General features: G+C 48.2%; 195 protein-coding genes, 5 tRNA genes and 1 pseudogene (1 of these 201 only partly in view). 96 read left to right on the top strand and 105 right to left on the bottom strand.

The features are described from left to right. From prfA to ACFQNF_RS09875, 5 genes are all read right to left on the bottom strand, one after another. Window positions 1-322: the beginning of a peptide chain release factor 1 gene (gene prfA, locus ACFQNF_RS09895; protein ID WP_046350276.1), read on the bottom strand. 761 nt of this gene lie to the left of the window's left edge; only the first 322 of its 1,083 coding nucleotides appear in the window; it begins with the start codon at window positions 320-322; its stop codon lies beyond the left edge, outside the window. A gap of 242 nt (window positions 323-564) precedes the next feature. Next, window positions 565-1,812 (bottom strand): glutamyl-tRNA reductase, encoded by a 1,248-nt coding sequence (hemA, locus tag ACFQNF_RS09890; RefSeq protein WP_380187823.1) that lies wholly within the window; start codon window positions 1,810-1,812, stop codon window positions 565-567. A 179-nt stretch (window positions 1,813-1,991) separates the two neighbouring features. Beyond that, entirely contained in the window at window positions 1,992-3,539 is a 1,548-nt protein-coding gene (locus tag ACFQNF_RS09885) for a hypothetical protein (protein ID WP_380187822.1), read from the bottom strand. After that, complete coding sequence (bioA, locus tag ACFQNF_RS09880) at window positions 3,523-4,806, bottom strand: adenosylmethionine--8-amino-7-oxononanoate transaminase (protein WP_380187821.1); 1,284 nt, start codon at window positions 4,804-4,806, stop codon at window positions 3,523-3,525. Before bioA ends, ACFQNF_RS09885 begins: the two co-directional genes overlap by 17 nt. A 208-nt stretch (window positions 4,807-5,014) precedes the next feature. Further along, the gene (locus ACFQNF_RS09875) at window positions 5,015-7,288 is read right to left on the bottom strand and encodes a TonB-dependent hemoglobin/transferrin/lactoferrin family receptor (RefSeq protein WP_380187820.1); all 2,274 of its coding nucleotides are present in this window, start codon (window positions 7,286-7,288) and stop codon (window positions 5,015-5,017) included. 348 nt (window positions 7,289-7,636) lie between these two features. Here ACFQNF_RS09875 and groES point away from each other — a divergent pair, with 348 nt between their 5' ends. Both groES and groL read left to right on the top strand, forming a co-directional pair. After that, on the top strand, window positions 7,637-7,927 hold the full coding sequence (groES, locus tag ACFQNF_RS09870; protein WP_046350280.1) for a co-chaperone GroES: 291 nt from the start codon (window positions 7,637-7,639) through the stop codon (window positions 7,925-7,927). Between the two features lie 71 nt (window positions 7,928-7,998). Beyond that, window positions 7,999-9,639: a chaperonin GroEL gene (groL, locus tag ACFQNF_RS09865; RefSeq protein WP_380187819.1), complete on the top strand. Its 1,641-nt coding sequence runs from the start codon at window positions 7,999-8,001 to the stop codon at window positions 9,637-9,639. 65 nt (window positions 9,640-9,704) lie between these two features. On the opposite strand, the gene ACFQNF_RS09860 is transcribed toward groL, so the two are convergent. After that, window positions 9,705-10,181, bottom strand: a complete 477-nt coding sequence (locus ACFQNF_RS09860; RefSeq protein WP_380187818.1) for an acyl-CoA thioesterase — start codon at window positions 10,179-10,181, stop codon at window positions 9,705-9,707. 566 nt (window positions 10,182-10,747) lie between these two features. On the opposite strand from ACFQNF_RS09860, the gene ACFQNF_RS09855 reads away from it, so the two are divergent. From ACFQNF_RS09855 to ACFQNF_RS09835, 5 genes are all read left to right on the top strand, one after another. Further along, the gene (locus tag ACFQNF_RS09855; RefSeq protein WP_380187817.1) at window positions 10,748-10,963 is read left to right on the top strand and encodes a hypothetical protein; all 216 of its coding nucleotides are present in this window, start codon (window positions 10,748-10,750) and stop codon (window positions 10,961-10,963) included. A 150-nt stretch (window positions 10,964-11,113) separates the two neighbouring features. Continuing rightward, window positions 11,114-11,461 carry a hypothetical protein gene (locus ACFQNF_RS09850; RefSeq protein ID WP_380187816.1) on the top strand — a complete coding sequence of 116 codons (348 nt, stop codon included), beginning with the start codon at window positions 11,114-11,116 and terminating at the stop codon, window positions 11,459-11,461. An 87-nt stretch (window positions 11,462-11,548) separates the two neighbouring features. Next, window positions 11,549-11,926 carry a hypothetical protein gene (locus tag ACFQNF_RS09845; protein ID WP_380187815.1) on the top strand — a complete coding sequence of 126 codons (378 nt, stop codon included), beginning with the start codon at window positions 11,549-11,551 and terminating at the stop codon, window positions 11,924-11,926. After that, entirely contained in the window at window positions 11,913-13,082 is a 1,170-nt protein-coding gene (locus tag ACFQNF_RS09840) for a DUF6575 domain-containing protein (protein ID WP_380187814.1), read from the top strand. Before ACFQNF_RS09845 ends, ACFQNF_RS09840 begins: the two co-directional genes overlap by 14 nt. A gap of 156 nt (window positions 13,083-13,238) precedes the next feature. Further along, window positions 13,239-13,577, top strand: coding sequence for a DOPA 4,5-dioxygenase family protein (locus tag ACFQNF_RS09835; protein WP_380187813.1), 339 nt, complete (start codon window positions 13,239-13,241; stop codon window positions 13,575-13,577). A gap of 274 nt (window positions 13,578-13,851) precedes the next feature. Here ACFQNF_RS09835 and ACFQNF_RS09830 read toward each other — a convergent pair whose 3' ends face one another. The 8 genes from ACFQNF_RS09830 to ACFQNF_RS09795 form a co-directional block, all read right to left on the bottom strand. Next, entirely contained in the window at window positions 13,852-14,319 is a 468-nt protein-coding gene (locus tag ACFQNF_RS09830) for a hypothetical protein (protein WP_380187812.1), read from the bottom strand. Between the two features lie 216 nt (window positions 14,320-14,535). Continuing rightward, window positions 14,536-15,504, bottom strand: a complete 969-nt coding sequence (lipA, locus tag ACFQNF_RS09825) for a lipoyl synthase (RefSeq protein WP_380187811.1) — start codon at window positions 15,502-15,504, stop codon at window positions 14,536-14,538. A 63-nt stretch (window positions 15,505-15,567) separates the two neighbouring features. Then, entirely contained in the window at window positions 15,568-16,218 is a 651-nt protein-coding gene (gene lipB / locus ACFQNF_RS09820; protein WP_380187810.1) for a lipoyl(octanoyl) transferase LipB, read from the bottom strand. After that, window positions 16,219-16,506 (bottom strand): YbeD family protein, encoded by a 288-nt coding sequence (locus tag ACFQNF_RS09815; protein ID WP_380187809.1) that lies wholly within the window; start codon window positions 16,504-16,506, stop codon window positions 16,219-16,221. Between the two features lie 14 nt (window positions 16,507-16,520). Continuing rightward, window positions 16,521-17,396: a D-amino acid aminotransferase gene (locus ACFQNF_RS09810; RefSeq protein ID WP_380187808.1), complete on the bottom strand. Its 876-nt coding sequence runs from the start codon at window positions 17,394-17,396 to the stop codon at window positions 16,521-16,523. 338 nt (window positions 17,397-17,734) lie between these two features. Beyond that, entirely contained in the window at window positions 17,735-18,880 is a 1,146-nt protein-coding gene (locus tag ACFQNF_RS09805; RefSeq protein ID WP_380187807.1) for a D-alanyl-D-alanine carboxypeptidase family protein, read from the bottom strand. A 218-nt stretch (window positions 18,881-19,098) separates the two neighbouring features. Then, window positions 19,099-20,340, bottom strand: a complete 1,242-nt coding sequence (locus tag ACFQNF_RS09800) for a hypothetical protein (RefSeq protein ID WP_380187806.1) — start codon at window positions 20,338-20,340, stop codon at window positions 19,099-19,101. A gap of 806 nt (window positions 20,341-21,146) precedes the next feature. Further along, window positions 21,147-21,974 carry a PhzF family phenazine biosynthesis protein gene (locus ACFQNF_RS09795; protein ID WP_380187804.1) on the bottom strand — a complete coding sequence of 276 codons (828 nt, stop codon included), beginning with the start codon at window positions 21,972-21,974 and terminating at the stop codon, window positions 21,147-21,149. 234 nt (window positions 21,975-22,208) lie between these two features. Between ACFQNF_RS09795 and pcnB the strand changes: the two genes are divergently transcribed. The 11 genes from pcnB (at window position 22,209) to ACFQNF_RS09740 (ending at window position 37,905) form a co-directional block, all read left to right on the top strand. Next, on the top strand, window positions 22,209-23,525 hold the full coding sequence (pcnB, locus tag ACFQNF_RS09790) for a polynucleotide adenylyltransferase PcnB (RefSeq protein ID WP_380187803.1): 1,317 nt from the start codon (window positions 22,209-22,211) through the stop codon (window positions 23,523-23,525). Window positions 23,526-23,921: 396 nt separating this feature from the next. Further along, on the top strand, window positions 23,922-24,422 hold the full coding sequence (folK, locus tag ACFQNF_RS09785) for a 2-amino-4-hydroxy-6-hydroxymethyldihydropteridine diphosphokinase (RefSeq protein ID WP_380187802.1): 501 nt from the start codon (window positions 23,922-23,924) through the stop codon (window positions 24,420-24,422). Between the two features lie 51 nt (window positions 24,423-24,473). Next, window positions 24,474-25,265 (top strand): 3-methyl-2-oxobutanoate hydroxymethyltransferase, encoded by a 792-nt coding sequence (gene panB / locus ACFQNF_RS09780; protein ID WP_380187801.1) that lies wholly within the window; start codon window positions 24,474-24,476, stop codon window positions 25,263-25,265. A 58-nt stretch (window positions 25,266-25,323) separates the two neighbouring features. Beyond that, entirely contained in the window at window positions 25,324-26,163 is an 840-nt protein-coding gene (gene panC, locus ACFQNF_RS09775) for a pantoate--beta-alanine ligase (RefSeq protein WP_380187800.1), read from the top strand. 325 nt (window positions 26,164-26,488) lie between these two features. After that, window positions 26,489-29,020, top strand: coding sequence for a CHASE2 domain-containing serine/threonine-protein kinase (locus tag ACFQNF_RS09770; RefSeq protein WP_380187799.1), 2,532 nt, complete (start codon window positions 26,489-26,491; stop codon window positions 29,018-29,020). Then, window positions 29,013-29,843, top strand: coding sequence for a Stp1/IreP family PP2C-type Ser/Thr phosphatase (locus ACFQNF_RS09765; RefSeq protein WP_380187798.1), 831 nt, complete (start codon window positions 29,013-29,015; stop codon window positions 29,841-29,843). The genes ACFQNF_RS09770 and ACFQNF_RS09765 overlap by 8 nt, the downstream gene beginning before the upstream one ends. Window positions 29,844-29,940: 97 nt before the next feature. Further along, window positions 29,941-30,660 carry an FHA domain-containing protein gene (locus ACFQNF_RS09760; RefSeq protein ID WP_380187797.1) on the top strand — a complete coding sequence of 240 codons (720 nt, stop codon included), beginning with the start codon at window positions 29,941-29,943 and terminating at the stop codon, window positions 30,658-30,660. Window positions 30,661-30,662: 2 nt separating this feature from the next. Next, window positions 30,663-32,873 (top strand): CHASE2 domain-containing protein, encoded by a 2,211-nt coding sequence (locus tag ACFQNF_RS09755; RefSeq protein WP_380187796.1) that lies wholly within the window; start codon window positions 30,663-30,665, stop codon window positions 32,871-32,873. Window positions 32,874-32,889: 16 nt separating this feature from the next. Next, complete coding sequence (locus tag ACFQNF_RS09750; protein WP_380187795.1) at window positions 32,890-33,654, top strand: MBL fold metallo-hydrolase; 765 nt, start codon at window positions 32,890-32,892, stop codon at window positions 33,652-33,654. A gap of 183 nt (window positions 33,655-33,837) precedes the next feature. Further along, window positions 33,838-36,177, top strand: a complete 2,340-nt coding sequence (locus ACFQNF_RS09745; RefSeq protein WP_380187794.1) for an ATPase, T2SS/T4P/T4SS family — start codon at window positions 33,838-33,840, stop codon at window positions 36,175-36,177. 138 nt (window positions 36,178-36,315) lie between these two features. Further along, window positions 36,316-37,905 carry an HD domain-containing phosphohydrolase gene (locus ACFQNF_RS09740; protein ID WP_380187793.1) on the top strand — a complete coding sequence of 530 codons (1,590 nt, stop codon included), beginning with the start codon at window positions 36,316-36,318 and terminating at the stop codon, window positions 37,903-37,905. 55 nt (window positions 37,906-37,960) lie between these two features. Here ACFQNF_RS09740 and ACFQNF_RS09735 read toward each other — a convergent pair whose 3' ends face one another. Both ACFQNF_RS09735 and ACFQNF_RS09730 read right to left on the bottom strand, forming a co-directional pair. Beyond that, window positions 37,961-39,535, bottom strand: a complete 1,575-nt coding sequence (locus ACFQNF_RS09735) for a hypothetical protein (protein WP_380187792.1) — start codon at window positions 39,533-39,535, stop codon at window positions 37,961-37,963. Further along, window positions 39,532-39,945: an HIT family protein gene (locus tag ACFQNF_RS09730; RefSeq protein ID WP_380187791.1), complete on the bottom strand. Its 414-nt coding sequence runs from the start codon at window positions 39,943-39,945 to the stop codon at window positions 39,532-39,534. Before ACFQNF_RS09730 ends, ACFQNF_RS09735 begins: the two co-directional genes overlap by 4 nt. Before the next feature lie 242 nt (window positions 39,946-40,187). Here ACFQNF_RS09730 and cysS point away from each other — a divergent pair, with 242 nt between their 5' ends. Together cysS and ACFQNF_RS09720 are read left to right on the top strand one after the other, a co-directional pair. Then, window positions 40,188-41,564, top strand: coding sequence for a cysteine--tRNA ligase (gene cysS / locus ACFQNF_RS09725; protein WP_380187790.1), 1,377 nt, complete (start codon window positions 40,188-40,190; stop codon window positions 41,562-41,564). A gap of 126 nt (window positions 41,565-41,690) precedes the next feature. Continuing rightward, on the top strand, window positions 41,691-42,053 hold the full coding sequence (locus tag ACFQNF_RS09720; protein ID WP_380187789.1) for a hypothetical protein: 363 nt from the start codon (window positions 41,691-41,693) through the stop codon (window positions 42,051-42,053). A gap of 284 nt (window positions 42,054-42,337) precedes the next feature. Here ACFQNF_RS09720 and ACFQNF_RS09715 read toward each other — a convergent pair whose 3' ends face one another. Further along, window positions 42,338-43,078 carry an aminotransferase-like domain-containing protein gene (locus ACFQNF_RS09715; protein WP_380187788.1) on the bottom strand — a complete coding sequence of 247 codons (741 nt, stop codon included), beginning with the start codon at window positions 43,076-43,078 and terminating at the stop codon, window positions 42,338-42,340. Then, window positions 43,033-43,524 (bottom strand): aminotransferase class I/II-fold pyridoxal phosphate-dependent enzyme, encoded by a 492-nt coding sequence (locus ACFQNF_RS09710; RefSeq protein ID WP_380187787.1) that lies wholly within the window; start codon window positions 43,522-43,524, stop codon window positions 43,033-43,035. The genes ACFQNF_RS09715 and ACFQNF_RS09710 overlap by 46 nt, the downstream gene beginning before the upstream one ends. A gap of 5 nt (window positions 43,525-43,529) precedes the next feature. Here ACFQNF_RS09710 and ACFQNF_RS09705 point away from each other — a divergent pair, with 5 nt between their 5' ends. Beyond that, complete coding sequence (locus ACFQNF_RS09705) at window positions 43,530-43,706, top strand: hypothetical protein (RefSeq protein WP_380187786.1); 177 nt, start codon at window positions 43,530-43,532, stop codon at window positions 43,704-43,706. Window positions 43,707-43,758: 52 nt separating this feature from the next. On the opposite strand, the gene ACFQNF_RS09700 is transcribed toward ACFQNF_RS09705, so the two are convergent. The 7 genes from ACFQNF_RS09700 to ACFQNF_RS09670 form a co-directional block, all read right to left on the bottom strand. After that, window positions 43,759-47,667 (bottom strand): DUF3683 domain-containing protein, encoded by a 3,909-nt coding sequence (locus ACFQNF_RS09700; protein WP_380187785.1) that lies wholly within the window; start codon window positions 47,665-47,667, stop codon window positions 43,759-43,761. A 251-nt stretch (window positions 47,668-47,918) separates the two neighbouring features. Next, window positions 47,919-49,418 carry a tetratricopeptide repeat-containing diguanylate cyclase gene (locus tag ACFQNF_RS09695; RefSeq protein WP_380187784.1) on the bottom strand — a complete coding sequence of 500 codons (1,500 nt, stop codon included), beginning with the start codon at window positions 49,416-49,418 and terminating at the stop codon, window positions 47,919-47,921. Window positions 49,419-49,686: 268 nt separating this feature from the next. After that, window positions 49,687-50,703, bottom strand: coding sequence for a tetratricopeptide repeat protein (locus tag ACFQNF_RS09690; RefSeq protein ID WP_380187783.1), 1,017 nt, complete (start codon window positions 50,701-50,703; stop codon window positions 49,687-49,689). Between the two features lie 62 nt (window positions 50,704-50,765). Continuing rightward, window positions 50,766-51,806 (bottom strand): tetratricopeptide repeat protein, encoded by a 1,041-nt coding sequence (locus tag ACFQNF_RS09685; RefSeq protein ID WP_380187782.1) that lies wholly within the window; start codon window positions 51,804-51,806, stop codon window positions 50,766-50,768. Window positions 51,807-51,931: 125 nt separating this feature from the next. Next, window positions 51,932-52,618 (bottom strand): monofunctional biosynthetic peptidoglycan transglycosylase, encoded by a 687-nt coding sequence (mtgA, locus tag ACFQNF_RS09680; RefSeq protein WP_380187841.1) that lies wholly within the window; start codon window positions 52,616-52,618, stop codon window positions 51,932-51,934. A 17-nt stretch (window positions 52,619-52,635) separates the two neighbouring features. Beyond that, a complete protein-coding gene (gene aroE / locus ACFQNF_RS09675) occupies window positions 52,636-53,448 on the bottom strand; it encodes a shikimate dehydrogenase (RefSeq protein WP_380187781.1) in 813 nt (270 codons plus the stop codon). 74 nt (window positions 53,449-53,522) lie between these two features. Next, window positions 53,523-53,975 carry a rhodanese-like domain-containing protein gene (locus ACFQNF_RS09670; RefSeq protein WP_380187780.1) on the bottom strand — a complete coding sequence of 151 codons (453 nt, stop codon included), beginning with the start codon at window positions 53,973-53,975 and terminating at the stop codon, window positions 53,523-53,525. Window positions 53,976-54,380: 405 nt separating this feature from the next. On the opposite strand from ACFQNF_RS09670, the gene glnA reads away from it, so the two are divergent. Continuing rightward, complete coding sequence (glnA, locus tag ACFQNF_RS09665) at window positions 54,381-55,790, top strand: type I glutamate--ammonia ligase (protein WP_380187779.1); 1,410 nt, start codon at window positions 54,381-54,383, stop codon at window positions 55,788-55,790. A 58-nt stretch (window positions 55,791-55,848) separates the two neighbouring features. Here the strand turns inward: glnA and ACFQNF_RS09660 are convergent, their stop codons facing one another. Then, window positions 55,849-56,493: a TetR family transcriptional regulator gene (locus ACFQNF_RS09660; protein WP_380187778.1), complete on the bottom strand. Its 645-nt coding sequence runs from the start codon at window positions 56,491-56,493 to the stop codon at window positions 55,849-55,851. 120 nt (window positions 56,494-56,613) lie between these two features. Here ACFQNF_RS09660 and ACFQNF_RS09655 point away from each other — a divergent pair, with 120 nt between their 5' ends. The 12 genes from ACFQNF_RS09655 to ntrC all read left to right on the top strand — a co-directional run bounded on the left by ACFQNF_RS09655 (window position 56,614) and on the right by ntrC (window position 66,293). Then, window positions 56,614-57,984, top strand: a complete 1,371-nt coding sequence (locus ACFQNF_RS09655; RefSeq protein ID WP_380187777.1) for an MATE family efflux transporter — start codon at window positions 56,614-56,616, stop codon at window positions 57,982-57,984. Window positions 57,985-58,183: 199 nt separating this feature from the next. Continuing rightward, complete coding sequence (locus ACFQNF_RS09650; protein WP_380187776.1) at window positions 58,184-58,471, top strand: DnaJ domain-containing protein; 288 nt, start codon at window positions 58,184-58,186, stop codon at window positions 58,469-58,471. Next, window positions 58,468-59,004 carry a hypothetical protein gene (locus tag ACFQNF_RS09645; protein WP_380187775.1) on the top strand — a complete coding sequence of 179 codons (537 nt, stop codon included), beginning with the start codon at window positions 58,468-58,470 and terminating at the stop codon, window positions 59,002-59,004. The genes ACFQNF_RS09650 and ACFQNF_RS09645 overlap by 4 nt, the downstream gene beginning before the upstream one ends. 83 nt (window positions 59,005-59,087) lie before the next feature. Then, complete coding sequence (locus ACFQNF_RS09640) at window positions 59,088-59,852, top strand: hypothetical protein (RefSeq protein WP_380187774.1); 765 nt, start codon at window positions 59,088-59,090, stop codon at window positions 59,850-59,852. 11 nt (window positions 59,853-59,863) lie between these two features. After that, window positions 59,864-61,081 (top strand): hypothetical protein, encoded by a 1,218-nt coding sequence (locus ACFQNF_RS09635; RefSeq protein WP_380187773.1) that lies wholly within the window; start codon window positions 59,864-59,866, stop codon window positions 61,079-61,081. A 123-nt stretch (window positions 61,082-61,204) separates the two neighbouring features. Next, window positions 61,205-61,627, top strand: a complete 423-nt coding sequence (locus ACFQNF_RS09630) for a DUF6249 domain-containing protein (RefSeq protein ID WP_380187772.1) — start codon at window positions 61,205-61,207, stop codon at window positions 61,625-61,627. Next, window positions 61,620-62,075, top strand: coding sequence for a GNAT family N-acetyltransferase (locus ACFQNF_RS09625; protein ID WP_380187771.1), 456 nt, complete (start codon window positions 61,620-61,622; stop codon window positions 62,073-62,075). The genes ACFQNF_RS09630 and ACFQNF_RS09625 overlap by 8 nt, the downstream gene beginning before the upstream one ends. A 162-nt stretch (window positions 62,076-62,237) precedes the next feature. Continuing rightward, window positions 62,238-62,861: an HAD family hydrolase gene (locus ACFQNF_RS09620; protein ID WP_380187770.1), complete on the top strand. Its 624-nt coding sequence runs from the start codon at window positions 62,238-62,240 to the stop codon at window positions 62,859-62,861. Next, window positions 62,861-63,154, top strand: a complete 294-nt coding sequence (locus ACFQNF_RS09615) for an Rdx family protein (RefSeq protein WP_380187769.1) — start codon at window positions 62,861-62,863, stop codon at window positions 63,152-63,154. Before ACFQNF_RS09620 ends, ACFQNF_RS09615 begins: the two co-directional genes overlap by 1 nt. A 15-nt stretch (window positions 63,155-63,169) precedes the next feature. Beyond that, entirely contained in the window at window positions 63,170-63,649 is a 480-nt protein-coding gene (locus ACFQNF_RS09610) for a DUF4124 domain-containing protein (RefSeq protein WP_380187768.1), read from the top strand. 170 nt (window positions 63,650-63,819) lie between these two features. Beyond that, window positions 63,820-64,887 (top strand): nitrogen regulation protein NR(II), encoded by a 1,068-nt coding sequence (gene glnL, locus ACFQNF_RS09605; protein ID WP_380187767.1) that lies wholly within the window; start codon window positions 63,820-63,822, stop codon window positions 64,885-64,887. Beyond that, the gene (ntrC, locus tag ACFQNF_RS09600) at window positions 64,884-66,293 is read left to right on the top strand and encodes a nitrogen regulation protein NR(I) (RefSeq protein WP_380187766.1); all 1,410 of its coding nucleotides are present in this window, start codon (window positions 64,884-64,886) and stop codon (window positions 66,291-66,293) included. The genes glnL and ntrC overlap by 4 nt, the downstream gene beginning before the upstream one ends. An 89-nt stretch (window positions 66,294-66,382) precedes the next feature. On the opposite strand, the gene ACFQNF_RS09595 is transcribed toward ntrC, so the two are convergent. The 5 genes from ACFQNF_RS09595 to ACFQNF_RS09575 form a co-directional block, all read right to left on the bottom strand. Continuing rightward, window positions 66,383-67,081 (bottom strand): outer membrane lipoprotein, encoded by a 699-nt coding sequence (locus ACFQNF_RS09595; protein ID WP_380187765.1) that lies wholly within the window; start codon window positions 67,079-67,081, stop codon window positions 66,383-66,385. Between the two features lie 244 nt (window positions 67,082-67,325). Continuing rightward, window positions 67,326-68,945 carry a methyl-accepting chemotaxis protein gene (locus ACFQNF_RS09590; protein WP_380187764.1) on the bottom strand — a complete coding sequence of 540 codons (1,620 nt, stop codon included), beginning with the start codon at window positions 68,943-68,945 and terminating at the stop codon, window positions 67,326-67,328. 188 nt (window positions 68,946-69,133) lie between these two features. After that, complete coding sequence (locus ACFQNF_RS09585; RefSeq protein WP_380187763.1) at window positions 69,134-69,982, bottom strand: Rossmann-like and DUF2520 domain-containing protein; 849 nt, start codon at window positions 69,980-69,982, stop codon at window positions 69,134-69,136. A gap of 468 nt (window positions 69,983-70,450) precedes the next feature. After that, window positions 70,451-70,912, bottom strand: a complete 462-nt coding sequence (locus ACFQNF_RS09580) for a YehS family protein (protein WP_380187762.1) — start codon at window positions 70,910-70,912, stop codon at window positions 70,451-70,453. Window positions 70,913-71,102: 190 nt separating this feature from the next. Continuing rightward, window positions 71,103-73,925: a valine--tRNA ligase gene (locus ACFQNF_RS09575; RefSeq protein WP_380187761.1), complete on the bottom strand. Its 2,823-nt coding sequence runs from the start codon at window positions 73,923-73,925 to the stop codon at window positions 71,103-71,105. Window positions 73,926-74,589: 664 nt separating this feature from the next. On the opposite strand from ACFQNF_RS09575, the gene ACFQNF_RS09570 reads away from it, so the two are divergent. From ACFQNF_RS09570 to ACFQNF_RS09545, 6 genes are all read left to right on the top strand, one after another. Then, a complete protein-coding gene (locus tag ACFQNF_RS09570) occupies window positions 74,590-75,468 on the top strand; it encodes a ChaN family lipoprotein (protein WP_380187760.1) in 879 nt (292 codons plus the stop codon). Window positions 75,469-75,909: 441 nt separating this feature from the next. Beyond that, on the top strand, window positions 75,910-76,737 hold the full coding sequence (gene exbB, locus ACFQNF_RS09565) for a tonB-system energizer ExbB (protein ID WP_380187759.1): 828 nt from the start codon (window positions 75,910-75,912) through the stop codon (window positions 76,735-76,737). 3 nt (window positions 76,738-76,740) lie between these two features. After that, on the top strand, window positions 76,741-77,157 hold the full coding sequence (exbD, locus tag ACFQNF_RS09560) for a TonB system transport protein ExbD (RefSeq protein ID WP_380187758.1): 417 nt from the start codon (window positions 76,741-76,743) through the stop codon (window positions 77,155-77,157). Beyond that, window positions 77,157-77,921, top strand: a complete 765-nt coding sequence (locus ACFQNF_RS09555; RefSeq protein WP_380187757.1) for a TonB family protein — start codon at window positions 77,157-77,159, stop codon at window positions 77,919-77,921. The genes exbD and ACFQNF_RS09555 overlap by 1 nt, the downstream gene beginning before the upstream one ends. 52 nt (window positions 77,922-77,973) lie before the next feature. Beyond that, entirely contained in the window at window positions 77,974-80,094 is a 2,121-nt protein-coding gene (locus tag ACFQNF_RS09550) for a S9 family peptidase (protein ID WP_380187756.1), read from the top strand. A gap of 506 nt (window positions 80,095-80,600) precedes the next feature. After that, complete coding sequence (locus tag ACFQNF_RS09545; protein ID WP_380187755.1) at window positions 80,601-82,871, top strand: TonB-dependent receptor domain-containing protein; 2,271 nt, start codon at window positions 80,601-80,603, stop codon at window positions 82,869-82,871. Window positions 82,872-82,938: 67 nt separating this feature from the next. Here ACFQNF_RS09545 and ACFQNF_RS09540 read toward each other — a convergent pair whose 3' ends face one another. The 3 genes from ACFQNF_RS09540 to ACFQNF_RS09530 all read right to left on the bottom strand — a co-directional run bounded on the left by ACFQNF_RS09540 (window position 82,939) and on the right by ACFQNF_RS09530 (window position 85,808). Continuing rightward, the gene (locus ACFQNF_RS09540; RefSeq protein ID WP_380187754.1) at window positions 82,939-83,754 is read right to left on the bottom strand and encodes a hypothetical protein; all 816 of its coding nucleotides are present in this window, start codon (window positions 83,752-83,754) and stop codon (window positions 82,939-82,941) included. Further along, window positions 83,751-84,176: a DNA polymerase III subunit chi gene (locus tag ACFQNF_RS09535; protein WP_380187753.1), complete on the bottom strand. Its 426-nt coding sequence runs from the start codon at window positions 84,174-84,176 to the stop codon at window positions 83,751-83,753. The genes ACFQNF_RS09540 and ACFQNF_RS09535 overlap by 4 nt, the downstream gene beginning before the upstream one ends. Before the next feature lie 162 nt (window positions 84,177-84,338). Continuing rightward, complete coding sequence (locus ACFQNF_RS09530; protein WP_380187752.1) at window positions 84,339-85,808, bottom strand: leucyl aminopeptidase; 1,470 nt, start codon at window positions 85,806-85,808, stop codon at window positions 84,339-84,341. Window positions 85,809-85,891: 83 nt separating this feature from the next. On the opposite strand from ACFQNF_RS09530, the gene lptF reads away from it, so the two are divergent. From lptF to ACFQNF_RS09510, 4 genes are all read left to right on the top strand, one after another. Continuing rightward, window positions 85,892-86,950, top strand: a complete 1,059-nt coding sequence (gene lptF / locus ACFQNF_RS09525) for an LPS export ABC transporter permease LptF (RefSeq protein WP_380187751.1) — start codon at window positions 85,892-85,894, stop codon at window positions 86,948-86,950. 1 nt (window position 86,951) lies between these two features. Beyond that, window positions 86,952-88,031, top strand: a complete 1,080-nt coding sequence (gene lptG / locus ACFQNF_RS09520; RefSeq protein WP_380187750.1) for an LPS export ABC transporter permease LptG — start codon at window positions 86,952-86,954, stop codon at window positions 88,029-88,031. 76 nt (window positions 88,032-88,107) lie between these two features. Continuing rightward, complete coding sequence (galE, locus tag ACFQNF_RS09515) at window positions 88,108-89,118, top strand: UDP-glucose 4-epimerase GalE (RefSeq protein WP_380187749.1); 1,011 nt, start codon at window positions 88,108-88,110, stop codon at window positions 89,116-89,118. Window positions 89,119-89,394: 276 nt separating this feature from the next. Next, complete coding sequence (locus ACFQNF_RS09510; RefSeq protein ID WP_380187748.1) at window positions 89,395-91,152, top strand: ATP-binding protein; 1,758 nt, start codon at window positions 89,395-89,397, stop codon at window positions 91,150-91,152. A 198-nt stretch (window positions 91,153-91,350) separates the two neighbouring features. Here ACFQNF_RS09510 and ACFQNF_RS09505 read toward each other — a convergent pair whose 3' ends face one another. Next, window positions 91,351-93,042, bottom strand: coding sequence for a DUF2813 domain-containing protein (locus ACFQNF_RS09505; protein WP_380187747.1), 1,692 nt, complete (start codon window positions 93,040-93,042; stop codon window positions 91,351-91,353). 335 nt (window positions 93,043-93,377) lie between these two features. Between ACFQNF_RS09505 and ACFQNF_RS09500 the strand changes: the two genes are divergently transcribed. The 10 genes from ACFQNF_RS09500 to ACFQNF_RS09455 all read left to right on the top strand — a co-directional run bounded on the left by ACFQNF_RS09500 (window position 93,378) and on the right by ACFQNF_RS09455 (window position 101,991). Further along, a complete protein-coding gene (locus tag ACFQNF_RS09500) occupies window positions 93,378-94,685 on the top strand; it encodes a flippase (protein WP_380187746.1) in 1,308 nt (435 codons plus the stop codon). 213 nt (window positions 94,686-94,898) lie between these two features. After that, window positions 94,899-95,918 (top strand): glycosyltransferase family 2 protein, encoded by a 1,020-nt coding sequence (locus tag ACFQNF_RS09495; RefSeq protein WP_380187745.1) that lies wholly within the window; start codon window positions 94,899-94,901, stop codon window positions 95,916-95,918. A gap of 159 nt (window positions 95,919-96,077) precedes the next feature. Next, on the top strand, window positions 96,078-97,202 hold the full coding sequence (locus ACFQNF_RS09490; protein ID WP_380187744.1) for a glycosyltransferase: 1,125 nt from the start codon (window positions 96,078-96,080) through the stop codon (window positions 97,200-97,202). 347 nt (window positions 97,203-97,549) lie between these two features. Next, window positions 97,550-98,395, top strand: a complete 846-nt coding sequence (locus ACFQNF_RS09485) for a 23S rRNA (adenine(2030)-N(6))-methyltransferase RlmJ (protein ID WP_380187743.1) — start codon at window positions 97,550-97,552, stop codon at window positions 98,393-98,395. 186 nt (window positions 98,396-98,581) lie between these two features. Further along, window positions 98,582-99,148, top strand: a complete 567-nt coding sequence (locus ACFQNF_RS09480; protein ID WP_380187742.1) for a sigma-70 family RNA polymerase sigma factor — start codon at window positions 98,582-98,584, stop codon at window positions 99,146-99,148. Beyond that, on the top strand, window positions 99,145-99,321 hold the full coding sequence (locus tag ACFQNF_RS09475) for a zf-HC2 domain-containing protein (protein ID WP_380187741.1): 177 nt from the start codon (window positions 99,145-99,147) through the stop codon (window positions 99,319-99,321). Before ACFQNF_RS09480 ends, ACFQNF_RS09475 begins: the two co-directional genes overlap by 4 nt. A 114-nt stretch (window positions 99,322-99,435) precedes the next feature. Continuing rightward, window positions 99,436-99,705, top strand: a complete 270-nt coding sequence (locus ACFQNF_RS09470) for a BufA1 family periplasmic bufferin-type metallophore (RefSeq protein WP_380187740.1) — start codon at window positions 99,436-99,438, stop codon at window positions 99,703-99,705. Window positions 99,706-99,728: 23 nt separating this feature from the next. After that, window positions 99,729-100,571, top strand: a complete 843-nt coding sequence (bufB, locus tag ACFQNF_RS09465; RefSeq protein ID WP_380187739.1) for an MNIO family bufferin maturase — start codon at window positions 99,729-99,731, stop codon at window positions 100,569-100,571. Then, a complete protein-coding gene (locus tag ACFQNF_RS09460; RefSeq protein WP_380187738.1) occupies window positions 100,568-101,290 on the top strand; it encodes an HvfC/BufC family peptide modification chaperone in 723 nt (240 codons plus the stop codon). Before bufB ends, ACFQNF_RS09460 begins: the two co-directional genes overlap by 4 nt. A gap of 230 nt (window positions 101,291-101,520) precedes the next feature. Continuing rightward, window positions 101,521-101,991, top strand: a complete 471-nt coding sequence (locus tag ACFQNF_RS09455) for a DoxX family protein (RefSeq protein ID WP_380187737.1) — start codon at window positions 101,521-101,523, stop codon at window positions 101,989-101,991. Window positions 101,992-102,402: 411 nt separating this feature from the next. Here ACFQNF_RS09455 and ACFQNF_RS09450 read toward each other — a convergent pair whose 3' ends face one another. The 14 genes from ACFQNF_RS09450 to ACFQNF_RS09385 all read right to left on the bottom strand — a co-directional run bounded on the left by ACFQNF_RS09450 (window position 102,403) and on the right by ACFQNF_RS09385 (window position 114,382). Next, on the bottom strand, window positions 102,403-103,539 hold the full coding sequence (locus ACFQNF_RS09450) for an ABC transporter permease (protein WP_380187736.1): 1,137 nt from the start codon (window positions 103,537-103,539) through the stop codon (window positions 102,403-102,405). An 8-nt stretch (window positions 103,540-103,547) separates the two neighbouring features. After that, window positions 103,548-106,334, bottom strand: coding sequence for a ribosome-associated ATPase/putative transporter RbbA (gene rbbA, locus ACFQNF_RS09445; protein ID WP_380187735.1), 2,787 nt, complete (start codon window positions 106,332-106,334; stop codon window positions 103,548-103,550). Continuing rightward, window positions 106,331-107,404, bottom strand: coding sequence for an HlyD family secretion protein (locus tag ACFQNF_RS09440; protein WP_380187734.1), 1,074 nt, complete (start codon window positions 107,402-107,404; stop codon window positions 106,331-106,333). The genes rbbA and ACFQNF_RS09440 overlap by 4 nt, the downstream gene beginning before the upstream one ends. Further along, window positions 107,401-108,846, bottom strand: a complete 1,446-nt coding sequence (locus ACFQNF_RS09435) for an efflux transporter outer membrane subunit (protein ID WP_380187733.1) — start codon at window positions 108,844-108,846, stop codon at window positions 107,401-107,403. Before ACFQNF_RS09435 ends, ACFQNF_RS09440 begins: the two co-directional genes overlap by 4 nt. A 251-nt stretch (window positions 108,847-109,097) precedes the next feature. Further along, complete coding sequence (locus tag ACFQNF_RS09430) at window positions 109,098-109,874, bottom strand: MBL fold metallo-hydrolase (protein WP_380187732.1); 777 nt, start codon at window positions 109,872-109,874, stop codon at window positions 109,098-109,100. Beyond that, complete coding sequence (locus ACFQNF_RS09425) at window positions 109,871-110,641, bottom strand: TatD family hydrolase (RefSeq protein ID WP_380187731.1); 771 nt, start codon at window positions 110,639-110,641, stop codon at window positions 109,871-109,873. The genes ACFQNF_RS09430 and ACFQNF_RS09425 overlap by 4 nt, the downstream gene beginning before the upstream one ends. A gap of 238 nt (window positions 110,642-110,879) precedes the next feature. After that, window positions 110,880-111,245 (bottom strand): PilZ domain-containing protein, encoded by a 366-nt coding sequence (locus ACFQNF_RS09420; protein ID WP_046350354.1) that lies wholly within the window; start codon window positions 111,243-111,245, stop codon window positions 110,880-110,882. Beyond that, on the bottom strand, window positions 111,242-112,261 hold the full coding sequence (gene holB, locus ACFQNF_RS09415) for a DNA polymerase III subunit delta' (protein ID WP_380187730.1): 1,020 nt from the start codon (window positions 112,259-112,261) through the stop codon (window positions 111,242-111,244). Before holB ends, ACFQNF_RS09420 begins: the two co-directional genes overlap by 4 nt. A gap of 125 nt (window positions 112,262-112,386) precedes the next feature. After that, window positions 112,387-113,013 (bottom strand): dTMP kinase, encoded by a 627-nt coding sequence (gene tmk / locus ACFQNF_RS09410; RefSeq protein WP_380187729.1) that lies wholly within the window; start codon window positions 113,011-113,013, stop codon window positions 112,387-112,389. A 98-nt stretch (window positions 113,014-113,111) separates the two neighbouring features. Then, a tRNA-Glu gene (locus ACFQNF_RS09405) sits at window positions 113,112-113,186 on the bottom strand. A 29-nt stretch (window positions 113,187-113,215) separates the two neighbouring features. Further along, window positions 113,216-113,292: transfer RNA gene (locus ACFQNF_RS09400), tRNA-Arg, on the bottom strand. An 11-nt stretch (window positions 113,293-113,303) separates the two neighbouring features. Further along, window positions 113,304-113,379: transfer RNA gene (locus ACFQNF_RS09395), tRNA-Glu, on the bottom strand. Window positions 113,380-113,429: 50 nt separating this feature from the next. Continuing rightward, a tRNA-Ala gene (locus tag ACFQNF_RS09390) sits at window positions 113,430-113,505 on the bottom strand. Between the two features lie 73 nt (window positions 113,506-113,578). Continuing rightward, window positions 113,579-114,382, bottom strand: a complete 804-nt coding sequence (locus ACFQNF_RS09385) for an outer membrane protein assembly factor BamD (protein WP_380187728.1) — start codon at window positions 114,380-114,382, stop codon at window positions 113,579-113,581. Here ACFQNF_RS09385 and rluD point away from each other — a divergent pair. The 5 genes from rluD to ACFQNF_RS09360 all read left to right on the top strand — a co-directional run bounded on the left by rluD (window position 114,381) and on the right by ACFQNF_RS09360 (window position 119,682). Beyond that, window positions 114,381-115,430, top strand: a complete 1,050-nt coding sequence (rluD, locus tag ACFQNF_RS09380) for a 23S rRNA pseudouridine(1911/1915/1917) synthase RluD (RefSeq protein ID WP_380187727.1) — start codon at window positions 114,381-114,383, stop codon at window positions 115,428-115,430. The genes ACFQNF_RS09385 and rluD overlap by 2 nt on opposite strands. Beyond that, entirely contained in the window at window positions 115,417-116,169 is a 753-nt protein-coding gene (gene pgeF / locus ACFQNF_RS09375) for a peptidoglycan editing factor PgeF (protein WP_380187726.1), read from the top strand. Before rluD ends, pgeF begins: the two co-directional genes overlap by 14 nt. 48 nt (window positions 116,170-116,217) lie before the next feature. Continuing rightward, a complete protein-coding gene (locus ACFQNF_RS09370; protein ID WP_380187725.1) occupies window positions 116,218-117,138 on the top strand; it encodes a ZIP family metal transporter in 921 nt (306 codons plus the stop codon). Between the two features lie 263 nt (window positions 117,139-117,401). Further along, complete coding sequence (locus ACFQNF_RS09365; RefSeq protein WP_380187724.1) at window positions 117,402-119,468, top strand: carbon starvation CstA family protein; 2,067 nt, start codon at window positions 117,402-117,404, stop codon at window positions 119,466-119,468. Further along, on the top strand, window positions 119,461-119,682 hold the full coding sequence (locus ACFQNF_RS09360; RefSeq protein ID WP_380187723.1) for a YbdD/YjiX family protein: 222 nt from the start codon (window positions 119,461-119,463) through the stop codon (window positions 119,680-119,682). The genes ACFQNF_RS09365 and ACFQNF_RS09360 overlap by 8 nt, the downstream gene beginning before the upstream one ends. Before the next feature lie 105 nt (window positions 119,683-119,787). Here the strand turns inward: ACFQNF_RS09360 and ACFQNF_RS09355 are convergent, their stop codons facing one another. The 10 genes from ACFQNF_RS09355 to ACFQNF_RS09310 form a co-directional block, all read right to left on the bottom strand. Beyond that, window positions 119,788-119,973, bottom strand: a complete 186-nt coding sequence (locus ACFQNF_RS09355) for a hypothetical protein (protein ID WP_046350363.1) — start codon at window positions 119,971-119,973, stop codon at window positions 119,788-119,790. Window positions 119,974-120,028: 55 nt separating this feature from the next. Then, window positions 120,029-120,820, bottom strand: coding sequence for a GTP cyclohydrolase FolE2 (gene folE2 / locus ACFQNF_RS09350; protein ID WP_380187722.1), 792 nt, complete (start codon window positions 120,818-120,820; stop codon window positions 120,029-120,031). Between the two features lie 133 nt (window positions 120,821-120,953). Further along, window positions 120,954-121,754, bottom strand: coding sequence for a flagellar biosynthetic protein FliR (fliR, locus tag ACFQNF_RS09345; protein ID WP_380187721.1), 801 nt, complete (start codon window positions 121,752-121,754; stop codon window positions 120,954-120,956). Further along, the gene (fliQ, locus tag ACFQNF_RS09340; RefSeq protein WP_046350366.1) at window positions 121,754-122,023 is read right to left on the bottom strand and encodes a flagellar biosynthesis protein FliQ; all 270 of its coding nucleotides are present in this window, start codon (window positions 122,021-122,023) and stop codon (window positions 121,754-121,756) included. The genes fliR and fliQ overlap by 1 nt, the downstream gene beginning before the upstream one ends. Window positions 122,024-122,028: 5 nt before the next feature. After that, on the bottom strand, window positions 122,029-122,772 hold the full coding sequence (fliP, locus tag ACFQNF_RS09335) for a flagellar type III secretion system pore protein FliP (RefSeq protein ID WP_380187720.1): 744 nt from the start codon (window positions 122,770-122,772) through the stop codon (window positions 122,029-122,031). Continuing rightward, window positions 122,769-123,188: a flagellar biosynthetic protein FliO gene (gene fliO / locus ACFQNF_RS09330; protein WP_380187719.1), complete on the bottom strand. Its 420-nt coding sequence runs from the start codon at window positions 123,186-123,188 to the stop codon at window positions 122,769-122,771. Before fliO ends, fliP begins: the two co-directional genes overlap by 4 nt. Before the next feature lie 4 nt (window positions 123,189-123,192). Next, complete coding sequence (gene fliN, locus ACFQNF_RS09325) at window positions 123,193-123,606, bottom strand: flagellar motor switch protein FliN (RefSeq protein WP_046350368.1); 414 nt, start codon at window positions 123,604-123,606, stop codon at window positions 123,193-123,195. A 116-nt stretch (window positions 123,607-123,722) separates the two neighbouring features. After that, window positions 123,723-124,754, bottom strand: a complete 1,032-nt coding sequence (fliM, locus tag ACFQNF_RS09320) for a flagellar motor switch protein FliM (protein WP_380187718.1) — start codon at window positions 124,752-124,754, stop codon at window positions 123,723-123,725. Between the two features lie 158 nt (window positions 124,755-124,912). Further along, on the bottom strand, window positions 124,913-125,449 hold the full coding sequence (locus ACFQNF_RS09315) for a flagellar basal body-associated FliL family protein (protein ID WP_380187717.1): 537 nt from the start codon (window positions 125,447-125,449) through the stop codon (window positions 124,913-124,915). A gap of 185 nt (window positions 125,450-125,634) precedes the next feature. After that, entirely contained in the window at window positions 125,635-126,765 is a 1,131-nt protein-coding gene (locus ACFQNF_RS09310; RefSeq protein ID WP_380187716.1) for a flagellar hook-length control protein FliK, read from the bottom strand. Window positions 126,766-126,963: 198 nt separating this feature from the next. Between ACFQNF_RS09310 and flhB the strand changes: the two genes are divergently transcribed. The 14 genes from flhB (at window position 126,964) to rpmG (ending at window position 142,203) form a co-directional block, all read left to right on the top strand. Continuing rightward, window positions 126,964-128,100, top strand: coding sequence for a flagellar biosynthesis protein FlhB (flhB, locus tag ACFQNF_RS09305; protein ID WP_380187715.1), 1,137 nt, complete (start codon window positions 126,964-126,966; stop codon window positions 128,098-128,100). 142 nt (window positions 128,101-128,242) lie between these two features. Then, complete coding sequence (gene flhA / locus ACFQNF_RS09300; protein WP_380187714.1) at window positions 128,243-130,330, top strand: flagellar biosynthesis protein FlhA; 2,088 nt, start codon at window positions 128,243-128,245, stop codon at window positions 130,328-130,330. A 180-nt stretch (window positions 130,331-130,510) separates the two neighbouring features. Beyond that, window positions 130,511-132,058 carry a flagellar biosynthesis protein FlhF gene (flhF, locus tag ACFQNF_RS09295; RefSeq protein ID WP_380187713.1) on the top strand — a complete coding sequence of 516 codons (1,548 nt, stop codon included), beginning with the start codon at window positions 130,511-130,513 and terminating at the stop codon, window positions 132,056-132,058. After that, entirely contained in the window at window positions 132,036-132,938 is a 903-nt protein-coding gene (locus tag ACFQNF_RS09290; protein ID WP_380187712.1) for a MinD/ParA family ATP-binding protein, read from the top strand. The genes flhF and ACFQNF_RS09290 overlap by 23 nt, the downstream gene beginning before the upstream one ends. Before the next feature lie 123 nt (window positions 132,939-133,061). Next, entirely contained in the window at window positions 133,062-134,138 is a 1,077-nt protein-coding gene (locus ACFQNF_RS09285) for an ABC transporter permease (RefSeq protein WP_380187711.1), read from the top strand. After that, on the top strand, window positions 134,138-134,884 hold the full coding sequence (locus ACFQNF_RS09280) for an ABC transporter ATP-binding protein (protein WP_380187710.1): 747 nt from the start codon (window positions 134,138-134,140) through the stop codon (window positions 134,882-134,884). Before ACFQNF_RS09285 ends, ACFQNF_RS09280 begins: the two co-directional genes overlap by 1 nt. After that, window positions 134,884-135,939 carry an MlaD family protein gene (locus ACFQNF_RS09275; RefSeq protein WP_380187709.1) on the top strand — a complete coding sequence of 352 codons (1,056 nt, stop codon included), beginning with the start codon at window positions 134,884-134,886 and terminating at the stop codon, window positions 135,937-135,939. Before ACFQNF_RS09280 ends, ACFQNF_RS09275 begins: the two co-directional genes overlap by 1 nt. A 67-nt stretch (window positions 135,940-136,006) precedes the next feature. After that, a complete protein-coding gene (locus tag ACFQNF_RS09270) occupies window positions 136,007-136,582 on the top strand; it encodes an ABC-type transport auxiliary lipoprotein family protein (RefSeq protein WP_380187708.1) in 576 nt (191 codons plus the stop codon). A gap of 35 nt (window positions 136,583-136,617) precedes the next feature. Beyond that, window positions 136,618-137,361, top strand: coding sequence for an RNA polymerase sigma factor FliA (locus ACFQNF_RS09265; RefSeq protein WP_380187707.1), 744 nt, complete (start codon window positions 136,618-136,620; stop codon window positions 137,359-137,361). A 33-nt stretch (window positions 137,362-137,394) separates the two neighbouring features. Continuing rightward, window positions 137,395-138,135, top strand: a complete 741-nt coding sequence (locus tag ACFQNF_RS09260; RefSeq protein ID WP_380187706.1) for a flagellar motor protein — start codon at window positions 137,395-137,397, stop codon at window positions 138,133-138,135. A gap of 119 nt (window positions 138,136-138,254) precedes the next feature. Continuing rightward, window positions 138,255-139,001, top strand: a complete 747-nt coding sequence (locus ACFQNF_RS09255) for a lysophospholipid acyltransferase family protein (RefSeq protein WP_380187705.1) — start codon at window positions 138,255-138,257, stop codon at window positions 138,999-139,001. Between the two features lie 107 nt (window positions 139,002-139,108). Next, entirely contained in the window at window positions 139,109-141,448 is a 2,340-nt protein-coding gene (locus ACFQNF_RS09250) for a DNA translocase FtsK (protein WP_380187704.1), read from the top strand. A gap of 348 nt (window positions 141,449-141,796) precedes the next feature. Beyond that, window positions 141,797-142,030 (top strand): 50S ribosomal protein L28, encoded by a 234-nt coding sequence (gene rpmB, locus ACFQNF_RS09245; protein WP_082752868.1) that lies wholly within the window; start codon window positions 141,797-141,799, stop codon window positions 142,028-142,030. A 17-nt stretch (window positions 142,031-142,047) separates the two neighbouring features. After that, entirely contained in the window at window positions 142,048-142,203 is a 156-nt protein-coding gene (gene rpmG, locus ACFQNF_RS09240; RefSeq protein ID WP_046350383.1) for a 50S ribosomal protein L33, read from the top strand. A 115-nt stretch (window positions 142,204-142,318) separates the two neighbouring features. Here rpmG and ACFQNF_RS09235 read toward each other — a convergent pair whose 3' ends face one another. Next, window positions 142,319-143,206 carry a LysR family transcriptional regulator gene (locus ACFQNF_RS09235; RefSeq protein ID WP_380187703.1) on the bottom strand — a complete coding sequence of 296 codons (888 nt, stop codon included), beginning with the start codon at window positions 143,204-143,206 and terminating at the stop codon, window positions 142,319-142,321. Between the two features lie 229 nt (window positions 143,207-143,435). Between ACFQNF_RS09235 and ACFQNF_RS09230 the strand changes: the two genes are divergently transcribed. From ACFQNF_RS09230 to acs, 7 genes are all read left to right on the top strand, one after another. Further along, entirely contained in the window at window positions 143,436-143,744 is a 309-nt protein-coding gene (locus ACFQNF_RS09230) for a DUF485 domain-containing protein (protein WP_380187702.1), read from the top strand. A 38-nt stretch (window positions 143,745-143,782) separates the two neighbouring features. Beyond that, window positions 143,783-145,549 carry a cation acetate symporter gene (locus tag ACFQNF_RS09225; protein ID WP_380187840.1) on the top strand — a complete coding sequence of 589 codons (1,767 nt, stop codon included), beginning with the start codon at window positions 143,783-143,785 and terminating at the stop codon, window positions 145,547-145,549. 373 nt (window positions 145,550-145,922) lie between these two features. Then, the gene (locus tag ACFQNF_RS09220; protein ID WP_380187701.1) at window positions 145,923-147,833 is read left to right on the top strand and encodes an esterase-like activity of phytase family protein; all 1,911 of its coding nucleotides are present in this window, start codon (window positions 145,923-145,925) and stop codon (window positions 147,831-147,833) included. A 438-nt stretch (window positions 147,834-148,271) separates the two neighbouring features. Then, a complete protein-coding gene (locus tag ACFQNF_RS09215) occupies window positions 148,272-148,877 on the top strand; it encodes a LysE family translocator (protein ID WP_380187700.1) in 606 nt (201 codons plus the stop codon). A gap of 124 nt (window positions 148,878-149,001) precedes the next feature. Beyond that, window positions 149,002-149,607 (top strand): class I SAM-dependent methyltransferase, encoded by a 606-nt coding sequence (locus ACFQNF_RS09210; RefSeq protein ID WP_380187699.1) that lies wholly within the window; start codon window positions 149,002-149,004, stop codon window positions 149,605-149,607. A 162-nt stretch (window positions 149,608-149,769) separates the two neighbouring features. Beyond that, window positions 149,770-150,060: a hypothetical protein gene (locus ACFQNF_RS09205; protein ID WP_380187698.1), complete on the top strand. Its 291-nt coding sequence runs from the start codon at window positions 149,770-149,772 to the stop codon at window positions 150,058-150,060. A 211-nt stretch (window positions 150,061-150,271) separates the two neighbouring features. Then, complete coding sequence (gene acs / locus ACFQNF_RS09200) at window positions 150,272-152,242, top strand: acetate--CoA ligase (protein WP_380187697.1); 1,971 nt, start codon at window positions 150,272-150,274, stop codon at window positions 152,240-152,242. Between the two features lie 324 nt (window positions 152,243-152,566). Here acs and ACFQNF_RS09195 read toward each other — a convergent pair whose 3' ends face one another. The 3 genes from ACFQNF_RS09195 to ACFQNF_RS09185 all read right to left on the bottom strand — a co-directional run bounded on the left by ACFQNF_RS09195 (window position 152,567) and on the right by ACFQNF_RS09185 (window position 156,055). Next, a complete protein-coding gene (locus ACFQNF_RS09195; protein ID WP_380187696.1) occupies window positions 152,567-153,610 on the bottom strand; it encodes a hypothetical protein in 1,044 nt (347 codons plus the stop codon). A gap of 707 nt (window positions 153,611-154,317) precedes the next feature. Beyond that, entirely contained in the window at window positions 154,318-155,517 is a 1,200-nt protein-coding gene (locus ACFQNF_RS09190; RefSeq protein ID WP_380187695.1) for a GmrSD restriction endonuclease domain-containing protein, read from the bottom strand. Next, window positions 155,474-156,055 carry a DUF262 domain-containing protein gene (locus tag ACFQNF_RS09185; protein ID WP_380187694.1) on the bottom strand — a complete coding sequence of 194 codons (582 nt, stop codon included), beginning with the start codon at window positions 156,053-156,055 and terminating at the stop codon, window positions 155,474-155,476. Before ACFQNF_RS09185 ends, ACFQNF_RS09190 begins: the two co-directional genes overlap by 44 nt. A 384-nt stretch (window positions 156,056-156,439) precedes the next feature. Here ACFQNF_RS09185 and uvrB point away from each other — a divergent pair, with 384 nt between their 5' ends. Beyond that, on the top strand, window positions 156,440-158,455 hold the full coding sequence (gene uvrB, locus ACFQNF_RS09180) for an excinuclease ABC subunit UvrB (protein ID WP_380187693.1): 2,016 nt from the start codon (window positions 156,440-156,442) through the stop codon (window positions 158,453-158,455). Window positions 158,456-158,806: 351 nt separating this feature from the next. Continuing rightward, window positions 158,807-160,879 (top strand): prolyl oligopeptidase family serine peptidase, encoded by a 2,073-nt coding sequence (locus ACFQNF_RS09175; protein ID WP_380187692.1) that lies wholly within the window; start codon window positions 158,807-158,809, stop codon window positions 160,877-160,879. 93 nt (window positions 160,880-160,972) lie between these two features. On the opposite strand, the gene ACFQNF_RS09170 is transcribed toward ACFQNF_RS09175, so the two are convergent. From ACFQNF_RS09170 to ACFQNF_RS09155, 4 genes are all read right to left on the bottom strand, one after another. Beyond that, complete coding sequence (locus tag ACFQNF_RS09170; protein WP_380187691.1) at window positions 160,973-162,895, bottom strand: PAS domain S-box protein; 1,923 nt, start codon at window positions 162,893-162,895, stop codon at window positions 160,973-160,975. 146 nt (window positions 162,896-163,041) lie between these two features. Continuing rightward, entirely contained in the window at window positions 163,042-163,602 is a 561-nt protein-coding gene (gene efp, locus ACFQNF_RS09165) for an elongation factor P (RefSeq protein ID WP_380187839.1), read from the bottom strand. 36 nt (window positions 163,603-163,638) lie between these two features. Then, complete coding sequence (gene earP, locus ACFQNF_RS09160; RefSeq protein WP_380187690.1) at window positions 163,639-164,781, bottom strand: elongation factor P maturation arginine rhamnosyltransferase EarP; 1,143 nt, start codon at window positions 164,779-164,781, stop codon at window positions 163,639-163,641. Next, window positions 164,781-166,574: a monovalent cation:proton antiporter-2 (CPA2) family protein gene (locus ACFQNF_RS09155; RefSeq protein ID WP_380187689.1), complete on the bottom strand. Its 1,794-nt coding sequence runs from the start codon at window positions 166,572-166,574 to the stop codon at window positions 164,781-164,783. The genes earP and ACFQNF_RS09155 overlap by 1 nt, the downstream gene beginning before the upstream one ends. A gap of 431 nt (window positions 166,575-167,005) precedes the next feature. Between ACFQNF_RS09155 and ACFQNF_RS09150 the strand changes: the two genes are divergently transcribed. Both ACFQNF_RS09150 and ACFQNF_RS09145 read left to right on the top strand, forming a co-directional pair. Beyond that, window positions 167,006-169,048, top strand: a complete 2,043-nt coding sequence (locus ACFQNF_RS09150) for a M3 family metallopeptidase (protein ID WP_380187688.1) — start codon at window positions 167,006-167,008, stop codon at window positions 169,046-169,048. 94 nt (window positions 169,049-169,142) lie between these two features. Then, window positions 169,143-170,528 carry a diguanylate cyclase gene (locus ACFQNF_RS09145; protein ID WP_380187687.1) on the top strand — a complete coding sequence of 462 codons (1,386 nt, stop codon included), beginning with the start codon at window positions 169,143-169,145 and terminating at the stop codon, window positions 170,526-170,528. Here the strand turns inward: ACFQNF_RS09145 and ACFQNF_RS09140 are convergent, their stop codons facing one another. Beyond that, entirely contained in the window at window positions 170,529-171,500 is a 972-nt protein-coding gene (locus tag ACFQNF_RS09140; RefSeq protein WP_380187686.1) for a GGDEF domain-containing protein, read from the bottom strand. Between the two features lie 105 nt (window positions 171,501-171,605). Between ACFQNF_RS09140 and mpl the strand changes: the two genes are divergently transcribed. Then, window positions 171,606-172,970, top strand: coding sequence for a UDP-N-acetylmuramate:L-alanyl-gamma-D-glutamyl-meso-diaminopimelate ligase (mpl, locus tag ACFQNF_RS09135; protein WP_380187685.1), 1,365 nt, complete (start codon window positions 171,606-171,608; stop codon window positions 172,968-172,970). Between the two features lie 161 nt (window positions 172,971-173,131). Continuing rightward, window positions 173,132-173,989: a PIG-L deacetylase family protein gene (locus ACFQNF_RS09130; RefSeq protein ID WP_380187684.1), complete on the top strand. Its 858-nt coding sequence runs from the start codon at window positions 173,132-173,134 to the stop codon at window positions 173,987-173,989. Between the two features lie 82 nt (window positions 173,990-174,071). Here ACFQNF_RS09130 and ACFQNF_RS09125 read toward each other — a convergent pair whose 3' ends face one another. From ACFQNF_RS09125 to rfaE2, 5 genes are all read right to left on the bottom strand, one after another. Then, window positions 174,072-175,124 carry a glycoside hydrolase family 18 protein gene (locus ACFQNF_RS09125; RefSeq protein ID WP_380187683.1) on the bottom strand — a complete coding sequence of 351 codons (1,053 nt, stop codon included), beginning with the start codon at window positions 175,122-175,124 and terminating at the stop codon, window positions 174,072-174,074. A gap of 34 nt (window positions 175,125-175,158) precedes the next feature. Then, window positions 175,159-175,509, bottom strand: coding sequence for a RidA family protein (locus ACFQNF_RS09120; RefSeq protein ID WP_380187682.1), 351 nt, complete (start codon window positions 175,507-175,509; stop codon window positions 175,159-175,161). A 291-nt stretch (window positions 175,510-175,800) separates the two neighbouring features. Beyond that, window positions 175,801-176,988 carry a DesA family fatty acid desaturase gene (locus ACFQNF_RS09115; protein WP_380187681.1) on the bottom strand — a complete coding sequence of 396 codons (1,188 nt, stop codon included), beginning with the start codon at window positions 176,986-176,988 and terminating at the stop codon, window positions 175,801-175,803. Between the two features lie 72 nt (window positions 176,989-177,060). Beyond that, a complete protein-coding gene (locus ACFQNF_RS09110; RefSeq protein ID WP_380187680.1) occupies window positions 177,061-178,374 on the bottom strand; it encodes a mechanosensitive ion channel family protein in 1,314 nt (437 codons plus the stop codon). Beyond that, window positions 178,371-178,865 carry a D-glycero-beta-D-manno-heptose 1-phosphate adenylyltransferase gene (gene rfaE2, locus ACFQNF_RS09105; RefSeq protein ID WP_380187679.1) on the bottom strand — a complete coding sequence of 165 codons (495 nt, stop codon included), beginning with the start codon at window positions 178,863-178,865 and terminating at the stop codon, window positions 178,371-178,373. Before rfaE2 ends, ACFQNF_RS09110 begins: the two co-directional genes overlap by 4 nt. 614 nt (window positions 178,866-179,479) lie before the next feature. Between rfaE2 and ACFQNF_RS09100 the strand changes: the two genes are divergently transcribed. Then, complete coding sequence (locus ACFQNF_RS09100; protein WP_380187678.1) at window positions 179,480-179,656, top strand: hypothetical protein; 177 nt, start codon at window positions 179,480-179,482, stop codon at window positions 179,654-179,656. A 269-nt stretch (window positions 179,657-179,925) separates the two neighbouring features. After that, window positions 179,926-180,414: pseudogene (locus ACFQNF_RS09095) on the top strand (FxDxF family PEP-CTERM protein); the annotation flags it as partial. Between the two features lie 132 nt (window positions 180,415-180,546). Here ACFQNF_RS09095 and cpsG read toward each other — a convergent pair. The 28 genes from cpsG to rpsU all read right to left on the bottom strand — a co-directional run bounded on the left by cpsG (window position 180,547) and on the right by rpsU (window position 211,133). After that, a complete protein-coding gene (cpsG, locus tag ACFQNF_RS09090) occupies window positions 180,547-181,911 on the bottom strand; it encodes a phosphomannomutase CpsG (RefSeq protein ID WP_380187677.1) in 1,365 nt (454 codons plus the stop codon). 240 nt (window positions 181,912-182,151) lie between these two features. Next, window positions 182,152-182,640 carry a GDP-mannose mannosyl hydrolase gene (locus tag ACFQNF_RS09085; RefSeq protein ID WP_380187676.1) on the bottom strand — a complete coding sequence of 163 codons (489 nt, stop codon included), beginning with the start codon at window positions 182,638-182,640 and terminating at the stop codon, window positions 182,152-182,154. Then, window positions 182,624-184,042 (bottom strand): mannose-1-phosphate guanylyltransferase/mannose-6-phosphate isomerase, encoded by a 1,419-nt coding sequence (locus tag ACFQNF_RS09080; RefSeq protein WP_380187675.1) that lies wholly within the window; start codon window positions 184,040-184,042, stop codon window positions 182,624-182,626. The genes ACFQNF_RS09085 and ACFQNF_RS09080 overlap by 17 nt, the downstream gene beginning before the upstream one ends. A gap of 62 nt (window positions 184,043-184,104) precedes the next feature. Then, window positions 184,105-185,439: a UDP-glucose dehydrogenase family protein gene (locus ACFQNF_RS09075; protein ID WP_380187674.1), complete on the bottom strand. Its 1,335-nt coding sequence runs from the start codon at window positions 185,437-185,439 to the stop codon at window positions 184,105-184,107. 25 nt (window positions 185,440-185,464) lie between these two features. Continuing rightward, complete coding sequence (locus tag ACFQNF_RS09070) at window positions 185,465-186,247, bottom strand: WecB/TagA/CpsF family glycosyltransferase (RefSeq protein ID WP_380187673.1); 783 nt, start codon at window positions 186,245-186,247, stop codon at window positions 185,465-185,467. Then, window positions 186,235-187,389 carry a glycosyltransferase family 4 protein gene (locus ACFQNF_RS09065; protein WP_380187672.1) on the bottom strand — a complete coding sequence of 385 codons (1,155 nt, stop codon included), beginning with the start codon at window positions 187,387-187,389 and terminating at the stop codon, window positions 186,235-186,237. The genes ACFQNF_RS09070 and ACFQNF_RS09065 overlap by 13 nt, the downstream gene beginning before the upstream one ends. After that, window positions 187,389-188,552 (bottom strand): glycosyltransferase family 4 protein, encoded by a 1,164-nt coding sequence (locus ACFQNF_RS09060; RefSeq protein WP_380187671.1) that lies wholly within the window; start codon window positions 188,550-188,552, stop codon window positions 187,389-187,391. The genes ACFQNF_RS09065 and ACFQNF_RS09060 overlap by 1 nt, the downstream gene beginning before the upstream one ends. Window positions 188,553-189,006: 454 nt before the next feature. Beyond that, on the bottom strand, window positions 189,007-190,347 hold the full coding sequence (locus ACFQNF_RS09055) for a beta-galactosidase (protein ID WP_380187670.1): 1,341 nt from the start codon (window positions 190,345-190,347) through the stop codon (window positions 189,007-189,009). Then, complete coding sequence (locus ACFQNF_RS09050) at window positions 190,313-191,434, bottom strand: glycosyltransferase (protein ID WP_380187669.1); 1,122 nt, start codon at window positions 191,432-191,434, stop codon at window positions 190,313-190,315. The genes ACFQNF_RS09055 and ACFQNF_RS09050 overlap by 35 nt, the downstream gene beginning before the upstream one ends. Continuing rightward, window positions 191,431-192,690, bottom strand: coding sequence for an O-antigen ligase family protein (locus tag ACFQNF_RS09045; RefSeq protein WP_380187668.1), 1,260 nt, complete (start codon window positions 192,688-192,690; stop codon window positions 191,431-191,433). The genes ACFQNF_RS09050 and ACFQNF_RS09045 overlap by 4 nt, the downstream gene beginning before the upstream one ends. 38 nt (window positions 192,691-192,728) lie before the next feature. After that, on the bottom strand, window positions 192,729-193,250 hold the full coding sequence (locus tag ACFQNF_RS09040) for a DapH/DapD/GlmU-related protein (protein ID WP_380187667.1): 522 nt from the start codon (window positions 193,248-193,250) through the stop codon (window positions 192,729-192,731). Then, window positions 193,251-194,534: a lipopolysaccharide biosynthesis protein gene (locus ACFQNF_RS09035; protein ID WP_380187666.1), complete on the bottom strand. Its 1,284-nt coding sequence runs from the start codon at window positions 194,532-194,534 to the stop codon at window positions 193,251-193,253. It lies immediately after the preceding gene. A gap of 16 nt (window positions 194,535-194,550) precedes the next feature. Next, window positions 194,551-195,516: a GDP-L-fucose synthase family protein gene (locus tag ACFQNF_RS09030; protein WP_380187665.1), complete on the bottom strand. Its 966-nt coding sequence runs from the start codon at window positions 195,514-195,516 to the stop codon at window positions 194,551-194,553. Window positions 195,517-195,518: 2 nt separating this feature from the next. Next, complete coding sequence (locus ACFQNF_RS09025; RefSeq protein WP_380187664.1) at window positions 195,519-195,974, bottom strand: serine acetyltransferase; 456 nt, start codon at window positions 195,972-195,974, stop codon at window positions 195,519-195,521. A gap of 46 nt (window positions 195,975-196,020) precedes the next feature. After that, entirely contained in the window at window positions 196,021-197,145 is a 1,125-nt protein-coding gene (gene gmd, locus ACFQNF_RS09020) for a GDP-mannose 4,6-dehydratase (protein ID WP_046350422.1), read from the bottom strand. A 1-nt stretch (window position 197,146) separates the two neighbouring features. Beyond that, window positions 197,147-197,851 (bottom strand): exosortase-associated protein EpsI, B-type, encoded by a 705-nt coding sequence (epsI, locus tag ACFQNF_RS09015; protein WP_380187663.1) that lies wholly within the window; start codon window positions 197,849-197,851, stop codon window positions 197,147-197,149. After that, entirely contained in the window at window positions 197,844-198,722 is an 879-nt protein-coding gene (gene xrtB / locus ACFQNF_RS09010; RefSeq protein WP_380187662.1) for an exosortase B, read from the bottom strand. The genes epsI and xrtB overlap by 8 nt, the downstream gene beginning before the upstream one ends. Window positions 198,723-198,730: 8 nt before the next feature. Continuing rightward, window positions 198,731-199,615, bottom strand: coding sequence for a chain length determinant protein tyrosine kinase EpsG (epsG, locus tag ACFQNF_RS09005; RefSeq protein WP_380187661.1), 885 nt, complete (start codon window positions 199,613-199,615; stop codon window positions 198,731-198,733). After that, window positions 199,612-200,991, bottom strand: a complete 1,380-nt coding sequence (gene epsF, locus ACFQNF_RS09000; RefSeq protein WP_380187660.1) for a chain length determinant protein EpsF — start codon at window positions 200,989-200,991, stop codon at window positions 199,612-199,614. Before epsF ends, epsG begins: the two co-directional genes overlap by 4 nt. Before the next feature lie 27 nt (window positions 200,992-201,018). After that, window positions 201,019-201,804 (bottom strand): polysaccharide biosynthesis/export family protein, encoded by a 786-nt coding sequence (locus ACFQNF_RS08995; RefSeq protein WP_380187659.1) that lies wholly within the window; start codon window positions 201,802-201,804, stop codon window positions 201,019-201,021. Continuing rightward, window positions 201,804-202,697, bottom strand: coding sequence for an EpsD family peptidyl-prolyl cis-trans isomerase (locus tag ACFQNF_RS08990; RefSeq protein WP_380187658.1), 894 nt, complete (start codon window positions 202,695-202,697; stop codon window positions 201,804-201,806). Before ACFQNF_RS08990 ends, ACFQNF_RS08995 begins: the two co-directional genes overlap by 1 nt. A 29-nt stretch (window positions 202,698-202,726) precedes the next feature. Next, window positions 202,727-204,178, bottom strand: coding sequence for an undecaprenyl-phosphate glucose phosphotransferase (locus tag ACFQNF_RS08985; RefSeq protein ID WP_380187657.1), 1,452 nt, complete (start codon window positions 204,176-204,178; stop codon window positions 202,727-202,729). 118 nt (window positions 204,179-204,296) lie between these two features. Beyond that, entirely contained in the window at window positions 204,297-205,469 is a 1,173-nt protein-coding gene (locus tag ACFQNF_RS08980; protein ID WP_380187656.1) for a porin family protein, read from the bottom strand. Between the two features lie 569 nt (window positions 205,470-206,038). Continuing rightward, window positions 206,039-206,115 (bottom strand) — tRNA-Ile (locus ACFQNF_RS08975). Between the two features lie 15 nt (window positions 206,116-206,130). Next, the gene (rpoD, locus tag ACFQNF_RS08970) at window positions 206,131-208,083 is read right to left on the bottom strand and encodes an RNA polymerase sigma factor RpoD (protein WP_082752867.1); all 1,953 of its coding nucleotides are present in this window, start codon (window positions 208,081-208,083) and stop codon (window positions 206,131-206,133) included. Between the two features lie 204 nt (window positions 208,084-208,287). Further along, on the bottom strand, window positions 208,288-210,252 hold the full coding sequence (gene dnaG / locus ACFQNF_RS08965) for a DNA primase (RefSeq protein ID WP_380187655.1): 1,965 nt from the start codon (window positions 210,250-210,252) through the stop codon (window positions 208,288-208,290). 70 nt (window positions 210,253-210,322) lie between these two features. Continuing rightward, complete coding sequence (locus ACFQNF_RS08960; protein WP_380187654.1) at window positions 210,323-210,766, bottom strand: GatB/YqeY domain-containing protein; 444 nt, start codon at window positions 210,764-210,766, stop codon at window positions 210,323-210,325. Between the two features lie 154 nt (window positions 210,767-210,920). Beyond that, on the bottom strand, window positions 210,921-211,133 hold the full coding sequence (gene rpsU / locus ACFQNF_RS08955; protein WP_046350429.1) for a 30S ribosomal protein S21: 213 nt from the start codon (window positions 211,131-211,133) through the stop codon (window positions 210,921-210,923). Window positions 211,134-211,308: 175 nt separating this feature from the next. Here rpsU and tsaD point away from each other — a divergent pair, with 175 nt between their 5' ends. Continuing rightward, entirely contained in the window at window positions 211,309-212,322 is a 1,014-nt protein-coding gene (gene tsaD, locus ACFQNF_RS08950; RefSeq protein WP_380187653.1) for a tRNA (adenosine(37)-N6)-threonylcarbamoyltransferase complex transferase subunit TsaD, read from the top strand. Between the two features lie 154 nt (window positions 212,323-212,476). Here the strand turns inward: tsaD and ACFQNF_RS08945 are convergent, their stop codons facing one another. Then, window positions 212,477-213,127 (bottom strand): fumarylacetoacetate hydrolase family protein, encoded by a 651-nt coding sequence (locus ACFQNF_RS08945; protein ID WP_380187652.1) that lies wholly within the window; start codon window positions 213,125-213,127, stop codon window positions 212,477-212,479. A gap of 78 nt (window positions 213,128-213,205) precedes the next feature. After that, window positions 213,206-214,132, bottom strand: a complete 927-nt coding sequence (locus ACFQNF_RS08940; protein ID WP_380187651.1) for a CobD/CbiB family protein — start codon at window positions 214,130-214,132, stop codon at window positions 213,206-213,208. Between the two features lie 301 nt (window positions 214,133-214,433). On the opposite strand from ACFQNF_RS08940, the gene ACFQNF_RS08935 reads away from it, so the two are divergent. Both ACFQNF_RS08935 and ACFQNF_RS08930 read left to right on the top strand, forming a co-directional pair. After that, the gene (locus ACFQNF_RS08935) at window positions 214,434-215,027 is read left to right on the top strand and encodes a superoxide dismutase (protein WP_380187650.1); all 594 of its coding nucleotides are present in this window, start codon (window positions 214,434-214,436) and stop codon (window positions 215,025-215,027) included. A gap of 226 nt (window positions 215,028-215,253) precedes the next feature. Continuing rightward, entirely contained in the window at window positions 215,254-216,387 is a 1,134-nt protein-coding gene (locus ACFQNF_RS08930) for a pyroglutamyl-peptidase I (protein WP_380187649.1), read from the top strand. A gap of 87 nt (window positions 216,388-216,474) precedes the next feature. Here the strand turns inward: ACFQNF_RS08930 and ACFQNF_RS08925 are convergent, their stop codons facing one another. Further along, on the bottom strand, window positions 216,475-218,958 hold the full coding sequence (locus ACFQNF_RS08925; RefSeq protein WP_380187648.1) for a family 20 glycosylhydrolase: 2,484 nt from the start codon (window positions 218,956-218,958) through the stop codon (window positions 216,475-216,477). Window positions 218,959-219,297: 339 nt separating this feature from the next. Between ACFQNF_RS08925 and ACFQNF_RS08920 the strand changes: the two genes are divergently transcribed. Beyond that, window positions 219,298-221,865, top strand: coding sequence for a TonB-dependent receptor (locus ACFQNF_RS08920; protein WP_380187647.1), 2,568 nt, complete (start codon window positions 219,298-219,300; stop codon window positions 221,863-221,865). A gap of 769 nt (window positions 221,866-222,634) precedes the next feature. Then, entirely contained in the window at window positions 222,635-226,585 is a 3,951-nt protein-coding gene (gene purL, locus ACFQNF_RS08915; RefSeq protein ID WP_380187646.1) for a phosphoribosylformylglycinamidine synthase, read from the top strand. Window positions 226,586-226,781: 196 nt separating this feature from the next. Here the strand turns inward: purL and ACFQNF_RS08910 are convergent, their stop codons facing one another. After that, window positions 226,782-227,327 carry an REP-associated tyrosine transposase gene (locus tag ACFQNF_RS08910; RefSeq protein ID WP_380187645.1) on the bottom strand — a complete coding sequence of 182 codons (546 nt, stop codon included), beginning with the start codon at window positions 227,325-227,327 and terminating at the stop codon, window positions 226,782-226,784. Between the two features lie 321 nt (window positions 227,328-227,648). Here ACFQNF_RS08910 and ACFQNF_RS08905 point away from each other — a divergent pair, with 321 nt between their 5' ends. The 3 genes from ACFQNF_RS08905 to ACFQNF_RS08895 all read left to right on the top strand — a co-directional run bounded on the left by ACFQNF_RS08905 (window position 227,649) and on the right by ACFQNF_RS08895 (window position 230,394). Further along, window positions 227,649-228,203, top strand: a complete 555-nt coding sequence (locus ACFQNF_RS08905; protein WP_380187644.1) for a GNAT family N-acetyltransferase — start codon at window positions 227,649-227,651, stop codon at window positions 228,201-228,203. Further along, the gene (locus ACFQNF_RS08900) at window positions 228,193-228,954 is read left to right on the top strand and encodes a YdcF family protein (RefSeq protein WP_380187643.1); all 762 of its coding nucleotides are present in this window, start codon (window positions 228,193-228,195) and stop codon (window positions 228,952-228,954) included. The genes ACFQNF_RS08905 and ACFQNF_RS08900 overlap by 11 nt, the downstream gene beginning before the upstream one ends. 168 nt (window positions 228,955-229,122) lie before the next feature. Beyond that, window positions 229,123-230,394, top strand: a complete 1,272-nt coding sequence (locus ACFQNF_RS08895; RefSeq protein ID WP_380187642.1) for an O-acetylhomoserine aminocarboxypropyltransferase/cysteine synthase family protein — start codon at window positions 229,123-229,125, stop codon at window positions 230,392-230,394. Window positions 230,395-230,686 lie beyond the last annotated feature (292 nt).

The raw sequence follows: 230,686 nt of genomic DNA, 5'->3' as shown, positions 1-230,686 counted from the left end.
CGTCATTAGGATCTTTTGGTAGCAGCGCTTTTTGTAGCTCTACTTCCAAAGCTTCGATGCGCACTTTGCCTTCTTTGATTTCTTCTTCGGCCATATCCTTCATATCAGGATCGCTAAGCATTTCTGCGGCATCGGCCATATCCGCTTCAATCTGGGTAAAGCGGTGATAAAGGGCCACCACAGGCTCTAATTCGGCACGCTCTTTGGTGAGTTTGCGATAGCTATTCATATCGCGAGTGGCTTCTTCGGTCGCCAATAAAGCATCGACTTCTTCAAGACGGTCAGCAAGCTGCGCCAATTTGGCAGCAATAGAAGGTTTCATTTCAGTTCCAGAGTGTATGTATTTGGCCTTTTAAACCCAAATCTTGAACCACGGAGCAAAAGGAGAACACGGAGTCTCACGGAGAAAAACAAAACCGAGAGAAATTAAGCCGCAGTAAAAAAGCACTTAACTCACTTCAAGGGTTTCTCCGTGTAACTCCGCGTCCTCTGTGTCCTCTGTGGTTCAAGATTTGGGTTTTAGGGCGTTGTTTTATAAATTAGTATTACTAGCTGGCAAGGCAGCTACTCGTGCAGGCGGTAGAGGCGGCGCACGGTGGCGAGGGTGTTTTCTTGCTCTTCTGGCAAGACATTATTTAAGGCGGCGAGGGGGGCGTGCATAAATTTATTGGCCATTTGGCGTGAGAATTCTGCGAGCACGGCTTCGGCATTTTCACCTGCAGCCAGTTTTTTTTGCGCTTTTTCCAGCTCATGCCGGGCGATTCGGTCGGCATAATCTTTTAAATCTCTGATTGTAGGCACTAAGGCCCGGCTGGCTACCCAGCGGTGAAAATCGCCCACGCGCTCACTGATAATGGCTTCGGCCGATTCAACCTCACTCGCTCTGGATTCCTGCCCCTGACGCACTACTTCGGCCAAATCATCTACGGTATACAGATAAATATCCGATAGATTGCCCACCTCTTCCTCTACATCGCGCGGCACAGCTAAATCCACCATAAAAATCGGGCGATGCTTACGCTCTTTAAGCGCCCGCTCAACCATACCCTTGCCCACAATCGGCAGTGGTGCTGCGGTAGAGGTCACCACAATATCAAACTCGGCCAATCTAGATGGCAGATCTGATAATAAGATCGCTTCGCCGCCAAATTTTTGCGCCAGGATTTCACCACGCTCTATGGTGCGATTCGCCACCGTAATTTGCTTGGGGCCACGCGCGTGAAAGTGCGTGGCGCAGAGATCAATCATTTCTCCTGCGCCAATAAAGAGCACCTTACAGGATGCCACTGAGGGGAATAATCGCTCAGCCAGCCGTACCGACGCAGCCGCCATCGACACCGATGCCGCACCAATTCGTGTTTGGGTTCTGACTTCTTTGGCCACCGAAAAAGCACGCTGAAACACGCCATTGAGCAGCACGCCCATCGTGCCCGCCTCACGGGCAAAGCGCTCGGCGTCTTTAAGCTGGCCTAAAATCTGTGTTTCGCCCAGCACCATTGAATCTAAACCACTGGCCACTCTGAATGCATGGCTGGCCGCATCACCGCCATTGAGCAAATACAGATGCGGCTCGATATCTTCTATGCGATGCCCGCGCGTACTCGCCAGCCAAGCTAGTACTTGCTGTGGTTCCCGTGTATTGCAGTAGAGTTCGGTTCGATTACAGGTCGACACAATCGCGGCTTCTGATACGCCATGCTCGGCGCTCAACATAGCCAAAGCGGTGGGCACTTCTGCTGGAGTAAACGCGAGCCTCTCCCTGACTGCTACAGGCGCAGTGTGGTAATTAACTCCGAGAACAAGCAGATTCATAGGGATTCATCGGCGGCAGGCGAAAGAAAACCGCCCATTTTACCCTGAAACGGTAAGCGACTCACACTGATGTCGCTAATACCACTTTATGCAGGCTCACTTAGGCGGCTGATAAAACCCGGCTCAACCCCAATCTGCGGCATAAAACAAAGTTGTTTTGTACCGCTCAAATAGAAGGTTTAGATCGTGTATTCAAATAAATCATAGCCCATTTGCTGCTCAACTAATTTCCCTGCGCGTATCAGCATTTCGCCATCCGCAGTTAGCACAGACAGCTCGCGCAAATGGGTATAACTTCCCTTAGGCGCAGCCAGCATAGGAGCTTGCTTAAGAGCCGGAATTTCGGGCAATAACAAAGCAGGCTGGTACCCCCCGTCCTTTACACTAATGGTAGGCCGGAACAATACGGCTGAGGCGCGCACAGTCATAATTTGCAGACCAATTTCTAAATGCTGCTGATCCATTTGCTGTAACCAGCGCACCGATGCAATCATCCAGCTTTCATGGCCCTGAGCACGTAAAGCCACAATCTCGCCTGCACGCACCCGCTCCACCTGACTATTCTCGGCCACCACCGCATAGCCACCAGGGCTTTCATTGAGTACGGTCCAATGGGTAATTGGCAGCTCTTCAATCGCGCCCAACACCGCATCTTCATCCAATAAGTTTTCTGGCTGTAATAAGCTACGCCCGTCATTCACGCATAAGACTGCAGCCCTCAGGCCCAGGCACACATCAACAGACGTATGCGAGGCAATCCTTTGAAAAGTACGCTTTGCGGCAATCGTCCACTGGCGCGACACCCGGCGTAAAATTTCTATCCACATCAAAACTTTGGCTCTGTCCTTCGCCAGCGATGCTTTAGCCTCTAAAGCCGCCAGAGACTTATGCAATTGCCGCACTAATTCGGAGGTATCAAGCAGCACTCCCCCGCCTAAATAGCCCTCCATGCTGCGTGCGCCCACATATTGCGGCGGCTTATCTTCATCCAGGCTTACTAAGAAAAACCCCGCTGAACTGCCTAATTGAGACACCGGCTGAAAATGCGCATAGCTGGCGTAGCTTTCAACGATTTCCAGCACTTTATCTAATTCAATCCCGGCAAAACGCTGCGGCTCGGCCAAAGCCAGTAACAAGATATATTTATACGTGCGGGCCACGCTAGGGCTATTGGTATCGCTTGCAACCTGATCAATCAGGTGAGCCTCAACCGCATATCTGAATAATTTATGTGCCTCTAGCCAAACGCCTTCCGGCATAGGCGAGTACACCCGGTAGCAGAGCTGGGACAAACCATAATACTGAGCTAAGATTTTTTGAATTAAAACAGGAACAATCTTGTTATTGCCAAAGGAAAGCCGCTTATCTAGGCGATCCACAAGGGCGATTTTATATCCATCGGCCAGCTCCATGCACAACCTGCGTGCCAGTAAAGCGGCTGCCTGTGCCTGCTCTTTTAAGGGCAGACCGGGCACTCTATAAACCACAGCCAGCTCCACCGAAAGCGGCTCCAGCGTAGCGCAATATTCATCAAGTAATTTAGTTCGCTCATCGGCATTAATTTTGACACGATTGCATGCAGCCAAGGCATCGCACATCTGCCGCCCAGCCAGCAAGGGATTGGCCATAGGCAAAGCAGCCAGCCACTCTTTTAAGCGCTTTGGATTTGTTTCCACACTGGCAGCAAGGCTAGGCTCGCAAACCGGTAATTTAAGCAACAGCGGCATCAACAAACTCCGAAATTACATTTTCAACAGCATCTAAAGCGGCCATTGTTCCTGCCAGTAAATGCACCGCCTCTGCATCACTTAAGCAATAAGGCGGCATAAAATAAACGGTATTGCCAATCGGCCTTAGCAAGAGCTCCTGCTCTAAAGCTGCGGCAAAAAAGCGCTGAGCAAAGCCGGGCGCGGCATCAATCACATCAAAAGCCCAGATCATCCCCGTGCGCCGATAGTTTTTAAGCTTGGGATGCGTGGCAAGCGGCAAAAACAATGCATCCCAGCGTTGCGCTTTTTCTAGATTTTTTTGAATCACATCGTCATTTTCAAAAATATCCAAAACAGCCAAAGCCGCCGCGCAAGCGAGTGGATTACCGGTATAAGAATGCGAATGCAAAAAAGCCCGGTTGATATCGTCGTGATAAAAAGCAGCGTAAATTTCATCGCTGCTCAGCACCACGGCCAGCGGTAAAAAGCCGCCGGTAATCCCTTTAGAAAGGCATAAAAAATCCGGCCGTATCTTTGCTTGCTCATAAGCAAACATAGACCCTGTGCGGCCAAAACCCACGGCAATTTCGTCACAAATTAAATGAGTTTGATAGCGATCACATAAATCCCGTGCTTTTTGTAAGTAGCTCACGTCATACATCGCCATCCCTGCCGCGCCTTGCACCAAAGGCTCGATAATCAGCGCGGCGATATCTTGATGATGCTCGGCCAGCGTAGCGGCCAAAGCTTGAATTGCGCGCTCCGCCACATCGGCCGCCGTTTCACCGGCCTCAGCTTGGCGTGCATCGGGATTCATTACGCAAAAATTCTCCCTGACTAAGGGAGCATAAGCCGCACGGAAAATCGGCACATCGGTCACCGACAAGGCCCCCGCCGTTTCACCGTGATAACTGTTTTCTAAATAGATAAAGCGATTTTTTTGCGGCTGGCCCAGATTGCGCCAGTAATGCACCGACATTTTAAGTGCCACTTCAATGGCAGACGCGCCATCCGAGCCATAAAAGGCGTGGCCCAAGCCGGTGAGCGTTGCAAGGCGCTCGGATAACTCCACCACGGGCCGATGGGTAAAGCCTGCCAGCATCACATGCTCTAAGCTATCCATTTGCTGACTAATCGCCGCTTTAATTCTGGGCTCGCCATGGCCAAATAAATTAACCCACCAGCTAGAAACCGCATCCAGATAGCGTTTGCCATCCACATCGTAGAGCCACGCGCCTTGCGCACGGGCAATCGGAATCAGCGGAAAACTTTCGTGGCGCTTCATTTGCGTACAAGGGTGCCATACGGCGGCCAAGCTTCGTGCCAGTAGATCAGTGTTTTTCATATAAAAATATAAAGCTTCAGATAAGTTATTTTAGCCCAGACTGCTCAATACCTTAGCAAAATCCGCTTTAAAGCGCACAGGGGATATCCGCAATAAAAAAGGCGAGCACGCTGGCTCGCCCCGATCAAATCAAATTCACGCATCCGTTTTAGAATGATTTAGAAATACTGAGCTTGTAATTACGCCCTACTCCAGTCACGCCTTCACTCAGATAAGGCTGATAATCGCGATTAAATAAATTGTCAATCGTCAGCCTTGCCTCGAAGCCGCTCAGTACGTCGCCCTTGCCTTTCCAACTAGCAAATAAGGTATGCAGCCCATAGCCTTTGGATGGCGGTAAGCGATAAACATTGCCAACCGGCAAGACTTTATCCTGCTCGCCCACAAATTTACCCTGCCAACCTGCCGTAATGCCCTGCTCAGGTAGCTTAAAGCCCAGCCCCATCATCAGCTTATCAGGCGCCACACTCGATACCGGCTCATCGTTACCCCAAGGGTCGCGCTGGCTGCCGTTTCTTCTGCCGTATTGCATCGACAAAGACGCGTTGGCAAAGAAGTAGCGCGTGTTATAGAAGGTTTCGATTTCCATCCCTTCGGTTTTATAGCCACTCAAATTGCGGTAATTAGACAGTGCTGGCGGTAATTTATCTCGACCCGCAGAGGTATAGCCCGGCACCAACACACCAAGGCGCGGGCCGATATTGTCTGAGACTCGGTTTTGATAGAGGGTAAAACGCAGCTGTGCATCGTCATTTTCGGTCAGCAAACCTTGCTGATTCCACATCGCGCCCACACGCGCAGCAGTAATTCGCTCTACATCTAGGCCACGGCTTGTACCGGGCGTGGCTGACCCCACTGCGGGTGACACGTAGTACTCTGTGGAATACAGCTCATCAATCGTTGGTGCGCGCCAGGTCTGGCTGATATCCGCAAAGAAAGAGGCATGGTTATTGGCTTTCCAGAACAAGCCCAGCCTAGGTGAAAAGCCTTCAAATCGAGCTTCACTATAATCATGACCTGCCGCAGGCAGCGAGCTGTTATAACGGCGCGCTCGGTTCGGCACACCTTCTGCAGTGATATGGTCATAGCGTAATGCCGCTGTCAGCGTCACATCACCATAACTCACCGCATCTTGCACATGAATACCTAGCCCTCTTTGCTGACCAGCAGGCATATAGTAAGGCTGGAAATAGCCGTAGTTATAACTTGGGTCTTTGATTGCCGTGCTGCTTGGGTAATACATCAGCGTATCGCGCTGATTATCGTGCCACTGTGTGCCAACGCTCAGCACATGGGCAAAGGGGCCGCTCGTAAACAGGCTTTCATTGCGTAATTCAGCCAGCTTATCGGTATAAGTCGCCCAGCTTTCATTACCTAATGAGCCAAGGAAAGAGCCCACAGAGGCCGTGGCGGAACGTTGATCGTGCTGATTGGTTTTAGAATAGCCATAGCTCGCCAAGATATTGATCAGCGGATTATCACTCGGGCTAAAGCGCCATTTTGCTGAGTAAGTGGTGTCTTCCTGATCCCGGTACAGCACCTTGCGCTTCCATGCTTCATCAAAACCAAATTTTTTAATTTCTGCCTCAGTGGGCGCTGGCGCATCTTCACCCAATGCAGCAAAAGGGGCCCAAGCGCTGCTACGGCCTTGCATGGTCGATAGCGTGAGTAACTGATCTTCTGTCAGGCGGATATTAAGTTTTGCGAGACTGGAAGGCGCGTCAATAGCAGAGAAGCGGAAAAGGTCGCCATTGGGTTTACGCAAATCATCGGATTTACGCTGGGTAAAATACACCAGCGCATCAAAACGGCCATCTTCAGTGCGGCCATAAACCGCCGCCGTGGTGTCTTGCTCATGATTATTTGTTTGATGCGAATACTTGAGCAAAGCGCCTAGATTAGCGTCGCCCTGCAAAAGGTCTTTGGCGTCTTTCGTCTCAATCGTGATCACACCACCAAAGCCACCATTCCCATAGAGAGAGGTATGCGGGCCTTTATTCACTTCGATTTGCTTCACCAGCTCTGGCTCAATAAAAATCGAGCCTTGGCGATACTTTTCAAAACCCTTAGGCGCGCCGTCCACAATCACTTTTACATCTTGAACTTTATTAAAGCCCCAGATGTTTAAAGTTTGCCCGCTTGGGCGCGACGTGCCGGTTAAATCCACCCCTGGCAGGGTATCGAGCAAAGCCGCCACATTGCCAGCTTGCTGGCGTTCAATATCTTCATGATTTAAATAGGAGCGCCCCACATTGGCGCTATCCATTTTTTCACCAAATACAGTGATCGCAGGCAAAGTTGCTTCAGTGGGCTTTTTTGCTGCCACTTCGCTGGCTGTTTTACTTGCGGCTTTACTTGCGAAGGCAGGGGCACTAAAGGCGGCGGCAAGTGCAAGCAGCATCGCTGTATTTTGAATCTTCATTTTGCTCAAACTCGTTTTAATAAGAACAGTAAGGGCAGAACTTCACATGCCCTTTTTTAGGGGAGTCGACAATGGCTCAGAGATGTAACTCAATCGTCATCATTATAAATGATAATGATTCCCATTAAAACAGTTTTCTTACAAATTAAAGTATCCAATCTGGTGAGATCTGCATGGCCAGCATAAGCAATAATGATGCTCTTCAAAAAATTTCGCTCTTCCCCCACTTGAAAAGACCTCACCTCGCCCATACCATCTAGCACTCGTTAGCAGTGAGTGCTAACAGCGTTCTGTAGGCCGCTTGGCCAAGCATTGAATGCCACTTTTTTTATCTGGAGAGTGAACACCATGAAAATTCGTCCTTTGCATGACCGTGTAGTAATCAAACGCGTTGAAGCTGAAGAAAAAACTGCATCTGGCATCGTGTTGCCAGGTAACGCTGCTGAAAAGCCGGATATGGGCGAAGTGGTTGCCGTCGGTAACGGTAAGATTTTAGAAAACGGCTCTGTACGCCCAATGGCTGTTAAGGCTGGCGATAAAGTAATTTTTGGTAAGTACAGCGGCCAAACCGTGAAAGTAGATGGCGACGAACTGCTAGTAATGCGTGAAGAAGACATCATGGGCGTGATCGAAGGTTAATAACCTGCGTGATCCTTCGTGACCGAGGCCCAAGCCCGGCACGATCTCAAACCACTACGGAGTAAATAAACATGGCTGCAAAAGAAGTTAAATTCGGTGATTCCGCCCGTGCCCGCATGGTTGCTGGTGTAAATATTCTGGCTGATGCCGTTAAAGTAACACTGGGCCCTAAGGGTCGTAACGTTGTGCTAGAACGCAGCTACGGCGCGCCTACCATCACCAAAGACGGTGTATCGGTAGCCAAAGAAATCGAATTAAAAGACCGTTTCGAAAACATGGGCGCGCAAATGGTGAAGGAAGTTGCATCTAAGACTTCTGACATCGCTGGTGACGGTACAACCACAGCGACCGTATTGGCTCAAGCCATCGTGCAAGAAGGCATGAAATACGTAGCTGCTGGCATGAACCCAATGGATTTGAAGCGCGGTATCGACAAGGCGGTCATTGCCTTGGTTGCTGAGCTAAAAAACATTGCTAAGCCTTGCTCTACCACCAAAGAAATCGCTCAAGTTGGCTCTATCTCTGCTAACAGCGACGAAATCATCGGCGAAAAAATCGCTGCTGCGATGGAAAAAGTAGGTAAAGAAGGCGTAATTACCGTTGAAGACGGTACTGGCCTTGAAGATGAGTTGGATGTAGTTGAAGGTATGCAGTTTGATCGCGGCTACCTCTCACCGTACTTCATCAACAACCCAGAAAAACAAATTGCCCTGTTGGACAATCCGTTTGTTCTGCTTTTCGACAAGAAAATCAGCAACATCCGTGACCTGCTGCCGGTACTAGAACAAGTGGCTAAGGCTGGCCGTCCATTGTTGATTATTGCTGAAGATGTAGACGGCGAAGCGCTGGCGACTCTGGTAGTGAATAATATTCGCGGTATTCTGAAGACTGTAGCGGTTAAGGCTCCAGGCTTTGGTGATCGTCGTAAAGCCATGTTGGAAGACATCGCTACCCTGACTGGCGGTACTGTAATCGCTGAAGAAGTTGGCCTAACTCTAGAGAAAGCCACACTGGCTGAATTAGGTTCTGCTAAGCGTATCGAAGTATCCAAAGAAAACACCATCATCATCGATGGCGCGGGTAATGAAGACACCATCAAAACACGTGTTGGCCTGATCCGTAAGCAAATCGAAGACGCAACGAGCGACTACGATCGCGAAAAACTGCAAGAACGCGTAGCTAAACTGGCTGGCGGCGTTGCAGTGATCAAGGTTGGCGCAGCGACTGAAGTTGAAATGAAAGAGAAGAAAGCCCGCGTTGAAGACGCACTGCACGCAACACGCGCAGCTGTGGAAGAAGGCATTGTGGCCGGTGGTGGTGTAGCTCTGCTGCGCGCACGCTCTTCTATCGTGGATCTGAAAGGCGCTAACGTTGATCAAGATGCAGGTATCAAGATCGTACTGAAAGCCATCGAAGCGCCATTGCGTCAGATCGTACAAAACGCGGGCGACGAGCCTAGCGTTGTGGTTTCCAAAGTATTGGAAGGCAAAGGTAACTTCGGTTACAACGCTGGTACTGGCGTTTACGGCGACATGGTAGAAATGGGTGTTCTTGACCCAGCTAAAGTAACCCGCTCGGCACTGCAACACGCAGCATCGATCGCTGGCCTGATGCTGACTACCGACTGCATGATTGCTGAGCTTCCAAAAGAAGAAGGCTCAGGCATGCCAGATATGGGCGGCATGGGTGGTATGGGCGGCATGGGTATGTAATGCCAGCTGTTTAAGCCTCAAGAAAAACGCCACTTCTTTGGAAGTGGCGTTTTTTTATGCCGCAGCTATTTTTTAAACACCATTTTCTCTGCCAACATCAGCCGGATATCCCGCCTAGCCTCGGCGGCTACCCAACGCGCTTCTGCATCATCATCGGCGGGAGTAAGCGGCGGCACCACCACAGATTTACCATCATCCCCCATCGCCACCATAGTGAAATAACAACTATTGGTGTGCCGTTCAGTCTGGGTACGGATGTTCTCTGCCACCACCCGGATACCCACTTCCATTGAAGTACGGCCAGTGTAATTAACGCTAGCTAAAAAATGCACCAACTCCCCCACAAACACCGGCTGCTTAAAAATCACCTGGTCCACAGAAAGTGTCACCGCATAAGCCCCCGCATAGCGGCTGGCACAGGCATAAGCCACCTGATCGAGCTCTTTCAGCAAAGCGCCACCGTGCACCTTGCCAGAGAAATTAGCCATATCCGGCGTCATCAACACCGTCATCATTATTTGGTGCCGAGGCAGATCTAACATATCGCACTTCCTTAATAAGATTTATTACAGCATAGCGCGAGGGCGGGGAAACTCAAATACAGAGAAAACTGCTAGAGGGGAATATGAGGGCTGATGAGCACTGGTGTTGAGACTTGGGCCTGCGATATCTGAGACTGCAAAACCCAGACAATACAAACATCGCTGATTTACATCGCATCGCACTACAGAAACAACAAGAGCACCTGATTCTGCGTGGACACCAATACTTATCCTGCAGCCAACAGATTCGTCAAAATGCGATAATTTCGGCGGTGCTAGCTCGCAGGGATGGTAAACCAATGCAAACGTAAGAAAAACCACATTAAATTGACATGCTACCAATCAGTTACCATGATAAAACCTTACAAAAAACTTATAAAAATTCGTATATAAAACATGCGCCGCAATTCAATCTTGGTATATGCTATCTGTACATACATGGTTCTAAACAATTGAAAAAAATGAAAAACGGCAGTAATTAGCCTCGTTGTACATACATATGATTCAGATGTACACCTGCATGGTGTATGGCAGCTTACGTTAACGCTCATTAACAGAAAAATCAAATGGCTAACCAGCGCAATAACGAGATAGATCAGACGAGATTGGTAATAGCTGCTCTTGCTGCGAGCTTTGCAAAAGCACTTGGTGAACAATATCCAACCTTTCTACCAGCATTCGAGTCTGAACTTGAGAAGCAGTACCAAGATCTTCGATCCGCAGAGGTGTCTCATGTGGGAGCAATGGAAACCCTACGCTGGGTAAAAGAGTTTCTTGGTTAGTCATAAAACGCCCCGTCCCTATCGTGATCTTTAAAAGCGAGTCCTATTTAAATAAAGGACCGTAACATTTTAATCAGCTCGGACAGCTTCGCCGCTGGTTACCTCAAACGTTAGCTGCTTAACTGTCATTACTGCGAGCAGGGAAAAGGCATGGTTGATACGATTAACTGGCGAGCACTGCAAGCCGAAGGCCAAACTTACGCCGAAAGGCAGATCACGGAAGCTGCAGCCCAAGACTCCATAAGTCGAGACTTTTACGGTGCAGCTCTCATTGCAATGCGCTCCACCCAACAAGATGAGCTTCATCCAGTAATTGGTGAGTTTGGACAGACTCGCTACACCACACAACAAGGACTCAAGGCTGCGTGCCACGCCCGCGAGGATGTGATGGCAGTCCTAATCATCCAGCAAGCAGTCTTACGCCGACTTCAAGGGATTCGCATTATGGCATGGGTGTGTCTGGCTATTCTTTGTTACATCGCAGTGCGCATTTCTTAACACTCGCGGGCTCAGCTAACAATTCATTCAAACCTAGTGAGCAGCGCAGCTTAATTCACACGTTATATTTTTTAGTGAAAATAAATCATGCCGGCAGAATTTCTTCCAGAGCAGTGCCCACCAAGCGACGCTAGGCAAGATAACCTCAAAGTATTTAGACTGGTAGCAAATTGTCCGCCAAACGCAAATGATTTTCTGCCAACGAAAGTCGAATCCCCACACAGGAAATTCACTATTGATGAGCTATGCATGGCCTGCGGAGTATCTGTTTTCAAAAATGTTGCCGACATTCTCAAAAAAAGAGAAAGATTTAAACCATTAAAGAGCAAAAAAATTGCTTGTGGCACAATCTCGCCCTCCGATGGGCTAGTCAAGGAAACAGGGCAGCCCTCGCATGTAACTTGGTGGCTTCAAACAAATGAGCCACACGCAACCTTCCGCGAAGTCCCAGATGTCACACAGTAATTATTTAAAATCGCTGATTAGCGATCTGACGCCAATTGAGATCTTCGATTACTACGATGGCCCAAAATTTTACAGCTGCCGCGACAAAGCAGGACAACTTTTTTTGGTTTACTGGATTGACGAAACAACCGAGTCAACCGCTTGGTTATATTTACGCATCAGCCAAGAGCGCTATAACTCATTAAAATCGGGCAATCTAGCTATAGCTAGAGCATTAGCGCAACCTGAGGAAGGATTGGCTTTTGTTGTCACGTCAATGAGCACTGATTTCCAAGTTCAAGAGGTATCAGTTGAGGAAATTTCCATCGAGTGGCTCCCCCCTGAAACTGATTTTTTGGAAATTCCAACACAAGCACTTCCCGAAAAAATGGCCAGCGCCCAAGAAATCGCTAGCCGGACTAACAGGCAAGTAATTGACATCGCTTTTGATAAATTAAGCAATGCCTATGAAATGGGGGCAGGTAAGCTAGGGCAATTATTGCACTCATTACAGAACGTAATATATGCGCTCGCTTGCGATGAGAAAATGGATGTGCGTCGCGTACCAGAGGAAATAAAATATAAAAGCGAAGTGCTAGTTACGGGATTGTTCGCAAGTTCATTTGGTGTCCGCCTCCAGTCCAAAGGCGGAGACATTTTCGGTACCGACGAGACAGCAAGAGCCGTAGAATCACTGGTCAAGTTAATTGCAACCCTTGAGGTACCAGAATCTGTACCTAAGGAGCTACACCGCTTCAATGTGTTGGCTCGCAGCAGATTCAAGCACTTTCTACGCGTCATAGTTGATTCTCAAGTATCCATCAAGACCGAATGGGGTACGCCAAACGGTCGTGGATTAAATTCCACTGCATCATTCCACGAAATACTGCAAGCACTAAACATGCTAGAGGAAACTGATGACGCAACCAAGACAACGGTAAACAGAAATGCCGAACTTGTTGGGGTTGACGTAGAAAGTGATTTCTTCGCAATAAAAGTCGAAAACAATGAAATCATCAAAGGGAGGCTATCAAAGCCTGTCTCAAATCGGCACTTCGATGTCCCAAGCAGAATAATCGCGACTCTAGAAGAATCCTGCATTATCGATCCACTAACCGACCGCGAGAAATGGTCATACACGTTAATAGACTTCAAGCGAGCAGATGGCAAAGTGTAAAAATCTAACCAGTTGTTCAACGCGAACTCCCTTGTTTCGGCTGGTTCCCTCCCCCACAAAACCTATCCATTTGAAAGTGAAAAATATGCCAGTTAGCTGACAAAATCACACATAATTCGTCCCCTGAATTGCTAAGCCATATCCTCGGATTTTTATATGTCTGTTATCTACCATGCTCACGTTTATTTCTTGCCAGAACAAATCAGCGCCGCCGAAACATTGCACAGCATTTTAAGCAAAATTCTGCCAGCAAATTGCTGGATGGGTGAATTAATCCACCGCGAAGTAGGCCCGCACACTCGGCCGATGTTTGAAATCAATTTTGATGAAAGCTTACTGAGCGAAGTCCGAACGCTGCTTGAAGCGCAGCGTGGTGAACTATCCATCTTGATCCACCCAGAGTTAAGCGACGATGTAGAAGCTCACACCAATGGTGCAAGCTGGCTAGGCGAAGAATTAGCCTTGAAAATCCATACGCTATCGCGAGGGGAGTGATTGTGGGACGGGTGCTTACCTATCCCTATCAACTTAGCGAAATGTTTTTTGTAGGGCGGGTGAAACCCGCCGAGCTTTGCAATGAAACACAAAAAACGGCGGGTTTCACCCGCCCTACGATGATTAAATTATTGCGTGGCAGCGCTAGGGCGAGTTAGCTTTACCAACCCGCGCGGAGCGGTGCTGCCAAGCACAAACCACCAACTCAATTACCGCACTTTTGCCACGCCTAAGGCACGGGTTACGTCTGCGGCAAACCGCTGCTCCAAACCCCTCAAAACCACGCCCCGCCATGTGCGCCCAGCACCCCGCCGAATGTAGCAATCACCCCCAAAGCCAGCAGGGCGTAATGTAAGCGCTGCAACAGCCGCAATGTGCCTTGCGGATCTTGCTGAGCACGCCGATGTAGCCAGCGGTGAATCACAAAAGGCTCCAGCACAAACAGCATGAGGGTAAAGACAGCCCATGTGATGATCATCGCCCACAGCCACCAGCTGTCTAATAAGCGACTCCAGCTATCCGTCAGCCACAACATCGCCACGCCCGACAACATGGCCAGCTGCGTCATCAGCTTGGCCTGATTGCCAAAGCGATGTTCTAGCAGCTCAAATGTGGCGTAATCCTGCTGATGGCGGCGCAAGGCAGGCAGCAGCACCAGCGTGACAAAAGCCACTCCCCCTATCCATAGCAGGATGGAGACCACATGCACGGCGCGAAGTATGGCGTAGCTATTAAGAGTCATGATGTTTGCCTGAAGCAAAACGCTGATTTTACGCGGCTTTGCTGTAAAAGTTTCATAGGATGCACAACGGCGAAGTCGTTATGCATCAAGGGCTGGTGCGCAAGAAAAACGACTTGCACACCCTATAAATAATTAACTTTTGTGCTTGTCTTAAGCTAATACCTAAAAGGCAAAAAAAATGCCACCTGTGTAGGTGGCATTTTGGGCTGGCGAGGATTAAACCCCTGCACCATGCGCTTGTTCATCCGCATGGTAGCTGGATCGCACCATGGCACCCACGGCAGCGTGTTTAAAGCCGATCTCGTAAGCGAGTTTTTCAAACACTTTAAATTGATCTGGGTGCACATAACGCAGCACCGGCAGGTGGCCGGTGGCGGTAGGTTGCAGGTATTGGCCGATGGTGATCATGTCTACATCGTGGGCACGCAGATCGTGCATCACTTGAATCACTTCTTCATCGGTTTCGCCCAGGCCCACCATAATGCCGGATTTAGTCCGTACATCGGGGTACATGGCTTTAAAGCGCTTTAATAAATCTAAGGAGTGCTGGTAATCCGAGCCTGGGCGCGCTTGTTTATACAGGCGGGGTGCAGTTTCTAGATTGTGGTTCAAGACGTCAGGCAGGGCATTCGCAAATAAATCCAGCGCCACATCTAAACGACCACGGAAATCGGGCACCAATACTTCAACCTGAGTGCTAGGCGATTGCAGGCGCGATTGAGTAATGCAATCCACAAAGTGCTGTGCGCCACCATCACGTAAATCATCACGATCGACCGAGGTAATCACCACGTACTTAAGCTTAAGCGCGGCAATCGTCTCACCCAGATGTACCGGTTCTTGCGCATCGAGCGGATTAGGGCGGCCATGGCCTACATCACAAAACGGGCAGCGACGGGTGCAGATATCGCCCATGATCATAAAGGTGGCCGTGCCCTTGCCAAAGCATTCGCCAATATTAGGACAGGCGGCTTCTTCGCACACGGTGTGCAGCTTTTGGCTACGCAGGATTTGCTTGATTTCGCCAAAGCGGCCATTTAAAGATGGCGCTTGTACGCGAATCCAATCGGGCTTTTTGATGCGCTGATCAAGCTGCACAATCTTAATCGGGATGCGAGCAGTTTTGGCTTCGCCCTTGAGCTTAACGCCCACTTCTTTCGATGGCTGTTTAGTGTCTTGAGTCATGGCTGATCGCTAGCTGAGTAAGGTAGAGGCATTTGAAAAATGGGGCATAGCTTGGCCGCATATTTAAAGAGCCAATACCCCTACATCGGTTAAGGGTTTGATCTGGTAGGCTATTTTTTCGGCAAGTTTACCGGCAATTGTGGCCGATGTCGCATCACTGGCGAAATCGCTGAGTTGAGTCACTCTCATACCGGCGTAGCCACAGGGGTTTATCCAGTCAAATGGCGTTAAATCCATATTCACATTCAGTGCTAAACCGTGATAACTGCAGCCCTTTCTTATCCGTAATCCTAAAGAAGCAATTTTTGCTTCGCCCATTTCCGGATTCACATACACACCGGGTGCATCGACCTTGCCGTAAGCCACTACGCCAAAATCAGCAAGGGTATCTATTACAGATTGCTCTAGTTTTCTGACCAGCTCGCGCACACCCAAGCCATTTCGGCGTAAATCCAACAGCACATAGGCCACCACTTGACCGGGGCCATGGTAAGTAATCTGCCCGCCTCGATCGATTTGTACAACAGGAATGGTGGTAGCGGCAATCAGATGCTCAGGCTTGCCTGCCTGGCCTTGGGTATAAACCGGCGGATGCTCGACCAGCCAAACCTCATCAGGCGTATCGGCATCACGGCTATCGGTGAATGCCTGCATGGCCCGCCAAGTTGGCTCGTACTCAAGCATGCCCAGCTGTTTAATAATGAGTTCAGGCACTCACATCACCATCTTTACGAGCGGATGAGCACGTAAAGCAGTATCGAGCGCATTCACTTCGTCAGCAGATTGGTAAGTGGCCGATAGCGTGATCGAAATAAAGCTGCCGCCACTACTGGTGCGTACCGAAATCCATTCCGCTTTAAAATCGGTGATATGCAGCACGGCCAGCTCATAGACCACCGCATGAAACTCATCATGCGGCACATCTTTATGGCTGATCGCCTTCATCGGCAGCTCGGCCGGAAACTCAACTAAATCGGCTAGGTTGGGAGCGTCTTGACTCATTATTAAACCCTTTTTTACTCTACACCGAGGCGCATTGCCTCGTTTTTAAATACTTGAAAATAGCCATACATGGCTTGATACAGCGGCCCCGGCTGACCTGTGCCAACAACTTGGCCGTCTAAGCTCACTACCGCCAGCACTTCTTTGGATGAAGACGTTAGCCAGATTTCATCGGCCTGCCTTGCTGTCGATTCACTAATTGGGCAAATCTCAAGCGGCATATTATGCTGCTTGGCCAGTTCTATTACCAAGTCATAAGTAATACCTGTCAGCATAAAATGGCTAGGGGGCGGGGCAAGTAACACGCCCTCTTTCACCACTAAGATGTTGCTGGATGCACCTTCTATCAAGAGGCCATCCCGAAAAAGAATGGTTTCGGCCACGCCAGCATCCACAGCCTGCTGCTTGAGTAAAACATTAGCCAGCAAAGAAATCGCCTTGATATTGCAGCGCTGCCAACGAATATCGTCGCTCGATACCGCTGCCACACCATTGGCAACCGCCTCGCTTGTGGGTGGCAATAATTCATCGGCAAACATAAACACCGTCGGCTCGGTCGCAGCCGGAAAAGCATGATTGCGCGGAAAAGCAGGCCCACGGGTGATCTGTATATAAACGCTTTGATCCGCAAAGCTTTGCTGATCAATCAGCTTTTGAATCAAGCTAGCCCATTGCTCCTCCCCATAAGGGTTGGGCATATTAATCGCCACCAAACTTGCTGCCAAGCGGCGTAGATGTTCGGTCAGCCTTAAAGGGTGACGATTGTAGACAGGAATTGCTTCATAGATGCCATCACCAAACAAAAATCCGCGATCTAAAACAGAAATCTGTAAATCGGCCAATGGCGCAAAGCGGCCATTTAAAAAACCTGTGAGTGCGGGAAAATCCATCAAGCTCTCCTCTCTAACTAAAAAAACCACCCATCTTTGTAACTGCTCAGGTATACGAACAAAACCCAAATCTTGAACCACGGAGCACACAGAGAACACAGAGATCCACGGAGAAAACCTAGGGGAATGATCGACTTTTTGTGCATATCGTATTTTTCATGGATATCTACTTTGTTTCAAACGCTCCTGGGTTATTACAAATCTTTAACACGGTGCACACGGAGAAAAACAACAACGAGTTAAAAAGAGGAAAACCCTCAAGGTTTTCTCCGTGAAACTCCGTGTTCTCTGTGTGCTCCGTGGTTCAAGACGTGGGTTTTAAAGCCATCGTACCAACATCAACCAAAAATCGATTTAAACCACATGCGGATTGAATCCCATGCTCGGCCGAAGAAATTGGCTTCAGGGACTTCTTCCAAGGCCACTACCGGCAATTCAACCAATTGCTTATCGTTTAAGCTCACCACCAATTTACCCACATTCTGGCCCACTTTAATCGGGGCAATCAGGGGCTGGGTGCTGGTAAAGGCCATTTTCAGATTTTTAGCATCGCCACGGCCCACGGTAATAAAGCGGTCTTCTAAAAAGCCCACGTTAACCTTATCTGATTTACCTTTCCAAACCGCTACATTTGAAACCGCTTGCTTGGCAGCATAAAGGCGCGGGGTTTCCTGGAACTGAATACCCCAGTTCAGCAGCTTGCTCGATTCGCTAGCGCGTACTTCGTCGCTGGCCGTACCGACTACCACCGAGATCAAACGACGACCATCGCGCTTGGTTGAGGCAACAAGGTTATATCCGGCGCTGGCTGTATGGCCTGTCTTCATGCCATCCACAAAAGGATCGCGGTAAAGCAGCAGATTGCGGTTAGGCTGTTTGATATTGTTGTAAGCGAATTCTTTCATCGAGTAGATAGGATAGAACTCGGGGAAGTCATGGATGATGGCGGCAGCCAGCTTGGCTAAATCGCCCACCGTCATATAGTGATCGGGGTCTGGCAGGCCGGTGCTGTTTTTAAAGTTAGTGCCATTCATACCCAAGCGCTTGGCTTCACGCGTCATTAGCTGGGCAAATACTTCTTCGCTACCGGCAATGGCTTCGGCCAGTGTGACGCAAGCGTCGTTACCGCTTTGCACGATCATGCCCTTGATCAAATCATCTACCGTGACGGGTTTTTTAGGATCAAGGAACATGCGCGAGCCTTCGGTGCGCCAGCCTTTATCCGAAACGGTGAGCTGCTGATCGAGCTTTAACTTACCTTCTTTTACAAATTTAAAAGTGAGATAAGCCGTCATCAGCTTGGTTAAAGAAGCGGGCTCTACACGCATCTCCGGATCACGCCCGGCGAGCTGAATACCACTTTGATAATCAGTGAGTAAATAAGCCTTTGCAGCAATATCCGGCACCGGCGGTACAAACGCCTGTGCGGAGGTCGCAATTAAAAGGGAAAGAATAACGGCGGGTGTAGCAAGACGGGAGATCATGGCGGGCAGTGTGTGAGGGCTTGGAAAAATAAGATTATAAAGGCAAGCGGCAGCAGATATGCCCTAAAAACAGATTATAAATTATTAACTTGCCTGTAATAATTTACCTCTGTTAATGCTGGTAAATACATGGGCATTAAATCGTTGGCATGACTTTATTTTGAAAGGACAAAAAGATCTGCCCACCTCTCTATTTAAAACCTATACAGCCCTTTAACTCAGCTCACACACTGGCCGCTCAAGCTGCTTTTTTCAGGCGGCACTTGCCCCGGAAGCGCCAGAGCATAGTGCAAAGATAATAACTGCCAGCCCTGAGGCCCTAACTGCCATTGGCTGCTATTCACCCCTGTGTAGTCTGCCTCTGCCTGATCTGCACGGCGGCGGCTTTCTACCACGCTATACACTTGGGCATGAGCGCCATAGCGGCGTAGCTCGCGATGTACTTCGCACTCAAGCAGCGCATCAGAGGAAGGGGCTTTCATCATGTCTAAAAACTCACTGCCCGACCAAGAATTGAGATGAAGACTAGCGCCACGCAAACCCTGCCCCCAGATACGGGCCTGAGGATGGAGTAAAGGGCGCAACAGCTCGATATCAGACGCCACACCCGCAGCATGGCCAATACCTTGCCACAGATGGCTTAACCGCTGCTCGAGTTGCGCTTGGCTGGCCGACTCAATCTGAGGGGCAAGCTTGCTCAGTAAATCAGGCCAGCTCACCCGATAAAGCTGTGATAAGCCCGCGCTATGCGGGCCGGGGCGGGTAGAGGCAAACATCAGCCAGCGACCATCACTGCTCACCGAAGGCGTAAATTCAAAGCTTACCGTATTAATGGGCGCTGGCAAACGAATCGCCGGCCCAAAGCCTGCACCCAGCCGCTCGGCAATAAAAAGATCGCCTTCATTGGCAAGCTTTGTAGATTCTTCCTGACGATCACTCCACCACAGGGCATAGCGCCCATCTGGCGAAAGCGTAAAATCACTATTGGATGGCCCGATATTAATCGGCGCTGGCAAGGCCAGTGCTGGTGAGTGCTCGCCACTCGCAAGGCGCTCACTCAGGTAAACCGATAACTTACCCGGCCCGCCTTTACGATAAGAAGCAAAGTAAAGCTCATCAGCATAGCGCTCTGGCCCTAGCTCATAAGCTCGGCTTTGCACGGCTTCACTTAAACGCTGAGGCGGGCTCCACTGGCCCATCGCCCACTTCGATTCAAAAATATCCAATTGCCCAAGCGGCTGATCGCCTGTAACGGGGCGATCAGAAACAAAGGTGAGTGTCTTGCCATCACGACTCAGATGAGGGTCTGAATCCCTCCAGCGAGGATCGCTAAAAGGAAGCGCCTCTGCAGCTAACCATTGCCCATCTAAACGGCGCTGCCAGAAAACCTGCGACTGTTTAAAACCAGCGGCCGAGCGGGCAAAAATACGCAGCTCGCCTAGGGTCTGTTGACGTTTCATTCGCGGCTGCGTTGGCTGCAGTTTTGGGGCTGAACAAGGCAAAAATTGCGACATGGCACGGGTACCATTAGCGATTTTTAACGCAGTGCAGCCCCAAAAATGCAGCCAACCCTCCGCGTGCGAGGGGTTTTCCTCGCCCAGCGATGGGGCTGAGGCGGAAAACGGCCATCCACTGCGTTATGCTCCTCGGAAATAACTAGTTATTGCCTTCGTCGCATGCCTTGTGCCTAGCCATTTTCCGCCTCAGCGCAATTGTGAATGAAACGTCAACAGACCCTAGCTCCTGCAAATTATAACTTTGCTGCGTTGCATCTTTTGGTCCCACTGACATCGCTTCAATTTGCAACTCAGCAGCCCCAGCCAAGCCATTTAGGCCCAACAGCAAAGAGACCGAAGCCAGACAAGCTTGGATTAAGCTTCGAGGCCAAGTACACAAATTGACTGTCATGGTCAGTTTTCGCTAAGTTAATTGAAGGCGTTTATTCTAAATCAATTAGCTAGACCACCAGCATGCAGCAGATCAATCAGGTATCTAGGTGTTGTTAAAACGGGGGAGGAGATCCAACCCCATCGACTTAGGCTTAAGTCATAAGTTAAATCGGTATTCGTAGCGTGTACAACAACGAAGTCGGAGCGCAAAGAACGGTGCGCAAAAAAGGCGACTTGCACACCCTACGCAAAACCATACTTTGCCTTGACCTTGAATTGACAGGATTGGGTAAAAATCACCATCAAGCCAAGCAGGCAGGGTTAGCGGAAATACAAGACAGCCTTATATCCCCTACGGGTGGCAAAAATTGCGCTCACTAAAGATCAAACTCCCCCCGCCCGACTTCCACCACTCGCCCACCGACTTCTACCCGGCCATCTGCCGTGATACTTAAACGAAGGTGCGCCAAACGGCCCGCTTTGTGGCCTTGAATCATGGTTGCAGCAAAAGGCAGATCAACGCCTTGCTTAAGTAAATAAGCACCTAGATTTGCGCAGGCCGAGCCTGTGCCGTTGTCTTCCACAATCTGCCCGTGCTGCGACCAAAAATAGCGAGCAATCACCTCGCCATCCTGCCAGGCCCAGACCAGCGTGCCATCCCGGTTACGCCCTTGCAGCACCACATCGCGAAACAAATGAGATGCTGGCTGGCAAGCCAGCACATCAGCGGCGCAAGCCAAAGGAATAATCAACTGCTCTACGCCGCTATCTACGAATAAAGCCTCCCCTGCAAAAGCGCTTAAAGGCAGCCCCAGAGCCAGAGCCAAATCGGCGGCAAGCGGGCCATCCCGATAAGTTGCCGCATTAGCCGTCAGCGTGGCAACGTCGCCATCAAAGCGCAGTGGAATCACACCCGCCTTTAGCTCTAGGCTCACTTCATCACGCAGGCCCCGTATCACGGCTGCCGTGCCTAAGCTGGGATGCCCAGCAAAGGGCATTTCATTTATCGGGGTAAAAATTCTTACTTTGGCACTCGCCACTGTTGATGGGAAAACAAAGGTGGTTTCGGATAAATTAAGCTGGGCGGCTAGTAATTGCATGGTCTGCTCATCCAGACCTGCTGCATCGGTAAACACCGCCAGCGGATTACCTGCAAAAATATTTTCAGCAAAGACATTCACAAGACGGTATGAATAAGTAGGCATAGTGCGTGCGCTCTGCATCAATCAAAAGGAAGAACAGCATCGCAAATTAAGCACTGAAATCATAGCTACAGATTGCAGTAAAACTTGTATAACAGTAGAAAAACGCTGGCGTCAAAGTGAAAACTTTTGCCAGAGCATTCATAGTGCGTCTGACATCGCTGCCAAGGTCTGTATAATGCCGTCGATACGCATCTCCGCACTTCGCACTTACTTGGTTCAAAAACTGGTTCAAAAATGATTCGCAAATTGATCGGCAAAGTTTTACGCCGCCCAGGCAAACGTGTGCTTCACGCAAAACACTACGGCATCCGCCGTGACCAACTTCATTCTGGCGCACTCAAAGTGTGTGACCGCTTGCAAGATGCGGGCTTTGAAGCCTACATCGTAGGCGGCGCAGTACGCGATCTGATGCTGGATAAATCGCCCAAAGATTTTGATGTGGCCACCAGCGCCACACCAGAGCAAGTGCGTCATGTGTTCCACCGCTCGCGCATTATTGGTCGCCGCTTTCGCATTGTGCATGTGCCCTTTGGTGAAGAAATCATCGAAGTCACCACCTTTCGCGGTGCTAGCGAAGCGCCAACTGACGCCAGTGGCCGCATCCTGCGCGACAATGCCTATGGCGATATTGCAGAAGATGCTTCCCGCCGTGATTTCACCGTCAACGCGCTGTATTACAACCCGCGTACGGAGGAAATTTTAGATTTCCATCACGGGGTAACCGATTTAGAAAACAAACGCCTCACCATTATTGGCGATCCGGATGTGCGCTACCGCGAAGACCCGGTGCGGATGCTGCGAGCCATTCGTCTTTCGGCCAAGCTAGGTTTAACCATTGCTCCGGCCACCAAAACACCGATTCTGATTCACGCCAAGCTGTTGGAAAACATCCCATCGGCGCGTTTATTTGATGAAATGATGAAGCTGCTGTTGTCGGGCAGTGCGTGGGCTTGTTTAATGTCCTTGCGCGAAAATGGCTTGCATCAGCTGCTGTTTCCGCTTTTGGAAAAGCAACTTTCCAAGCCAGACACCACCGCCTTTTTGCGCAAAGCGCTGGAAAGCACCGATCAGCGGATCAACGAAGATAAGCCTGTTTCTGCTGGTTATATTTTCGCCGCCCTACTCTGGCATGAAGTAGAAGCCGACTGGATTAAGCGCCAGGCTGCGGGTGAATACCCTGTGCCCGCCCTTGTTGAAGCCATGAATACGGTAGAAAGCAAGGTGCAAAAACGCATGGCGATTCCGAACCGCTACGGTGCAGCCATGAAAGAAATCTGGCTATTGCAACCCCGCTTCGAGCAACGTGTGGGCACTCGTCCATGGCGCTTAATGGAGCAGCAGCGCTTCCGTGCCGCCTATGACTTTTTGATGCTGCGTGCCGAATGCGGCATGGTGGAAAAATCACTGGGGGACTGGTGGACTCGCTTCCAGCACGCCGACGAAGACGCACGCATGGCGCTGATAGCCGATGCAGCCGACAATGGCAAACCAGCAGCAGCACATGCAAAAAAACGCCGCCGCCGTAAACCAAGCGGCCCGAAAAGCGAATAAGTTAAGTAAAACCCAAATCTTGAACCTCAAAGCGTCTTAGGACTTTGCTCCTATTAAGCGCTCTAATTTGTAGGGCGGGTGCAACCCGCGGGTTGCACCCGCCCTACAATTTAAATCAGGGCATTATTACGAGCAAAGCCCTAGCTTGAGTAAACCCCAAAACCTCAAGCAGCACTTCAAGCCCACACACGGGAAAAACCACGCCAATAAGAAACAAGCTTTTTGTTTCTTATAAAGCACAGCGTTTGAAAGAGAAAGCCAAGCGATCAAAATCATCGAGGCATTGACCTCGTTTTTATGATTTCTCTGTGTTCTGCTTTTAAACTCTGTGTTCTCTGTGTCTACAGACCTCAGATTTCAGGTTTCTGTTTTTTAGCGATAGCAATGGATCCCCCAATGAGTACGGTCGCTTTTATCGCGCTGGGTGCCAATCTGGGCCAGCCTGTTTTGCAGTTGCAACACGCTTTAGATTTGCTCGCCAAACTGCCACAAAGCCAGCTGTTGCAACAATCCAGCTTTTACAGCAGTAGTGCCATCGGCTACACCGATCAGCCCGATTTTATCAATGCCGTTGCCAAGCTGGAAACCACCCTCAGCGCCACAGCTCTGCTGCAAGCCATGCTGGGCATCGAAGCCGAATGCGGGCGGCAGCGCACTTTTCAGGATGCGCCACGCACCTTAGATTTAGATCTGCTGCTGTATGGCGATGCGCTTATCCGGCAAGATCACCTGATTGTGCCGCACCCACGTATGCATCAACGCGCTTTTGTATTACGCCCGCTCACCGAAATTGCCCCCGATATCATCATTCCCGGTATGGGATCAGCCAGCGCTTTTTTGCCGCTAGTGGCCGATCAACAGCTATCTCTACTTACAGTAAGTAAGCCTCTGGGGTAGACTTGCTGCATTGCGTCACAAACGCCAAACCTCCATGGACCATCCTTTACCATGAAAACCACTGTTAGTACCTTGCAGAACATGAAGCAAGCCGGGCAAAAAATCACCATGCTCACTTGCTATGACGCCAGCTTTGCCAGCCTTTTAGACGATGCAGGGGTAGAAATCCTGCTGGTGGGCGATTCGCTTGGCAACGTCATTCAAGGTCACACCTCTACCCTGCCCGTTAGCCTTGCTGATATGGTTTACCACACCCGCTGTGTGGCTCGTGGCAGCAAAGATGCGCTAGTGCTGGCCGATCTTCCCTTTGGCAGCTATCAGGTTTCCCCGCAGCAAGCCTATGCCAGTGCCGCCGAGCTAATGGCCGCAGGCGCTGAAATGGTGAAGCTGGAAGGCGGCATGATTATGGCCGAGACTGTGGATTTCCTCGCGAATCGTGGTATTCCGGTTTGCACCCATATTGGTCTGCAGCCACAATCAGTAAACGTATACGGTGGCTACAAAGTTCAGGGCAAAAGCGAATTTGATGCCGAAGTGCTTAAACGCGATGCCCTCGCCCATCAGGCAGCAGGCGCTGCAATGGTGCTGATGGAAATGGTGCCCGCCCATGTGGCCAAAGCCGTAACCGAAGCGCTGACCATCCCAACGATCGGGATTGGCGCAGGTGTCGATGTAGACGGCCAAGTACTGGTCTTGCACGATATGCTGGCCGTTTACCCCGGCAAAAAAGCCCGCTTCGTCAAAAACTTTATGGCCGGCAGCCACAGCATTCAAGCCGCAGTAGAGGCCTATGTAAAAGCAGTGAAAAGCATGACTTTCCCCGCTGACGAACATAGCTTTTAAGCGACTCACAACACCGGCGGGTAAAACCCGCCCTCTGTGTTTTTAACCACGGTTATTTATGAAAATCATCCATAGCATTGAAGAACTGCGCGCTTGGCGTGCCACCGTTGGCAGCGTGGCCTTTGTGCCAACCATGGGCAATTTGCACGCCGGCCATATGACATTGATCGATGCTGCACGTAAAGAAGCCGAGCATATTGTGGTCAGCATCTTTGTAAACCGTCTGCAATTTGGTCAGGGCGAAGATTTTGAAGTTTACCCACGTACTTTAGAGCAAGATGCTGCGCTGATTGCCGCGCAAGGCGGCGTAGATGTAATTTTTGCACCAGACGAAAAAGTGCTCTACCCCAAGGTGATTCAGCAATATCAGGTAGAGCCACCGGCAATACAAGATGAGCTATGCGGCTCCTTCCGCCCTGGGCATTTCCGTGGTGTAGCGACGGTTGTCACCAAGCTATTTAATATCGTTCAGCCCAATGTAGCCTGTTTCGGTAAAAAAGATTACCAGCAGCTTTTTGTCATTAAAAGCATGGTAGAAGACCTGAATATGGGTATCAAAATTGTGCCCGTAGATACCGGTCGTGCCGCGAACGGCTTAGCGCTTTCTTCCAGAAATGGTTATCTGAGCGCCGAGCACAAATTAGAGGCCACCCGCATTCATCACCACCTTAGCCGCATGAAAACGGCTATTGAAGCAGGGGATCGTGATTACGAGCGCCTCAGTGCAGAAACCTGTACTGATTTGCTGGCCCGTGGTTGGGTCAATGTTGATTACGTAGAAATGCGTAATGCCCTGACGCTGAAACCTGCGGCCGTCACCGATCACCAGCTCGTCATCCTGATCGCTGCACGCTTAGGCCACACCCGCCTGATCGACAATATCGAAATCAGCTTGTAAATCTAGCAGCCTGTCGGGTTACGCGGTAAAGCTGCTAACCCGACCTACTGCCCACGCATGATGCACAACTTGTAAATCACCGCGTGGGCACAAAAACATACCCACGCTACACAAGCACACTCTTCCCCTTACCCAGCACGCCCTCCAAAGCCATTCCATACAAATAGACCTAGCCAAATTAAGCACAGGTAAGCCATTACGCCTACCTGCTTGCAAAAAACTTATTGGCAAGACAAGGCAAGATATAGCTTCTTCTACTAAATTGAGGGAGTGCCGACAGAATAAACGATTCCAGCATGCCCCTTTCTTCTATATCGATCTTGCCATGAAAGCCTCCTTCTGGAAAAAAGACGGGGTCATCGGCGTGGCTGTGCTGCTGGTATATCTGGCCATCCTGCTCTTTACCCCCTTGATTTCTAGTCTGGAGCAGCGGGCTTACGATGCAGGAGTGAAGCTGACAAGCCGTGATATTGATGAGCGCATTGCTGTGATCGCGATCGATCAAACCAGCATCGACAATATTGGCCGCTGGCCTTGGTCGCGCGAGGTTCATGCTCAACTGATTGATAAGCTGGCAGCTGCGGGCGCAAAGGTAATCGCCACCAGTGTGTTCTTTACCGAGCCACAGCAAGACCGTGGACTGGTGTATATCGAAAAGCTGCACCGCCTGTATAAAGAAGACGCGTCAGCACCCAATAGTGTCACTTGGGCAGCGATGGGCTCGGTTTTCAACGAGGCGGTTGTGAAGCTTAATGTCGATCAGCAACTGGCAAGCAGCGTGGCCTCGGCGGGCAATGTCATCCTGCCCATGCTGTTTGAATTGGGCGAGGCGCAGGGCGAGCCTGATAAACCGCTCCTTGCTGCGGTTAAAAAATGGGAGCTGGAGGCCAGCGGTAATCCGGCAAATGGTTGGCCCACTTCAGCTAAGGGAGCAACCCAGCCTTTAAGCATGCTCGCCAGCAGCGCGGCGGGTATAGGCAGCGAAAATATCACGCCAGATGATGATGGGGTGGTGCGCAGTATCCCGCTGGCCGTGCGTTATTTCGACCAAATCTACCCCACTTTTCCGCTTGTGGCCGCAGCCAGAAGCCTGAATCTGGCTCCCAAGCAAATCAAACTCACACTGGGCGAATCCATTACGCTGGCCAATGTCACACTTCCCATTAGCGCCAATGCCTCATTTCGCCCCTATTTTTACCCGAATCAAAATGGCAAAGCCGCCTTTCCCATTGATTCTTTCTACGATGTGCAGGCAGGCAAAATTCCGCTCGATAAATACAAAGGCAAAATAGTGCTGATCGGCGCTACGGCACTGGGCATAGGCTCATCCTTAGTGACGCCCACCTCGCCTTCTGAAGCACCGGTGATGATTGCAGCGCACACCTTATCCAGCCTGCTCCAACAGCACTACTTTGTTTCGCCCGCATGGAATGCACTGCTTTCATTGGCTCTGGCGCTGCTCATTACACTTTATCTTTGTCTGCTGTTGCCTCGCCTCAAAGCAGGCCCAGCCGCCATGCTGACTAGCTTGCTGTTTTTGCTCCTTGTGATCTGCCACTTTGTGCTGATGACCAAAGCCATGCTGTGGATTCATTTAATGGGGCCTGCCAGCTTATTGCTGCTTGGGCATGGCTTGCTGACGACCAAGCGCTATTTAATCAGTGAGCAAAAAGAAGAAAAGTCGACTGCCGAATCAGCCGAATCCAACCGCATGCTGGGCATGGCTTTTCAGGGACAGGGCCAGCTGGATATGGCATTTGAAAAGCTATCCAAAGTGCCCTTAGACGATGGCATGATGGGCGTTTTATATAATTTGGCGCTCGATTTTGAAAGGAAGCGCCAGTTCAATAAAGCCGAAGCCGTTTATCAATATATGGGCGGCCACAATCCCAAATACCGTGATCTGGAAGCCAAGTTAAAACGCGCACATCAGATGTCAGAAACGGTGATGCTGGGCGGCTCAGGCGGTGGCGTAAATGGCAGCATGCTGCTGGAAGACGGCAGTATAGAAAAACCGATGCTAGGACGCTATCAGGTAGAGAAAGAGTTGGGTAAGGGGGCGATGGGCGTTGTTTACCTTGGCAAAGATCCCAAAATTGGCCGCGATGTGGCGATTAAAACCATGTCGCTCTCGCAAGAATTTGAAGCCGATCAGCTTGATGATGCGCGGCAGCGCTTTTTTAGAGAGGCAGAAACCGCAGGCCGGCTTAACCACCCCAATATCGTCACCATTTTTGACGCGGGTGAAGAGCACGACCTCTGCTATATCGCTATGGAATTTCTAAAAGGCAAGGATTTGCTGGCATATACCAAGGTGGACCATTTATTGCCTTTAATTGAATGTGCAAGTATCGTCAGACAAGTCGCGGAAGCCTTACAGTATGCCCATGTTCAGCACGTGGTTCACCGCGATATCAAGCCCGCCAATATCATGTATGAGCCCACCGAGAAAATCGTAAAAGTCACCGACTTTGGCATCGCGCGCATTACCGATTCAAGCAAAACCCGTACTGGCATGGTGCTGGGTACGCCATCTTATATGTCACCCGAACAGCTTTCTGGCAAAAAAATTGATGGCCGCTCTGATTTATTTTCCCTAGGCGTGATGCTCTATCAGCTCAGTACCGGCAGTCTGCCTTTTACCGGCGAATCGATGGCTGAACTAATGTACAAAATAGCCAATGATGCACCGCAAGATCCACGGCTGATTAACCCACAACTACCACCGATGTTAGCAGCCATTATTATGAAAGCCTTACAAAAAGATGAAACAACCCGCTTCCAGACTGGCGCTCACTTTGCAGCGGCCATGGCTAAGCTGGAAGCGGGATTACGTACAAGAGAAGCCAATGCTTAACCTATCTCAAGCGCTAGAAATGGCAGGATTAACCGATGCAGGCCTGCATCGTGATCACAATGAAGACACCATCCACTTTGATGCCGAAAAAGGCCTCGTGGTGCTGGCTGATGGTATGGGCGGCTATAACGCAGGAGAGGTCGCCAGCGGCATTGCCGTAGAAATGGTTTGCCATGTGGTGCATGACGCCATGCAATCCAATTTTCCACTGCATTTGCAAAGGCCCGATAGCCTTTGGCCAGCGGCACACGATGTGCTGATGGCGGCCGTTCACTACGCCAATCAATCCATTTATGGCACAGCACAAAGCCAACCCCAATGCGCCGGAATGGGCACAACTCTGGTATGCGCCCTCTTTTATGATTCACGCCTTGCTGTAGCACATGTGGGCGACTCCAGGCTTTATCGCCTGCGTGGTGCAGAATTTATTCAACTGACACGCGATCATTCTTTTTTGCAGGAGCAAATTGATAGCGGGCTGATTACACCGGAGGAAGCCCGGCATTCAAGCTATAAAAACTTAGTCACCCGGGCGGTGGGCATTGATAGTGCCGTGCAAGCAGAGCTGCATGAATATGAAGTTTTGCCCGGTGATATTTATTTATTTTGCTCTGATGGTTTAAGCGATATGGCCGACGATAGCGATATTGCCGATACTTTGCTGGCCTTTAATAGCAATTTAGCTCTAAATAGCGAGCAATTGATTCAGCTGGCAAATGATATGGGGGGAAAAGACAATATTTCTGCGGTGATAGTTAAAGTAAAAGAAGCCTATCCAGCCAATTCAGGGCTATGGTCAAAAATGAGCGCGTGGTTTACTTAATACATGACACAACTCTGTTTTAAACGGCAATTCATCATTTTTTACTAAAAAGTTGTTTGGTTAAAGCAGATATTTTATTAAATAAGAGAAACAAATTATGGCCAAAATAGTACTTAGCCTAGATGGCAATGTAATCAAAGAAATCAAACTCAATAGCGAGCGCTTCACAATAGGTCGTCGCCCGAATAATGATCTTCAAATCGATAATCTTGCTGTTTCCGGCGAGCATGCCGTATTAAACGTACGAGGTTCGGAAGTTTTTATTGAAGACTTAAACAGCACCAATGGCACCAAAATCAACAATCAGGATGTGCAAAAACAACTACTTAAAGAAGGCGATGAAATCCAGATAGGCAAACATGTTTTGCGCTATCTCAGCGAAAAGCCCCAAGACAATACCGATTTTGAAAAAACCATGATGATGGGGCGGCCACCGCTTATGGCTGCACCTAAAGCCCCCCCGGCCGAAGTACCTTTGCCACAAGCCGCTGCCGCTCTGCAAACCGCAACCGCCCCGCAAACGGCTACAGCGCCACAAGCCCCAGCTGGTGAGCGCCTGGGTGTGATTAAAGTGATGAGCGGAGCCAATACTGGCAAGGAGCTGGAGCTAAGTAAAAAGCTCACCACACTCGGTAAAACCGGGGTGCAAGTCGCAGTTATTAGTAAGCGCCCTCAGGGTTATTTTTTAACCCATGTTGAAGGCGCACAGCACCCCAGCGTCAATCAAAAAGAGATAGGCGTTCAAGCTTATCCATTGCAGGAGGAAGACATGATTGAGCTACTCGGCATCAAAATGGCTTTCTTCTATCGCAGCTGATAATGAAAGCAAGCATACGCAAATACTGGCAGCAAGTATTAATCGGTGCCCTGCTGCTTTTGCTTGCCCTGCTGCACGTGGCAGGCTCGCCCAGCTTGCCCACCCTCACCCAGATTGATGTTTATCTTTATGATGTCCGCTTACGCTTAGGCATGCCTGGCGGTGTGGATCAGCGCATTGCGATTGTTGATATCGACGAAAAAAGCCTGGCCGAGCTAGGCAGATGGCCTTGGCGACGCGATCATCTGGCCAAATTAGTCGATCAATTATTTGATCGCTACCAAATTAAAGCGCTCGGTTTCGACGTAGTTTTTGCCGAACCAGACGAAAGCGCTGGCCTGCCTGTGCTACGAAGGCTAGCCAGCAATGAATTAAGCAATAATGCGGCATTTCAAAGCGAGCTGCTCCGGCTCACTCCCGAGCTGGATACCGATGCCCGCTTTGCCAAAGCACTGAGCAACAGGCCGATTATTGCCGGTTTTTATTTCAGCAATGAAGCCAAAGCCGTTTCAAGCGGCACCCTTCCTCCTCCCATCCTTGCCGCCGAAGATTTAGCTCCCGTCGCCCCACAAATCTGGGGAGGCAAAACCTATGGCGGCAACTTGCCTAGCTTACAAAAAGCAGCTGGGCATGGTGGGCACTTTGTCCCTGTGGTGGATAAAGACGGCGTAGCAAGGCGGGTACCACTGGTTGCAAGAATCGGTGACAGCTATTACCCCTCACTCGGGCTGGCGCTGGCCCGGATCGCGCTAGGGCAAGAGGCCTTTAGCCCGGTGATCGAAGGAAGTGCAGAAAGCAGCTTTGCTTTAGAAGCCTTTCGTTTAGGAAAAAGACGCCTGCCTGTAAATGAAAATGGCTGGGCACTGGTGCCATTTAAAGGGCCGGAAGGCAGCTTTCCTTATCTATCTGCCACCGACGTTATTTCTGGCAAAGTGCCCCCGGCAGAGCTGAAAGACCGAATTGTATTACTTGGCACCACCGCCCCCGGCTTAAAAGATTTACGCGTTACTCCCGTTGGCGAAGCCTATGCAGGAGTTGAAATACATGCCAATTTAATTGCGGCTATTTTGGATGAAACGCTGCCACAGCACCCCGGCTATTTATTAGGTGCAGAATTTTTGCTCTTATTAATTCTTGGCCCCTTGCTGGTTTGGCTATTAATCCGGTTTTCACCGCTGATTGCCAGTCTAGTTTGCCTGCTACTCTTAGTGCTGCTCTGTGCAGGCAATATTGCCCTTTGGCACTATGCCAATATCGATATGCCTTTGGCCGCATCTTTAATGATGATTATTGGCCTCTATACCCTCAATATGGCCTATGGCTATTTCTTTGAAAGCCGCCGCAAACGCCAGCTTACCCAGTTATTTGGCCAGTATGTAGTGCCGGAGCTGGTTGAGCGCATGAGTGAAGATCCCGAAAAATACACCATGGTTGGTCAAAACAGGCCGCTGTCGGTGCTGTTTACCGATGTAAGAAGCTTTACCAAAATATCTGAAGGCATGCCCGCCGATGAACTAAGCCGTTTTATGAATGAATTTCTGACCGAAATCTCTACCGTTATCCGCCACCAGCACTTGGGCACAATTGATAAATACATAGGCGATTGCGTCATGGCCTTTTGGGGCGCGCCGGTATTTGACCCCGAGCACGCCGAAAATGCCGTCCTGGCTGCACTAGAAATTCAAGTCGCTATTGATAAGCTCAATCCTAAATTAGTCGCGCGCAACTGGCCGGAAATCTCGGTAGGTGTGGGTGTGAATACCGGCAATGTCACCGTAGGCGATATGGGATCGCAATTTCGGATGAATTACACCGTGATGGGCGATGCCGTTAATTTAGCGTCTAGGATAGAGGGGCTCACCAAATATTATGGAGTGAGTATTTTAGTCAGCGAGTACACGCGTGCCGCAGCGCCCAATCTGGTTTACCGGGAAATAGACCGGGTACGGGTGATGGGAAAAAGCGAAGCGGTGACGCTCTATGAGCCCCAGCCCTTGGGCACTGATCAGGAATCAATCCTGATGCTGTTTCATGAAAGCCTAAAGCTTTACCGCAATCAGCAGTGGGATTTAGCCGAGCTGCAGCTGCTAAACCTGCAAAAACTCGACACCGCTTGCAGGCTTTACGAACTATATTTACAAAGAATTCAGCACTTCAGACAAACCCCTCCCGCAGCAGGCTGGGACGGTGTGCACACCTTCGACCGCAAGTAGCAGCAAAGGCCTCGCGATGCATTTACGAATATTGGGGTGTAGTGGCGGAATTGGTGGCGCAAACCGCACCACTTCATTCCTCATTAATGATTCGATCCTGATCGATGCCGGCACAGGCGTGGGCGATCTCAGCTTTACCGCGCTCACTCGTATCGAACATATTTTCCTGACCCACGCCCACCTCGATCACATCGCCTGTTTGCCCATGCTGGTCGACACCATTATGGGCAGCCGTAGCACCCCGCTGAACGTGTATGCCAGCGAAGCCACCTTAAATGTCTTAAAAAAACATATTTTCAATTGGGCCGTTTGGCCAGATTTCAACAAAATCCCTCATCACGACGCACCATTTATGCGTTATATCACGCTCGATGTGGGCCAATCCTGCACCATTGAAAAATGCACTATCACCGCGCTTCCAGCCGTACACACCGTACCCGCCGTAGGTTATCAGCTAGATAGCGGTAAAAATTCAGTGATCTTCAGCGGCGATTCAGTTTGCAACGTCGCCTTTTGGGACATCGTCAATGCCACAGATAATCTAAGCCATTTGATTATCGAAACCGCATTTAGCAACCGTGAATACGAGCTGGCCAACGCAGCCAAACACTTCTGCCCGCTTACTTTGCTTGAACAGCTCAAAAACCTAAGCCGCCCCTGCCAGGTTTTAGTCACCCACTTGAAACCAGCAGATTCTGAGCTCACGATGCAAGAGATATTAAGAGACAACTTACATTTAACCATCAGTAGATTAGAGCAAAACCAAGTCATCCATTTTTAACTGATATTGCGCAGCAAACAAAACCCAAATCTTAAAACACAATCCCTTAGGGCGCACTCGAAGCTCCACATGCAACATGGGTTTAGTCGCTCAGCGATAAGCACAGTGCGCCACAAACTAACGAACTAACAAGCCAACCGACAAACAAGCACAAGCTGACACCGCCTTCCAAGAGCCATCACCATGAGCCAAAAAGATAACGCCCTACACTTTATGCATGAGCTACAAGCCCTGACCAATCGCATCCATGCAACCCGGCATATTGATGAGATCTTGCTGGAAATCAGTGGCGAAGCGTGCAAAGTGTTTGGTGCTGAGCGGCTCACCATTTATGTGGCAAACGATACCGGCAATGAAATGACCTCTAGGGTCAAAACAGGTCTGGAAGGCTTTAAAGAGCTGCGCATTCCGGTGAATGATCGCAGCGTGGCGGGTTTTGTGGCCAACCATAAACAGCTGGTTAATATCCGCGATGTCTATAACGCCGAGGAACTAAGCAGCTACAGCCCCACGCTACAGTTTTTACAGGCAGTCGATAAACAAACCGGCTTTCATGCCAGAGAAATGCTGGCTGCCCCCCTATTAGCCGAGCTGGACGGCACCTTGATCGGCGTAGTGCAGCTGATTAATAATAATCAGCAACACCCTTTTGAAGCGCAAACCGAAGACGGCATCCGTTTACTCGCCAAAACACTCGCCATTGCTTTGCAGCAAAGACAGCAGCAGCCTTTTCCTTTTTCACCCCAGCATAAATATGGTGGTCTTGTCGCGGCCAACATCATCACGCCTGCTGCCTTACAAGTGGCCCTGCGTGAAGCCCAAAGAGATAAGCGGGATATAGAATCACTGCTCAGCGAAAAATACCAAGTACCGCTCGCCCCCCTTGGCCAATCGCTGGCTGGCTATTTTGGAGTGGCTTACGAAGCGTTTAAACCGGAAAGAATTAAACCGCTCGATTTACTCAAAAATATCAAGCGCGAATACGCCGCAGAAAATGAATGGCTACCGGTTGATGAGGAAACAGAAGGTATTATCATCCTAACCACCGATCCGGAACGCATCCGTGCCAGCCATACCGTGGCCCATGTTTTCCCTAATAAAAAGGCCGTTTACCGGGTCAGCACCAAAGTAGAATTCCAAAAAACCCTCGATCTGTTTTTTGGCGAGCCCAGCAACGATAGTAATATCGATGCCCTGCTCTCTAATATGGTCGATGAAGAAGACGCCGTGCCGGTTTCCCCCGAAGAAATCTCAGCAGCTCAAGACAATGAGCTGGTCAAACTCGTCAACCAGATTATTGTTGAAGCATATAAAACCGGCGTTTCTGATATTCATATCGAGCCATCCCCCGGCAATGAAAAAACCCGTATTCGCTTTCGCCGCGATGGCTCTTTAGTCGCTTATAAGGAAGTACCAGCGTCCTACCGCAACCCGCTCGTCACCCGCATTAAAATTATGTGCGATCTGGATATCTCAGAGAAACGCAAGCCGCAAGATGGCAAAATCAAGTTCAAAAAATATGTGCCCGGCTACGATATCGAGCTGCGTGTGGCCACCATTCCTACCCAAGGCGGCGTAGAAGATGTGGTGATGCGGATTCTGGCCTCGGGCGAGCCTTTACCGCTGGATAAACTCGCACTCTCGACCCGCACCATCAGCCATTTAAAATCGGTGATCGCCAAGCCCTATGGCCTGTTTTTTGTTTGCGGGCCAACCGGCTCGGGTAAAACCACCACCCTGCACTCCATCCTCAAACACCTCAACACGCCGGACACCAAAATATGGACCGCAGAAGACCCGGTTGAAATCACCCAAAAAGGCCTGCGCCAAGTGCAAGTTAATAATAAGGCGGGGCTGACTTTTGCCACTATTATGAAAGCCTTTTTACGCGCCGACCCAGACATCATTATGGTGGGGGAAATGCGTGATAAAGAAACCACCAGTACCGGTATTGAAGCCTCGCTCACCGGGCATTTGGTGCTGGCTACCCTGCACACCAATAGCGCACCAGAATCGATTATTCGTCTGTTAGATATGGGAATGGATCCCTTCAACTTTGCCGATGCCCTGCTCGGGATTCTGGCGCAGCGCCTTGCCAAAAGGCTATGCAAATGCAAAGAGGCTTATGACGCTGATGCAGCCGAAATCATGGGAATGCTGAATGAATACAGCGAAGAGCTGAGGCAAACAACCGACTGGCAGAAGGACCCCGAGCTCGCCTTAGAGACCGTATATAAAGACTGGGTAGCATCGTTTGCTAATAAAGAAGGCCATTTCACCCTTTATCGCGCCAAAGGCTGCGATGTCTGCAATAACACCGGCTATAAAGGCCGCTTGGGGCTACACGAGCTTTTAGTAGGTACGGATATGGTCAAAAAGCAAATTCAGGAGCACGCCCGCGTGGCGGAATTACTTGCCACCGCCCTAGAAGAAGGCATGCGCACCCTAAAGCAAGATGGCATTGAAAAAGTACTACAAGGCTTAACCGATATGGCGCAGATTCGTGCGGTTTGTATCAAATAAAACGATCAAAATATTGCGGATAGCCATAAAAATGAAGGGCAAAAATGTAGTTCATCCACAATCAAGATTGATGCGCCTGATTAAGTGCAATAATCAGCGTTCAGAGTAGCTTTGCGCGGATCAAAACAGAGATGCAATATGCTTAGCCACCACATTCTCCACGAGCGCTTAAAGCAGCTCAATGCAATTGGGATCTCCCTGTCTTGCGAAAATCATATCGACAAGCTGATGGAAACAATTCTGATTGCTGCTAAACATCTGGTTAACGCAGATGCAGGCACACTCTATCTGATCAAAGGCGGCGCACTGCATTTTGAGATTGTGATTACCGAATCGCTGGGAATCGCCTTGGGCGGCACCACCGGCCACCCCACCAATCTGCCGCCTGTCATGCTGCGCCATACCGATGGCACGCCCAACTTAAATAATGTAGTGGCTTGCTCGGTTAATAAAGATACCACCATTAATATCAAAGACGCTTATACCGCCGAAGGCTACGATTTTTCGGGTACAAAACGCTTTGATTCCAGCGTGGGTTATCGCTCTAAATCATTTCTAACCGTACCAATGAAAAACCATGAAAGAGAAATCATTGGCGTATTGCAGCTGATTAATGCCAGAGACGAGCAAGGCCAACTAAGCCATTTTGATGCAGACAGCCAAAGTATGGCCGAATCACTGGCATCACAAGCGGCTATTGCGCTGACCAATCGGCGCTTAATTCATCAATTAGAAGAATTGTTTGAATCATTTATTAATTTAATCAACTTAGCCATCGACGATAAATCGCCCTATACCGGCGGCCATTGCCAGCGTGTGCCAGCATTAACCGTTATGCTTGCCGAAGCAGTCAACTATGCCACTTATGGCCCCATGGCTGATTTCACAATGGATAATCAGGGTAGATACGAATTAAAAATTGCCGGGCTTTTACATGATTGCGGAAAAATCACCACCCCGGTGCATGTGGTTGATAAAGCCACCAAATTACAAACGATATTTGACCGAATTCAGCTGGTAGATACCCGCTTTGAAGTATTAGCGCGCGATGCTGAAATTGATTTTTTACGCGGTAAATGCACTGAGCAAGAATGGAAACAACGTGTAGCGCAAATTGAAGCCGATAAAGCATTTTTACAGCATGCCAATACAGGCGGAGAATTTATGCCCGATACCGCCTGCGAAAGAGTGAGAACCATAGGCCAGCAACAATGGATTAACCCCGAAGGAATCCTCAGCCCTTTTTTATCGCCCGAAGAAATAGAAAATCTATCGATTGCACGCGGCACACTCACCGCCGCCGAGCGACAAATTATTAATCACCATATTGAAGTCACCATCGAAATGCTTGAATCATTACCCTGGCCCAAGCATTTAAAAAACGTCGCCGAATTTGCCGGTGGCCACCACGAAAGAATGGACGGCAAAGGCTACCCACGCGGGCTAACTAAAGATCAAATGAGTGTTCAGGCACGCATTATGGGGATTGCCGATGTATTTGAAGCGCTCACAGCCCGCGATCGCCCGTATAAAGACGGCATGAAGATCTCGCAATCCTTAACCATTCTTGCGCGCATGGCTAAAGATCAGCATATTGATGGCGATTTATTTGAGATTTTTGTCAAAGAAAAAGTATGGAAAAACTACGCCGAATTATTCTTAGGACCATCGCAAATTGATGAAGTAGATGAAGAAAAATTATTGAGAATTGCAAGTGGGCAGGATTAAAACATCCCGTGGCCACTGCTGGCGGCTTAGAGCTGCGCTCTCGCCGCCAGACCCATCAAATCTTTAATTCTGAAAAATGCACCCGCTCAAAGTTGCTGCCGTATTCCACTAAGCTGATAAATTTCACTTTAACTAAACTCTCGCCATTCCAAAACTCGCATTGCCGCCCTGCTCTAAACCAGCCATTGGGTAAAAGCATGGTTTTGGGGGCTTTTAATACGGGCATGGCGGGTAGCCATACGATTTCGGTGTAATCCGCATGGGCGCGGGCTGGCTCGCACGGCCTTATGGCTGCCGCTTTAGGCAGACCGGGCAATAACACCAAGCCCATATGCAGATCACCATCGCTTTCTTCAAGCCAGCGCACTACACCGGCTAAATATCGGGCTGAAGATTTCACCACAATCAGTTGATTTAAACTAATCCGCTCCCCTGCAGAAGCAAGACGCGTTAAACGCAGGCCCTGAGCGGTTTCATTCACCACATCCCATAGCTCGATCGGTGGTAATGGCGGTGGTTCATGGCTTTGCTTGGAAGGCGTCAGATCACCAAACAGATGAATATTAATTAAATCACGGCTGCCCACGCGAACCGCTTCTTCTGGCGGAGCGGTGTAATCGCCATCGACCACATAGCGATGCTGGGCAGATAGGCCCAAAATTAGCGGCACGGTACGCGCTTTTAATTCCCTGCTGGCACGCTCGGTACCATGCTCGCACCAAAGCCGGTAAAGATCAGACAAAATATCTATTGTTACTTGCAAGCCCAGCTCATTACCCAAACCTAGTTTTTCTGGTAATTCACCTTGGCGTAGCAATTTAATTCGCTTGGATAAAACCTGGGCTAATGCCAGCGTATCGATTTCCCGAATATCCGGCCCTTCTTTAGGCTGGCCAAAACGCTGTGGGCTGCCGGGCGTGGCTAAATCAATTTGCAAAGGCGTTTTACCCGGCAATGCAGGTGCATGCAAAGCAATTTGGCTGCGAGTAGCAAACAATTCTAATATCTGATCAAGCCATAGCAAACGTCGCAAAGTGTACTGATTAGGATTTGCAGCTGAAAGTAATAAAATATGAATAAAAACAGCGTGCAGCGTGGTTGAATCACCGATAAATAAAAAACGATCTTTTACTTTTTTATCGCTAATTGCCAATTGCTCAGCATGCTGATAATACGCAAATATTTTAACCCACAAAGCATCAGAGACTTTTCGCCCCACCACATAATAACAACGGGCAACAAAACCCATGCAGCGTAAAGTGCGCTCGGCCAATAAAGGTAAGTATTCATGAATAGGTGAATCTTCTGGCTCGGCTTCTTTCCAGTAGCGTGCATAAGCCTCTGCCATGGCCTCCCACAAATCACAGGCAGCCTGCCATTGCGTTTGCTCGGCAGCGCTTAAAGGCAAAGGCTTGGCAGCAAACTCGGGCAGCAAGGCAAATTGCACATCATGCACAGAGCCACGCAATAGCTCTAAAGCTTTCAGCGCTTCTACAGGCGCAATATGCCCCACAGCCAGCGCTTTAATGGCATTGCTCAACTCGGCATGCGCAACGCGCGTATTAATTAAAGGCAATAAAATAAGCCAGTCTTTTGCACCACGTGCATCTGTAAAGGGGAGCTGGCTCATTGTGTTAAGGCCTGCAAAGCAATTCTAAGCGCTAATAATTGCTTAGCGGAAACCTTGTCTGCATCGGGGCGTGCCGCCTCGGCCCAGATCGGTGCGGGAAAATGGCGATCTTCTTTAAAGCGGGGAATCACATGCCAATGCAAATGTGGCACCATATTGCCAAGGCTGGCCAGATTAACTTTATCCGGCTGCAAGGTACTGCGAATGGCCGATTCAACAGCAAAAACCAGCTGCATCAAGCGGTTTCTATCTGCGGCATTTAAATCGCTGAATTCCGCCGTATGCTGCTTTAAGATGACTCGGCAAAAACCCGGGTAGCCCGCCTCATCCACCAAAACAACGCGGCAAAAGTCATCCTGCCAAAGGACTTCTCCGCCATTTTCAACACACAGCACGCATTCTGAACTCATTAAACACCCTCCTGCATTTTTGCCATTATAGACTGAGCATTCGCCTTAATAAGCGCCCATATTTTACAGGCCACGTCTCTCGGCCGCTACCCGCCTCAAGCACAATCTTATATTGCATTTAAAGCATATTAATTCGTTGAATCTAACACAGAGCGTAACAAATCATTGAAGCTTAAGCTGCGCAAAAACTCGCCATTTCTGAGTACAATCATTTTTTAAACTAATATGCCGATCAAGCCAATATGCAAATATTCTTATACGACAACTGGGAACGCCAATTAAGGCCATTTCAAGCCATTCGCACCGACTGGGTTGGATTGTACTGTTGCGGCCCAACCGTATATGACTATGCACATATTGGCAACTTGCGTACTTATTTATTCGAAGATATCTTGCGCCGCACCCTGCAATTTAATGGCTATAAAGTGCGCCATATCGTCAATATCACCGATGTAGGGCATCTGGTTTCTGATGCCGACGAAGGCGAAGATAAAATGGAGCGCGGCAGCCGAAAATCGGGAAAATCCGCATGGGATATTGCCGATTACTTCAGCGCCGTATTTAAAAATGATTTAGTCACGCTCAATATGCTAGAGCCCACACTCTGGTGCAAAGCCACCGAGCATATCAGCGAGCAAATTGCCTTTATTCAGGTACTGGAAGAAAAAGGCTATACCTACGCCAATAGCGATGGTGTTTATTTTGATACCGCCAAGCAAAACGATTATGGCTATTTAGCCCGCTTAAACCGCGAAGGTCTCAATGCAGGCAGCCGCGTGGCGCTGGGCGAGAAAAAATCCTCCACAGATTTTGCCCTATGGAAATTCAGCCCAGAAGGCAGCGCCCGCCAAATGGAATGGGAAAGCCCTTGGGGGCGCGGTTTCCCAGGCTGGCATATCGAATGCTCGGCCATGTCGGCCAAATACCTAGAACCTTGGTTTGATATTCACTGTGGTGGCGAAGACCATATCTCGATTCACCACAGTAATGAAATCGCCCAAAACCAAGCCTGCCACGGCACACGCTTGGCAAATTTCTGGATGCACGGTTATTTCTTGCAGCTGGACGCCAGCAAAATGAGCAAATCCAGCGGCGATTTCCTGCGCCTGCAAACGCTGATCGATCAAGGCATCGACCCGATTGCCTATCGTTATCTTTGCTTAACGGCACACTATCGTAGCCAGCTTAATTTTAATTGGGATGCGCTCAGCGGCGCACAAACTGCCCTTGGCCGACTACGGGACAACTACTTCGCCCTGCCCGATGGTGACGAGTGCGATAGCGATTATTTGGCGCGCTTTACCGAAGAAATCAACCAAGACCTCAACATCCCCCGCGCCATTGCACTGGTGTGGGAGCTACTCAAATCCAATCTCGGCCCAAGCCACAAAAAAGCCACGCTGAGGAAGTTTGACGAAGTATTAGGCTTAGGTTTAGCCACCTGGCAACCCGCTGTTGCAGCAGCCATTCCCTTTGAGATTCAAACCCTGGCTGAACAGCGCCAGCAATATCGCAAAGAGAAAAACTGGGCAGCAGCGGATAAGGTACGCGGGGAGTTAAAAACGTGGGGGTATGAGGTGGAGGATACGGCGGAGGGGTGGATTGTGAAGGGTATTTAAGCCACGCCTGAGCAGGTGGCCGCAATGGCCACCTGTAGTTACTCACTACGCTATTAAATGACTTTAAAAATAAACACCTGATTGTGATTTTAGCTGGGTCTGTTTAAATACAACTTAGCCACCTTAGTGAAAATCCGTGATCAAAATGAGAAGAAAAAAATGAACCTGCTATTTGTTTGGATGATTATTGCAATACCGGGCTTAGTCATTAACTTCCTTATTCACAAATGGAGCCTAAAAAAACAAACAAAAAAATCTTCTGAAATTTGGCTACTCATTATGAACGGTGTTTTATTATCACCATTAATGGGCATCGCTATATTTTCAGGCTCAGACGGCGGATATGGCGCAGGGCTGGGAGCCGTACTTATACCCATCGCAAATACTGGCCTAAGTGTGTTGTTTATTATTTATGTAGCATTAAGTGATCGTCCTGAACCAGCAACACTGCCACTGGGCACAAGCAATTCTGAATCAGATCAATCATAATTTTTATTGATTGAGGATAAAAAAGCCATGGCAGGTCCCTTTCCTCTTTACGACTGTAATATCACTTGTCTAGTGCCAATGATATTTACTGTTTTTTGGCCAATAAGCAGTATTGTCCTCATTGGGATGCTGATTATTGGCGCATTTCATCTTAAAAAAGACTCAGGGAAAATATTGTTAACTAGCGCTATAATTTTCATCTTTTGGTGGGCCAGCATTCTTATATAAACGCTAAAAAATACAACATATATTTCTTTGGGCTAATACTGATAGCCACTTGATCATCATTTAATTTGCAGCTCCATCGCTCTAGCAAGGCGCTGAATTCCCAGCTTAATTTCCTCCGGCTCCAAGCTGCCATAGCCCAAGCGCAATGCTTGAATTGCTTGGCCGTCTGCGGCGAAATTGCTGCCTAGTAAGACTTTCACCCCCTGTCTGCTTGCATCGCTCTGCAAACGCGGCATATCTAGCAGCAGATTTATTTTTAACCACAAGGCCAAGCCGCCACTGGGCAAATCAAAACTCACGCTTTCCCCCATTAAGGCCTTAATTTCCTCCGCCATGATATTGCGCCGGCTTTCATAAATACGCAGCGCACGGCGAATATGGCGTTTCAATTCTCCGCTTTGCATCAGATCAGTCACGGCCAGCTCGGTTACCGAATTGCCCTGCCTGTCGATCAGCATCACTTCCGCGGCGCAGCAATCAATAAAATCCTGTGACCCAAACACATAGCCCAGCCGTAAACCCGGTGCCAATACTTTAGAGAGCGAAGAAATATAAATCACATTCTCTGCCGTGCTAATGCTCGCCAAGGGGAAAACAGGACGACGAGCAAAATGAAATTCATAGTCGTAATCATCCTCAATAATCACAAAACCATAGCGGTTCGCCTGCGCCAACAGCTGCATACGGCGCTCTGGCGGCATCATCATGGTGGTGGTGGGGAACTGGTGATGGGGCGTCAGATAAATCGCTTTCAGGCGGCGCTGCTGGCAAAGCTGCTCCAGCTCATTTGGCCGCATACCCGATTCATCCTGCGCAATCGCAAAGGTTTCTCGCCCACAGCTTGAAAGGCGGCCCTTGCTGGCGGATAGCTCAGCGCATCTAAGGCCACCGCATCGCCGGGTTTTAACAAAACACGCGCAGCAAGGTAAATACCCATCTGGCTGCCCCGCACCACGCACAGTTGATCGACACCTACATTCAGGCCACGCTCCTGACTAAGCATATCGCTAAGCGCTTGGCGCAGGGGCAATTCACCACGCGGGTCGCCATAAGCCAAACGATTCGCCCGCGCCGTTGCAATTAAGGCTCTTCGATAAGCTCGCCCCAGCACATCAAAGGGAATCAACCTCGAGTCTGGTACCCCATCGGTAAAATCAATGAGATGCGACTCAAGCTCAGGCAGCACTTCCTTGATCATTTTCGCCTTAGCCAAAGGGCGCTCTGCTGCGATCAACGCTGGCAAAACAAATGTCCCGCGCCTGCCCTGAGTGCAAAGCCAGCCTTGGGCAAGGTTTTCAATGCAAGCTGTTTATTGCCCGTGATGAAAAACGCATCATCGAAAGCGGCCCAGCAGGAATACGCTTACTCGCCGCTGAAGTGCTTTATGAGGAGATGGCTTGGCCGCTACTGATTCAGCCAGCGTAAAAAAAAATGGGCACCATGTGCCCATTTTCTAGTGCAGACGAATCAACGAGAGTTACAACAACACCCGCTCAATCCCGCCATTTCTAGCTTTTTCTACATACTCCGGCATCCAGTTTGCACCTAAGACCGTTTTGGCGATTTCTACCACGATGTAATCAGCGGTAGTGCTTGAATCGTCGTTGTAGCGGCTTAAGCCTTGCAAGCACGATGGGCAGGAGGTGAGGATTTTTACGGCTACGGGCTTAGCGCCCGGATCTAACGCGGCCGATTCAGCACGCAATTTATCTGCGCCCTTTTTCATTTCCTCTTCTTTTCTGAAACGAACCTGCGTGGCGATTTGCGGCTTGGATACGCCAAAAGTGCCGGATTCGCCGCAGCATCGGTCATTCAGCTCTACTTTCTGCCCCATCAATTCATTAGCCACATCGATGCCTTTATACGTCTTCATCGGGGTGTGGCATGGCTCGTGGTACATATAACGCTCGCCGCTTACGCCTGCTAGCTTCACGCCTTTTTCCAGCAGATATTCATGAATATCTAGAAGACGGCAGCCGGGGAAAATCAGCTCAAACTGATATTTCTGCAGCTGATCCATGCAGGTGCCGCAAGACACAATCACCGTTTTGATATCGAGGTAATTCAGCGTGGTAGCAAGGCGGTGGAATAACACGCGGTTATCCATGGTGATCTTATCGCCCTTGTCTTTCTCGCCGCCCGATGTTTGCGGGTAGCCGCAGCAGAGATAACCCGGCGGCAGCACCGTGGTCGTGCCCACATGCCAAAGCATGGCTTGTGTAGCAAGGCCCACCTGACTAAATAAACGCTCTGAGCCGCAACCGGGGAAGTAGAACACCGACTCTTGTTCTTCCTTCAAATGCAGACGTTGCGGGTCGCGAATCACCGGCACCACGGTCGAGTCTTCCACATCCAGCAAGGCGCGGGCAGTTTTCTTCGGCAAGCCACCTGGCATGGGCTTATTAATAAAGTGGATCACCTGCGTTTTGATCGACGCCTTGCCCACCGTGGCGGGCGGTGTTTTCAAAGCAGGCTTAAGTAAGCCCATACGTTTCGCCACAGCATGCGCTAGGCGCTGGCCTTTATAACCCCACTCGATCGTCACCTTGCGAATCAACTTGATGGTGGCAGGATCTTTTATGGTTAAGAAACCCATACCAATGGCGGTAACGGGGTTGAATTTCTTTTTGCCTTCTTTGCGCAAGAAATTACGCATGGCGATCGATACATCGCCAAAATCGATATTCACTGGGCAAGGGTTTAAGCAGCGATGGCAAACCGTGCAATGGTCGGCCACGTCGCCTAGCTCATCAAAATGCTTGAGCGATACACCGCGACGAGTTTGCTCTTCGTATAAAAACGCTTCGGTCAGTAAACCGGTAGCCAGAATTTTATTCCTAGGGCTGTACAGCAAATTAGCGCGCGGCACGTGGGTGGAGCAAACTGGCTTACATTTACCGCAGCGCAGGCAGTCTTTGACGCTATTACTGATCTCGCCGATGTCGGACGCTTCTAAGATCAGCGATTCGGCCCCGAGTAAGCTAAATGATGGCGTATAGGCATTGGCCAAATCCGCGCCGGGCATCAGCTTGCCTTTATTAAAGTGGCCGTTCGGGTCGACGCGTTGTTTATACGCTTCAAACGGGGCCAACTCTTCGCGCGTCAAAAACTCATATTTGGTGATGCCAATACCGTGCTCGCCAGAAATCACGCCGTTCAGATTTCTAGCCACGCCCATAATCCGTGCCACGGCATGGTGGGCGCGTTGCAGCATTTCGTAATCGTCGGAATTCACCGGAATATTGGTGTGCACATTGCCGTCGCCAGCGTGCATATGCAAGGCGACCCAAGTGCGGCCTTTCAGCACTTTCTGCTGAATAGCGAACACCAGTTCCATAATGGATTTATCGGTGCGGCCAGAAAACAGTGCCTCCAACCCAGCCAGCAACTCGCGCTTCCAGCTGACTCGCAGCACAAAATCACGTAGCGCTAAAAATACGCTTTGCGGGATATCACCGCCGATCAGCTCTTTTTCTAAAGGCATGGTCGGGAATGCAGCGCGATACAGCTCGAATGAATCATCCAGGTGATCAAAAATCCACTGCCAGTGCAGGCGTGATTTTTCGATCAAGGCTAAGGCTGTTTCACGACGATCACCGATCAGCTCTTCGGCACTCACCGGTGCATCGCCTGCGTCCACCGGCAAACGGCCATGGGCAAAGAAATCTTGCAGCTTATCGAGTAGCTCCAGCTTACTGGTCAGCGACAGCTCGATATTGATGCGCTCAATGGCATCGGAATATTCGCCAAGGCGTGGCAAAGGAATCACCACGTCTTCGTTTACTTTAAAGGCATTGGTGTGACGAGCAATCGCCGCAGTGCGGGCACGATCCAGCCAAAACTTTTTACGCGCTTCCGGCGTAACCGCCACAAAGCCTTCACCGCCGCGCATATTAGCCAGCTGCACCACGTGGCTAGATGCCAGCCCTACCGCGTCTTCGTCATCAGAAACCAGATCGGCAATCAAGACCATCTTGGGGCGGCCTTTGGATTTGGCCTTGGTGGCATAACCCACGGCGCGCACATAGCGCCAATCTAAATGCTCTAAACCGGCCAGCTGCACGCTGGTATGCGCATCCAGATAATCTTTGATTTCTACGATCGATGGTACGGCACGGCTAACTTCGCCAAAGAATTCCAAACACACCGTGCGCACATGCTTGGGCATACGATGCAACACAAAGCGGGCGCTGGTAATCAGCCCGTCGGTGCCTTCTTTCTGAATGCCCGGCAGGCCGGAGAGGAATTTATCAGTAACATCTTTACCCAAGCCTTCCTTACGGAATTTATTGCCAGGGATCACCAAGTTTTCATCGCTAATCAGCGTTTTGCCATCGGGCTTAAATTTGCGAATGCGGAATGTGGCTTGTTTGGCATCATGGATCTTGCCCATATTGTGATCCATGCGCTCGACGTACATCCAGTTGCCGTCCGGATCAACCATCTTCCAGCTCACCAGATTATCCAGCGCCGTGCCCCACAGCACAGCTTTTTTACCGCCGGCATTCATCGCCACATTGCCGCCAATACAGGAAGCATCGGCTGAAGTTGGGTCAACTGCAAAGGCTAAACCCGCCGCTTCGGCAGTTTCCATCACACGGCGGGTCACCACGCCTGCACCGCACTGAATCGTTGCAACTTTACCTGCTACACCGGGTAATTCGCGGTATTCAACACCGTTGTGCTGATCTAGTTTTTCGGTATTGATCACGGCAGAGAGTGCCGTTAATGGCACAGCACCACCGGTATAACCTGTACCACCGCCACGCGGGATAATCGTCAGGCCAAGCTCGATACAGGCAGCCACCAGCGGGGCCATTTCTTCTTCGGTATCCGGTGCCAGCACCACAAAAGGGTATTCAACGCGCCAGTCAGTAGCATCAGTCACGTGGCTGACTCGCGCCAAGCCATCAAAACAAATATTGTCATTACGGGTAAGGCGGCCCATTTTTTTGAGCACTTTACGGCGCAGCAAAGCCACATCAATAAACTCGCGCTCAAAGCGCTCTACTGCCTCGCGGGTGCGATCAATCAGGAGTGCAACTTGGGTGTTTTCTTGGCGACGTTTTTCGATCTCGTGCACACGATGGTGCATGGCCTCGGCCAGCATATTCAGGCGCTTAGGATTATCGAGTAAATCGTCTTGCAGATAGGGATTGCGTTTTACTACCCAAATATCACCCAGCACTTCAAACAACATCCGCGCAGACCGGCCGGTTTTACGTTGCTGGCGCAAATCATCAAGCACCTGCCAAGCATCTTCACCAAGTAAGCGAATCACAATCTCGCGGTCAGAAAACGAAGTGTAGTTATAGGGAATTTCGCGCACACGATCATGCACAGAATGAGATTGCGGTGGGATGGGAGTAGTAATAGGCTCGGCCATGGGGGACTCTTAGGGCTTGCGGATCATGGGAAGCCCAATTTTATCGGAAAACCCCCTATGCTATAGACCCATTTTTTGTGGGGACATAGCCCCGGCCCCCTTAAACGCCCGTCCTCTATGGCTTAGCACTATTTCAACAGAATAAAACCTTCACACGAATGCAACAGAATGGCGTACTTTTACTACCATTTTTGCTAGCAAAATCACGTAGGTTCAGCTCAATACCCTGTGCCAGACACTGCAAGTAGCCACTAAACCACCACTCGGTTCCGCCCCTGCTGCTTGGCCTGATAAAGACATTGATCCGAGCGGTTGAGCAAGGCCTCTAAAGAAGCATCATCCAAAGTACTAGCAATCCCCACGCTAATGGTAATTTTTAATTCAGGATGAATTCGCGACCAGATCCATGCTTCTACCAAGCCGCGCAAACGCTCGCCCACCTCGATAGCGGCCACGCCTTCATGATTGGGCAACAGCACCACAAACTCCTCCCCGCCATAGCGCCCTACCAAGTCATCCTGCCGGCAACCCGATTTAAGCAGCGCAGCAATTTGCCGCAATACTTTATCGCCTATCGGATGGCCGCAGCCATCATTCACCCGCTTAAAATGATCCACATCAATCATTAATACCGATAAAGACTGCCGGTTTATGCGCTGGCGCTGAAACAGCTCGCAGCCCTGCTCTTCCAAACCACGACGATTCAAAATACCCGTAAGGCCATCATAGCTAGCCAAACGCTCAACCCTTTGTATTTCTCTATGCTGGCTCGCACGCTGGCGGCGTAAATCTGCGTTTTCTAAACGAGCACTTTCCATTTCTAATTGCATTTTCATGGCTTGCAATTTATGCGGTGAAAGCTGACTCTTGATCGCTTCTTTACCAAAATGAAAACGCTTAAAATGGCTTAATGCCAAAGGATAATTACCTCGTAACTCTGCCAGCTCGGCTAATAGCTGCTCAAACTGAAAAACCATATGTAAAGCGTTTCTTTCCATCGCTTTAGATAAGCCTTCAGTTAAATAAGTGGTAGCCAGTAATGTATTTTTCTCAACCAGATGAAGCCGACCCAAGGCCAATAAATTAGATGCCATGCCCCAAAGCCGATTAATTTGCCGATTCAATGTTAATGCAGATTGTAAAGTCTGCTCAGCAGATAAACGATCGCCTAAACCCCATTGCGCCTGCCCTATCAGTCCCAGAGCTTCAGGAATATACTGTGAATGATTAGCTTTTTGAGCAAATAACAAACCTTCTTGTAATGCAGAGATCGCCTCAGCATATTGCAAGAGCTGCACATAATCTGCACCCAAATTAATCAGTAGGGAGCTGCTTAGCACATGATTATTTATTCTTGGCAGCGATTCTGCAGCTTGAAGATGGTGCTCTAAAGCAGCAGCAAAATCATCATGGGCAAAATAAATTTGCCCAATGCCAATTTGCGCCTGGATATACGCTTCATCATTGGATAAATTTAAAGACACATCCAAGCAATACGACCAATATTGCAAAGATAAATCGTATTCACACTGCGCATAATAAGCGACTGCAATTTCTTGCAAGCAATGCATTACATGCTCACGAAAACCAAACTCCTCACCCAGCAATAAGCTATGCCGCATTAAAGCCATGCTTTCATCAAAGCAATGAGCCAAAACACGCGCCTGCACCAGCAAATCTTGTGCATAGCGCAAATTATAATCAGCACGCCTATTTTGCGGGCCTTTTAATTCTGGCGATTTTGGCTTCATCGGTAAGCTCATTGGGGGAGCACGAAAATGAATGACGGCATCATTACTAAACATATAGGCGATTTAACTCGTTTCTATCTACCATTAAATTAAGACATACTAATCCATAATACCAAGGTATTTTATAAGAATTTACTTTCAATTCGAAGTTGAAAGTTTACATACCGGTGGATTATTCTAAATAAGGAAAGCAGCTTACTAATAATGACAAAAACATAAACAACCAGTTTAGTCCACATTTGAAGGCACAGACATTAATATGCAGGCATCAGCTAGGAACAAGTAAATCCATTTCCATCGATCTAAGCTGTGCAGAAGCCGATTGCTCTAAAAGCAACACGCGCAAATTCTTGTGTGCCGTTTCATGCTTTTCTTGCAGCTCAGCCTTATTCATTTTTTGATAAGCAATCGCAAATGCTTCGTGGATTTCTGCCAGCAAATATTGTGATTCCATTACCTCTGCCAAACTTAAAGCCCTTTGCAGCTCATCAATGGCCGCATCGTACTCCGCATTAGCTAAAGAGCAGCGGCCTAAAGCCAGTAAATTAGCGGCCTCATTCCAGGTATTAATATGCAAGCGGTTTATTTTTAACGCCACTAAAAAATTCATTCTGGCTCTTTCAACATCACCGCGCGCTAATCGAATTAAACCAAACACGCTATAAACTTCAGCCTCTAGCTCATAATTGCCTTCAGCTCTCACCAAAGGCAATGCTTGCCTAGCAATCGACATTGCATCATCTAAGCGATTTAAACCAAATAAATCAACCGCAATATTAATCAGGCAAATACTTTGGTAATTCGCATCATGCTCTTTTTTTGCCAGATCCTGAGCCATTTTATGATGAATTAATGCCACTTCAAATTGCTCATGAGCATAATAAAGCTGCCCCAAACCAATATGAGCACATAAACGCTGCGTGGTTTCAATAGCTTGGGTGGAAAGCTCTAAGCAACGGCACCAATAGCGGGCGGCACTTTCATACTCACCCAATGTGTATGTATGGCGGCCCATCAGCTGTAAGGCTTCTCCACGCCAAACGCCCAGTTCATCGGTTTCTGCGATATCCAACACTTTATCCAGAATATCGATGGCCTCACGGTGGCGACCAAAAAGTTGTAATACGCTGGAATACACAGTGAGTGCCGCCGCTTCACTCATGCGACAACCCAGCTCTACCGCCAGATCTCTGGCTTGCGTCGCAAAAGCAAGTGAATCCACGCTGCGCGAAGAGATTAACTTTTTAGCTTGCTGAATAAGCTGATCAACAGAGGACACAAGCATTATTGACACCAAGTTGACTGGTAGTTTACGAGCGGCATTTTAACATTTATAAAAACATGAAGCTATGCGCAGTGCAGCATTCCAAGACTCGGTGCAGGCTTGCTGAGTAAGCCCTGCATCGTATGGCTATCACAGGCTTTAGCGGGCATATTCATACGAATACACGCGGTTTGATAGCAGCCATATTGATACTCCGCCAGCTCTTTATTGCCGATTCGCTGGTAGGCCATGGAAAGTAAATGATGAGCGTCCATCATGTGCTGAGCAAAACCCAGCTCACTGGCTTTTTCTAGGGCGTTTTTAAAGCAAAAAATCGCTTGCTCTACCTGCTGGCTGGCCAGAAAAATACGCCCATGCAAAAGCTGCTGCAAAATATCGCCCCAGCGCCATTCTGCACAACTTGCTTTGGCTTGAGCAAGCTTCTGCTTTGCCATATCTAAGTTGTTGGTTTCCAAGGCTATTTTTGCCATATAGATATAAATCTCACCAATAAACTCTTGATTTTTTGCCTGCTGCGCAAAAGGAAAAGCCAGCACCAAAGCATGCTGGCTTTCATGCCATTGATTGAGCTGAAAAAAAGCAGACGCCAGATTAATCCAGGCCCGTGCATGAAGCACAGCGGGCATTTGACTATTTAGCAGGGAAACCGCACGTTGATGAAGCGCTAGAGCCTGCTCAATATGCCCATGTGCAAACTGAATCATTCCCATGCCAATCAGGGCATTTAGCTTGGCCACTTCAGAAAAAGCATTTTGAGATAAGCAATCGGCCCAGTATTCACCTGCTTCCTGATAATCGCCCAAGGTGTAGTAAGTTAAAGCAATCTCTTGCAGCAGCTCTTCCTGCACGGATAAATGACTACAAAGCGCAGCTTGAGTTAAGGCTTTAAACAGAACAGCAAGCGATTCATCGACTCTGCCAAAAGAAAAAAGCAAGCGGGCATAGGGAAGCGTAATGCGTACCAGCAGCTCAACATCATTAAGCTTACAATCATAAAATAGGAAATAAGCTTCTTCCACAGAGCGCAAGGCCAGCTCCGGCTCAGGAACAATCAGGCGGTGACACTTACTTAATAAGCTTAATATTTCAGCATGTTGAGGCATGTAAAAAGCCATCGGAAAGATAAGTCTGTGCAGAGTATTCTGTTTGATTCCCTGACTCAATATCTTTCGCACAAACTGACTAATTAATTGAAAATTAATACACAGTTTGACTAAATAATTTTACACTAAGGAATATCTGCGTAAGGCATTCTGCGTAAAACGATACTACTTTTACGAAGTAACTTACGATCAGATCGATTTTTATCGTAATAACGCGGGTTGGTTACCATTGAGGCCAATTTGGCCGATTGACTTGCACTCAAACGAGCAGCCGACGTTTTGTAGTAATAACGTGCAGCAGCCTCGGCACCAAATACACCGTTGCCCCACTCGATTACATTCAAGTAAATCTCAAAAATCCGTCGCTTATCTAATATGGCCTCAAGCATAACCGTGATAATGGCTTCTTCTGCCTTACGTAAAGGATTGCGGCCGCTCGATAAAAACAAGTTTTTAGCCAGCTGCTGACTAATTGTCGAGCCACCCGCCACAATGCGGCCTTTTTTAACATTTTTTTCCCAGGCGACCTGGATTCCTTCCCAATCAAAGCCTTCATGGTCCAGAAATTTAGCATCTTCACTCGCCACTAAAGCCCGCTTCAGATTGGGGGAAATTTGCGCGTAGCTCACCCATTGATGGCGTAACTCTGCCTCTGGGTTTTCTTTTTGAATTTGACCAAGCTGCTCCCGCATAAAAGAAGTGGCGGATGGATCCATCCATTTCCACGCTAGGATGTGGCCCAATATCCATAGATTCCACAGTAAAAAAAGCAGCAGTATGCAAAGCACAGCCCGGCCTATCCAGCCAACCATTGAGCGTTGTTTGGCCATTACAAAGCCGCCCTCATGCTCGCCAAGACCGGCTCCACATCAGCACGCAAACCTGTCCATAGATAAAACGCTTCTGCAGCCTGCCCCACCAGCATCCCAAGGCCATCGACACATTGCAGAGCCCCGCCAAGCCGCGCTTCAGCTAAAAATGGCGTCTCACCCTTGCCATACATCATGTCGTAAGCCAAAGAACCGCTAGCAAAAATACCGGCAGGCAAAGCCAAATTTTGCCCAGATAGGCTAGCTGAGGTGGCATTGATCACCACATCAAATGGCCCGTTAATCGCTTCAAAAGCAGACGATTGCACAGGGAGCGCCTGGCTGGTAAAGCGTTGCGCCAAAGCCTGAGCCCGCTCTGGGCTGCGATTAGCAATGCAAAGGCTGCTCGGCTGCTCGGCCAGTAGAGGCTGCAAAACACCCGCTGCCGCGCCGCCAGCGCCTAGAAGCAATATCCGCTTACCAGCAAGAGAGCCGTATCGAAGCAAATCACTCACCAAGCCAGCACCATCGGTGTTGTCCCCCAGCAAACTGCCATCGGCGTTTACTTTCAGCGTATTGACCGCTCCTGCAGCCGCCGCACGCGGAGTAAGCACGGCGCTAAGGCGAAAAGCATCTTCTTTAAATGGCACGGTCACATTTGCGCCTTTGCCACCAGCGGCCACAAAATCGGCCACGACCGTAGCAAAGCCATCGAGTGGTGCAAGACAGCGCTCGTAAACAAAGTTTTCTAAATGAAATTGCGCGGCAAAGGCTTGATGAATCTGCGGCGATTTGCTATGCGCAATCGGATTACCCAGTACAAGATATTTCATAACGCGTCCATATAAGGCCAGCGGCAATGCGCAAGCTAAGCATATTGCTAAGCATATTGATCACTTTAGCAAGATCAGCCTTGCGTCCACGGCAAACCCGCCGCTTTCCAGCCATTGACCTGACCACGCTGGCCAGCGACATTTTTATCACCTTCAAAGCCTTCCAGAATATTAAAAGCATTGCTATAGCCATTAGCTGCAGCCAGCCCAGCAGCATCATGCGAGCGCGCACCGGTGCGGCACAAAAACATCACCACCGCTTGTGGATCAACTGTCGCTTGCAAGGTGCTTAAGAAATTAGGGTTTAGGTCCATTTTTGGATAATGCTTCCACTCATTCATTTCTGAATCAGGTACAAAGCCTACAAACTGCCATTCCGCATGAGTGCGCACATCCACCAGCTTTGCATCAGGCAGCGCTGCTAATAGAGCGGCGGCTTCTGAGGGGCTTAATGCCCCACGGTAAGATAAACTTGAAAGTACTGCACGCTCATGGGCTTGTTGCAAAATGGTATCGACATGGCTCATCGCACTTCTCTCTTTGTGTGGCGTTTAATCCGCATATTTTACCCTGAGCTGCATCGCCTGTTAGATAAGTTTGTTTTACAAGAAAGGAACCAAACCCCAAAGCTATAAGTCGGATTACAATCCATTCAGCTTTAAAAAAACTTCACACAGCAGCCTAGATTTCAGCAGCTCTAAAAACCTAAGATAGGATCGGCACGAAACAGTGCTGGTATCGCACCAAAAAAGCACGCAAGATACGTTTGGCTCACCATAATGGTGCATAGGTAGTTCACGATTATCGTTTATGGCACAATGGATTCAAACGTTTTAAACATTGGCATAGTTATTGCTAAATAAATCCCTATACCGGCCAATGCCGGACACCTTATTACTTTTACCCTCGCAACAATTTTGGAGAATACCAAGATGGCAGTAGCCGACGTTCTCAACCTTATCCAGGAAAACGGCCTCAAGTTTGTTGACCTGCGTTTCACCGACACTATGGGCAAAGAGCAGCACGTTACTGTTCCTTCGCACGTTGTTGACGAAGAATGGTTCACAACTGGCCATGCTTTCGACGGCTCTTCCATTGCTGGCTGGAAAGGCATTCAAGCCTCCGACATGCTGTTGATGCCAGATGCATCGACTGCCAACATCGATCCTTTCTACGACGAACCAACATTGTTTATGACATGTGACGTTGTAGAGCCAGATACAGGCAAGGGCTACGATCGTGACCCACGCTCGGTTGCTAAGCGTGCTGAGCAATACCTGAAAGCCACTGGCTTGGGTGACACGGCTTACTTTGGCCCAGAACCAGAATTCTTTATTTTTGATGGCATCCGTTTTGGCTCTGACCTGTCAGGCTGCTTCTACAAGATTGAATCCGATGAAGGCGCTTGGGCGACAGCCAATAAAGTAGAAGGCGGTAATAAAGGCCACCGCCCACGTCTCAAAGGCGGTTACTTCCCAGTTCCTCCTGTTGATAGCCACCAAGATATCCGTGCCACCATGGTACTGATTCTGGAAGAGCTAGGCGTACCTGTTGAAGTGTTCCACCACGAAGTAGCCAACGCGGGCCAGAACGAAATTGGTACTCGCTTCAGCACCTTGGTACAACGCGCAGACTGGACTCAAATCCTGAAATACGTGGTGCACAACGTAGCAGACCAATACGGCAAGACAGCCACCTTTATGCCAAAACCTATCGTTGGCGATAACGGTAGCGGTATGCACGTTCACCAATCGGTTTGGAAAGATGGCAAAAACCTGTTTGCAGGTAATGCCTACGCTGGCTTGAGCGAATTCGCCCTGTTCTACATCGGCGGTATCATCAAGCACGCGAAAGCTTTGAACGCGATTACTAATCCGGGCACAAACAGCTACAAGCGTTTGGTTCCGCATTATGAAGCGCCTGTAAAACTGGCATATTCCGCACGCAACCGCTCTGCTTCGATCCGTATTCCACACGTATCGTCAGACAAAGGCCGTCGTATTGAAGCGCGCTTCCCAGATCCATTGGCTAACCCATACCTGTGCTTCTCTGCACTGTTGATGGCCGGCTTGGATGGCGTGCAAAACAAGATTCACCCAGGCGATCCTGCAGACAAAAACCTGTACGACTTGCCACCAGAAGAAGACAAGTTGATCCCAACAGTTTGCTCATCTTTGGATGAAGCACTGGATGCGCTAGATAAAGACCGTGAGTTCCTGACTCGTGGCGGCGTATTTAGCAATGACTGGATCGACAGCTATATCGAATTGAAGATGCAAGAAGTAAACCGCATCCGCATGAGCACTCACCCGGTTGAGTTCGATATGTACTACAGCCTTTAATCTAATCGATTAAATGTTCAAAACCCGCACTGGCTAACTAGTGCGGGTTTTTTATTGGCTAAAGAACACGCAATTCATCACGCTGCAAATGGGGCGCTTGCATCAGGCTGGTGACCGCGGTACGCAGCATGCGCTCGCAATCTGGCAGGGCCGCTTGCGGGCGATCAGGATAAAGATCTTGCAGCATGTCGTACATGCCATCAAAGACCGCATGCAGATATAAATTACTTAGGCGTAAATCAAGCGTGTTGGGCAACTCTTGATTTTGCACGGCACGACGCAAAAGGCGCAGGCTGTAGTGCATCGCTAGCTTGGTAATCAGATCCCGGTGCCGGATCAATGAGGTATTTTCATGGCTGCGCTCACACTTAAAATACAGAATGGCAATCACAGATTGAGCCGTACCCGGCTGGCAAAATAAATTTAAATAGTACATACCGGTTTGCACCAGTGCCTCCATTGCATTGCTGCTGTCGGGGCTAAAGTGCATGGTTTCGAGCGCAAACATCCGCTCGCTCATGGCTTTACATACATCAATTTTATTCGGGTAATGGCCATAAACCGCGCCACGGGAAACACCGGCAGCATCGGCAATATCGGCCATCGTGGCCTGTGCTACGCCCTTATCCAAAAATACCAGCTCTGCCCCATCCAAAATGGCATCACGCGTTTTTTGCGCATCCTCTTTGGTCTTTCTTGCCATGACGACTCCTCTTAAGTTCCCGGAATTATGACACAAAATTAATTAATCACGCATGACTGATTAAATGCTAGTATGGCGAATCATTTCATCCTGCCGCAAAAAATTGCCAATCGAGCTTTTATGAGTCAACAAAATTTACAGGATCTTAATACCCTACCCGTTGCCAGCCTATTCTGGCGCTATGTGATTCCCTCCGTCGCCGGCATGCTGGTCATCGGTTTATATACCGTGGTTGATGGTGTTTTTGTGGGCCGCTATGTCGGTGCCCATGCCCTTGCTGCCATTAATCTGGTCTACCCGGTTATTTTGTTGCAAGTGGGCTTAGGTGCCATGATCAGCATGGGCGCAGCAACCCGGATTTCCATCTTGCAAGGAGCGGGAAAAACGCAAGAAGCACGCCAAGCGCTAAGCAACACCATACTGATTATCACGGCACTGGGAATTATTTTGCCCCTGATCGGCATTAACCAGATTGAGACGCTACTGGCACTGCTGAATGCAGATAATGATCCGGCCGTGCGGCAAGAAGCGCGGTCGTACTTATCGATCATGCTCTGGGGTGGCCTTGTGACGATCGGCCAGATGGCGGTCATTTATTTAGTAAGGAACGATGGCAGGCCAAAATTCATTACCTATATGGTGGTGATTGGCGGCTTAAGTAATATTGCTCTGAATTACTTCTTTGTTGTGATCTTAGGCTGGGGTTTGGCTGGATCAGCAAGCGCCACCTTGCTGGTTGAAACACTGATAACACTAGTGGGGCTGATCTATTTCTTTAGCCCTTTTGCCCGCTTACGGATCGCTCTGAAAGATCTGCGCCCACACTGGCAAAGCATGCCATCCATGCTGGGCCTTGGTATCTCCAGTTTTTTAATGGAAGCCAACTTAGCCTTTCTGCTATTTGCACATAACTATCAGTTGCTGGAATACGGTAAGGGCAGCGATGTGGCCGCTTATGCGGTGGCAGGCTATACCGAAGCCGTCTTTATTTTGCTGATACATGGCTTGGCATTGGGAATGCAGCCATTGTTAAGCCATGCTACTGGTGCAAATCAACCGCAAAGACTGGCGCAAACCTTATCCTACGGCTTAAAGGTAAGCTTAGCGATCAGCCTAGCGCTGCTAGCCGTAGTGCAGTTTTTCCCGCATACCATTGCGATGCTCTACGCAGGCAAAGATCAGGCGCTTATCGAAGCAGCAACAAACGCCTTGCGAATCCACCTGTTTGCGCTACCTTTTGATGGCGCGATTATTGTAGGCGTGATTGCACTGCAAGCCATGGCACTCACTCGCCTGTCGATGCTTGGCACCTTAGGTAAAACGCTGCTGTTAATACCGGCACTTTGGCTAATCCCACTGTGGTGGGGCGTCAATGGTGTCTATATTGCACTACCATTAGTCAATACAGTGATTGGTATCATGATTGCTGGCGTATTATGGCGCGAATTGCGCCATCTGAAACAAGCCAGTCACACTTACTCTGCCGCCTAGCCAGCCTGAGCGGTAAGCAAAGCACCCTTGCAATAAGTAGTTGATATTGCAAGGGTGCTTTGCTATTTTTCGTTTAAAATACACACAAAATCAGCTCGGAATATAACAGTATCGCAAGCATCTCTTTAACAAGATCCTTGCATCAACACTAGCCAGCGCTTAAAAATGCCGCCAATGCGCCATAGGAAAGAAAGCCCACATGTCTGTTATTCAAGATCATTATGCAAAATTAGGCATCTCCCCCACTGCCAGCATTGATTTAATCAAATCCGCTTACCGTAAAAATGCCGCCAAATACCACCCCGACAAAAATCCTGACCCAGCTGCAGTAGCGCAGTTTCGGGCGATTCAAGAAGCTTATGAAGTACTGACCGATGCGCATCGCCGCCAAGCATACGACGACTATCGGCAGCGTAGCCTTATCGACAATCCATTAGAGATTGCCCGCGACATTGCCGAAAAATACATTAAAGGAATCATCCAGTGAGCATTGCCCCTTACTTTGCCGATCTTTACGCCAGCTATGAAGCCGAGCTAGATGATTTATCCAGCGATTCTGAAGGCAGATCTGCACTTAAAAAACGACTTGATGAAAAACGCCGGGAAATTGCCCACATCCTGCCGATGATTGAATTTGCCCCAGAAATGGTCGCAGTTATTTTTCACAATGCTTTTAGCTTTAATAGTCCCAAAGTAATGCAGCACATTATTTTTAGCGAGCCAGAAGGCTATGGCGATGATTTTATTTCATGGGATGAGCTAAGCAGCCATTTAAGCATCGCCAACTGGGCAGAGAAACTAATCAATGCCACTTTAGAAGCAGAAGGCGGCGATTTCTTTATGGTCATGGCCGCTGCATTAGAATTTATGCGCAGCAACGGTACGCACACCGCCCACGCCGAAGTCATTGAAAACGACGATTTCGACGATGATGAAGATGGCGCGCTTCAATTAAATGAATCGGGATCAGATTGGCTGAGCGAGCAGGGTTTTGAATCAGTAGAAACTGAAAACAATTAAATCGTTACGCTTTCAGCAAGCCGGCTCAAAGTAGCCAAAAAACTTTTGCTCAGCTCAAAAATTAAAGAGATAAAGGATTTGAAATGCATCCAGCAATCATCAATGCATCAAAATTAATTCTAGTCGGCGATATTATCGGCGCAGAAAAAGAGCTATCAGATATTGCAGATCAGCACGGTGATTATGCGCTGGCTGAAATTTTAGAAGAAGTACCGGCTAAAGACTTACTCGCTATTATGCGTGAATACGACTCATCCAAAGAATCAGTACTCAGCCTGATGGTTACGCCTGAGCAATTTGCCCGCGCCATTGTGCTAGATACGCAATACGGCGATCGCAGCAAAGATAAACTGCGTGCCATGATGAATCTGGTCATTTATAAAAGTGCCGATGAAACAGCGGATTATTTAGAGGCCATTTACCAGACTAAACCAGCAGGCATAGAAACATTAGCGGATTATTTTAATGACTATCACGAAGACGTATTTAACTTTGTGCTGCACGCCTGTAATACCAGCACAACACTGCCTTTTATCTGTGATGATGGAAGTAGCACGCTTGATGAAATTAAAGAATTCTTTGAAGTGTTTCACTCCACAGAACATATTATCGATAAATTAAAATGGAATATTTCCCGCGCAGAAATTGCTGATAGCGATTGGAAAGAAACCATTTGGGTCTTATTTCATGAGCTAGCCGATGTATTCGACCACCTTATTCTGGAACTGCAAGGCCGCTTACTCGCTAAATATATCAAGCAAGAAAGCAAAACGATCAGCAACACACTGATTGAAGATTTGCTAAAAAGCATTGATCTTGAAAATGACGCCGAAGAATCTGCAATCTAAAAGGAAAATACATGAGCATAGTGTCTACCACACTATCCACTTTTGATAGCCGCCGTTTCTTTGAAAAAGCCTTAAGCTACGGCGTAGCGCAAGGAATGATTACGCCTGAACGCATACAGATCATTCACGCAGATTTAGCCAAAGGCATGGTACAGATTGCCAATTACTTTGGCACGGCCTATCTGCGCCCGGATATTGAGCTGGCATTAATTCGTACCGTTAATTTAATTAGCCTCTACCTTGAAAGTATTTCTCAGGGCGATCTTCAAGCTGCGGCCCTGTCATTGCGCAACAATACCCTGCTATCTCATTCCAAGGCAGGGGCTGATATGCTCAGAAAACTGCACGCCATGCCCCGTGAAACGCTGCTGATTCAGCCGCAGAATGAATCAGCCGAAGAGCAACAATCATATTTAAATCAGCAAACTTCGGCTGAGCATATCTCCTTAGCTAAATATCAGGCAGAGGTCAATAAAAGATCTGGCTATCAGAAAAAAATAGATTTAGGTTTTTGGCTGGCAAAGAAAATGAGCTTAACTGCAGATGCTTTTTGTGATGCAGAATCGCTCATTCAAAGCGTAATGCTCATTTTATGGGTGAAAGAAGCTAAATTAAAACTACCGAATCGGGCTGAAATCAGCAAACTCATTAAATCTGCAACAAATAAAAAAGCCACATTAAATACAGAGCGATTTAAGCTATTTTTTGCAGCAGCCCCCACTTCTATTCAGCAAACAGCACAAATAGAAATGGATTTATTTATAGCTAATGAGCTAACAAAAATGAAAACGCCTCAGTTTATGCCTGAGGCCTACTATATTTGTGATGGTGATATCAGTGAAATTAGTAACCATGATCATGAAATCGCCAATAACTGGCGGAAACTCACTCATCAGAATAACGATGACGACAGCGTTATTTCCACCTTATTTTTATTTGCAGCAAGCGGTCTGCCTTTAAAGCCCAGCATGCTAAAACGTGAGGCAAAAGAAGTCATTAGCCACTTTAGAACATCAGGATTTAACTCAGAATCTATCCATGACTTTATTGAGAATAATATTCCTGACATCTATAAAGATGAGCTCAAAAAATTCTGGTACAACGATTTAAACAATGCCGCCAGCGATGCCCTTGCAGATAATGATCCTGATCGCCCTGACTTTTACATGGAACGTGCGCTCAAATACTTACAATCAACCTGTAATGCCACTTGGAAAGAGCGTTATTAAAACTGCTTCACTCAATATGACAGCAGCAGTGACAGCTTGCCCCTAGCCATTATCGCGATTTCCTTGCCAAAAACGGTGGTATGACGTCAGAATAAACGTATACCGCCGCCCAAGGAAAACACCATGAATGCTCTGCAAGCCTTCTTCCCTCCTGACACCATCATTTGTATTGTGTCTATTTTAATGCCGGTGTTTATCGTGGCGATCGTGTTCTACTTTCACCATCAAAAGCTTCAGTTGCAGCATGAAACAATCCAAAAAATGCTCTCCAAGGACTTGCCAATTCCGCCAGAGTTATTTAATTCTCCTGCAAAAGAAATTATAAAAAACTTATCTTCTACAAAAATAAGCACGGCTAGCACTCGCTTGCACCAAGCGCTCACCCTTGTCGGAGTAGGAGCAGGCTTGTTAGTATTTTTCCGCTATAGTGACTTTCCATCCATTTTCTGTTGGACAGGCGCTATTCCACTGGCCATTGGCCTTGCTCAATTACTCGGCGTTTTTCTTGATCCTCTCGTATCAAAAAAGGTAAGTATTGATGACTAAACCATGTTTTATCCGCTATGCCAATTTAGATGATCTAAATCAATTAGCGCCTTTATTTAATGCCTACCGTATTTTTTATCAGCAAGAGAGCAATCTACAAATCGCACATGATTTTTTGCAGCAACGGCTCGCATTAAATGAAAGTGTCATTTTGTTGGCCAGTAATGATGAAGGCAAAGGGCTTGGGTTTATCCAGCTTTACCCTTCATTTTGCTCAATAGCAGCAGCCAGAGTCTGGGTTTTATACGATTTATTTGTTGATGAATCCGCAAGAGGCATGGGTGTATCACGCCTGCTGATGGACAAAGCCCGTCTGCATGCCAAGCAAACTGGCGCAGTGCGCCTTGATTTATCCACAGCCTACGATAATCACCACGCGCAGGCCTTATATGAATCACTGGGCTATCAGCTCGATCAAACTTATCGCTATTACAGCTTAGAGATCTAAAGCCAATCAAATGAAACCGGCGGCGTTGAATCGTACAAGCCGCAGGTTTTACCTCCCCTGTAAATACATTGGACACTGAATATCAAATAAGCCTCAGTGTCATACAATCTGCCAAGCTGACGGGTACAATAGAGTCATCTCTTATCCATTGAGCATTTCATCATGGCTATTCGTGCCGTAGTGTTTGATTTTGGTGGTGTTTTATTTGATTGGAATCCTGATTATCTTTATCGAAAATTAATTGTCGATGAAAAAGAACGGGCATTTTTCTTAAGCCATGTTTGCAATGGTGAATGGAATATCGAACAAGACCGTGGCCGAAGTATTGCGAAAGCCAATCAAATCAAACAGGCCGAATTTCCTGAATATGCAGAATGGATAACTGCATTTTATGCCCGCTGGCCAGAAACATTACGCGGCACGCTCGCTGAGGGTGTTGCACTGATGGAGCAATTAGAAGCTGCCGAAATCCCGCTTTATGGCCTGACCAATTGGTCGGATGAGACTTTCCCTTATGCTTGGGAAAACTATCCCCTTTTGCATCGCTTTAAAGATATTGTGGTTTCTGGCCGTTTAGGCTTAATCAAACCCGATCCGGCCATTTATCAGGCTATGTTTGAGCGAATAGCTCAAGCGATTCCTGATTTACACCCTAATGAGCTGGTTTTTATCGACGATGTGGCCAAAAATGCAGATGCCGCGACACAATTAGGCTGGCATGGCATTCACCACACCAGCGCCGCCCATACCGCAGAGCAATTGCATCAACTAGGCCTTAAATTTTAATGAATCAGATCAGGCAACCACGCATCAGTATTTTGTATTGCACCCAGTGCAACTGGCTGCTGCGCTCGGCGTGGTTAGCGCAAGAGCTGCTTTCCACCTTTTCTGAAGAGCTGGGTGAAGTCGCTTTGCAGCCAGGCACAGGCGGTATTTTTGTGGTGACTTGCATGGAGCAGATTATCTGGGATAGAAAAACAGAAGGCCGCTTCCCTGAAGCAAAAGAATTAAAACAACGCGTTAGGGATTTAATTGCGCCCGAAAAACCATTAGGCCATAGTGAATACAAGTCTGATTAATGTTAAGTTACGCCCATGCTAAAGTATCTTTTAATATCCATCATCTGCATTGCCCCGCTAGCCCACGCTGATATTTATAAGTATGTGGACGAGCAAGGTAATGTCACTTTTTCCAATATTCCCATGCGCAATGCGCAACGTATTTTGGCCGAGCCAGGCGCGATGATCCCTGCGCCTCGTTCCCGCGGTAATGCGGCCCCAAGAGAGCGCAGCCCGCAAACAGCCACACCCGGTAATTTTCCTCGTGTAGATGCTGCCACACAAAAAAGCCGCGATAGTAATCGCCATTTAATTTTGAATGAAGAGCTTAGCAGCGAGCAAAAAAACCTCGCCAATGCACGTCGTTTATTATCTGAGGCCGAAAGCAGCAAAACGCCTGAAGAAAAAGCCAGCCCACAAAAGTATGTGGAAAAAATAGGCCGTATTCGCAATAACATGACTCTGCACGAAAAAAACATCAGCGCTCTGCAATCTGAAATCAGCCGTCTGCGCTAAAACAACCACTCCCCTCTTAGCAAACACTCGCGCACCACCCAGACGAGCAATGCACCACCATGGTGCATTGCTCGTGTATGCTTATCTCTAAAGCACCAGACTGCGCCACTTTTCAGCTGGCCCGCAAATTGCTACACATCTGAAGATACGACCTTGGGGGCCAAGCAGCCATGAGCCATACTCCATTCTCCGGCCTTGAATTTTTAGACGATGCTGTCATTGCCGTTGCAGCCAATGGCACGCTGGTTTACGTTAACCCTGCTGCAACCGACCTGCTCAGTCTGCGCCAGGATGATATCGGGATGACGCTCTCCGCCTGCCTAGAGCCACATAGCCCGATTGTGAGCGCGGTGATCACCGCTTGCACCGAAAACATCAGCATTACCGAGCACGAGCTGCTGCTTTCCACCAATCATGGCGATGTTTATGTCACGCTCACTGCCAGCCCCATCGAAACCAGCGCAGCGGCGGCCTTGGTTGAAATCCGCCAGATGGATCAGCAACGCAAAATTGTGAATGAAGCGAGGCTGCAAGCGCAGCAACAAGCCAACCGAGAGCTGATCCGTAATCTGGCACACGAAATCAAAAACCCGCTGGGCGGAATACGTGGCGCGGCCCAATTGCTATCAAGCGAGCTGCATAGCCGTGAGCTACAAGAATACACCCAGGTCATTATTGATGAATCGCAGCGCCTGCAAAGGCTGCTCGATCGCCTGCTTACCCCGCATCGCCTGCCTAAACTAACCGAGCTCAATATTCATGAGGTATTGGAGCGAGTACGCAGCCTTGCTTTGGCCGAAACTCCCAATGGCTTATCCGTTAAGCGGGATTACGACACCAGCCTGCCCAACCTGATTGCCGATCAGGAGCAGCTGATACAAGCCGTGCTCAATATTGTTCGCAATGCCGTGCAGGCAATGGCAGGAGTGGGTGAGATTTTCTTGCGCACCCGCATCGCAAGGCAAGTAACGCTCAATCGCCGCCGCTTTCCGCTTGCACTGCAAATTCAAATTATTGATAACGGGCCTGGGATTCCCGACTCACTCAAAGAAACACTATTTTACCCGCTGGTCTCCGGCCGCCCCGGTGGCACAGGCATTGGCCTGCATCTGGCCCATACCTTTGTGGTGCAGCACCACGGCACCATCGAATTTGAAAGCCGCCCCGGCCAAACCTGCTTTAGCCTGCTTCTGCCACTCAATGGCTGGCAACACGACTCCACACAGGAAAAACCATGAGCGCTGTCTGGATTATTGATGATGACCGATCTATTCGTTGGGTATTTGAAAAAGCCCTTGCCAGAGAAAACATCTCGCATAGCAGCTTTTCCTCTGCCACCGAAGCCCTTGCCAAGCTCACGCAGGAACAGCCCCAAGCCATCGTTTGCGATATCCGCATGCCCGGCGAATCTGGCTTGCAATTTTTAGAGATCGTCAAGCAAGACTGGCCTAATCTGCCCGTAATTATCATGACCGCCCATTCAGATTTGGATAGTGCCGTCTCGGCATTTCAAGGCGGCGCGTTTGAATATCTGCCCAAGCCCTTTGATGTAGATCAGGCCACTGCGCTGATCAGACGGGCGATCGAAGAAAGCCAGCGATTTTCCACCCACCAAGAAGGCAGCCCAGCTCAAGCAGCGTCGCCTGCGCCAGAAATCCTCGGCCAGGCTCCGGCCATGCAAGACGTCTTCAGAGCAATTGGCCGCTTAAGCCAGTCTGCAGCAACCGTGTTAATCACCGGCGAATCGGGTAGCGGAAAAGAACTGGTCGCCCGCGCCCTGCACCGGCACAGCCCGCGCTCTGCCCGTCCCTTTGTTGCCATTAACACCGCGGCCATCCCTAAAGACTTACTGGAATCCGAATTATTTGGCCATGAAAGAGGCGCCTTTACCGGCGCGGACGCCAAGCGGCAGGGTCGCTTTGAGCAGGCAGAAAACGGCACGCTATTTTTAGATGAAATTGGAGATATGCCTCCCGAACTGCAAACGCGCTTATTACGTGTCCTTTCGGATGGCTTTTATTACCGGGTAGGCGGCCATCAGCCCATTAAAGCCAATGTACGAGTCATTGCCGCCACGCATCAGCATTTAGAAGAGCGCGTCAAGCAGGGGCAGTTTCGGGAAGACTTATTTCACCGCCTTAATGTGATTCGCCTGCGCTTACCTGCGCTGCGTGAGCGATCAGAAGATATTCCCTTGCTGGCGCGCTTCTTCCTTGGCAAATCAGCCAGCGAGCTAGGCATTGAAGCCAAGCGCCTCACTGACGATGCGATGGCTAAACTGGCTGCGTTTAGTTTTCCTGGCAATGTGCGCCAGCTAGAAAACCTATGCCACTGGATTACCGTGATGGCGCCCGGAGCCTTGGTTCAGCCCGGCGATCTGCCACCAGAGCTCAGCGCAGAAAAGGGTGAAATAGCGATTCGCAGCGGAGATTGGTTAAGCCATTTAGGTGCCGAAATCAGCCAGCGGCTTAGCCGCGGTGATAGCCGTATTTTAGATGAGCTGACCCCCGCTTTTGAGCGCGTAGTGATCGAACGTGCCCTCGCCTATACCGGTGGCAAGCGCATTGAAGCCGCAGAGTTACTGGGCTGGGGGCGCAATACCCTTACTCGGAAAATCCAAGAATTAGGGATGGAAAACAGCTGATTTTAATCTGCTCAATCCGGCAGTAAAATCATGAGCCCTTAATAACAAAAGCCGCATTGCTGCGGCTTTTGTTATTTTAATCAGCTTAATTAATTTTGCACAATGCTATCGCCACTGGTGCGAACGCGATCACCCTGATTAAACGGCGGACGCTGCTGGAAGCTGTAAGTACGCTCGCTTTCGTCTTCAAACGATACACGCACTTCATAAGCCGTTACGCTGCGATATTGCTTTTCTGCCTGATGGCCAGCAACCGCACCGCCAATTACGCCCAGCACTTCGGCCACGGTACGGCCATTACCGCCACCAATCTGATGCCCCACCACACCACCTAAAACACCGCCGGCAATCGCTCCGCCACCCGAGCCTTCGCCTCTTTTCTCTACAGTGCGAATCGAAATCACTCGTCCGCAGCTGCGGCATACTTCTTTTACTGGTGTAGGACGTAAAGTAGGCTCGGGCTGAGCTACTTCGGCAGGTTTAGCCACCGGCTTAGGTTTAGGTTTGGGCGTTGGATGCGGCTTGGGAGCAGGCGCTGGTTTTGGCACAGCCGTTGCAGGTACTGCTACCGGAGTAGGTACGGCAGTCGGTAGCGCAGTAGGTGCTGGAGTGGCCACCAAGGCCAGTACAGGCGCACTAACCACCGCCGGGGCCGATGCCACTACCGCCTGCGGCTCAGCAGGAGGTTTGCCAATAAAGCCCAGCCAATTGGCCATTCCTACCCCTGAAGCCAAAATAACTGAAACGGCCGCAGCCAAAAAAAGCGGATGAGTTTTAGGCTCTGACATCGTGCATCTCCATAGAGTAATAGTTGGGCAGCTCAAACACGCAACTTGCGTACAAGCCTAAGCTTGTTCCTGAACAACCCTATGCCGCTATCCTGCCGTTTTTTTATAAAAAAAGCAGTGAAAATCGACACTAACACGAAGGTATTTTTCACCTGATGATTACTGTAAGTACTTGTTACTGATTGTCTTTTTATTATACAAAGAAGACCGTGTTCTAAACGGCCCTGGCAACACTCAGAATAGCTTACAAACGGAATTGTTTAATCAAGATTTCCAGCTGATCAGAAACCTGTTTAATCGATTGAGCCACCGCCACGGTGCTCTGTGCCGCATCTAAAGTACCTGAAGAAAAACTCGCCACTTCATCCACATCATTTCTAATCGCCTGACTAGATTGCACCTGAGCCGCCAGCGCATCACCAATCAAGCCCACAACCAGAGCAGTAGCTGCGGATTCTGCGCGAATCGCTTTGACCGCCTCGCCGCCTTCCTTGGTTTGGCGTATCCCTTCTTTCAGCTGCACCACCATGCCATCCATGCGCGATTTAGCCGTCTGGCCGCTATCTTGCACCGCATTAATGGTTTCACCAATTTCACGCGTAGCGGTGCTGGTACGCTCTGCCAGCTTACGAACCTCATCGGCCACCACCGCAAAGCCACGGCCCTGCTCACCTGCACGGGCGGCCTCGATCGCAGCATTTAAAGCCAGCAAATTAGTTTGATCGGCTACATCACGAATCACCGCAATCACCGCAGAAATACTGCCTACACGCTGCGCCAGATCATCAATGCTACTTTGAGTTTCGCCAACGGAATGCTCGATTTCCGAAAAGCGATCTACCGCAGCAGAAATCACCGATAAGCCCTGAGCAGAAATCTCGGTAGCCGCTTCGCTTTGCCCCTTGGCTTTTTTAGCTTGCAGCTCTGCCTGCTGAGTCTGCTGGGTAAAATCTTCTGCAGTCTGGGCAATTCGCGTGGCGGCTTTGCTTTGCGCGCCCACATATAGATTACTGCTTTCAGCCTTAGCTACGATTTCATCGCCGGATGAATGCAAGGTATGCACCACTGATGAAAGCTGAGAAATCACATCGCGCAATGATTTACGCATACGTAACACCGAGCCATAAATACTTTGAGCAGAAACATTGGCCATATCATCATCGATATGCAGATTCCCATCGGCCACGACCTGCACCAAGGCCATCACTTCGCTGGGCTCGCCCCCCAAATCCCGTAATAAATTGCGCACTGCCGACAACATAATTGCAGCCACCACGCCCGCAACCGCAAGGCAAATCAATACCTGCCAGCGGGCATTGCTCCAGAAGCGGGCATCGGCTTCTGCAAAGCTAATGCCATTGCCCACTACCCAGCCCCAGCGCGGCGTTTTCTGAGCTACAGAAAGCAAATCAACCACCTTGCCATCGCGCTTGGAAGTCCACCAGTATTCGGTAAGTGCACCACCTGATTTATCCAGCGCAGCCTGAGCAATTGCACCTACGCTATTGCCGGTTGCATCTTTAAAATCATTAAAGCTTGTGTCATGTAATTGCGGATCAAGCGGTGTGGCAACAAAGTTTAATTTTTCATCCACCACATAAACGTATTCGGACTTATGATATTTATTTTCACGCAGCAACTGAATGGCAATTTCTTTTGCCTGAGCTTCAGCTAATTTGCCCGATGCGACCATATTTTCCAGCTGCACGATACCATTATATGTACTGCCCATTAATTGTTTAATACGGGCGCTATTATCATCATTACTCGCTTGACGCATTGTCCATAGCCCAACCAGCATAATACCGATTAAAGCGAGTAAAATACTCAGCGCCAACAGATATACCTTTTTACGTAAAGTCATAAAATCACTCTCCCCAGAGTTTTTCTAAATAAATATTTTTAAGCATTGTATGCTGTTATTAGGCTCATTTGTAAAACAAGTAATAAACAGCAGTCTGCCTTTTATTTTTTGATAAAATCGCTATTATTTTTATTAAAACAAGAAGCAATACAAAGTAAGCTATTTCTCAATCAAATATATCATGCACATTAAGAAAATATTTGAGAAAGCGCAAACTGTTGAGTAGCAGACAGCTTATCTCTCGCCAGATTGATCGTAGCCAATCCCAAACTTTGATAGCAACGATGGCTTACTTTATTATTTAATACAGCTAAATGCTTTTCGATTGTTAGCTGATCTGCGCGAAGAATAGGCCCTGTTAATGCAGCAGCTGGCCCTAATGCTTTTATATTTTCCAGGGTTTGCTGCATTAAATTCATCACCAGACTCTGAGCAATTTCATCGCTGATTCCTGCTTGCTGGGCTGTTTTAATAGATAAGTCAGCCAGCGTAACCAAAAAATTGGCGGCCATTGTTAATGAAGCGTGATAAGCCGCCTTACCGCCTTTTGCTAAAGTAAACGGCTTACCACCCAAGGCCAGTACAAAATCATGCAAAGTATCGCAAGCCTCTATATCGCCTTCCAAGGCGCAAAGCGTGCCCGCAAAAGTGCTGATGGCCCTTGCCGGATCGGCAAAAGAAAAAGCCGGATGCATACTTGCAATAGACGCACCCACTGCTTTTAGCGGAAGAAGTAATGAGGCTTCGGAAGCACCGCTAGCATGAAACACCACATTGCCAGCCTGCACCACACCACTCTCCGCTAGCTCGATCGCCTTCTCGGCAATCATGGCGTCCGGCACGGCCAATAGGAATAAATCAGCGCTAGGCAAATCGGCTAATGTAGCGCATGCCTGCCCAGCCCCAATAAACGCCACCGCATCTCTACTGCTGGCTAGCGAGCTAGCGCAGACACCCGCTATTTGGTAATGCGGCTGTGCCAAGCGGGCAATCGATTTGCCCAGACGCCCGGGGCCGATAATATTAAGAGTGAGCATGAAGACACCTTTGCAAGCTGGCTAGCTTAGCTTTGCGCTCAAAACCTTTTACGAATTTGTAGGGCGGGTGAAACCCCATACGCGCTAAGCAATTTGCTTTTGCATCAACAAACAAAAAAAAGTAATGACCACAATCTTGGCGTAGGGCTTAAAAGTCCCCTTGAAGCACGCCGAAGCGAGGAACAAGCGGGACGGGGTTTCGGCAAGGGAGCGAGGAACGAGCCAATCCCGCCCGCCGCCGACTCGATTGTCCGCAGCAGAGGGGCCTTCGTGCTGGTCGGGGCGGCCTTCTTTGCTTCCTTTCTTGGCCGTTCAAGAAAGGGAGTCCCCCGCGGGGATGCCGCACCAAAATCAACGTGCCGAAGGCACTAAAAAGATCTTTTTGACTTTGGTTAGCACGTATGGGGTGAAACCCGCGTATTTTTTAGCATCGCTCGCGGGTTTCACCCGCCCTACAAATACTTGCTATTAACCGCGCAAACGCAGGGTTAAGCCTTTTAAAAAGTTTCTCAGCAATTGATCGCCACAGCTGCGATAGTGCTTATGATCTTTTTTACGGAATAAAGCGCTTAATTCTGGTTTGGATACATCAAAGCCTGCCGCATCCAGAATACTGTGCATATCTTCTTCTTTTAATTCAAAAGCCACGCGCAGTTTTTTAAGCGCCATATTATTGCTCATTGGCAATTCAATAGGCTGAGCCGGACGGCTTTCATCTTTGCCGCGCTTATGAAATACCAAGCCATCTAAGAAATAAGCCATAACTTCATCGCTGCATTCCAAATAACCTTCTTCATCTTCTTTTTTCAAGAAGGCCGCAACATCTTCTTTAGCCAAATCAAAATCAGCCAATTTAGCAATCGCCACAATATGAGCATCGCTTAAATCCAGCATATAGCGCACGCTACGTAAAATATCGTTATTAATCATTGGTATTTCCTTGTTCCTTATGCGTGGGCACAAAGACGTGCCCACCCTACCCTTGTTTTAAATAAAAACAGGCTGCACAAGGCAGCCTGTGTGATAAACCTGTTTGCCCATATTAAGATGAGCTTGTTGGCTTATGCTGTTTTGCCAGCCTAAAAACAGGCAGACAAAACATCCAAGCCAAGCGATATGTCTATTGCAATTTAGCCAATTGGCTTTGTAATTGCGCCAATTTCTCAGCAAATTCGACCATCAGACCCTGATCTTTTTCCACCAAATGAGCAGGCGCTTTATCCAGATAACCCGGCTTTTCAAACTTCGCTTTGATTCTTTCCAGATTCTCAGTGAGCTTGCCGATTTCTTTAGTTAAGCGCACCGATTCTGCTGCTTTATCAATTTCTACTTTCAGCATTAAACGCGTGCTGCCTGCAACCGCCACCGGCGCATCATCTTCAGGCAATTGCGCCACGATGGTGACGCTGGCAAGCTTGGCTAATGGCACTAAGTAAGCCGCGTACTGCTGCAGCTCATCTCCGCCTTCCAGCAGAAGCGGTGTTTTTTGTGATGGCGGCAAGCCCATTTCGCCGCGCAAATTACGCACAGCAAAGGCCAGCGCTTTTAAGCTTTCCACTTGCGCATTAGCCGCCTCGTTCACCTTGCTTAAATCCGCCACCGGCCAGTCAGCCACCATAATGGATTCTGTTTTTTTAGCGTTCGCCAGTGGAGCCACCACTTGCCATAGCTCTTCGGTAATAAACGGAATAATCGGGTGAGCCATACGCAATGTGGTTTCTAATACGCGAACCAAGGTGCGGCGGGTGGCACGTTGCTGTGCTTCGTTGCCGGTTTGTAGTTGTACCTTAGCCAGCTCGATATACCAGTCGCAGTAATCGTTCCAAACAAATTCGTAAATGCCCTGAGCCGCCAGATCGAAGCGGAAGGTATCCAGCGCGGTAGTGACATCGTGCTCTGCCTGCTGCAAGCGGCCTATCATCCACTGATCGGCAAAGCTGTATTCCAGCGGTAAGGATTCATCCTGCCCTACATCTTTGCCTTCCACATTCATCAGCACATAGCGTGTAGCGTTCCACAGCTTATTGCAGAAGTTGCGATAGCCTTCACAGCGATGCTGATCAAAATTAATACTGCGGCCCAAGGTGGCCAGCGATGCAAAGGTGAAGCGCAGTGCATCGGTACCAAAGGCTGGAATACCCTCTGGGAATTCTTTCTTGGTTTTAGCCGCCACTTTAGGTGCGGTTTCTGGGCGACGCAGGCCAGAGGTGCGTTTTTCCAGCAGCGTTTCTAAATCGATCCCGTCGATCAAATCAACCGGATCAAGCACATTGCCTTCCGATTTAGACATCTTCTGCCCTTCGCCATCCCTCACCAAGCCGTGGATATACACATGCTTAAACGGTACTTTGCCGGTGAAGTGCTTGGTCATCATAATCATCCGGGCTACCCAGAAGAAAATAATATCAAAGCCGGTCACTAATACCGATGAAGGCAAAAACGCATCTAGCTCAGGCGTGCTCTGGCCCGGCTTCCAGCCCAAGGTAGAGAACGGCACCAAGGCCGCGCTAAACCAGGTATCGAGCACATCCACATCACGGCGCAGTGTTTTGCCCGGCGCTTGTGATTCGGCGTCGCTAAGATTGCGTGCTACATAAACTTTGCCGTCTTCGTCGTACCAAGCCGGAATCTGATGACCCCACCATAGCTGACGGCTAATGCACCAGTCTTGAATATTATTCAGCCACTGGTTGTAAGTGTTCACCCAGTTTTCTGGCACAAACTTAACTTCACCATCTGCCACAGCTTGCAGCGCTTTTTCGGTGATGCTTTGGCCGGTTTCATCGGCCTTGCTCATGGCCATAAACCACTGATCGGTCAGCAAAGGCTCGATCACCGAGCCAGTACGGTCGCCGCGTGGCACCATCAACTTATGTTTCTTTGTCTCAAGCAATAAGCCCTGCGCATCCAGATCGGCCAGCATGGCTTTACGCGCTGCCAGGGCAGTCAAACCCGCGTACGCGCTTGGTAAATCAATGCTACCCAGTGCATCGCCATCAAAGCTAAATACCTGCGCCTTAGGCAGAATCGTTGCTTCCAAGCTCATCACATTAATCAGCTGGGTGTTATGACGCTTACCCACTTGGTAATCGTTAAAGTCATGCGCTGGCGTGATTTTCACCAAGCCGGTACCGAAAGCCGCATCCACATAATCGTCGCTAATCACGGGGATTTCACGGTCTGTTAGCGGCAATTTCAGGGTTTTACCCAGCAGATGCTTAAAGCGCTCGTCATCTGGATTCACCGCTACAGCCACATCGCCGAGCAATGTTTCAGGGCGGGTGGTGGCCACTACGATAAATTCATCGCTGCCCACTACCGGATATTTGATATGCCACATATGGCCGTCTTCTTCCTCGGAAACCACTTCGAGGTCGGAGATAGCGGTGCCCAGCTTTGGGTCCCAATTAGATAGGCGCTTGCCACGGTAAATCAGGCCTTGCTCAAACAGGCTGACAAACACTTCGGTCACCGAGCCTGAACATTGCTCGTCCATCGTAAAGTATTCGCGCTGCCAATCCACCGATGCACCCATGCGGCGCATTTGCTGGGTGATGGTGGCACCGGATTCTTTTTTCCATTCCCATATTTTTTCTACGAATTTCTCGCGGCCTAAATCATGACGGCTAATGCCTTGCGCATCCAGCTGGCGCTCCACCACGATTTGCGTCGCAATACCGGCGTGATCGGTGCCGGGCTGCCACAGGGTGTTTTCACCCTTCATACGATGGTAGCGAGTTAGGCCATCCATAATCGTTTGATTGAAAGCATGGCCCATATGCAAGGTGCCCGTCACATTAGGTGGTGGCAACTGAATGCAGAATGACTCGGCGCTTTGCATATTTGGCTGAAAGTAACCGGCTTTCTCCCACTCTGGGTAGTAGCGGCTTTCGATCTCAGCGGGTTCGAAACTTTTTGCGAGTTCTTTAGGCGTGGTGCTCATGGGAAAAGGGCTCAGTCGTTCATAGATTAACCCGCGATTATAGCCTTAACCGTCGCTTGCTGAGCGCATCTGCACGCGGATTACTACCTTAAAAAGTAATTTTTAGCCCTCATTTAGCAATTTTAGCGGTGTTTTTCTACGCTAAGCCCGCAGTTTCACGGCTGAATAGCCGATCTTTCCTGCTTGTCTTCCCTTGGGTCTGTTGACCTTTCATTCACGGCTGCGTTGGCTGCAGTTTTGGGGCTGAACAAGGCAAAATTGCGACATGGCACGAGTAGCATTAGCGATTTTTAACTTTCGTTCCGCCCCAAAAATGTAGCCAACCCTCCGCGTGCGAGGGTTTTTCCTCGCCCAGCGATGGGGCTGAGGCGGAAAACGGCCATCCACTGCGTTATGCTCCTCGGAAATAACCCGTTATTGCCTTCGTCGCATGCCTTGTGCCTAGCCATTTTCCGCCTCAGCGCAATTGTGAATGAAACGTCAACAGACCCTAGCTATTAAGCCATTATTTTAATTGGGCAATTCATGCCCCATTGTCATTTGATTATGAGATTGATTATCAATAAATATTGAAGATGATAATCATTACGAATACAATATGCCGTAGTCGTCGCTCATTTCTGCAAAAAACACCCCGCAGCTCATCAAATAAAGCACATCCTCCATGAAAGTTTTACTCTCGCTTTGCAGCCTGTTTTTAATCAGTTGCGCCTCGCTTCCCCCGGCGAAACCCACCGTAGTGGCTGATATGGCTCAGCTGGGCAAAATTATTGATTTAAAAACTGGCGATGTTTTATCGCCTGAGCAGCTACTTAATAAGCTGGCATCGCAGCAACGCGTCGTCGTGGGCGAGCAACACGACAATCGCTACCATCATCAAATCGAGCTGTGGTTGGTGCAAAGCTTAGCCAAGCAACGCCCACAGGGCAGTGTGCTGCTAGAGATGCTGAATCCAGATCAACAAAGCAAAGTAGATAAAGTAAAAGCATGGTTACAAGGCAATCCCGTGGTGCGATCAGAACGCATTGCCGAGCTGCTCAATTGGCAAGGGGGATGGGATTGGGACTTATACGGCGATTTAGCCGTGGGCCTGATGCATGCACCTTATCCGCTGCTATCGGCCAACCTAGACAAGCCCGAAATGCAGGCCATTTATCGCAGCAAGCCGCTGCTGACAGGCGAGCGCTCAGGCCAGCTTGCAGTACGGGTTAAGCTCGAAACCATTGTGCGTGAAATGCACGACAATCAGATCGAAACACCGCAATTATTATCCATGATTGCGGTGCAGCAGCAGCGAGACCGCCGCATGGCCGAACGCCTGCTCGCCGCCCCCGCCCCTGCTCTACTTATGGCTGGCGGTTATCACGCCGCTAAAGATGTAGGCGTGCCGCTGCATGCCCAAGATTTAGCCCCCACGCAGCCAGTAACAGTCTTAATGCTGGCCGAACAAGGCGCTGAAATTGCACTCGCCCACGCAGACTATGTATGGCTCACCCCACTTGCCGCCGATGAAGCCTGCTTTTGCATTGTGCCTAAGCACTGAGGATAGCTCAGGGGACTAAGGTTTTATACATACAGGGCTGGTGAGTCCCCATGTGTGCGAAGCAATTTGTTTTTTAGTAGCAAACAACGAAAAAATGTAATTACCACGCTCTCGGCATGGGGCTTAAAAATCCCCTTGAAGCACGCCGAAGCGAGGAATAAACGGCTCGGGGTTTCAGAAAAGGGGTAGCGAGGCAGCGAGCGAGCAGCCTTTTTCGCCGAGCTGCTTATCCGCAGTGAGGGGCCTTCGTGCTGGTCGGGGCGGCCTTCTTTGCTTCCTTTCTTGGCCGTTCAAGAAAGGGAGTCCCTGCGGGGATGCCGCACCAAAATCAACGTGCCGAAGGCACTAAAAAGATATTTTTGATTTGAAATCGGCGGGTTTCACCCGCCCTACGCCTATTTGTCCGTGGCCTTTACAACCATTCCATAAGCATAAAACGATATGATTATTAATAAAAATCCAGTACCCGCCTCACACAAAAGCATCGCCTGTATTGCCGCCTTGTTGCTCAGCCACACCGCAATGGCTGCCACTCCGGCCAGCGCGCCACTCACGGCCTTGCTGCCTGCGGATATGTCACCGCTTGGGATGTTTTATGCTGCCGACCATGTAGTTAAAAGCGTATTGATCGGGCTGATTTTGGCCTCGCTCGCCACTTGGGTGGTACTTTTAGTTAAAGGCTCGGCGCTGTTTTATGCACGCAAAGAAGCTGATCGCGCCATTGCCTTGCTCAGGCAATCTGCCTCTTTAGCCGATGCCATTGCCCGCACGGCCGCTGCGCCTAAGCAAGCTTTAGCGCAACTTTTACTCAGTGATGTGCAAGAAGAACTAGCACTTTCCCACCAAAGCGCGGCCACGCAAACCTTAAAAGAGCGGGCAGGATTTCGTCAGGAACAGATCATGGCGCAAAAAGCCCGTCAAATGACACAAGGCATTGGTCTCTTGGCCACCATAGGCTCGGTCGCGCCTTTTGTGGGTCTGTTTGGCACGGTTTGGGGAATTATGAATAGCTTTATCGGCATTGCGGCCAGCAAAAGCACCAATCTTGCTACCGTAGCACCGGGTATTGCCGAAGCGCTGCTGGCCACGGCGGCCGGGCTGGTAGCGGCGATCCCTGCCGTGATTATTTATAATCTATTCAGCCGAGGCATTAATCATTACAAAGCGCTGCTGAAAGACGCTTCTGCACAAATTTTGCTGATGCTAAGCCGTGATCTGGATGTGCCGCAGCGCCTGGAAATCGGCAGCTCATCCAAGGCAAAGGATTAAACCATGGGTGCTTTCTTTGCTTCTGAAAACGATGAAATCAGCGAAGTGCACGAGATCAATGTCACGCCCTTTATTGATGTGATGCTGGTACTGCTGATTATTTTTATGGTTGTGTCGCCACTGGCTATGGTCGATCTCAAAATCGACTTACCAGCGGCCAGTGCTGCGCCCGAGCCCCGACCAGAAAAACCGGTGTTTATTTCGCTTAAAGCCGATAAAAGCCTTTATCTTGCCGAGCAAGCGGTGTCACTCGCCCAGCTTGCCGGGCAGCTAGATAGCCAAACCGGTGCTGATAAGCAAACCACGCTGTTTTTTCAGGCCGATAAGCAAGCGCAATACCAAGATGTACTCGCCGTGATGGATGCGCTGCGCAAAGCGGGCTACTTAAAAGTAGGCCTAGTTGGGCGCGAGGCCGAGTAATGCACACAGCCCCTCAGCCCATGCGCTGGCGCACCGGCATTTTATTGGTTTCATCGGTCTATCTGATGCTGCTGTTTATGCTGCTGCGCCAGCCTGTTGCTATGCTCGCCAGCCCCATGCCTGCTGCAGCCGTCATGCTGGTGATGGCACCGCAAATCAGCTCATCGGCCACTAAACAGCAGCAGGCGGTTGGCGCGCAGCAATCGGTCGCAGTAAAACCGGCCAAACCCAATAGTGCCAAGCCAGAAAAGCTTCCTTCTTTGGCCAGCGCACAGGTGCCAGTGATTATTGCTGCGGCAGAGAAAACGCATACTGCGCCCACCCCTGCAGCCGATCCAAAACCTGTACCCGATAAAACGCCGCCCAGCGAAACGCCACCCACGGCAGCAGCCGCTAATAGCAGTGCAGCCCCTGCACCAGCAGCCATTCAATCGGCCCAAACTGCTGCCCCGTTTAATAGCGATTCTCCATCAAACAGTGCGGCCAGCCTTAACTGGCAAAGCCAAGTCTTAAGCCATTTAGGCAAATATAAGCGTTATCCGGGCGATGCCAGGCTGCGTAAACAGGCGGGTGCTGCGTGGGTAAAGTTCACCATAACGGCAGAGGGAAAAGTCCTGAATAAGCAGCTGATTACCTCATCAGGCGCACTGATTCTGGACCGTGAAGCACTGCAAATTTTAGAGCGAGCCCAGCCGCTGCCCCTGCCGCCAAAGCAAATCGCCATCGTCATCACGCTGCCGGTTCATTTTGGTTTAGAAAACTAAATCCAACCTACTCGCTGGCTAAAACCAGCTGGCATAGCCCCTTGGAAACTCCATGAATCTGCCCTCCTCACGCTGGCTGCACGCCAGCCTGCTTGCTGCTTTTTTTGTCCACCAAAGCGCTAGCGCACTTAGCCCGCCCAAGGCCGAGCAAATCCCACAAACCTTGCAAGCGCATGGCGAACAGCGTGTGGATAACTATGGCTGGCTGCGTGACGATCAACGCAAAGCGCCTAAGGTGCTGGATTATCTAAACACAGAGAATCGCTATGCCGAAGCGATGCTAGAGCCTGCGGCAGCGCTGCGCGAAACCCTCTATCAGGAAATGGCAGGGCGGATTAATCGGCAGGATCAATCCCTGCCTTACACGCTGGATGGCTATCAATACCGCGAGCAACTTATTTCCGGTAAGGAACACGCTATTTACCAGCGAAAAAAACAGCAAACCAACAGCGAGTGGGAAGTCTTGCTGGATGCTAATTTACGCGCCGCTGGCCAGCGCTACTACCGCATGGCAGGCATGGAAATCAGCCGCCACAGCCCGTTGATGGCCATTGCCGAAGATTACACAGGGCGTCGCCAATACCGTATTGCCATTCAGAATCTCAGCGGCGGCAATGAAGAGATGATCGAAAACACCTCGGGTAATATGACTTGGGCGAACGATGGCAAATCTTTATTTTATGTGCGCAATCACCCGCAAACACTGCGCGCTTGGCAGCTGTATCGCCATCAATACGGCAGCGCGCCTAGCAGCGACCAACTGGTTTATCAGGAAGACGACGAGGGCTTTTATTTAAGCCTGTCGAGCTCGTCTTCTCGGCAATACATCCTGCTCACCAGCAACAGCACATCCACTTCTGAAGTGCGGCTGATTAATGCCAATCAGCCTGCCGCTGCTCCTGAGCTATTCGCCGCCCGCCAGACGGGCCGCGAATATTATTTAGATCATTATCGCGGCCAATTTTATCTGCGCGCCAACCATCAAAGCCCACAGTTTGGCCTCTACCAAACCGCATCGGCCAAAGCGCCGTGGCAAGTACTGATCGCCCCCGATAAAGAGCGCGAACTAGAAAGCTTTGCCGTATTTCGCAGAGCACTGATTACCAAAGAGCGTCATCAGGGCTTATCGCGCATTCGCCATCTGAGCTGGGATGGCAAATTGCAGCGCGAGCTCAGCTTTGACGATCCAAGCTATATGGCGTGGCTAGGCAATAATCCAGATCCGGAGAGCAGCACACTGCAATACCGCTACTCATCCATGACCACGCCCACCTCCACTTTTGCCTGGAACTTGCAAAATGGTGAGCGCAGCCTATTAAAGCAGCAGCAAATCAAAGCCTTCCAGCCACAGGATTACCGCAGCGAGCGGCTATGGCTAAGCGCGCGGGATGGCGTCAAAGTACCTGTCTCACTGGTGTATAAAAAATCGCTGCTTAAGCCGGGCAAAAATCCGCTGCTGGTTTACGGCTATGGCGCTTACGGCATGAGCATGGATGCCTCGTTTAGCCCGGCAAGGCTTAGCCTACTGGATCGCGGCTTTGTGTTTGCCATTGCCCATGTCAGGGGCGGTGGTGAGCTGGGCCAAGCTTGGTATCAACAGGGCAAGCTGGCCAATAAACAAAATAGCTTTAATGATTTTATCGACAGCACCCAAGGCTTAGTTAAAGCAGGCTTTGGCCAACCGGGGCGGTTATACGCCATGGGCAGCAGCGCCGGTGGCCTGCTGGTTGCGGCCAGCATCAACCAAGCGCCCAAGCTTTTTAATGCTGTAGTTGCTCAAGTGCCCTTTGTGGATGTGCTGACCACCATGCTCGACCCTAGCCTGCCGCTAACGGTGGGTGAATACGAAGAATGGGGCAATCCACAGCTCAAAGCGGATTACCAGCGCATCAAATCATACAGCCCCTACGACGGCGTAACAGCCCAGCCCTACCCCCACCTGCTCGTGACCAGCGGCTTGCACGACTCGCAAGTGCAGTACTGGGAGCCCGCCAAATGGGTAGCCAAACTGCGCGCGCTTAAACAAGGCGATTCCATGCTACTGCTCTCTACCGATATGAACGCCGGCCACGGCGGCAAATCAGGCCAGCTGAGCAAGCTTAAAAACAGCGCGATGGAATACAGCTTTATTTTGCATCTGGACTCAGAAGCACAGCGCGCCTTAGCGCCATAGCAAATACAAAACCCAAATCCTGAACCACGGAGGACACAGAGAACACGGAGTTTCACGGAGGAAAACAAGGCTTGAATTAAGTTGTTTTGTAGATTTTTAGTATTTTAAAACTCAGTGCTAGGGTTCGTATCGCAACGAGTGGCACGGGGCTTAAATCTCCCCTTGAAACACGCAAGCTCCGAACAAGCGGGGCGGGGGATCGCTTGGGAGCGAGGCAGCGAGCCAATCCCGCCCGCCGCCGACTCGATTGGATCGCAGAAGGGGCCTTCGTGTTATTAGGGGTTGTGGCTTGGCTTCGTTTCTTGGCCACACAAGAAAGGAAGGTCAGCGGGACGCCCGCACCTAAATCAACGTGCCGAAGGCACTAAAAAGAGGATCGCTGCGTAACATCAGAGCATAAGCCGGATGCATCCGTTTTCTTCTGGATATTTTTTTAGCGCCATTCAAGCCATACACAGATTTGAAATAAGCCAGCCACAGGCTGGTATTTATAAAAAGAGGAAGAAATGAAAGTTAAGATCATGGCTCAGGCCATTGCCATCAGCATGCTGATCGTCGGCCAACAAGCCCGTGCAGCAGAAGCCCCTCCCGCAAGCGACGGTAGTGTGGTGTTTAATCCGCTGAATATTTCTGCAACGGCAATCAATCCCGAGCAAGAAGCACTGGAAAAACCCGGCTCGACCAGCAGCCGTGGCGAAAACATCAAGCTTGAGCCCATCGATCAAATCATGCGCAGCATGCCCGGCACCTATACCCAAATCGATCCGGGCCAAGGCGCAGTCAGCGTGAATATCCGGGGCATGAGCGGCTTTGGCCGCGTGAATACCATGGTGGACGGCGTCAGCCAGAACTACTACGGCAGCGCTCCTTCCGAGGTTTCACATGGCGGCACGCCCACCAATCAATTTGGCGCTTTGATCGACCCTAATTTTATTGTAGGTGTGGATGTTACGCGTGGCAGCGAGCTAGGAGCTGGCGGCATTAATGCATTGGCCGGCAGTGCTAACTTCAGAACCATCGGCGTGGATGATGTGATTTTTGCGGGCGAATCGGTCGGCGTAAGAAGTAAATTTTCGGTAGGCAATAATGGCCTTGGCCGCAGCGGCATGCTGGCAGTGGCGGGTAAGAGCAAAGCATTTGGCGAGAGCGGCAGCGTGGGCATCATGGCAGCCATAAGCAGTAGCTCAATCGGCGGCAATTACACCAATGGCAATGGCACAGACAGCGCAGAATTTGGCGTGGGATATAATAAATCCTACGAGCAAAACCCTAAGTCGCAATTGCTAAAGCTCGATATCAAACTCGATGATTTCCATAAATTTGAATTATCTGGCCGCCGCTATCAAAACCGCTATACCAAACGTGATATTGAAGCCCACGATGCTTATCTTAAATATCATTACACCCCTTATTCCGAGCTCATTGATTTAAATATCATGGCCAGCACCAGCCGTGGCAATCAGAAATACATGCCGGATGCATTATTTAGCTTTAAAAATACCGATATCAATAGCATTTCTAATGCTATTGATATCAATAACACCAGCCGCTTTAGCTTAGCCGGTGCAGATATTGCACTCAATTACGGCGGCAAGCTGATGAATAATCGCTACGACAAAAGGCTTGAAAGCACATTAACAGACGATGATAAAGAAAAAGAAGAAAAAGATCGAAAAGATGCCATAGAAAACAACCCGTTTTCGCCATCTGGCCAGCAGAAAATTTCTGGGCTTTATTCCAGCCTAGAAATCAATCAGGGTATTTTTCAGCTCAATCTGGGCTTAAATTATATTAAATATGATTTAAGTGGCTTTAAACCTGCTTGCGAAGATCGCGTGCAATGCTTCCCACAAAAAGCAGTGGATATCTCTTTAAAAGAGGAAGCACTGCTGCCAAGTATTTTGCTGTCTGCCGTTATCCACCCTTGGTTCCAGCCTTTTGCCAGCTATGCCAAAACCCTGCGTGGCCCTAATCCACAGGAAGTCTTCTTCTCGAATGAAGGCGGCGCGTCGATGAATCCTTATTTAAAAGGTGAATCAGCCGAAACGTTCCAGCTAGGCTTTAATTCAAAAGCCAGCAATCTGCTATTCAAAGAAGATACCTTGTTCTTTAAAGCCAGCTATTTTCATAGCAAAATCGACAACTATATTCATGCAAAATCATTTACGCTTTGCAGCAATGGCGTGAAATGCCTGACGTCGGATGCATTTAAAAATAACGAAGATATTGATGCAAATTTCAATATGAATATTTACGTCAACTCACTCACCCCTGTTAGCAACCGTGGTTTTGAATTAGAAGCCAATTATGATGCAGGCTTTGCCTATGCCCGCTTCTCTTTCAGCCATGAAAAAACGGATCAGCCTACATCGATTGCCAGTGGTGTATTTGGTGCAGACGATATCAATGATTTGCCAAGCGTGTTTTATAACCTTGATGCAGGTGCCCGCCTGCTGGATAAAAAACTGATTCTTGGCGGTATTGTTAAATACACCGGCGCGAACAACAAAATATCTACCGAGCATAATTTCGTTGAAGAAGGTGGCGATTTAGATAAAGAAAAAAGCGCCAAAAATCCGGTGATTATTGATCTCTACAGCAGCTATCAAGTGAATAAAAATATCTCGCTGCGCTTTACTGTACAGAACTTAATGAATAGGGATTACTCCGAAGCATTAAACCGCCTGAATTCTAATCCATCGCAATCAAGTGGTGAATCGCCCGCCAATACGGCGCGTGGCCGCACTTATTTAGTGGGTGCTGAATTTAGGATGTAAAAAAATCCAGAAACCAATCTAATTGGTTTCTGGATTTTTTTTAAACTAGACAAATGCAATATTGTGCTTATTGATGTTTACGCAGCTCTTCTTTCACCAGCTCTTCTACCCGCGGTAAAAGCTTATTCTCAATTTCTATCGTCATATCACTCATTAAGCGGCGCAAGGTATCTTCGTAAAAGGTACTCATCAGGCTGGCAAAATGTTGGCGAGTAAGCTGCTCTACTTCGGTGGCAATTTCAACGCCCAGCTGAGCTGCTACGGTGGCGCTTAGCTCCGCAATGGCACGCTCGCTCAGAGCCGGAGCAACCTCTATTGCTTCTTCAAGCGGCTGAAGCTCAAGCGAATCAATCAGCGAATCTTCACCCCACCCGGCAATGTCCTCGATGCTCATCAATTGAATGGGCACGATTTCTTCAGCTACGATCTCTAGTTCTGGTTCTGGCTCTGGCTCTGGCTCTGGCTCTGGCTCTGGCTCTGGCTCTGGCTCTGGCTCTGGCTCTGGCTCTGCAATAGCTTCCTCTATCGGCGGCGCAGCGGGTACTTCTTCCCAGCTTGCTCCCCAAGGATTTGCTTGCGACAGGGCATCTAAATCTAGCAGCGGTAAATCCATAAACTCTGCAATGGGCGGCAAGGTGGCGAGAGTCAGCTCCTCGACAGGCTCAACGATGGGTTTATGATCAATAATCTCGGCTTCCTCTTCAGCAAAAAGTTCTTCGGGAGGAAACATTAAAACTTCGTCCAAGACCTCGGTCAGTACCGGAATATCCTCTGCTTCATCCAGTAAGACAGGGATAGCCTCGGCCGAAGCGCTACCGCGATGACGCGCCAACAGCGCATCCATTTTATCGAATAGGGGGCTGTTTTCAGACACGCGATTCATGCCCTATCCATCATATCGAAGGAAGTAGGCTTAAAACCCTGAGCCACATAGGCTTTCCAACGCTCACGCGCCAAAGTGCGCGCCTCTTCATCAATCGAGACCACTTCAATCACCCGCTGATAGCGTTCAAAACCCGGTGGCAGACCATTGGTCCAGTTAAAAAGTAGTGGCCGGGCAGGCAAAAGCTCGGGGCGATAATCAAGCACAATCGGCGTATCCGCCACAATGGCCGCATCGGCAGCGCAATGCGGTAAAAAGCCAGTTTGTGGCACTTCCCATAGCAAACCATCCAGCGCAGCAGTCGCCGCCTGACTATCTGTAAGGATATTGATACCTAAGCGCTTTGCTAAGGCTTTGCTCACCAACTGGCAAAGCGCATGCTCGCGATTGGGTACATTAAAGTAGAACGAAATTTCAGTCATTAACCGTTTCTAAGGATTACATCTGTAAATCAACACTTTGTAGGGCGGGTGAAACCCGCGTATTTATTTAGCATTGCTCGCGGGTTTCACCCGCCCTACAGTGCAACTGGCTCCCCGATAAAAATACTCGGGGATGACGGGCAGTTATTTCACACCCAGTCCTTATTTCTTTTTAGCTGCCGCACGCTGGCTTAAAAACTCAACCAACAATGGAACCGGACGGCCTGTTGCGCCTTTTGCTGCGCCTGATTTATGCGCCACACCCGCAATATCCAAGTGAGCCCATGTGTATTCCTTAGTAAAGCGGCTAAGGAAAGCAGCAGCAGTGATCGAGCCCGCAGCACGGCCACCGATATTGGCCATATCCGCAAAGTTAGATTTCAGCTGTTCTTGGTAATCATCCCACAGCGGCATGCGCCATGTTTTGTCACCAGTTTCACGCGAGGCTTTGATCAAATCATCAGCCAATTGATCGTTAGTGGTAAATAAACCACTCGCCACATGGCCTAGGCCAATAATGATTGCACCGGTCAGTGTGGCGATATCAATCACCAGCTCTGGCTCGTAGCGAGCGACGTAAGTCAGCGCATCGCACAGAATCAAACGGCCTTCGGCGTCGGTATTCAAGATTTCAATCGTTTGGCCGCTCATCGAAGTAACGATATCGCCTGGCTTCACTGCATTGCTGGAAGGCATGTTTTCGCAAGTTGGGATCACGCCCACCACATTGATTGGCAAGCCTTGCTCGGCAATGGCGCGAATCACGCCCATGACCGTGGCTGCGCCGCACATATCAAACTTCATTTCATCCATTTCTGCGCCGGGCTTAAGCGAGATACCACCCGAATCAAAGGTAATACCTTTACCCACCAGCACCACAGGCTTTTCTGATTTCTTGCCGCCTTGGTATTCAAGGCAAATCAGCTTAGGTGGCTCGATACTGCCTTGGGCAACAGAGAGGAATGAGCCCATGCCCAGTGCTTCCATTTCTGGCCTTTCTAGCACGGTGCATTTCATTTTGTAGCTAGCGGCCAATAAGTGAGCGGCATTAGCTAAGTACGTCGGGGTGCAAATATTGCCGGGCAGATTACCCAGATCACGCGTAAGGTTTATGCCGTGGCCAAGAGCCACACCCGCTTGCAAGCCTTGTTCGGCTTTTTCTACTTCAGATTTTTTGCTGACGGCAATATTTACAGCCGTCAAAACTGGGGCGGCTTCTGGCTCAGATTTAAACTGCACAAAACGGTAGCTTTCATAAACGAATGCTTGAGCGATAATCGCAACAGCATCTTTTAAACCGACGGCTTTTGCTGCGCCAATAGCTAAGAAGATATCTGCTGAAATGGATTTGCCTGCAACTAAAGCTTTAGCTACAGCAAGTGCTGCCTTACGTAAGGCATCTGCATTAAGCTTTTGCTCATCACCCAGCTGTACTAATAAAACACGGCGACCTGGCAAGGGAATATATAAAGTGGAGCCAACGCTATCGCCCAATTCATTGCAGGTTTCTGCCAACCAACCGTCTTTGTCCAACCCCGCTGCAAGTGCGACAAGTTGTGTACCAAACACCGGCAGCACTAAACAATCCGCTGCTGTTTTTTCGGGGACAGATAGATTTATGCTAAATTCCATTATTGCTTCCTATTGCTAAGTTTAAAGGCCGCGAAAATTTCGCTCGATTATTTCCTAGTACCCCCGCAAAGTCAAAAACGCCCATGTTGTTTCGCAAAAGCCTAATTCAAGAAATGTCCTGGGTCGCCCTTGGGGCCTTCTTCGTGTTGCTCATGTTAATCATGACGACGCAAATTGTACGCCTGCTCGGCCAAGCCGCCATTGGTGCTCTCGCTAGTTCTGCGGTCTGGGCCATGATGGGCTTTGCTGCTGTTCGCTATTTGCCCATTCTTTTATCACTGATGTTGTTCTTTTCGATATTGGCCGTGTTAACCCGGCTATGGAAAGACCATGAAATGGTGATTTGGTTTGTGAGCGGACGCTCGATCCATAATTTTATTCGCCCCGTGCTCGAGTTTACTCTTCCTGTAGTGATTCTTATTGCACTTTTATCGCTGGTCCTTTCGCCCTGGGCCTTAGAAAAAGGCCAAGAGTACAAAGAAAAATCGCTTTCACGTCAGGAAGTCACTCAGGTCGCCCCCGGCGTATTCAGAGAATCCCCTGCGGCGGATCGGGTTTATTTTGTCGAGAATTTTTCCGGCGGCAATGGCAATAATGTGTTTGTGCAAGTACGCCGCGACGATAAATTAACTGTGATTCTGGCGGAAAAAGGCGGTCTTTATCTCGATAGCGACGGCTCCCGCTGGCTATGGCTAGCCAAGGGCAAGTCTTACGAAGGGCTGCCCGGCACGGCATCCTACGAAATGCTGGAGTTTGAAAATGCAAGGCTGCGTATCGAAGCAGGCGAAAACCCGCGCTCCAGCCCATCCACTCAGGCCACCAGCACCATGGCGCTCTGGAATAGCAGCCTGCCCGAACATAAAGCAGAGCTGGCCTGGCGGTTGGCAATTCCTATTTCTGCCTTGATTTTAAGTCTGGCTGCGATCCCGCTGGCATTTTTTAACCCGCGCGGCGGACGGGCCTCTAACTTATTAGTGGCGGTCTTTTCCTATTTCTTTTATTACAACTGCATCAATATTGCACAGGCTTGGCTTAGCGACGGCAAGGTGCCGGCTATGCTTGGCATGTGGCCGCTGCACGCCGCAGCGCTGTTGATTACACTGGGCCTGTTTGCCTGGCGCAGCAAGTTGCGAGGCCATTGAAATGAGTTTGTTATCTCGCTATTTAATGCGTGAATTATCGCTGTTTATTTTGTTTGCCCTGATCGGCCTGCTTGGCCTTTACACTTTTTTTGATCTCATTGCCGAGCTCACCGATTTGGGCGTTGGCGGCTACCGCCTGAGTGATGCACTGATTTACGTAGCGCTTCGTGCCCCTGCCAATGCTTATGAGCTTTTGCCAATTGCCGTGCTCATTGGCGGCATCTTCGGCCTATCGCATTTATCCGGCTCATCCGAGCTGACGGTGATTCGCGCTTCGGGCGTATCCCTCAAACGTCTCTTGCTCTGGCTTTGCCTGATTGGTGCGTTTTATGGTGTGATTACCCTGCTCTTGGGTGAATACATTGCCCCTGCGGGCAAACGCATGGCCAATCAGCATCGCTTAGCCGCCACGCAATCCATGCTGGTAGGAGATTTCCGATCCGGCGTGTGGATTAAAGATGGCAAGCAAATTGTAAATATCGGCGAGATGCTGCCCGACCTCACCGTAGTGAATGCGCGGATTTATGAATTTGGCAAAACGCTGACTTTAGATCGGGTGATCGAAGGGCATAACGGCCGCTTTCAAAGCAAGGGCAACTGGACGCTGCAAAAAGCCACCATCACCCAGTTTCTGCCAGAGCACGCAGGCGTTGTACTCACAAAACCTGCTGTATTTAACTGGCAAACATCGATCTCCCCTGCCATGCTGGCCGTGCTTTTGGTAGAGCCTGCACAAATGTCGGCCACCTCTTTACTCAGCTATATCGACCACTTAAAGCGCAATAAACAAAAGACTTCCCGCTATGAGCTTGCGCTTTGGGGCAAATTATTTTACCCACTGGCCTGCTTATCTATGGTGCTGATTGCGCTGCCCTTTGCCCAGACTCAAAAACGCAGCAGTAATGCAGGCGTTCGCGTGTTTATCGGCATTGCCTGTGGCTTGGTATTTCACTTTGCCAATCAGATAGTGGTTTATTTGGGCGATTTATATAACTGGCCACCACCGATCGTTGTTGCTATCCCGACTCTGCTGTTTCTATCTGCGGCGGGATTGATGCTATGGCGACAAGAGCGGCGCTAAGAAATAGTCAATTTGTAAAGCCGCTTGCCCATGATCTAGGCAAGCAATCCTCTCGGCACATCAATAGGAGTTTTCCATGCACGTTTTACTGACTGGCGGAGCGGGTTATATTGGCTCGCACACCTATATCGAATTGCTTGCAGCAGGCTTTAAACCGGTTATTTTTGATAACTTTTATAATGCCAAGCCAGAAGTTCTGAATCGCATTGCCACCATCACCGGGCAAACCGCCGAATATGTGGAAGGCGATGTACGCGATGCTGTGGCTTTAAAAGCACTATTTCAGCGCTACGATTTTAGTGCGGTGATTCACTTTGCTGGCCTGAAAGCCGTTGGCGAATCCGTCGAAAAACCGCTGATGTATTACGACAACAATGTGGTGGGCACCCAGCGTCTACTTGAAGCCATGCAAGACGCTGGCGTTAAAAACCTAGTGTTCTCATCCAGCGCCACCGTCTATGGCGACCCGCACGCCGTACCGATTACCGAAGATTTCCCACTATCTGCCACCAATCCTTATGGCCGCTCCAAGCTGATGGTTGAAGATATCGTCCGCGATATTTTCAAGGCGGATGCCAGCTGGAATTTTGCCCTGCTGCGTTATTTCAACCCGGTGGGCGCGCATATTTCTGGCCTGATTGGTGAAGACCCACAGGGCATTCCAAACAATCTGATGCCTTTTGTAGCCCAGGTCGCCGTAGGCAAGCGCGAAAAACTATCCGTGTTTGGCAACGACTATCCAACGTCTGATGGCACGGGCGTGCGCGATTATATCCATGTGGTTGATCTGGCTCGTGGCCACGTTAAAGCCCTGCAAAAGCTGGCAACAGCCCCAGGCCTTGTGACCGTAAACCTCGGTACGGGTGTCGGTTATTCAGTGCTGGATATGGTTAAAGCCTTTGAAAAAGCCTCGGGCAAAGCCGTGCCATACCAAATTGTGCCGCGCCGTGCAGGGGACATCGCCGCCTGCTACGCCAACCCTGCATCAGCGCTCGCCGTGTTGGGCTGGAAAGCGGAAAAAACGCTGGACGATATGTGCCAGGATGGCTGGAAATGGCAGAGCCAAAATCCGAATGGGTTTAATTAAATAAGATGGCAATCACCGCTTTAAAAACGCGGCTCAAGTAAACAGCCAGCTTAAGCAAAGGCGCATTTTAATGCGCCTTTGCTGTTTTCAACTTCTTGAGCCGCAGCTATTTATTTTGCCCATGCAACATCTCATTCACAAGCAAGTCTTAAATCTTGTGTAATTTAATATATATGTTAAATTAAGCATCAATCTACCTTAGTTCAGGCGTTGTCATGAAGATGCCTTCATTATCACAGCGCAATGATCAAAAAAACGCTTAAGAAGTCAGCATCTATGCATATCAATGACCCAGCCGTCTTACAGCGCACCACCGCACTTAGCTATCGTAATGCCCATAGCGGGCAAATCATTGGCATCATTGCGGCCTGTCTTTTATTTATTGCCCACCGGGAAGATCATTCACTCTATATTTTGAGTACCTGGTTATTTCTCACCTGCGGCTTGGCTCTATTTCGCCTCTCTGTTTTCAAAAAATATCAGCAAAACTCAGCAGCACATCACTTTACTTACTGGCGACGCATTCACTTATTTGGCGTAGCGGCCACAGGGCTGGTTTGGTGCGCTGGTGGCGTGTATTTCATGCTCACCAGCAGCATTTTGCTCAAAATGTTTACTGCCTTTGTGTTCTCTGGGCTAGTAGTGGGATCTTTGCCTATTTTAGGCCCTATGATTCCGGCGATGCGTATCTATGCATTTTTAATGATGCTGCCTATCTTAATTAATGCCAGCGTTAAACCTACTCAAATGGATCTCACTTTGGGTGGAATGAATCTATTCTTTTTTTTAACCCTGATGAAAAGCGCCCGCTCCTATCACGATACAATTGTAGAAAGCCTGATTTTAGAATTAGATCAAACCCGCCTTGCAGAAGACCTCGTCAAAGCAAGAAATGACGCCGAATTAGCCGATCGGGCCAAAAGTGAATTTATCGCCAATGTCAGCCATGAAATCAGAACGCCAATGAATGGCATTTTAGGTATGGCGCATTTACTACAGCAAAGCCATTTATCTCCATCACAAAAAGAAACAGTAAATGTTATTTGTAACTCGGCCGATTTACTTTTAGCGCTCGTCAATGACGTGCTCGATTTATCAAAAATAGAAGCCAATTGCCTTATTATTGCCGAACAGCCTGTTGATCTATCTGCCCTACTCAATGAAGTTCAACAAATGTTCAATCTAATCGCAAGCGATAAAGGTTTAAACCTGATTGTTGATTACCAAGGAGAAGCCAATATCATCATCTTAAGTGATGGATTACGCTTGCGACAGGTGTTAGTCAACTTATTAGGTAATGCGATTAAATTTACCAATCAAGGGCAAGTCACGCTCAAAATAAAATCAACATTAATTCAGAATAAATACAGTCTGGATATTGCCGTCATTGATACTGGCATTGGCATACCGGCAGATAGGTTGCCCTATATCTTTGAAGCTTTTGTGCAAGCAGATGGCTCATCTACCCGAGAATATAGCGGCACAGGTCTAGGCTTAACCATTGCCCGCCGCTTAGTCAGCGCAATGGGTGGTGAATTAATCGCACAAAGCGAGCCAACAATTGGCTCTCAATTTAAATTTACACTGCACTGCCCCAAAGGGCTTATGCCAAAATCAAATACGGTGATTGTAGAGAACAATACCCAGCCGCGTAAATTGCGTGTGCTATTGGCGGAAGATAATCCAACTAATCGCTTAGTAGCTACCCGTTTATTAGAAAATGATGGGCACACCGTATTTAGCGCAGAAAATGGCCAATTAGCCTTAGATTTTCTTGCTAAAGAACAAGTTGATTTAGTTTTAATGGATATGCAAATGCCGGAAATGGATGGCTTAGAAGCCACCCGCAGCATTCGCGCCCAAGAGAAAGCCAACCCCGCCATCAAACGCCTGCCGATTATGGCGTTAACGGCGAATGCCTTAGAAGAAGACCGGCAATTATGTATTAATGCAGGTATGGATTTATTTTTAACCAAACCATTACGGCCCGCTTTATTAAAACAAGCTTTAGCAGAATTGATGGAAGCCACTTAAGGTGGGAAAGTTTCTATGCTCAAGCTTTCTCACCGCGTGGGCATAAAACCTGCCCACCCTACATTAATTTTACAAAGTCTTTATTTAGGCGACGTTTTATCGGAAAACCCCAAAAATGCTTTCCTCCGTATTCCCTATGATCTCCGTATTTCAATATTTAGGTTTCGCTGCAAAACATCAGCTTCAATCACCTAAGCCTTACTCGCTATAACTCGCCAGCTGTTGCAAGGTATCAAACATTTGCTGCAATTCTTGCGGGATGGCCTCTGCGCCAGCAATTTCGGCAGCTTCGGCTATTTCTAGCGCCATGCCGGGTTTGGAGTGATAGCGCAATGCGCGCTGGATAATTTCTTCATCGGGGCGAGGCGGTGCGGCATCCATTGCGGCTTGGTGCCAATGATTAAGCGGGCCACGAGGTTTAGCGGCGTTGCGGTAAGTATCAGCAAAACCGTTATCCCACAGATAATGCTCAATATCGCGGCTTGTGATGGCGGTGATATGCAGCGCATCGGGCCTATCGTTGAGCAGGCTTCTGGCCTTGGCAATATAACGCTGGCCCGCCTCGTCGCCATCGGCAATCAAATGCCAGACTATCCCTAGGCGATCGGCAAATTTAATCAGCGGGGTTAAGCCTGCCTGAGCAAATTCAACGCAGCGAATGCCCTCCATAGGGAAATTCACGCCGTAAATCCGCGCCAGCTCAGGCATCAGCCAAAATTCGGTTTCGCCCTCCACCAGCAGCCAAACTCGGGCAAACATGCTGCTGGCGCGATTAGCACGAATATGAAACGCCACTTTGCGTGCGTCGCTGGCCGATAAAGCTTGCTCCCCCACCTGATAAACGTGTACATGCTGATGACGGCGCACCAGACGGCGTAAGGCTTGATGCGGAAAACTCGCCAGCAGATCGCCATGATTGGTGGTAATCAGTTTTTGCAGCGGCAATTGCTCGATCAGCCCCCACATCATCGCCAGCTGAATCGGGTGTAAATGCGTTTCAGGGTCTTCCATCAATAAAATTGGATGCGCGCCCTGCTGCAAAGGTAAATCGCCGCGAGCATTAATCAGCGCACCCAGCAGCATCAACAGTGCCACCCGCCGCTGGCTAGACCCAGCCCGCCCTGCAATATCCAGCAGGCTGTCATCATCGCGTAAATTAAATGGCGTGCTGGCAATTTGCTTGGCAAGGCGCTGAAGGGGCACGGGTGCTTGCAGTAGCTCTGCATGCTCAGAAAGAAACTGCTCAACCGCATCCAGACCTTGCGTCAGCTCCTGCGGGTGCAACTGATGCGGCAGAGTAAGGATGCGCTCGAATACGGCCCGCACTGCGGCGGATGCAGGCTGCGGCGGATCATCACTGCGGTTTTTTTGTGCAAGACGTGGGTGCTCTAACCAATCGGTGAGCTGCATATCGCGAAAGCGCAGCACGGGATGATGACGAATCAGCAACACCGCCAGCTCATCGCTCGCTGCGTGCTGCCGCTCCGCACCCTGTGCATCAATAAAGCTGCGGTGGCTGCGCACCTCGCCATGACCATAACGTTCGGCCGAGAAACGCAATGCCAGCCACCGCCTACCTTCATCATCCTGCCAGCTTAAATCCTGCAAAGCGGGGTCGGGCAGCGGCTCGTCGCTTCCTCCACAGAAAAACAGCGTGATATTTAAACGCCGCGCAATCGTCGCCCGGGTATTGGCCACGCGGTGAAAATCTTCATGGGTAAACAGCACATCCAGCGGCACCGCCTCGCTCAGGCAGCGAGTCAGCGCAGTGATCAGGCTGGTCTTACCCCAGTTGTTTTCGCCAAACAGCGCGGTGCGTTCGCGCTCCAAGCTTAAATCAATCTGGCTGATGCCCCGAAAATTGGTGATTTGTAAGCGTAATAAATGCATTATCTGCTTCCAACTGATACTTTTATGAAAGCCTACACCAAGTTGTAGCAGCCTGTCGGACTTAGGGCTGATCTACTGCGGAAAAGCCGGATTTGGCCATATTTCATGCATTTTTTCGTTAAATAGCCACGCTTGGGTTTAATCACCACCAACCCGCCTCAAAAATGCATATTGCTGTCTCAAACCGGTCTTTCCCTCGCTACGATCACCTAAGTCCAACAGGCTGCTAGCCTGCTGATTCTAAATATTGTGAGTGTCGTATTGCCACGCATGAGCACCACGCCGCGCCCACCTGTCTGCGGTACAATCTCTGCCCCCGCATCCAGAAACAAATCATGTCGCCAGACTCCCGCCTAAAATCCAATATCTTTGCCCTCTATGCTGTGCAGGGGCTCAATTACTTGGTGTCTTTTGTTACCTTTCCTTTCCTGCTGGTGCAATTAGGTACGGAAGGCTTTGGGGTGATGAATTTTGCTTTTGCCTCTATCCAGTACGGCGTATTGCTGACTGATTTTGGTTTTAATTTATCAGCGGTGCGTGATGTGGCGCAGGCTAGAGATAATCCAAAAGAAGCGGCGCGGATTTTCTGGCGGGTAACTTGGGCGAAGACGCTACTGATGGTGGCATCCAGCCTTATTTTACTGGTACTGACTTTTGCGCTGGGTAGTTGGCAAGAGCATGCCAGTATCTTTTTGTGGAGCCAGCTGTATATCGTCAGCTCGGTGCTCTTTCCAATTTGGTATTTCCAAGGCCAAGAGAAGCTTCAGCTTGCAGCAGGCTTAATGGTATTGGCCCGTGCCTTAACGCTGGGCTTTTTATTGCTATGGGTAAGCGGGCCGCAAGACCTAGCGCTGGCAGTGATTTTGCAGGCCACGCCACAAATTTTAGCCGGCTTGCTATGGTGGTTTACCGGTTGGGGTGTGCCAAAACCAGAGTGGGTACGCGTGCAATGGCACGAGCTAAAAGGTGCGCTGCGCGCAAGCTGGCCATTTTTCCTTTCGGCCATTTCCACCAGTCTTTACACCACCTCCACCACCGTTTTACTTGGGATGTTTGCCGCGCCGCTGCAAGTTGGCTTATTTGCGGCCGCCAATAAGCTGGTCTATATCGCCCAAGGCCTCATTGGCCCTCTGGTGCAAGCCACGTATCCGCGTATTGCCCAGCTGGCGGTGAACGATAAACCCGCAGCGATCCAACTGATCAAAAAAGCCTTTCGAATTCAAGCAACGGTGGGCTTGGTGATGACGCTCGCGCTGATGCTATTTTTACCGCTATTTACCCCACTTTGTGTACAACTATTTGGCCCAGACTTTGGCTTATCCCGTGCACTTTTGGCGCTCAATAACTCACAAGATGTGATGATCTGGCTGTCCCCCGTCATTTTACTCGGTGCTTTGTCTGTTGTTTATGGTCAGCAAACCCTGCTGGTATTTGGCTTTGAGCGCTATTTCAGCCGGGTGCTGGTGGCGGCAGGTTTACTGAATGTGGCTTTAATGTGCTGGTGGATACCGGGTTCTACCCAAGGTGGCTTACGCGCGGCACAAAGCGTGCTGACTGTTGAAGCCTTTATTGTGCTGGCGTTTTGGTGGCAAGCCCGAAAAATCCATGCGGAGCATGGTTTAAACCTTGGGAAAAATGAATAAAAACGAGTATGCCCTGTGCAAAACCCAAATCTTGAACCACGGAGGAAAAGGAGAACACGGAGGGCCACGGAGAAAAGCATAAAGGTTTTCTGCGTGAAACTCCGTGTTCTCTAGGGCCTCCGTGGTTCAAGATCTGGGTTTTATGCTAACGATGGATCTTCCACAGCCAGTGCACAGGCCAGCAATGTACGCATCAAATGTATTGAGATCAAAATGAGTTCTTCCCCTAAAGTCAGCTTTGTTCTGCCCTGCTATAACTCAGCGGCGTATTTACAAGAGACGCTGGATTCAATCAGCGGCCAGAGTTTTACCGACTTTGAATGCATCGCCGTAGACGATGGCTCGAACGACGCCACACTGGCGATTTTGCAGGCGCACGCGGTAAAAGATGCGCGCTTCTCCATTATCACGCGTGAAAATCGCGGCCTGATTGCTACGCTTAACGAAGCGATTGCCCAAGCCCAAGGCGAGTGGATTGCCCGCATAGATGCCGATGATATTTGCGATCCGCAGCGAATTGAAAAACAACTCCAACGCCTAAATGAGACCCAAGCCGATGTATGTGGCAGCTGGATTCGTTTTTTTGGCGACAAAAGCGGCGAGTGGATGACGCCCTCAGAGGATGGAGCCATCAAGGCCATGCTGCTGTTTAACTCGGCCTTTGCCCACCCCAGCGTGATTGCCCGCACGGCGCTGCTCAAAGCGCATCCTTATTCGCCGTATGCGGTGCATGCCGAAGATTACGCGCTGTGGTGCGAGCTGGCGCAAGCAGGAGCCACCTTTACCGCCGTGCCTGAAGTACTGCTGCAGTATCGCTGCCACGCTGGACAAATCACCCAAAGTAAGAAGGACGAGCTGCGGGCCACTGCGCATATTATCCGCAGCAAATACGCCCGCTTCGCCCTGCCCGCCGCCATGCAAAAACACGCGGACCGCTTTGTAGAGCTAGCCGAACCCGCCCGCCAGCTTAGCCGTGCCGAATTTGACTGGATGTGCGATTTTTACCTGCAACTGGCAGAAAACAGGCCAAAAAGCCGCAGCCCATTGGGCGAGGTATGGGTCGATACGCTACAACGTACCTCTGGGGTGAATCTATTTCTGCTGGGCAAAGTTAAAGCCCTAAACCAAGCCCTGCCACCACCTGCCAGCGAAATGAGCAAACTAAAACGCCAAAAAATCCGCTGCTTGATAGGCGATAGGGCTTGGCAGCTGATTAAAAAACTTAAATCCTAAGAGAAGAACCTAAGGTCTGTAGACACAGAGATAAATGAGAACACAAAGAACACAGAGAAAACCTTAAAAATTGAATCGCAGCCTAGTTTTATGTTTTCTCTGTGTTCTGCTTTTTATCTCTGTGTGCTCTGTGTCTACAGACCTTTTTTTGAGGCCGTCATGAAAATTGTATTTTTTGTCCGTGATCTGGGCCTGGGTGGCGTGGAGCGTTGTGTGGCCTTGGTGTCTGAAGGGCTAATTGCCCGTGGCTGTGAAGTCAGCATTGTAATGCTGGGTGGCAATCGCAATCTGTGGGCGGCACGTACCGGCTCGGCCAAGGTCATCGATTTATCGGAAACTTGGCAGGGCAAAAAACCTTGGACTTGGCTGGCAGGCTGGCGCGCGGCGAGGCAGCAGATTAAAGACGCCGATATATTGATTGCCGCCACTTTTTTGATGCCACTCTATATGGCGTATGCCGTAAGTCGTGGCTTAAAGACGCGAGTGATTGGGTGGGTGCATGGGCCGCTGTTTGAGCTGGACCAATTCGCCACAATGAACCCGATTCACCGCAAAGCTTGCCAATATATCTACCGGCGCTTAAATGAATTGGTGTTTGTTTCCGAGCACGCAAGGGATTCGCTGGCGCGATGGCTAAAACAGCCGATCGGCGATGGCTGGCAAGTTTTGCCTAATTTTGTAGACGAAGAGCAGCCCAAAGTTTATCCAGACAAACCAGCCAGCCACACCTTGCAGCTGCTATTCGTGGGTCGTATTGCCGTAGAAAAACAGCCCCATCTATGGCTAGAAACTTTAGAGTGCCTGAATAAAAAAGGCATCCATGCCAAGCTCACCGTAGTGGGCGACGGCCCGCTGGAAGACTGGCTTAAAAACACCAGCAAAGCGAGGCAGCTCGATAAGCAAATCAGCTTTGCAGGGCACCAAAGCAATGTGGGCGATTACCTCAACGCTGCCGATGTGCTGCTGCTGACTTCCAGCTTTGAAGGCTGCCCGCTGGTGGTGCTAGAAGCCATGCCGCTAGGATTAGTCGTGGCATCCACCAATGCGGGCGGGGTTTATGAGCTGTTTGGCAAAAGACGTAGCGAGTTTGTCGTCGAAACAGCCAGCGGGGAAGCCTTAGCAGAACTCATCGCCAAACAACGCCGCCCCGAGCTATCCATATGGCTGAAACAGCGGGCAAAACATTATTCATCCGAGCAGATCCTGCAACAATGGATGACGCTTTGCCTTGCTCCACCCACAATAAACCTGAAGTCTGTGGACACAGAGAACACGGAGTTGTAAGGCAGAACACAGAGAAAACAAGGGGTCAAGCTGAGCTATTTTGTCATTCCCGAATGCTGTTATCGGGAATCCAGTGGCGCGATGGATCCCCGACAAAAACACTCGGGGATGACGGTTTGGAAGCTTGTTGAAAAGTTAAAACGATGACACGGCCAGCTCTGGGTGGTATTTCTCTGCGAAACGCTGAGTTCTCATCAGAAACAAAATAGGTGTAGGGCGGGTGAAACCCGCGTATTTTTCAGCATCGCTCGCGGGTTTCACCCGCCCTACGAAAAACATTTCGCTTAAGTTGATAGGATTGGGTTTCTCCCGCCCTAAATTTATGATTTTCAAGAAAAGAGATTGTTATGCTTAGCTACCGCCACGCTTTTCACGCAGGCAACCATGCCGATGTGCTGAAGCACTATATTCAAACGCAAATTTTGTCGTACTTTAATCAAAAAGATAAATCCTACTGGTATATCGACACGCATTCTGGCGCGGGGGTTTACTCGCTGCGGGAAGGCTACGCAACTAAAAATGCCGAGTTTGAAAGCGGCATCGCTCGCCTGTGGGAACGGGATGATTTGCCTGAATCCATCGCCGAATATGTGGATGTGGTGAAGGCACTTAATCCTGATGGCAAGCTGACGCTTTATCCTGGCTCACCCTATGTGGCCGATCAGCTACTGCGCCCGACCGATCGCTTACGCCTATTTGAGCTGCACAGCTCGGATAGCAAAATTCTAAAAGAGAATTTCGCCGAGGCAGGCCGCCGTGTAGCGGTGATTGCAGGCGATGGTTTTGCGGGGATTAAAGCCGTGCTGCCTCCGCCACCGCGCCGTGGTGTCACGCTGATTGATCCACCTTATGAAGACAAAAACGATTACGACTATGTGATCGATATGCTGCACGAGGCGCTTAGCCGCTTTGCTACCGGCACCTACGCCATCTGGTATCCGCAGCTGCAACGTGCAGAATCTAAACAACTGCCAGAAGAGCTAAAAAAACTGGACGTCAACAGCTGGCTGCATGTGGCGCTAAGTGTGCAAAGTCCGTCAGCAGACGGCTTTGGCATGCACGGCAGCGGCATGTTTATTTTGAATCCACCTTGGACTCTGGCTGCGACACTTAGAGAAACCATGCCTTACTTGGTAAAAATCCTCGGACAAGGCAAAGGCGCAAAGTATATTTTGGAAGAAAAAGCCGCCTAATCTTAGGGTGGACACGCCTTTGTGCCCACGCGTCATTGCCTTATCGTTTTTTGAGCTGGCCCCGCGTGGGCAAGATAAAACACCTTGCCCACCCTACATTCCCAACAAACAAATAAGAATCATTATCAATACAAAAATACAAGAAGCAATATATAATTAATCTCACAAACCCGCAGAGCAATCTCCATGGCCATTCGTATCGAAGATCTAGAGCCGCTCAGAGATTACCTCTATCGTTTTGCGCTCTTTCAATTACAACACAGCAACAGTGCCGAGGATGTCGTGCAGGAAACTCTGCTAGCTGCTCTGGAAAAACCCGACTCCTACGGTGGACAGTCGTCGCTAAAAACTTGGCTTACCGGTATTTTAAAATTCAAAATTATCGATACCCAGCGTCGTATCTACCGTGATCCTCTGCTGATATCTACCATCGAAGGGGAAGAAGACAGCAGCGATTTTGATGTGCTGTTTAATAAAACCGGCCACTGGGGCTCTGACGCGCCAAGGCGCTGGGAAAAACCCGATGCCAGCCTGGAAGACAAACAATTTTGGGCAGTTTATGCCCAGTGCAGCCAGCTTATGCCGCGCCGCACCGCCATGGTTTTTGCCATGCGTGAAGAATTAGGCTTAGAGATTGAGCAAATTTGTCAGCAATTAGAGATCACCGCGACTAATTGTTCAGCCATGCTCTATCGTGCCCGAATGAGTTTGCGCCTCTGTTTAGAAAAAAACTGGTTTGGGAACTCACCATGATGAACTGCCGGCAAGCTTCTATTTTGCTCTCTGCTCAACAAGATGGGCCGCTGACACTTAGCCAGCGGAATCGCTTACGTTTGCATTTATTTTTTTGTAAAAACTGTCGAAATTTCAATCGCCAGCTACACTTTATGCGGGAAGCCGCCCGTGCGCCTGCGCACTGGGAATAGACCAGACAGATTTATTTTTAAATAATTTGTCATAAACAAATGATCTCTGCGACAAAGTATCCAGGTGTCCTACACCGTAAGCAACTCATCCGACTTAACCAAGGAGCTATACCGATGAAAACGTCCCTGATGCTATCTTCCGCCCTTGCCGCCGTCATTGGCTGCGCCTCAGTTGGCAACGCCATTGCCGGGCCAAGCGCAGAAGAAATGAAAAGCATGGAAAAATGCTACGGCGTTGCGAAAGCAGGCCAGAACGACTGTGCTGCCAATGGCCATGCTTGCGCAGGCCAAGCCGCTAAAGATATGGATAAATCCGAATGGAAAGCCGTTAAAAAAGGAACGTGTGAAAAAATGCACGGCTCCCTGATGGCCCCAAAGCCTTAAGCTGATTCAATAAAGGCCACATCATGACCACACTTCCCACTCAAGCAGGCCTTGGCCTTCGGTCTCCACACTTGGCCGAAGTCCTTGCCACACGTCCCAACGTGGCTTGGTGGGAAGTGCATAGTGAGAACTACTTTGGCGGCGGGGCAGCCCCTGCCACCTTAGAAAAAATCCGCCGCGATTACCCCATCAGCCTGCACGGCGTTGGCCTTGGCCTAGGTAATGCCGAGCCACCCGATGCTCAGCATTTATCCCAATTGGCAGACTTAGCCGAGCGCATCCAGCCCGCCGCAATATCTGAGCATCTGGCATGGAATCGCTATGGCGATATTTGGTTTAATGATCTCTTGCCTGTGCCCCGCTATGCCGGAGCAATTGACACCCTTTGCACACATATTGATCTGGTGCAAAGCCGCTTAAAACGCATCATCTTGCTAGAAAATGTCTCCAGCTATATTGCCTTTAGCGACGAAACGCTCAGCGAAGCCGAGCTACTCGCCGAGCTGGTTGCCCGCACAGGCTGCGGCCTGCTGCTGGACGTCAACAATATGCATGTGAATCAGCTCAATCATGGCATTGATGCCAGGCAAGAAATCGCCCGTTTACCCTTACACCGCGTTGCTGAAATCCATGTCGCTGGGTTTGAATATTGCGAAGGCTTAGTGATCGACACCCACGGTGCGCCCGTTTGCGATGCCGTTTGGAAGCTGCTCGAAGATACCCTCAAGCTCACCGGCCCCAAGCCTGTTTTACTAGAGCGAGACACCAATTTGCCCTTGCTCAGTGGCTTGCTGGAAGAGTACAACACCTTGCAAAGCCATCTTGCCAAGCAAGAGATCACCCAATACGCCGGTGCATTAGCATGAACTACGCCAATGCTTTAAAAGACTTTAGCCAGATATTTAAAAAACCTCATCACCAGCCCAAATATATACAAACCGGCAGCCTGCCATTTTTAGATATCTATCGCAATAATGTGTTAGCTAATCGCAGCGCGAATCTTGCCAATACTTATCCCACCGTTATGCAATTAGTAGGAGAAGAATTTTTTAGCGCGATGGCCCGCGTCTTTGTTGAAAACAGTGAATCACACTCAGGCAATTTGCATCATGATGGTGAAAGTTTTCCTGATTTCTTAAATACATTTCCCCACGTCAGCGATCTACCTTATTTAAGCGATATGGCAAAGCTGGATTGGGCGATTCATTTGGCGCATTACAGTGCAGATTGCAATAGTATCGCCATAGAAACGCTCGCCTCTTATACGCCGGAACAATTCGGGAAATTAAGCCTTATTCTCCACCCTGCCGTAGCCATTGTTAAATCGTCCGCATGGCCTATTTACCAAATATTAATGATGCATCACGGAGCCAGCCCTGCTGATTTAAATGCAGGGGGTGAACAAGTCTGGGTATGGCGCGATCATTGGCAATTACTCTCCATCAGCGATGCGCTCTTTTTAGAAAGCCTGTTAAATAGCCAAAATATAGAAAGCGCCATGCGGGCCACAGCAGATGATGAATACGATGCAGGGCCTGTTTTAATTCAGCTATTTAGCCGTGGTTTGGTTTGCCAGATTAATTAATGATTAGGACGGCTAAAACCGCTCCTACGTTGTAGTATTTATAGGGTGTACAACGACGAAGTCGTTGCGCACCAAGAAACGGTGCGCAAGAAAAACGACTTGCACACCCTATATAAAACCAAACTTTATTTTGATCCTAAGCGGATAGGATAGCGGTGAAGCCAGCCATTTCCCCCAGCATAAAAACGATACATCACATTTCATTTCCATCTGTTTAATAGGTGATCGCCATGAAAAAAATACTCTGCAAACTCTACTCTGGCTATCGCTGTGCCGAATCATTAGGTATGCAATATCTAAGCCCGATATTTAATCTTGGATTACGGGTTTATTTAGCCCAAGTTTTCTTTTTATCTGGCCTGACTAAAATACGCAATTGGGATAGCACTTTATTTTTATTTAATTTCGAATACCAAGTACCGCTTATTCCACCAGAAATAGCCGCCATTATGGCGACGGGTGGTGAATTAATCCTGCCTGTATTACTGATCAGCGGCACGCTTGGCCGATTTGCTGCAGTAGGATTATTTATTCTGAATGCCGTAGCCGTGATTTCTTATCCTGCTCTGCCGCCTATTGCAGTAAAAGATCATTACTTATGGGGCGCTTTATTAGCCGTGCTCGCTATTTATGGCGCGGGAAAATGGTCGATAGATGAATGGCTTAATCGCTGCTGCAGGACGGACAAGACTAAACCTTAGAATCCTAAGTAATAATGTTATCCCTAGGGCGGGTGCAACCCCATATGCGCTAACCAAAGTCAAAAAGATCTTTTTAGTGCCTTCGGCACGTTGATTTTGGAGCGGTTGGCCACCGCGGGGGCCTTCCTTTCTTGCGCGGCCAAGAAACGAAACCAAGCCGCAACCTCAAAGACACAAAAGCCCCTCACTGCGGACAGTGGCGTTGTGTCAACTCGCTTCGCTCAAACACGAATTGACGACTACCCCCCCCCCCGCTTGTTCCTCGTGTCGCGGCTTCAGGGGGATTTAAGCCCCATGCCGAGAGCGTGGACATAGTGTTTTTTCGTGGTTTGCTAATTCAAAATCAATTTGGTTAGCGCGCATGGGGTGCAACCCGCGAGCAATGCTGAAAAGAACGCGGCTTGCGCCCAACTACATCGAGCCTATCGATTTACGCAGGCGATGATGGGCCAGCATAAAGAACACGGCGGCAATCGCCACAATCGCCAGCATCTGCGGCCAAACCACGGTGAGATTCGCTGCCCGAAATAAAATCGCCTGAGATAAAGACACAAAGTGCACGGTGGGCGTAAACGACATAATCCATTGCACCATTTCTGGCATGCTTTCACGCGGGGTCACTGCACCGGATAACATTTGCAGCGGCAACAGCACTAAAATTGCCAGTAAACCAAATTGCGGCATTGTGCGTGCCAGTGTTCCCATAAAAATGCCGATCGATGAAGTGGCAAATAAATAGAGCAGCGTGCCCAGCGCAAATAAAAGACCAGAGCCATTGACCGTTACATCCAGTACGCCTTTCACCATAATCTGCAAGGCAAAAATAGAGGCAATCAGCACCACGGCCGCCATCGACCACACCTTAGAAAGCATGATTTCAAGCGGGGTAATGGGCATCACCAATAAATGCTCGATAGTGCCATGCTCGCGCTCACGAATCAGCGCGGCCCCGCTTAAAATAATAGATAACAGAGTGACATTATTAATAATCGCGGTGATGCTGCCAAACCAAGCCGAATGCAAATTGGGATTAGACAAGACATGAATCACCTGCTCGGCAGGCTGAATGGATGCACTTGGCTTATCTCTTGATGCAAAGTTTTTAGCCTCATCATTTAAAATTTTCTGAATATAAGCCGAGCCTATCAGCGCCTGACTTTGCCGGGTGGCATCTACATTTAATTGCAGCGCCGGAATACGCCCCGCCATCACATCCCGTTGAAAATTAGGGGGAATATTTAAAACAAAGGTATCTCTGCCCGAATCCAGCCCCTGATCGACTTCATCCAAAGAAAGCAAAATAGGCGGTCTAAAATATGGCGGCTGCATGGCATCGATTAAACGCCGCGATAATTGCGATTGATCTTCATCCACCACAGCAATTGCAGCATGATTAAGCGAATCGGGCTTTGCACGGGCATCTAAATAAATCGAGGCCGTAAACATAAAGGCAATCATCACCAGCATGGCAATATCATGAAACAAGCTGCGAAACTCTTTTAGCCCAAGGTGAAAAATATTACTCAGATGTGTATTAAATTTATTCATTTTTGCACCTATTTCCCCTGCTTTTTCAATAGCAACACAGAAGCCAGCGTGAGCGCTGGAATGATGAGCATCAATGAAAAGAAAGCGCTGCTTAATTCAGTAAATCCAAGCCCTTTGGAAAAAGTGCCGCTGCTAATGGTTAAATAATACGAGGTTGGATAAATCTTCCCTATCCATCCCCCCAAGCCTTGTAATGAAGAAATAGGATCGATCATGCCGGAATATTGAATCGCCGGAATCATCGTGCCTATCGTTGCCACCGCAATCGCTGCAACCTGACTATTGGTCATGGTTGACGCCAATAAGCCCAAACCTGTTGCGGCAGTTACATATAAAAAAGTAGCGACCAGCAAGGTGATAAAGCTGCCTGTAAATGGCACTTGAAATAACGTAATCGCCAGCAGAAACATGAAAATAAAACTAATCAGCGATAATAAGATATAGGGCAATTGCTTGCCTAATAGGAATTCCAGCTTGGTTACAGGCGTGGTGTAAACATTCATAATTGAGCCTAATTCTTTTTCCCTAACCACGCCCAGTGCCATCAACATCGCCGGAATAAACACCAGCATCAGCGGAATCACCTTAGGCACCATCGCCACCAAGCTACGTAGCTCTGGGTTGTAAAGAAAACGCACTTGAATATCTGCTAAGGCTTTTGGCGCTTGGCCTGTTACGCTCATTGCCCAATCACTCAGCGTGCTTAAATGCATCGCTTGCACATAGCCTTTTACCGTTTCGGCCCGCATGGGCATCGCGCCATCGATCCACACGCCTACTTCCGGCTTCGCGCCATTGGCTAAATCACGGCCAAAATTGGGGGGAATATTGATCGCCAAGGCCAACTCGCCCGAGCGCATCCTTTCACTGATTTCTGCATGATTTTGCAAAGCAGGCCGCTCAATAAAATAGCGTGAGCCTGCAATTCGCAAGGCATAATCTTGGCTGGCTTCGCTGTGATCTTGATCTAGCACCGCAAAATTCAGGTTTTCCACATCCATGCTAATTCCGTAGCCCATCACCAGCATCAGCAGCAAAGAGCCGATCAGGGCCATCGTCAGCCGGATAGGATCACGCCGCAGCTCAAGCGATTCACGCGCGCTATAGCAAAGCAGGCGACCAAGGCTAAAACGAGGTGGCGTCTCACGGCTGGCGGGGGAATCTTTGGCAGGAGCAGCTTCATCCGCGCTTGCAGGTTTATCCGCTGTGGCAGGTTTTGCTTCTGTGGCGGGTGTCGATTTATCTGTTTTATCTGCCTCAGTTGCTTCTTCCAGATAGCCAATAAAGGCTTCTTCCAGATTTTTTGCTTTACGCTTTTCTACCAACTCTGCGGGGCTGCCGCTATCGAGCACCTTGCCTGCGTGCATCATCGAGATTCGATCGCAGCGCTGTGCCTCATTCATAAAGTGGGTAGAGATAAAAATCGTCACGCCATCTTTACGCGCCAGATCGATCATCAAAGCCCAAAACTGATCGCGCGCCACGGGGTCTACACCCGAAGTGGGCTCATCCAAAATCAAGACATCGGGTTTATGCAATACCGCCACAGCCAGTTGCAGGCGCTGGCGTATGCCCAGCGGCAAGTCTTCCGGAAACTGCTTAAGCACCGATTTCAAACCAAAATGCTCGGTGAGCTCTGCCAGCCGGTCGGCCACTTCGTCCTCTGGCAGATGAAATAATTTGGCGTGTAAATCCAAGTTTTTTTCAACTGTCAGCTCGCTATACAGCGAGAAGGCTTGCGACATATAGCCCACGCGGCGGCGGGTTTCGATATTGCTCGCATCGATGGGCTGGCCTAATAAGCTGGCCGTGCCTTTGGTCGGTGGCAGCAGACCGGTGAGCATTTTCATCGTGGTTGATTTGCCACAGCCATTCGAGCCCAAAAAACCAAAAATCTCGCCTTTCTCCACTTGCAGCGTGACATCATCCACGGCAATAAAATCACCAAAGCGCATTTGCAAGCCTTTGGCATCAATCACAACCTCATCCATGCCTTCGGGGCGAGGCGGGATTTTTAATGCCTCATGCCCTTGGCGTTTTTCTTCGGGCAGCATGGCCAAAAAGGCTTCTTCTAACGTAGATTTCTTCGTTTTCTCTTTCAGCTCGGCAGGGCTGCCCGTGCCCAAAACCTTGCCATCATCCACTGCCACCAGCCAATCATATTGCTCTGCTTCCTCCATATACGCCGTCGCTACCATCACGCTCATACTGGGGCGACGCTCACGGATTTCGGTGATCAGCTCCCAAAATTGGCGGCGGGATAAAGGATCAACACCGGTAGTGGGCTCATCCAGAATCAATAAATCGGGATCATGAATTAATGCGCAGCAAAGCCCTAGCTTTTGTTTCATACCGCCAGATAGTTTTTGCGCCGGGCGATCAGAAAATTCAGTTAAGCCTGTGCTAGCCAGTAGTTTTTCAATTCGCTGCTTGCGCTCACTACGGGATTGCCCAAATAGGTGGCCAAAGAAATCAATATTTTCAAAGACCGATAAAGTGGGGTAAAGATTTTTCCCCAAACCCTGCGGCATATAGGCAATTCGGCTGCATACATCGCGCCGATGGCTGGCGCTGCGCATATCGCCGCCCAATACTTCTACACTGCCCTGCTGAATTTTGCGTGCGCCAGCAATCAGCCCCAGCCATGTTGATTTGCCCACACCATCCGGGCCAATCAAGCCAACCATGCAGCCCGATGGCACATCTAGGCTGACATCATCGGCAGCCTGTTTTTCGCCGTATAAATGGCTGAGGCCTTTTAAACGCACCACCGGATCAGACGCTGGCTTACTCATGGTAAGTTCACTTTAAGCTCTTTGGCCCAAGGCTGAGAGGCATTCAACTGCACATGAGCCACGCCCGGCACGCCCGTTTTTACGCTTTGAATATTCTTTTTCAATAGCTCTGGATCAATCCTTGCCTTGATGCGAAACATTAGTTTTTCGCGCTCGTTTTCTGTTTCCACCGTTTTAGGGGTGAATTGGGCAACATCAGCCACAAAAGACACCTTAGCCGGTATCACATATTGCTTTGCCGCATCGAGCACCAAGCGCACATCAGATCCCAGCGCCACCCGCCCTGCCAAATTGGTCGGCAGGAAAAACGTCATATACACATCGCTTAAATCAATCAGGCTGAGCACATTACCGCCATTGCCCACCACTTCACCCGGCTGCGCCACCCTAAACTGAACGCGCCCAGCCAGTGGCGCACGCAAAATGCCGTCTTCTAAATCACTCTTTAAACGCTTCACTCCAGCGTCGGCGGCAAGAATCCCCGCCTCTGCCTGCTGCACCTGTGCATGGGCCGCACGAATGCCTGCATCTGCGGTGGCAATCTGCGCTTTTGCCACGGTCACAGCGGCCCGCGCATTATTGAGCCGGGCGCTATCGTTATCTGCCTCTTGCACCGAAGTGGCTCGCTCTAGCAGCAATGCTTTCGATCTAGCTGCTGTTTTTCCTGCCAAATCCAGCTCAGAATTTCTTTGCAGCAATACCGCCTGCGCCGTAGCGGCATCCGCATCGCGTTGGGCAATTTGCGCCAATGCAGCATCTTTTCGACTGATCGCATTGGCTAGCTCTGCCCTTGCTTGTAATAGCTGAGCTTGCAATGCCGACATATCCATTTTGGCGAGCACATCATTTTGCTTCACCAAATCGCCTTCTTTAACCAAGATTTCCTGCACACGCCCTGCCATCTTGCTGGCCACATTTACCTCGGTGGCTTCCAAGCGCCCATTACTGGCAGCAAAGTCCTTAGGCTTATCATCGTCTTTATGCACAAAAAACCAAATTGCAGCCCCTGCCACCAGCAATACCAGTGCCACGCCCGCGCCAATCAAGCCATTTTTGAGTGTCAGTTTCATTTTTCTTCCTTTTTACCAGCAGGCGTCAGCAACTCATCTTGTCCACCACCCACGGCCACATAAAGATCGACGGTGCTGGATAACCGGGCACGCCGCAGTTGCACCAGTGCTTGCTCTGCACTAAATAAGGCGCGTTTGGCATCCAATACTTCTAAATAAGTAATTGCGCCATGCTCATAGCGCAGATCAGCCAGCCGTGTGCGCTCTGCCTCAAATTTCACCAGCTCGGTTTGCTCCGCCAGTTGAACAGTCAGCCAGTGCTGGGCCGCCAAGGCATTGGATACATCACGAAAAGCACTGCGCACGGTACTTTCGTAATTGGCCACCGCCAGATGCTTACGTGCCTCGGCCAGATCCAAATTATGCTGAGTCAGCCCCGCATCAAATAGCGGCAAAGAAATCTGCGGTAGAAAGCTCCAAATTTGCTGCCCAGAGCTAAAGAGGCGATCCAGATCACTACTCGCCATTCCCGCCATGCCTGTGAGGGTAATGCTAGGGAAAAAGGCCGCGCGTGCCGCCTTTACATTGGCTCGGCTTGCTTTGAGCTTTTGCTCGGCGGCGCGCAAATCTGGGCGCTGGAGCAAAAGATCGCTCGGCAAACCGGCCACAATTTCACGCTCCAAGCCCTGCTGATCTAAAGCTAAATGAGTGGTTTTTGGTAAATCAGCATGCCCTGTGAGCTGGGCCAATAAAGCCGTATTCTGGGCCTGCTGGCGCTTTAAGACGGCCAGCTCGCTACGGGTAGAAAACATCAGTATTTGTGCTTGTCGCAAAACCAAATCTGAAGCGCTGCCCACATCCACACGCCGCTGCATAATTCGCAACGACTCTTCGCGACTAGCCAAGGTTTTTTCCGCCAAAGACACCCGCTCGGCCAGCTCTAAATCTTGCAAATAGCTATTGCTCACTAAGGCAATTAAGCTGATCTGAAACGCCTGTTTGGCTTCTGCGCTCGCCATAAATTGCGCCAAGGCCGCCTCATTTAAGCTGCTGACTCTTCCCCAAAAATCCAGCTCGTAAGTAGCAAGACTAAAGCCCACCTGGTACTGACTTCCTAGCAAAGTCTTGCGGACGGGCGATAAATCAGCCGGCTTACGAGCCCGCCCTGCTTCTGCCCCCACCGCCACCATCGGCCAACGATTTGCATCCTGAATGCCATACAGCGCTTTTGCTTCTGCCACACGGGCACTGGCCACTTGCAAATCGCTGTTATAAGCCAGCGCATTGCTAATTAGCCCTTGCAAATACGGATCAACAAATAGGTTTTTCCAGCCCAAAGTAGCAGCCGAGGTAGCTTGGGCAGAAGGAGGAGTTTGAGCAGCAGGGTAATAAGCAGGGAGAGGATGGCCGTGTTTCTCGGCCTGTGGGGCAGCGGCACAAGCCGCTAAAAGGGCGCAGGCGCAGGGAATAGCCCTGCGCAACGTAATCTGGAGCTTTAGCATATGCACAGCATCTCTATTACGGATACAGATAAATACCTGTAAGAGACACCATTAGATCATGAAAGTTAGCCCTAAAATTTTTCTGTGAATAATCCCTTACCTTTCATCGACAGCTGATTATCATTCAGAGATATGACAGAAATATGCAAATAATAATCAAATCACTGCTATTTTTTGTTTCAGAGCCAGCAATTGCTTAACCATCTTGTTAACTTTAAGAAACAATTAAGGCAGCATATGAGGTGAGCTAATTAAGTTGCTTCACTGACCAATCGCATGCCGTCGTACCCCACCACCATCCCCGCAGGCAATTCTTGCGAAAGCGTGTGGTATTCCAGCTCGTGGGTCATATGGATCATCACGGTTTGCTTGGCGCCAATTTGCTTGGCGGCGGCAATGGCTTGATCAACAGAAAAATGCGTAGGGTGAGGCACGCGCCGTAAGCAATCTAAGAATACGATATCTAAGCCTTGTAGCTTAGCGATGCTGGTAGCGGGGATCTCGGACACATCGGTTAAGTACGCCACATTGCCGATGCGATAGCCCAGAATCGGCCATTTTCCATGCATCAAGGGGATCGGCTCGATAGCAATGCCCGCAAATTCAAAGGTGCTATCGCTCACGGGGTGCAGGGTGAGCACCGGTTTATCCCAAAAATTATTAGGCGGAAACAGGGTGTAGGGGAAACGCTGGCGGATGTGGTCGAGCATAAACTCGTTACCAAACACCGGTATGGCCGCTTTTTGTAGCCAGCAAAAAGAGCGAATATCGTCGATACCGTTCAAATGATCGGCGTGAGGATGGGTATAGAGCACCGCATCCACATGCAATAGCTGCTCGCGCAGGGCCTGATGGCGCAGATCGGGGCCGGTATCGATCAGAAAAGTTTTACCCCCTGCACGCAGCACAGCAGAAGCACGAGTGCGGTTGTTTTTAGGGTCGGTCGAGGCGCAAGTCGGGCAAGCACAGCCCAGCGCTGGCGAACCACCGCTAGAACCTACGCCCAGTAAAAGCGCCTCTACTTTCATACTGTGGCTCGGTGAAAGAGTTTAAAGAAGTTAGCTGTACTCGCATCAGCAATCTGATTCACGCTCACACCGCGCAAATCGGCAATTGATTCGGCCACATGGCGCACCCAAGCAGGCTGGTTTTGCTTGCCACGGAACGGTACAGGCGCCAGATAGGGCGAATCGGTTTCGATGAGCATTCGATCTAAAGGCACTAAACGCGCCACTTCGTGTAGCTCAACGGCTTTTTTGAAAGAAACGATGCCGGAGAAAGAAATATAAAACCCTAGCTCCATCGCCGCCTGTGCCACTTCCCAGCTTTCCGTAAAGCAGTGCAATACGCCACCGACTTCCGCCGCGCCTTCTTCTTTAAGGATGCGAATCGTATCCTCGCTCGATGATCGGGTATGAATAATCAGCGGTAAACCTGCTATTTTTGCGGCACGAATATGCACTCTAAAGCGCTCGCGCTGCCATTCTAAATCACCTTGCAAGCGATAATAATCCAGCCCCGTTTCACCAATCGCCACTACCTTTTTGTGCTTTGCCAACTCAACAAGCTGCTCTACCGTTGGCTCTGGCGTGTCTTCATAATCTGGATGCACACCGACTGAGGCAAAGATATTAGCGTGCGCATCAGCGAGGGCCAACACCGATGGCAGCTCAGGCAAATTCACAGCGACGCACAGGGCATGCGTCACTTTGTTTTCAGCCATCTTAGCTAAGTGCTGATCAATATTGGCAGCAAGATCGGGGAAATTAATATGGCAATGGGAATCAATAAACATAGGGACTTCGAGGAAATGAATAGGGTTTTACGTCAGGGCTTCTGGCGCACACAAAACCTAAATCTTGAATCACAGAGCGGTACAGGTAAGCATATATACATTGCATCATTTTGATTCAGGCATTACATGTTTTTCGTAAACAAATGCTTTTGCCCTTGATGCCTTTTCTCAGTGTTCTGCTTTTAAACTCTGTGTTCTCTGTGTCTACAGACCTTAGGTCTTTTTAAAAACACCCGAATTACATCGTGTGCGTGGTGCGAGCAGATTGCAAATAGCCGCCCAGCAAGCCTTCAATCTTGGTTTTAGCCTGATTACCCGCCTCATTACCAGAGAATTTCACGCCGATGCCCTGCTGGTGATTATTATTCGCACCCTGAGGCGTAATCCAGACCACATTGCCTGATACTGCAATTTTGGCCGGATCATCTAAAAGAGATAGCAGCATAAAAACTTCATCGCCCAATACATAGGCTTTATTGGTCGGAATAAAAATTCCGCCCCCCTTTATAAAAGGCATGTATGAAGCATATAAAGCGGCTTTTTCTTTAATATTTAGTGATAACACACCAGGGCGCGAGACCGGTGCTTTAATAGGTTCACTCATTTTCTTCCCTTACTGCTTTTACCACGCAGTGCATCCAAGTAAGCAAACAATAAAGATTCAAACACTAATCGCTGATTTAAAGGGTGATGCGCAAGACGCATGGCTTCATTCAAACGATCGGTGTAATGAAAAAAGGCAGGGGATTGAATCGCGATGCGGCGTAAATCGCTATCCCAATCAGGATAATAGCGAAGTTTGCCCGTCATCTTTATATTGATTAAATCATGTACCCACTTTTGCAACCAAGCAACCACTAAGGCTACCTCTAGTTTAGCCTTTTCTAGCTCCGCAGCCACCGCCAGCACATCTAAAGCCGCCGGATTGGCAATATGTGCTAAAAACGCTTTACGGTTAGGCAACCACTCTGCACTGGCATCATCCAGCGCAGCTAAAGGAGCGCCGCCTGTATGCGATAAATGCAAAGCAGGGTTAACCACCTGCTGCTGCGCCAGCCATGCCATTGCCGCAGCTTGATCGGGAGTCGCCATAGGAAACACCCGGCAGCGGCTGCGTATCGTAGGCAATAAGCGCCGCCAGTGATTAGATACCAGAATAAATACTGCGCCAGATGGCGGCTCTTCCAGCGTTTTTAAAAAAGCATTAGCGGCAGCCATATTTAATGCCTCTGCCGGATACACCAAGGTCACACGAATGCCTTTTCGATGCGCCGTCAGATTCACAAAATCAGCCAAATCACGAATATCATCAACGCCAATCACCTGCGATTTACGCTTAGGTTTGGCATCTTCACTCGCTTCCACATCGCCATCTTCTGGAGAAACTAACCGGAAATCAGGATGATTACCGGCCAGATACCAACGGCAACCATCGCATACACCACATGGTGCCGTGGTTTTTGCTTCGTCTTCGCAGAGCAGAAATTGCGCCAAGTATTCTGCAAAGCGCTTTTTTCCGATACCTTCCTCACCCGTGATCAGCATGGCGTGTGGCAGGCGATCAATTTCACGCATCAATTGCGACCAAGGCGCTGCTTGCCAAGGGTAAAGTGTTTTCATCGTGGCACTCATTGCTCTGGTTAAAGTAGGGTGCCCAGTATTTCAGCTAGCTCGGCCTGAATTTGCCCTAAAGAGCGACTGGCATCAATCACGCAAATCCGCTCATGGAAACCGACGGCTTCGCGTTAAAGTAGAGTGCTCAGTATCTCAGCTAGCTCGGTTTGGATTTGCTCTAAAGAACGATTAGCATCAATCACACGAATCCGCTCCGGCTCGCTGGCGGCTCTTTCTAAATAAGCTGCACGCACCCGCGCATGAAAATCAGCGGCTTCGCGCTCAAAGCGATCTAAAGTACGGCCATTTGCCATACGCTCTTGACTAACCGCCAAGGGTACATCAAAAATAAACGTTAAATCAGGTTGGATTTTATTTAGGCCACTGCCCTGCACCCATTCTTCCAGCGCAATAAACTTCTCGCGCGGTAATCCTCGTCCGCCGCCTTGATAGGCATAGCTGGCATCGCTAAAGCGATCACACAGCACCCAATCGCCGCGCTCCAGCGCTGGTAAAATCACCTGCGCCAGATGCTCACGCCGCCCTGCAAACATCAACAGCGTTTCTGTTTCTAAGTGCATAGGCTCGGTGAGGAGTAACTCACGCAGCTTCTCGCCCATAGGGGTGCCACCGGGCTCGCGCGTTTGCACAAAGGCAACGCCTTGCTGAGCCAGCCACTGTGCAATCCACGCCAGTTGAGTGCTTTTACCCGCGCCATCAATGCCTTCTACCGAGAGAAAACGACCCAACGCTATCATAGTGTTCCTAAGAAAGAGTCCCGCCAGAATTTTACACGGGAAAGCTTGTGGTTTGTACGGACGAAAAAAAACCTGCCGCATGGGCAGGTTTTTTAAACTGGCGATCCCACGGGGAATCGAACCCCGGCCGCCGCCGTGAAAGGGCAGTGTTCTAACCGCTAAACTATGGGATCATACTTTTAATGCATTACTGCAAATACTGTGGTGCGGCTGAAGAGATTCGAACTCCTGACCCTCTGGTTCGTAGCCAGATACTCTATCCAACTGAGCTACAGCCGCACTATAAAACTTGGCGATCCCACGGGGATTCGAACCCCGGTCGCCGCCGTGAAAGGGCAGTGTCCTAGGCCTCTAGACGATGGGATCAATCTAAAACTTTACTTATAAGCCATGGCATTTTATGACTTAAACCGTTCTGGTGGAGGTAAGCGGAATCGAACCGCTGACCTCTTGCATGCCATGCAAGCGCTCTACCAACTGAGCTATACCCCCCGAAAGAGATCCGAATATTACAGAGCTAATTTCAGCCTGTAAACCCCCGAATCGCAAATAAATTAAATATTTCTTACCAAGGCTTCCACCAGTCAGCGTCAGAGAACAAAACGCCCTCATCCAATACGGCGCTTTGCGGGTAATTTTTAAACAACACTTTTTTCACACCATCACGCAACTCGACTAAACCAAGCTTATCGTAAGCCAAAGCCATAATGCCTAAAGCGGGCTCCACCTGCTTGGTACTCGAATACGTTTCTAGTAAATATTTACCACGATTTGCTGCGGCTAAAAATGCACCGCGGTTGTAGTAGTACTTGGCTACATGCAACTCATGGCTAGCTAGTGCTCCCACCAAATAGCCCATACGCACAGTTGAATCTGCAGCATATTTACTATCAGGAAAACGGGTAACAAGCTGGCGGAAGGTGTCGAATGATTCTCGCGCGGCCTTAGGATCGCGCTCCGACATATCCTGCTTGATCAGGCTGGATAAGAAGCCCTGCGCCTCATTAAAGTTAACCAAACCCTTTAAATAGTAGGCGTAATCAATATTTGGATGCGCTGGATATTGCTTAATAAAGCGATCGATTGCCGCAAAAGCCAGCAAAGGCTCTTGGTTTTTATAATGGTTATAAGCCGTTTCGATTTGAGCTTGCTGAGCATGCCTACCATAAGGAAAACGTGCTTCTAATTTTTCAAACAGCTTGTTTGAGCGATCAAAATTGCGGCTGTCTTGCTCGGCTTTTGCCTCGGTAAAAATCTTCTCGGCCGTCCAGCCACGGGTTTCATCCTGTTCATCAGGAGTGGATGCGCAAGCTGCCAATAATCCGGCAAGTACTGCAGAGACGATGAATCGCGGTAGAATCTTATTCATGATGCATTCCGAAAACGAATTAAACGATTATAACGACTTCGAGCAGGCGCATGTCCTGACCGTGCCATCCGATTTGGCTGGGGAGCGCTTGGACGCTGCTTTAGCCAAGATGCTGCCCGAATTTTCCCGTAACCGACTCTCCACATGGATTAAAGACGGCTTAGTCTTTCTTAACGGCAACCCTGCCGTCCCCAAAACAAAATTATGGGGTGGTGAAACGATTAGTGTCTTACCCCAACCCGAAGCTGAGACCAGTGCTTTTCAGCCTGAAGATATCGAATTAGATATTATTTACGAAGATGCTACCTTACTTGTGCTGAATAAAGCACCGGGTTTAGTTGTGCATCCCGGCACAGGCAATTGGACAGGCACTGTACTTAACGGCTTACTCCACCGCTACCCAGAGCTTAAATTTATTCCCCGCGCAGGCATCGTACACCGACTGGACAAGGATACCAGTGGCTTAATGGTGATTGCACGCACCTTGATGGCACAAAATAGTCTTGTGCAACAATTACAAGCACGTACAGTCAAGCGCCACTATATGGCCATTGCTCAAGGTTTACTTTCCAATGATGGCAAAGTAGACGCCCCAATTGGCCGCCATCCTAAAGAAAGAATTAAAATGGCGGTAGTGTATTCAGGCAAGCATGCAGTGACGCACTATAAGATTCGTGAACACTTTACCGCGCACACCTTAGTTGAATGTCAGCTTGAAACAGGCCGCACGCATCAGATTCGCGTGCATATGGCGCATATCAATCACCCGCTTGCAGCTGACCCGATTTATGGCGGCAAACCAAGACTACACTCGCCGGAAGTCAGCATTGCACTCGGTGAATTTGCACGTCAGGCATTGCATGCCCGCAAACTGTCGCTTATTCACCCTGAAACCGGCAAAACCATGACTTGGAAAGCAGCGCTTCCGGAAGACATGGACATGCTGGTCAATGTGCTGCGTTTAGACGCTGGCATGCTGGAAGAAGACTGGGACGACGATTGGGATGTTGACGATAGCGACTGCGAAGTCATGTATGTTCGTGAATAAGCCACTCCCCCTAATGTGGATCAGGCCGGATTGGCCTGCACCCGCCACGGTGCAGGCTATTTCGACCAGCCGCCACGGTGGTGTAAGTACCGCGCCTTGGACGAGCCTCAACCTGGGCAACCATGTTGACGACTCGCCTGAAGCGGTTGCTCATAACCGGGCCATCGTGCGCCAGTATCTGCCTAGCGACCCGGTATGGCTAACGCAGGTGCACGGTGTACAGGTGGTCGATGCCGCTACTGCTCTGCAAAATACCGAAGCTGATGCCGTGACTGCGCATACTGTAAGCGCAGTCTGCGCGGTGATGACAGCAGACTGCCTGCCCGTCTTACTTTGTAATCAGGCTGGCACCGTGGTTGGGGCTGCCCATGCGGGCTGGCGCGGTCTTTGTAATGGCGTGATCGAAGCCACCATTACGCAGATGCAAGTACCCTCTGATACGCTCATGGCCTGGCTTGGGCCTGCCATTGGCCCAAATGCGTTTGAAGTGGGAGAAGAAGTCCGTACGGCATTTATGGCGCACGATAGCACCGCAATCAACGCATTTAGGCCCAGCACAAACGATGGAAAATGGCTGCTTGATATTTATCTGCTGGCAAAGCAAAGGCTGCAAGCCAGCGGTGTACACGCGATTTATGGTGGCGACTATTGCACAGTAACTGACGCCAATCGCTTCTTTTCCTACCGCCGCGATCAGCGCACAGGCCGTATGGCCAGCTTAATTTGGCTGACCGAATGATGATGGAATGATACACTGTTGCATCTACAGATATTTTGAAAGTCTTTAATGAGTGTTCTTGCTTGGATTATGACCGCCAGCGTGGCGGGCAGCTTACTCAGCGTACTCGCCGCGGCATGCATTGCCTACGCCGCACGGCCTAGCTGGATTCCCAAATTAGTCAGTTTTGCGGTTGGCTCACTTTTAGCCGCCGCCTTTCTCGAAATCCTCCCCCATGCTTTTGGTGAACACGATCATCGGCCTGCTGTCGCCCAGACAACAAGCAATAATTCGATCATGGCGGAGCATGAACATCTTGTCGGCAAAGCGGATATCCATGCAGAACACGATCACTCTGCAAGCAAAGACACAGATCACGAAGAACATTCACATAGCCCCTCAGCATCAAGCATCTCTTTAACGCTACTTGCAGGGATTCTGGCGTTTTTTATTATGGAAAAACTCGTGATCTGGCGGCATTGCCATCACGAAGAATGCGAAGAATTAGAACCACACGAACACACTCACGGGCATGGCCACGGCCGTGCGGGGCTGATGATTATTGTGGGCGACACTTTTCATAATTTCTTAGATGGCGCACTGATCGCCGCCGCTTTTATGACTGATATTAATGTGGGCATCGCCACATCGCTGGCGATTATCGCTCACGAAGTGCCGCAAGAAGTCGGCGATTTTATTGTGCTCTTGCATTCAGGCTATAGCAAAACCAAGGCCTTGCTGCTCAATGCCATGTCGTCGCTAGCCGCATTAATCGGCGCACTGCTCGCCTACTGGTCGCTGCAAACCGTTACCCACTGGCAGCCTTATCTACTGGCGCTAGGTGCATCCAGCATGATTTATGTCGCCATTGCCGATCTCATCCCTGGCCTGCATAAACGCCCTCAGCTTAAAGACACCGCTCAGCAAGTGACGCTGATTCTGGCCGGAGTAGCATTTATTGCTGTGCCACACTTTTTATTCCCGCATTGATCTAGCGTGGTAATAAAGTACGAAAATACTTTATTACCACGCATCTAAATTCACCTCATCCTAAAGCCCACTCCACAAAGAGATATGGGTACGACACCTTGTCGCCCTGCTCCCCCGTTTGAAACAGAATGTTGCCCTTTTCCTACAAAGGCTAGGTTTTTAACTGACCCCTAGGGAAAGCACCTATGGGACGATCAGCGGCATCGTTTCATCATCGACCTGCATGTAAGTTATTCAAAATAAAACACTTATAAGGAAAGGCGATGAATCATTTCAAAAAATGGGGGGTCTGGCTGCTGGTTGCTCTGGGAGGCGCATTCTCCTTTGCCATGCTGGCGCTAAGCCGGGGAGAGCATGTCAACGCAGTCTGGCTGGTTTTAGCCGCCATCTCCTGCTACAGCATTGCTTACCGCTTTTACTCCAAATTTATCGCCGAAAAAATATTCGAGCTCGACGATAACCGCCCTACTCCCGCCCAACGTCGCAATGATGGTTTGGACTACGTACCCACCAATAAGTGGGTTTTATTCGGCCACCATTTTGCCGCAATTGCCGGTGCAGGCCCCTTGGTTGGGCCGATTCTGGCGGCGCAAATGGGTTTTTTACCCGGCACGATTTGGATTTTGGTCGGCGTGATGCTGGCGGGTGCAGTGCAAGATTTCTTGGTGTTATTTATTTCTACCCGTCGCGATGGCCGCTCTCTCGGTGAAATGGCTAAGCAAGAGCTAGGCCCATTTGCCGGTGTGATTGTGATGCTGGGCGCGCTGGGCGTGATGATTATCATCTTATCCGCACTGGCTTTAGTCGTTGTTAAAGCGCTGGCTGAAAGCCCTTGGGGCGTGTTCTCGATAGCAGCCACTATTCCTATTGCGCTGTTTATGGGCGTCTATATGCGCTATCTGCGCCCGGGGCATATTGGTGAGATTTCACTGATTGGCTTTGTACTAATGATGGCGGCCATTATTTATGGTGGCGATATTGCAGCCAGCCCTGAATGGGGCCCTTTCTTTACCATGAGCGGCACCGAGCTCACTTGGGCCTTGATTATTTACGGCTTTATTGCCTCGGTATTGCCAGTATGGTTGCTATTAGCGCCCCGTGATTATCTATCTACCTTCCTAAAAATTGGTGTGATTGCAGGCTTAGCCGTGGGGATTATTTTTTCCGCGCCCGAGTTAAAAATGCCTGCTGTTAGCCGTTTTATTGATGGCAGCGGCCCCGTTTTTGCCGGCAGCCTATTTCCATTTTTGTTTATCACGATTGCTTGCGGTGCGATTTCTGGCTTTCACGCCTTGGTCGCCTCAGGCACTACACCTAAGCTGATCGAAAAAGAAAGTCATATCCGTATAATTGGCTATGGCTCAATGCTAATGGAATCGTTTGTAGCACTGATGGCGCTGATTTGCGCTTCGGTGCTCGAGCCTGGCGTGTATTTCGCCATGAACTCACCCGCAGCACTCATCGGCACCACGGTAGAAAGCGCCTCGCAAGTGATTAACAGCTGGGGCTTTGTGATTACACCTGAGTATCTAGCGCAAATTGCTAAAGATGTAGGTGAGCATTCGATTCTATCGCGTGCAGGCGGCGCACCGACCTTTGCCGTAGGTATGGCCTACATCATCAGCACCATCACCGGCAGCACCGCCATGATGGCCTTCTGGTATCACTTCGCCATCTTGTTTGAAGCGCTCTTTATTCTAACTGCCGTTGACGCAGGCACCCGTGCTTGCCGCTTTATGGTGCAAGATACCGTAGGTGTATTTATCCCAGGCCTAGCTAAAAGCCAATCATGGGTCGGTAATTTACTCGGCACTGCCGTAGCGGTTTCTGGCTGGGGATTCTTTGTTTATCAAGGCGTGACCGACCCGCTGGGCGGGATTAACACGCTCTGGCCGCTATTTGGGATTGGTAACCAGATGCTCGCCACCATGGCACTTTTACTTGGCACCGTGGTCATCTTCAAGATGAAAAAACAGCGCTATGCCTGGGTAACAATCTTGCCAACCATCTGGCTGTTTATCACCTCGATGACAGCTGGCTGGCAAAAAATCTTCCATGAAAACCCTAAAATCGGCTTTTTAGCGCAAGCAAAGCGCTTTAATACCGCCATTGCCGACGGCACGCTACTCGCTCCTGCCAAAAGCATTGCGGACATGGAAAGGATTGTATTTAACAACCAAATCAACACCGCTCTTTGCGCCTTCTTTATGCTGGTTGCCATGACGATGCTGGTGGCGGCCATTATTCAAATTCGCAAAGCACTGAGCAATAAAAATGTTTCAGTGCATGAAATTGGCGGGCCATTAGCAAGCGAGGTAGGTCATGCTTAAGTTTCTAAAACCAGGTTCCGCGTTTAGAAGCAACGCCTATAAAGTGGTGCAAACCTGCCGCCTGATGGTGGGCGTGCATGATTATGAAAACTATCTGGCGCATATGCAGGCCCACCACCCCGAAGTGCCCGCTAAAACGCGCAAAGAGTTTTATCAATACTGCCTTGAAGCGCGCTTTCCCGGCGCAGGAAAAATCAGTAAATGCCCTTGCTAGCGAAATAACCGTTGGCGCATAAAAAAAACCAGAGTCAGCTCTGGTTTTTTTATTTGCAAGGAAAGCGTATGTCGTCAAACAAAAAAATAGCAGGTTTAATCCGCCCTACACATCTTCCCCTTCTTCCCGCTTACGCTCTTTCACAATCTGCTTGCCGCGTTTAAGCCAGATCAGAATCACAGTCGGCATAAAACCAAAGATAAAGAACACGACCAAGCCCTTGGCGATGGTGCCCATGACAATAGAAAACATCATCACCACGTATAAATATCCAATCAAAATAATATACATAGCGCATCCAATCAAAAAAAGCCCCGTTTCCGAGGCTTTGATCTGTATTTACTAATTACGCTTCGCGCTTATCGTGCTCAATCAGTGCATAAGCGGAGTGATTATGAATCGACTCAAAGTTTTCTGATTCAACCACATAGGCTGTAACACGAGGATCTGCATGCACACGGGCGGCCACATCACGCACCATATCTTCTACAAACTTCGGATTATCGTAAGCACGCTCGGTAACGTATTTTTCATCTGGGCGCTTGAGTAAACCCCATAGCTCCGAAGAGGCTTCTTCCTCGATCAGGGTCACGATTTCTTCAATCCAGATGCTCTTTGCCAGCGTGGCCGTTACGGTCACATGCGAGCGCTGATTATGCGCGCCATAGGCAGAGATTTTCTTCGAACAAGGACAAAGGCTGGTCACGGGTGCTAATACTTTGAGCTTTTGCTCAAACACGCCATTTTTCAGCTCACCGATCAAGGTAATGTCGTAATCCATCAAGCTTTGCACACCAGACACTGGCGCTGTCTTATTAATAAAATACGGAAAACGCATTTCAAGATAGCCGGATTCTGCTTCTAGGCGATCGCACATTTCGCGCAGGATCGTTTCGAAAGAATCCACCGAGATTTCTTTCTCGTGGCTGTTTAAAATCTCAACAAAGCGCGACATATGTGTGCCTTTGAACTGCTTAGGCAAGAACACATACATATCAAACATGGCGATAGTGTGCTGCACGCCATCGGTACGATCCGCTACTTTAACTGGGTGACGAATGGACTTAATGCCCACTTTATTGATCGCAATATTGCGGGTATCCACCGTGTTTTGCACGTCGGCAATCGCCATGGTCATGGGGTGTTGCTCCAAAAAATAAATTCTAATGTGAGAGATTATAACACTGAGAATACCCGAGTAAAGCACTCGGGAATTATTGTAAAAATCTACACGCCTGATAGCTAAAAACTTCTGATGCAGCCACGCTAAATCAAGGCTTACCCGCAAAAGCAGCCACCATCTTGGCTGCGAAGCGTGAACCCTCACTCAGCATGATTTCAATATGGGCGGGCATATAGGGTAAAGACAAATACATGGCCAGCAGGCCAATGCCCATCATCAGAGGAAAACCCACAGCAAACACATTCAACTGTGGTGCCGCCCGCGTCATAATCCCTACTGCCAGATTGGTCACTAGCAGCGAGCCTATCACTGGCAGAGATAATAAAACACCGGCGCTAAAAATCTGCGAACCATAATCCACCAGTAGTTTAAAGCCCAATCCGGAAATAGGCTCTACCCGAATCGGTAAACTGGTAAAACTAGTAAGTAAAGTTTGCAGCACCATCAAATGCCCGTTCAAAGCAAGAAACACCAAAATGGTCATCAGGCTTAAAAACTGCGCCACAATCGGCACACTGGTCGCATGTAGCGGATCATAAAAAGAGGCAAAACCCAGCCCCATTTGCAAACCTGCTAAATGCCCAGCCATTTCTACAGCAGAAAAAATAATTCGCACAATATAGCCAATAGCAATACCAATCAGTAACTGGTTAATCACAATCAGAATACCCGCAGGGGAAACAATCGGCACTTGCGGCATAGCAGGCAATACAGGCGCAATGATCAAAGAAATAAAAATGGCTACACAGATGCGTACTTTAACAGTAATCGCTTTACTTGAATAAAACGGATCAGCCAATAAAAAACCGAAGATACGACAAAATGGCCACCAGAAAATAGCAAGCCATAAATCGATTTGTAGCTGGCTAACTGTCCAGATATCTTTCATCAGCTAATCAACTGCGGAATACTTTGAAATAAGCGAATGGTGTAATCCATAGCCGTTTCAATCATCCATGGCCCAATCAAAACAAAAACCAGAAAAGTAATCAGCAGTTTGGGGATAAAAGAAAGTGAGGCTTCATTGATTTGTGTTGCCGCTTGAAAAATACTCACCACCAACCCGACCACCAGCGCGGTCAGCAGCAATGGCCCGCCCAGCAGCACCATCACCTCCATCGCTCTTTGAATCACCGTTACAACGGCTTCTGGCGTCATTTGCGCTACCCCGCAACATAAAAACTTTGCACTAAGGATCCCATGAGCAAAGCCCAGCCATCCACCAAGACAAAGAGCATTAACTTAAAGGGTAAGGAGATAATCACAGGGGACACCATCATCATCCCCATGGCCATTAAAATACTCGCCACCACAAAGTCGATAATAATAAAGGGAATAAAAACGATAAAGCCGATCTGAAACGCCGTTTTAAGCTCGCTGGTCACAAAAGCAGGTACAAGAGTACGTAAGCTCACATCCTCGGGGCCATTCGGTTTTTTTTCGCCGGAGATATCAATAAAAAAGGCTAAATCCTTTTGGCGCGTTTGCTTCAGCATAAAATCTTTTAATGGCACCACGCCTTTTTCAACCGCCTGATTAAAACCTATTTTTTGCTCTGCATAAGGCTGATAAGCCACTTGATAAATTTTATCAAATACCGGCGACATAATAAAAAAAGTAAGAAATAAAGACATGCCCACAATCACTTGATTGGGCGGCGCTTGCATCGTACCCAATGCCTGGCGCAATAAAGACAAAACAATCACAATACGGGTAAATGCCGTCATCATCAATAAGAGCGCAGGTAAAAAACCAAGCGCGGTTAGAAACAATAGCGTTTGAATAGGTAGGCTATATTGCGTGCCCCCTGTTTGCGCATTGGCTGTCATAAAAGGAATACCGGGGTCTGCAGCAAAAGCGGCTCCGGCCAATAATACGCTCAGCACAACAATCATGGCGCGTTTCAAGGTGTTTTCCTTTGTAAAACAGCCGCCAGACTTGCAGCAAAAGAAGAAACAACCGGAGCTGGCTCTACTTGCTCGGGGGCGGTCAGGGTATGCAGCAGGTTCACCGAGCTTGATGTTACCCCCAGCACCAGCCAGCTGCCTTCTACTTCAACCACCACCACCCGCTCCTTACTGCCCACCATCACGCCGCTCACCACTTTGAGCGGCGCTTTTTGCCCGCCATTCATTGGCAATACAGACAGGCGACGTAGCAGCCATGCACTGAATAAAATCAGGCCGATCACAAAAGCCAGTGCCAACACCACTTGGGCAATCGACATCAGGCTAGAAGGAGATGCGGCAACAGGGGAGGATGCACTTGCCTGAGCCATCAAAGGGAAGCAAGCTAGCACAAAGAAACGAAAGAAGAACAGCATGAGCTTACTTATGTAAACGGCGAATACGTTCTGCCGGTGTAATAATATCGGTGAGACGAATACCAAATTTATCATTCACCACCACCACTTCACCCTGCGCAATTAAACAGCCATTAACCAGCACATCCATTGGCTCACCCGCCATACCGTCTAGCTCGACCACCGAGCCCTGTGCCAATTGCAATAAACTACGAATAGCGATTTTAGTCCGGCCCAGCTCCACAGTCAGTGAAACGGGAATATCCAAAATCATATCAATATTACTTGGCGCATTAGCAATGGGCGCGCTGGTATCAAAGCGCTGAAAAATATCAGCCGCTTGTACATCCGGTTTATCTGCGATCGCAGCATCAGCCACTTCTTGCTCGGCTAAGGCGGCAGCCCAGTCATCCATTGCCATTTCATCTTCATCAGCCATTATTAAGTACTCCTTGGCTTTTCATCAGCCACAATTCACGACCATGACTTTTTATATATTTATCAACCATAACTCACATGCCATGGCTTTCTCTTTAATTCTGCGACGATTACAACTTATGGTTTTCTCTTTTCATAGCTCTCGTCAAGGTCTCCTTCCGTCTCACTGCCCGTTAATGCTTCAGCAGAGCCGAGAACTTTACTCACTTTTAAAGCGTATTGCCCGTTTAAAGTGCCGTAATTACACTCCAGCACTGGCACATTATCCACAGCAGCAATAATGGCTTCGGGGATTTCTAAAGAAATAATATCACCCAGCTGCAATTCCAAAATTTCACCTAAGGTTACTTTGGCATTGCCTAAAGTAGCGACCAAATCCACTTCTGCATGCTGAATTTGCTTTTGCATCAAGGTGGTCCAGCGATTGTCGACTTCAATTCGATCCGCCTGCATGGTGCTGTACAAGACATCACGAATCGGCTCGATCATCGAATAAGGGAAGCAGATATGAAAATCGCCGCCGCCTGCGCCCAACTCAATTTTAAATGTGTAGGCCACTACCACTTCGGTTGGCGTGGCGATATTGGCAAATTGCGTATTCATTTCCGAGCGAACATAAACAAACTCGCAAGGAAAAACCGGTAACCATGCTTTTTGATACTCTTCAAAAACCACTTCCAAAAGGCGCTGAATAATCCGTTGCTCGGTCGCCGTAAAATCACGCCCTTCAACCCGCACGTGATAGCGGCCATCTGAGCCAAATAAATTATCCACCACCAGAAACACAAAATCGGGGTCAAAAATAAACAAGCCCGTTCCGCGTAGTGGCTTCATCTGAATCAGGTTTAAATTGGTAGGAACAACCAGATTGCGAATAAATTCGCTGTATTTTTGAACCCGAACGGGGCCAACGGAGATTTCTGCGTTACGGCGCATAAAGTTAAATAAGGCCACCCGCAAATTACGTGCAAAACGCTCATTCAAGATTTCAAGCGTTGGCATCCGGCCGCGAACAATACGTTCCTGACGGCCGATATCGTAATCACGGACAGCAGAAGCATCGACCTCTTCGTCGGAAGAATCTTCTTCACCAGTCACACCGCGCAGTAGCGCGTCGACCTCTTCCTGAGAAAGGATATCGTCTGCCATAATCCTTAGTCCGGATAAACACTTACCCGTTATTAAATATATAACTGCAAGCAAGACGCCTTAGTGCCTGCCACGGCAGCAAAGCGTCTTTTTACAGCTTATTAAACTCATTACAATTAAGGCGTAATCAATACGCCAAACACGTTTTATGACGCAGCTTACTGAACAATAAACGTTGTAAAGTTCACTGAAACAACGCCTTCATCTTCAGATTCAGCGTGCAAAATCTTATTCATCAGCTCGCGGATTTCTTTTGCAAGCTTATCTGTTCCATCAACTGCCTTTACTTCTGCAATTGTTTTAGAACGCAATAATTTATTTACTTGGGCCTGAATTTTTGGCATTTGCGCTTTGATTTTTTCTGCCACTAGCGGATCACCCAGCTCAACTGAAATATCAGTCTGCAGGATTCCATCGCCCTCATCCGAAGACAAGTTAACTGTAAATTGCGGCAATTTCTCATACACAGCAGGATGCTCTTCTTTCTTTTTCTTATCTTTCTTTTTCTTTTTTACATCGTCTTGTGCCGTAGCCTCTGCAGCCACTTCATCGGCAGCAGGATCACTACTTTTCGTTAATAAAAAGGCTGCAACACCACCAACAATGATTAACAAAACAACTAATAGCCCGATGACTGCGAACAAAAGAATATTTTTCTTCGCTTTAGGCGCTGCTTCCACTTTGGCATCTGACATCACATCACCTTGAATGGATTGAAATATTTAATAAAAAAGAAGTGTTTAGACCAGAACAAAGCGCCCCAAACAAAGAGCGAGGGGCGCGGGCCTTGGAAATAATTGAGCTGATTATAGCTTAAAAAGCATTAACAAACAGGTAGTAAGCTGCGAGTCTTGTGGTAAAGCAACAAGATTGGCTTTGATCAAACATAAAGATTTAAACCACTTCTTGCCACAGGCAAGGCAATGTCTGTCATCACCCTAGGCTGACCATCAGCATAAGCACCATTAAGATCTCCCATAAACTGCTGTGATCTGGATTGGCGCTGCTGATCCATTTGCTGACTGCTTGCTTGTTGCTGAGCCTGCTGCTGGGCTTGTTGCTGAGTATGTTGGTTCAAAGAATCAGACGCCACTTGCACATTGCTTAACTGAATGCCTTGGTCAGCCAGCAACATCGTTAATCTGGGCGTTGCAGCCGCCAATGCTTCGCGTACGGAAGCGTGCTGCGAGCTAAATACCACGCTGGCCTGCTCGCCCGACATAGTCAGACGCACTTCCATCGGACCCAAATGCGGAGGGTTGAGCTGCATATCAATTTGCTGATGCTGATCTTGCAGCATCATCGAAACACGCTGTGCCACAGCATCGCCCCAGCGAGCGCTACCCACAGGCTCTGCCACCGTGTGTTGAGGCGCAGCAGGCTTGGCTTCCAGCACAGGCGTACGTAGCGTCATTTGCGGCGCGGCATCTATTTTAGGCAGCAAAGCCTGATCTTTAGAGCTTGCCAATAAAGCAGAAAACTCATCTACCGGTGCAGTAAACCCCTCAGCACCGCTGGCCGATTTTTGCCGTAGCAAGGCAAATTTTGCCGCATCGACTCCACCACCGAGCAAACTTGCCGGATTAAAATCAGCGTCTTCTAAAGCGCTAAAATCCTTAGCGTCTTTAGCATTACCTTCGCCTAGCAAGCCTTGACCCAGCTTACTCAGATCCAGCACGCTGTCTTCAACGCTCACTTCATTTTGCACATCGGCAATTACAGGCGCTGTTTGAGAGATGGCCTGCGCTTGCAACATCGCCAGCCAAGGCTGAACAGCTTGCACACTGGCAGCAACGGCTTGTTTTTCTTCGCTATTCGCGCTGCCTTCTGCGGGCTCTGATGGTTTTTTCTCACCTGACTCGGCAGACTGCCCTTCCTGGCGGGTATTGACTTCGCGCTCCAGCACTTTGGCAAACGGCTGAGCCGTTTCTGCCCCCATTGAAACTGAGGAACGTAAATCTGTTGAACGACTCGTTTGCGCACTGGCTGTAACAGTGAGATTGCTCGCCATGACCAGGCTCCTCAATAAATGTAAACATAACATAAGCAATTGCAGTGCCAGCCCTGATAAATGGCTATGATAAACTCAGCAAATGTCTTATCCCCGTAAGCGGGAAAGCACGCCCAGAAGACCCCAGAGCTTTTGTTTCAGTCCTTATTGATGCTCGTTTTAGAATGGCATGGGGCTATCGTGTTTTAAGGAGAAATAATGGCTGAAGATTCAGATGCAGAACGCACGGAGCCCGCCTCTGGCAAGCGCCTTGAGGAGGCGCGAGGTAAAGGGCAAATTCCACGCTCGCAAGAATTAGCCACTTTTTCAATTTTAATGGTTGGCGTAGTCGCCCTGATCAAGCTTGGGCCTGAGCTGCTGCAAACTTTAAAAACCATTTTTGTCACCGAACTTACTTTTAACCGCGCCACCATCGCCGACCCCAATCAAATGCTGCTGCACTTTATGAGCTCAAGCCATAAAGCGCTGATGGCCTGCCTGCCGATTATTCTGCCCTGCGCACTTATCGCAATTATTACGCCTGTTTTAGTCGGAGGCTGGCTGTTTACCTTTGATGCTTTAGCGCCCAATTTCTCCCGCATGAATCCCATCAGTGGCATTGGCCGTATGTTTACGCTTAAGAGCGTGGTAAACATGGTTAAAACCATTCTTAAATCAAGCTTAATTGGTGGTGTGGCCGCCTGGGTGCTCTGGAGCGAAAGAGAAGAGTTTTTACAGCTGATTACCATGCCGCTGGAGATAGGCCTGCCCTTTATGTGGGATATGGTGCAACACACTTTATTACTCGTCATTAGCTCACTCGCTCTTTTAGCCGCGATTGATGCGCCCTATCAGCTTTGGGATTATTACAAAGGCCTGCGCATGACCAAGGAAGAAGTCAAGCAGGAAGGGAAAGATGCCGAAGGCTCGGCGGAAGTAAAAGGTAAGATTCGCCAGTTACAACACGAAGCCGCCAGAAAGCGCATGATGAGCGAGATTCCCAAAGCCAATGTAATTGTCACCAACCCGACTCACTACGCTGTGGCGCTGCAATATACCGAAGCCATGCGTGCGCCCAAGGTCGTAGCCAAAGGTGCTTTCTTACTGGCAGAGCGCATTATTGAGCTAGGCAAAGAGCATAAAGTAATTGTGGTGCGTACCCCGCCATTTGCCCGCGCGCTTTATCATCATGCTGAACTCGGAGCCGAGATTCCCGCTGCACTGTATACTGCGGCAGCTGAAGTGCTGGCGTATATCTATCAGTTAAAGCACTGGCAGAATTATGGTGGTGATGAGCCAAACTTGGCCGATGAGCTTCCTGTCCCTAGCGAATTAGACCCCGGTGGTGAAGCCTAATCAGTGCTTATGCAAAAGTTTTCCAGCAAGACGAGCCCACACAGGCAGTATGTGTAATACGGCAAGGAGGCTCAATGCAGCTGGGGCTTTTTTGCATAAGCACTTACAGTTTATCTATTACTAATTCAGAGCTTATAGCGCTATGTGGCGTACTTTTAATTACAGTAAATTAGCCGGTCCAATACTGGTGTTAATGGTGCTCGGCATGATGGTTTTGCCGCTGCCTGCGCTCGCGCTCGACTTTTTCTTTACATTTAATATCGCCATTTCCATCATTGTGCTGATGGTCGCGCTTTACACCCGTAAACCACTCGAATTCTCCAGCTTTCCGACCGTTCTATTATTTACCACGCTACTGCGACTCTCTTTAAATATTGCATCAACCAAGCTGATTCTCACCGAAGGCCACAATGGCGCAGATGCAGCCGGCAAAGTAATTGAAGCCTTTGGCCACGTGCTGATTGGCGATAATTTAGCTGTTGGTATCATTGGTTTCGTTATTCTAACCATTATTAACTTTGTGGTGATTACTAAGGGTGCAGGGCGAATTGCCGAAGTATCTGCTCGCTTTACGCTGGATGCCATGCCAGGTAAGCAAATGGCGATTGATGCTGATTTAAACGCGGGCATGATCGGCGAAGAAGACGCCCGCCGCCGCCGCTCCGAAATCTCGCAAGAATCTAACTTCTTCGGCTCTATGGATGGTGCCTCGAAGTTTGTACGCGGCGATGCCGTAGCTGGGATCATGATCATGGTGATTAACCTGATCGGCGGCTTAATTGTGGGTATGGCTCAACACGATTTACCTTTTGCTGAAGCAGGTAAAACCTACAGCATGCTGACCATTGGTGATGGTCTGGTTGCGCAGATTCCTGGGCTGATTATTTCGGTTGCGGCCGGTATTGTCGTGTCACGTGTCGGCGATGGTGAAGATTTATCCGAGCAGATTCTTGGGCAAATGTTTTCACAACCACAGGTGCTCTACATTACGTCTGGGGTACTTGGCATTCTAGGTATCATCCCCGGTATGCCGCACACCGCATTTTTACTTATGTCAGCTATTTTGGGTGGGATTGCTTGGCAGCTAGATCAGCGTAACAACGCAACAGCACTGCAAACCGCCGCTGCAGATGGCGGGGCAGCAGGCCCCGCAGGCGCTCCAGGTGGCGCGCCCGCTGCAACGCCCCCCTTGCAAGAAGTCAGCTGGAATGATGTCCAGCCCGTCGATCCGGTCGGCTTAGAAGTTGGCTACCGGCTGATTCCTCTAGTCGATCGCAATCAAGACGGTGAATTACTGCGGCGTATTCGTGGCATCCGTAAAAAAATCGCACAAGAGCTAGGCTTTTTGGTGCCCTCCGTGCATATCCGCGATAATTTAGAGCTTAAGCCCAACCAATACCGCATCCAACTCAAAGGAGTGGATGTCGGCACGGGTGAAGCTTTTGCAGCGCAATGGCTGGCCATTAATCCAGGCAACGCCATTGGCCAGCTGCCCGGCACGCCAACCCAAGACCCTACTTTTGGCCTACCTGCCGTTTGGATTGATGGCAGCTTACGCGATCAGGCGCAAGCCTTTGGCTATACCGTAGTGGATGCTTCCACCGTGGTGGCCACCCATATCTCAAATATTTTACAAAGCCATTCTGCTGAGCTTTTAGGCCGCGAAGAAGTCCAGCAATTACTTGAGCACTTTGGCAAAGAAGCACCCAAGCTATTGGAAGACTTAGTTCCCAAAATTATTCCTGTCGGCACTTTACAGAAAGTATTACAAAATTTACTTGAAGAAGGGATGCATATTCGCGACTTGCGCAGCATCCTAGAAACACTGGCCGAGCATATTGTCCGCACCCAAAATATCGACGAGCTAACCGCTGCCGTGCGTGTCGCTTTAGGGCGAGCGATTGTTCATCAGCTCTTCCCTGGCGAAAACGAATTGCAAGTTGTGACACTTGAGCCACAACTTGAAAATATTTTACTCTCGGCCGTCTCTGGTAATTCGCAAGGCGGCTTAGAGCCTGGCCTTGCCGAGCGAGTATTGAAACAAGCCTCTGAATTATCTGAGCAATTAGAGCAGCAAGGTCTGAGCACCGTGCTGATCGCCCCTGCCCAGCTGCGCCCGATGCTAAGCCGATTTTTACGCCGCTCTATTCCGGGCTTACGCGTGATTGCGCATACCGAGATTCCTGATAGTAAAACCATCAGAATTGTAGGGATGTTAGGGGCCAATTAAACTCGAATCAGGTAGGTAAAAACCGCTGTCCAGATAAATTAAAGAATAATTACCTAATTAAGCTAGGTATGCTTAAGAGTAAACTGACAAAACATACTAAAATACACGCAGCTAAACTGTATATTTCATACATATTGGCTTGCACGAGGATCATCTTTTGTTTTCAGACGGCAACTGGATATGGTCGTAAAAAAGTTCTACGGAGCGACTACACGTGACGCGCTGCGTCAGGTTCGGGACGAACTTGGCCCGGATGCGCTTATCTTATCCAACCGCCAGGTGTCTGGTGGGGGCATAGAGATCATGGCAGTGGCAGACGCCGATGTCGCCGCACTGACCAACGTCCAAAACGTTGCCGCACAGCCGCGCCCTGCGCCACAGCAAAATACCCGCGGCGCGCAAAATGGCGCAAAGCTGCTACAAAGCGCGCAAGCTGCTGCGCCAATCAGCAAAGCCCTCGCCCGCTCTTACGCCATCCCCGATGATGACGATGAAGAGCCCAGCACCAAACATATCCTGCACGACGAGCCGGTTGTCCTGCGCAGCAATCGCCATGCACCGCGCCAGCCGGAGCCTGCCGCTACCGCGCCCATACCGCTCGATAGCAACCCAGAATATCAGCAGCCCAGACCTAGCCGCCCAGCACCACGGCCTGCGCCGCCACCACCGCGTCGTCCTGCCCAGGCCTTGCCTACTTTCAGCTTTGAAGACGATGAAGTAGCGCCTACACAAAGCCTGGCTGATAAAGCAGCGATGGATGGCATTGCACGCGAAATCCGCCTCTTGCGTGGCTTACTAGAAAGCCAGCTCGCAGGCATGGCTTGGGGTGAATTATCGCGCCATGCGCCTGAAAAGCTCGAAGCCTTACGCCAGCTTTTATCCGCTGGATTTTGCCCTGCGCTTTCACGCCAACTCGTTGAAAAAATGCCAGCGCAAATGAGCTTGGATCAAGGCATGCGCTGGGTAAAAGCCGCGCTCACGCATAATCTGGCCGCAGCCACCACAGACGACGATTTGATCAACCGCGGTGGAATCTACGCCCTCATCGGCCCAACCGGTGTGGGTAAAACCACCACCGTCGCCAAGCTGGCTGCGCGTTGTGCGCTCTTACACGGACCAGATTCGGTGGCTCTGCTCACCACCGACAGCTACCGGATTGGTGCGCACGATCAGCTACGTATTTACGGCCGCATCATCGGTGTGCCGGTACATGAAGTCAAAGACGAAACCGATTTGCAATTTACCCTTGCCGACCTCAGCGAAAAGCATCTGGTACTGATCGATACCGTCGGCATGGGACAGCGCGATCAGCGAATCAGCGAGCAACTGGCCTTGTTTGACGAAGACAATGTTTCCACCCTGCTGCTACTCGCCGCCAATGCTCAAACCGGCACGCTAGACGATGTAGCACGCCGCTATCGCAACACGCATTTAGCGGGCTGCATTCTGACTAAGCTCGATGAAACCATGAATTTGGGCGGCTGCCTTGATGTGGCGATCCGGCATAAACTGCGCCTGCACTTTTTAACCAATGGGCAGCGTGTGCCAGAAGATCTGCACCGTGCCAATGTGTCGTATCTGGTTGATCGAGCCTTCAGGGGCGAAACGCAAAACAGCGCTTTTACCCTCAAGCCTGATGAATTCCCACTCTTTATGGGCGCGCAAGGCGGCACGATGGATAGCCCGCTGGATTTCAATATGAACCATGCGAGCCATTCCCGTGGCTAGTCTTTGGTCAGATCAAGCTGCAGGCTTGCGAGCCATGATTGCCCCAACGCCTTGCCGCAGCATCAGCCTGAATGGCGGTCGCGGCGGCAGCGGCACCACTACGCTGGCAATTAACTTGGCCGCAGCACTGGCCGAGCGCAATCGTGAAGTCATTTTATTAGATGAATTTACCGGCATGGGTAATGCCGCCCACCGCATGCGGCTAGAACAAAAACACGAGCTGGATCATGTGCTGCGGCGTGAAGTCACGTTGGCCGATACCCTGCTTGCTACAGAGGCTGGGTTTTCTATTTTGCCGATTAGCGCTAAAGCCACCATATTAAGCAGCCTGAATGAGCGCGAGCTGACATGGCTCTCGGCCGAATTTGAGCAGCTCACCCAATATGCCGAGTTTTTACTACTCGATACCCGTCCCTCCGCCAGCCATGGCGTGCCCTGCCTCAGCCTTGCCGCCGACGATGTGATGGTGATTGTATCCAATAGCGCCGAATCGCTGACCGATGCCTACGCCACCATTAAATTACTCGGCACCGAATACGCAAGGCGTGATTTTCGGATTTTAGTCAATCGTGTTGATACCATTACCGAAGCAGGACTGATTTTTAATCGCCTTAAAAGCGTGGCCAAGCAGTATTTGGGCGATGCAGTACAAATGAAATTGATAGGCTATGTGCCCGAAGACGAAAAACTCAAGCGAGCATCCCGCTTGGGCCGCACCGTACTTGATGCCTTTCCTGACGCCGATTCCAGCCATGCTTTCCGCCAGCTTGCTGATGTGATGCTGCGCTGGCGAAAACCGCTCCATAGCGTAGACAGCACTGGTTTTCTCTACCGTCTGGTGGAATCCAGCCGCTTGCTCACAGAACAACTCCAGCATTAAAGGGCGATTACGATTGCTCAAACTTAAGCATTCAAACCATAAAACGATTTTCTTCACTGGGATCAAGATCCTCAGCCAAGATTCAAGGCTTAATCCTATTCTTTTTCCTCGCTGGGGTTTTTAATGGCTCAGCTTGAAATCAGCACCCAATCCCAAAGCATGACCCTGCAGCTCTCTGGCCGCTTGGATGCACAAACTGTTGCCCCACTATGGGCAAAAATTCGCCAAGCGGGCGCTTGCGAAGTAGACGCCAGCGGCGTGACTTATTGTGATGGCGCGGGTGTGGCGCTTTTTTATACCTTGGCTCAAGGTGGAGCCACTATTCATCATCTGGCCCCGCCCTTTGCCGAATTACTCGATGTTTTTCAAATTGAAAAACCTCTTTTTAAAGCAGCACCACCATCCCCAATCGGCTGGCTTACCGCACTAGGCAAAGCCACGGCAGAACACAAAACAGCACTACGCATCGCCATCACTTACTTGGGGGAGCTAAGTGCTGCCGTACATCAGGTCTTGCTGGCCCCAAGCAAATTAAGAATCCGCGAAGTGCTCGCCACGGCCAGTAAAAATGGCGCAGACGCACTGCCCATCGTGGCCCTGATTGCCGCCTTGCTGGGGATGATTTTGGCGTTTCAATCGGCCATTCCGATGCGACAGTTTGGCGCTGAGGTATTTGTGGCTGATTTAGTCGGCCTATCGCTGGTACGGGAACTCGCCCCCTTAATGATGGCCATTTTATTAGCGGGGCGCACAGGCGCGGCCTTTGCGGCTGAGCTAGCCAGCATGAAAGTCAACGAAGAGCTGAATGCCTTAGTGACTTTGGGCCTCAACCCGGTCCGCTATCTGGTGCTACCCAGAATTATCGCCACCACGCTCATGGCACCGCTGCTCTCTGCCTGCGCAGTACTGATTGGCCTCGTCGGCGCAGCCATCGTGATGCTGAGTTTTAATATTCCCATCCAAACCTATATCACCCGTGTTTCAACCATTGTTGATTTAGGCGATTTTACCGGCGGTTTGTTTAAAGCCGCCGTATTTGGGCTGGAGATCGCACTGATTGGCTGCTATCGCGGCTTGCAAGCAGGCAACGGAGCTAGTGCAGTGGGCGCAGCTACCACGCAAGCGGTCGTCAGTAGCATTGTGGCAATTGTGGTGAGCGATGGCTTGTTTGCTTTTGTTTTTTATCTGGCGGGCTGGTAATGAGCGACGCCATTATTCAAGTAAAGCAGCTGCAATGCGGCTACGGCGATCGTATTATTTTGCGTGATGTGAGCTTTGAGGTTCGTAAGGGCGAAATCATTACCATCTTAGGCGGATCAGGCTGCGGCAAATCCACCCTGCTCAAGCATATGATTGGTTTGCTGCCCGCGCGCCAAGGCGAAGTTTTAATTGGCGGCGAAGATATTATTCATGCGCTTGGCGAAACGCGGCAGCGCATTTTGGCCCGCATTGGGGTGATGTATCAATCGGGCGCGCTATTTGGCTCGCTCTCCGTACTAGAAAACGTCATGCTGCCGCTGGCAGAATATACCGCGCTCAGTGCAGAAGCCCGCGAGATAGTAGCCCGTTTAAAGCTGCGCTTAGTAGGGCTAGAAGCCTATGCCGATTTTTTGCCCAGTGCTTTATCAGGCGGCATGCAAAAGCGCGCGGCCATTGCCCGAGCGTTGGCGCTCGACCCACAAGTCTTATTTTTAGACGAGCCATCAGCGGGGCTAGACCCCATCACGGCAGCAGAATTAGATGCCTTGATTTTGCAATTAGCGCATAGCCTGCACACCACCTTTATTGTGGTAACGCACGAGCTAGCCAGTATTTTCAGCATTGCCGACCGGGCCATCATGCTCGATAAGGAAACTCAGGGCGTGTTAGCTATTGCCCCGCCTTCAGAGCTGGCCAGTCACTCCGACCCACGTATTAGTCATTTCTTTAATCGGCATATTTATTGATGAGTGCTCAAAAGCAATATTTCAGACTCGGCGTTTTTGTACTTGCCGCATTTAGCATCTGCATTATCCTTGCGATTGCCTTTGGTGCCGGACGCTGGACTCGCACCACCATTACGCTGGAAAGCTACTTTAATGAATCGGTACAAGGTATCGATATTGGCTCCAAAGTAAAATACCGGGGCGTGATTGTGGGAGAGGTCAGCCATATAGGTTTTACTTATTCCCGCTATGAGCAGGAACTAGAGCCTGGCGAGCGCCAGCAATATGTGCTGATCGAGGCCAAGCTGCGCCCTGAATTATTTGGCGGCAAAAGCATGCCGTTTCCTGATCAAAGCTATCTCAGCAAGGAAATCGATAAAGGCCTGCGTGTCAGGCTTAATCCACAAGGCTTAACCGGCACGAGCTACTTAGAAATTGATTATCAGGATCCAGGCCGCAATCCCATCCTAGCCATAGAATGGCAACCGCAAAATCTCTATATTCCGTCGACTCGCAGCACCGTCGCCCAATTAGTAAACAGCACCCAAAACCTCGCATTGCGGCTGCAAAAACTGGATATCGAAGGGCTAATCAGCAATTTGAACAAGCTATTAAGCACGGCCAATACCAAGATGGACGAAGTGCCATTGCAAGCCTTAACCAAAAAAATGCTCGTCATTATGGAGAAGCTGGAAAAAATTCCCTTTAATGAATTAAGCACCGAGGCCAGTGGCTTGATGCACGAAGCGCGTGCCAGCAATCAATCCATTCAAAAATTACTAGCCGATCCGGCATGGGCCAGTATGCCTGGCGATTTGGCTGCCAGCAGCAAACAAGCAAGGGCACTGCTTGAAAACCCCAGCTTAGCAGGCAGCTTACAAAAAATGGAAAGCAGCTTAAATCGCCTGGACCGGCTGCTTGCTCAGCACGAAGGCGGCTTAGACAGCACTCTCAATAATATGCAGCAAATCAGCGAAGACTTGCGTGTCATCAGCGAATCGGCCCGCGCCAATCCCACCGGCCTGCTGCTAGGCAAACCGCCAGCGCCCTATGTGCTGCCTGCGGCTAACAAATGATTTCAAAAAGCACAAAAGTGGCAATCCCACCTCCATTGAATCGCTTTTATATTGATGACAACACCTGATGAAACAACTGATCGTCTTACTTTGCACCGCTCTCTTAGCCGCCTGTGGCACAGCTATTCCTATTAAAGAAACTTACCTTCCCGTTGCAGAACGTACGGGTATGGCGCAAGCAAAGCACTTTAAGGGCAGCTTACAAATTGCGCCTTTCAGCGCTCAAGCCCCCTTTGCCGAACGCAGTTTCTTTTACAGGGAAAGCGCCCAGCGTTTTGTAAAAGACCCCTATCGTGAATGGCTATCCCCGCCTGCGCAGCTGCTCACCTTAAGCGCCCAACGCTGGCTGCAAGCCAGTGGCTTATTTAGCGAAGTACTGCCACTGGCTGCTAAACAAGCAGGAGATTACCAATTATCTGGGGAATTGCTCACACTTCATACCGACCTGCAAGCCCAGCCCCTTGCAGTAGCAAAACTGCATATACGCTTAAGCTCGGCGAATTCCCCTGTTATACTCGATACTATTCTTACGGCAAATGAACCTTTAACTGGCACAACGGCCAATGAAATTGCAGCAGGATTGGATCGCGCGCTTGCAAACACGCTTAAGCAACTAGAAAGCACGCTGATTTCACTTCCCTAGGCTAAACTGACTTTGCCACCTCACAGTAGAAACTCATGGCCGCGCCACGCGCACTTTCCCTTTATCGGCAGACCCAGGCAAGCAGCGAAGACGATTACGTTACGCTGCATACCTCACTGGTCAAACGCATCGCCTATCATCTGGTGAGCCGTTTGCCTGCCAGCGTGGAAGTCGATGATTTAATCCAAGTGGGCATGATGGGTTTGATGGAAGCCGCCAAAAATTTTGACCCGACTGCAGGTGTATTATTTGAAACCTTTGCCTCGCAACGTATTCGGGGCGCAATGCTGGATGAATTAAGAAGCGCAGACTGGATGCCACGCCAGGCTAGAAAACATATGCGGGATATTGAAGCCGCCTTAGTAAAGCTGGGGCATAAGCTGGGCAGAGCGCCGCTGGAAAGCGAAGTGGCAAGTTACCTTCAGCTGAGTCTGGAAGAATACCAAGATATGCTGACCGAGGCCCGTGGCCATCAACTTGTGCACTTAGATGACTTTGAAGAAGACGAAGAAAGCCATCACAGCGAACACAATATTGCCGATCAAACGCAAAACCCATTGCATCAATTATCAGAAACCCATTTTAAGCAAAAATTAATTGAAGCCATTGATGTGCTGCCAGAACGGGAAAAACTCGTCATGGCGCTGTATTACGACGAAGAGCTCAATCTTAAAGAAATTGGTGCCGTGCTCAGCGTAACCGAATCCCGTGTTTGCCAACTACACAGCCAGGCCATTGCCCGGCTGCGGGCCCGATTAGGCGATTGGACAAGCCAATAAGCGAAATATATAAATAAAAGCAGATTAGGGAATATGGATAAGATTAGTATTTTTGGCATTTTGCTTGGCTTAACAGCGATTGTTCTCGGGCAAATTCTAGAGGGCGGCCATGTTGCATCTCTAATGCAAGCCACTGCCTTTCTGATTGTCACCGGCGGAACGCTCGGTGCAGTGATGCTGCAAACACGGCAAGATCATTTTATTGCGGGTTTAAAAATGGTGAAGTGGATTTTTATCCCTCCACAGCACGATTTTAAAAAACAACTGGGCGTACTCGTAAACTGGGGCCAGCAAGCGCGCCGTGGTGGCCTTCTAGCACTTGAAGCCTATGTGCAAAGCGAGAAAGATCCTTTTGTAAAACGCGGCCTGCAAATGGTTGTCGATGGGGCCGAACCCGAAGTCATCCGCCGCGCCTTAGAGCTAGATATCGATGTATTTGAAGACCGCGCCCGCTCAGCCGCCAAAATTTGGGAGGCTGCCGGCGGCTACTCCCCCACCATCGGCATTATCGGTGCGGTAATGGGCCTGATTCATGTGATGGAAAACCTCACCGATCCTTCCAAATTGGGAGCAGGGATCGCCGTCGCCTTTGTCGCCACCATTTACGGCGTAGCCATGGCCAATCTCTTATTTCTGCCAATTGCACAAAAACTAAAGCAACATATCCAAACCGAAGTAAGACGCCGTGAAATGCTGGTAGAAGGCTTGGTCACCATCGCCAACGGCGAAAATCCACGGGTACTGGAAAATAAACTAGCGGGATTTTTGTCTTAAAAACTAGAGCAAAATTATTATTTTAGGGCGGAGACAACCCGCCAAAATAATTTCAAACCCAGCCACCACGGCTTACTCCCACCCAACCTCATTCGCAATCGCCCTGCGGAGATTTCACCATGCTCTGGTTTGCCAAATGGCTACGCCTTATCCTTGCCTGGCTTGATCTCTCTGCTTTTACCCTACTAATGCTGCTGCTTGCTCGTCTGCCTGTGCCACTTTTATCTGCCTGGTACCCCTCATTATTTCAAGCTTGGTGCCGCTGTTTTGTGAGCGCGCTAGGGGTAGAACTGCACATTCATCAACACCACAAGCATCCGCTCCCTGCTCAATATATCCTGATTGCCAATCATCCTTCGGCCTTAGAAGATGTCGGTATCCCCGCTTTTTTCCCTGTTAGGAATTTAGCCAAAGAAGAAGTGCGCAATTGGTGGTTTGTAGGGCGGATTGCTGAAGCGGCGGGAACTATCTTTGTAAAACGAGAAGAAAAAGATGCTCGTCACGCGGCGCTGCTCAATATGATTGCGGCGGTTAATGCAGGACATTCTATTGCGCTTTATCCGGAAGGAGGCTGTAAGGGCCGCCGCCTGTGGGATAAGTTTTTATACGGCGCGTTTATCGTGTCTCTCGAAACCAAGGTGCCGATATTGCCGGTATTTTTACATTACGAAGCACAAGAAGCCTTTGAATGGGCCCCAAATACCACACTACTGCAAAAAATAGGGCAGATCATGTGCTCGCCGAATAAGGTAGCGCACTATCATATTTTTGATCCGCTGGAAGCCAGCCAGTTTAAAGATAAAGATGATTACTCCCGCCATACCTATGCGCTTTATTTAGAATGGCAAAAGCGTTTTCTTGAGTGAGCCTTCACACCAATCCATTGGCTTATTACCCAAATTAAACAGTCAACTGCTGTTTGTAGGATGTTGCCGCTATAATTAGCGGCATATTCATAGCAACCAAGCCAAACATGGCCATATTTCGTAAAAAAAACGTCGCGAATGTATCCAGCCGCGCCGCCTTGCCACCACAGATCGCTATTTTATTACGCGAATCATGGTGGTTTATTTTGGTCGTCTTAGTGATTTACCTCGTCTTGGTATTGAGCACCTATAGCCCCGGAGATCCCGGCTGGTCGCATAGCGCCACCCGGCCTGAAATCCACAATCGAGGCGGTGCTGTTGGCGCATGGGTTGCCGATATCTTGCTCTACTTATTTGGCTTTTCAGCTTGGTGGTGGGTAGGCTTTTGCTTTGCCGCCATCTTATGGGGCTATCGCCGGATTGATCATGTGAGTGATGGCGCTCGCCCTACGGTACTCTTTGCCTGTATCGGTTTTTTGCTCATTATTCTGGCCAGCTCTAGCTTTGAAGCGCTACGTTTACACAGTATTCATGCCGTATTACCACAAGCACCGGGTGGAATATTAGGCGTGACGCTGGGCGGCTGGCTCTATCTCAGCTTTGGCTTTTCTGGTGCAACACTGTTTTTGCTGGCCACAATTTGCATCGGTATTTCACTCTTTACCGGCCTATCCTGGCTGCATTTAATGGAAAACTTGGGAGCCCTCATCGAGCTGAGCGCGCTTAAAGCAAAAGATGCCATTCAGGCATCGCGCGATCGAAAAATTGGCCGAGAAGCCAAAGTGCAGCGCAGCGAGAAAGTCACTTCAGAGAAAAAACGCTTTGATGATAAGCCCCCTGTGCGCATAGAAGCAGCTCACACCGAAGCGCCCGCCATCGCCGCTAAGCTCAGCAAAAAAGCGCAGGAAGAGCAGCAAAAAGCCGCACAAGTGCCGCTGTTTAATGCGGAAGACTTACCTGTGATTGCCAGCAACCAGGCCTTGCCACCGATCAAACTACTCACCCCTGCACCGCCCGCTAAAGAAACGATCAGCAAGGAAACGCTGGAATTTACCTCAAGGCTGATCGAGAAAAAACTGGCCGACTTTAATGTAGAAGTCAAAGTGATTGCCGCCTATCCCGGCCCGGTAATTACCCGCTACGAGATTGAGCCTGCTGTCGGAGTCAAAGGCTCGCAGATTGTTAATTTGATGAAGGATTTATCCCGCGCGCTGGGCCTTGTTTCGATTCGCGTTGTAGAAACCATCCCGGACAAGACCTGCATGGGGCTTGAACTCCCCAACCCAACACGGCAGATGATTCGCCTATCAGAGATTTTATCCTCCGAGCCTTATCACGCCATGAGCAGCAAACTCACCATTGCGCTGGGTAAAGATATTACTGGCAAGCCAATCGTGACCGATCTGGGCAAAGCACCCCATATGTTGGTTGCAGGCACGACTGGCTCGGGTAAATCGGTTGGGGTGAATGCGATGATTCTAAGCTTGGTCTACAAAGCCACGGCCGATGAAGTGCGCTTTATTATGATTGACCCCAAAATGCTCGAGCTCTCGGTTTACGAAGGCATTCCGCATTTGCTGGCCCCTGTGGTCACCGATATGAAGCTGGCCGCCAACGCGCTGAACTGGTGTGTGGCCGAGATGGAAAAACGCTATCGCCTGATGAGCACCTTTGGCGTGCGTAACTTGGCCGGCTTCAATCAAAAGGTGCGCGAAGCCGAGAAAGCCGGTAAACCACTCACTAATCCCTTTACGCTGACTCCAGAAGATCCTGAACGCCTTGAGCACCTACCGTTTATCGTTGTGGTAGTGGATGAGTTTGCTGATCTAATTATGGTGGCGGGTAAGAAGATTGAAGAGCTGATCGCGCGCCTCGCGCAAAAAGCCCGTGCTGCTGGCATCCATTTGATTTTGGCTACCCAACGCCCATCCGTGGACGTAATTACCGGCCTGATCAAGGCCAATATCCCAACTCGGCTAGCGTTTCAGGTATCAAGCAAAATTGATAGCCGCACCATTCTGGATCAAATGGGCGCAGAGGCCTTGCTGGGCCAGGGGGATATGTTGTTCCTGCCACCGGGTAGCGGCTATCCTCTGCGCGTGCACGGTGCCTTTGTGGACGATAACGAAGTGCATCAGGTGGTTGAAAACCTCAAGCAACAAGGCGAGCCTAACTATATCGATGGTATTTTGAATGGTGGCTTTGAAGCCGAGGCGGCCGCTGGGGGCGGCAATAGCGAGAGTAATAACGAAAGCGATCCGCTTTACGACGAAGCAGTGGCCTTTGTACTCAAAAGCCGCCGCGCCTCGATCTCATCCGTACAACGCCAATTACGCATCGGTTACAACCGCGCTGCAAGGCTGATTGAGCAGATGGAAGCCTCAGGGCTAGTCAGTGGCATGGAAACCAACGGCAATCGCACTGTGCTAGCTCCTGCAGGCGAATAGAGAGTTCCAAAACCACACCTCACTCCATCACATACATAGAAACAAGTCGCTCCCAGCATAAAAATAGTTGGGAGCCGCTCCGCATAGCGGAATCAGATCACCGCCCCGCTCAAGAGTCAGTTTCGGCCCGCAAACAGCTCCAGGCCACAGCTGTTTTTACCCATCATATTTGCACATTTACAAATATCTGCTAAACCCAGTCCCAAGCCGCGCAGAGCCTAGCCTAGCGGACAAAATATCAGCAGAAAAAACAGATCTCCCCTAGGGCAAAGTGACATAACTCTTGAAACAAAGTGGGGATCTATGCTATAAATCCGGTTTTTCTCAGAAGTCAGGGAATTACCGACCATGGCACGAGTATGTGAAGTCACCGGCAAGCGCCCAGTGACAGGGAACAATGTTTCCCACGCCAATAACAAGACTAAGCGTCGTTTTCTTCCAAATCTACACAGCCGCCGTTTCTGGGTAGAAAGCGAAAACCGCTTCGTTCGTCTGCGTGTATCTAACGCAGCACTCCGTACTATCGATAAACTAGGCATCGAAGTCGTCCTCGCGGATCTCCGCGCTCGTGGCGAAGTTTGAGGCTGAGGTAAGAAATCATGCGTGAAAAAATCAAGCTGGAATCCAGCGCAGGTACTGGTCACTTTTACACAACGACCAAGAACAAGCGCACAATGCCAACTAAGCTAGAAATCAAGAAGTACGATCCCGTGGTTCGTAAACACGTGATCTACAAGGAAACCAAGCTGAAGTAATTCAGTTGTTGTACGGTGGCCTTCATACTCGAACCCTGCCCTTGGTGGGGTTTTTGTATTTCTGGCATCTCAAAAAAAGCCAGACTTAATCTGGCTTTTTTTATTGCTCAACAAATCAGGGCAAATCCCATTCAGTTTTAAGCGAGCTTTTGAGCATGCTAATCAACGGATCTTGCTCTCTGTCTGCCGAATAAATAAATTGCAAAGGCACTCGCACCGCAATCTCCCCCCCTCGCCATAAGGCAATCGAGCCATCGGCTACAAATCGCTTCGCCGTCCGCTCTGCCAAAATCGCCACCCCCAAGCCTGCTTTAACAAGCTCTACCAGCGTTGCTTCTTCATCAAACTCACCCACAATCTTTGGCGCGATGTTCTGGCTGCGCCATAGCTCTAAAGTAATTTCAGCAAGGCTAGTAAATTGCGATAAACCTAGCCAAGGTACTTTACCCAATGCTTTCCAATCGGCATTGGCCAGCTCACCCGCCATCGCTGGTGGCAAAGCCACACAGAAGCCAATCTCGGTCAATTGCAAGGTAGTGACATTCTGATAAGGGTTACGCCCCAGATAAAAACCACCGTCCAGCACTTTTTTCCGTACATCATTTAACACACTCACCGAAATACCATGAGTCGTTTGAGCCGAAATCAGCGGATACTTCTCGCGCAAATGGGCCAGCCAAGATCCTAAACGCAGCCTTGCTGGCACACCAATCGTGCCAATTTTGACTTTCCCTCTAGGCTCGCCAGCAAGTGCTTTTGCGCGATTTTGCATGCCACGCGCCAAAGCGAGGATGTTTTCTGCATCCGGCTGCAATAGCTTTCCCGCCTCGGTAAGCTGCACGCCACCGGGGAAACGCTCAAACAGAGGAACGCCAAATTCTTCTTCTAAAGCCTTAATTTGCGCCGTTACGGCAGGCTGAGACAGGTGCAATAATTCTGCAGCCTGAGTCAGATGCCCCTGCTGTGCAACGGCAATAAAAGTGCGAAGTTGGTAGATTTCCATGCAGAAAGTATGCTCAAAAATAGGCTCACTGTCAGCTTATTCACCAGAATTGGCGATACTCTGTGTAGATAAGGCATCTGCCTAAACGCTAGGCAAAGTGCAACGCAACATCAGCTTTGCTGATTTTGTGCATCAAAAATTGCAATTAGCATGAAAAGATCGCTGTCGTTACATTACAGATCGGTTGTCCCTTCCGGGATCCACCTTGTATCAAAGGAGGAGTCTAAGCATGAATGAAACGATCATCGACCGTATTCAGCACAATCCAAAATTTGCCGAACTGGTCCAGAAGAAAACCAGCCTCTCTTGGCTTTTATCATCAGTCATGCTGGTGATTTACTACGGTTTTATTCTGGTCATCGCATTTTCCCCCTCCACGCTGGGGATCCCGATTTCTAGTAACAACGTCACCACCATCGGTATTCCCATTGGCATCATGGTGATTTTATCGGCCTTCGTGCTCACTGGCATTTATGTACGCCGCGCTACTGAGTTCGATCAGTTGACCCGTGAAATTATCGAGGAAGCAAAGCAATGATGCATAAATTGCAAAAGCAGCTAGGCTGCGGTGCCCTTATGGCGCTTGCCAGCTTGCCAACATGGGCAGCAGGCGCCATTGATGGCCCGGTCACTAAGCAAGCGATGAACTGGCATGCCATCATTATGTTTTTTATGTTCGTCGCCTTTACCCTTGGGGTGACTTACTGGGCGGCGCGCAAAACCCGCTCTGCCAAAGATTTTTACTCTGCTGGCGGCGGCATTACCGGCTTTCAAAATGGCTTAGCCATTGCGGGCGACTATATGTCGGCTGCGTCCTTCCTTGGGATTTCCGCACTGGTATTTGATACCGGCTACGACGGCCTGATTTACTCGCTAGGCTTTTTGGTAGGCTGGCCAGTGATTACCTTCTTGGTGGCAGAGCGCCTACGCAACTTAGGTAAATACACTTTTGCCGATGTGGCTTCTTATCGCCTGCAACAAGGCCCAGTGCGTACCTTTGCAGCAACCGGCACACTGGTTGTGGTGGCGCTGTATCTGATCGCGCAAATGGTGGGTGCAGGTAAGCTGATTCAGCTGTTATTTGGCATGAACTACAACACCGCCGTGGTGTTAGTGGGCGTGCTGATGGTGATTTACGTGATTTTTGGTGGCATGTTGGCCACCACATGGGTGCAGATTATTAAAGCCGTGCTGCTGCTATCTGGTGCAAGCTTTATGGCCTTTATGGTGCTTAAACATGTGAACTTCAGCGTTGAAGGCATGTTTGCCCAAGCGGTGCATGTTAAACAAGCAGGGGCACAGCTCTTAGCCATCAAAGCCTCTGCCGCCTCAGAAGTTGCAGCACAAGCCGTAGCCAGCAATGCGCCTGATGCGGCTACGCTAGTCGAAAAAGCATCAGATGCCGCCAAAGCAGCAGTGAAAGCCGCTAAAAACATCATGGCACCAGGTGGCTTGGTATCTAACCCGATTGATGCGATTTCTCTTGGCCTTGCACTGATGTTTGGTACAGCGGGCTTGCCGCATATTCTGATGCGCTTCTTTACCGTAAAAGACGCACAGGCTGCACGTAAATCCGTATTTGTTGCCACGGGTTTTATTGGCTACTTCTACATCCTCACCTTCATTATCGGCTTTGGCGCGATCATGCTGGTCTCCACCGATCCATCGTATAAAGACGCAGCAGGCAAGTTGCTGGGCGGCTCTAATATGGCGGCGATCCACCTTTCACACGCAGTAGGTGGCGATTTATTCCTTGGCTTTATTTCTGCTGTTGCCTTTGCCACCATTTTGGCCGTGGTTTCTGGGCTGACTTTATCTGGCGCATCGGCCGTTTCACACGATCTTTATGCCAGCGTTTGGCGTAAAGGCCGCGTTGATGAAGCCACAGAAATCCGCGTCTCAAAATATGCAACGGTTGGCCTTGGCGTAGTCGCTATCTTGCTAGGCATTATGTTCGAGAAGCAAAACATCGCCTTTATGGTGGGTTTGGCTTTCTCTATCGCGGCATCTGCCAACTTCCCGGTCCTATTCTTATCCATGTTCTGGAAAGGCTTAACCACTCGCGGTGCCGTGATTGGTGGCTACTCTGGGTTGATCTGCGCGGTGGTATTGATTGTTCTAGGGCCAGCCGTTTGGGTAGATACACTGGGCAATGCCAAGGGCAGCGAATTATTCCCTTATAAAAACCCAGCTATTTTCTCAATGACTTTAGCGTTTCTGATGACGTGGATTTTCTCTATCACCGATAAGAGCGCACAGGCCGACTCTGAGCGCGCCGCATTCTTGCCACAATTTATCCGCTCCATGACAGGAGTGGGTGCAGAAGGTGCGTCAAAACATTAATAATGTTTAATTAAAAATACAACGCCATGCGCAATGCATGGCGTTTTTTATTACGCTGATTTAATAATTAAATATATTTTCATAAGGATTAATACCCCAATCCTATCAACTTAAGGTCAAAATATTGTTGGTTTTGTATAGGGTGTGCAAGTCGCTTTTCTTGCGCACCGTTCTTTGCGCTCCGACTGCGTCGTTGTACACCCTATAAACGCCGACTCACCCAATGCAATAAGCTTAAGTTGATAGGGTTGATTAATCCCCCCCTAAAAAAATAAAACGAATTCAATCAGCACATTAGCTTACACCACAACTTTAACCCCCTTGTCATATTCAAATGGCACTATTCATTTAATTTTAATAAAAGGGTTATTCAATGAAACGCAGCACAATCGCGCTTAGTATTGCGCTTAGCTCACTATTAGCCGCTTGCAATAGCGACAACACCGATACCACCACCAGCACTAACAATAAACCCTTTATTATCAGCGGCGTATTTCAAGACTCAGCCGTAGAAGGCTTAGAGTACAGCACCACCAGTAATCCAAGTGCGCAATACACCAAGGCCGATGGGTTTTATTTATATCAGGTGGGGGATGAAATCACCTTTAAAATTGGCGGCGTGGTATTAGGTAAAGCCATTGCCACCGCTAAATTATCCCCTGCCGATTTAAGCGGCGGCTTTAACGATAAAGCGATTAATATCGCCCAATTACTGCAAACACTGGATAGCGATGGCGACCCAAGTAATGGGATTAAGCTGGAAGCGGCTCAACGTGATTTATTAAAATCATTAACAGAATCCAGCTTTAAATTAGCCGCGAATGACAATGACTTTGGCGTAGAGCTCGCCAAACTTGGCTTAAAAGTACGTGATCGCAATTTAGCCAGCGAGCATTTTGAGTCCACACTCGCCAGCCAATTTGGCAAAGACAATACCAGCAAGATCGCTGATATCAGCGTTACCAAGCATCAAATTGTGGTCGATCCCAAATTTAATGTGGCCTATCCGGGAACATTAGCGGGCCTAAAAGCCACTTTCCCAAATGGTTTCCCATTTAGCATGGGGTCGGCACTAGCCTTTAAAGAAAAAACCAAAGACGGCGCGATTGAGTTTTATGTATTGAGCGATCGCGGCCCCAATGCCGATTCGCCCAATCTGGCCGATGACAGCAGCACAAAAGTATTCCCAGCGCCCGATTTCACGCCTAAATTTGGCGTAATGAGCTTAAAAGACGGCATTGCCAGCCTTGTTTCAGTGACGGATATTTTAAATGCCGACGGCAGCAAAACCACGGGCCGCCCAACGGCTGCCAATGAAGTTGGCTCCAGCAAAGAAGTGCCTCTATCCGAAACATTGCAAACCCTCGCCACCGATAAAAACGGCATCGACCCAGAAGGAATCGCAGTCGATAAAAATGGTGATTTATGGATTTGCGATGAATACGGCCCCTTCCTGATCCGCATCGATGCTAAAACCGGCAAGATTGCCGAAAAACTCTACCCTGGTGCAGGCCTGCCCGCCGTGCTCGCCAATCGCCAAGCAAATCGTGGTTTTGAAGGCATCGCCATTGCTCCTGCCAGCGGAAAAATCTACGCCGCAGTACAAAGCAATTTAGAAATCACCGACAGCAAGAAAAACAAATCAACCAAGGCGCAGTTCACGCGGATCGCCGAATACGACCCAGCCACCAAGGCCACACGCATGTTTGCCTACCCGATTGACGCCAACTATGGCAAAAGCAAAGAGCTGAAAATTGGCGATCTGCTGGCGATTTCTGACACCCGCTTCCTGCTAATCGAGCAAGGCATTCAAAAAGACGGCCTGATGCACCGCAGTATTTATCTGATCGATATCAGCAGCGCTACCGATCTAAGCGACAAAACCTTGGCTGATAAAAGGGATCTGGAATTTGGCGCGGCAGCCGATCTGACCAATATCCAAATGGTGAAGCGCACCAAGCTATTTGACTACGATGCGCTTGGCGGCGGCTTTGGCTATCTGGCAGAAAAATCAGAAGGCCTCGCCATGATAGACGGCAAAACCATCGCCATCGTGAACGATAATGACTTTGACGTTAAAGCCAGCTTGCAAGATGCCAAAGGCAAAGTCGCTACCGATTGCAAAATCACCGAAGGCAAGCTTAGCGGCTGCAAAATTGATGATGTAGCCGTCGCCGCCGATGCGGTGAAATTAAATATCAGCCGAGGCGACCCAACTCAAGCCCCTTCACGACTGTGGCTATTTAAACTACCAAAAGATATTAAGGAATACAGCGTAAATTAAACGGTAGTTATGCCTCATTCATGCGGCGTAATCACTATTGCGCCGCATGAGTTTCCACCATTTTGGCGTATTGCCGCTTCGCTTCGCATACCCCCTACAGCAAATTAACACCTCATTCATTCGTAGGGCGCAATCGCCTCTGGCATTGCGCCGCATGAATTCTCCACCATCTTGGCGTATTGCCGCTGCGCGTCGAATACGCCCTACGGCAAATTAACACCTCATCCATTCGTAGAGCGCAATCGCCTACGGCATTGCGCCGCATGAATTTCCACCACCCGAGGTGTTAGTACTTCGCGTCAAATACGTCCAAAGGAAAATCAACAGCTCGTAACCAACTAGCCAACTGTAACCCTCGCTATTTACAGAAAATGACACTGTAACCATGCCTATTTTGCTTTTAAGATAAGCTGACTTATCCCCAAGCGAGTCAATACCATGTTCAGCCCTGCCCTTTTAAGCTATGTCTCGCTGATGTCCGTCACCCCTGGCCCTAATAACCTCATGCTGGCGGCTTCTGGTGGCAATTTTGGCTTTCGCCGCAGCATTCCGCATTTATTGGGCATTAGCATTGGCCACGGTATTCAAGTTTTTATTGTCGGTATTTTATTAGCGTGGGTGATGGCCAGCATTAATACAGCTCGCCCAATTTTAGGAGTGATTGGCTGTGCTTATTTATTATGGCTATCGTGGAAAATATGGAAAGCCGCATCACCCGAAGGCAAAGAAGCTGCCAAGCCCATGAGCTTTTTAGCTGCTGCGCTTTTTCAATGGGTAAATCCTAAGGCATGGGTGATGGTGCTCAATACCGTTATTCTATTTTTGCCTGCTGGCCAAAATAATATCATCGCCGTAATCAGCTTAGCCGCCCTTTGTGCATTAATTAATCTACCCTGTATTTGCATCTGGGCATGGCTGGGTGATGCATTAAGGCAACATTTATTAGTGCCTGCTCGATTAAAATTATTTAATGGCACAATGGCAGTGATGATGGCAATCACAGCCTTATTTTTATTACAAGGTGAACTAAATATATTGGTTTAAAATCGATGAGCGCACCCATGCTTTAGCCATTTTTATATATTAATAGTCAGCGTTTTCACTTAGCTGTAAAGAGTAGGCTTTAATCTTTGACACACTGACACGCTAAATAATAAGAGTATTGCTAATGAATACTAAAATTGACTACACAGAAATCAACCGCAGCATGTGGAATTTAACTGCCGAAATCAATAAGAAAGAAGGGTTGGATCAACTATTATCTGCAATTAAAAACCCAGAGTTCTCAAGCTTTGATGCGGTAGAAAAAGAGCTGTTTGCCCGGTTTCCGCTTAATGGTAAAGATGTGCTGCAAATTGGCTGCAATAGCGGCCAGGAGCTATGCAGTGTAAAACGCGCAGATGCTAGCCGCTGCGTGGGTGTGGATATTTCCGACTCGTTTATTGAACAAGCCAGAGTACTGGCCCGGCATGCAGAGCTTGATATTGAATTTATTTGCAGCGATATTTTTGATCTTAAAAACCACTGCCAGCGCTCTTTCGATCTGGTTTATATCACCGTTGGTGTATTAGGGTGGATGCCTAATTTGCCACGCTTATTGGCATTGATTCACTCATGGCTAAAGCCGAATGGGCAGTTATTTATTTATGAGCAGCACCCTATTCCAGGTTCTGTTGACGTTTGTTTCGCACCTGCGCTGAGCCGGAAAACGGCCAGTCACAAGGCATGTGACGAAGGCAATAACTGGTTATTACCAAGGAACATAACGCAGTGAATGGCCGTTTTCCGGCTCAGCCCTTCGGGTTTGGCCCATTTTTGGGGCTGCACTGCGTTAAAAATCGCTAATGGTACTCGCACCATGTCGCAATTTTTGCCTTGTTCAGCCCCAAAACTGGGCCAAACGCAGCTGTGAAACAAACGTCAACAGAGCCTAGATATGTTTAACCCTATTCCGCCGCATGCGATGGATAGCTCTTATTTCCGCAAAGAGCCTTTTATTGATGAAATGCTGCCTGAATATATTGATACCCAAGGGACAGGCAGTGCGCCTTCTTATTGGTTTCCCCACACCCTCTCCGATATTATTGGCGGCTGCTTGCAGCAGGGTTTGCAATTGCGCCACTTTGCAGAATATCCCAATGAGATATCAGTAACTTATGCCGCATTAGAGCAAAACGAGGCCCGCTTGCCGCTCAGCTATAGCCTAATTGCAGAGCGGGCAGATTAGTAAACACCAGTGACTCTAGCCGCGAATAGCTGTTAACAAGGCTTTCGCGGCTAAAGCCGCTGCTACGAAAAGCAGCCATCTACGTAAAAACCCTCACATCAGTCTTTCTGATTCACCCCATCAAAAAACACGATTAGCCTTGCGGCAGCCCCCGCTGATACTCTGGGTTTAATCCGATTTATCTGACTATCTCTGCAAGAAGGAAGCCTAAATGAGCAGCATTGATTCCGTACTTAAGGAAACCCGTCTGTTTCCACCTTCCGACGATTTCCGCACCAAGGCCAATGTATCCGGCATGGAGGGGTATCACACCCTTTGTGAGAAGGCCAATAGCGATTATCAAGGCTTTTGGGGCGATCTAGCGCGCGAGTTAGTCAGCTGGCGCAAGCCTTTTACCAAGGTATTGGACGAATCGAATGCGCCGTTTTTCAAGTGGTTTGAAGACGGTGAAATGAATGTGTCTTACAACTGCCTCGACCGTCACCTTGAAAGCAAAGCGAATAAAGTAGCGATTATTTTTGAAGCAGACGATGGCTCAGTCTCTCGCGTCACTTACCGCGAGCTGTATCACCGCGTTTGCCAGTTCGCCAACGGCTTAAAGAGCCTTGGCGTGGTCAAGGGCGATCGCGTGGTGATTTATATGCCACACACGGTAGAAGCCGTGATCGCCATGCAGGCCTGCGCTCGTATTGGCGCAATTCACTCGGTGGTATTCGGTGGTTTCTCTGCGGGCGCGCTGCGTGATCGCATCCAAGACGCTACCGCCAAGATTGTGATTACCGCCAATGAATCGGTACGCGGCGGCAAGGCCACACCTTTAAAAGCCATGACAGACGAAGCGCTGGGCATTGGCAACTGCGAATCCGTCGAAAAAGTCATCGTATTCCAGCGCACCGGCACCAAGCCAGATCACTGGAGCGAGAGCAATAATGTTTGGTGGCATCAGTTGGTAAAAGGCTTGCCTGATATTTGCGAGCCAGAATGGATGAATGCCGAAGATCCTTTGTTCGTGCTATATACCTCCGGCTCCACAGGCAAGCCTAAGGGCATCCAGCACTCCAGCGCGGGCTACTTCCTTGGCACGCAAGTATCGATGAAATGGGTGTTCGATTACAAAGAAGACGATGTGTACTGGTGCACCGCCGATGTCGGCTGGATTACCGGCCACAGCTATATTGCTTACGGCCCGCTGGGCATCGGTGCAACACAAGTTATCTTTGAAGGCGTGCCCACCTATCCAGACGCTGGCCGCTTCTGGGCGATGATTGAAAAACATCAAGTCACCACCTTTTACACCGCGCCGACCGCGATTAGGTCCTTGATTAAGCTTGGTGGCGATCTGCCTAAGCAATACGATTTATCCAGCCTGCGCCTCTTGGGCACAGTGGGTGAGCCGATTAATCCTGATGCGTGGATGTGGTATCACGAAGTGATTGGCGGCGGCCGTTGCCCGATTGTAGACACATGGTGGCAGACCGAAACTGGCTCGAATATGGTCGCTCCATTGCCAGGCGCAGTTGCCACAAAACCGGGCTCTTGCACCCTGCCGCTACCAGGCATTATGACTGCCATTGTGGATGAATCTGGTGCGCCAATCGAGCCGGGCAAGGGGGGATCGCTAGTGATTACTCGCCCCTTCCCATCCTTGGTTCGCACCATTTATAACGATGCCGCGCGCTTTAAAAGCACCTATTTCCCGGATGAATTCAACGGCAAGTACTATCTTGCTGGCGATTCGGCTCATTACGACGAGCACGGCTATATCTGGATTATGGGCCGCATCGACGATGTGCTAAATGTATCCGGCCACCGCCTTGGCACCATGGAAATTGAATCGGCTTTGGCCGCCAATCCACTAGTCGCAGAAGCCGCCGTGGTAGGCAGACCGCACGAAATCAAGGGCGAATCAGTGGTGGCCTTTGTGGTACTCAAAGGCGATCGCCCTGAAGGCGAAGAAGGCAAGTTGATTGCCAAGCAGCTACGCGAATGGGTAGCGCATGAGATCGGCAAAATTGCTCAGCCAGACGAGATCCGCTTTGGCGACAATCTGCCTAAAACTCGCTCCGGCAAAATCATGCGCCGCTTGCTCAGAAATATCGCCAAGGGTGAAGAAATCACTCAGGATATTTCCACCCTAGAAAACCCGGCGATTCTAGAACAACTGCGCCACAGCGCACTGTAATAAGAGATAGAAAATACTGCTTCACGGCAGCTTTTGAGGCCCCGAGCTTATGCTTGGGGCTTTTTTTTAACCATGGAATAAGTAAATAAGTGTTTTTGTATAACATCCTGCATTTTTAAAAAGTCGTAATACGTTCTTCAATCAGCATGTTGCTAGACTCGCGTAGTTTATGAAGTAAATGACTTGAGCATATTCGCCTATCCCATCAATATTGGGCCAAAAAAAAGGGGCTAAGCCCCTTTGAGTATACGCATTACGTATTGTGTCAGGGAAGCTCGATCTGCTGCCCCTTGCATTTCGAATACATGCCCTTGCAACCCCCTATCACACCCGCCATTGCCCATCGATATAGACATTTTCATCGCCTAAATACACACCCGTTGCCGCGACAAAGACATCGATATGAAAACGTGTGTCTTTGCGTTTAAATTGCGGCTTGTTGTAGCTGCCATGCTTAGCGCCAAGGGATAGATGAATGCCGCATTGCCGCTCAAAAGTACCGATATCGCTTACGGTTCGGTCTTGGCTAAATGCACGATTGAGGCCCAAGCCCAATTCACGCACCCATACTTCGCCTTCAACGGCGCGGATTTTGGCCAGCACTTCATCAAAATACGGCGTGCTGTTTTCCACCCCAACCACGCAGCCTTGCTCAACAATCAAAGTAATCGGCAGGGCAGGAAAATTGCAATGAAAGCTAGTATCCCCAAACACAAAAATATCGGCGCGGCCACTTAGCTGCGTTAAATCACGCGCCTCGGTAAACACTTCGCCAATCGGAAACTGCCCACCAATATGCTTCATTTGGCGGTAATCGCCAACATTCAACTTAGCGCCCTCAAGTGGCCCCGCGTAGATCAGCTCATGGCCCACGCCGCTGCTGATACGCGCGTGCGGAGCCACATTAATCCGCGCCTGCAAGGCCGTGCCCGTGCCGCGATAATAGGCGGCATCGTAAGCCAGCGATTCGATATACAAAGGCGCTTCATCCGCCACCATGCGCGCCAGATGCACATGCTCGATCACTTTTAACTCTTGATTAAACAACTGCACCCGCAAACGATAGGCATCAAGGCGAAAATGCGTCGACTGAATCAACACCACCAAAGCCCCCGCAGGCTGAGCATGAAAAGCCGCCATCACCGCATCATTATCAACGCTGCTGATTTCAATCGCTTCTGCACTAGGCAAAGCCAGCCGGTAACTATCCGCCAACACCTGCGCCAAAGGGCATTCAACATCGTAAACAATCAAAGCCGCTTCATCGGCACCGTGGCCAATCGCCACGCTCACAATATCGTGCACATGGGCAGCCGCCGCAGCGCGGTGCTGGGCATTCAGTTCGCAGTAATGGGGAGTATTTATCATTGGGAGTGCTTCTATACATGATTCAACAATGGCGACACCTTAACGCAAGGATTCAGCGAAGTAAAAAAACCTGAGCCTGAAGTATGGAGGACGCGGAGAACAGGAGTTTCACGAAGGGAAAGCCAGGGCATCGGGTGTATGGTTTTGTGGGGTGGGTAAAGCCGTGCTAAGCAAAGTCAAAAAGACCTTTTTAGTGCCTTCGGCACGTTGATTTTGGAGCGGTAGCCACCGCGGGGGCCTTCCTTTCTTGAACGGCCAAGAAACGAAGCCAAAGAAGGCCGCCCCGACCAGCACGAAAGCCCCTCACTGCGGATAATCGGCTCGGCGAAAAAGGCTGCTCGCTCGCTGCCTCGCTACCCCTTTTCCGAAACCCCGACCCGCTTATTCCTCGCTTCGGCGTGCTTCAAGGGGACTTTAAAAAGCCCTATGCGGAGAGCGTGGTTATAGTGTTTTTCCGCTGTTTGCTAATAAAAAACCATAGGATTAGCAAGTAGCTTAGGCATGTTTTATCTGCCCAATGCGTCCCAGAAAAGACCACAAAGTAGATGGTGTTGTAGGGTGTCAATAAGCGAAGCGCATTGCACCAGCGATCGAAAACAGAATCAATGGCCGCATAAAATTCCATACGGCGTAATGCGTCTGGAAAAAGCCCCTGACTTATTACGCCCTACAAATTCATTACGACTTACGGCCTTTATTTCTCAAATTTAGGGATGAAATAAAGATTTGAGGCGTAAACGAATTAACTCTTCTCGCGCATCTAAAAAATCTGAAACCCTATCAAATGCCCAAAGAGATTTGTCTTCTGGTATTAAGTGGCGCTTTAAGAAACTTTGGTCACGTGATTCAAGCCAAAAGCTAAAGGGCATATCTTTTTTACTTGTATTTTCAGATGCGGGCAAAAGGCAAAGATTGACCAAGTTATTTTTTTTCTCTTCCCCATATAAAGTATCTTGTGCCTTTAACTTTCCGGATTTGAATAAATTAGTGGCAAATATATGATCCTGATGATGTGGAGTTATTCCCCATCTTGCATCATCATAGAGCAAAGACAACGCTAAAAATACACGCTTACTGCCGTAATTTAAACTCAGAACATGGTCATCAATGTAATCATCATCAAACGTTGTGTGAAGGCCAGAAGAAAGAATTGTCTGGTTTATTTCTTTAAGTGGGAAATCAGCCCCAGACTCTTTAATATTTGAGCGAATATTTTTGAGCAACCCATCTGCAGCCCTACCAAATGCACCCTTGAGAAGTGCCATGAAAAGCCAACGATGAATATACCCTGAATTTCTTACCTCAAATGGCGTTGAGCCTAGCAGATCAACAGAGGGGTTTTTATAAAGAAAATAAATAATTGGAATAACCGCATTTACACTACTCAGATTCTGTTCATCAATACCATAAGAGTTAATTAAATCAACACCTTTTTTTATCGCTTTTTTAATTTCAGGCCATTTTTTTTTAATAAGCTCCAAATTTTCATTAGTAAAATTTTGAACCTTGTAAGCCACAGGAAGATCAGCAAGAACAAGACATGATTTCATTATAAAATCTTTATCAAAACTATTACTACGAGAAAGCCCATTATTTATATAATCCACAAAGCCAAATATTTCTTCTCGAGCATTCATCCCTCCCCATTTAGAGGTGATCATTGACAGCAATAAATCAGACTTTGTAAGTTTTGTTCCTCCGTCGTTAGCTCGAATAAAAATATCAAGAACTCGATCATAATCTTGGTCTGTTTCTATGTAATAGGCGATTACTTTTTCGTCGTGAATAGCCCGATAGAGTCGTTCTAAATTTCGTGAAAATACTTTCCTCTCGCCGCGAGAAATCCCGTAATTATCTAATTCTTCATCTTTTTGTTCTAAGAAAAACATCGAACTTTTGACGCTCATCAAAATCCATTATTTGTGCTACGCGAAACCAAAAATTCTCAGAATTAGGTTGTGGAGTCGCATCCTTAAATGCGAATTTATAGTAAAGTCCATCTTTATCTTCCTCACCATCAAGCGAGGGGGCAGCCAATAAGTCTAAGTGCAGTTTGTTTGTCGTCCAAGCGTCAGGGTTAGCGATTCGTCCACCTTTTTTTCTTGTAACGTATGTTCCTTTTAGTCCAATCATTAAGGAAGTCAATCGCTGCTGCCCATCGAGAATCATAGATAAATTATTCACGCCATCGGTAATCGCCAGTTCGTTGTGAGTACCACCCTGCTTTGCTTTATCCAAAAATTTGTATGCTTGCCACTTCTCTCTATTTTGATCCCGTATTTCCCAGAATAAAAATGAACTGATAGGGTATTTACGCATAATGGAATCAAACAATTTCATAATTTGTTCCGGCTCCCATACAAACTCACGCTGAATGGTGGGCAAAAAATATTGCTGATTCATTCGTCCAATAGTTAATGCGATGGTGTCCGAGTGATAACTCATAATTTTAATTCTTCCTAGTACTGGAATTGACGGCATACATCTTTTTTGCCATGCAATTATGTCAATAGTGAACACTGAGCTTCTATAGGGGCTCTGAAAAAATATAGGGACCGACCTAGATATATCAAAATACAAAACCAGATTAAAATCATTACCAAGTCGAACCAGAATAATTTACATCATCATATTACACGTAATTAGCTTAAATTTTACAGCCACCAAAAGCTACTTAATCAAATGAGCAATTTACTGCAGATTGATTCATCAGTAGCCCCACAACTTAAAGCCATCCACACTCACCCTCACCCCAAAACCATTAAAGCGGACGAGCGTTCTATTGGGTAGAATAAGCATACTTCACCTCGTCAACACAGGATCTTGCCCATGTTTGTCGATTACCCCGGCAGCCCCTATCGCCTGTTTCAGCCTTTTCCACCTGCAGGCGATCAGCCGACGGCCATTGCTCAGCTGCTTGAGGGGCTGGATGATGGTTTGCAGTATCAGACCCTGCTTGGGGTAACAGGCTCGGGTAAGACTTATACGATGGCCAATGTGATTGCCCAATCGGGGCGGCCGGCTATTTTGATGGCTCCGAATAAGACGCTGGCGGCGCAGCTTTACTCGGAGATGCGTGAATTCTTTCCGCAAAATGCCGTTGAATATTTCGTGTCTTACTACGATTACTACCAACCCGAAGCTTATGTGCCCAGCCGCGATTTATTTATCGAGAAAGACTCGGCGATTAATGAGCATATCGAGCAGATGCGGCTCTCCGCCACTAAGGCGATTTTAGAGCGGCCGGATTGTATTATTGTGGCCACCGTCAGCGCGATTTACGGGATTGGCGATCCTAGCTCCTACCATAAAATGATTTTGCACCTGAAAGAAGGCGAGCGCGTTGCCCAGCGCGATATGATCAAACGCCTAACCGCCATGCAATACGATAGAAACGACACCGATTTTAGCCGCGGCTGTTTTCGGGTGCGCGGCGATGTGATTGATATCTTCCCCGCCGAATCAGCCGAATTAGCGCTACGGGTGAATTTATTTGATGATGAATTAGAAACGCTGCAATTATTCGATCCGCTTACAGGACACATCAAGCAGCGTGTGGGCCGCTTTACAGTGTTCCCTAGCAGCCATTACGTTACCCCGCGTGAAAAAGTGCTGGAAGCGATCGAAACCATCAAGGCCGAGCTGACTGATCGGCTGGCATTTTATTACAAAGAGCACAAACTCGTTGAAGCGCAGCGGCTGGAGCAGCGCACCCGTTTTGATTTAGAAATGCTGATTGAAATGGGCTTTTGTAAGGGCATTGAAAACTACTCGCGGCATTTCTCTGGCAAGCCTGCAGGCTCGGCCCCGCCGACGCTGATCAACTATATGCCGCCCAATTCGATCATGATTATCGACGAAAGCCACGTCACCATCCCGCAAATTGGCGCGATGTATAAAGGCGATCGATCACGTAAGGAAAATCTGGTCGATTATGGCTTTCGTATGCCGTCTGCCTTGGATAACCGGCCGCTGAAGTTTGAAGAATTCGAGCAACTGATGCCGCAAACGGTGTTTGTCTCCGCCACGCCATCCGATTACGAAGCCAAGCATCAGGGCCAAGTGGTGGAGCAAGTGGTGCGGCCAACAGGCTTGGTCGATCCGCTGATTGAGGTGCGGCCTGTTGGCACACAGGTGGATGATTTACTCTCAGAGATTCGCTTACGCACCGATTTGGGTGAGCGTGTTTTAGTCACCACGCTGACCAAACGCATGAGCGAGCAGCTGACCGATTATCTAAGCGAGCACGGCGTAAAAGTGCGCTATTTGCATTCCGATATTGATACCGTAGAGCGGGTGGAAATCCTGCGCGATTTGCGCCTTGGCGTATTTGATGTGCTGATCGGGATTAACTTATTGCGCGAAGGCTTGGATATCCCCGAGGTGTCCTTGGTGGCGATTTTAGACGCCGATAAAGAAGGCTTTTTAAGATCAGAGCGCAGCTTAATTCAAACCATCGGCCGCGCCGCGCGTAATTTAAATGGTAAAGCCATTCTTTACGCCGACCGAATTACCAAGTCGATGGAAAAAGCCATTAGTGAAACAGAACGCCGCCGCGCCAAACAAACCGCATTTAATCTGGCCAATGGCATTACGCCGCGCAGCGTCGTTAAACGTATTAAAGATATGATTGATGGCGTATATAACGAGGAAGAAGCCGTAGCCGCCAGATTAGAAATGAAGCGGCAAAAAATGCTCAATGAATTTGACGAAAAATCCCTCGCCAAAGAATTGAAACGCCTCGAAAAAGAAATGATAGACGCGGCCAAAAACCTAGAATTCGAAAAAGCCGCCCAATTGCGTGATCAGCTAAAAATGTTAAGGGATCAGGTGTTTGGGAATTGATAGGGATTGATCACTCTAGCAAATCATTGTTATAGCTGAGTTTTAGTAGGACGGGAAAAGCCCAACCCTAGCAACTTAAGTTATTGACTTAAGGTGAGTCGGCATTTCGTAGGGTGTACAACGACGTAGTCGTTGCGCACCATGGGCGGTGCGCAAGAAAAACGACTTGCACACCCTACGAATGATGTAATGCTTGCAAATGAATGGAAAAGTTTAACCACAGCCCCATTACACTTATTGCTTAATCCCCGCCTGCCTTGGGCAAATATGCTATATTTTACGACCCGAATGGCATATTTGCGCAAGCCCGCCTGCCAGCCTGTTTAATCATTGATTTCAGTAAGGAAGAATATGCAAAAAGTATTACTTTCAATGGCACTGGCTAGCGCCAGCCTGCTGGCCCATGCCGCCAGCGATCAATTTGAGTGGCTGGAAGATGTAGGGGGTAAAAAATCATTAGATTGGGTGAAGGCGCAAAATGCCATTAGCCACGGAATGCTAGAGAAAGAAGCAGGTTTTAATCCGCTTAAAAATCAAGTGCTTGATATTCTTAATTCTAAAGAGCGCATTGCCTATGTGAATAAAATGGGCAGTTATTTTTATAATTTCTGGCGCGATGGCGAACATCAGCGCGGTATTTGGCGGCGCACTACGCTGGCTAGTTATAAAACGGCCAATCCAAATTGGGAAACCGTATTAGATTTAGATGCATTGGCCAAAGCCGAAAATGCCAACTGGGTTTATAAAGGCGCAGACTGCCGCTATCCCCAATACGATCGCTGCTTAATTAGCCTTTCTCGCGGCGGGGCCGATGCGGTAGAAGTACGTGAATTTGATTTAAATAAAAAAGCCTTTGTAAAAGATGGCTTTAGTTTGCCTGAGGCTAAATCAGAGCTGAGCTGGCAGGGTAAAGATAGCGTGTTTGTTGCTAGCGATTTTGGCAAAGACAGCCAGACTGATTCGGGCTACCCACGCATCGTTAAACTTTGGCAACGCGGCACACCGCTCAGCGCCGCTAAAACAATTTATGAAGGGCAAAAAACAGATATTTCTGTCTCTGCCTATGTGGCCGAAGAAGCAGGCTACCGCCGCGAGATTATCCGCCGTGGCATTACCTTTTATACCAATGAAACCTATTTACGCAGCGGTGAAAAACTCAGCCGCATTGCTGTGCCAGACGACGCCAATATCAGCTTTTTTGGCCCGCAAATCCTGATCACCCTAAAATCTGCATGGACCATCGGCGGCAAGACTTGGCCTAGCGGCAGCCTGATCGCCAGCGATTTCGATAAATTTCAGGCGGGCGAGCGCCAATTCACACCGCTCTTTAGCCCCACCCCAAGCACAGCGCTCAATGGCATCACCAGCACCAAAAACCATCTCATTATTGACACCTTAGACAATGTAAAAAGCCGGCTTGTTGAATGGCGATTAAAAGAAGGCCAGTGGTCACAGCGCGCCATCAATACACCCGCTTTTGGCAGTATCGGCGCAACGGCGATTGATGCCGACACATCAGATGATTACTTCTTCACCCACGTCGATTTCCTCACACCTGATTCGCTCTATCTAGCCCATGCTGGCACAGATGAGCGAGAGCTACTTAAGCAGCGCCCCGCCTTTTTTGACGCCAGCAGCATGGAAATCGCACAAAACGAGGCTTTATCTAAAGATGGCACACGTGTGCCTTACTTTATTGTTAAACCTAAAAACTTAAAACTTGATGGCAATACCCCGACGCTACTGTATGGCTATGGCGGCTTTGAAGTCAGCCTCACGCCGTATTATTCAGCAGGCGTAGGTAAGGCTTGGCTAGAAAAAGGCGGCGTATATGTGCTGGCCAATATTCGTGGTGGCGGCGAATTTGGCCCGCGCTGGCATCAGGCCGCGCTCAAAGAAAATCGCCAAAAAGCCTACGATGATTTTATTGCCGTGGCAGAAGACCTTGTTGCCAAGAAAATTACCCAACCTAAAAAGCTTGGCATTATGGGCGGCAGCAATGGTGGGCTTTTGATGGGGGTGATGATGACGCAGCGCCCAGATTTATTTGGCGCGGTAGTTTGCCAGGTACCGCTCCTAGATATGCGCCGCTTTAATCAGCTGCTAGCGGGTGCTTCGTGGATGGGCGAATACGGTAATCCCGATGTGCCAGCGGAGTGGGATTACATCAGCAAATACTCGCCGTTTCACAATATCAAAGCCAAAACGCAATACCCGAATATTCTGTTTACCACCTCCACTCGCGACGACCGAGTTCACCCCGGCCATGCGCGAAAAATGATGGCCAAAATGCAAAGCGAGGGCGTTAAATCGGTTTGGTATTTTGAAAATATGGAAGGCGGCCATGCAGGTGCAGCAGACAACAGCCAAAAAGCCGACATGACTGCGCTGGAATACAGCTTTTTGTGGAAGATGCTGAAGTAATCATCTCTGAGGGTGGGCCCATTTTTAAGCTCACCCTTAAGCTCACCTTATCGTAAAAAATATAAAGACTGTGTCGTGATATTTTGCATCTAACTACTGAACACACACTCTTGATTTACCCGCTCGCTTGGCCTCGTACATTGCGGCATCGGCGGTATTCACTAATTGATCTGGTGTTTTCTCCGTGCCGGGTGAATAAAGAGTAATACCAATACTGGCACTGACATGCGCGGTGCTTTCTCCAAAAAGGATAGGCTCTTGGATACACAGCAACAGCTTTTCTGCTAATACATATGCATCCAGAATCCCCCCATTTAAACCCTCTAAAATCAGAGTGAACTCATCCCCTGCCAAGCGTACAACCGTATCGGTGTCGCGCACACTTTCGCGTAAGCGCTGGGCAGTTGCGCATAAAACGGCATCACCCGCCTCATGCCCCAGGGTGTCATTCACGGCTTTAAAGCCATCTAAATCAAGAAACACAATGGCCAAAGGCACGCAATGACGATTTGCCCTTGCGATCGCTTGCGGAATCAGCTCAAACAGCGTGCGCCGATTAGGTAGTCCAGTCAGTGCATCATGCCTTGCCTCATGATCCCGCTCTGATTCGATCTGTTTGCGCACAGTAATATCATGCAAAAACGCGCTAAAAATAACTTGTCCATCAAGATGCAAGGCACGAATCCTCACCTCCGCAGGTAGCACACTTCCATCGCGTCGCAAGGCCGTCAGCTCTAGCCGCTGATTAAGCACCTTATGCTCACCAGAAACCAAATAACGTTTCATTCCTGCCCGGTGTGCCTCGCGCATGTCAAGGGGGATAATCAACTCATCTAAAGGGCAGCCAATGGCTTCTGATGCGCTCCAGCCAAAGGTCTGCTCGGCCTGATTATTCCACTCAATAATGACGCCGGCCTGATCTGTGCAGACATAAGCATCATTGGCATTTTCAATCACCATGCTTAATTCCGCTTCACGCTTACGCAATGCTTGTTCTGAATACAGCTGTTGGGCCATGGCCGAAGAAAGCATTTCATTCGCCGCTCGTAAATCTTGAGTGCGGGCCAGCACGCGCTCTTCTAAAGAATACCGTAAAGCAGCCAGTGATTCTTCTGCCTCTTTCCTCGCCTGTATGTCTTTAATAATCGACACAAAATAATCAAGCTCACCCGTCTGGCCCATATGCTTGGTCACCACCAACTGCACCCATACCGGGTTGCCATTTTTGCAGATATAACGCTTTTCAAGCTGATAACGATCAATTTTATCCGCCACTAACTGCTGTAAAAGGCTGAGATCGCCCTCAAGATCATCCGGATAAGTAATGCCTTGAAATGTAAGCTGGAGTAATTCAGCCCTGCTATAGCCAACGATCTGACAAAGCGCTTCGTTTACACTGATCCAACCACCATCTGGTGCAACCAAGGCAATACCTACTCCGGCCCGCTCAAATACGGTACGGAATCGTGCCTCAATCGCCTGAATTTTTTTCTGTGAATAATTCATCTGGCTGCGTGTAAGTAGCACTGTTTCACGCATTTGCACTTCTTTATTAATTAAATCAGCCAAGGCAATCAAAATACCCACTTCATCTGGCGTGAGAACACGAGGTTTTGAATCAATGGCACAGAGCGTACCAAGAGCCAAACCGCCAGCGCTTCGAATCGGCATTCCTGCATAAAAACGGATATTGGGCTGCCCGGTCACTAGCGGATTATCCGCAAAGCGCTCGTCTTGCGTGGCATCTTGCACAAGCATAGGACCGCTATTCATAATGCTATGGGCGCAAAAAGCGAATTCACGCGGCGTTTCGGTGGCGTCTAGCCCCACTCGGGATTTAAACCATTGCCGGTTCTCATCAACCAAAGAAACCAAGGCAATAGGCACGTGAAGGATTTGAGAAACCAAGCGCGTAATTAGATCAAAAGCAGGCTCCGCCTCGGTATCAAGCAGCTCTAGCGCATGCAAAAGATGCAAGCGCTCGGTTTCGTCAGGGGGAATAGGAGGCTGGGTCATAAAGGGCAATATCCAATAAGGCTGATACCACTATAGCGACTACAAACCCATTCAGAAGATACTTCGTGGTCATTTTAATTTACATTTTTCAAGCACAAAAAAAAGCCACCTTCGTAAAGGTGGCTTTTTTTGATTCTAAACGGCGATTAGGCGCGTTTTTTGAATTCGTTGAAGCGTGTGTCGATTTCGATTTTGTCGCCGATTTCGATAAATGCAGCCACTGGCAATTCAAAGCCATTTACCAGACGAGCTGGCTTCATTACTTTACCTGAAGTATCACCGCGAACTGCTGGCTCGGTGTAAACCACTTCACGAACGATAGTCGTTGGCATTTCAACCGAAATAGCCTTGCCTTCGTAGAAGGTTACATCGCAAACATCTTGCATGCCGTCTTCGATAAAGTTGAGCGTGTCACCCAAATTGTCTTTTTCGATTTCGTACTGCTCAAACTCTGTATCCATAAATACATACATTGGATCTGCGAAGTAGGTGTAAGTACATTCTTTGCGATCTAATGTTACAACTTCAAACTTTTCGTCTGCTTTGTAAACGTTTTCTGAAGCAGAAGTGCCCAGCAAGCTTTTTGCTTTTACTTTTACAACAGAAGAGTTACGGCCAGACTTGCTGTATTCGGTTTTTTGAACGACCCAAGGTTGAGCGTCAACCATGATTACGTTACCAACGCGAACTTCTTGTGCGGTTTTGATTGCCATTGCGGTGTTTACCTAGAGCTTAAGTGATGGTTAAAATTTAACGCGCCATTTTACCTTGCTATTAACGAATCTGACCAGATTAGTGGCGAGATCCCCCCTTTTGATCAAATTCTCACGCCAGGCTGCTGCATGCGGAGTTAAAACAGAAAGCTGTGGCAAAAGCTTATGCCACGCGGCTTGCAGATCGCCACCATGATTCCAAACCTGCCAAAAATCATTTAAAGCCTGTGCTGATTCACTTGGACAAGCGGCCAAATAATGCGCCAAAAACGCATTTAATTTGACGGCGTGTGCATCGTCATCCTGCGGATAGATATGCCAGACCAAGGGCAGTGCCGCCCACTGTGCGCGCACAAAAGAATCTTCACCGCGCACAAAGTTAAGATCGCAACTCCAAAGCAGCCGATCGTACTCATCTTGGGATTGCATCGGCAGCACCGACAAGCTAAGCGCACCACAGTGAATTGTTTCGCCAACCGCCAATGCCTGCCCTAGCGCGGCTTCGGCCAAAGGCAGCAATAAGCCTTCAGGCATAAACACCTGCACGGGGCGATCTGATTGCTGCCAAGTACTCAACAAATCTGCCAAGCCTTGATTGGCATAGGCAAAAAGAGACACCCTGAGACTATTGGCCTCCACCGCCTGCCATTGACCCAAATAGGCATCGCTATCCGCCAGCGACCAAGCGGCCCGAGCGCTAAGCTGTGCCCGTTCGCCCAATAAGCCGCCCGTGCCATCGACAAAGCCAGGAAAAAAGAAAAACTTAGCTAAGCCCTGAGCGGGCGATGGCAAGCCGTGGCAGCCCAATACCCAGTCTTCTGCCGAAAGATATTCCAAGTTCAGCCAAACCAAACCGCTAGTCTTGGCCTTCATGGCAGCGATATAGCTCGTGGGTAAATCGCAAGCAAAAGCCTCGATAACAACATCAGCCGGCTCAATATCAGGCAATGATTCGCCCCAATGCTGAATCGCTACACCCGAGCACATCTGCTGATCGAGATCGGTGCAAATATCGGCCTGAATCCGCTGAAAGCTGGCTAAATCATCCACAATCAAGCGCACAGCAAAGCCATGCTCAAAGGACAATTGCCGCGCTAAACGCCAGCACACGCCAATATCGCCGTAGTTATCAACTACACGGCAAAAAATATCCCAACGCTTTAATTCATTCATTACTCAACCACTTTTTCTTCTCTGGCATAAACATCTCTATCTGCCACAAATAAATCATGCATTTGCTGACGATTGGCTTTTGCCAAAGCCATTAAAGCATTCATATCGTCTTTATGCTCTAATTGCTCAAGTAAAGACGCTTCATCATGACGCTGAAAAATATCAATCATTCGCTCAGCATGTGAGGGCGAATAGCCCAATGCTAATAAAGTATGCTCTGCCGCAGTCAGGCTACTTTCCCATACTTCACGAATCACCACATCCACATTTAAATCCATTAAAGACAATGCATGGGTACGATTATGCGCCCGAGCAATAATCTGCAGATGAGGAAACTTGCGCTTTGCCATTTGCGCTAAATGCAGGGAATCGCTGATGTTATCAATGGCGATTAATAACACCGTGGCCTGCTTTGCGCCTGCTTTTCTTAATAAATCATACCGTGTAGCATCGCCAAAATAGATTTTATGACCTACTTTTTTTAAAAACTCAATATGCTCAGGATCTTTATCTAAGGCGGTGAATTGCATTCCCTTTGCGGCCAATAAGCGTCCTGTGGCTTGACCAAAGCGGCCAAATCCAGCAATGATGACTTTATTGGTTTCAAACTTCACATTACTATAATCGACTTTCTTTTCTTTGCCTTTACGCTGAATAAGCCGCTCAAAGATCATTAACAAGGGCGCATTCAAAGCCATCGACAAACCAACGACAATAGTAATTTCTTCGGTAATTTGATGATCTAAAATATGCAAAGACAGCGCTTGGGCCATCACCACAAAAGCAAACTCACCACCTTGTGCCAGCATCAGCCCAAGCCTGAAGCTGCTTAGCTTTGATTGCCCCGTAGTGAAGGTAATTAAAGCAGCAATCACCGAGCTTTTAACCAAGAGCAATAATAAAGCGCCCGAAAGTAAAAACCACGGATCAGCCAGCAGCATTTTTAAATTAATACTGGTACCAATGGTGATAAAAAACAACCCCAGTAATAACCCTTTAAAAGGCTCGATATCTGCCTCTAATTGGTGCCTGAAGCTGGAATTTGCCAGCATAATTCCCGCAGTAAAAGCGCCCATTGCCATCGATAAGCCCGCATAATCAAAACCAAGCGCGGCACCAAGTACAATCAGTAGCGCAGCGGCCGTCATCACTTCTGAATTGCCATACTTTGCGACTATTTTTAATAATGGATTAAGCAAATAAGTGCCCACAAACAGGGTAATCAGCACTGCCAATAAGCCCAGCCACCACGGCACAATATGGCCGCTCGTATCCGGGGCCATTGCTTGTAAACTCAGTAATACCGGAATCACCGCCAGATCTTGCATCAGCAAAATAGCAAAGCCAATTCGGCCAATGGGCTGATTAAGCATACTGCGCTCTTTTAAGAGCGAAATAGCAAATGCCGTAGAAGATAAAGCAAGCGTTACTCCGATAAGCAAGGATGCTTTAAACTCAATGCTTAAAGCCAGCGTAGATAAACCTGCTAAAGCTAAGCCACAAAAAAGTAATTGTGCCCCACCTAGCCCTACAATTTTCTTACGCATTTGCCATAATGATTTAGGATTTAATTCCAGCCCCAGCACAAATAATAAGAGCACCACCCCAATTTCAGCAAAATCAAGCACCGCTACCGGGTCTTCAATAAACCCTAAAAAATAAGGCCCCACTACTACGCCTGCCGTTAAATAACCTAAGATCGATCCTAAATTAAAACGCTTAAATATGGGTACTGCAATCACCGCTGCTGCCAACAGCACAACAGAAGTGTGTAATAGCTGGTTATTCTCCATCGCTTTCTCCATAAGCTATTTTGTTAGCAGCGCAATAAACCTTTCCTGTGCGCTGCAATATATTCGTATGTCCTATTTATACTTTACAGAACAACAATTACATCATCGTTTTCTGATTATCTTAAATACAGTGCTGTTTATAGCACTTTGCTGCAATTTTCAATTCTTAAATTCGTGATCATTTTTCAAAAAAGCAGCTAAACAGCATAGTCAACAATCATAGCAGCTGCGTAGCCAGCTATATTTATACAGATGAATCATCAGATTAATACCACGCTTTTTCAGCAAAGGATGACAATACAGCTCAAAAAACTTTTCATAAAGCAATAATTTCAGCAGAAATTAGCATTAAACGCTTTATCTTAATTCACCAATAGTCCGCCACATGTCGTTGTAATAAAATTCAAACTCCAATCGCATGCGGGCTTACCATGAATACAGAGAGCAATCCTTTATTGCAAGACTGGCAAACGCCTTATGGTCTACCACCATTTTATCAAATTCACCCCGAACATTTCCCTAGCGCTTTTGCCTTTGCGATGGCTCAGCATCGTGAAGAATTAAATGCCATTGCAGCACAAACCAGCTTGCCCGATTTTGCCAATAGTGTAGAAAGCTTTGCCAGTGCCGGATCATTACTTGCGCGTATTCAAGCCGTATTTGAAAACCTGACTGCCTCTGAAACCTGTGCAGAGCTCGAAGCGATTGAACTCGCTCTCGCTCCAGAATTAGCGGCTCATCATAATGCGGTTTATCAGCAGGCTGCGGTATTTATCCGCCTGAATACCCTTTACCAACAGCGCAGTGATTTAAAACTAAGCACCGAACAAATGCGGCTCTTAGAGCGAATTCATATAGATTTTGTGCGTAATGGCGCAGAGCTAAAAGGTGAGGCCAGCCAGCGTTTTGCTGACATCGTGGCCGAGCTTGCTACGCTATGCACTCAGTTTGCACAAAATGTACGCAGCGATGAAGCGGAGTATCGCTTAATGCTCAATGGCGAAAACGATTTAGCCGGCCTGCCCGATTCAATTAAAAGCTCAGCCAAGCAAGCCGCAGCCGATCGAGGCGTGGATGGCTATGCCATTACGCTTTCACGCTCGTCAGTAGTGCCTTTTCTGACTTACTCCAGCCGCCGTGATTTACGTCAAGCAGCGCATCAGGCATGGAAAGCACGAGGCGAAAATGCAGGCAAAGCAGATAACCGCCCGATAGCCCCGCGAATTCTGGCACTGCGTCTTGAACAGGCTAAATTGCTGGGCTACACCAATTTTGCTGATTACGCCCTGAACGATCGCATGGCGGGTACGCCGCAGGCCGCTTTAGATTTACTGAATAAAGTCTGGCAACCTGCACTGCAGCGCGTGCTTGAAGAACAAGCCGATCTGCAAACTTTGGCTGCCGAGCTGGGTGAGCCACTGGATATCGAGCCTTGGGATTGGTTTTATCTCGCCGAGCAACAACGCCTGGCGCGATTTGATTTGGACGATGCCGAAATCAAGCCTTACTTTGCTCTGGAGAATATGATCGCCGCTGCTTTTGATTGCGCGGGCCGCCTATTTGGCCTGAGCTTTAAAGAGCGCTTTGATGTGCCGCTTTATCATCCAGATGCAAGGCTTTGGGAAGTCAGCCGCCACGGCAGCGTGATTGGCCTCTTTATTGGTGATAATTTCTCCCGCACCAGCAAGCAAGGCGGCGCATGGATGCATGAATTCCGCACTCAAAGCTGCTCTAACGGGCAGCGTGTTTTGCCAATTGTAATCAACAATAATAATTTCTCTAAAGCCCCCGCTGGCCAGCCTACCCTGCTTTCATTTGATGATGTGCGTACTTTATTTCACGAATTTGGCCATGGCTTGCACGGACTGTTATCCGATGTGCAATACAAGCGGCTAGCCGGGCCTTCTGTGGCGCAAGACTATGTAGAACTGCCATCGCAGCTTTATGAAAACTGGGCCGAACAAGATGAGGTGCTCAAAAAGCACGCCTTACACATTAAAACCGGCGAGGCCATTCCCGATGCGCTGCTGGCAAAAATCAAAAATGCGCGCTTTTTTAACCAGGGCTTTGAAACCGTCCGCTATCTAGGTTCCGCCCTGCTCGATTTGCAGATTCATTTAGATTTATCGAGCGATTTACACGATATCAGCCATTTTGAACAGAAAACACTGGCAAAAATGGGCCTGCCCAAAGCCGTAGGCATTAACCACCGCCTGCCCCATTTCGGGCATATTTTTGCAGGGGATGACTACGCAGCAGGCTATTACGTTTATATGTGGGCTGAAGTCTTAGAAGCCGATGCTTTCGATGCCTTTATAGAATGCGGCAATCCCTTTGATCCGGCCACGGCAGAACGTTTGTATCGCACTATCTATAGTGTGGGTAATTCCATTGCGCCTGCCAGCGCTTACCTTGCATTTCGCGGCCGCTCGGCGGAGGTTATTCCCCTCTTGCGTAAACGTGGTTTAAATTAATCAGTAAGCCCTTTTGTAATCAGAGGGCGGCACTGCGTGAGTAAGCCGCCCTTATAAAACCTCTGTCGCTTATCACCATCAACTGAGTGCGATCATGAAAGCTGAGACCAAGCCTACCGTTTTAATCGTTGATGACAGAGCGGATAGCATCGCCATTCTTTCATCCTGCCTAGAAGACGAATATCAGCTGCTCACCGCCGAACAAGGTCACACCGCTTTAGAATTAGCCGCTCAATATCTGCCCGATTTAATTTTGCTAGATGTCATGATGTCTGATCTGGATGGCTATGCCGTCTGTGAGCAGCTCAAAGCAGAGCCTGCCACCGCAGAAATTCCTGTTGTGTTTGTCACGGCCTTATTAAATGTGGCCGATGAAGAACGTGCTTTTGCCTTGGGCGCGGTGGACTATGTCACTAAGCCGATTAGCCGCACCATCTTGCGCGCCCGTGTTCGCTCGCATATTTCACAGAATAAAATGCACCATGAGCTTTTAGCATTTGCCAAAGTGCTAGAGCAAAAAGAGCTTGATGCTGAAAAAGCCAAGCGCTTACTTAATGCCGTATTAGATGCGATTCCGATCCGCGTTTTCTGGAAAGACCCTGATTCCCGCTATATCGGTTGTAATCGGCACTTTGCCAATGACAATGGCATGATTTCGTCTGAAGACATCATCGGCAGAACAGATTTTGATCTGATGCCAGAGCGTGCATTTGCATTACAAGCATTTGCCCATACCGTAATTAGCACCGGACAAAGCTTGCTAAATCAGGAGGGCGCGATTACCACCCATGATGGCAAGCTCACGCATATCAGCCTAAACCATGTGCCCCTATTAGAAAGCGATGGGTCGGTTATTGGTATTGTGGGTGCTTACGAAGATATCACCCAAAGAAAACACACTTTTGATGCCTTGCAAGACGCAAAAATCAAGCTGGAAACCAAACTGGAAGAAATTGTCTCATTACAAGACAAGCTATTAGAAGCCGCACTGAGAGACCCTTTAACGGGCCTCTATAACCGGCGCTACCTAGCCGAAACACTCGATATTATGCTGGCGCAAGCCACCCGCAATAATATGCCACTAAGTGCCGTAATGATTGATATCGATCACTTTAAAGCAGTAAATGATAGCTATGGTCATCCGGCAGGGGATGAAGCACTCAAATGTCTGGCGCTATTTTTAAGTGAGCAAGCTCGGAGTAGCGATGTGGTTTGCCGCTTAGGCGGAGAGGAATTTTTGATTTTAATGATGGGCGCTTCGGCTGAAAACGCCCAGTTAAAAATTGACCGGCATCGGGATGATTTCTCCAACACCATTATCCGGCATCAAAACGGTGAGCTGAAAATCACGTTTTCAGCGGGTATTTCTGTTTACCCGCTGCACACCGAAAACTCCAAAAAGCTGCTTGAATACGCCGATTTAGCGCTGTATGCAGCAAAACATAATGGCAGAAACCGAGTAACTATTTTTAATAAATAATCACTCAGCCATTTCAATTAAGCCACGGCCATTACGCTTTGCCACGTATAAAGCTTCATCCGCACGCAACACCAAAGCCCGGCCGTTTTCATCATGCCGCAGCATAGCAATACCGGTTGAGAAAGTAATATCCAAACGCTGCTGCTTATGCATAAATGGATTACGGCGAGCCATTTGCTGTAAACGCTCCAAAACATACCGAGCCCCGTGCATATCGGTTTCTGCCAGCAAAATCAAAAACTCTTCGCCGCCATAGCGGACCAGAATATCCGAATCTCTTAATACCGATTTTGCAAGGCCTGCGATATGAATCAACACATTATCGCCTACTGCATGGCCAAAGCGATCATTCACTAATTTGAAATCATCCAGATCAAACAGCACCACGGATAATTTATGCCCAAGGCGTTGAGCCAGCTTTGCCTCGCCCACCAGACGATTATCAAATCCTTGGCGATTCATCGCCCCCGTTAATGCATCTTGCTCTAAAATTTGTCGGCTAATTGCTAGATTTTCTTCAATGCTGCGCACCGAATCACGAATCGCCAGCAAATCGGTATTTGATGCGCTTACCGTTGAATGCATTTCAGAAGTAGAATGGATAATGGTATTAAGCAAAGATTCAAGCTTGCTGTGCGTATCATCTGCGCTAACTCGCTGCTCTAAATGCGCCCGCCTTGTATCTTGTAATTGATCGAGGCTGGCAGACATTGCTTCATTGCCCCCGGCTAAAGCAGAAAGTAACTGATCGGCCGTTTCCCCCATATCACCCAGAATATCCTCCACTTTGTAAAGCAATTGCCAAGCTTGTAAAGTTTCATTCGATGTTTTGGCGTCGGGTGACTTAATTGTGGCAATGGCGTTGTAAAATTTGGTGTAATTTTCTGGTGTAGGCGTTAATCCACGTTCCGAGAGCTTTTTAAGTGCAATCCGTGCAATTTCTACCGGATTGATAGCTGATACATTAGACATAGATACTCAGAGCCATTGCACAAGTCATTTAGAAGAACGATTGTACGCAATCACAAGCGATGAATCTATGACAATACCCTTATCACCCTAGGAATTTAAATCAATATGCATATACATATCCTTGGCATTTGCGGCACATTTATGGGTGGGATTGCTGCACTTGCTCGCACAGCAGGCCATAAAGTCACCGGCTGCGATGCCAATGTTTATCCGCCAATGTCTACCCAGCTCGAAGCACTTGGCATTGAGCTGATCGAAGGCTGGGATTTAGACCAACTGGCTTTAGGCGCAGATCTTTATGTGATCGGCAATGTGGTTACGCGTGGCAATCTATTAATGGAAGAAATCCTTAACCGTGGTCTGCCCTACACATCCGGCCCAGAGTGGCTGGGGGATAATCTGCTACGGGATAAATGGGTGCTTGCGGTAGCGGGCACACACGGCAAAACAAGTACCAGCTCGATGCTGGCATGGATTTTAGAATACGCAGGTTTGGCACCGGGCTTCTTAATTGGCGGCATCCCAGAAAACTTTGGTATTTCTGCCCGCGCCCCCGGCACACCTCGGCAAGACGCAGCCTCCACCTCGCCCTTTTTTGTGCTGGAAGCCGACGAATACGACACGGCTTTTTTTGATAAGCGCAGTAAGTTTGTCCACTACCGGCCACGCACTGCCGTACTGAATAATCTGGAATTTGATCACGCCGATATTTTTGCTGATCTGGCCGCCATCGAAACCCAATTTCACCATTTAGTGCGCACCGTGCCCGGGCTGGGCCGGTTGATCGTCAATGGCAAGGAAGACAGCCTGAAACGGGTGCTGGATAAGGGCTGCTGGAGTGAAATTGAATACTTTGGTGGTGCATCAGGCTGGCGAGTCGGCAAATCTTTTAGCGATGGCTTTGAAGTCCTGCTCGGCGATCAGTTGCAGGGCGAGCTGCACTGGGCGCTTATCGGTGAGCATAATCAAATGAACGCCCTGGCCGCCATTGCTGCAGCCCGTCATGTGGGTGTTACCCCTGAGCAATCGATTGCCGCGCTAGCAGAATTCAAAAACGTAAAACGCCGCATGGAAATCAAAGGCCATAGTAAGGGCATTACCGTTTACGATGACTTTGCTCACCACCCCACAGCCATTGCCACCACCGTAGCGGGCTTACGCAAGAAGGTCGGCAACGCGCGCATCTTGGCCGTGCTGGAGCCGCGTTCAAACACCATGAAATTAGGCAGCATGAAACAAGCCCTGCCCGGCAGCTTGCAAGGGGCGGATCTGATTTTTTGCTATGGTGCCAACTTAGGCTGGAGCAGCAGTGAGGCGCTCGCTTGCCTAGGAGAAAAAGCCCAAAGCTTTGATGATCTAACGCTCCTGATCGAAGCCGTTCGCCAAGCGGCGCAGGCTGGCGACCATATTTTAATTATGAGCAATGGCGGCTTTGGCGGCGTACATGGCAAATTATTAGCCGCTTTGTAAAAAGAGGCGGGGAGAAAGGGAGTGGGGAGTGGGGAGTAGCAAATCCTGCGCGGGAAGCCTGTCCAATCACGATCTACATCAAGATCACCCCTCCCCTCGATTAACGCAAAAGCATATACTACGTAAGTACTTTCACTAAGTTAAGCCCCGGAGAAAACTGCATGAGTAACCCGTATATCGAGCTGGTTAAGGCCCACGATGCCCTATTGCAAAAACACGATGCCCCTCTTTTCACGACACTAGATGGTTTGGCTATTGCAACAAAGCAAGCCCCAACAGCCGCTCCTGTCGCGATGGTTTTTGCACCTCACCCAGACGATGAATGCATTATCGGTGCTTTACCACTGCGTTTAGCGCGTGAAGATGGCTATCGTGTCATTAATGTAGCGGTCACACTCGGCTCTAATATGCCACGCCAGCCTGAGCGCTTGGCCGAGCTAGATCGTGCCTGTCAGGTACTTGGTTTTGAATTACAAGAAACAATCCCCGGTGGCCTGATGGCGGTTAACCCGACAACACGCAATAGCGATCCTGCTGCATGGGCAGAGAAAGTGGATGTAATTGCCGCGCTGATCGAGCAATACCAGCCTACCGTATGCGTCGTGCCTAACGACAACGACGGCCATGCCGCGCATATCGGCACGCATTACCTCTTGCTGGATGCGCTGGCTAAGCTAGGTCACGCCTGCTTTGTGGTGCAATCTGAATTCTGGCGCGCGATGGCCACACCGAATGCGCTAATCGAAACCAATATCGCTGACACCGCCGATCTGATCGCCGCGCTGGCTTGCCACGTAGGCGAAGTACAACGCAATCCTTACCATCTGCGTTTAACTTCATGGATGGCCGATAATGTGCGTCGTGGGGCAGAAGTAGTCGGTGGAGCCGGTGTTGCCGCGCCAACCTTCTCTTTTGGCACGATCTACCGTATTGATCGTTTTGATGGCAAAGCCTTGCAAGACAATGGCCAGAAATACATCTTGTCCGCTGAACAGCGAATTGGGAGTTTGTTTCAATAAAACGTAGGGTGGGCAGGTTTTTATGCCCACACGTGTGAACCATTTGCAGAACGCGTGGGCGCAACGTCGTGCCCACCCTACATTATTCGTATTGCAAGCCTTCCCACAAGGCATCCATCAAGATGCCATCTCGGTCTTCTGTATATTCCCAGAAGAAAGCGCCTGCTAAGCCGTGTTGCTTCACAAAAGCCATTTTGTGGGCAATAGAGGCTTCGTCTTCATAGCTCACAAAGCGCTCACCCGCCATCAGCCACGGTGCTTTAGCGGCCTCATCCCAGTGCTTTACCGCGCCAGCCGGAATCAGCTCGTGAGTAATTTGGCTATAACTGGCGCTGCCATTACTTTTTGCGACCCCCGCCTCACCCAAGGCAGGCGCAATCAGGCTACGCCCATAAAAAGCGCAGCCTAAGACCAGTTTATTTGCCGGTAAGCCATTGGCCGTAAAGAGCGCCACCGATTTAGCGCAGCTATCGCCTTCCGGATCAAGCGAGCTATTAAATAAATTGCTGTGATGGCCAGCGCGTGTCGCCCAGCCATTATAAAAATCGTAAGTCATTAAATTAACAAAATCGCATAGCTCGGCTACCGCTGGCATTTCTACGCCATCGAGATAATATTGGCCTGCACCTGCTGCAATAGTCAGCAAATAGGTTTCGCCATGCGCTTTGGATTCTGCATGAAGCTGACGACGTAATTCGGCCAACAGCAGCGTAAAATTGTGCTTATCTTCCGACCTTGCTTTAATCCCCGCCATATCATTAGCCGGATATTCCCAATCCAGATCAATGCCATCAAAGCCATGCAGATGCATAAAACGAATTGCAGATGCTGCAAATTGTGCGCGCGAGTTGGTCGTTAAAGCGGCATCCGAGAAGCCTTCTGCCTCCCAGCCACCAATCGAAATCAAGAGTTTAAGATGAGGGTGCCGGGAGCGCAGGCCGCGCAAATGAGAAATCCCTTCCACGGCACGGGGCTGGCTTTGATCTTTGCTCTGCTCGGGAAACAACACCACTTCGCCTTCTTTAATATTGGCAAAGGCATAGCAAATATGCGTAAGCCTTGCGGCATCCCGCTCTAGCGGCAAGCCAGACCAATCAGTCCAGCCAGCTATATAGCCCAATAAAATATGCTTCATAGCGCCCTCATCTACGATCAAGCAGCCGCCCAGCTTACAAGGCAGCAATCACGGACATTTCTACTTTATAACGCGGATCAGCCAACCTAGCCTCTACCGTTGCACGGCAAGGGGTATGACCGGCGGGCACCCATTCTGACCACGCGATATTCATTGCATCGTAATCGGCCATATCAGCCAGATAAATCGTTACCGAAAGAATCTTTTGTTTATCCGAGCCAATTTCACCTAATAATTTATCAACAAAGCCCAATACTTCAACGGTTTGGCTCTTTGCATCGGCCTCTAAATTTTCCGCAATTTGCCCAGCTAAATAAACCGTATTGTTGTGCACCACAATTTCAGATAAACGCGGACCGACGTGATAGCGTTGAATTGAAGACATTTAAAACTCCCTTTGAATTGAAGAAAAGCTTAAAAGATCTGTAGACACAGAGATCAATAAGAACACAGAGCACATGGAGAAAAACAAAAAAATATAAGTTTCTGCTTTGAATTCAGCGACAAACTCCATGCATTTTTAAGCCCTATGAACAATATTCTTTAGCTATGAAGTTTTTCTCAGTGTGCTCTGTGTTCTTAGTACTTTCTCTGTGTCTACAGATCTTTTTTTTAAGTTTTTCAAGTATATAGAAAACACAAAAAAGGCGAACCTTCGTTCGCCTTTTTTATACCATCAAACTACGGTACGCAGTCGGAAGGAGAAGTCTTGCAATGCTGCAATGCCACTTGCTTCGGCTCTATTGCACCAATCTTGTAGCAGCTTTACCAGCTCCGGCCGGGATAAGGTAGATCGCTCCCATAAACGCGTCAGCTCCTGGCGCATTTGATAAATCTGCTCCAGCACCGTGCTTTCAGCCAGCACTTTGGCCAGAATTTGCTGATCTTGCTCCGGCGTGTCTTTAGCATCTTGCTTGAGCCAGATTTTCATCTGACGCACCGGATCAAAATCGATCTGTGGCAGCTTGGCCGTGCTGCGCATCCGCTCCACTTCTTCACCCACGGTATCTTTTAAAGTGCGTGCGTAATTGGCAGCAATCGCGTAGCGATTAGCAATAATTGCCTGCAAAGAGGCTTCATCCAGCTCGCGTTTCGCCGCAGCTGAAAGCGTCATCTTGGGTGCAATTTTGCGCACTTTGGCAAGGCCAAGCATTTCGATAATGCGGATATACATCCAGCCAATATCAAACTCAAACCATTTGTAAGATAACTTGGCCGATGTGCCAAAGGTGTGGTGATTATTATGCAGCTCTTCACCACCAATCATAATTCCCCAAGGAACAATATTGGTTGAAGCATCTTCGCATTCAAAATTGCGGTAGCCCCAATAATGACCAATGCCATTGATAATGCCGGCAGCCGTAATCGGAATCCACATCATTTGCACCGCCCAAATCCAGATCCCATTTGCGCCAAATAGGCAAAGATCAATCAGCAGCATCACCACAGGACCAAGGGTATTGTGCTTGCTATAGAGATGACGTTCTAAAAAATCATCAGGCGTGCCGTGGCCATACTTTTGCATGGTTTCTTTATTCGCGGCTTCTGCGCGATACAACTCGTAGCCTTCCCAGAATACCTTTTTAATCCCATAAACTTGCGGGCTGTGCGGGTCTTCTGCCGTTTCACACTTGGCATGGTGTTTGCGGTGAATAGAAGCCCATTCTTTAGTAATCTGACCGGTTGTTAACCAGAGCCAGAAACGAAAGAAATGACTAGGAATCGCGTGCAAATCCAGCGCACGATGTGCCTGATGGCGGTGCAAAAAAATGGTAACTGAAGCAATAGTAATATGCGTCAGTACCAGCATCACTGCGATGTAACCCCACCAAGGCAGATCAATCAGCCCATTTAGCCAAGTCATTTTCTTATCTCCACACAGGCCAGTAGCCTGTTTTATTTTTTGTAAGCACTGATTTTACGCAAGACTTACCCATCAAGCAGCATCAAGTGGTGGCTGCAAGGCTGCAGCGTTCAGCAAGGTGACTTCACGTCGAGGGTAAGGAATTTCAATATTGTGCTCTTGAAACAAACGCCAGATCTTTAGATTTAGACTAGATCGTAAAGAAAGCTGACCATTTTCAGGATCGGCCAGCCAAAAGCCCAATACTAAATTAATACCATTATCTGCAAAGGCTGAAACAAAAGCACCAGGGGCTGGCGTGCTTAAAATTCGCGCCTCACCCTCCGTGGTCGAACGCAATAATTCTAAAGCAAAATCTAAATCAGTCCCGTAAGCCACTTGAATCGGTAAGGAAGTCCAAATGGATTTATCGTTATACGATTGATTCACCACCGTCGAGGTAATCAACGTGTCATTCGGCACTAAGGCCTCAGTACCATCTGCAGATTTTAAAACCACATACCGCGCCGTAATACTGCTGATCGTACCGAGGCGATTATCAATCTGCACTAAATCACCAATTTTGATTGAGCGATCCAGCAAAATAATAAAACCTGATAAATAATTAGATGCAATTTTCTGCAAACCAAAACCCAAGCCCACACCTACCGCACCACCAAAAACCGAGAGCACGGTTAAATCAATACCCACAAGTGGCAGGGCAATCACAATAGCAAAAATCAGCAGTAAAACGCTGGAAATTTTAGACAACACCACGCGGACATTCATGTCCATCATCTGGCTGCTCATTAAGCGTCTTTCCAGCTCTCTGCCCATCCACATCGCAATCAGCAAAGTAGCGGCTACAGATAACAAGCCTTGCCCGATCGTTAAAACAGAGATATGCGCCTTACCAATAGGAAGACTAATGCTATCGAGCATTTCGGCGACTTCAGGCGAGATACCTAATACATGTAAGGCATAAATAAACCAAATCGCCCCTGCAATATATTTCTCCCAACGCATCACCCATGATGCGCCATCAAAAACACGACGAATCACATAAACCAGAATACGAATATTGGCCATCGCCAGTAAAAGCACGCTCGCCAAGGCAATCAATTTAAAAGGCGGCACAAACCATATTTTAAGTATCACCCCGGCTAAAATAACCAGTAAGTAGGCATTTAAAGGGAAAAAAGCCCGTAATAAACCCTCGCCCCCCATACGCCAGTGCCAGCTGTTCTGATCCGGGTTTACTCTGCGCTTTACGCTGCGATTCACCCACCAGGCGAACGCCAGCGCAAATAAAACCATCCCTAGCTGGGCAAAAAACTGCGGGTGCAAATAACCTTGCCCACCCAGCTCATTTACAAAATCAATCAATAAATTATTACGTGTGCTCATGAGCTTTGGCGTATCCGCTTAATCGTTTCGGTGGTGGAAGTCGCAAATAAGAAAGGAATAGAATGCACACTGCCACCCCATTCCAGCACCTGCTGGCTGCCCACAATATGCTCGGGTGCCCAATCACCACCTTTGACCAGCACATCTGGGCGCACGGCCAGAATAAGATCCAGCGGAGTATCGGCATCAAACCACGTTACCAAGCTCACACACTCCAGCGCTGCCAGCACGGCAGCACGCTGCTTGGTATGATTCACCGGCCTGTCATCGCCCTTGCCAAGGCGCTTTACAGAAGCATCGGTATTAATCGCCACGATCAAGCCAGCACCCAGAGCACGGGCCTGTGCCAGGCATGTAACGTGGCCACGATGCAAAATATCAAAGCAGCCATTGGTAAACACTAGCGGACGCGGCAAACCCGCCAATCGAGCAGCTAATTGCTCTGGTGGGCAGAGTTTTTGTTCAAATGAAGGACTAGGATATTGAGACATTTTGAATCTTGGCTACCTAAAGGATCAATCTTAAACAATCAATCAAATAAACAAAACATAAATTTAAGTAATAAGTGGGCAGAAAAGCGGGGGTTGATTATCCCAGCCCTTGGTATGAGCAAGGTACTCGGCACAAGGCAAGGCCCACCATTTACCTGAGCAAACAAAAACCAGAATGAATCAATTAAGTTGCAGCCCCTTAAACTTACACCAATGCAAAAAAACAATTAGAATAATAGCACGTTTTTAAATTAAGATTAAAAGCAAAAAATCAGGATATTTTTATAATAAACACGCTACTAAATTTTTAAATAATTTTCAAAAAAAATAAAATACATCATTTTAATTAAACAATAAAAGAATATTAAAAATAAAACAATCTATGCGTTTTATTTATCCACGCTGGTTAATAAACATTTTCATAAAATAAATCAAATACGGCTGACTACGTCACTATTCTTAGCCACTGGTTCCCCCATGCCACGATCATCGCGCGGCTTAGCTACTAAGGCAATGTGTCAGGCTACTTACTTGCAGCTGGCGCTGTAGGCATTGCGGAGTCAGCCTATGCAGGCACTTGCCACTGGATGCCCGACTGTACCAAAGAGAGACCAATGCGCTCAGAGTTAGTTGCACGGCTTGTGGCGGCGGCATCGCAAAACTTAAAGCGCTTGTCGTTCTCTACAACACCACTTCTTCAAGAAGAGTGTTTTTTAGCTGGCACTCAAAATAACCTAAAAGCAAATGGGCGTTATTATCATCATTGCTTATTTATACATCAATATAAATAATCCAATTCAAATACCATACCTATTTACGCAATGACATGTAAATAATATAGATATAAACAATTACCCTATAAAATTAGAAAACAATTATATACGAATAAACAAATAACACACCCATTGTTAATAAATAATTAACATCAATTCCACTAAAACAAAAATTAAATAGGTATAATAAATAGCTGCAACATACCTTACGTCCGTATTAAACAATCCATTGCAAATATGTAAAAGGATTTTAAATGAAACTACTTAAAACACTACTAGCCACTACTTTTTTTGTAGCGGCAGGTTTATCTCAGGCTGCCGTTATACCAGTACAAATTGATTTTGATGGTGATGGTGATGCCTCATCTGCTTTTCAAGTAAAAGGCAGTGTGAACAAAACATTCACTTTTGAGCTGGCTGAACAATCAGTGTTAAATAGCTGGTGGACAGTACGTCAAACGATCGCTAACAGCTCAACAATTAGCTACCTTAATGGCACGCTTACTTCGCTAAGCAACCCAGGCACCCCAATTTCTTTGGGTGGCAAAGGCTCGCTGAATGCCGCTGCTGGTGTAAAAGAAATTAATGAGCACGCAGCACCGTTTACCTTAGCTGCAGGCAAGTACTTAATCAGCTTTGCTGGCCTTGCAACAACAGGCTACAAAGGTACAGGTACACTGACAATGAACGCAGCACCGGTTCCAGAGCCGGAAACCTACGCGCTGATGGGTCTGGGTTTAGTTGCCCTGCTTGCTCGTCGTCGTAAAACAGCTTAATCAGCTTTAAGCCATGCAAAACGCCCCATGATCTATGGGGCGTTTTTTTGGGCAAGAATTTATCTCACCCCTCTGCAAGCCATAAAAAACGCCCCATCAGAGGCGTTTTTCACTATTTATTCCAATGTATATTCATGCATCTAATAACTGCAAAATCGCCTCAGTATGCTTTTGCATTAAAGCCATATCCGCACGCGATTCCACATTTAAACGCACCACTGGCTCAGTATTGCTAGAGCGCAGATTAAAACGCCAATCGGCGTACTCCATGCTAATGCCATCGGTCGTATCCACAATTAAAGCATCGCCCTGATAAGCCTCACAAACACGAGCAATCGCGGCTTTTGCATCGCCAAGCTTGCGATTAATCTCGCCCGACGATGGATAAGCCGCAATGCGCTGCTCCACCATGGCGGACAATTTTTGCTCGCGGCGGCTCATCAGCTCGATCACCAATAGCCACGGAATCATGCCGCTATCGCAATAGGCAAAATCGCGGAAGTAATGGTGAGCGCTCATTTCGCCGCCATAAACCGCGTCTTCTTTACGCATCCGCTCTTTAATAAAAGCGTGGCCAGTTTTGCTTTGAATGGCTACACCGCCCGCAGCTTGCACCACATCAACCGTATTCCAAGTTAAACGCGGATCGTGAATGATTTTTTGGCCAGGGTTCTTTTGCAAGAAGGCCTCTGCCAAGAGGCCAACGATGTAATAGCCTTCGATAAAATCGCCGCGCTCGTCAAACAAGAAACAACGATCAAAATCGCCATCCCAAGCAATCCCCAAATCGGCCCCATGACTAATCACGGCATTGGCGGTGTCTGCACGGTTTTCTGGCAGGAGCGGGTTAGGGATACCATGTGGGAAAGTGCCATCCGGCTGGTTGTGCACTTTAATAAACTCAACCGGCACTTGGGCCGCTTTGAATTTGGCTTCCAGCGCATCGACCACATGCCCAGCCGCGCCATTGCCTGAATTCAAAACAATTTTTAATGGGCGCAAGGCAGATAGATTCACATAGCCCATCAGATGCTCGATATAGGCATCCAGAATAGACAGCGAGCTAATACTACCGCGCTGAGTAATCGGTAAAAAATCAGCCGATTCGGCCAAAAGCTGAATATCACGCAGGCCAGTATCGCCACTAATCGGTACCGCACCACGCTTCACCAGCTTCATGCCGTTGTAATCCAGTGGATTATGGCTGGCGGTCACTTCGATCCCGCCATCCACATCCAGATGAAACGCAGCAAAATACACTTCTTCAGTACCGGTCATGCCTAAATCAATCACATCGCTACCAGCATCCATCAGGCCATTAGCCAACGCCTGTTTCAGCTCTTCACTGGTCAGGCGAACATCGCCGCCCAGCGCAACACGTTTAGGTTTGAGCAGTTGGCCATAAGCGCGGCCAATGCGGTAAGCGATATCGGCATTCAACTCAGTGCCAAGCTGGCCGCGGATATCGTAGGCTTTAAAACAAGTTAAATGAGTCATTGGTTTACTCGAAAGAAGCATTGCAAAGAGATGATATTCAATAGGTCTCGTTGGCTTTAAAACCCAAACCTTGCACCACAGAGAACACGGAGGGCCACGGAGAACGGCCATTTTGTAGGGTGGGCACAGGCTTTATCGTGCCCACGCGGCGAATAACTCATGGGTGCATGGGCATAAAAACTTGCCCGCCCTACGATTTTATCCGTGAAACTCCGTGTCTCAAGAGTGGATTATGAAGCTTTACTCAAAATAAGCTCGGGAATAAAGATGAACAGTCTCATCTAGCAAGATCTCTGGCTTGCTGGCCCAGCGATACTGGGAATGCTGCTCGCCCAGCGGCAGGGCCATATCGGCTTCATCAAGCTGCAGCGTATAGGCAAGCACCACATAATGCGTGCCAAAACCTTCCTCACGCCCGGCATTGCTATCATAAAAGTGCTCGTAAACACCCAGCCACTGCGCCGAAGAGCGCGCCAAGGCCACGCCTAATTCGGCTTGAGTCAGGCGCAAAAAAGCAGCATCCAGCGCTTCATTTTTTTGCACCCGCCCACCTGGCACAAACCAATGATCGCAAGCGGGCTCATTATTGCGCCAACCGAGCAGAGCATCGCCTGCCGAGTTTTGCACAATCAAATCGATAGACACCAGAGGGGCGTGCTCGACCACTTGCAAAAATTCTGGCCACTTTAGAAGCTCAACAGCCGGTAGCGCCTTATTTTGTTCGGCCATACACATCTTCAAAACGCACGATATCGTCTTCACCAAGGTAGGAACCCGATTGCACTTCGATCAGCTCCAGCGGCATCTTGCCCGGGTTTTCTAAGCGATGTGTTGTGCCCAGCGGGATATAAGTCGATTGGTTTTCTGACAAGAGAATCTCTTGGTCCCCATTGACTACCTTGGCTGTGCCTTTCACCACAATCCAATGCTCGGCGCGGTGGTAATGCATTTGTAGGCTCAGCGATGCGCCCGGATTAACCACAATCCGCTTCACCTGGAAGCGTGAACCGGCATCGATGCCTTCATAGCTACCCCAAGGACGATACACGCGCCGATGCGTGACCGACTCTGATCGGCCAGCACTATTTAAGCGCTCAACAATTTTTTTCACGTCCTGCACATGATCTTTATGCGCCACCAAAATTGCATCGGCCGTCTCTACAATCACCAGATCCTGCACGCCAATCGCCGCAATCATGCGGGTTTCGCTGCGAATATAGCTGCCCGATACGCGATCAAGCATCACATCGCCCAGCACGCTATTGCCCGCTTCATCTTGTGGCGTCACATCACGCAATGCCGACCAAGAGCCAATATCGCTCCAGCCTAAGCCCGCCGCAACAATCACCGCCGCATGCGCGGTTTTTTCCATCACTGCATAATCAATCGAATCTGATTCACATGCAGCAAAAGCATCGCTATCTAAGCGCAAGAAGTCTAAATCTCGCACGCCTTTGGTAACCGCAGCTTGAACCGCCGCCAACATGGCAGGCTGATAAGCAGCCATTTCACGCACATAGGCATCGGCGCGGAACATAAACATGCCGCTATTCCAGTAATAATCACCTGAAGCTAAAAACTCTGCTGCACGCTCAGCATTCGGCTTTTCTACAAAGGCAGCCACTGCATAAGCATCGCCAGATAGGCTAACGCCACGGCGAATATAGCCATAGCCGGTTTGCGGCTCAGTAGGCGTAATCCCAAAGGTCACTAACTTGCCTGTTGCAGCCACGCTTGCCGCCTGTGCCACCAAGACCTGAAACACATCGCCAAACTGAATCACATGATCTGATGGCAGCACCAGCAGCATGGCATCCGGGTTGTCTTCCAGCGCAATCAAAGCCGCAGCCGCCACTGCTGGTGCAGTATTACGGCCCATCGGCTCTAAAACCAGCTTTGAGTTGCCCATGCCCACCGCACGCAATTGCTCGGCCACCAAAAAGCGGTGCTCCTGATTGCTGATTAATAAAGGCGCGGCTACATCTGCCATTCCCTGCAAGCGTGTTGCCGTTTGCTGCAGCAAGCTTTGATCACCATGCAATTTTAAAAATTGCTTAGGGTAACCACCACGAGACAGCGGCCACATACGGCTACCCGAACCACCACAAAGAATCACCGGAGTAATTGACATGAACTATCCATAAATTGTTATTAACTAAATATATTTTGCGGCGACCCGCGCCGCAAAATAACTTAAAGACTGACTTGCTGACGGCCAATTGGGTAATACTCAAAGCCCTCTTTTTGCATGCGCTTTGGATCAAATAAATTGCGACCATCAAAAATCAATGGATTTTTAAGCTGTTTATTCATATCCGTAAAATCAGGGCTGCGGAATGCTTTCCATTCGGTAACAATAATCAAAGCATCTGCATCAGGCAATACCGCATTTGGGCTATCGCCATAGCTTAAGCCTTTCCAGTCTGGCATCACCCGCTGTGCTTCATGGATTGCAACCGGATCATGCGCAGCCACTGTTGCACCCTGATTTAGCAAATATTCAATAATAACGCGGCTTGGCGCATCGCGCATATCATCCGTATTGGGTTTAAATGCCAAACCCCATAAAGCAAAATGCTTACCTTTTAAATTATCACCAAAGCGCTTAACAATTTTATCCACCAGTACCGATTTCTGCGCATGGTTGGCTTTTTCAACCGCATCCAGCACTTTTAAACTAATGCCATGCTCTTCAGCCGTGCGCTGTAAAGCTTGCACATCTTTAGGAAAGCATGAGCCACCATAGCCCACACCAGGGTATAAAAAGTGATAACCGATACGCGGATCAGAGCCAATCCCTTTACGCACTAGCTCGATATCTGCCCCCATCACCTCTGATAAATTAGCCAATTCATTCATAAACGAAATACGCGTAGCCAACATGGCATTAGCCGCATATTTCGTCATTTCGGCAGAGCGCACATCCATAAATAAAATACGATCATGATTACGCACAAACGGCGCGTATAAAGAACTCATCAAATCTTTGGCCGTATCATCATCCGTGCCAATCACAATCCGATCCGGGCGCATAAAGTCTTCAATCGCAGCGCCTTCTTTCAAGAACTCCGGATTAGAAACAATCGCAAAACTCGTTTTCTCGCTGCGCTGCTGCAACTCATCAGCAATCGCCGCGCGAACCTTATCCCCAGTTCCCACCGGCACAGTAGATTTATCCACAATCACCTTATAACCATTCATATGACGGCCAATACTGCGTGCTGCAGCCACCACATACTTCAAATCTGCCGAGCCATCTTCATCGGGCGGTGTGCCCACTGCAATAAACTGAATCGTGCCATGCTCTACCGATTCTTTAATATCCGTTGTAAAGCGTAAACGCCCTGCGGCCACATTACGCTTAATCATTTCCTCTAGACCGGGCTCAAAAATCGGCACGCCGCCTTCCTGCAAAATACGAATTTTATTTGCATCTACATCTAGGCATAACACATCATTGCCATACTCCGCCAAGCATGTGCCAGTAACCAAACCTACGTAACCAGAACCAATCACGGTAATTTTCATTGTAAAAACACTCCCACTTAATAAATTAGTTTTTATGGATAAGCTGGCTAATCGCTTTAATAACAAAAATAGTATTTGTTACGAAATAGCGTTTCCAAAGACGTCGCGGCTCCGAACATAAACGATGCAACCATTCCAATCCTGAATGCTGCATCCACAAAGGCGCACGAACAATCGTGCCTGCGTGATAATCAAATGCAGCACCCACACCAACCATCACCGCATTAATTTTGCCACGATGCGCAGCCATCCATTTTTCTTGCTTTGGGCAACCCAGGCTAACCCAGACAACGCCCGCTCCAGATGCATTAATACTACTAATAATTTCCTGCTCTTCTTGCTCAGCTAAAGCGCGAAAAGGAGGGGAATATGCACCCACTATTTTCAAAGCAGGAAAACTACTGCTCAATTTAAGCAGTAAAATACGTAATGTATCTTCACTACTACCATACAAATAAATCGAAGGCCAATCCCCTGATCTATTTGCCTCTGTGCAATATTTCCACATTAAATCAGGGCCATTAATTCGCTGCTGATTATAAAACCCCATTTTACGCATTAACCAAGCAACGGGCGCACCATCCGAGGTAGCCATATCTGCATTTTTAACCACATCGTAAAAAGCCGGATCATTGGTAGTAGTCACTACAGAATGGGCATTACATATGCAAATATAACGGGATTCTCTTCTGGAGCTCCATCGCTTAATACGCTGCAAAGCCGTATCCCAATCCAGCACATCAATAGAAGCGCCCAGAACAGAGGTCGTTTTTCTCGCCACTAATGGCTTATCAATTATCTCGGACATGCATTTATCGCCTCATCATATATATTCATTAATATTTCATAATTTTTATCCGGGGTATATTCTGCTAAATACTTCTCACGCGCATTACGCCCCATTTCTGCCATCGCTTCAGGGTTGTTAACAGCCCAAGTCATTTTTTTTGCTAAATCATCAGCATCACTAGCATTAAATAATAACCCTGTTTTTCCATCTTCAACCAAATCGCATAATGGCCCCAAGCGGCTAGCGATAACCGGCAGACCACTTGAATAAGCCTCAACCAAAGTCATCGGCATATTTTCATAACAAATACTTGGCAAAACCAAGGCCAAGCTTGAGCGCATATAAGCTCGAACCTCTTGCTGCGGCAAGGGTCCACATAAATCAAGTTGAGTAATTCCAGTCAAATAAACAGATTCTTCACCAGCCCCAACAACCGCTAAATGCCCATGTGGATCAGCACTAAAGGCCGTCACAAAAATACGAGCCCCTTTTTCTGGAGATAAACGACCTACATATAAGAAACCACTTCTTTGCTCTGCTCCACACCCCACATCTTCAGCAAAATTGGGCTTAATCATTATTTTATCCGCAGGAATCCCGCCCTGAATGTATTTATTTTTACAAAATTCATTTAAAGCGATATAGCGATTGATCTTATTTTTATACGTTCCCACAGAGCGATGAATTGTTAGCATGCCGGATAAAACAGCGCTTTGAGCAAAAGAATCTCTATAACAACGACGAATAACGCCACGCCACGTTGCATGCCCAACGCAATCTTCACAAACACGGCCATCACGCAAAAATGTGGCTTGAGGACACAGTAATCTAAAATTATGTAATGTCTGCACCAGAGGTACATTTAGAGCCTGAGCCGCCCAATATAAAGAAGGTGAAATCAGCGGAAATGTATTATGAACATGAATAACATCAGGCTTTACTCTCTTAAGCAAAAGCGAGAATTCAGTATATGTTTTTTTAGACCACACGGTCTGCTTTAATAATGACAATTTTGATTGATTAATAATTTCATCATTATGACGAAAGTAATGCTCAACATCATGACCATGCTTCTTTAACAATGCAATTTCATTATCAACAACCGAATCTTCACCGCCTTTTTGCTGATAAGCATTGTGAACAATTAACACCCGTTTCATTATTGATTGCCCCGGTATATCGGCTCGGCAAGACACTTTATAATGCCTTCTGCAAAGTTTCTTGCCATATTCTCTACACTGTATTGCTTAGCACTTTCTAAACATGCTTGCTGCATGGCAGATAATTTAACCTGATCATCCATTAATTCAATCACAGCAGTCGCATATTTATCTTGCGAAAAATCAACCAACAAACCATTAACGCCACTTTTTAAGTATGCAATTTCAGGGCTATGAACACCGCAATCCGTTGTAATCATAGGTACCGCGCAAACAAACGAATCTAAAATCCCTAAACCAACCAAGCCAGGATTAATCATCACCGTAGAAACAGACAATAGCTCCACTTTTTCTTTACCTTTGCATAGGCCTACATATTTAGCCCAATGATGCTCATGGCAAAAATCTTCAATAAGCTTACGCTGAACACCATCACCAGCAATAAGCATTTCAAAATCAGGAACTAATTTTTTTATTTTAAAAATCGCCTCAAGCATAAACTCGATGCGCTTTTCTTCATAAAAAGAACCAATAAAAACACCTACGTTTTTACTGTTAATTTTTAATTTACTCCTAATTATATCTTTTTTACTATCATCAATATCACCAAACAATTTAGCCATTTGATGGGTGTCAATAGAATTATTTGCTATCGTCACCCGATCAACAGGAAAATCAAAACGATTAATCAAGGGTAAGCTCATTGCGGTATAACCAAACCACCAATCCGCACGTTTTGCAATCACTCTCTTGACTTTTTCGCTCCAGCTATCCGGGTTTCCCTGTAAATTAGCACCATGCCCAAACAATGCCACTTTAATTGACGGGTACAGATATTGCGCAACTAAATTAAATACTAATTTATTCTCATGACTGCAAATAACCAAATCAGCATTTTTTATTTTCTCAAAAAAAGGCTGCCAGCAAATTCGTCCACCCAGCAAATAATGGGTAGGCAGTTTTTCTGCCCAAGGCAATTCACCCGAATCATTCTTGCTCAGCTCATCTTTATTTGGCATACCATGCAGCAATCTTAGCCTGCACCCTCTTTCCTCAAGCTCTTGGCGTAAAGCCTCGAAAAAGGGCAGCCGATAATGTGGCAAGCGCCTTTGCACAAAAAAGACAGTAGGCCGATAACAAGCATTAACTTCATTTTTAGTCATAGTGAATTTCAAATTTAAAAATAAATAAAATAAAATCACTATTTCAAAATGAAATAAGCGAAATTCTATTTCTTAAAATATTTTAATTGTGCAAGCGCAAGGGCACGCAATGAGCCTACATCATAAGATAGAAGTAGATAAAATAAATCTATTTTTTCCAAAGACAAGGCCCATTAACATCCCAGCTATTTCCAAAAAAATCAGAAAAATGCACTCCATTATTACCGTAAATAACAATTAACTGTACAAAATATAAAAAACATTTTCAGCAAAAAAATTTATAAAAATTTTGAACAAATGCATTTATCGTTACATAGTTTAATACAAACGATGCACCAAAAATATACATCGTTTTAACCATATATTCCATTTCCAACCTATGAAATAAATTGATGGATTATTTATATACTGGTAATAAGTAACAGCGGCTTAAAAGCCAGAGTGACGATAAACATTATTTAAGAATAACAGGAACCGCACCAACCGCTATTTCGTCGCCATAAATATCTTCTGCCCTCCCCATCGGGAAAGAGATTACCTTACTAATGTTCCCGATTTTTGACCGAGCAATTTTTGTTACCTCATCACTGGTCGTCCACACAAAATACTGTGCCGCATTCTGGCGATCTGTAAATTTACAAATCCAGACAACCAACCCATCAATTTGGCAGCCTCGGGGCGTATTGCCAATTAACTGAGATGCAAAATTTTGATAAGCAAATGCAGCTGCCTTTTTATGCTTACTCCTTGGCTCAGCTAAACCCATTTCCCCATGATCATAGGAATACCAATAAGACTCACCTACACCCTGAATTAGGGCAAGAATATTTGCACGTAAGACATAAGCAACCGCTTGGTTTTGATTTAATCTTCGCCATTGCTCACTATAATTTTTACTAATTTCAGGCCCCGATAAATTTTCAATCAACCAGCCTGATTCAGTATTCCAGAGGGGCTTATGGGCCTGCTTATTTTTCCCCATAATTTGGTAAAGCCTTTCACCCAAACCATAGGCCGCTTCAGGCTCTGACTTAGGAACATAAAAATGATAAGCAAGTATATCTGAATACTTTCCAGCTCCCATTGCAAGGTATCTATCCCACTTTGCTAATTCATTTTCTGAATTACCCGTCATACTCGGAGCAACTAAGCGATTTCTATAGTTAACGGCTTTTAATTCAATGTAGGCAATTTTCTGCATCTCAAGCAGAGCTTCCCAACTTCCCGACCAGAATGGTTTTAAATTAACCTCGTTTAATATTTCATAATTATAAATAACATTATTATAACGAGTCGCAACTTTTCTAACATACCTACGCCAATGAGCCATATCCGTAGGCTCGGCAGCACAACCTAAACCATAAGCGCATTTTTCTTGAGGGCGGCTTGATGCCCATGCAGGTGTTACACCTAATGGAAGAAGCAATCGAATATTATTTTTCTGACTGTATTCAACAATTGCATCTAACTTCACAAAATTATATTGTCCCTCACTAGGCTCAATATCTTTCCAGCCAACATAAATATCCCAAAGACGCCAGCTACTTATACCGGAAATAGGCCATGCTTTATTTAAATCAGGGCGATGAACATGCACTCCAAAATAACTAGCTGTAATTTCCTGCTGAAACCGTGAAGCTATATTCGTTTTTGGTATTGCCATTAAAGAATCAGAATTACTTTTTCTTAACATTAATGGTTCATCAACGGCAACTGCAGACTGTAAGCAACAAACAGTCAACATTGCCAGCAGCAAGGCCCTAGCAATTCGCATGGCGGTCAATAATTTGGTCATATATATTCTCCAAAAGCATAGCTTGCTTACGAATATCTAAACTCAGTGCAAAATCTCTGCCCGCTCTACCCATACGATTACGCCATTCACTTGTCTGCCCTAATACACAATCTAATTTTTCAGCCAGATCATCCACATTACCTGGCTCGAATAAAAAACCAGTCTCTTGATCTAATAACGCCTCAGGCATTCCCCCGCTTCGACTCGCAATAACAGGTACACCCGAAGCGGCGGCTTCTAATAGAACAATACCAAAAGCTTCGGTTTGTCCATTTTTATCTGGCATGCTCGCTTGCACATAGCATGCGCACTCCTGCATTAGGCGCTTAACCTCGGTATGTGGCTGGGCACCCAACCACGTAACTCGTTGCTCAATACCTAATTCCTTAGCCAAAGCCATTAATTGCAAAGTCTCTGTGCCTGCCCCCACTTGTACCAGCTGCCAATCAAAATTAGCAGCCACTTTAGCAAAAGCTCTCAGCAATACATCAATTCCTTTTACTTTGACATGCCTCGAAACATTCAGAATAAATTTTCCCTGATGCATTAATGGCTGGAATTTTTCAGTATCTACACCAATATAATGTGTAAAGATTTTGCTATCTGCAATCCCGCGCTCAATCATTCTTTGCCGCATATACTGAGATACCGCAATAAAAGCATCTGCATTTTTATACAGGCTTCTTTCATTTAATAAATATTGCCAATTTGTAGGCTTACGTGTTTTAAACAAAGACCAGCGGCTCATCTGTGTATCAAAACCATGGCTTGTTGCAATCAATGGAATATTAAGCTTCTTTGCTATCGGTGCAATCATAACGGCATCAGGCAAAAAGTGAGCGTGAATTATTGCAGGTTTATGTTGAATTAAACCCTGCTTAATCACCGCAGATTGCCGCAGCAAAGTGAACTTCATTCGCTCATATTTATGTAGTTCATCAATAGTAACTACATCAGCTTCAATAGGTGCTTTTAAATCCCTGCATACAAATAAAGCATTATAATTATGCAATGAATGAGCTTGCTCTAGAATAAATGACTCAGAAACAAACGGCATCGTCGTTCTATAATATGCAACATCCCTCATTTTTCACTCCTAATGATACTTCTAGCTTTATATATGATTGCAACCAATGCAAAAAATTGTGCTTGAATGAGCACACCAGCAGCAGCCGGCTCGAAAAAATAAATCCCAAGTAAACCAACAATACCGCCTTTTATCGCACAAACAATATATTTTAATTCCTTATCTTCAGTATTACTTATCTTCTCTAAAATAATATGACAGAATAAAAAAACAAATGCCAGCAATGAAAAAATACCGTAATTAATGACTATGTTTAAATACGTATTATGCGCATTAGGGTAGATAAATTTACCAAAAGTATAATAATCGCTAGCCCTCAACATTTCAAACTGTAATGAACCAGTAAAAAACTTAAAATCTGAATTTAAAAATACATGGATTGCTGATTGCCATAATTGATACCGAGTCTGCATCGTTGATAAAGTATGCTCAGTCGAAGATAAAGAAAAACTAACTATAGAAAAAATAAGCAAAGGGAACAAAACAATAACAAAACGCCCGGCATTCTTTCCAATAAATAAATATGCCAAGCTACAAGCCACCCCCACTAAACTCCATATAAATGCACCTTTTGTTTGAGCATAATAAAAGGCAGTAAGCATCAAAAATAAGCCAATAACACACAATGCTTTAAATAAAATAGAACGCACATAAAACGCTAGCATAAAAATGCCTACAACAGGAAAAACCAGATATAGCCCTAAACCATTGGGATGCCTAAAAAAACCGATAGCAACATTCGACTTTAATACAGACCCATCAAGCGCCATTTTTCCCAAATTACCTACATCTACGTCAAAAATATAGGGCCAGCCAACAAGGCCCTGCATAATACCCATTGCCGCGCTCAACAAGCCAAGCACAATAAGTAGTAAAAATAAAATCCATAATTGCTTTTTATTATCAGTAAAAAACAAGACCAAAGGCACCAGCAAGCAAGCAGGTAACACATCTTTAAATGCCTGAAGGCCTGATGCTGCTCCAGCAATAAACGCCAGCGCAGACCCAACTCCAGCAAGTAAAGCGTAAAGCATCACCCATTTTGATTCAAAAAATGCATCTTTCCAGACTGGTATTACTAATGGATTTGCAACTAAAGATAAAAAAACATGAGCAAATCCAAAGTAAATAGCAAGCTCTAACACAGTAAAGCTCACCATGCCTGAAATTCCAGAAAATATACGGAACTCTCCCATCATTAGAATAAAAATAAAAATGACAATAAAAAATGACCGATTATTATTCTCTTCTTTCAATGCAGAGTACTCACTCAAAAATTAAAAATACCTAAATATTATGACACTCGGCTTCGAACTATTCGTGCTGGATTCCCCACAACTACGGAATAGTCAGGAATTGACTTTGAGACAACAGATCCAGCGCCAATAATTACACCATTGCCAATATGAACCCCCGGCAAAATAATGACACGCTGCCCAATCCATACATCATTTCCAATGCATACAGGCTTAAATTCTTTCATTCCCTGATTAATCATTGGCACCTCAATACTTGCAAACTCATGATTTACCGTAAGAATAATTACTTCAGGCCCCATCATGACATTATCCCCAATTGCTACACTGCCATATAACTTACAATTAACACCTAAGCCAGAGTTATTACCAATTTTTATTTGTCGACCAGAACCAAAAGAAGCACCATGTTCAATGTTAATATTTATTCCACATGAAAAGAAAAGACCTTTACAGCACCAACGGCGTATTTTCCTTGTCCATAAAAAACCTCTGGAGGAAGATGATGGTAAATAACGAAAAAAACCATAATACAGTAATAAAAAACCGAGCCTTACCATCTAAATCACCCCAACCAGAGCAAACGGAAAAGTTACGCAAGAAATTATTAAAAAATAGGGAAATTTAATTTTATATACTTTCTGAGAAATAAAATGAGTTGCTCCCACACTAAATATGCTAGATATTAAAAACGCCCATGCAACACCCTGTGCCATAAAATAAGATGAAAGAATAAAACCTAATACAATTTGAAAAATAGCACCTATTGCTGTGGTGTAAATCAACAAGTGGGTTTGCCCTTCTTGAAGTAACCCAATATTCAAACTAGGCTCAACAGCCCGAATTACAACACCTATAATTAATGGAAGTAGAATACTAAATTCAACATGCACATTTGGTGCAAGAATTGGCAATAACCATGGCGCTAAAAAATAAAGAATAGCTCCTGCTAGTGAGTAGCCCAGACTAAAAAAAACAGACATTTTTGAAAAAAATATTTGGCCCCTATCTACATCTTCAATATGCTGAAAACGCGCAGTTGGCCACCAAAGTGCAACAGGTGTTATTAAAAAATTTAATACTCCTGCTAACTTTAATGCAACAACATAACTACCTAATATTTTATGATCAAGTGTAGAAGAAACAATATATCGATCCGCATTATTTAAAATAGTAGCAAAAATTGCCGAAATCATTATAGGCACGCCATACTTTAAAGCAGCAGCTTTCAGCTCTTGCTCATTATCAACGGAGTAAACCGTTGAATTTTCTTTCTTTAATATTTTATAGTTAACCAAAATTGCAGAAAAACTAACTGCAATTGCATACACAGCCAACCACTCAACTGCCGTATCAACAATAAATGGGTGTTCCATGACATTTATAAAAGAAAATAAAGATAAAACTCCAAACTTACCTAAAATTCCTAAAAAATAGGGACGTGCAAGCAGTTTTGCCCGTGCAGAAGCTAAACCCAAAGCTAAAGTAGCTTCTGCTAAAATAATAATGGGCATTAGTAATGTGGCATATTGTAATTTGAATTGCAGCATGGCCCATATACAAGCCAATGCAATAGATACCAATGCTGGCCAAAAACACATTTTAAGACAAAGCCGCAATGCAAAATTTACTGGCATTTTATCTGCATTAACTAGCTTTAAAATACTCCAGTTACCACCAAATTGTGCAATCAGTGCAAACAAGTAAATCGCAGGTTCAAACAATCCCCATTTTCCATATTCCTCTACTCCCAATGCCCGGACAATAAATGGAATCATGAGAAACTGCAAACCTGCTTGCAGTGCATTGCTAATAAAAAACCCGCCAAATACTTTTTTAAACATAATTTATTTATAAACCTTATAAACTTCGAGCTATAAATTCGCCATAAGCGTTTCTTAACCCTAAGTCAAAGCGAGTTGAAGCCCGCCACCCCATCCCATTTAATTTACTCACATCCTGCAATTTGCGCATCGTGCCATCGGGTTTGCTCGCATCAAATACCAACTCACCTTTAAAACCCACCACTTCACAAATTGTGCTCGCCAATTCACGAATCGTCATATCTTCACCTGTGCCAATATTGATCAGCGGCGGGTGTTGATCGTTTAATTGTTTTTTATATTCTGCATCTGGCAAGTTCAGCAAGTAGACACATGCTGCAGCCATATCTTCGCAATAAAGAAATTCACGGCGTGGCGTACCACTACCCCATACCATCATTTCTTTTGCACCGCTTTCTTTGGCTTCGTGCGCTTTACGAATAAGTGCCGGAATCACATGGCTGTTTTCTGGGTGATAATTGTCGCCAGGGCCATAGAGATTAGTCGGCATAACCGCCAGATATTGGGTACCGTATTGGCGGTTATAGCTCCAGCACATTTCAATACCGGCAATTTTAGCCAGAGCGTAGGGCTGATTGGTCTGTTCTAATGGACCAGTAAGCAGGTATTCTTCTTTTATCGGCTGCGGGCAATCTTTAGGGTAAATACAGCTGGAGCCTAAAAACATCAAACGATTTACACCATGCTGGTAAGCGGCATGAATTACGTTATTTTGAATCATTAAATTTTGATAAATAAAATCGCCGCGATAAACATTATTGGCATGAATACCACCTACTTTTGCTGCCGCTAAAAATACAAAATCAGGCTTTTCTGCTGCAAAAAAAGCATCAACTGCTGTCTGATTTGTCAGATCTAATTCCGCATGAGTACGCGTCACAATATTTGTGAGCCCAAGTTTATTTAATTCACGCACAATCGCAGAGCCAACCATGCCGCGATGGCCTGCAACGTATATTTTATTTGAATTTTCAATAAACAAAACTAAACTCCCTCTACCATTGCAAGAACAATAGCTGGATTGCCAGCCACAATCATATTTTCAGCAATATCATTAACAACAACCGATCCCGCACCTATAACAGAACCAGCGCCTATTTTTATATTCCCGATAATAATAGAATTCGGAAATATAATTACATTATCTCCAATATCAGGAGCACCTGCTTTATTGCCTCCACGCTTGCTGCCTAAAGTACATCCTTGAAAAATAGTGACATTACGCCCTAATTTCGTACCAGTATTAACTACAATAGAAAACGGGTGCCCCATACGTAAGCCTTTTAAATTACCAAAAGGCAAATCAACATGAAGAATATATTTAACAATAAAACGAAAAAATGGAAATTTGATTTTATAAGAAAAAAGTATAAACTTGTTTATACCGCCTAATTTTTCTTTTAAATAGGACTCGAATTCTTCACGAGGAACTTTCTTCATACATTACCTTTGGCTCAACTAATTTTATAATTGAGCCAATTAATTTTTAACTTTCAATCGCTACAGAAACACGATAGCCATGCGTTTTAAGCAGGGCATGCTGGCGGGCTTGTACTAAATCATGGGCCACCATTTCTTGCACTAGCTCTGGCAAGGTGGTTTCTGGTACCCAGCCTAATTTCACCTTGGCTTTTGTTGGATCACCCAACAATGTTTCAACCTCGGCAGGGCGGAAATAGCGCGGGTCGACTTGCATAATCACATCGCCCTCTTTTAATGCAGGTGCTTTATCGCCTTCAATTTTGGTAACGATGGCTTTTTCATCTACCCCAGTGCCCTCAAACTTAAGCGAGATACCCAATTCACTGGCCGACATGCGAATAAAATCACGCACGCTATATTGCACGCCAGTCGCAATCACAAAATCATCTGCCACTTCTTGTTGCAACATCATCCATTGCATTTTGACGTAATCACGGGCATGGCCCCAATCGCGCAGGGAATCGATATTGCCCATAAACAGACATTTTTCTAAACCTTGAGAGATATTTGCTAAACCACGAGTAATTTTACGCGTAACAAAAGTTTCACCACGGCGCGGGCTTTCGTGATTAAACAAAATGCCATTACATGCATACATGCCATAAGCTTCGCGATAATTCACCACAATCCAATAGGCATACATTTTTGCCACGGCATAGGGGCTACGCGGGTGAAATGGCGTGGTTTCTTTTTGCGGAATCTCTTGCACCAAGCCATATAGCTCGGAAGTAGATGCTTGATAAAAACGAGTTTTCTTTTCAAGGCCTAAAAAGCGAATAGCTTCTAATAAGCGCAATGTACCCATTGCATCGACATCAGCTGTATATTCCGGCGATTCAAAGCTCACTGCCACATGCGATTGCGCACCAAGGTTATAAACTTCATCCGGCTGCACTTCTTGCAAAATGCGGGTTAAATTAGATGAATCACTTAAATCACCGTAATGCAATTTGAAGCTGCTGTTTTCAATATGCGGATCTTGATAAATATGATCGACGCGTTGGGTATTAAACGATGATGCGCGGCGCTTGATGCCATGCACTTCATAGCCTTTTTCTAAAAGAAACTCAGCCAGGTAAGAGCCATCTTGGCCGGTAACACCAGTAATTAAAGCTACTTTTTTACTCAACTCATTCTCCTTGTAAGTGTCCAGCCAACCTGATTCTGGTTGGCATGTCTACGCTGTTTAATAATTCGTTTGTAAATTTTTCTTGAAGCTGATAAGCCTGATTTGAATCTGCAGAAATGCTTGAAACTCTAAATAACAAGCCATCTGGAATCGTGCCTTTCAAGCCATAATTAATTTGAGCCATTTTACGTTCAAATCCAGAACGTAAAGCTGTATCGCCTACGGTAATCCAATAGGTAATTGGCTCGATTCGATTCCCATGTATGGCTAATAAACGCCTTACAGGAATATCATTTTCTTTATATTTTAGCTGGCCATCTTTACTATTTTTTAATTCAAAGCCTTGTGCAGGATAACAATACTCAGGCCGATGAACTTGAGTACCATCCCCACCCTGATCTCTGCCATATGCAATAGAGAGCATGATTTGTTGGCCTTTACTATTTATATAAGTACGGCTAACAATCTGGCTATATAGCTCATCAAGCTTACTTTGCACATCGGCAGAAGTAGTAATCGGGGCGACGCTGCCATCAAACTTCCAATCACCAAAAGAAGCAGGAATTGATTTTTCTAAATCAATTTGTGGCCTGCTTGTTGCCATTACTTGCCGCGGTGTTAAGGCATATCCCAAAAAAGCAGATAAAAAAAGTATTGAAGCAATAATCAGTGAGTAATAATCATTAGCAAAAAAACGCTTAAGCATGTTTTTTTACCCCCGCATCTGTAATGCCAAATTTCTTCATGACAAAACCAACAAGAGTATCAAATGACATCAATAAAAACAGCGCAACGCCAAATAAGACAAAACCAGCAAAGCCATGTAAAAACCCTTGGCCAGCCTCATCTCCAAAGTAATAAGTAATTAAAATAAGGGTAATCACCCGAATTGTATTTGCAGCAAAGGAAATAGGTACAACCATCAGGGCAATAAACAGGTTTCGGGAAAAAGATTTATAACCCATCAAATTTAAATAAAGCAGCCCGATGGCTTCTAAAGTAAATAGCGTATGCAAACCTGCACATGCATCCGCCACGAGCATCTGGTATTGATCAATCTGAATAATGACGCCAGAGCGCGAAACCGGATAACCTGCATGATAAAGCAGCCACTCCGCGACATATGAAACCGCCATTTTCATAGGAAGCGTTAACGCAGCAACCAGCCCCCCAGGAAGCGGCAACATAAAGAGCATAAAAAACAGAGGAAACCACATTGCTTTGATAGCAGCCCATCCCCCATATAAAAGCAGCAAGGATGCAAGCACCACGATAAATGAGAATGCTAAAATTAAATCAATAGACTGTGATTTACCTAATATAAATAAAATGCACCCTAATAGAAGTAGCCCCCACCCGATAGCAGGCTTTTTTTCAGCCTGCAAAAAGGTAGCGATTGCTTTATCTTTATTTCTGTAAATTAGCCAGAAACTGATACCTAAAACAATAGGGCCGTGGGCCTGGCTTTCTTTATCCCATACATGGTTAATTAACCACCAAAATGCCGGAATAAACATGAGTAGCAAGCCTAGGCAAACTGGCCATGTTCTATTAAACAACTCGCGTGGATTATTCATATAAACCATCATTTATATTGCTCATCTGGTGTAGCAAGCACACAGCCTAATATTTCTGCACCGCTCGACTCGAGTTGCTCCTTTGTCGTGGCTAAACCTTTTACTGGCGTTTTATTACGGTTAACAACCAGTAATACTCCCTTAGTTCTTGCGGCAATTAATTGCGCATCCACCGCATTCATTAATGGGCTGGTATGGTAAATCACCACATCATATTGATTAGCTAATTCTGTAACTAACTGGCTGAATGAATCTCTTGAAAGTAATTCTTGCGGATTGGGTGCTTGAGTTCCCGCTGTTAGCACTGATAGATCACGCAAATCGCCAATTTTTTGAATTGCTTCAAGGCCAGCTCGATTAGCCAGCACATCGCTTAAACCAATACGATTGGTTTGCCCAAACAAAGCATGCTGGTGCGGCGAGCGTAAATTGGCATCCACCAACAGGGTATGCTCGCCTAATTGAGAAAATACCACTGCTAAATTAGCCGCCAGTAATTCTGTTGTGATTCCAGCATCATATGAAGCAAGAGCAATTGATTTATTACCGTTTTCTACCCAGCTCAACAATAGTTGGCTACGCAAGCTGCGCAAAGCCTCGACTCTTGGATCAAAGGGTTGATAGGCCGCGATAATGCGCTCATCAATCCCGCTTTGCCCCGAGCTAAGATAAGGGTATGCAAATTGATGAGCCAAGACATCCTGAATATCTGCCTCAGTAATAAAGCCCAGCTGGATAGCCGCTTGGCCAAAGCGTAAATTGCTTTCTTTTTGCAGTAATAAAACTTTCTCAGCTTGGTTAACCGTAAGCTTTCCTGCATCTAATAACTGCTTACCAATATTACCGGCTGCTGCCGTGGTGTTTATGATCTCATTATTAATCATGCTATTCATGCTTTTACCCCTAGCAAGCGACCAAACCTTTTCTTCTTATTGCGGGCCGGTAAAGGCAAATCGGCTAATACAGGAATACCAAGAATAGCTTCAATATCTTCTTTACTGCGAATACGCCGATCAAACAACTCAACCAGCATTACAAGCCCAATTGCTAATAAAACCCCTACTACCATAGCTAAAATTAAATTTAACAAGGTTTTAGGTTTTGAATGCTTTAATGGTGGCGTAGCCGATTTTAATATCGTGATATTACTTTGATCCGAACGGCTTTCCAGCATGGTTTGGCTAAAGCGCTGTAATGCCTGATCATAACTACGCTGTGCGTTATCTAGATTACGCTGCAATACATCAATGCTGGCCCGCCCTGATTTAAGCTCTAATACACGCTCTTTTTGCGCCTTCATGGCTTCATTTAAAGCGGCTTGTCTTGACTGGGAATTACCAGCAATGCCACTTAAGCCGCCTGAGTACTGCTTCATTAAATCGTTAAGCTGATTTTGTGTTGCCGTTACTTCAGCCAGTGCCTGACGGTAATGTGGGTGATTAGGGCCATTTTTTTCAGCAAGCTCTTTTAACTTTGCTTGTTGTGCAGAGAGCTGCCCTTTTAATTGCAAAATAAGCGGGTTATTTAATACATCAGGTGCTGTTTGGCCCCCGCGCGCGCGCGCTTGTGCATCGAAAGTCTGTGATTGCGCCCCAACCAGCTGGCTGGATATTTCATTTAAGCGCTGCATTTCAATATCAAGGCGCTCATCCGTCGCTACAATGCCTTTTTCCTGTTGATACTCGGATAATTTTCGCTGTGTCTTTTCTAAATTAGCTTGCAATGTTTTGAGCTGTTCTTGAAAAAAAGTATTATTTTGCTGAGCAGCTGCTACTTTAATATCTACGGTGGTACGTATATATGCCTGAGTGAATGCATTAGCTAATGCAGCCGCAAATTGTGGGTCTGCTGCGGTATATGAAAGATTGATCACATTACTTTCACGGCTAGGCTTTACATCCAAGCCTTTCAATAAGGATTCTGCAAACCAAGTGCGGATATCTCCTTTTCCTTGCGTTGCCTCAGCAAACTGGGCTTGTGCTTCTGGTAAAGAGGCTAAGCCAAGCGCATCCACTACTTTTAAAGCCCCATTTTGACTGGCAATCATTTCAACTTGAGTAGCCATATAGCTAGGTGCCAAAAAACCAGCTACCTGCTGCCCTGTAACAGGATCAGTTGCTTTAACATCCACTGCCAAAGCAGCATCCGAAGTGTATTGCTTTGGCTGCAATAAGCTAAGAATCAGAGCAGCGAGAATCACCGTGATAAACACAGCAATGCCAATTCGTTTTCTGGCTCGTAAAATATTTAAAAACTGTTCGAGTGTCATTATTAATTAAGCTCTATTACGAAAAGATTAGAAAAGGCTTTCTTTCACAAAAAGCGTGTCGTTTTCTACTAATAGATCACTTAAATTAGCCTCTACTTTAATTACTGCACCTGACTGATCAACCCGATGGATCTCTAAATTACGATGAGACGCGCGTGGATTAAACCCACCCGATACCGCCAATGCTTGCATCACCGTCATTTTTGGCTCCATACGATATACGCCTGGACGATTTACCTCGCCATAGACATAAAACTGCTGAGCACGTGGCACATACACCACATCACCATTAGCAATCGGCATGCTGCGCTTCGTTTGATCACCCAGCTTCATGGCTTGGCTCAAGCGATATTCAATCCGCTCTGCACCACGCAATACCACCACAGTATCGCCCGCATTAGGATTTAAACCGCCTGCAATCGCCAGTAAATCAACCATATCAGTCGCCCCGTCAAGTGCGTAGCGCCCTGCCTTGTTTACCTCTCCAATCACGGCAATACGCTGACTGCGATATTGAGAAATCAAAACACTCACATTAGGCTGATTTACAAACCCGCCTTTTTTTAAGCCATTGGCAATCAAAGCTTGAGCTTCCGTATAAGGCAGGCCCAATAACTTCACTTCACCCAATAAGGGAAAAGCAACAGACCCTTGCTCATTCAGTTGTAATTCCGTGCTTAAATCAGGGTGGTCATAAACACTGATTTTAACGATATCACCTGGCCCTAGCCTATATTCACTATTTGCAGCGGCCATAGCAATGCAGCTAAAAAAAAGCATTGAAACAAAAGCCACTATATGGGTCGCTTTCATTATTTAAGTCCTTTTAATCCTGCTTTTATTCCATCATCTGCTGCAACACTGCTGGCTGCACTTGCTGGTTTTGACTCAGCAAATTTTTGTGTGTACTCAATTTTTGCGGCATCGCGTAAAGCTTTAATTTTCGCTTTTGCATCTGTCTGCACTTTATCATTCTGCAAATAACGCTGAATTAAAGGAGAGGCATTCTCTTTTGCAACCGGAACAGATACGCTTTCTTTTAAGAGCAGCAATACCACCTTATCTGCTTCTGGCATGGTAATGATATCGCCCACTTTCATTGCTGCAAATTTAGGCAATAAGGAAAGCGGTAATTGCTCTGCGGTGCGCTTTACTTCGTTCTCATCAAATTTAATTTCGGCGGTGTTCAGAATCGTTTTTACTTGCTGCGCACTAGCCGCCTTATCTAATTGCTTAATCAATACATCGTCATAAGATTTTTTTTCAAGACTGAATACAGCAAAATCGTAATTCTTTCGCTCAGCAAACAAGGCCGGATTATCGTTATAAAAACGCTCAATATCCGCAGGCTTAAGCTCTTCAGGCTTACCCAATACACGCTCAGCAGCAGCTTGTGCCAGAATTTGGCGCTTGGCCGCCTCTATAGATTGCAAAACACTCGGCTCTCTGTCTAATTTAAGCTCAGCCGCCTTTTGCACCAATAATTCTTGATCAACTAATTGATCCAACATTTGCTGCTTAATCGCTGGTGTGGCAGATTGCACTTGCCCTAACAAAGCATTTAACTGGTGAACGGTAATTTCTGCTTTATTTACTTTTGCTAAAACTTGGCTTGGGGATTTTTTTTCTTCTTTATCTCCACATCCAGCCAAGAACGCTACTGCAGCAATCGTTAGAACCAGCGGTTTTATTGTTGTCTTAAGCATTACGAATCCTTTTACTTTTAAATTAAGTTTTAGTAAGCGTTTCTATCGCGGAAGATGACTGCAACTGTTAACACAATAATTTTCAGATCCAACCATACCGACCAATTTCGTAAGTAATCCAAATCATACTTAATGCGGTTCTGCATTTTATCTAGGGTGTCTGTCTCTCCCCTAAAGCCATTAACCTGTGCCCAGCCGGTAATACCAGGCTTTACTTTATGGCGAATCATGTAGCCTTTAATCAGTTTTCTATACTGCTCATTATGTGCATTAGCATGCGGGCGCGGGCCAACAATACTCATTTTCCCTTGAAGCACATTAATGAACTGAGGCAGCTCATCTAAGGATGTTTTGCGAAGAAAACTGCCAATCGAAGTTAAGCGCTGATCATTTTTAGTCGCCTGCACTACTTTTTCGCCATCTTCCATTACGGTCATTGAACGGAACTTATACACCAGTACGCTATCGCCATTTTCACCATAACGGCGCTGTTTAAAGAAAACAGGGCCAGCAGAGGTAAACTTCACCGCGAGTGCAATCGCCACCAGAACAGGCCAGATCATTGACAGAATAAGTAATGATAAAGAAATATCACTAATTCTTTTAATGACGCCATTTAGCCCCATAAACGGGCTTTCACAAATAGCAACGATTGGCATGCCCGCCACATTATCAAACCGTGCGTTAATCAAATCAAAAACGAACAAATCTGGAATAAAGTAGATTGATGCGGTGCTGTCTTTTAGCTCATCTATCAGCTCAAGCACCCTAGGCTGCGAGCTCATCGGCAAAGAAATATATATTTTTTTAATTCCGTGCTCTTTTATATATTTTGGCAGCGAATCTAAACTACCTTTTAAATGCTCTGATGCACTTTTTGGTAAGCGGCTAATTGATCTATCATCAAAATACCCCATGAAATCCATTTTTAAAAATGGCTCTTCATGGATATTTTTAACCAGAAGCTGGCTAGGCTGATTAATCCCTACTACCACTACTTTACTGCGCTCTGCATTTTCACCTGAGTCTACGCGTAATACATACACCCTTATTGCCACATGCACTGAAATCAAAACAATAGGGGCGACAATAAACCATGTAATAATAAACGGAGGGTAGTAATAATCTATAAAACCTGAAATACGGCCAATTAACACCAGCGCAATCACAACACCCAGCCACTCAGTAATAAACCGGCCAACCCCTAGCCAAGATCGGGAGTAGCCAGGCATAAATAAAAACATGCCATCAAGTAAAATCGCCGTTAGCAAGAATGCAAGCGTTGCTAATATAAACTCATAACCATCCATCGCAACATGGAACGGAATTGCCAATAAATACAGAGTGACTACCACCAAAATCGGATCAATAAAAAGCTTAAAGAAGCTAATAAATGGCGCAGCATTAGAAAACTCGCGAAATCTATCTGCAAGCAAACTAGGTGTTGCCACAATACTTGTTTCTAAAGAGTTTCTGTCCATATATTGATCGATGTTTTTTGATGAGTCATTCAAAATATTAAGCGCCTTAGGAAATAAAAAGTTTCAATCTTTTATTTCTTTGCAAGATAAAATAATGCATCCACTATTAAATAATTACTTAATAGTCAAATCTTGCATTAAACCCAAACTGATAATCTTTATAGTTACCATTGCGCACATCACTTTTGCGTTGCTCTGCCTGAACATAGCTAGAGATCGTCAATGGCTTAAGTGCTCTGTAGCTCAAAGCCAATCGTAAACTATCAGTGCTTTCATCGTTTTCCGAGCTGCTACCCGCAATTTCAAGGCTTCGATCTCTGCGATTAAAATCAATCGTCCAGTCTGTTCTCTCTGTCATCAGCCATTTAGCATTTAAATTCATACGCTGATCTAAGTTTCGCCCCGCACCACTCGTAAATTCGGCAAAACTCTGGCCATAACTCATTCTAAAAATACTTTTACTTGTTGCACGCCATACAAGAGCTAAATCTCCCTGCGGTGTATTTTGGCTCTGCCCATTCAGTGAGGACTCCCATTGGCTTAAACCTACGGTTGCATTTATATCTATTTTACTGCTAGGCGCATAGCCTATATCAATCGAGCTTGTTTGCTCCTTAAAGCCTGCTCTAAAGGGCAAATCCTGATCATAGGTATATTTTCGCCAACTATGCCTCGCAGCAATAAAATTTCCTTTTTCTGATTGGTATTGCATACCAATACTCGCAACATCGCTTTTTGCGTTAATATATTCTTTTAAATCATGCTTTTCTGTAGTCGTTCCCGCTGAGGCAATAATAGCGATAGAGCTTTTCAATTGCAGTGTCCCTTGCCAATTCAAGCTATTTTGGCGCTGCATATCTAATACACTATTACCATTTCTACTCAAAAAGTCATCTTCGAACGATGACATTCTTGTTGATGTATTGGCTGTTAATTTCCCACTCAGGGTACTGCCAATGAGCCAATTCCATGTCAGCCCTGTGTTCCAATCATTATGATTCAAATCACTAAAATTCTGATAGCTAATCTGGTTAATATCCGCATTAATAGTAAGCAGCTGCCGTGAAATAGTTAAATCTAAACGCCCGCCTAACCGTGCCTCTAACTTTGAATCTGATCTTTTACCCATTTTATTAGTTTGCGTATTATTAATGTTCTCATCTAATTTAAATAAGTTGCTATCGTATTGATACCCCAAGCCAGCGTTCAATTTGAGTATGTCTTCCGGATCATAGGCAGCTTGCGCATAGTCAATAAAACAAACCCCTAACAGGAAAATACGAAACCACATCACTAAAATCCTTACTTATTTAGCTCTTATTAATTTAGGAAGGTACAGGAGAAGTATTTCAAATCGCCTACTGATAGTCGCGTTACATTTTTTCTACATGTCATAGCAAACAGTTTACCTGTATTTTCAGCTTACTGCATATCCAGCTTTACATTGCAAAGTACCAACGATTTTATCGTAAGAATAATAAAAAACCCTAACTAATTTCTTACATAAATCGGTATATCAGTATAATAATTGATTACTTATATATAAATTTCATGCTTACTAAATGCTTTTCTAACTTTAACAAACTATATTACATAAAAAGCTTACAAATACTTACTTCTATTTGGTTATATTACTACGTAACACTCCTTTAGTACATGACGCTTTCCTTTAAAAGTTATATTACCAATCTTAAAAATTCCTTTATAAGGAAGTAATAATATAGAAAACATATAAACTATGGCTGCACTCCAGCTAACAAGCCAATGCAGCCATCAAGATAATTAACCCGACAAATATTTTTTAGAATTACAAGCGAAAAAAAACCCAGCACGTGGCTGGGTATTTTTCTATCGCGATACTGGTGGGCCCGGTCGGACTTGAACCGACGACCAAAGGATTATGAGTCCTCTGCTCTAACCAACTGAGCTACAGGCCCATAAGAGGCGCTATATTAACCTTCGCTGGCCTGACTTTCAACAAAACTTTTCAGTCTTTCTGAACGAGTCGGGTGGCGAAGCTTACGTAAAGCCTTGGCTTCGATCTGACGAATACGCTCACGCGTAACATCAAACTGCTTACCCACTTCTTCCAGCGTGTGATCGGTGTTCATATCGATACCAAAGCGCATACGCAGCACTTTAGCTTCACGTGGAGTCAGAGTATCCAGCACTTCCTTCGTCGCTTCACGCAGGCCTGCGTAGATAGCGGCTTCGGCTGGAGCCAGATTGTTTGAGTCTTCGATAAAATCGCCCAAATGGGAATCGTCGTCGTCACCGATCGGCGTTTCCATCGAGATCGGCTCTTTGGCGATCTTGAGGATTTTGCGGATCTTGTCTTCCGGCATTTCCATTTTTTCAGCAAGCTCGTCAGGAGTCGGCTCAATACCGGTTTCCTGCAAGATTTGCCGCTGAATGCGGTTCATCTTGTTGATTGTTTCGATCATGTGTACCGGAATACGAATAGTACGGGCCTGATCGGCAATCGAACGGGTAATCGCTTGGCGAATCCACCATGTTGCGTAGGTCGAGAACTTGTAACCACGGCGATATTCAAACTTATCTACCGCTTTCATCAGGCCGATATTACCTTCCTGAATCAGGTCGAGGAACTGCAAACCACGGTTGGTGTATTTCTTAGCAATCGAAATAACCAGACGCAAGTTGGCTTCAATCATTTCGCGCTTGGCGCGGCGGGCCTTAGCTTCACCCGTCGACATCTGACGGTTGATTTCCTTAAGGTCCTTAATCTGAATCATTGCGTTAACTTGCAGCTGAGCCAGAGTTTGTTGCTTTTCCATAATGGCGTGCTGATAGCGCGCAAGAATGGCGGAGTATTTGTGACCGTAGTTGATCTCATCCACTACCCATGTCGTATCTGTTTCACGACCCGGGAAGGTTTTGATGAAGTGATCACGCGGCATTTTTACCCGGACAGTACAGATATCCATGATTTCACGCTCGCAGCTGCGGATTTCATCCACCATGCCACGTAGTTGATCGCAAAGCGATTCAACTTGGCGAGCTGAGAAGCGGGTAATCAGGAAAATCCCAGCAATGGCTTGCTGATGCTCCAGATAGTTTTTGCCGTGCGCGCCTTCTTTGGCCAGCGCTTTGATCATTTTGTCAAAGTGCTCACGCACGATGTCGAAATGCTCACGCACCTGAGTTTTTAATAACTCAAGATTGGCCTTAGCTGCTGCGCTACCGTCGTCTTCTTCGCCTTCTTCTTCATCAACCGCATCGTCAGCATCCTCGGCTTCCGCTTCAATCACTTCGATTGGCGGTGGGGTGTTTTCATCTGCGTTAGGGTCGATAAAGCCGTCGATCACATCATCAATGCGAATCTCATCAGCCAAGCCTTTTTCTACCAAGCCTAAAATATAGGCAACAGTAGTTGGGCAGGCAGAGATCGCTTGGATCATGTGCTTAAGGCCGTCCTCAATCCGTTTGGCGATTTCAATTTCGCCTTCACGGGTTAAGAGCTCTACCGTACCCATCTCGCGCATATACATGCGCACCGGGTCAGTAGTGCGACCAAACTCTGCATCGACGGAAGATAAGGCTGCTTCGGCTTCTTCAGCAGCATCTTCATCCGGCACAGACGGCGCAGCATCGGACATAAGCAGATCTTCTGCGTCCGGTGCTTCGTCGTACACCTGGATGCCCATATTGCTGATCATGCTGATGATGCCTTCGATTTGCTCGGCATCCAGCATGTCATCTGGCAGGTGGTCGTTGATCTCGGCGTAGGTTAGATAGCCGCGCTCTTTACCGAGCACGATCAGCGTTTTAAACTTCGCTTTACGTTGTTCGGGATCGGCCTTCTGCTCAGCAGATGGCCGATTGACCTCACGGAAATCAGTCCGCGCTTGGTCTTCGTTGTCGATTTCTTGATCTGCCGCCATGACTCTCGAGTTCAGGTATGTTCGGGAAAACCGTAGATTGTATCACAAATTTGTGACCATTCTTCGGCATAAGTAAATCCACCGCATCGTTCATTAGTCAACAATGCCGATACTGCTGTGACAATAAGCCACCATAGTCCTCGTTTACGCTGTAAACGCAGGCTGTTTTAGACAGCAATCGCTACAATTTGTTGCCAACAATGATTATCGGCGAGATACGAGTGCTGCAAATTCCAGTTTTTCTGCCTCCGTTAGTCCACCATTCGCTTGCTTATAGGTCAGAGCATAAAAGCGCTCTTGCATCATAGGGCGAATCACACTGACTTCCACCGCTTTTAGCGTAGCAGCCAGTTGCTCATCCAGCTCAGCCTCTGAGGCCTTATCAAAATACTCTCCGCCAGAGATAAGCAAACGATGCAATACATCGTAGTCAAACATGCCCTGCCATGATTCAACGATTTGCAAACTAGATAAATCTGAGTGGTTGCAAATCTTTTGAAGCAATTCTTGCGCCAGACCCATTGCATCGGTCTCTGGCCACGATAACCATACTGGTTCACTACGGCGCACCAAACTAGGGTGCGCTAAAACCAGTTGAATCAATTTATGTACTGGCCCAGTTGGGGGTGCCCTAGGCGCTGGCCTTGGCATCATATGAGCGGGAATCCGCTCGTCGCCACGCCCCTTCCATTTACCTTTTGGCTGCCAATTGGGCTTCCACGCTGATCGATTACCTTGCCTAGCATATTGCGTATTTGGCTGACTTTGTTGCCGACCGGGCTGCCCATCATTCGACCACCCCTGCCCATCTTGCCAAGGCTCTGGGGCAGATTCCCCCTGATCCCTTTCACTTGGCACATATTCGGGCACAGATCTTACAGGGCTACCATCCAAAACGGTGCTTAATTCGCTCATTTCTAAGCGAGACAGCTCTGCTAAGCGCTTTCTGATCATCATGCCAAAGGCTGGAGCCTTGACCAAGCTCAGCATTGGGGCCGCTAAAGAAATCAATTTAGCCCTGCCCTCTTCACTCTCTAACTCAACTTGCCCAGATAATTCTTTCAATAAAAACTGTGCCAACGGCACAGAATCTTGCAACAAAGCATTTTCAAAGCGAACTTGACCAAATTCTTGTACGTAAGAATCTGGGTCATGCTCAGCAGGCAAAAACAAGAATGCGAGTTTCTTGCCATCAACCAGCTGCTCTAAACTGTTTTCTAACGCTCGCCACGCGGCTTTTTTACCGGCTTTATCACCATCAAAGCAAAAATAAACTTCGTCAGCTAGCTTTAGTAATTTACGGATGTGCTCAGGCGTGCAAGCTGTACCCAAGGAGGCGACGGCGTATTCCACACCATGCTGATTCAGCATCACCACATCCATATAGCCCTCTACCACCAGCACACGGCCACGATCACGAATCGCGGCTCTGGCTTGTGGCAGGCCATATAGCTCTTTACCCTTCTCAAATACGGGCGTTTCTGGTGAATTCAAGTACTTGGGCGCACCATTGCCCATAATCCGGCCACCAAAACCAATCACCTGGCTGCGCTGATTTAAAATAGGGAACAACACCCGTGAGCGAAAACGATCGTAGCGCCGCAAGGTATTTTCTTCTTCGGCCACCAGCCCAGCATCTTTAATCACGGGGTTTTTATCGTAATCCGCAAACACGGCTTTGAGCGATTGCCCTGCGCTGGGTGCAAAGCCCAAGCCAAAGCGTGCTGCCGTTTTGCCCTCTACGCCTCGGCTCTTTAAGTATTCAATCGCCGCCGGTGCTGTTTTAAGTTGGGCACGGTAATAATTCATGGCGGTTTTTAATACGTCATAAATACCCGGTGCAGCCTTGGCTTTTTCGCTTATTGGCGCATCACTTACCGGCACCTGCATACCCACCGATTCGGCCAGCATCCGTACCGCATCAGGAAAACTCATCCCCTGATGCTCCATCACAAAGCCCACCGCCGAACCATGCGCGCCGCAGCCAAAGCAATGATAAAACTGCTTAGTCTGGCTCACTGTAAACGAGGGAGATTTTTCTTTATGAAACGGGCAGCAGGCGCTGTAATTCTGACCCGCTTTTTTAAGCGGCAGATAGCGCTCAACGACGTCAACAATATCGACGCGGTTAAGGAGATCTTGAATAAAATCGTCAGGTATTTTTGCCATCTTGTGCTGTTTTCCGCCTTAAAAGATGGACTCGACTTCAATGCGGCGGAATTACCCGCCCTTACACAACTTAAGCAGCCATCCCAGCTTTAACCAGCTTAGAAACTTCGCTCATATCGGCACGACCAGACAAAGCAGCTTTCAGCTCGGCCATGATTTTACCCATTGCGGCAGGTGTTTTACCGTGGCTAGTAATTGCAGCAGTAACCGCAGCAGCCACTTCTTCTGGGGAGCATTGTTGCGGCATATAAGCCACCAATACCGCCACCTCTAGCTTTTCTTTATCTGCCAAATCTTGGCGATTAGCCGCTTCAAACTGTTGAATACTGTCTTTACGCTGCTTCAACATTTTTTCAATTACAGCAGTAATTGCCACATCATCAAGCTCAATGCGCTCATCCACTTCACGCTGCTTAACCGCCGACCACAAAAGCCGAATCGTACCCAAGCGGTCCGCTTCTTTCGCTTTCATTGCAGCTTTCATATCGTTCTGGATTTGCAGTCTGAGAGTCATGATCGTTTCCTGTGATTGGATTAAATCGCCACATTAGCTACGCCCACCGTCGGCTTATCGCCTTTGAGCCTTCGCATTTGCAACAATCTAATTAAGTAGAAATGCTAAAAGGCCGCTCTAGGCGACCTTCCGGCATGCGCTGCTACAAAAACTCTTAGTAGAGTTTTGGTGGCAGTGTTTGGCTACGCAGACGCTTGTGCTGACGCTTTACAGCAGCAGCTTGTTTGCGTTTACGTTCAGCCGTTGGCTTTTCGTAGAATTCGCGTGAGCGAAGGTCTGTTAGCAGGCCAGTTTTTTCAACAGCACGCTTGAAGCGACGCATCGCAACTTCAAACGGTTCATTTTCTTTTACGCGTACGTTAGGCATCGAGCAATCCTGTTTTACGATGATCTGAAAGACCGAATCGTTTACATCAATCAAGGCGTAGCATTATCCATAAACTATTGCTACCTGTCAAAGGACAATCGAGCATCAGTGCTTTATAGATCTGCAACAGCCCGCTAATATAGCGCATTACCTTCCTTTTTTATAGAGTATTGGCATGCTGGTATTAGGCATTGAATCTTCTTGTGACGAAACCGGTATTGCGTTATACGACACCGAAGCGGGCTTGCTTGCGCATCAAATCCACTCGCAAATCGCCATGCACACTGAATACGGCGGCGTAGTGCCTGAGTTGGCTTCGCGTGATCACATCCGCCGGGCACTGCCGCTCACTTCGGCCTGTTTGGTAGAATCAGGCAAAACACTGGCCGATATTGATGCCATTGCGTACACCGCAGGCCCTGGCCTTGCCGGTGCGCTACTGGTGGGCGCCTCTGTTGCCAATGCCCTCGCTTTTTCCCTGGGCAAGCCTGTGATCGCTGTGCACCACCTAGAAGGGCACTTACTTTCTCCGCTCTTAGCCGACCCAGCCCCCCAATTCCCCTTTATTGCCTTGCTCGTTTCTGGTGGCCACACTCAGTTGATGGCCGTGCGCGGCATTGGTCAATACGAAATTTTGGGCGAGACAGTCGATGATGCTGCGGGTGAAGCATTTGATAAATCAGCCAAATTATTAGGATTAGGCTATCCCGGTGGCCCAGCGCTGTCTAAATTAGCTGAGCTTGGCGATGCCAAACGCTTTAGCTTGCCTCGCCCGATGTTGCATTCTGGCAACTTGGACTTTAGTTTTAGCGGACTAAAAACGGCCGTACTCACTTTAGTAAGCAAGCAAGAAGAGCTGGATCAGCAAACACAAGCTGATATTTGCGCTGCATTTCAAGAGGCGGTTGTGGAAGTGCTCAGCAAAAAGTGCTTGGCAGCACTGAAACAAACAGGGATGAATCGCTTGGTGATTGCTGGTGGCGTAGGTGCCAATAAGCAGCTACGGGCAGGCCTTGATGCGGCAGCTAAAAAACGCCGCTTTGAAGTATTTTACCCGCCGCTCGAATTATGTACCGACAATGGCGCGATGATTGCCTTTGCGGGCGCACAACGTTTGAAGTTTGCAACGCCAGCAGGCAGCTATGCGGTGCAACCTCGCTGGGATTTATCTAGCTTACCTGCGGTTTGAATCACAAATTTTAATCGCTACTCAAGCCAAGAAAAAACAAAATACTGAACCACGAGGAGCACGGAAATAACCAAGCCCTTCTCCTTAAGGTTTTCTTCCGAGAAACGCGGAGACCTCCGTGGTTCAGTTTCCTACCGTGCCTCTACACAAGCCATCAAGCCACTACAAACGTTTCATTAATCAGATCCCCTAGCATCAGTTTTAGCTGATCACCAGAATGAATTGCACCAACACCTTCAGGCGTACCCGTATAAATTAAATCTCCTACTTGTAACGTAAAGCGGCTGGAAATCCACGCGATCAGTGTGGCTACATCAAAAACCATCAATCGAGTATCGGCATGCTGCTTACTTGTGCCGTTAATTTCTAAAATGAACTCAAGTTCAGGCGGATTGCTAATCGCACGAGCAGGCACAAAATGTGTGAGCACGGCAGCCCCATCAAAGCCCTTAGCCAAAGTCCACGGCATACCTGTTCGCTTAGCTTCTGTTTGCACATCGCGGGCCGTTAAATCGAGCCCCAGCGCGTAGCCAGCCACATGCCCTAGCGCGTTTTCCTTGCTGATATTCTTACCGTCACGGCCAATCGCTACCACAAGCTCGGCTTCGTGATGCACATCCTTAGACCATGCAGGTAATTGCAAAGCCTGGCCAGACTGCAAAATAGCGGAATTCGGCTTAATAAATATCACCGGCTCGCTACCGATGCTGGAGCCCATTTCGGCAGCATGGGCCACGTAATTTCGGGCTACACAAAAAATATTATTAACGCTAATGTCTGTTTGATCGATTCGGATACTGGGCACGGGCAGATTCCTCAGATAAAAAAAAGCGGACGAATGCCCGCTTTTAAATCAGCTTGATGTAAAAATCAAGAAAAATAACTAAACATGCCCCAGCCACGAGCCAAGGCTAAACAGTAATACCAGTGCAATCCACAAAATAGCCGTGCGCCAGATCAGGCCCACTGCGCTCGCCAGATAATCTGGTGTAGCCGCCTCACCCACACCCAGCTCAGGGCGAAACTTTACCGTGTGATCTTGATGCAGGGTATCGCCCAAACGTACGCCAATCGCACCCGCACCACTCGATAATAGAATGCCATCAATATAATCTGACCAGCTTTGAGCTTGCGTGCGCCAGCAGTAAACAGCGTCTTCAAAATTGCCCATAATTGCAAAACTGGCGGCAGTAAGGCGCACCGGCAGATAATCGAGCACTTCCAGCGCCAATAACGAGAAGCGGCCAAACGCGCCCGAGCTACGGCCCCATTTTTGCGCCAGCAAGCTTGCCGAACGGTAAAGCAACGCGCCCGCAGGGCCAGCAAACCACGCCAGCACCACAAACCAGAATAAAGTACCAAATACATAGCGATAAGAATCTGCCAGACCTTGCTCGATAGCCATTCTGGAGACTTCATCAGCGCTCATTTCAGAAGTGTGCTGACCATTCCAATCGGCAAGCAAAGCACGCGCCGTATCCAGATCATCCGCTTGTAATGCTTTAGAAATCCCTGAAAACGCGTGGCTAAACTGGCGAAAGCCCATCGTCAGATACAAAATTGCCACATCCCAAAGCAGGGCAAAGCCCACATTTACGCGACACAGCAGCATATAAATCACAAACGACACAATCAATAATGGCAATACCAGTATCAGCCAAGCGCCCATACCATTTCGATACTCGCCTGCATTCAAGCCACGCTCTAATTGATTGGCAAGCCGCACAAAGGCCAGCGTAAACAGATTGCGATTTGATAAGGGCCGGAACTGCTCCAGCGCCAGTGCAATAATAAGAGCAAGAATAGTCATTTTTAAATTCCCGAAGCCGGTGTGACCGACAACTTTTGCAGACGGCGAAAGATACCACAGGCAAGCACTAGCCCCAAAACCCAGTATTGCTAACTATACGGTACACGATGCACGGTTATTGCAAACTTATCGTAAGCATAAATGGCTTAGCAATCATTTGGCACAAATTAACGACTTAATTTGCCAGAAAACTGGCAAAATACCGGTACTCACTCCGCCCAACGCTTGAAATAAGACCGCTTAGTCCCCATGTTTATTCAAGCTATTTCGCGCCCAAAAATATACCCGATCGGAGATCACGATGGAACACAAGCTACCTGAATTGCCTTACGCACAAGACGCACTTGCGCCATTTATGTCAGCAGAAACGTTGTCGTATCACTACGGCAAGCATCATCAAACTTACATTACCAACTTAAACAATTTAATCAAGGGCACAGACAACGAGTCTTTGTCACTTGAAGAAATCGTTAAAAAAGCACCGGCTGGCGGCCTGTTTAATAATGCAGCACAAGTTTGGAACCACACTTTCTTCTGGCTAGGCTTTAAGCCAAATAGCGACGCTGCTGATCGTGCACCTGCTGGCGCACTGGCTGCTGCCATTGACGCTAAGTGGGGCTCGTTTGCTAAGTTTCAGGAAGCTTTCAATGCTTCTGCTGCTGGCAACTTTGGCTCTGGCTGGACTTGGTTAGTTAAGAAAGCAGATGGCTCGCTCGATATCGTAAACACTTCTGCTGCAGCAACACCGCTCACTACCGCTGACACTGCGCTGTTGACCTGTGATGTGTGGGAGCATGCCTACTACATCGACTACCGTAATAGCCGCCCTAACTATCTGACAGGTTTCTGGAAGCTGGTTGACTGGGATGTAGTTGCTGCACGCTTAGCGGCTTAATTGCCACAACCCAAATACAAGTTGCAGTAGCTTGCGCTTAACTACGTTATCAGCCGGTTTATGGCGGGCAACATAGCGTAAGCCAACATGCTGATACTTAAAAACGTCTGGCGCTTACATACAACAGTATGTGAGCTCAGGCGTTTTTTTATGTCTGCCCGCATTGCGATCAGCTTATGCTTACACACTCAAGATAAGCCCCCCCCAAAAAACCGGAAAAAATCGAATGATATTAAAAGCGGCCTGCCTCTGCCTTAGTCTAATTTTTAGCGCCTCAAGCCTTGCCGCCAGTGTGGAAGAAAAACGATTAGATGCAGCCAAAGCCGCCATGCCGCATTTACTTGCCCCTTTTGAAACGCAAATCAGTAAGCTGGGCATCAGCTTAGCCACGGCAAAAAATAGTGGGGAAGTCGATGCCTTATTGATCAGTGCCGGAAAAACGCTATGGAACGATGCTCGCCAACAAGCGCAGCAAACCACGGATGACAGGCCCCTTTACTGGGCTCGCCTCGCCATGACTCAGCTCATCCGTGATGGCAAGATTGGTTTTGAAGCCGATGCAGCCCAACGTAATAGCTGGCTGGCACTCTTTGAGCAAAGCAGCCGTGGCATTCAAGATATTCGCTACACCCAAGGGGTACGGCGCATCTTGCTCACGGGTTTTGATCCTTTTCTACTGGATAGAAACATCAATCAAAGCAATCCATCAGGTCTGGCAGCACTGCTACTGGATGGCAAGTTTATTGAAGTAAATGGCCATCGGGCGCAAATCGAAACAGCGATTGCACCAGTGCGCTTTGCCGATTTTGATGCGGGCTTTGTGGAAGACCTGCTCACGCCCTACCTAAAAAATCCTGTCGATTTAATCGTGACCGTCAGCATGGGGCGTAAAGATTTCGATTTAGAGCGCTATCCAGGCAAGCGCCGCTCGGCTGATTTTCCGGATAATTTGAATGTTAAAACTGGCGGCACACTAGCAAAACCCGTACTGCCACAACTCAAGGGCAGTACCTTAGCTGGGGCAGAATTTGTAGAGTTCAGCCTACCAGTCAAAAATATGCTCACCGTACAAACGCCATTTATCGTGCATGATAACTGCACCATCAGCAGCCTGCGGCAAAAAGAGTTTTGCCCGAAGGATCTGGCTGCATTGGTGAATGAAGTATCGGTTGAAGGCTCTGGAGGCGGCTATTTATCCAACGAAATCTCCTACCGCAGCCTGCGCCTGCGCGATCAGCTTGGGGTAAAAATCCCTGTCGGTCACATCCATACGCCAGCAATTAAGCAATACGATGCGGATAAAGAAGCAGCGATTGTTCAGCAGATTGAAGAGATGCTGAAAGCGGCGTTGGCAAAATAGACGCATAAATCGTAGGGTGTGAAACGACGAAGTCGTTACGCACCTCGGCAAGACGGTGCGCAGCTTTTGCACACCCTACGAAACTCTTTAAGCCACGACCGTCCTGCTCTTACGCCCTGTACGACTAAAGCTGGCGGCTTTTACCGTTTCCTCGGCGACAAACGGCTCGGTATAAAGTGCCGATTCAGCCGTTGGCTCACTGCCATCCAAGGTATAACGCAAAGCCAAGCCCGGCGCGGATACATTGAGCGCAACCTTGCCGCCCTCTCGCTGCACACCCGGCAGTGGAATACGGTAGCCGTAGCCTCCTAAGAAACCATCCAAACGCGGCATATCGCGCTGGCCAAGGCGGTTAGCAAATTGATTCCAATCTGTATCCATTTTTGCAGCCCGCGCCGCTATATCGCTGATCTTGGTCCAGCCCGGATCAGCCGCCCAAGCACGCTCTGCCAAGGCAATCACCCGTGGCATCGCCAGATATTCAACCCGCTCTTGGCTGCGTGTATTTTCGCCCCAAAGCTGACCCTGCATCCCCAAGATATTTTTAGTGCCCTCAAGAGTTAGGCGCTGCATTTTGGCAAGACTATCTGCATTAAGCGGATTGCCAAACAGATCAACCGTGGCGGTAGTGTAAATATCCAGCGGGCAGAATTCATAAGCGCCGCGCGTTTCAATAAAGCCGCCCCAGTAATAACCTGGCTCTTGCGGATCTTTGGCGTAGGACAAATCGAAATACAGATTGGTGACATTCGACAGCACCACTTGATAGCCTGCATTGGCTAACTGATAAGCAAAATCTTCCTGCCCCCAGCCCCAGACATTATTCCAAACATAGGGCTGGAATTTGGCATCGACAAATTCCGGATTAGGGCCATGCTTGCCGTCTTGTTTAGATAAAGCAATCTCTTCCCAACCACCAAATACCAGATTGTGCTTTTGCAGCAGCGTGCGATAGCGGGCCAAAAAGTAATTTTGCAGCGCTTGAATAGAAGCCATGCCCTGCGCTTGCATAAATGCCTGGCAAACTGGCGAGCCTTCCCAGGCACCATGCGGCACTTCATCGCCACCGGTATGCATGGTAGTGAGCGGTGCGCCTGCCTCGGCAAACATCGCTTTCATATCCACCAGCACCGTTTCAATAAATCGGTAGCAAGATTCCTGACCGATGCACATTACATTGTCGTGCCACAACTGCACCGATTCATATTTGGATTGATCGTTGAAATCGCTAAGCAGATATTCTTCTGCCCCCGCCAAATCGCCAGCCGCTTTTAAGCGCTCATAGCGCAATTCCATTGCCTTGATTGCGGCGCGGGCATGGCCTGGCACGTCGATTTCTGGGATCACTTCGATATGGCGGGCGGTAGCAAATTGCAGGATTTCAATAAAATCGGCACGGCTATAAAAGCCAGTCCCCGCCGAGCCTTGCACCACAGCCCCCGAGCCAAAACTTGGTAGCAGGCTACTTTCTTCATTAGGACTAAAGCCACGCAAGGAGCCGATTTCGGTTAGCTCGGGCAAAGATGGAATCTCTAAGCGCCAGCCTTCATCGTCGGTTAAATGAAAGTGAAATTTATTAAGCTTATATAAAGCCATGCAGTCTAAAAGACGCAGCACGGTTTGCTTGCTAGAGAAATTACGCCCCACATCCAGCTGCATGCCGCGATAAGCAAAGCGGGGTACATCGATCACATAACCGCAAGGCACAGCCAAGCTAGCCTGCGGATTAAGATAGCTATCTACTGGTAAAAGCTGACGCAGTGATTGAATCCCATTCATCACGCCTGCCGCACTTGCGCCGGTAATCACAATTCCTGCCGCACTAATTTCTAAGCTGTAAGCCTCTAGCGGCGCGCCACTCTGGGGTACATCCACCTTAGCCACTTGCAAAGTAATCCCAGCACCACGGCTGGCTCTTTGTAATTCCACACCCGATACATCGCGCAAAGTAGCACGCAAGAAAGCTGCTTCTTTAGCAAGCGCCTCGCCATACACAATCAAAGTTGCTGCCGTAATCAGGTACTGACCTGCATCCCAACGCGCCTCGAGCGGTGTTGGCGTAATCTTGCCAACGGTATCGCTAGGCAATAGCGTGAGTGCCTGGTTCTCTGCAAAACGTAATGCAGTTGTCATCAAAGGCACGGCATCTACTAAATTACGATTACATTGCTCCGGGCGGCTAAAAGGCACGATCTGTGGATCGCCAATCGCATCAGCCACCGCATTGCCGTAAACAATATAAAAGCCCAGTGGCGCGTCAGTTTCGTTAATCACCCAGAGGATCCCCTGATAGCGAACCACCATCGAAGCACCCGCAGGCAAGCCCGCAAAATCTGCGGCGGGAATAAAGCGTGAAACGTCGCCGTTTACATGCTCCATCACCACGCCGCCTTGCACCGTCTCTGACTTAATTTTGCGGCAGGTATTGAAGTAAATCGCCCAATCTTGCCCGCTTAAAGCCACATCAGACAGATTAGTAATCGTCAGCTCGGCTAAAAAGTGATCGCCCTCGTAATGATTAGTCAGGCATTCCCACTTCAACTGTAATTGTGCACCAGCTGGCTGCGTCATCTTGTCTCCCTGTCTCGTTTTTATGTGAAAACACCACGCTCAAAAGCGCAGCTCGAGTGTAGGAGCAATCAATCAATGAAACTAGCCAAAGGCTTTGCTTGTATTGCGGAGTTTAAGAACGGCCAATCGCTTCAGCCCCTCACAAATGCAAAAGCGGATGCAACTTCAGCCCCAAGTGAAAGGTACTTCATTGCCGCATCTGTCATAAACGCGCAACAAATAATATGACTTACTATTTTAAACGGGAATATTTACAAGGTAATTGTTACGATCAGACTACACGCTTGCTTACAGCGGCACTTATCTAATAAAACAAGCCAGATCCAAGGAAGCCGAGAGATGAAATTCCCAGTCAAAGCCTTAGCATTAGCTATCGCCAGTATCAGCTGTGTTTCTACAGCTTTTGCTGAAGATGCCCCAACACCTAATAAAGTTCAACGCGTTGAAGTAACGGGCTCAAGCATTAAACGTGTTCAGAAAGAAGGTGCCGCTTTAGTAGAGACAGTAAACCGTAAAGCACTGGAGAAAATAGCGGCGACCACGGTACAGGAAGTTGTTAAAAACGTGGCCAGCCTCGATTTTGATGACTCTTATGAGCAAAAATCGAACTATCCATCTGTTTCAGGTAGTGCATTCATCAGCATGCGTGGCTTGAGTAGTGGCGATACCTTGATCCTGCTGGACGGCCGTCGTTTGCCTAAACACGCGATGGGTGGTGGTGAGTCTTTCGATATCAACGCCCTGCCTATGTCAGGGATTGAGCGTGTGGACATACTCAAGGATGGGGGTTCTGCCATTTATGGTGCCGATGCAGTTGCTGGCGTAGTAAACTTTATTACCAAGAAAAATTATCAGGGCGGCGAGATTCGCAGCTCATTTGGCCAATCCAGCCGTGGCGATGGCACCGAAAAAACAGCAGGTGTAACGGGCGGTTATGGTGACCTTGATGAGCAAGGCTTTAATGTATTTGGATCATTTGATGTTTTAAAACGCGATCCGATTTATACCAAAGACAGAGAAATTTCAAACACAGCAGACTTTAGCCGTTTTGGCGGCACTGATTCGCGCAGCAGCTATTCTCCCTATGGCAACGTTCGAATTAAAGGCAAATGGCAACAAGTTGCGCCTGGCTGCCCAACTGATTTAATCAGAAGCAATGGTCAGTGTGCTTATGACCCTTACCAAGATGTATTGTCACTGAGTACGGGTGCTGACCGTAAAAATCTAATGTTACTAGGCCGCGTAAAACTCAACGAAACAACCCAAGCTTATGCACAATACCTATACACAGAGAGCAAAGATCGTTTTGAAGCACACCCTGCACCAGGGGGCATGCCGTATTACAAAAACGGCCAGATGATCGATAAGAATGGCGCTGTGACGACAGACAAAGCGCAGCAAGTTTTCTTTAACGGTCGCTTTATGCAGCCGGGGCGGCGTGTTTCAGAAAAAGAAAACACACTCAGCAATGTAGTACTCGGGGTTGATGGCCAAATTATTGATTTTGACTGGAGCATAGCAGGTGGTTACGGGGTAAGCCGTAACAACAACAGTGATAGCGGCGTGCATAAGGGTAAATTCTTTGACGCACTGGCTAAGCAGCAAATTGATCCAACTTCAATGAACAATAATCAAGCGATAGTTGATAGCCTGAAGATCCAGTCTCAACGCGAGGCTAAGCTGGAACAAGCGTATTTTGATGCCAAAATTAGCGGTGAAACGGGGCTAAAACTGGCCGGAGGGGCCGTGGTATTTGCGGTCGGCACCAGTTTCACGCACGAGAAACTGTCTGATATTCCTGATCAATTACAGCAAAACGACCAAGTTTATGGCTCGATCAAACAGGTTGTTACCGAAGGCTCACGCAGTGGTAAAGCCCTGTTCGGGGAAGTCATTGCCCCTGTTCTCAAATCACTTGAGCTACAAGCGGCGTTACGTTACGACAGCTACCAAGGGGGTAATGCCAAATTTTCACCACGTTTGGCTGCACGTTTCCAGCCTATTTCAAATCTGATGGTTCGTGCTTCGTACTCAGAAAGTTTCCGCATGCCAACTCTGCAGGATTTGTATCAAGGCCCATCACAAGGCGCGCATACTTTTGCTGATACGGAGTGCGATTACATTCCAAATCTGAACGCTGCAGATTTGGCCGATTGCAAGAAAAACGGCATTAATGGTCAGCGTACTACAAGTAGTAATCCTGAGTTGAAGCCCGAGAAAGGTCAGTCGCTCAACCTAGGTGTTGTGGGTGAGGTGGGCCCATTTAGCGGCTCGCTAGACTGGTGGATGATCAAGAAAGATGATGTTATTTCTGATCAAACTTACCTGGAAGCACTGCAAGCGGGTCAAATTGCCCCCAGCGCCGAGTATGGCTGGATGATGACGCAGAAGAAGAAAAACCGTAACAAACAAGAGAATGCCGGTATTGATACCGATATGAAGCTGCGTTTTCCTACTTCACTCGCCACATTCACCTTTAGTAATAACAACACCTATTACCTGCAGTTGAAAAAATCAAACGATACGGGTTCAATGGAAGAATGGGTCGATACCTATGGCTCGCCACAATGGCGCAACACCTTCCGCTTCGATGTAGAGCAAGGTGGTTGGACTGGAGGAGTAGGTGTGCGTACTACGGCCAGCTTCCAAGATGTGAATGCCAGCCCAGACGATAAGGATAACTACAATCCAGAAGCTCGCCGTGTTGCTAGTCATTCCGAGGTTGATCTGACACTGGCTTACACCGGCATAAAAAACCTGAGAATTGATGCTGCAGTAAAAAACGTATTTGATCGTATGCCTGAGTTCTCGGGCGTGGCCGCTGGAACGTATTCTGCTCCAGGCTTTGCTCCGTTGTATACGGCACGTGGTAGCTTCTACCAACTCGGAGTCAAATACTCGTTCTAAAAACAAAGCATCCTTCAGGGCCGGTCTGGCCCTGTAGAGGGGCTTATTGCTTAGCTTTATTAAAACAAAAAGTTAATCACGCATTAATTGATTACTTGGGGCTGGTGAAGCGAATTAATCAGTACCTAAGTTTCAAAGACAAAAAGGGCAAAGCCTGAATGACTTTGCTCTTTTTGCAATTTTATATTACTTAACGGTACAAATTCAGACAAGTACCTTCACCAGTACAATTGATACTAGCGATCCACAAGTCTTAGCAGCTGGTGCAGCTGGTATGCCAAACATACCTTCATACAGTTTGGTGAATTTATCCATCTGCTACCAACGAAATAAAAACGGCGCAATCAATGTGGCAATCAATAATATATTTAACCAAGAAACGCCATTTTCTCCATCACAGAATGTATTTATTGTTCAAACCCCATGCCGCTTTGCCTATGTAAGTTTTAAATTTAAGTTTAAGTTTAACTAAACAAAAATAACGCCCAGATTTTTTCAAAGTGCTTTTATAACTATTTAAAATAAATCCCAGAAAATGTAATAAATATCTCTTCTACATACCACTCAAAATCTTATCAATAAGTTCAGCATATTAAAATATTCCACAAAACTAACAGTAAGCAAAATCAAGAAAATACCTTTCACAAGTCAGTATGCCCTGCTAAACATTCTTTATAAGTTCGCAAACTTTGCCGATATTCAAGGCGAAATGAGTCGTTTTTGGGTATCATTGCGACTTCCCGAGGCTTTCCTATCAAAGATCAAAGACATGGCTGACGTTCTCCAATTGCGCGGCGGTACCGCGCTTTCATCTTTCCGGGTCGAAAAACTGACCGCCGCTCTGGCTGCGAAAAGCATTTCTGCGCAGATTTATGCTGAGTATTGGCACTTCGCCGAAGTGAGCGCCGAGCTGACGCAGGGCGAAAACACCATCCTCAGCAAGATTCTGCACTATGGCGAACCGGCTCAGCCTGACTTAGCCGTCGGTAGCCTGATTATGGTCTTGCCGCGCTTAGGGACGATTTCTCCTTGGTCGTCGAAAGCCACCGATATTGCCCAGCATTGTGGCTTAGGCAAGATTGCCCGTATCGAGCGCGGCATCGTGATTTACGCCAGCAAGGAAGGCGGCAGCCCTTTGTCAGCAGCAGAACAAAGCATTCTGTTGCCTTTACTCCACGACAGAATGACTGAAGAAGTATTTAGCAGCCTGGAAGCCGGTCGTGAATTATTCCGCCACTTCGAGCCTAAGCCTTTTCTGACGGTTGATATCCTTGGTGGTGGTAAAACCGCGCTAGTCAAAGCCAATAGCGAATTTGGCCTGGCCCTCAGCGATGATGAAATTGATTACTTGGTAGAAAACTTCAACAAGCTAGGCCGTAACCCAAGCGATGTTGAGCTGACCATGTTTGCGCAGGCCAATTCTGAGCACTGCCGCCACAAGATTTTTAACGCCGATTTTATTATTGATGGCGAGAAACAAGATTACAGCCTGTTTGGCATGATCCGCGAAACGCATAAAGCGGCACCAGCGGGCACGGTCGTAGCTTATTCGGATAACTCCTCAGTGATTGAAGGCGCAGAAATCGGCCGCTTTTATCCGCAAGCAGGTAGCGCCGAATACGCATTCAGCACCGAACAAACACATATTTTGATGAAGGTGGAAACGCATAACCACCCCACCGCTATTTCCCCATTTGCCGGTGCGGCAACCGGCTCGGGTGGTGAGATTCGCGACGAAGGCGCAACTGGCCGTGGCTCTAAGCCTAAGGCTGGCTTGGCTGGCTTTACCGTATCGAACTTAAATATTCCGGGTGCCGAGCAGCCTTGGGAAGCTCAGCCTTACGGCAAGCCAGATCGCATTGCCAGCGCGCTAGATATCATGATCGAAGGCCCGATTGGCGCAGCTGCGTTTAATAATGAATTTGGCCGCCCGAATATCTGTGGTTACTTCCGTACATTCGAAGAAGACCTAAACGGCGAGCGTCGTGGCTACCATAAGCCAATTATGATTGCCGGTGGTTTGGGCAATATCAGCGCGCTACACGTTAAGAAAAACGGCTTGCCAGATGGCTCGCTGCTCATCCAGATCGGCGGCCCCGGCATGTTGATTGGTATGGGTGGCAGCGCGGCCAGCTCAATGGCAACTGGCGACAATGCAGCCAATCTGGATTTCGATTCAGTACAGCGCGGCAACCCGGAAATCCAGCGCCGTGCGCAAGAAGTGATCGATCGCTGCTGGCAGCTGGGTGCAAATAATCCAGTGTTGTCGATTCACGATGTAGGCGCGGGCGGTATTTCCAATGCCTTCCCTGAGCTGGTGAACGATGCAGGCCAAGGCGCGGTGTTTAATCTGCGCAAAGTAAATATCGAAGAAAAAGGCATGGCGCCTAAGGAAATCTGGTCGAACGAAAGCCAAGAGCGTTATGTATTGGCGATCGATCCTAAAGATTTGCTCGCGTTTGAAGCGATTTGCGAACGCGAGCGTTGCCCGTTTGCCGTGGTTGGCCGTGTCACTGATGAAAAACATCTGGTCTTGGCTGATGATCATTTCGAAAACAAGCCTGTCGATATGCCAATGAATGTCTTACTCGGCAAGCCACCCAAAATGACACGCGACGTGAGCCGTATTACGCCTGAGCTGGCTGTTTTTGACGCTTCTGATTTGGAGCTGAAAGAAGCCGCTTACCGCGTATTGCGTTTACCTTCCGTTGCTGACAAATCGTTCCTGATTAATATTGGCGATCGCACCGTGGGCGGCTTTACCGCTCGCGACCAGATGGTTGGCCCTTGGCAAGTTCCGGTGGCCGATGTGGCCGTTACTGCTATGGCTTACGATAGCTATCTAGGCGAAGCCATGGCGATGGGCGAGCGCACGCCGCTGGCGCTGATTTCTGGCCCGGCTTCTGGCCGTATGGCCGTGGGTGAAGCGCTAACCAATATTGCAGCTGCGCCGATTCGTCAGCTATCTGATGTAAAACTGTCTGCAAACTGGATGGCCCCAGCTGGCCACGCAGGTGAAGACGCTAATCTGTATGACACCGTGCAAGCCGTCGGTTTAGAGCTTTGCCGCGAGCTGGGTGTATCGATTCCGGTCGGTAAAGATTCGCTTTCAATGAAAACCGTTTGGGATGAGGCTGGCGAGGCGAAGCAAGTGGTTGCGCCATTGTCCTTAGTGATTTCTGCCTTTGCACCGGTCACCGATGTACGCAAAACACTGACGCCTGAGCTGCAAACCAATGTTGATTCTGATCTGATTCTGATCGATCTGGGTGATGGCAAATGCCGCCTAGGCGGCTCTGCACTGGCGCAGGTTTATAAGCAGATTGGTAATACCGCGCCAGACATTGTGAATGTGCCGCACCTGAAATCATTTTTTAGTACCGTGCAGCAACTCAATGCAGAAGGCAAATTACTTGCCTATCACGACCGCTCCGATGGCGGCCTGTTTGCCACGATTGCTGAAATGATGTTTGCCAGCCATGTTGGCGTAACCTTGGAAGTAGACGAGCTGTGTATCGAGCGTCGCCGCCGTCAGCGCCAGCAAAATGAATTCACCGCCGAAGATGTTGTTCGTGAAGCCAATGCCCGCGTGATGGGCGTGCTGTTTAACGAAGAGCTGGGCGCAGTCTTGCAAGTGAAGCGCACCGATACTGCCGCCGTGATTGCCGCCTTTGCTAACGTAGATATCCGCTCCGAGCTGCATGTGATTGGTAGCACCAACCACGACGACAAACTCAAGATCAAGGCGCGTAATCGCTTGGTCTTAGAAGAATCGCGCATTGATTTACATAAAGCATGGTCAGAAACCAGCTGGCGCATTCAGCGTCTACGCGACAATCCTGCCGGTGCTGATGCCGAATATGCACGCCTTAGCGACAAGCACGAAAAAGGCTTATTCGCCAAGCTAAGCTTTGATCAGAATATCGACATCGCAGCGCCGTATATCGCAACCGGCATTCGCCCTAAGATCGCCGTACTGCGTGAGCAAGGCGTGAATGGCCATGTAGAAATGGCTGCCGCGTTTACCCGTGCAGGCTTTACCGCCGTTGACGTACACATGAGCGATGTGATTTCTGGCCGTGTACAACTGGCCGCTTTCCAAGGCTTGGCCGCTTGCGGTGGCTTTAGCTACGGCGATGTACTGGGTGCGGGTGAAGGTTGGGCGAAATCGATTCTCTTTAATGCTGCAGCCCGTGCGCAATTTGAAGCCTTTTTTGGCCGCACAGATACCTTTGGTTTAGGTGTGTGTAACGGTTGCCAGATGATGGCGAACCTTTCCGGCATTATCCCTGGAGCCGCTCACTGGCCTAAATTCACCCGTAATCAAAGCGAGCAGTTTGAAGCGCGCTTGGTGATGGCTGAGCTGACAAAATCCCCATCGCTATTCTTCAGCGAAATGGCCGGCAGCCGTATGCCGGTGGTGATTTCTCACGGTGAAGGCTTTGCCAACTTTAGCCAGCAAGGCGACATCAACAAAGCCTTGGTCGCCATGCGTTATGTTGATAGCCATGGTAAAACCACCGAAGCCTATCCAGCTAATCCAAACGGCAGCCCACAGGGAATTGCCAGTGTAACCACCGCCGATGGTCGCTTTAGCATCATGATGCCGCACCCAGAACGCGTGTTCCGCACCGTGCAAAACTCATGGCACCCAAGCGATTGGACCGACGACGGCGCATGGATGCGCATGTTCCGCAATGCTCGTCAATTTGTTGGCTAATTGTTTCACAGCCCACGCAAAAGCCAGCCTGATGAGGGCTGGCTTTTTTTATGGATAAATGACAGGAAATAAAACGGTGCGCAAGAAAAGCGTTTGCACACCCTACGAAAACCAAGCATCAATGTAGGGTGCAAAACGCCGTAGGCGTTACGCACCATGGCAATGGTGAGCAAGCCGCGAATTTTGCCCTACAACCTTACTTATCAAAATGAAATAAAATATCGTCGCCACTCCCCGCCCAATCTGGCGGATAAACACCTTCACGCACTAAGCGGTGAAACGTTGAATAAGGCCAATCTTTAACTTGCGTGACCAAACCATGCTTTAAAGGATTGATATGCACATAATCCATATGCGCAAAGTAATCGGCCTCACTCAAAATTTCATGTTCCCAAAAACGCCTTTGCCACAATGTAGATTCACCACGATGGCGACGAGAATCAGAAAGTAAATCAGCCCGCTGATATTTATCAGCAATATGGCGCGTCACAAAGCTTTTAATCCAATTCCAACGCAAACTAAAATTTGTATCGCCAGCGGGTAAAGTCCAAATACAATGCAAATGATCGGGAAGCAACACCCAAGCATCAATCGTAAAAGGATACTGAGCACGTACTTTCAATATTGCTTTTCGTAAAGTATTGCGAAACAATTCATCAGTTAAAATCATCTGCCGCTGATGCGTCACTACCGTAAAAAAATAACAGCTGCTCATGCCATAGTAGCGACGATAATTGGGCATTTTCTTTCCCATTCAAATTACAATTTATTTATCAGCATGAGCCATCAAATCAACACCGCCACACATAGGGTGCAAAACGCCAGAGGCGTTACGCACCGTGGCACAGCACAACCAAAAACGGTGCGCAAGAAAAACGCCTTGCACACCCTATAAAACCACCTCCATAGGGTGCAAAACGCCAGAGGCGTTACGCACCGTGGCACAGCACAACCAAAAACGGTGCGCAAGAAAAACGCCTTGCACACCCTATAAAACCACCTCCATAGGGTGCAAAACGCCGAAGGCGTTACGCACCATGCCCCATAATTTCAAATAAACCCCATGCCAAAAATAATCGAACTATCCACCGAGCGCTTGCGATTACGCCAATGGCGGGCATCGGATGCCGAAGCTTTCGTCCTAATGAGCAGCGATCCACGCGTGATGGAGTATCTGCTTGGGCCTATGGACGCAGCGGCCAGCTTGGCGATGCAAGAGCGGGTAATGCAGCTAATTAGCGAGCGTGGCTGGGGATTTTGGGCGATGGAGCTGAAAGAAACACAGCAGTTTATTGGCTTTACCGGCCTGCATATTCCGATTCCTGAGCTGCCGTTTTCGCCCTGCGTAGAAATAGGCTGGCGGCTGGCTTTTGATCATTGGGGCAAGGGTTACGCCAGCGAAGCAGCAAAGGCGGCTTTAGATTTTGGCTTTAATACCCTGCAACTGAATGAGATTGTGTCATTTACCGCCCTACCTAATCTGCGCTCACAGGCCGTGATGCAAAAACTAGGTATGCAGCGCGATGCTGATACTTTTTTCCACCCCAAAGTGGCAGAGGGCCATCCTTTGCAAGAACACTGTCTTTATCGCTTGAGTAAGCCCCTAAATGCAAAATAAATGGCTGGCACGTTTACAGATCTTCATAGGCAGCATCTTGCTCATCGATGCGCTGGCGTTGTTTAGCGTTGCTAAATTTAATGTAGGCACTGTTTTCCCAGCCATCTTGGGCTTGGGTTTATTAAGTTTCAACTTAAAGCACGCCAGTTGGCAGCGCTGGCTGGCAGCTAAGCGCTATCGGCAGCGATTGTGGCCTTGGTTTAAGTGGGCGATGGCGCTATGGCTGATCTCTTTGCTGGCTTTTTTCTATCAGCTCGCCGTGCCAGACCGTATCAAACACCCGCCCTCAAGCTTGATTGTGCTGGGTTCGGGCCTAGATGGTACGCAACCTAGCCCCATGCTGCGTGCCCGTCTTGATACCACCCTGATTTATGCAGCGCAATACCCCAAGGCTCAGATTGTTGTTTCAGGTGGCCAAGGATTTAGCGAGGAAATCAGCGAGGCCGATGCCATGCAGCGCTATCTACTGGCCCACGGCATTGCTCCGCAGCGCATATTGCAGGAAGACCAAAGCACCAGCACGGAAGAAAACCTGCTGTTTAGCTATCGCCTGCTCAAAGCTAAAGCAGCAGAGCCTGTGCTGATTATCACCAATGATTTTCATGCGCTGCGTGCATCTAAAATAGCCAAAAAACAAGGTTTCCCGCTGGTGGATCTTGCCTCTGCCCCCACTCCACTGGCGATACGCTACAACGCATGGCTGCGTGAATACTTTGCCTTTGCCAGCTCATGGCTATTAGGCGAGCTTTAAAGTAAATTACAAATCCCCCATATAAATTGACAAGTTACTTAATATTTAAAGCTCAATATCAAGGTATATAGCTTTATTTAGTCTAAAGAAAAATCTAAAAATAGCTTTATGGTCTAAATAAAACTGCTACAGTTTCCAAGGCACTTTCCATCCCCTCGGAGGCTTTGCATGAAGTTTGATACGCTTGCTCTACACGCTGGTTATGAAATTGATCCCACCACTAAATCGATGGCGGTGCCTATTTACCAGACCACCAGCTACGCTTTTGATGACACGCAGCATGGTGCGGATCTATTTGATTTAAAGGTTAAAGGCAATATCTATACGCGGATTATGAACCCCACTTCCGATGTATTAGAGCAACGTATCGCAGCGCTGGAAGGCGGCGTTGGCGCGCTGGCATTGGCCTCAGGCTTGGCCGCTATTACTTACGCCATCATGACCATTGCCGAAGCAGGCGACAATATCATCGCCACCACGGCGCTCTATGGCGGCACTTACAATCTACTCGCCCATACCTTGCCGCAATATGGCATTAGCGTGCAATTTGTTGATGCCAATGATCCGCAAGCTGCCGCCGCGCTAATTAATGATCGCACCAAGGCTATTTTTTGCGAATCGATTGGTAATCCACTCGGCAATGTGGTCGATTTCGCCGCTTTTGCCGCGGTGGCCCATGCGGGTGGTGTGCCGCTGATTGTGGACAACACAGTGCCCACGCCATATCTCACTCGTCCTTTTGAACATGGCGCAGATATTGTGGTGCACTCCCTCACCAAATATATCGGCGGCCACGGCAATAGTATCGGCGGCATGATTGTGGATAGCGGCAAATTCCCTTGGGCGAATCATAAGCAACGCTTTAATCGCCTGAATGAGCCAGAAGTCAGCTATCACGGTGTGATTTACACCGAAGCATTCGGCCCAGCCGCCTTTATCGGCCGCGCCCGCACCGTGCCACTGCGCAATATGGGTGCAGCGATTTCTCCCTTTAATAGCTTTTTGATTCTGCAAGGCTTGGAAACACTGGCACTGCGCATGGACAGGCATGTAGAAAACGCCCTTAAAGTGGCGCAATACCTGCAAGGCCATAGCAAGGTGCAGTGGGTTAATTACGCAGGTCTACCCGATCATCCATCGCATGCTCTGGTACAAAAATACTTTGGCGGCAAGGCATCGGGGCTGCTGACATTTGGAGTAAAAGGCGGCTCAGCAGCGGGTGCGCGCTTCCAAGATGCACTAAAGCTAATTACCCGCTTAGTGAATATTGGCGACGCCAAATCACTGGCTTGCCACCCTGCTAGCACCACTCACCGCCAGCTGACGCCTGATGAATTGGCAAAAGCCGGGGTAAGCGAAGATATGGTGAGATTGTCGATTGGTATTGAGCATATCGACGATATTTTGGATGACTTGGAGCAGGCACTGGCTGCGGTTTAACAAACTAAGCAATTCGTCTCAGTCCACCTAAAAGGGCGGGTGAAACCCCATACGCGCTAAGCAAAATGGTTTTGTATCAGTAAGCAACGAAAAAACGTACTGGTCACTCTCTTTGCATGGGGCTTAAAAACCCCCTTGAAGCACGCCGAAGCGAGGAATAAGCGACTCGGGGTTTCGGAAAAGGGGTAGCGAGGCAGCGAGCGAGCAGCCTTTTTCGCCGAGCCGATTATCCGCAGTGAGGGGCCTTCGTGCTGGCCGGGGCGGCCTTCTTTGGCTTCGTTTCTTGGCCGCG

The organism is Iodobacter arcticus, assembly GCF_042664895.1.
GTDB lineage: Bacteria > Pseudomonadota > Gammaproteobacteria > Burkholderiales > Chitinibacteraceae > Iodobacter > Iodobacter arcticus.
Note: the sequence above shows the minus strand (reverse complement) of the source record. Positions and strands in the feature narration are given on the sequence as shown.

Bases quoted from the DNA above. Each gene is read 5' to 3' on its own strand.
- hemA (WP_380187823.1), bottom strand. From the start codon at position 1,812: ATGAATCTGCTTGTTCTCGGAGTTAATTACCACACTGCGCCTGTAGCA.
- ACFQNF_RS09885 (WP_380187822.1), bottom strand. From the start codon at position 3,539: ATGCCGCTGTTGCTTAAATTACCGGTTTGCGAGCCTAGCCTTGCTGCC.
- bioA (WP_380187821.1), bottom strand. From the start codon at position 4,806: ATGAAGCGCCACGAAAGTTTTCCGCTGATTCCGATTGCCCGTGCGCAA.
- ACFQNF_RS09875 (WP_380187820.1), bottom strand. From the start codon at position 7,288: ATGAAGATTCAAAATACAGCGATGCTGCTTGCACTTGCCGCCGCCTTT.
- groES (WP_046350280.1), top strand. From the start codon at position 7,637: ATGAAAATTCGTCCTTTGCATGACCGTGTAGTAATCAAACGCGTTGAA.
- groL (WP_380187819.1), top strand. From the start codon at position 7,999: ATGGCTGCAAAAGAAGTTAAATTCGGTGATTCCGCCCGTGCCCGCATG.
- ACFQNF_RS09860 (WP_380187818.1), bottom strand. From the start codon at position 10,181: ATGTTAGATCTGCCTCGGCACCAAATAATGATGACGGTGTTGATGACG.
- ACFQNF_RS09855 (WP_380187817.1), top strand. From the start codon at position 10,748: ATGGCTAACCAGCGCAATAACGAGATAGATCAGACGAGATTGGTAATA.
- ACFQNF_RS09850 (WP_380187816.1), top strand. From the start codon at position 11,114: ATGGTTGATACGATTAACTGGCGAGCACTGCAAGCCGAAGGCCAAACT.
- ACFQNF_RS09845 (WP_380187815.1), top strand. From the start codon at position 11,549: ATGCCGGCAGAATTTCTTCCAGAGCAGTGCCCACCAAGCGACGCTAGG.
- ACFQNF_RS09840 (WP_380187814.1), top strand. From the start codon at position 11,913: ATGTCACACAGTAATTATTTAAAATCGCTGATTAGCGATCTGACGCCA.
- ACFQNF_RS09835 (WP_380187813.1), top strand. From the start codon at position 13,239: ATGTCTGTTATCTACCATGCTCACGTTTATTTCTTGCCAGAACAAATC.
- ACFQNF_RS09830 (WP_380187812.1), bottom strand. From the start codon at position 14,319: ATGACTCTTAATAGCTACGCCATACTTCGCGCCGTGCATGTGGTCTCC.
- lipA (WP_380187811.1), bottom strand. From the start codon at position 15,504: ATGACTCAAGACACTAAACAGCCATCGAAAGAAGTGGGCGTTAAGCTC.
- ACFQNF_RS09815 (WP_380187809.1), bottom strand. From the start codon at position 16,506: ATGAGTCAAGACGCTCCCAACCTAGCCGATTTAGTTGAGTTTCCGGCC.
- ACFQNF_RS09810 (WP_380187808.1), bottom strand. From the start codon at position 17,396: ATGGATTTTCCCGCACTCACAGGTTTTTTAAATGGCCGCTTTGCGCCA.
- ACFQNF_RS09805 (WP_380187807.1), bottom strand. From the start codon at position 18,880: ATGATCTCCCGTCTTGCTACACCCGCCGTTATTCTTTCCCTTTTAATT.
- ACFQNF_RS09800 (WP_380187806.1), bottom strand. From the start codon at position 20,340: ATGAAACGTCAACAGACCCTAGGCGAGCTGCGTATTTTTGCCCGCTCG.
- ACFQNF_RS09795 (WP_380187804.1), bottom strand. From the start codon at position 21,974: ATGCCTACTTATTCATACCGTCTTGTGAATGTCTTTGCTGAAAATATT.
- pcnB (WP_380187803.1), top strand. From the start codon at position 22,209: ATGATTCGCAAATTGATCGGCAAAGTTTTACGCCGCCCAGGCAAACGT.
- folK (WP_380187802.1), top strand. From the start codon at position 23,922: ATGAGTACGGTCGCTTTTATCGCGCTGGGTGCCAATCTGGGCCAGCCT.
- panB (WP_380187801.1), top strand. From the start codon at position 24,474: ATGAAAACCACTGTTAGTACCTTGCAGAACATGAAGCAAGCCGGGCAA.
- panC (WP_380187800.1), top strand. From the start codon at position 25,324: ATGAAAATCATCCATAGCATTGAAGAACTGCGCGCTTGGCGTGCCACC.
- ACFQNF_RS09770 (WP_380187799.1), top strand. From the start codon at position 26,489: ATGAAAGCCTCCTTCTGGAAAAAAGACGGGGTCATCGGCGTGGCTGTG.
- ACFQNF_RS09765 (WP_380187798.1), top strand. From the start codon at position 29,013: ATGCTTAACCTATCTCAAGCGCTAGAAATGGCAGGATTAACCGATGCA.
- ACFQNF_RS09760 (WP_380187797.1), top strand. From the start codon at position 29,941: ATGGCCAAAATAGTACTTAGCCTAGATGGCAATGTAATCAAAGAAATC.
- ACFQNF_RS09755 (WP_380187796.1), top strand. From the start codon at position 30,663: ATGAAAGCAAGCATACGCAAATACTGGCAGCAAGTATTAATCGGTGCC.
- ACFQNF_RS09750 (WP_380187795.1), top strand. From the start codon at position 32,890: ATGCATTTACGAATATTGGGGTGTAGTGGCGGAATTGGTGGCGCAAAC.
- ACFQNF_RS09745 (WP_380187794.1), top strand. From the start codon at position 33,838: ATGAGCCAAAAAGATAACGCCCTACACTTTATGCATGAGCTACAAGCC.
- ACFQNF_RS09740 (WP_380187793.1), top strand. From the start codon at position 36,316: ATGCTTAGCCACCACATTCTCCACGAGCGCTTAAAGCAGCTCAATGCA.
- ACFQNF_RS09735 (WP_380187792.1), bottom strand. From the start codon at position 39,535: ATGAGCCAGCTCCCCTTTACAGATGCACGTGGTGCAAAAGACTGGCTT.
- ACFQNF_RS09730 (WP_380187791.1), bottom strand. From the start codon at position 39,945: ATGAGTTCAGAATGCGTGCTGTGTGTTGAAAATGGCGGAGAAGTCCTT.
- cysS (WP_380187790.1), top strand. From the start codon at position 40,188: ATGCAAATATTCTTATACGACAACTGGGAACGCCAATTAAGGCCATTT.
- ACFQNF_RS09715 (WP_380187788.1), bottom strand. From the start codon at position 43,078: ATGCGGCCAAATGAGCTGGAGCAGCTTTGCCAGCAGCGCCGCCTGAAA.
- ACFQNF_RS09705 (WP_380187786.1), top strand. From the start codon at position 43,530: ATGTCCCGCGCCTGCCCTGAGTGCAAAGCCAGCCTTGGGCAAGGTTTT.
- ACFQNF_RS09700 (WP_380187785.1), bottom strand. From the start codon at position 47,667: ATGGCCGAGCCTATTACTACTCCCATCCCACCGCAATCTCATTCTGTG.
- ACFQNF_RS09695 (WP_380187784.1), bottom strand. From the start codon at position 49,418: ATGAAGCCAAAATCGCCAGAATTAAAAGGCCCGCAAAATAGGCGTGCT.
- ACFQNF_RS09690 (WP_380187783.1), bottom strand. From the start codon at position 50,703: ATGCTTGTGTCCTCTGTTGATCAGCTTATTCAGCAAGCTAAAAAGTTA.
- ACFQNF_RS09685 (WP_380187782.1), bottom strand. From the start codon at position 51,806: ATGCCTCAACATGCTGAAATATTAAGCTTATTAAGTAAGTGTCACCGC.
- mtgA (WP_380187841.1), bottom strand. From the start codon at position 52,618: ATGGTTGGCTGGATAGGCCGGGCTGTGCTTTGCATACTGCTGCTTTTT.
- aroE (WP_380187781.1), bottom strand. From the start codon at position 53,448: ATGAAATATCTTGTACTGGGTAATCCGATTGCGCATAGCAAATCGCCG.
- ACFQNF_RS09670 (WP_380187780.1), bottom strand. From the start codon at position 53,975: ATGAGCCATGTCGATACCATTTTGCAACAAGCCCATGAGCGTGCAGTA.
- glnA (WP_380187779.1), top strand. From the start codon at position 54,381: ATGGCAGTAGCCGACGTTCTCAACCTTATCCAGGAAAACGGCCTCAAG.
- ACFQNF_RS09660 (WP_380187778.1), bottom strand. From the start codon at position 56,493: ATGGCAAGAAAGACCAAAGAGGATGCGCAAAAAACGCGTGATGCCATT.
- ACFQNF_RS09655 (WP_380187777.1), top strand. From the start codon at position 56,614: ATGAGTCAACAAAATTTACAGGATCTTAATACCCTACCCGTTGCCAGC.
- ACFQNF_RS09650 (WP_380187776.1), top strand. From the start codon at position 58,184: ATGTCTGTTATTCAAGATCATTATGCAAAATTAGGCATCTCCCCCACT.
- ACFQNF_RS09640 (WP_380187774.1), top strand. From the start codon at position 59,088: ATGCATCCAGCAATCATCAATGCATCAAAATTAATTCTAGTCGGCGAT.
- ACFQNF_RS09635 (WP_380187773.1), top strand. From the start codon at position 59,864: ATGAGCATAGTGTCTACCACACTATCCACTTTTGATAGCCGCCGTTTC.
- ACFQNF_RS09630 (WP_380187772.1), top strand. From the start codon at position 61,205: ATGAATGCTCTGCAAGCCTTCTTCCCTCCTGACACCATCATTTGTATT.
- ACFQNF_RS09625 (WP_380187771.1), top strand. From the start codon at position 61,620: ATGACTAAACCATGTTTTATCCGCTATGCCAATTTAGATGATCTAAAT.
- ACFQNF_RS09620 (WP_380187770.1), top strand. From the start codon at position 62,238: ATGGCTATTCGTGCCGTAGTGTTTGATTTTGGTGGTGTTTTATTTGAT.
- ACFQNF_RS09615 (WP_380187769.1), top strand. From the start codon at position 62,861: ATGAATCAGATCAGGCAACCACGCATCAGTATTTTGTATTGCACCCAG.
- ACFQNF_RS09610 (WP_380187768.1), top strand. From the start codon at position 63,170: ATGCTAAAGTATCTTTTAATATCCATCATCTGCATTGCCCCGCTAGCC.
- glnL (WP_380187767.1), top strand. From the start codon at position 63,820: ATGAGCCATACTCCATTCTCCGGCCTTGAATTTTTAGACGATGCTGTC.
- ntrC (WP_380187766.1), top strand. From the start codon at position 64,884: ATGAGCGCTGTCTGGATTATTGATGATGACCGATCTATTCGTTGGGTA.
- ACFQNF_RS09595 (WP_380187765.1), bottom strand. From the start codon at position 67,081: ATGTCAGAGCCTAAAACTCATCCGCTTTTTTTGGCTGCGGCCGTTTCA.
- ACFQNF_RS09590 (WP_380187764.1), bottom strand. From the start codon at position 68,945: ATGACTTTACGTAAAAAGGTATATCTGTTGGCGCTGAGTATTTTACTC.
- ACFQNF_RS09585 (WP_380187763.1), bottom strand. From the start codon at position 69,982: ATGCTCACTCTTAATATTATCGGCCCCGGGCGTCTGGGCAAATCGATT.
- ACFQNF_RS09580 (WP_380187762.1), bottom strand. From the start codon at position 70,912: ATGATTAATAACGATATTTTACGTAGCGTGCGCTATATGCTGGATTTA.
- ACFQNF_RS09575 (WP_380187761.1), bottom strand. From the start codon at position 73,925: ATGAGCACCACGCCTAAAGAACTCGCAAAAAGTTTCGAACCCGCTGAG.
- ACFQNF_RS09570 (WP_380187760.1), top strand. From the start codon at position 74,590: ATGAAAGTTTTACTCTCGCTTTGCAGCCTGTTTTTAATCAGTTGCGCC.
- exbB (WP_380187759.1), top strand. From the start codon at position 75,910: ATGATTATTAATAAAAATCCAGTACCCGCCTCACACAAAAGCATCGCC.
- exbD (WP_380187758.1), top strand. From the start codon at position 76,741: ATGGGTGCTTTCTTTGCTTCTGAAAACGATGAAATCAGCGAAGTGCAC.
- ACFQNF_RS09555 (WP_380187757.1), top strand. From the start codon at position 77,157: ATGCACACAGCCCCTCAGCCCATGCGCTGGCGCACCGGCATTTTATTG.
- ACFQNF_RS09550 (WP_380187756.1), top strand. From the start codon at position 77,974: ATGAATCTGCCCTCCTCACGCTGGCTGCACGCCAGCCTGCTTGCTGCT.
- ACFQNF_RS09545 (WP_380187755.1), top strand. From the start codon at position 80,601: ATGAAAGTTAAGATCATGGCTCAGGCCATTGCCATCAGCATGCTGATC.
- ACFQNF_RS09540 (WP_380187754.1), bottom strand. From the start codon at position 83,754: ATGAATCGCGTGTCTGAAAACAGCCCCCTATTCGATAAAATGGATGCG.
- ACFQNF_RS09535 (WP_380187753.1), bottom strand. From the start codon at position 84,176: ATGACTGAAATTTCGTTCTACTTTAATGTACCCAATCGCGAGCATGCG.
- ACFQNF_RS09530 (WP_380187752.1), bottom strand. From the start codon at position 85,808: ATGGAATTTAGCATAAATCTATCTGTCCCCGAAAAAACAGCAGCGGAT.
- lptF (WP_380187751.1), top strand. From the start codon at position 85,892: ATGTTGTTTCGCAAAAGCCTAATTCAAGAAATGTCCTGGGTCGCCCTT.
- lptG (WP_380187750.1), top strand. From the start codon at position 86,952: ATGAGTTTGTTATCTCGCTATTTAATGCGTGAATTATCGCTGTTTATT.
- galE (WP_380187749.1), top strand. From the start codon at position 88,108: ATGCACGTTTTACTGACTGGCGGAGCGGGTTATATTGGCTCGCACACC.
- ACFQNF_RS09510 (WP_380187748.1), top strand. From the start codon at position 89,395: ATGCATATCAATGACCCAGCCGTCTTACAGCGCACCACCGCACTTAGC.
- ACFQNF_RS09505 (WP_380187747.1), bottom strand. From the start codon at position 93,042: ATGCATTTATTACGCTTACAAATCACCAATTTTCGGGGCATCAGCCAG.
- ACFQNF_RS09500 (WP_380187746.1), top strand. From the start codon at position 93,378: ATGTCGCCAGACTCCCGCCTAAAATCCAATATCTTTGCCCTCTATGCT.
- ACFQNF_RS09495 (WP_380187745.1), top strand. From the start codon at position 94,899: ATGAGTTCTTCCCCTAAAGTCAGCTTTGTTCTGCCCTGCTATAACTCA.
- ACFQNF_RS09490 (WP_380187744.1), top strand. From the start codon at position 96,078: ATGAAAATTGTATTTTTTGTCCGTGATCTGGGCCTGGGTGGCGTGGAG.
- ACFQNF_RS09485 (WP_380187743.1), top strand. From the start codon at position 97,550: ATGCTTAGCTACCGCCACGCTTTTCACGCAGGCAACCATGCCGATGTG.
- ACFQNF_RS09480 (WP_380187742.1), top strand. From the start codon at position 98,582: ATGGCCATTCGTATCGAAGATCTAGAGCCGCTCAGAGATTACCTCTAT.
- ACFQNF_RS09475 (WP_380187741.1), top strand. From the start codon at position 99,145: ATGATGAACTGCCGGCAAGCTTCTATTTTGCTCTCTGCTCAACAAGAT.
- ACFQNF_RS09470 (WP_380187740.1), top strand. From the start codon at position 99,436: ATGAAAACGTCCCTGATGCTATCTTCCGCCCTTGCCGCCGTCATTGGC.
- bufB (WP_380187739.1), top strand. From the start codon at position 99,729: ATGACCACACTTCCCACTCAAGCAGGCCTTGGCCTTCGGTCTCCACAC.
- ACFQNF_RS09460 (WP_380187738.1), top strand. From the start codon at position 100,568: ATGAACTACGCCAATGCTTTAAAAGACTTTAGCCAGATATTTAAAAAA.
- ACFQNF_RS09455 (WP_380187737.1), top strand. From the start codon at position 101,521: ATGAAAAAAATACTCTGCAAACTCTACTCTGGCTATCGCTGTGCCGAA.
- ACFQNF_RS09450 (WP_380187736.1), bottom strand. From the start codon at position 103,539: ATGAATAAATTTAATACACATCTGAGTAATATTTTTCACCTTGGGCTA.
- rbbA (WP_380187735.1), bottom strand. From the start codon at position 106,334: ATGAGTAAGCCAGCGTCTGATCCGGTGGTGCGTTTAAAAGGCCTCAGC.
- ACFQNF_RS09440 (WP_380187734.1), bottom strand. From the start codon at position 107,404: ATGAAACTGACACTCAAAAATGGCTTGATTGGCGCGGGCGTGGCACTG.
- ACFQNF_RS09435 (WP_380187733.1), bottom strand. From the start codon at position 108,846: ATGCTAAAGCTCCAGATTACGTTGCGCAGGGCTATTCCCTGCGCCTGC.
- ACFQNF_RS09430 (WP_380187732.1), bottom strand. From the start codon at position 109,874: ATGAAAGTAGAGGCGCTTTTACTGGGCGTAGGTTCTAGCGGTGGTTCG.
- ACFQNF_RS09425 (WP_380187731.1), bottom strand. From the start codon at position 110,641: ATGTTTATTGATTCCCATTGCCATATTAATTTCCCCGATCTTGCTGCC.
- ACFQNF_RS09420 (WP_046350354.1), bottom strand. From the start codon at position 111,245: ATGAGTGAACCTATTAAAGCACCGGTCTCGCGCCCTGGTGTGTTATCA.
- holB (WP_380187730.1), bottom strand. From the start codon at position 112,261: ATGAAAACACTTTACCCTTGGCAAGCAGCGCCTTGGTCGCAATTGATG.
- tmk (WP_380187729.1), bottom strand. From the start codon at position 113,013: ATGATAGCGTTGGGTCGTTTTCTCTCGGTAGAAGGCATTGATGGCGCG.
- rluD (WP_380187727.1), top strand. From the start codon at position 114,381: ATGATGCATTCCGAAAACGAATTAAACGATTATAACGACTTCGAGCAG.
- ACFQNF_RS09385 (WP_380187728.1), bottom strand. From the start codon at position 114,382: ATGAATAAGATTCTACCGCGATTCATCGTCTCTGCAGTACTTGCCGGA.
- pgeF (WP_380187726.1), top strand. From the start codon at position 115,417: ATGTTCGTGAATAAGCCACTCCCCCTAATGTGGATCAGGCCGGATTGG.
- ACFQNF_RS09370 (WP_380187725.1), top strand. From the start codon at position 116,218: ATGAGTGTTCTTGCTTGGATTATGACCGCCAGCGTGGCGGGCAGCTTA.
- ACFQNF_RS09365 (WP_380187724.1), top strand. From the start codon at position 117,402: ATGAATCATTTCAAAAAATGGGGGGTCTGGCTGCTGGTTGCTCTGGGA.
- ACFQNF_RS09360 (WP_380187723.1), top strand. From the start codon at position 119,461: ATGCTTAAGTTTCTAAAACCAGGTTCCGCGTTTAGAAGCAACGCCTAT.
- ACFQNF_RS09355 (WP_046350363.1), bottom strand. From the start codon at position 119,973: ATGTATATTATTTTGATTGGATATTTATACGTGGTGATGATGTTTTCT.
- folE2 (WP_380187722.1), bottom strand. From the start codon at position 120,820: ATGACCATGGCGATTGCCGACGTGCAAAACACGGTGGATACCCGCAAT.
- fliR (WP_380187721.1), bottom strand. From the start codon at position 121,754: ATGAAAGATATCTGGACAGTTAGCCAGCTACAAATCGATTTATGGCTT.
- fliQ (WP_046350366.1), bottom strand. From the start codon at position 122,023: ATGACGCCAGAAGCCGTTGTAACGGTGATTCAAAGAGCGATGGAGGTG.
- fliO (WP_380187719.1), bottom strand. From the start codon at position 123,188: ATGCTGTTCTTCTTTCGTTTCTTTGTGCTAGCTTGCTTCCCTTTGATG.
- fliN (WP_046350368.1), bottom strand. From the start codon at position 123,606: ATGGCTGATGAAGATGAAATGGCAATGGATGACTGGGCTGCCGCCTTA.
- fliM (WP_380187718.1), bottom strand. From the start codon at position 124,754: ATGGCAGACGATATCCTTTCTCAGGAAGAGGTCGACGCGCTACTGCGC.
- ACFQNF_RS09315 (WP_380187717.1), bottom strand. From the start codon at position 125,449: ATGTCAGATGCCAAAGTGGAAGCAGCGCCTAAAGCGAAGAAAAATATT.
- ACFQNF_RS09310 (WP_380187716.1), bottom strand. From the start codon at position 126,765: ATGGCGAGCAATCTCACTGTTACAGCCAGTGCGCAAACGAGTCGTTCA.
- flhB (WP_380187715.1), top strand. From the start codon at position 126,964: ATGGCTGAAGATTCAGATGCAGAACGCACGGAGCCCGCCTCTGGCAAG.
- flhA (WP_380187714.1), top strand. From the start codon at position 128,243: ATGTGGCGTACTTTTAATTACAGTAAATTAGCCGGTCCAATACTGGTG.
- flhF (WP_380187713.1), top strand. From the start codon at position 130,511: ATGGTCGTAAAAAAGTTCTACGGAGCGACTACACGTGACGCGCTGCGT.
- ACFQNF_RS09290 (WP_380187712.1), top strand. From the start codon at position 132,036: ATGCGAGCCATTCCCGTGGCTAGTCTTTGGTCAGATCAAGCTGCAGGC.
- ACFQNF_RS09285 (WP_380187711.1), top strand. From the start codon at position 133,062: ATGGCTCAGCTTGAAATCAGCACCCAATCCCAAAGCATGACCCTGCAG.
- ACFQNF_RS09280 (WP_380187710.1), top strand. From the start codon at position 134,138: ATGAGCGACGCCATTATTCAAGTAAAGCAGCTGCAATGCGGCTACGGC.
- ACFQNF_RS09275 (WP_380187709.1), top strand. From the start codon at position 134,884: ATGAGTGCTCAAAAGCAATATTTCAGACTCGGCGTTTTTGTACTTGCC.
- ACFQNF_RS09270 (WP_380187708.1), top strand. From the start codon at position 136,007: ATGAAACAACTGATCGTCTTACTTTGCACCGCTCTCTTAGCCGCCTGT.
- ACFQNF_RS09265 (WP_380187707.1), top strand. From the start codon at position 136,618: ATGGCCGCGCCACGCGCACTTTCCCTTTATCGGCAGACCCAGGCAAGC.
- ACFQNF_RS09260 (WP_380187706.1), top strand. From the start codon at position 137,395: ATGGATAAGATTAGTATTTTTGGCATTTTGCTTGGCTTAACAGCGATT.
- ACFQNF_RS09255 (WP_380187705.1), top strand. From the start codon at position 138,255: ATGCTCTGGTTTGCCAAATGGCTACGCCTTATCCTTGCCTGGCTTGAT.
- ACFQNF_RS09250 (WP_380187704.1), top strand. From the start codon at position 139,109: ATGGCCATATTTCGTAAAAAAAACGTCGCGAATGTATCCAGCCGCGCC.
- rpmB (WP_082752868.1), top strand. From the start codon at position 141,797: ATGGCACGAGTATGTGAAGTCACCGGCAAGCGCCCAGTGACAGGGAAC.
- rpmG (WP_046350383.1), top strand. From the start codon at position 142,048: ATGCGTGAAAAAATCAAGCTGGAATCCAGCGCAGGTACTGGTCACTTT.
- ACFQNF_RS09235 (WP_380187703.1), bottom strand. From the start codon at position 143,206: ATGGAAATCTACCAACTTCGCACTTTTATTGCCGTTGCACAGCAGGGG.
- ACFQNF_RS09230 (WP_380187702.1), top strand. From the start codon at position 143,436: ATGAATGAAACGATCATCGACCGTATTCAGCACAATCCAAAATTTGCC.
- ACFQNF_RS09225 (WP_380187840.1), top strand. From the start codon at position 143,783: ATGGCGCTTGCCAGCTTGCCAACATGGGCAGCAGGCGCCATTGATGGC.
- ACFQNF_RS09220 (WP_380187701.1), top strand. From the start codon at position 145,923: ATGAAACGCAGCACAATCGCGCTTAGTATTGCGCTTAGCTCACTATTA.
- ACFQNF_RS09215 (WP_380187700.1), top strand. From the start codon at position 148,272: ATGTTCAGCCCTGCCCTTTTAAGCTATGTCTCGCTGATGTCCGTCACC.
- ACFQNF_RS09210 (WP_380187699.1), top strand. From the start codon at position 149,002: ATGAATACTAAAATTGACTACACAGAAATCAACCGCAGCATGTGGAAT.
- ACFQNF_RS09205 (WP_380187698.1), top strand. From the start codon at position 149,770: ATGTTTAACCCTATTCCGCCGCATGCGATGGATAGCTCTTATTTCCGC.
- acs (WP_380187697.1), top strand. From the start codon at position 150,272: ATGAGCAGCATTGATTCCGTACTTAAGGAAACCCGTCTGTTTCCACCT.
- ACFQNF_RS09195 (WP_380187696.1), bottom strand. From the start codon at position 153,610: ATGATAAATACTCCCCATTACTGCGAACTGAATGCCCAGCACCGCGCT.
- ACFQNF_RS09190 (WP_380187695.1), bottom strand. From the start codon at position 155,517: ATGAGCGTCAAAAGTTCGATGTTTTTCTTAGAACAAAAAGATGAAGAA.
- ACFQNF_RS09185 (WP_380187694.1), bottom strand. From the start codon at position 156,055: ATGAGTTATCACTCGGACACCATCGCATTAACTATTGGACGAATGAAT.
- uvrB (WP_380187693.1), top strand. From the start codon at position 156,440: ATGTTTGTCGATTACCCCGGCAGCCCCTATCGCCTGTTTCAGCCTTTT.
- ACFQNF_RS09175 (WP_380187692.1), top strand. From the start codon at position 158,807: ATGCAAAAAGTATTACTTTCAATGGCACTGGCTAGCGCCAGCCTGCTG.
- ACFQNF_RS09170 (WP_380187691.1), bottom strand. From the start codon at position 162,895: ATGACCCAGCCTCCTATTCCCCCTGACGAAACCGAGCGCTTGCATCTT.
- earP (WP_380187690.1), bottom strand. From the start codon at position 164,781: ATGAATGAATTAAAGCGTTGGGATATTTTTTGCCGTGTAGTTGATAAC.
- ACFQNF_RS09155 (WP_380187689.1), bottom strand. From the start codon at position 166,574: ATGGAGAATAACCAGCTATTACACACTTCTGTTGTGCTGTTGGCAGCA.
- ACFQNF_RS09150 (WP_380187688.1), top strand. From the start codon at position 167,006: ATGAATACAGAGAGCAATCCTTTATTGCAAGACTGGCAAACGCCTTAT.
- ACFQNF_RS09145 (WP_380187687.1), top strand. From the start codon at position 169,143: ATGAAAGCTGAGACCAAGCCTACCGTTTTAATCGTTGATGACAGAGCG.
- ACFQNF_RS09140 (WP_380187686.1), bottom strand. From the start codon at position 171,500: ATGTCTAATGTATCAGCTATCAATCCGGTAGAAATTGCACGGATTGCA.
- mpl (WP_380187685.1), top strand. From the start codon at position 171,606: ATGCATATACATATCCTTGGCATTTGCGGCACATTTATGGGTGGGATT.
- ACFQNF_RS09130 (WP_380187684.1), top strand. From the start codon at position 173,132: ATGAGTAACCCGTATATCGAGCTGGTTAAGGCCCACGATGCCCTATTG.
- ACFQNF_RS09125 (WP_380187683.1), bottom strand. From the start codon at position 175,124: ATGAAGCATATTTTATTGGGCTATATAGCTGGCTGGACTGATTGGTCT.
- ACFQNF_RS09120 (WP_380187682.1), bottom strand. From the start codon at position 175,509: ATGTCTTCAATTCAACGCTATCACGTCGGTCCGCGTTTATCTGAAATT.
- ACFQNF_RS09115 (WP_380187681.1), bottom strand. From the start codon at position 176,988: ATGACTTGGCTAAATGGGCTGATTGATCTGCCTTGGTGGGGTTACATC.
- ACFQNF_RS09110 (WP_380187680.1), bottom strand. From the start codon at position 178,374: ATGAGCACACGTAATAATTTATTGATTGATTTTGTAAATGAGCTGGGT.
- rfaE2 (WP_380187679.1), bottom strand. From the start codon at position 178,865: ATGTCTCAATATCCTAGTCCTTCATTTGAACAAAAACTCTGCCCACCA.
- ACFQNF_RS09100 (WP_380187678.1), top strand. From the start codon at position 179,480: ATGCGCTCAGAGTTAGTTGCACGGCTTGTGGCGGCGGCATCGCAAAAC.
- cpsG (WP_380187677.1), bottom strand. From the start codon at position 181,911: ATGACTCATTTAACTTGTTTTAAAGCCTACGATATCCGCGGCCAGCTT.
- ACFQNF_RS09085 (WP_380187676.1), bottom strand. From the start codon at position 182,640: ATGGCCGAACAAAATAAGGCGCTACCGGCTGTTGAGCTTCTAAAGTGG.
- ACFQNF_RS09080 (WP_380187675.1), bottom strand. From the start codon at position 184,042: ATGTCAATTACTCCGGTGATTCTTTGTGGTGGTTCGGGTAGCCGTATG.
- ACFQNF_RS09075 (WP_380187674.1), bottom strand. From the start codon at position 185,439: ATGAAAATTACCGTGATTGGTTCTGGTTACGTAGGTTTGGTTACTGGC.
- ACFQNF_RS09070 (WP_380187673.1), bottom strand. From the start codon at position 186,247: ATGTCCGAGATAATTGATAAGCCATTAGTGGCGAGAAAAACGACCTCT.
- ACFQNF_RS09065 (WP_380187672.1), bottom strand. From the start codon at position 187,389: ATGAAACGGGTGTTAATTGTTCACAATGCTTATCAGCAAAAAGGCGGT.
- ACFQNF_RS09060 (WP_380187671.1), bottom strand. From the start codon at position 188,552: ATGACTAAAAATGAAGTTAATGCTTGTTATCGGCCTACTGTCTTTTTT.
- ACFQNF_RS09055 (WP_380187670.1), bottom strand. From the start codon at position 190,347: ATGACCAAATTATTGACCGCCATGCGAATTGCTAGGGCCTTGCTGCTG.
- ACFQNF_RS09050 (WP_380187669.1), bottom strand. From the start codon at position 191,434: ATGAGGGATGTTGCATATTATAGAACGACGATGCCGTTTGTTTCTGAG.
- ACFQNF_RS09040 (WP_380187667.1), bottom strand. From the start codon at position 193,250: ATGGTAAGGCTCGGTTTTTTATTACTGTATTATGGTTTTTTTCGTTAT.
- ACFQNF_RS09035 (WP_380187666.1), bottom strand. From the start codon at position 194,534: ATGTTTAAAAAAGTATTTGGCGGGTTTTTTATTAGCAATGCACTGCAA.
- ACFQNF_RS09025 (WP_380187664.1), bottom strand. From the start codon at position 195,974: ATGAAGAAAGTTCCTCGTGAAGAATTCGAGTCCTATTTAAAAGAAAAA.
- epsI (WP_380187663.1), bottom strand. From the start codon at position 197,851: ATGCTTAAGCGTTTTTTTGCTAATGATTATTACTCACTGATTATTGCT.
- xrtB (WP_380187662.1), bottom strand. From the start codon at position 198,722: ATGAATAATCCACGCGAGTTGTTTAATAGAACATGGCCAGTTTGCCTA.
- epsG (WP_380187661.1), bottom strand. From the start codon at position 199,615: ATGAATAGCATGATTAATAATGAGATCATAAACACCACGGCAGCAGCC.
- epsF (WP_380187660.1), bottom strand. From the start codon at position 200,991: ATGACACTCGAACAGTTTTTAAATATTTTACGAGCCAGAAAACGAATT.
- ACFQNF_RS08995 (WP_380187659.1), bottom strand. From the start codon at position 201,804: ATGAAAGCGACCCATATAGTGGCTTTTGTTTCAATGCTTTTTTTTAGC.
- ACFQNF_RS08990 (WP_380187658.1), bottom strand. From the start codon at position 202,697: ATGCTTAAGACAACAATAAAACCGCTGGTTCTAACGATTGCTGCAGTA.
- ACFQNF_RS08985 (WP_380187657.1), bottom strand. From the start codon at position 204,178: ATGGACAGAAACTCTTTAGAAACAAGTATTGTGGCAACACCTAGTTTG.
- ACFQNF_RS08980 (WP_380187656.1), bottom strand. From the start codon at position 205,469: ATGTGGTTTCGTATTTTCCTGTTAGGGGTTTGTTTTATTGACTATGCG.
- rpoD (WP_082752867.1), bottom strand. From the start codon at position 208,083: ATGGCGGCAGATCAAGAAATCGACAACGAAGACCAAGCGCGGACTGAT.
- dnaG (WP_380187655.1), bottom strand. From the start codon at position 210,252: ATGGCAAAAATACCTGACGATTTTATTCAAGATCTCCTTAACCGCGTC.
- ACFQNF_RS08960 (WP_380187654.1), bottom strand. From the start codon at position 210,766: ATGACTCTCAGACTGCAAATCCAGAACGATATGAAAGCTGCAATGAAA.
- rpsU (WP_046350429.1), bottom strand. From the start codon at position 211,133: ATGCCTAACGTACGCGTAAAAGAAAATGAACCGTTTGAAGTTGCGATG.
- tsaD (WP_380187653.1), top strand. From the start codon at position 211,309: ATGCTGGTATTAGGCATTGAATCTTCTTGTGACGAAACCGGTATTGCG.
- ACFQNF_RS08940 (WP_380187651.1), bottom strand. From the start codon at position 214,132: ATGACTATTCTTGCTCTTATTATTGCACTGGCGCTGGAGCAGTTCCGG.
- ACFQNF_RS08935 (WP_380187650.1), top strand. From the start codon at position 214,434: ATGGAACACAAGCTACCTGAATTGCCTTACGCACAAGACGCACTTGCG.
- ACFQNF_RS08930 (WP_380187649.1), top strand. From the start codon at position 215,254: ATGATATTAAAAGCGGCCTGCCTCTGCCTTAGTCTAATTTTTAGCGCC.
- ACFQNF_RS08925 (WP_380187648.1), bottom strand. From the start codon at position 218,958: ATGACGCAGCCAGCTGGTGCACAATTACAGTTGAAGTGGGAATGCCTG.
- ACFQNF_RS08920 (WP_380187647.1), top strand. From the start codon at position 219,298: ATGAAATTCCCAGTCAAAGCCTTAGCATTAGCTATCGCCAGTATCAGC.
- purL (WP_380187646.1), top strand. From the start codon at position 222,635: ATGGCTGACGTTCTCCAATTGCGCGGCGGTACCGCGCTTTCATCTTTC.
- ACFQNF_RS08910 (WP_380187645.1), bottom strand. From the start codon at position 227,327: ATGCCCAATTATCGTCGCTACTATGGCATGAGCAGCTGTTATTTTTTT.
- ACFQNF_RS08905 (WP_380187644.1), top strand. From the start codon at position 227,649: ATGCCAAAAATAATCGAACTATCCACCGAGCGCTTGCGATTACGCCAA.
- ACFQNF_RS08900 (WP_380187643.1), top strand. From the start codon at position 228,193: ATGCAAAATAAATGGCTGGCACGTTTACAGATCTTCATAGGCAGCATC.
- ACFQNF_RS08895 (WP_380187642.1), top strand. From the start codon at position 229,123: ATGAAGTTTGATACGCTTGCTCTACACGCTGGTTATGAAATTGATCCC.